The sequence below is a fragment of the Methylobacterium mesophilicum SR1.6/6 genome (genome assembly GCF_000364445.2).
GTDB classification, from domain to species: Bacteria; Pseudomonadota; Alphaproteobacteria; order Rhizobiales; family Beijerinckiaceae; genus Methylobacterium; species Methylobacterium mesophilicum_A.
This window is the reverse complement of record NZ_CP043538.1, coordinates 1,257,728-1,479,541: the sequence shown is the minus strand read 5'-3', so window position 1 is coordinate 1,479,541 and position 221,814 is coordinate 1,257,728. Positions and strand designations below refer to the sequence as shown.

The following is a 221,814-nucleotide window of genomic DNA, read 5'->3' as shown; positions in this document are numbered from 1 at the left end:
AACTGCTTCTCGACGGCGATGCCCAGCACCACGGGCTGCGTCCCGACCCGGATCGTCGGGACCGCGATCCGGTCGTTCGGCCCGAAATCGGCCAGCGTCTTCACGTTCGGGTTGTTGGTGACGAGCTTCATCGGCAGGGCGCCGGTTGCCACCACGCCCTTCACCCGTCCGCTCGTCTTGCCCCACATGATCAGCATGTTGGGGCCGCCGCTGATCACCATGTCGACGCCGCCCGACAGCAAAGCGTCGTTGCTGGCGCCGCCGTTGGTCAGTCGGGTCCACGTCACCCGCAGGTTCTCGATCCCTGCGGCCTTGGCGTGCTTCTCCACCAGACCGAGCTTCTCGGCGATGACGGCGGGCAGATAGGACAGGCCCGGCTGCTTCGCGATGCGCAGCTCGCTCGCCTCGGCGCGCGCCGGACCGGACCCGATCAGCGGCGAACCGAGGGCCGCCGCCGCGAGACCGTGGCGGAGAACCGTTCGCCGGGTCGCGCTGCCGCACTGTGTCGTGAAACTGCCGGAACGCATGAGCCCCTCGTCCGCGATGGATCGCTCCGGCCGGTCACTCCGGCCGAGGCGCGCGGCGACGCTACTTCAAGAATGCGTTACCGGGTAGCCGGTATTGGTATTCCAACGAAGCGTCTGAGCAGGCGCCCGCTTTTCATCCCGCGCCAAGGCCTAGCCTGCCTCGGGCAGCATCACCGTCCAGGCCTCGTCGAAGAGGTGCTCCTGCAGGTTCTCCCCGGCGCCGCCGCGGTCCACCACGACGAAGTCTTGGGCTTGCCCGAAGGGCGTGAGCACCCCGTGCCAGGTTCCCGGCGCGTAGCACACGCCCTGCCAGGGCTCCGTGACGAAGGCCTGCGGGCGACCGGGGCGACCGCCCTCGTCGGGGCATGTCACCACGAGGAAAGGGGCCGCGCTGAGCGGGATGAACGCCTGGCTGCCGAGGGGGTGGCGCTCGACGAGCCGGAACGTCAGGGGCAGGGGATACGGCTCAGCCTCGACGAGGCCGACGACGACCCTGCCGTCATCGCCGGTGACCCGAACCGTCGCGAGATCGTGGTAGCGCCGGGCCATGCCGGCGTTCATCGGGCGCGGTTCGGTGGCGGCCTTGTCGATCACCGTGCCGAAGGGAGCGAAGGACTCGGCCGTCAGAGGACGCGCCGTGAGGGCCCGCGGGCTCATCGCGCGCCCGTCCGGGGCCGGAGGGCCGCGTGGCGGTTGACGTCCTTGTAGAGGAGGTAGCGGAAGGGTCCCGGTCCGCCGGCGTAGCAGGCCTGGGGGCAGAAGGCGCGCAGCCACATGTAGTCGCCGGCCTCGACCTCGACCCAGTCGCGGTTGAGCCGGTAGACCGCCTTGCCCTCCAGCACGAACAGCCCGTGCTCCATGACGTGGGTCTCCTCGAACGGGATCGAGGCGCCCGGACGCAGCGTCACGATGTTGACGTGCATGTCGTGGCGCACGTCGTCGGCGGCGACGAAGCGGGTGGTGGCCCAGGCCCCGTCCGTACCGGGCATCGCCGCGGGCGTGACGTCGGCTTCGTGGGCGAGGAACGACGGGGGCCCGTCGAGGCCGGGCACGCGCTCGTAGGCCTTGCGGATCCAGTGGACGCGGGCGGGCTCGCCGCCGTCGTTGCGCAGGCTCCAGGCCGCCCCGGGGGCGAGGTAGGCGTAGCTGCCGGGCCGCAGGGCGTGCGCGCGCCCGTCGAGGACGAGCCGCAGCTGGCCGCCGACCACGAAGAGCACGCCCTCGGCCTCGGGATCCGGCTCGGGCTGCTCGCTGCCGCCGCCGGGGGCGATCTCCATCAGGGCCTGCGCGAAGGTCTCCGAGAAGCCCGAGAGCGGCCGGGACAGCATCCAGGTCCGCGTGCCGGTCCAGAACGGCAGGACGCTGGTGACGATGTCGCTCATCACGCCCTTCGGGATGACCGCGTAGGCCTCGGTGAACACGGCCCGGCCGGTCATCAGGGCGGTCTGCGGCGGAAGGCCCCCGCAGACCGGGTTGTAGGACGAATGCGTCATGATGGTTTCCCGCCGGGATCCGATCCGCCGAGCATCGAAGGCCTTGGTCTAGACGTCAAATACCTTTTGTGTTGCCATTCATTCGAATTCCGTATGGTTGGGATGCATGGAACTCCGTCACCTCCGATACTTCGCAGCGGTGGCCGAACATCTCAGCTTCACTGCGGCCGCAGCGAGCCTCGGCGTATCGCAGCCGCCGCTCAGCCAGCAGATCCGCGACCTCGAGATCGAGATCGGCGTGAACCTGTTCGAGCGATCGAGCCGGCGCGTGGCCCTGACCGCGGCCGGGGAGGACTTCCTGCGCAACGCCCGGGCGATCCTCGCCCAGGCCGCCGACTCGGTCGATCGGGCGCGCACCATCGGCACGGGGACGACCGGCATCCTGAACATCGGCATGACCAGTTCCGTGCTGGTCGGCCCGCTCGGTTTCCTGATCCGCTCCTTCGAACAGCGGTTCGAGGGGGTAGACGTGCGCATCCACGAGATGGCGCCGGCCGATCAGATCGCCGCCCTCAAGGCGCATCGCACGGACCTGAGCTTCCTCCGCAGCCCCCCGGAGGATCCCGACCTCGTCGCGCATCGGGCGTGGGAAGAGCGGCTGTGCGTGGCGCTGCCCGCGGGACACGAACTCGCAACCGGCCGGAGCGTCCCGATCGACATCTTCCGGACCGAGCGGCTGGTCTCGCTGCGCCTCGAAAGCTCCCGCTTCGCCGACGAGATCTATCAGGCCTGCGTGCTCAGGGGCTTTACGCCCGACATCGCCCAGCAGGTCCGGGAAGCCTCGTCGCTGGTGAGCTTGGTCGCGGCTGGCTTCGGTCTCGCCATCATCCCGGAATTCGTGGGCCGCGTGGGGCACCCGGACGTCACCGTCCTCCCGATCGACCCGCCCTTCCTCTCGGCGGACGTCTACGCCCTGCATCACGCCCGGAAGAACCCGGTCCTCAACAACTTCCTCGACATGATCCGGCGGGAGGCGCCCCGGCTGGCGGAACGCTTCCGCGCCGCCTGACGCGGCGTCCCACCCCCGGCCAGACGCACGAGGGCGTTCATCTCCGAGGCTTGCGGGACCTTCGCGTTACAAAGCTACTTCGTCATTCCGGGTCGCCGCAGGCGAGCCCGGACCCGAAGGGGCACGCCGGAGGCGGGCAATCCAGATCCACTGTCAGTGCGAGGCCTTGGCATGTCGGCGGCTCCGGATCCCGGGCTCTGCTGTGCGGCCCGGGATGACGGGGATGAAGCGATCGCGCGCTGAGGCTCGGGAACGGGAATGGGATATGCCGGCTCGTAGACGGGCGGACATTCAGATGTGCCGTCCTCCGAGCGTCCCAACCATTCGCACAACCTATCAATCCAGCCGAACAACATATTGGACAGAGGGAGACCGACACGTCTATCGATGGTCGGAACGAGGGATTTTCCCATGTTCGATCTCGATCAGGCCTATCCCCGCGACATGGTGGGCTACGGCCGGTCCCGGCCGGAACCGCGCTGGCCCGGCGGCAAGCGCGTGGCCGTCCAGTTCGTCGTCAACTACGAGGAGGGCGCCGAGAACTGCATCCTCCACGGGGATGCCGCTTCGGAAGCCTTCCTGTCCGAGATTGTGGGGGCGTCGCCCTGGCCCGGCCAGCGCCACGCCAACATGGAGTCGATCTACGAGTACGGCGCGCGGGCCGGCTTCTGGCGGCTCTGGCGCGCGTTCACGAGCCGGAATCTGCCCGTCACGGTCTTCGGCGTCGCCGCCGCCATGCGCCGGAACCCCGAGGCCGTGGCCGCCATGGTCGAGGCCCGTTGGGAGATCGCCAGCCACGGATTGCGCTGGATCGACTACCGCGACCACAGCCCGGAGGCCGAGCGGGCCGATATCGACGCGGCCGTCGCGCTCCAGACCGACCTGACCGGCAGCAGGCCGCTGGGCCTCTACCAGGGTCGGACGTCCACGAACACGCTCGCCATCGGCGCGGCCGAGGGCGGCTTCCTCTATCTCGCGGATTCCTACGCCGACGACCTGCCGTACTGGCTGATGATCGGCGGCCGCCAGCAGCTCGTGGTCCCCTACACCCTCGACGCCAACGACATGCGGTTCGCGACGGCGCAGGGCTTCAACAGCGGCGAGCAGTTCTTCAGCTACCTCAAGGACACCTTCGACGTCCTGTGCCGCGAGGGCGAGGCGGGGCAGGGCGGCATGATGTCGGTCGGGCTCCACTGCCGCCTGGTCGGACGGCCGGGCCGGATGGCGGCCCTGGAGCGGTTCCTCGATTACGTCCGCGATCATCCCGGCGCCTGGGTGACCACCCGGCTGGATATCGCCCGCCACTGGATCACGGCCCATCCGCCACAGGGCGGCTACCGCCCGAGCCGCATGGGGCCCGCGCTGTTCAGCGACGTCTTCGGTCCGGTCTGCACGCTCCTGGCCGGCGGCTCGCCCGACGATGGGGCCGCGATGGCCGCGAAGGTCCACGCGGGCGGCATCGGACCGGAGGCCGACCGGGCCGAGGACTTGGCGCGCCGTCTCTGCAAGACCGCGGGCGGCCGGGCCGACGGCCGGGTGATCCTGGACAGGCTGGAGAGGCTGATCGCCCGCTAGAGATGCGCAGTCGATCGCCGGCTCGCGGCAGTGATCCGGCGGACGACGTGCAGTAACTGTATTGCGTAAAGACTACGCCCGATCGGGCATACGTTTTGCGTGCCGAGCCGCAACTGGCCGGCATGACTACCGCAAAGCCCGGCAACAGGGCTGCGTCGAACTGGGAGAAGCGCGATGTACGCACATGTCGAGGCAGCGGGCCTGAGCACCGCCGTGTCGGACGAGCGGGAGAAGGTCGTCCTCAAGCCGAGCTACGATCCCGACCTCGTCAACGAGGATCTCGCCCCGCTGAAGAAGCAGACCTGGGGCACCTACAATATCTTCGCCTTCTGGATGTCGGATGTGCACAGCGTCGGCGGCTACGTCACCGCGGGCAGCCTGTTCTCCCTCGGTCTGGTGAGCTGGCAGGTGCTGGTCGCGCTGCTCGTCGGCATCGTCATCGTCCAGGTCTTCTGCAATCTCGTCGCCAAGCCGAGCCAGCAGACCGGCACGCCCTATCCGGTGATCTGCCGCGCCGCCTTCGGGGTCAAAGGCGCCAACATCCCGGCGATCATCCGCGGGCTGATCGCGGTCGCGTGGTACGGCATCCAGACCTACCTCGCCTCGGCGGCCCTCACGGTCGTCGCGCTGCGCTTCTTTCCCGAACTCGCCGTCTACGCCGACCTCAAGCAGTACGGCTTCGCCGGCCTGTCGGGCCTCGGCTGGGCCGCGTTCATGACGCTCTGGGTCCTGCAGGCGCTGGTCTTCTGGCGCGGCATGGAGGCGATCCGCGTGTTCATCGACTGGGCGGGACCGGCGGTCTACGTCGTGATGATCGCGCTGGCCGCCTACCTGGTCGCCAAGGCCGGCATCGGCCAGATCGGCCTGACCCTCGGCACCGTGAAGTATACGGGCTGGGACGCCCTGCCGGTGATGATCAACGCCGTGGCCCTCGTGGTCTCCTACTTCTCCGGCCCGATGCTGAACTTCGGCGACTTCTCGCGCTACGGTTCGAGCTTCGCGGCGGTGAAGCGGGGCAATTTCTGGGGCCTGCCGGTGAACTTCCTCGGCTTCTCGCTGCTCACGGTCATCACCGCCTCGGCCACCGTCCCGGTCTTCGGCCACCTGATCACCGATCCGGTGGAGACGGTCAGCCGCATCGACAGCACCTTCGCGGTGGTGCTCGGCGCCCTGACCTTCATGACCGCCACCATCGGGATCAACATCGTGGCGAACTTCGTCTCGCCCGCGTTCGACTTCTCCAACGTGTCCCCGAGGCGGATCTCCTGGCGGATGGGCGGGATGATCGCGGCGGTCGGCTCGATCTTCATCACGCCGTGGAACCTCTACAACAACCCGGCCGTGATCCACTACACGCTCGACGTCCTCGGCGCCTTCATCGGCCCGCTGTTCGGGATCCTGATCGCCGACTTCTACCTCGTGAAGAAGGAGCAGGTGGTCGTGGACGATCTCTACACGATGAATCCCGCGGGCACGTACTGGTACAAGAACGGGTACAACCTCGCGGCCGTGGCGGCCATCGTCCCCTCCGCGGCGATCCCGGCGCTCTGCGTGATCCTGCCCGGCCTGGACAGCGTGGCGAACTTCACGTGGTTCATCGGCTGCGGCCTCGGCTTCGGGATCTACGCCCTCATCATGCGCCGCCGGCCGGCGCCGGCGACGCGCCCCGCCTGAAGCGCACAACCGTCGCGGCGGCGCGGCTCGACCCGCGCCGCACGCCTCCGACTTCTCCAACCCGACGCGGCGCCATGCGCATCCTTCTGCTCAACCCGAACACCACCGCCTCGGTGACCGCCCTCGTGGCCCGGCGGGCCGAGGACGTGGCCGGCGCCGCGGCGACCTTCGTGCCGGTGACGGCACGCTTCGGCGCCGCCTACATCGCCAGCCGCACGGCCCTGGCCATCGCCGGTCACGCCGCCCTCGACGCCTTCGCGGAGCACGGGGCGGGCTGCGACGCGGTCTTCCTCGCCTGCTTCGGCGATCCCGGCCTGCTGGCCTTGCGAGAGATCGCGCCCGTTCCGGTCGTGGGGATGCTCGAGGCCTCGTGTCTCGAGGCCCAGAAGACGGCGTCGCGCTACGCCATCGTCACGGGCGGCGCCCTGTGGAAGCCGATGCTGGCCGAGGCGGTCGCGGGCTTAAGCCTCGGCGACGGCCTCGTGGCCATCCGGACGATCGAGCGAACCGGCGGGGAGATCGCCCGAGACCCACAGGCGGCCCTGGCGGAGCTCGCCGCCGCCTGCCGCGCCTGCGCCGAGCAGGATCGCGCGGAGGCGGTGATCCTGGGCGGGGCGGCGCTGGCTGGCCTGGCCGCGCGCCTGCAGCCGCAGGTCGGGGTGCCGATCCTCTGCTCGGTCGAGACCAGCGTGCAGGCCGTCGTCGCGGCAGCGCGCGCGCCGTATCGGCGGCCGCCGGCCATCGCCTTCGACACGGTCGGTCTCGGCCCGTCCCTCGCGGCGCTGCTCACGCCTGGGGATCGGACCGCTTGAAACAACCGATCGCACGGTCGCGCGCCTCGTCACTGGCGCCGTCGTCCCGGGTCGAACATGTCCGCCATCCGTCCCGTCACGCTTCCAGTGTAGGCCACGCCATGACGATCCAGGCACCGGGCGCAACCGACACCCTCCCCATCGCGGCGTCCAGCGCCCTCGACGACACCTACCGCCGCATCACGTGGCGGCTGCTGCCGTTCCTGATGTTCCTCTGGGTCCTGTCCTGGATCGACCGGGTGAACATCGGCTTCGCCAAGCTCCAGATGCTCGCCGAGCTGCGGTTCAGCGAGACCGTCTACGGGATCGGCGCCGGGATCTTCTTCATCGGCTACTTCCTCTGCGAGGTACCGAGCAACCTGCTGCTCGAACGGATCGGCGCGCGCAAGACCATCGCGCGGATCACCCTCCTGTGGGGCCTTTGCTGCGTGGCGATGATGTTCGTCACCACGCCGGCCTTCTTCTACGTGCTGCGGTTCCTGCTCGGGGTGTTCGAGGCAGGGTTCTATCCGGGGGTCATCCTGTTCCTGACCTACTGGTATCCAAGCGAGCGGCGCGCCAAGGTGTTCGGCCTGTTCATGTCGGCCTCGGCCCTGGCCGGCGTGATCGGCGGCCCCCTGGCCGGCGCGATCATGGCGGGGATGCACGGGGTCAACGGCTGGTCCGGCTGGCAGTGGGTGTTCCTGCTCGAAGGCATTCCCTCGATCCTCGCCGGCCTCGTCACCCTGATCTACCTCACCGACCGCCCGTCCAAGGCGGCCTGGCTGACACCGGAGCAGCGCGCCCTGGTCGAGGCCGACCTCGCCCGCGACGCCGAGGCGCTCGGCCCCCGCGAGCACCGTATCCTGGCCTCGCTGAAGGATCCCCGCGTCTGGCAATGCATCGCGATCTTCTTCTGCATCGTCACGGCGAACTCGGCCCTGACCTTCTTCGGGCCGAGCGTGGTCCGCGATGCCGGCTTCACCGATCCGCTCACCGTGGGATGGATCATGTCGGCGGCCTACCTGTGCGGCGGCGCGGGGATGATCCTCAACGGGCGGCACTCGGATCGGACCGGTGAGGCACGCCTGCATTGCGGCGTGCCCGCCTTCATCGGCGCCCTGGCGATCGCCCTGACCGGCTTCTTCATCACGGATGCGCCCGCCCTCGCGCTGGTCATGCTGGCGCTGGCGATCGTCGGCACGATGAGCGCGATCCCGGTGTTCTGGCAGATCCCCGGCCGCTTCCTGGCGGGTTCGGCGGCGGCCGCCGGCATCGCGCTGATCAATTCGGTGGCCAATCTCGCGGGCTTCGGCGCGCCGGCGGTGATGGGCTACCTGCGCGAGCATTCCGGCTCGGTCTCGACCGGCCTCTGGCTGGTGGCGGCGGTCGAGGCCGCGGCGCTCGTTCTGATCCTCGCCTTCGTCCCACCCGCGACGTCCGCGATGGAGCGGCGCGCCCGGGCGCGGGCGGCGCACGAGCCGGCTTGATACGATCGACAGGAGGAACGCGCTTTGGACCACACCTCGGACAAATACGTCCTGACGCGGCGCAGCCTCGTCGCGACCGGGCTCAGCGTCGCGGCCGCGGCCTCGACGGGCGCCGCACAGGCTCAGGGCACGCCGGCCCCGGCCGCCGATCCGGCAAAGCCCGGCACGCTGAACACCGCGCCCGTCTCGCAGGCCGGGTTGTCACCGCGCCTGACCATGCACGCCATCGACAACTTCCACGGCACGCCCGGTGCCGGCATGGTCTGCGACCTCGCGATGCACGACGGCGAGGGATACAAAGTTCTCAAAACCGTCACCACCGCGCCGAGCGGGCGGACCACCGACCCACTCCTGGTCGATGACGCCTTCAAGGCCGGCCGCTACGAGCTGGTGATGCACGTCGAGGAATACTTCGCGAAGTTCGGCGTGAAGCTGCCCAGCCCGAATTTCCTCGGCCTCGTGCCGATCCGCTTCCGGATCCGCGACGCTGGCCAGCGCTATCATCTGCCGGTGCTGTTCACGCCCTGGGGCTACTCGTACTACCGCGGCAGCTAGGTCGCCGGTCCCGCAACACCATCAGGAGATCCGCAATGGCCGGCATCACCACCCACGTGCTCGACACCGATCGCGGCCGCCCCGCCGCTGGGGTGCGCATCGACTTCTCCGTCCTGGACAACGGCCAGTGGCGGCTCATCAAGAGCGTCGTCACCAACGCCGACGGCCGCACCGACGGGCCGCTCCTCCCGGCCGACAAGGCCGAGACCGGTCAGTACCAGCTGGAATTCCACGTCGACCAGTATTTCCAGTCCCGACCCGGCACGTCGGAAGCCGACATCTTCATCGACAACCCGGTCGTGCGCTTCGCCGTCTTCGACGCCAAGCAGCACTACCATGTGCCGATGCTGTGCGCGCCGTCGAGCTTCACCACCTACCGCGGAAGCTGAGCACGATGATCGAGCTTGCCGACATCAACGACCTCGACCGCGACGCCTTCGTCGATCGCCTGGGCGGCGTGTTCGAGCATGCGGCCTGGGTCGCGCGGGCGGCCTACGACAAGCGGCCCTTCGCGACCGTATCGGACCTGCACGGGGCCATGATGGCGGCCGTGCGCGACGCACCGGCGAACGAGCGCCTGACCTTCCTCAACGGCCATCCGGAACTCGCCGGTCCGGAGGCGCGGGCGCGGGCGATGACGGCCGATTCCGCGCAGGAACAGGGAAGCGCCGGGCTCGACCGGCTCTCGGACGCGGATGCCGACGCCTTCGACCGCCTGAACGCCGCCTACCGGCAGCGTTTCGGTTTCCCGTTCATCGTCGCCGTGCGCGGCCGCGACCTGCGGGACATCCGGGTGCTGTTCGAGCAACGCCTCGGGCGCGCGCGGGCCGAGGAAGAGGCGACTGCCCTCGACGAGATCGCCGCGATCACGCGGATGCGGCTCGACCGACTGGTCCGCGATCCCGCGGGCTGAGGAGAGGGCACGGGCGAGCCAGCAATCCAGAACTGGCGTCCGCGCAAGGCTCCGGCGCGTCGTACGCGTCGCGCCTTCGGTCCGTGTATCTCGACAGGACGCAGATTGCCCGAGGGCAGACACGGCGAGGCCAAGCTCACCGCCGGCCTCGTCGCATCCGCGGAGCGATCTGGTCGGTACGGTGATCGGAAGACCAGCGCGCCTACAGGCGGCTTACGGACCTGAGCGCGCACGACCACGTCGCAGCGGACGCGTCGGCATCGTCCAGGCCGAAATGGGCGTCGCGCCGGGCCACACCGGCGATCTCTGTCTGCCAGATAGCTGCGAACGGATCGGGACTTGGTCTCGGCCACGCCCCGCAGGTCGAGCGGATCTGCCGGCGGCAGGGCTCGACGCTGCCAGCCGGGAGACCCGAGCGCGGCCCTTCCGGGATGGGGATGATTGACGCTCGCGACTGGGGCGGTTCACCGCGACCACGTTCAGTTCACGCCTTCGATCCGGCGCACACCCTCGATGGACGCGGGTCTATCCGAGCGCCGCCGGCGATCATCGCGGTCGCAATAGCGCCGTAGGCACCAACGGCCGATCCTCGCCGGCTTGTAGTCCCGACGCGCTCATGAGCGCGCCGCCGGACCGGCCCGGCTCATGATCACCCGACGACCCGTGAAGGGCGGGGACGCGCCGCGACGGCGCTCCAGAAGTGGAACCGCGCGTGCGACGCCGCACAGCCGGAAGAACCATTCGTTGACCCAGCACGCTCGACCATATAAATGATGTTTATCATTTTTAAGCGCTGACGACGGAGGCGCGTTATGGACGCGAGATGGCTGCTCGGGCTTCCTGCACTGGCGCTCGCGGCATGCTCGCCGGCCGAGACCGCCGTGCCCTCGGAGCCGCCGCTGGTTCAGACGGTTGCGGTCGCCCCGGCTACGGCTGGCATCGCGCGCTACACCGGCGTCATCCGCGCCCGCACGGAGAGCAATCTCGGCTTCCGGGTCGGCGGCAAGATCTTCGAGCGCCTGGTCGATCCGGGCGACCATGTGCGCCTCGGTCAGCCGCTGATGCGCCTCGACCGGACGGACTTCACCCTGGCACTGAACGCGGCGCGGGCCTCCGTCGAAGCGGCCCGGGCGCAGATGATCAAGGCCCGCGCCGACGAGGAACGCAGCCGCAAGCTCGTCGGCGACGGCTGGACCTCCAAGCAGACCTACGACCAGAACAAGGCCGCGGCGGACGCCGCCATCGCGCAGTTCGCCAATGCCGAGGCCCAGGCGAGCCAGGTGGCCAATCAGGCGGGCTATTCGGAACTGCAGGCCGATTCCGACGGCGTCGTGATGGAGGTGCCGACCGAACCGGGACAGGTGGTCGCCGCCGGGCAGACCGTCGTCAAGCTGGCACGGGACGGCGCCCGCGAGGCCGAGGTGTTCCTGCCCGAGGCGAGCCGGCGACTGGCCCAGGGTGCTGCGTCTGCGACGCTCTATGCCGAGGGCGAGTCCACCTATCCGGCCCGGCTGCGCGAGTTGTCCGCCACCGCCGACCCGGCCACGCGCACGTACCGGGCGCGCTACATCCTGTCGGGCGGGGGGAGGATGCGCCGCTCGGAGCGACCGTGACGCTCCGGCTCAAACCGGCGGAGACCGGGCGCACGGCGTCGGTCGATGTGCCGCTCGGGGCCCTCTTCGACGTCGGTCACGGCCCGGCGGTCTGGACCTACGACGCCGACACCAAGACCGTCAGCCCCCGGCCGGTCACCCTGGGGCGCATCTCCGAAGAGGGTGCCGAGGTCGTCGCCGGCCTGATCCCCGGCGACCGGATCGTGTCGCTCGGCGCGCACCTCCTCCAGGCCGGCCAGACGGTGCGGCAGGCCCCCGCGAGCCTGACGGGACTCGTCAGATGAGCGGCCTCAATCTCTCCGCCCTCGCGGTCCGGGAGCGTGCCGTCACGCTCTTCCTGATCATCGCGGTGACCGCCGCCGGCGTCTTCGCCTTCCAGAAGCTCGGCCGCGCCGAGGATCCGGCCTTCACGGTCAAGACGATGGCGGTCTCCGCGGCGTGGCCCGGCGCGACCACCTCGGAGATCCAGCGGCAGGTCGCGGACCCGCTGGAGAAGCGGCTGCAGGAGCTCGTCTACTACGATCGGGTCGAGACCACGGTCCGGCCCGGAATCATGCTGATGAAGGTCTACTTCAGGGACAGCATGCCGCCGGCCAAGCTGCAGGAGCAGTTCTACCAGGCCCGCAAGAAGCTCTCCGATCAGGCGTCGAGCCTGCCGCGCGGCGTGCTCGGCCCGCTTTTCAACGACGAGTTCTCGGACGTCTACTTCGCCCTCTACGCCCTGCAGGCGCAGGGCCTGCCGCATCGGCACCTCGTGCTGCGCGCCGAGGATCTGCGCCAGCGGCTGCTGCGCGTGCCCGGCGTCGAGAAGATCAACATCCTCGGCGAGCAGGCCCAGAAGATCTTCGTCGAGGTTTCCTACCAGCGCCTCGCGACGCTCGGCATCACCGGCCAGCAGTTGCTGGCGGCGCTGGCCAACCAGAACGACGTGACGCCGGCCGGCTTCGTCGAGGCCGATGGCCCGCGGGTCTATCTGCGGCTGGACGGCGCCATCGACGGCCTCGACGCGATCCGCAACCTGCCGGTGGCGGCAGGTGACCGCAGTCTCAAGCTCGGCGACATCGCCGAGGTGAAGCGCGGCTACGAGGATCCGAAGGTCTTCGCGATCCGCAACGACGGCGAGCCGGCCCTGATGCTCGGACTGGTGATGAAGCCGGGATTCAACGGGCTGGCCCTCGGCGAGGCGCTGAACGCCGAGGAGGTGGCGATCCACCACGAACTCCCGGCGGGCATCACCTTCACCAAGATCACCGATCAGGCGAAGGTCATCGACGACGCCATCCATGAGTTCATGGTGAAGTTCTTCACCGCCCTCTCGGTGGTCATCGTCGTCAGCCTCGTGGCCCTCGGCTTCCGGGTCGGCATCGTCGTGGCGCTCGCGGTCCCGATCACCCTCGCGGCCGTGTTCGTGGTCATGATGGTCACCGGCCGCGACTTCGACCGCATCACGCTGGGCGCCCTGATCATCGCGCTGGGCCTGCTCGTCGACGACGCCATCATCGCCATCGAGATGATGGTTGTGCGCATGGAGGAAGGTGCCGACCGCATCGCGGCGGCCACCCATGCCTGGAGCGCCACCGCGGCGCCGATGCTCACCGGCACACTCGTCACCATCGCGGGCTTCCTGCCCGTGGGGTTCGCCGCCTCCACGGCGGGGGAGTATGCCGGCAACATCTTCTGGGTGGTCGGCTTCGCGCTGATCATCTCGTGGATCGTGGCCGTGACCTTCACGCCCTATCTCGGCGTGAAGCTTTTGCCCGACATCAAGAAGGTGGAGGGCGGGCACGAGGCGATCTACGCCACGCCGAACTACCGGCGCCTGCGCCGCGTGGTCCGGGCCTCCGTCGACCACAAGTGGTTGGCGGCCGGCATCACCGTGGCCCTGTTCGCCTCGGCGGTGGTCGGCATGGGCAAGGTCGAGAAGCAGTTCTTCCCGAACTCCGAGCGCCCCGAACTCATCGTCGAGGTGACCCTGCCCACCGGATCCGCGTTCGCCAGCACCGAGGCGAGCGTCCGGAAGGTCGAAGCGGCCGTCCGGCAACTGCCGGAAGCGCGCGCGATCACGAGCTACATCGGTCAGGGCATGCCGCGCTTCGTGCTCTCCTTCGATCCGGAACTGCCGGACCCCGCCTTCGCGCAGATCGTGGTCCAGACTCCCGATGCGGCCGCGCGCGACGCGCTCCGCATCAAGCTTCGCAAGCTCGTCAGTGACGGGCACTTCCCCGAGGCGCGGGTCCGCGTGCTGCAGATCGTGTTCGGGCCGCCGATCCGCTTTCCCGTCGCCTTCCGGGTGGTCGGGCCGGACCCCGCGGTGATCCACGCCATCGCCGAGCAGGTCCGCGACGTGATGACGGCCAACCCCGATATGCGGCTCGTCCACCTCGACTGGGGCGACAGGACGCCGACCCTGCATCTCGCCCTCGACCAGGAACGCCTGCGCCTCATCGGCCTGACGCCCAAGGAGGCCGGCCAGCAGCTGCAGAGCTACCTCAACGGTACGCCGGCGACGCAGGTCCGTGAGAACCTGCGCACCGTCGACGTGCTGTTGCGTAGCCCCGGCCCCGAGCGGCGATCGCTGGGCGACATCGGGGACCTCACCCTGACCACGCATGACGGGCGCCAAGTCCCGGTCTCGCAGGTCGTCCGCCTGGAGAGCCGCACCGAGGACGCGGTGCTCAAGCGCTACAACCGCGAGACCTACATCCGCGTTCAGGGCGACGTGCTTGACGGCCGACAGCCCCCGGACGTCCACGCGCGGATCCATCCCCTGCTCGACCCGATCAAGGCGACGCTGCCGCCGGGCTACCGCATCGACACGGCTGGAGCGGTGGAAGAGAGCGCCAAGGCGATGAACGCGCTCGTGTCCGTCTTCCCGCTCATGCTGATCGTGACGCTCACGGTGATCATGCTGCAGGTGCGATCGTTCACCACCATGTTCATGGTGTTCGCGACCGCGCCGCTGGGGCTCGTCGGTGCCGTCCCGACGCTGCTCGTCTTTCACCAGCCCTTCGGCTTCAACGCGATCCTCGGCCTGATCGCGCTCTCGGGCATCCTGATGCGCAACACGCTGATCCTGGTGGACCAGATCCATCACGACCGCGCAGCGGGGCTGTCGGATTACGACGCCATCGTCGAGTCGACGGTGCGCCGGGCCCGTCCGGTGATCCTGACCGCGGCCGCCGCCATGCTGGCCTTCATCCCGCTCACCCACTCGGTGTTCTGGGGTGCGCTGGCCTACGTGCTGATCGGCGGTGTCGGGGTCGGGACCCTGCTGACCCTGCTGTTCCTGCCCGCGCTTTACGCCCTCTGGTTCCGGGTCGAGCGCGCGGCGCGCCCAGGAGCGGTCGCCGCCGCTGCGGGAGCGCCGCCCGGCCTCGCACACTGACGGAGCGTTCCCGGCGGCGTCTTCTTAAATGACGCCGTGCATCTATATAAGAGGTCTCATCGCAGGATCGGACCATGCCCCGCGTCTCGCAGGAACAGGCCAGACAGAACCGGCAAAGGGTCGTCGCTATGGCGGCGGCCCTGTTCCGCGAACGCGGTCTGCACGGGGTCGGCGTCGCCGACATCATGGCGTCCGCCGGGCTGACCCACGGCGGCTTCTACGGCCAGTTTGCCAACAAGGACGCTCTGGCGGTCGAGGCGTTCGATTCGGCACTGGCGGAGGACCGCCGGGGGACGGGCGACGCCCTCATCGCGAACTATCTGTCGACAGCCCATGTCCAGGATCCCGGAAAGGGATGCCCGCTCGCTGCGCTGGCCAACGACGTGGCGCGGGAGCCGCCCGACAGCCAGATGCGCGTCCGCTTCACGCGGGGCGTCGAGGGCCTCGCCGCTCTTCTCGCCGGGCTGACCCCGCGGCTGTCCAAGGGGCGGCGGCGCCAGCAGTCTCTGGCCGCCCTCTCGACGCTCGTGGGTGCCGTGGTCCTGGCGCGCGCCGTCAATGACGAGGCTTTGGCGAAGGAGTTGCTTGAAGCGGCGATCGCGTCGACGACACGTTGAGGTCGAGGCGGACCGTGTCCCACCGCGTGCGGTGAGCCTGTTACGGACGGGTGGGCGACGCTGATGGCGTTCGTTGATCATCGTCCACGCGGCACGCGCGAGTGACCGGGGTTCGCAATGTCTCGCGGTCTCGCCGAGCCAATAGCGCAACGCTGTTCCCGCCGCGCTCTCGGCTGGTCCAGACGATCGATCCCGCGGTGTCTTCACCTCGTCGCCACGTGCCGCACCGCCATCCCTGGCGGCCGGTCACGCCCGAAGCCGTGCCTGGGGCAGAGCGGTCGCATTCCCGGGGCGTCCAAGCCACGCCCCCGCTGCAAGTGCGCCTGCATTGACGAGGGCGAGGGCGGCGAGGCCGGCGCCGAGGGCGAGGAACAGGCCAGTCAGACCGTAGCCAAGGTGCAGGGCGAGCACGCCGCCGGCGAGCGCGACGGTGACCCGGAGCAGGCCCGCCGCCAGCGACCAACCAACCTGCCCCGCGCCCTGGGCGGCGAAGTACAGAGCGAGCCCGACTCCGAAGAGACCGTAGGCAGGTCCGACGAGGCGGAGATACTGCGCGCCAACAACCAGCATGGAGTTATGCGCGCCGAACAGGCGCAGCCAGACTTCAGGGCGGAGCGCGGCGCCGACCCCGATGCCTTCGGCGAGGAGACCGGCGATCACCGCCCCCGTCCAGGCCACCTGCCGGGCGCGGGCCGTGTCGCCTGCCCCCACCGCGGTCCCGACCATCGCGGCCAGCGGCGCCCCGAGGCCGAACACCATGGGCACGAGGAGGTATTCGAGACGGGCGCCGGTGCCGTACCCCGCGACCGCCGCGGGTCCGGCCACGCCGACGAGCCCGGTCGCCGTGGCAATGGTCACGTTCGTTGTGGCGCTGACGACGGCGGAGACGGCACCGATCCGCAGGATCGACGCCAGCGCCGCCCGCGACAGGGCTGGCGGCCGGAAAGGCGGATGCAGGACGCTGCGGCCCGACCACAGGTAAGCGGTGAAGACGACGATCCCGGCCGCGTAGTACGCGAGCACCGCGACCGCTCCGCCCACGACCCCGAGACGCGGCAGCGGTCCCAGGCCGAAGATCAGCGCGGGCGAGAGCGGGATGAGGGCGACCGTGCCTGCACACATCACTGCGGCTGGCAGCAGCATATTGCCGGTGCCGCGGATGACGGCGGCGAGCGCGTTGAACAGCCAGAGCAGCACGGCGCCGGCAAAGACCACGTCCGAATGGGCAAGCGCGGCCGTGAGCGAGGCTCCGCGCCCGCCCATGGCGGCATAGAGGTGCGGGCCGGCCAGGAGCGCCGCACCGGTCGTGAGAACCCCAAGGCCGAGCGCGATCGCCACCGCGTGCCAGACCAGGCCGTTCGCCTCCGCCAACCGTCCGCCGCCCAGCGCCCGCGAGACAGCCGACAGCATGCCGCCGCCGACCGCGCCGGCGGAGATCATTTGGACCAGCATCAGCATTGGGAAGACGAGGGCCATGCCTGCCAGGGCATCGGTGCCGAGACGGGCGATGAAGTAGGTCTCGATCAGGCCGGTCGAGGCCTGGGCCGTGGTCATCAGGACGTTGGGGCCGGCAAGCCGCAGCAACGTCCCTAGGACCGGTCCTCGAAGCAGGCGTTCCGTCCGCGTGTCCCGCTCGAAGGGCCTCCCGCTGCCTGGACCAGACGGACCGGAAGCGATCACGGATCCCGTCGATGGGCTCTGCCGACATCCGGTCATGAGTTTCGGGTCCGCTCTGCCAGGACCGGATCCATGGCCGGGGGCGGAGTGTCGCCCCGGCTCGGCGCGTCGAGGAGCAGGCAGGTAGTGCTCGCCGTTGCACAGAGGCGGCCCGTCACGTCGGTGAGTCTCGCCTCCGCCACCGCCTGTCGGCGCCCGGCATGGACGATCTCTCCCACCGCCAAAAGCGGCCCGGACGCGGCCGTGACCGCGCGCAGGTAGTTCACCTTGATCTCCAGCGTGGTGTAGCCGCGACCGAGGGGCAGCGTCGAATGAACGGCGCAGCCCATCACGCTGTCGAGGAGCGAGGCGAGCGCACCCCCGTGGACGGAGCCGAGCGGGTTGTAGAGATATTCGCCCGGCCCCATGCGCATCGTGACCCGTCCCGGATCGGCCGAGACGAGATCGATCCCGAGCAAGGCGATCAGCGGCGGATGTGGAACCTCCCCCGCCAGCATCGCCCGCAGGAAGGCGAGGCCGTCGAGGCCCTGGCCGGCCTTCGCCACGAGGGCGGGGTCGGACCATTCCACCAGGCGGCGGCGGGACGGCGCAGGGTCGCGGGCGGTTTCAGTGGGCATCGGCGACGGGTCCTTTGGGTGGTCCGACCTTGCGCATCAGCGGCACGAGGGGGGTGGCGAGGGCGAAGCAGCCAGCGATGACCACGAAGGCGTCGGCGTAGGTCATGGTCTGCGCCTCCCGGTAGGTGAGCGACCAGAGCTGCTTGAGCGCTGCCGCGTGGCCGTGGGCCGGGTCGCCGGAGAGCCCGGCCGCCATCCGCGCCTCAAGGCCCCCCAGGCTCGCGCGCATCGCCGGATTCGCCGGGTTGAGATGCTCGGCGAGCCGGAGGAAGTGCAGGTTCGTGCGGTCGTTGAGGATCGTCGCACAGGCCGCGATGCCGATGGCGCCGCCGAGGTTGCGCATCAGGTTGAACAGCCCGGAGGCGAGCTTCAGCTTGGCCGGAGCGAGACCGCCCAGGGTCAGCGTGACCGTCGGGGCGACGGCGAATTGCTGCGCGAAGCCCCGCCGCGCCTGCGGCCAGAGCAGTTCGCGCCAGCCCCATTCATGGGTGATCGGCGTGAACGACCACATGCTCAGGCCGAACAAACCAAGTCCGAACATCATCAGCCAGCGCAGGTCGATGTGCCGGGCGAGGATCGCGTAGACCGGGATCGCCATCACCTGGAACACGCCGGTGGAGAACACCGCGAGCCCGATCTGCAGGGCCGAGAAGCCGCGCACCCGGCCGAGGAACAGGGGTGTGAGGTAGATCGTGGCGAAGATGCCGATGCCGGTGACGAAGGAGAACAGGCAGCCGAGGGCGAAGTTGCGGCTCCGGAGGGCGGTCAGGTCGACGATCGGGTGGGCGTAGGTGAGGCTGCGCCACAGGAAGCCGGTCCCGGCCAGTCCCGAGATCCAGGCCGTCGCGCGGATGGTCGAATCCTCGGTCCAGTTCCAGCGCGGTCCTTCCTCGAGGGTGTATTCGAGGCAGCCGAGAAACAGCGCCATCAGGGCGATGCCGAGCCAGTCGGCGGTCTTGACGAGGGCCGGCTCCGGCTCGTCCACCCGCACCATCAGCGGCACCACGACGGCGACGAAGACCCCCGGCACGAGGTTCACGAAGAACAGCCAGTGCCAGGAATAGTTGTCGGTGATCCAGCCGCCCACCGTCGGACCCAGCGTCGGGGCGAGGGAGGAGAGCGCCCCGATCGTCGCGGCGGCCACCACGATCTTTCTGCCGGGGAAGAACGCGAAGGCCGTGGTGAAGACGGTCGGGATCATCGAGCCGCCGAGGAAGCCCTGGAGCGCCCGGAAGACGATCATGCTCTCGATGTCCCAGGCCCAGCCGCAGAGCAGGCTGGTGGCGGTGAAGCCGGCGGCCGAGGCGCAGAACAGCCAGCGGGTCGACATCACCCGGGCGAGGAAGCCCGACAGCGGGATCACGATGATCTCGGCGATCAGGTAGCTGGTCTGCACCCAGGCGACCTCGTCGGGGCTCGCCGAGAGCCCGCCGCCGATCTCCTTCAGGGAGGCCGAGACGATCTGGATGTCGAGGAGCGCGATGAAGAAGCCGACGCACATCACCGCGAAGGCGAAGACCTTCTGCGCCTCGCTCAGCGGCGTGGGGCCGGCGGCGCTCACCGGGTCAGCGCCCCGACGACGAGCCCGCCGGGCGCGGGCGCGTCAGCCTCCGGCGCGCCGCCCCGGCGATCGACCGAGGCCGTCACCGACAGGCCCGGGCGCAGGCGCCCGAGTCGTCCGCCATCGCCGTCGAGGCGGATGCGGACGGGCACCCGCTGGACGATCTTGGTGAAGTTGCCGGTGGCGTTCTCCGCGGGCAGCACGCTGAACTGCGCGCCGGTCGCCGGGGCGAGGCTCTCGACATGTCCGGCGAAGATCTCGCCGGGCAGGATGTCGGCCACGATGCCGACGCTCTGACCCGGACGCATCCGCGCGAGCTGGCTCTCCTTGAAGTTCGCGTCGACCCAGAGGCCGTCCGCCGGCACGAGGGCGACGAACCCGGCGCCGGGCGTGGCGTAGGAGCCCGTGCGGGCGCTGCGGTTGCCAACCACGCCGTCGGCCGGCGCGCGGATCTCCGTGTAGCCAAGGTTGAGCCGGGCGATGTCGCGCTCGGCCACGGCCTGCGCCCGGGCGGCCTCCGCCTGCCGGCACTGCGTGTCGATGACGGCGATCCGCCGCTCGGCGGCATCGAGGCCGGCCCGGGCCCTGGCGACCGCGGCGGCGGCCTTCTTGTCGTCGGCGTCCGCCTGCTGGAAGCGCTGCTCCGAGGCGTAGCTCTTCGCCGCGAGCTGACGGTAGCGGTCGACGTCGAACCGGGTGCGGGCGGCCTCGGCCTCGACACCGGTCAGGTCGGCGCGGCTTTGCGCGATGACCGCCTCCTGCAGGCGCCGCGTGGCCGCGAGGTTGAGGAGCGTGGCGTCCTGCCCCGCCACCGCCGCCTCCGCCCTGGCCAGGGCGGCACGGTAATCCCGGTCGTCGAGGCGGATGAGGACGTCTCCGGCGCGGACGCGCTGGTTGTCGCGCACCAGGACCTCGGAGACGACGCCCGCGACGCGGGGGGCGATCACCGTGACGTCGCCGCCGACATAGGCGTCGTCGGTGCTCTCGATGAACCGGCCGTCCTCCCACCAGAAGCGCCCGTAGAGCCCGGCTCCGGTGAGCGCCAGGAGAGCGATCCCGCTGAACGCCGCGCGCTTGCGCGACAGGCGCCGCTTCGAAGTTGCGCGGCGCTCTTCGCCGTCGTCCTTCGCGAACGCATCGATTGTCGCGGCCTCGCCCATCCCATGCCTCCCGGCGTCAGATCGTGGTGGGGCGCTCGAAGCGGCGCCGGAGCCTGTCGCTGGCGGCCGGCCCCGCGGCGACGCGGACTCCCTCCTCCAGGGAACGGCCCGTCCGCCGGTCCACCACGACCGGATCGACGGGCTGGCCGGTGGCCGGATCGGTCAGGATCACGCTCTCCCCCTCGGGGGCGAGGTGGCGGTTGCCCCAGGCGAACAGGGTCCAGAGCACCGGCCGGAAATCCCGCCCCTTGTCGGTGAGGACGTATTCGTACCGCGGCGGCCGCTCCTGATAGGGCCGCCGCTCCATGAGCCCGGCCTCGCACAGCGCCTTGAGCCGGCGGGTCAGCATGTTCGGGGCGATCCCCAGACTCTGTTCGAACTGGTCGAACCGGGTCAGTCCGTAGAAGGCGTCCCGCAGGATGAGGATGCTCCACCACTCGCCCACCCGGTCCAGGGACCGGGCGACGGGACAGGGCATCTGGTCGAAGGGTGTGCGCTGCATGAAGCCATGATCGCCGACTAACTTTCATGATGCAAGTGACTCGGCGCGACCCGGCCCGCACACCCCCAGTCACGCCTCACGCCGAGGCGCGGTAACGCTCCGCGGCGTGGGACTGCGCGAAGTTCGGGACCATCGCGATCCGCGCGGCTTCGAAGGCCGACCATTGGCCGGCATCCGGCAGGGGCGGGATCGTCACGTCCTCCCGGCGGTCGAAGCCCTGGAGCGCCGCATCCACGAGGTCCCCGACCTCCATCACGCCTTGGAGCGTGTTCACGTCGCGGCCGGACCGCTCCCAGATCTCGGTGCGCGTCGCCGCCGGAAGGACGGCCTGGACGTAGACGCCCTTCGGACCCAGCTCGCGCTGGAGCCCCTGGCTCAGGAACAGCATGTACGACTTGGTCGCCCCGTACACGGCCATGCCGAACTCGGGGGCGAGGCCGACGACCGAGCCGATATTCACGATGACGCCCGACCCCGCCTGCGCGAAGCGCGGCGCGACGGCGCTGGCGAGCCGCGTCGGCGCGGTGACGTTGAGGGCGACCAGCGCGGCGGCCGCGGCCGGATCCTGATCGAGGAAGCTCCCGTGCCCGGCCGCGCCGGCATTGTTCACCAGCACGCCGATGCGCGCATCCTCCCGGAGCCGTGCCTCGATCCGCAGGAGATCGGCCTCGGCCGTGAGATCGGCGGGTAGCACGTCGAGCGCGACACCTGTCTCGGCGCGCAGCCGCTCCGCCAGGGCCGTGAGCCGTGCGGCATCCCGGGCGACGAGGACGAGATCGTGGCCGCGGCGGGCGAAGCGGTCGGCATAGGTGGCGCCGATGCCCGAGGAGGCGCCGGTGATTAGGACGGTTGAGGTGTCGCTCATGGTCGGGGGTCCCATCTGCTTAACATGACGGTCATCATGTGAAATGAACATGATGACCGTCATGAAAGTGGTCAAGGCCGTCCGTGGTCCGGGCGGGTGAGGTTGCGCACATGGAGGTGGGCCGAGGGCAGGCCGCCGAGGCGTATGGGACGATCCGCCTTCGGGCTGTCCGTCTCGCGCCAAGCACGACGCCGCCTGGATCGCGGCGCCGCCCGGACGCCGAGATGTTCGTGCTTTGTTCCTCGAAGGACGTTGAGCGGGCCGGCCGGCCCGCTCAACGTCCATGATCGCTGCCGCTGCTGTCTACGAGCGAGGGCGCACGCAATCCGGTTCGCGTCGCCCTCGCGCAAGGTGGGGTAAGGGAGGGGGCTTCGGGTCGACGCTCCACTGGCGAAGCTCCCACCCCCTCCGACAGAGGCTGATCCTACCTCTCCGTCCCGCTTGCTCCCGAGCGTGTCACGAGCAGCCGGTGGTGCTCCCGCATGTGTCGCACTTCAGGCAGGTGCCGTTACGGACCAGCGTGAAGTTGGCGCATTCCGGGCAGGCCTCGCCGACGTAGCCCTTCATCTTCGCCTCGGCGCGGCGGTCGGCGACGCTCCGCTCCGCTTTGGCGAAGGGGAGGGTGTCGGCGATCGTCTCGGCCTGACCGGCCGCCGCTGGCTCGGCCTTCAACGCCGCGCTGCCGCGGATCGCGTGGACGGTGCCGCCGGCCGGGGCCGACTGTCCTGCGCTCGCCGCGCCCACGCCGAGGCTGGCGCCGGCCGGGCCGCCCTGGATCAGGGTCAGCCGGTCGGCCGAGCCGCGCAGCAGACCGCGCGACACGATCGAGGAGGCCGGGGCCGGCTTCGGACCCTCGCGGGTCGTGTCGCCGCTCTCTCCGCCGCCGATCACCGTGCCGCCGATCTCGGCGGGGCTGACATGGGCGAGGTCGGCGCGGCCGAGATACGAGACCGCCAGCTCCCGGAACACGTAGTCGAGGAGCGAGGTCGCGTTCTTGATCGCGTCGTTACCCTGCACGAAGCCGGCCGGCTCGAACCGCGTGAAGGTGAAAGCCTCCACGTACTCCTCCAGCGGCACGCCGTATTGGAGGCCGAGCGAGATCGCGATGGCGAAGTTGTTCATCAGGCTCCGGAAGGTCGCGCCCTCCTTGTGCATGTCGATGAAGATCTCGCCGAGGCGGCCGTCGTCGTACTCGCCGGTGCGCAGGTAGACCTTGTGGCCGCCCACCACCGCCTTCTGGGTGTAGCCCTTCCGGCGGGCCGGCAGCTTCTCCCGGGAGCGGATCCGCTCGACGCGCTCGATCACGCGCTCGACGATCTTCTCCGCGGCGGCGGCGGCCTTGGCGGCGGCCGGCGCCTGGATCAGCGCCTCGATCCCCTCATCGGCCTCGTCCTCCTCATCGGAGATCAGCGCGGCGTTGAGCGGCTGCGACAGCTTCGAGCCGTCGCGGTAGAGGGCATTCGCCTTGAGGGCGAGACGCCAGGACATCAGGTAGGCGGCCTTGCAATCCTCGACCGTGGCGTCGTTCGGCATGTTGATGGTCTTGGAGATCGCCCCCGAGATGAAGGGCTGCGCCGCCGCCATCATGCGGATGTGGCTCTCGACCGACAGGTAGCGCTTGCCGATCCGGCCGCACGGGTTGGCGCAGTCGAAGACCGGGTAATGCTCGAGCTTGAGGCCCGGCGCCCCCTCGAGCGTCATCGCCCCGCAGATATGGGTGTTGGCGGCCTCGATCTCCTTCTTGGAGAAGCCGAGGAAGGGCAGCAGCTCGAAGGTCGGGTCCGCGAGCTTCTCGGCCGGGACCTTGAGGGTCTGGGTCAGGAAGTCGTCGCCGAGCGTCCAGCGGTTGAACACGAACTTGATGTCGAAGGCCGACTTCAGGCCCTTCTCGACGGCCGCGATCTTCTCGTCCGAAAAGCCCTTGGCGCGCAGCGTCGTCGGGTTGATAGCCGGCGCCTGGCCCATCGAGCCGTGGCCCACCGCGTAGGCCTCGATCTCGGCGATCTCGGATTCGCGGTAACCGAGCGCCCGGAGGGCGTCCGGAGCGGCCTGGTTGATGATCTTGAAGTAGCCGCCGCCGGCGAGCTTCTTGAACTTCACCAGGGCGAAATCGGGCTCGATGCCGGTGGTGTCGCAATCCATCACGAGGCCGATCGTGCCGGTGGGCGCGATCACGGTGGCCTGGGCGTTGCGGTAGCCGTGCTCCTCGCCGAGCTTGAGCGCCCGGTCCCAGGCGGCCCGAGCGTGGTCGCCCAGATCGGCCTGCGGGATGTTGGCGTGGTCGAGGGCGACCGGCGCGACGTTCAGGAACTCGTAGCCCTCGGCCTCGCCATGAGCGGCCCGGCGATGGTTGCGGATGACCCGCAGCATCGCGTCGGCGTTCTCGTCATAGGCCGGGAAGGTGCCGAGTTCCGCCGCCATCTCGGCCGAGGTGGCGTAGGCCACACCGGTCATGATCGCCGTGAGGGCGCCGGCCAGGGCCCGGCCCGCGTCGGAATCGTAGGGCAGGCCCATGGTCATCAGCAGGCCGCCGATATTGGCGTAGCCGAGGCCGAGCGTCCGGTAGCGGTAGGAGAGCTCCGCGATCTCCTTCGACGGGAACTGCGCCATCATCACGGAGATCTCGAGCACCACCGTCCAGAGACGGTTGAGGTGCTCGAACGCCTCCACGTCGAAGCGCTTGGTGTCCCGGTCGTACATCGTCAGCAGGTTCGCCGAGGCGAGATTGCAGGCCGTGTCGTCGAGGAACATGTACTCGGAGCACGGGTTCGAGGCCCGGATCCGCCCGCCCGCCGGACAGGTGTGCCAGTCGTTCATCGTGGTGTTGAAGTGCAGGCCCGGATCCGCCGAGGCCCAGGCGGCCTCGCCGATCCGCTCCCACAGGTCGCGGGCCTTCAGGGTCTTGGTGACCTTGCCGGAGGTGCGGGCGGTCAGCTGCCAGTCGGCATCCGCCTCGACGGCGCGCAGGAAATCGTCGGTCAGCGAGACCGAGTTGTTGGAGTTCTGACCGGCGACCGTGAGGTAGGCCTCCGAATCCCAGTCGGTGTCGTAGACGGGGAACTCGATCTTGGTGAAGCCCTGACGGGCGAACTGCACCACGCGCTTGATGTAGGAATCCGGCACGGAGGCGCGGCGGGCGGCCCTGATCTCGCGCTTGAGGGCCGGGTTGCGCTCCGGATCGAAGCAGGCATCGCCCTCGGCCTCGCACTGCGTGCAGGCCTTCATAACCAGGGTCAGGTGCTTGGAGACGACCTTCGAGCCGGTCACCAGGGCGGCGACCTTCTGCTCCTCCTTCACCTTCCAGTCGATGAAGGCCTCGATATCCGGGTGGTCGATGTCGACGATCACCATCTTGGCGGCGCGCCGCGTGGTGCCGCCCGACTTGATCGCGCCGGCCGCCCGGTCGCCGATCTTCAGGAAGCTCATCAGGCCCGACGACTTGCCGCCGCCGCCGAGCTTCTCATTCTCCGAGCGCAGCATCGAGAAGTTCGAGCCGGTGCCGGAGCCGTACTTGAACAGGCGCGCCTCACGCACCCACAGGTCCATGATGCCGCCGTCGTTGACGAGGTCGTCCTGGACCGACTGGATGAAGCAGGCATGCGGCTGCGGATGCTCGTAGGCCGAGGCCGACTTGGTCAGCACGCCGGTCTGCGGGTCGCAGTAATAGTGGCCCTGGCTCGGGCCATCGATGCCGTAGGCCCAGTGCAGGCCGGTGTTGAACCATTGCGGCGAGTTCGGCGCCACCATCTGGCGGGCCAGCATGAAGCGCAGCTCGTCCATGAAGGCCGAGGCCGCCTCCTCCGAGGAGAAGTAGCCGCCCTTCCAGCCCCAGTAGGTCCAGCAGCCGGCGAGCCGGTCGAAGACCTGCGTGGCGGAGGATTCGGAGACGAAGCGCTCGTCCTCGGGGAGCTCGGCCAGGGCCGCGTCGTCCGGAACCGAGCGCCACAGGAACGACGGGACCGCGTTCTCCTCGACCTTGCGCAGCCGCGCCGGGACGCCCGCCTTGCGGAAGTACTTCTGGGCGAGCACGTCGCTCGCCACCTGGCTCCAGCTCTCCGGGACATCGATGCCGTCGAGACGGAAGACCACCGACCCGTCAGGATTGCGGATCTCGCTCAACGCCTTGCGGAAGGGGATGCCGGCGTAGGGCGACTGACCGGCCGTGGTGTAGCGACGCTCGAACCGCATGAAACACACCTCTCCCGACGGGACGCGACGGTCCCGGCCCCGTGCGACACGGGGTCATTGCCCGATCATGGGATGCGGACCCGGCCGCGGCCGGGGGCCGGGCGCGTGTCGGATACGCGATCGAATCTTGAAGCGGTCGCCCCTGCCCAACGCGCCACTCCGGGGCGCGACCGATGCCGGGAGATTAACGCCGCCTCCGCTCTCACGTCAACAAGTGGTGTTCGGCGCCTCGGTTCCCCGCTAGATGTTGTGCCGGCTCGCAAAAGCCTGTGGATATCCTCCGGCCTTCGGATAAGTGTCCTTCCGGCTTTTCAGAATCGCGGCGGGAAAATTTTAAATTCACAGCGTCGCGCGACGCGGTTTTTCGCCGGACCGGTTTTCCGGCTTCATCGGTGCCCGGGCGTTGCCGCATAGCGACACAACCGCAAGGCGGCTGGACTTGCGCGCGGACGGTCACCATAACGGCGCCCGGAAGCGCCCGCGCGGCGCGACACGATTCCGGGACCGGCGATGGCGCTGAAGGACACTTTGCTGCGCGTCTTCACGTGGTGGAACGGCCAGACCGTCTCCCTCGCGATGCAGACCGCCCGCAGCGGCATCTTCGTCGGCGAGGACGAGCTCGGGAACAAGTACTACAAGGCGGAGGGCGCGCTGATCGACCGGTCGGTGGGATCGGAGCGGCGCTGGGTCGTCTACAACGGCTACGCCGACGCCTCGAAGGTGCCGCCGGGCTGGCGCGGCTGGCTCTGCCACAACGTCGACGTCGCGCCGAGCGAGGAGGATTACAAGGCCCACCCCTGGCAGCAGCCGCACGTCGAGAACCAGACCGGCACGGCCAACGCCTACCGGCCGGCGGGCTCGCAGCTCTCCTGGGGCCAGCGGCCGGCGGCGACCGGCGACTACGTGTCCTGGACGCCGGGCGAGTAGAGAGACCGGCTCTCGCGGCTCCGGCGCCCTTTTGCCGCCACCGTTCCGGTGTTCATGGCGGGCCAATCCAGACCGTCCGCCGCATTTCCGACGGCGCGACCGGCCACCCTCGTCTAGGGGTCCGAGCCTTGAGCCGCATCACCGCCCTCGCACGCCGCGCGCTCGCCCCGAGCCTCGTGCTCGCCCTCTGCGCGAGCCCGGCCGCCGCCGACAAGATCAAGAACCCGACCGCGGTCTTCTCCGGCCTCGACAAGATCACCGGCCGGATCGTGTCGTTCGAGGTGGCGGTGGACGAGACCGTGCAGTTCGGCGCCCTGCAGCTCACCCCGCGGGTCTGCTACACGCGCCCGCCCACCGAGAGCGCCAAGACCACGGCGTTCCTCGAGGTCGACGAGGTGACCCTCGACAACAAGTACCGCCGGATCTTCACCGGCTGGATGTTCGCGTCGAGCCCGGGCTTGCACGCGATCGAGCACCCGATCTACGACGTCTGGCTGGTCGACTGTAAGGGCGGCAGCGACGTGATCGCCGAGGCCAAGGAGCAGGAGGACGTCCCGGCCATGGCGGCCAAGCCCGAGAAGGCGAAGCGCCCCGGCAAGGACGCGACCAAGACCGCCCAGCAGCTCAACGCCAACGGTCAGTTGGACGTGGAGGCGCCGCGCGGTGTGCCGGTACAGCCCCGGCAGAAGCCCTCGCGCAAGTTCTTCCCGTCGAACGAGGGCCCGGCGCCGGCCCCGCCGCCTCCGCCGCAGCCGCAGAACCTGTTCGACGCGCTGTTCCGCTAGGGCGCGGCCATTTCGGCTCCGGTCGATCGGGACGGCCGCCTCCGCCGGTGAGATGCGGCACCACCGGCCGTTTCCGGTCGAACGCTCCGGTCGTTTCAGCCCACTCGGTCGTCGCGAGCGCAGCGAAGCGAACCAGGGATTCGCGCGCTACCAAGCGTGGCGCAGCTGGAGTGCTTCGCTGCGCGCGCAAAGACGGCGCAACCGATCGGATCGACCGGAAACGGTATCACGCGTCCGCCTGCGGCGCGCCGCCGAAGCCTAAGCCCCGTCGCCGCTTCCCAGCGCCTCCAGCACCCGCGCGCCCCGCACCGAACCGTCGCTTGGCCAGACGTGCCAGTCGGCGCCCTGGTCGAGCGCCTCGGCGAGGCGCCGCTTGTAGACGTGGCGCGGCAGCTCCTCGGCCCCGAACTGCGTGAGGTGCTCGGTCACGAACTGCGTGTCGGCGAGCCGGTAGCGCCCGGCGCGCAGGCGTCCCATCAGGTGGACCAGGGCGACCTTGGAGGCGTCGCGGACCTCGTGGAACATGCTCTCGCCGAAGAAGGCCGCCCCCAGCGAGACCCCGTACAGGCCGCCGACGAGCCGCCCGCCCGCGTAGACCTCCACCGTGTGGACGTGGCCGATATCGTAGAGCGCGCCGTAGAGTTCGCGGATACGCCCGTTGATCCAGGTGCGCTCGCTGTCCCGGCGGGGGGCGGCGCAGCCGTCGATCACGCCATCGAAATCCGTGTCGGAGCGGACCTCGAACTGGTCGGAGCGCACCGTCCGGGCGAGACGACGGGGGACCCGGAAGTCGTCGAGGGGCAACACGCCGCGCGCCTTGGGCTCGACCCAGTAGAGGGTCGGGTCGTCGGCATCCTCGGCCATCGGGAAGATGCCCGCCGCGTAGGCCTTGAGCAGGATCTCGGGGGTGATGTCCACGCGGCTGGGATCGTGCATGGCCTCAGTGTCGCGCGCGGGCGGCGCGAAGACCAGATCCCGCGGGGCGGCGCGGTCGCCGCAGACCCGCCCGAACCCGTCAGGCCTTCATGCCGCCGGCATCCAGGAAATGCTCCAGCCAGTGGATGTCGTAAAGGCCATTCTGCACGTCCGGATTGCGGACCAGGGTCCGGAACAGCGGCAGCGTCGTGTCGATCCCGTCGATGACGAACTCGTCGAGCGCCCGGCGCAGGCGCATCAGACACTCGTTGCGGGTGCGGCCGTGGACGATGAGCTTGCCGATCAGCGAATCGTAGTTCGGCGGGATCCGATAGCCCTGGAACGCCGCCGAATCGACGCGGACGCCGAGACCGCCCGGCGTGTGGTAATGGGTGATCTCGCCCGGCGACGGACGGAAGGTCTCCGGGTGCTCGGCGTTGATCCGGCACTCGATGGCGTGGCCCTCGACCTTGATGTCGGACTGGCTGACCGAGAGCGAGACGCCGGCGGCGACCTGGATCTGCTCGATCACGAGGTCGATGCCGGTGATCATCTCGGTCACCGGGTGCTCGACCTGGATGCGGGTGTTCATCTCGATGAAGTAGAACCGCCCGTCCTCGTACAGGAACTCGACCGTGCCGGCGCCGAGATAGCCGAGTTCCTTCATGGCGTTGGCGCAGATGCCGCCGATCTCGGCGCGCATCGATTCGTTGAGCGCCGGCGAGCCGCCTTCCTCCCAGACCTTCTGGTGGCGGCGCTGGAGCGAGCAGTCGCGCTCGGCGAGGTGGACCGCGCCGCCGCGCCCGTCGCCGAGAACCTGCACCTCGATGTGACGGGGCTTCTCCAGGTACTTCTCGAGATAGACCGCGTCGTCGCCGAAGGCGGCCTTGGCCTCGGAGCGGGCCATGCCGATGGCCTGCTCCAGGTCGGCCTCGGTGCGCGCCACCTTCATGCCGCGCCCGCCGCCGCCCGCCGCGGCCTTGACCAGCACCGGGTAGCCGATCTCGGCGGCCACCCGCTTGGCGGTGTCGGCATCCTCGACGCCGCCCTCGGAGCCGGGGACGCAGGGGATGCCGAGCTTCAGCGCCGTGCGCTTGGCCTCGATCTTGTCGCCCATGGTGCGGATGTGCTGCGCCTTGGGACCGATGAAGCCGATCTGGTGATGGGCCAGTACCTCGGCGAACCGGGCATTCTCCGAGAGGAAGCCGTAGCCGGGATGGACCGCATCCGCGCCGGTGATCTCGCAGGCCGCGATGATCGACGGGATGTTGAGGTAACTCTCGCGGGCGGAGGGCGGGCCGATGCAGACGCTCTCGTCGGCGAGCCGCACATGCATGGCGTCCGCGTCGGCGGTGGAGTGGACCGCCACGGTGGCGATCCCGAGCTCCTTCGCCGCCCGCAGGATGCGCAGGGCGATCTCGCCGCGATTCGCGATCAGGATCTTGTCGAACATGGGATCCGTTAGGGCGTCCTGGCGATCCCGGACCGCTCAGGATGCACTATCCTCTCGTTGGGCGGCGTTTTCCAGGACAGAGCTCAAGCGCTCTAGCTGATGACGAGCAGAGCCTCGCCGAACTCGACCGGCTGGCCGTCCTCCACGAAGATGGCGGTCACGGTGCCGGCGCGGGGCGCCACGATCTCGTTGAAGGTCTTCATCGCCTCGATGAGCAGCAGCTTCTCGCCGACCTCCACCTTCGAACCGATATCCACGAAGGTCTTGGCGTCGGGCGAGGGCCGGAGATAGGCGGTGCCGACCATCGGCGACGGGACGCTTCCCGGCTGGGACCGCACCGGTTCGGCGGGAGCGAGCGCGGAGGGAGCGGCGGGGGCCGCCGGCGCGGGCGCGGCCATCGCGGCCACCGGCGCCGCCACCTGGACGCTCACGGGCTCGAGCCGCCGCGCGACGCGGATGCGCAGGTCGCCCTTCTCGACCTCGATCTCGGACAGGCCGGTCTCGGTGACGAGGTTGGCAAGCTCGCGCACGAGCTCGGGATCGATGGCGTCGTTCTTTGGCATCCGGCCTACTTCGTATCGCGGCGCATCGGCCCGACCATCCGGGTCGGCGCTAAACCGCGGCCCTGCGGCTGGCGGCTCTTAGACGAAGGCGGCCCGGCGCGACAAGGCCGCGCGGAGCACCTTCCGTGACGGGGCGGCTCGACGGAGACGCTCAGCAGGACGCGTGGCCGCACTGGCGCACGTCGGCGATGGTCTTGCGCATCGGCTCGACGCCCACGGCGCCGGGGATCACCTCGTCGCCGATGATGAAGGCGGGCGTGCCCGACAGGCCCAGTCGGTCGCCGAGGCCGCGATTCTCGCTCAACGCCGTCTTCACCTCGGGCGCCGCCATGTCCTTCTGGAGCTTGGTGGTGTCGACGCCGAGATCCTTGGCCACCTGGATGGCGCGGGCGCCGTTCACGCGGCCCTTGGTCTCGAGGAGCTTCTGGTGGAACTCCCAGAGCTTCTCGCCCTTGAGCTGCTGGCGGACCGCGATCGCCACCTGGCTCGCCTCGAGGGATTCCGGGCCGAGCACCGGGAAATCCTTGATCACGACCCGCAGCTTCGGGTCGGACTTGATCAAGGTCTGGACGTCCTGCAGCGCCTTGCGGCAATAGCCGCAATTGTAGTCGAAGAACTCGACCATCGTGACGTCACCCGAGGGGTTGCCGGCGACGACGTCGTGGGGACCGTTCAGGAGCGCCTCGCGCGATTCCTTCAGCGCGGCGGCCTGCGCGAGCCGCTGGGTCTCGGCCTGCTGCTTCTCGGCCTCGGCCAGCGCCTCCTGAAGCACCTCCGGGTGCTTGATCAGGTAGTCCTTGACGATCGCCTCGATGCCGGCGCGCTGCGCGTCCGTGAACGGCGCGGCGGACGGTTGCGCGGTCTGCGCCAGCGCGGGCGCGGCGAGGCCGAGCAGCAGGGCCAGAGCGGGCAGGGGGCGGATGAACGGCATGGATCCTCGCTTGCGCGGCAAGCCGGCCCGCGCGTCGGGCGAGCGGTAGGGGCTGGGTTAGGCGTTTTCGCGGCACCCGGTCAAATCCGGCAAGCGCGCCGTATGGTTGAGGCGCGGGCCGCGAGGGTCTACCCCGAAGCATGAGCCGCGCCCGACGCAGAGCCAGGACCGCATGATCCCGATCTCCCGGCGGGCCGCCGCCGTCCAGCCGTTCCTCGCCATGGATGTCATGGCGGCAGCCGCCGCGAAGGCGCGCGCCGGCGACGACGTGGTGCGGATGGAGGTCGGCCAGCCCTCGGCGCCCGCGCCACGGGCGGTCATCGCGGCCGCGCAGGCGGCCCTCGCGACCGGCCGCGTGCCCTATACCGAGGCTCTCGGCCTGCCGGCCCTGCGGGCGCGCATCGCCCGCGATTACACCGAGCGGCACGGCGTCACAGTCAGCCCCGAGCGGGTCGTCATCACCACCGGATCCTCGGCCGGCTTCGTCCTGGCCTTCATGAGCCTGTTCGATGCCGGGGCGCGGGTGGCGGTGCCGCAGCCCGGCTACCCGGCCTATCGCAGCATCCTGTCGGCCCTCGACCTCGTGCCGGCCCCGATGGTCCTGCGCGACGCCGACCGCTACGCGCCGACGGCGGCGCTCCTGCGCGAGACCCATGCCCGCACGCCCGTCGCCGGCGCGCTGGTGATGAGCCCCGCCAACCCGTCCGGTACGGTGATCACGGAGGCGGCGCTGCGCGACCTCTGCGCGGCGGCCCGGGCCCTGAACCTGCCGCTGATCTCCGACGAGATCTATCACGGCCTCAGCTACGGCGTGCCCACGACCACCGCCCTGCGCTTCGAACCCGACGCGGTAATCATCAACTCGTTCTCGAAATACCACTGCATGACCGGCTGGCGGGTCGGCTGGATGGTGGTTCCGGAGGCGCTGGTCCGCCCGATCGAGCGTCTGGCGCAGAATCTCTACATCTCGGCGCCCTACCTCTCGCAGGTCGGCGCGCTCGCGGCCTTCGACGCGACCGAGGAACTGGACGCCGTACGCGACGGCTACGCCCGCAACCGCGCGATCCTCCTCGATGCCCTGCCGGGCCTCGGCCTCGGACGCGTCCACCCGGCCGACGGCGCCTTCTACCTCTACGCCAACGTGGCGAACCTCACCAACGACGCCTCGGATTTCTGCCGCCGGATGCTCGACGAGGCGCATGTCGCGGCGACGCCGGGCCTCGACTTCGACCCGGATGAGGGCCACCACCACGTCCGGTTCTCGTTCGCCGGATCGGCGGACGAGTGCCGCGCGGCGGTGGCGCGGTTGCGGGCCTGGCTACGCTGACGGCCCGTCCCCGCTCAGGTTGAGACGACGCCGTCTTTGCGAGCGGAGCGGAGCCAGCGCGTCAGTGCCACGCCGACATGCCTCGCGCGACCCTGGGTCGCTTCGCTGCGCTCGCGATGACGGACAACGCAGTACGCGATTGTGCGCGGCAAGACGGCATTCCGGCAGATCCAGCCCTGCCACCTCATCCTGAGGTGACCGCGAAGCGGGCCTCGAAGGAGGGCTCCAGCCAGCCGCGCGATCCCTGGACGGCTCCTTCGAGGCCTGCGCGGCGCTCCGGCGCCTCAGGATGAGGACAATGGGTGGGATCGCCGACCATAAGTTGTCACGGCCCGGGTCATAGACGATGGCCGGGACAAGCCGCGTCACCCGAAGCGGTCGAGCGGAAAACGGATCAGACCGCTTCCATGGGGACCACGGCGCCGATCGCCTCCACCAACTGCGAGAAGTGCTCGATCACCCGGTCCGGTCCCAACTCGGTCACCGGGCGGTCGGTGTAGCCGAAGGTGACGGCGACCACCGGGATGCCCGCCGCCTTGGCGGTGTCGATGTCGGTCCGGGAATCGCCGACCATCACGGCGCGCCCGGGATCGCCGCCGGCCCGCGTGATCGTCCCGGTGAGGTGGCGCGGATCGGGCTTGAACTGCGGGAAGGTATCGCGGCCGCAGATCGCCGCGAAACGGTGGCCGATGCCGAGGATCCGCAGCAGTTCCACCGACTGGCCCTCGTACTTGTTGGTGCAGACGGCCAGGCGGAAGCCCGCCGCTTCCAACTCGTCGAGGGCCTCGACCACGCCCGGGTAGAGGTGCGACGTGTCGGCGAGATGGTCGCCGTAATGCGCGATGAAGGCGTCGAACAGCCGGTCGTGATCCTCCGGCGAGAGGGCGCGCCCCTCCGCCTCGAAGCCGCGCCGGATCAGCGCCTTGGCGCCGGCACCGATCAGCCCGCGGGCCTGCGACAGCGGCAATTCGGCCAGACCTTCGCGCTTCATCAGCACGTTGAGCGTGCCGATCAGGTCGCCCGCGGTCTCCGCCAGCGTCCCGTCCAGGTCGAACACGGCGATCGGTGGGCGGGTCGTCGGTCCGGCGGGCATGGTCGGGAGGCTCCTGTTGGCTCGGGTCTCGCTAACGGGGCGCAGGACCGGGGGCAACCCGCCTTGGCGCCGCGTCGCGCCCGGCCCGCGGAAAGCGCGCGGTCGGGCGCTCGGCGCCCCAGACTCGCCCGAAAGCGCAGCGAAACGCTGCCTGTCCCCGCCCCGAGATCCGCGATGAAACCGTTCCTGCCCCTCCTAGCCGTCTGCGCCGCGCTCTACGCCCTGCCGGCCGCGGCGGCGTCCTACGAGTTCGTGCCGGCCCCGCAGACCGACCTGAACCGGATGTACCGGGTCGACAAGGTCACCGGCGAGGTCACCTCCTGCCAGTACGGACTCCAGGAATCGGCCGGCGGCATCGGCCAGACGGTCTGCTTCGGCGCCGGCGAGGGCGCAGGCCCCCAGACCCCGTCTGAATACGGGCTGGTCGCGAGCCGCCACACCCGGGAGGCCGGCGTCTTCCGGGTGAATTACCGCACCGGCGAGATGAGCATCTGCTTCGTCCTGGTGAAGAAGGAGCAGGTCGTCTGCACGCAGCAGGGCAAGCCCGGCGCCGAGGCCGGGACCGACGCGCCGCTGACCGGGCCGGCACCGGGCCGGGCCGGGGCCAGCGCCACCCCGACACAGGGCGGCCGCCCGTGACGCCGCTCCGCCGCCGCGGGCGTTCCGGTCGGCGCTGTCCCATGCTAGGGGCCGGCCGACTCCCGCAGCATGATGGACGGCCCAGGATGCGCGCTCCCTCGATCTCCCCCATCGTCAGGGCCGTGCCGCGGTGAGCGGTCCGGACCTGCGCCGGGCCGCGGCCGCCCGCGCCCTGGAACTTGTCGAACCCGGCATGCGGCTCGGTCTCGGCACCGGTTCGACCGCGGCGGCCTTCGTGGACCTGCTGGCGGAGCGGGTCCGCGGCGGCCTCGACATCCTGGGCGTGCCGACCTCGGAGGCGACGCGGGCGCAGGCCGAGGCCGGCGGCATCCGCCTCGCCACCCTCGACGAGCAGCCGGAACTCGACCTGACCATCGACGGGGCGGACGAAGTCGACCCGCAGCTACGCCTGATCAAGGGCGGCGGCGCCGCGCTCCTGCGCGAGAAGATCGTGGCCTTCGCCAGCCGCCGGATGGTGGTGATCGCCGACGCCGCCAAGCGCGTGACGACGCTCGGCGCCTTCCCGCTGCCGATCGAGGTGAACCCCTTCGGCCTGACCGCCACGCACCGGGCGGTGGAGGCCGCGGTCGCGGGCGCCGGCTGTCGCGGCGCCGTCCGGCTGCGGCTCCGGCCCGACGGCGGCGCGATCGTCACCGACGGCGGCCATCACATCCTCGACGCGCATCTCGGCGCGATCCCCGATCCGGACGCCCTCGGCGCCGCGCTGTGGGCCGTCCCGGGCGTCGTCGAGCACGGCCTGTTCCTCGGCATCGCCGACGCCGCGATCCTGGCTGCCGCGCGCGACGGGACGGCCGACATCACCATCCTCGGCAGCCTCACCTGAGGCGCCGCTTCCTCCTCAGGCCCTCCTCGCAAGAAAGCCCCGCATGTCCCGACGCTACATCGCCGCGCTCGGCCTCGCCCTGATCGCGCTGCCGCAGGCGGCCTCCGCCCAGGCCGGCAAGGCGGCGCCCGCCACGCCGGCGGCGCAGCCGAGCACGCCGTCCGCCAACACGCCGGCCTTTACGCCGAGCCATCTCGCCCTCGCCCGCGAGGTGATGCTCGCCTCGGGCATCGCGCGCTCCTTCGATTCGGTGCTGCCCGCCTTCGCGGACCAGATCCGCAAGCAGGCGGTGACGCGGCCGGAACTCGCCAAGGATCTCGACGAGGTCCTGGCCTCGCTGCAGCCGGAGATGGAGCTGCAGAAGCAGCGCATGATCGACATCGCGGCGCGGACCTACGCGTCGAAGTTCTCCGAGGCCGAGCTGAAGGAGATCGCGACCTTCTTCCGCTCCCCCGCCGGCAGGCACTACGTCGAGGCCCAGCCCCAGCTCCTCGACGAGATGGTGCAGGAGATGCAGGACTGGACCCAGGACGTCTCGGAATACGTCATGGTCCGCGTCCGCGCCGAGATGGGCAAGCGCGGACACCAGATGCAGTGAGGGCGGCCGCGCCCGGGAACGCGTCGCCGTGACGGGCGCGGCCGGCGCGGCCGGCCGGCTCTACGCGGCCGGCTGGGCGCTCCTCGCGGTCATGCCGCTCGCGATGGTGCTGGCCAACCGGTCGAGCCCCGCGCTCGTCGGGGTGTCGGCGCTCGCCTTCCTGGCCGCCCGCTGGATCGAGGAGCGGGGCGCGCTCCCGCGCCGTCTCCTGGCGCCGCTCGGAAGCCCCTTGGGCGGCGCGACGCTCGCAGTCCTGGGCTGGGCCCTCCTGTCGCTGAGCTGGAGCCCGTTCCCGGCCGCGTCGATCCGGGTGCTGGGGGAGTTCCTGCCGACGCTCCTCGCCGCCTACTGCGTCGGCTGTCTGGCGCCCGGGCGCATGCCGGCCTTCGCGCCGCGTCTGGCCGCGATCGCGATCGGCCTCGCGGGCCTCCTGATCGCGGTGGACCTGGCGTCCGACCTCGCCCTGGAGCGGGCGCTCGGTCGCCGGGTCGCCGCCTTCGTGCACAACCGGCCGGCACTGACGCTCGATCTCGTCGCCGGGCCGCTCGCGCTGGTCCTGTGGCGGATGCGCGCCGGCGGCCTCGCGGCGGCGGTGGTCGCCCTGGCGGCGCTGGGCGTCCTGCGCTCGATCAGCGGCGCGGCCCAGCTCGGCCTCGTCGCGGGCGCCGCGACGTTCGCCGCCGGGCGGCTGCTGCCGCCGCGGGTCGGGATCGGGCTCGCCGGCCTCGGCCTCGGCCTCGCCGTGGCGCTCGCCCCCGTCGAGGGCGACCTCCTCGCCCGCCTCATGCCGGAGGCCGCCCACGAGCGCCTCGTGCAATCCTCCTCCCGGGCCCGGGTCGCCATCGCGCGCAGCTTCGGCGCGGCCGTGGCGACCGATCCCTGGCGGGGCGCCGGCTATGGGACGAGCGCGCGGTTCGCCGAGACGCCGGTCGCGCAGACGGTGCCGCCCGAGATGCGCGTGCTCCTCGGCGTCGGGCACCCGCACAACAGCTTCCTGCAGGTCTGGGCTGAGCTGGGGCTGCCGGGCGCAATCCTCGCCACCCTGGCGCTGATGCTGCTTCTCGCCCGGATCGCCCGGCTGCCGCAGCCGGACCGGGCGGCGGCGCTCGGCCTCGTCGCCTGCGCGTCGGCGATCGCCTTCGTCGAGCACAACGGCTGGGCCGCGTGGTGGACGGCGGGGCTCGGCGCTGCCATCTCGTGGATGCGTTCGGCCTCCCGGGCCGGCGCGGTCCCGAATCCTGAGACGGACAATTCGGCATGAGCGCGTTCGACGTCGACCTCTTCGTCATCGGCGGTGGCTCCGGGGGCGTCCGCGCGGCACGGATCGCGGCGGGCTACGGCGCCAGGGTCATGCTCGCCGAGGAGTACCGGGTCGGCGGCACCTGCGTGATCCGCGGCTGCGTCCCGAAGAAGCTCATGGTCTATGCCGGCCGCTTCGCCGACGAGTTCGAGGACGCGGCGGGCTTCGGCTGGACGGTGGAGAAGCCCCGGTTCGACTGGGGGATCCTCAAGCGGCGGCGCGACGCCGAGGTGACCCGGCTCGAAGGCATCTACGACGCCAACCTGATCCGCGCCGGCGTCGAGATCGTCCCCGAGCGGGCCGTGATCGAGGATCCGCACACGGTGCGCCTCGTCGGGTCGGGCCGGACGGTGCGGACCGAGCGGATCCTCGTGGCGGTCGGGGGGCATCCGGTGAAGGAGCCGGCCGTGCCGGGGATCGAGCACGCGATCACCTCCAACGAGGTGTTCGAACTGGAGAGCCTGCCGGAGCGGATCCTGGTCGTCGGCGGCGGCTACATCGCCGTGGAGTTCGCCGGCATCTTCGCGGCGCTCGGCAGCCGGACGACGCTCCTGCACCGGGGCGACAGGCTCCTGCGCGGGTTCGACGACGAGGTCCGCGACGCCCTGGCCGAGGCCTACCGCCAGCGGATGGACCTGCGGCTCGGGCGCTCGCTGACGCGCCTCGAGCGGCGGGACGACGGTCTGGTCGCGCAGCTCGATGACGGCAGCGCGATCGAGGCCGACCAGATCCTCGTCGCCACGGGCCGGCGTCCGAACGTCGCCGGGCTCGGCCTCGACCGGGTCGGCATCGAGACGGACGCGGCCGGCGCGATCCCGGTGGACGCCTATTCCCAGACCACGGTGCCGTCGATCTACGCGGTGGGTGACGTGACCAACCGGGCCAACCTGACGCCCGTGGCGATCCGCGAAGGGCACGCCTTCGCCGACACGGTCTTCGGCGGCAAGCCGTCCTGCGTCGACCACCGGCTGATCCCGACCGCGGTGTTCTCGACCCCCGAGATCGGGGTCGTGGGCCATACCGAGGCGGCGGCGCGGGAGGTCTACGGCAAGATCGACGTCTACAAGGCGCGGTTCCGTCCCATGAAGGCCACGCTCTCGGGTCGCGAGGAGCGCATCCTCATGAAGGTTCTGGTCGATTGCGCTTCCGACCGGGTGGTCGGCGTTCACATCTTCGGTCACGATGCCGGGGAGGTGATCCAGGCGGTGGGCATCGCCGTGACGATGGGCGCCACCAAGGCCGATTTCGACCGCACGGTCGCGGTGCACCCGACGGCCGCCGAGGAACTCGTGACGATGCGCGTCCCGGAGGTCACCAAGCACCCGGTCGGCGTCGGCTGAGGACTCCTTGGCGCGGGCCCTCGACGCGCTGCCCTCCCGAGCTAGATCAGGGGCATGGGCAAGCCGAGCGCAGGCAAGGGACGGGGCGGCGACGACGCGCATGCGCGGCGGCAGGCGATCATCGACGGCCTGCTGGCGGATGCGCTGCGTCCGACCTTCCACCGGCCGCCGAGCCACGACGCGCTGCCCGCCGACATCCGCCGGGCCATCGACCAGCTGCTCGCCAAGGCCGAGGCGCAGCGCAGCCGCTGCCTGACCTACGACGACCTGGAGGAGGCCCTGCCGCCGCGGGATGTCTCCGCGGAGGATCTGGAGGCGATCTTCTGGATCCTGGCCGAGCACGGCATCGAGGTGGAGGACGGCGAGGCCTGACGCCGGGGCGCGCCTGCCCCCGCGATACCGGCACTCGCCTCGGTGCGGGAACCTCTCTATAAGCCGCGCTTCGCGCACGAGGCGCGGTCGCACGAAGGGGTGCGCGGAGAGAGGTCATGGGCGAGCGTTGGACACCGAAGAGCTGGAGACATCTGCCGATCGAGCAGGTCCCCACCTATCCGGACGCCGCCGCCCTCGGTGCCGTCGAGTCGCAGATCGCGAGCTTTCCGCCGCTGGTCTTTGCCGGTGAGGCCCGCAAGCTGAAGGCGGCGCTCGCGCGCGTCGCGGCGGGCCAGGCCTTTCTCCTCCAGGGCGGCGACTGCGCCGAGAGCTTCGACGAGCATTCGGCCGACAACATCCGCGATTTCTTTCGGGTGTTCCTGCAGATGGCGATGGTGCTGACCTTCGCGGGCGGCTCGCCGGTGGTGAAGGTCGGGCGCATCGCCGGGCAGTTCGCCAAGCCGCGGTCCTCGCCCACCGAGACGCTGGATGGCGTGAGCCTGCCGAGCTACCGCGGCGACATCGTCAACGGCATCGGCTTCTCGGAGGAGGCCCGGGTGCCCGATCCGCGGCGGCAGCTCGAGGCCTACCGCCAGTCGGCCGCGACCCTGAACCTGCTGCGCGCCTTCGCCACGGGCGGCTACGCCAACCTGGAGAACGCGCATCGCTGGATGCTGGGCTTCGTGAAGGATTCGCCGCAATCGTCCCGCTACCAGGACGTGGCCGGCCGGATGACCGACGCCCTCGACTTCATGCGGGCGATCGGCATCAATCCGGAGACCCATCCGGAGGTGCGGACCACCGACTTCTACACCAGCCACGAGGCCCTGCTGCTCGGCTACGAGGAGGCGCTGACCCGCGTCGATTCGACTACCGGCGACTGGTACGCAACCTCGGGCCACATGCTGTGGATCGGCGACCGCACCCGGCAACCGGACCACGCCCACGTGGAATACGCCCGCGGCATCAAGAACCCGATCGGCCTCAAGTGCGGCCCGTCCATGAAGGCGGACGGTCTGATCCGGCTGATCGACCTGCTCAACCCGGAGAACGAGGCCGGCCGCCTCAGCCTGATCTGCCGCTTCGGCGCCGACAAGGTTGGCGATCATCTGCCGGCTCTGATCCGGGCGGTCGAGCGGGAAGGGCGCTCGGTGGTGTGGACCTGCGATCCGATGCACGGCAACACGATCCCGGCCGGCCGCTACAAGACCCGGCCGTTCGAGCGGGTGATGCAGGAGATCGAGGGCTTCTTCGGCGTTCACCGGGCCGAGGGCACCATCGCGGGCGGCATCCACCTGGAGATGACCGGCAAGGACGTGACCGAGTGCACGGGCGGCGCTCGGGCGCTCACGGCCGACGACCTGCAGGACCGCTACCACACCTACTGCGACCCGCGCCTCAACGCCGAGCAGGCGCTGGAGGTGGCGTTCCGTACGGCCGAACTGGTCAAGGCGGAGCGCAGCCACGTGGAGCGCCCGCGCCTCGACGCGGCGGAGTAGGGCAGGGCGCGCACCTTACCCTCCTCAAAAGACGCGGGCGGCTTCACACTTCTTGGCCCGACACTGAACCCTCCAAAGATGAGGCGCTATTCCCCTCCCCTTGCGGGGAGGGTCAGGGGTGGGGGTGGTGCGGAAGGCACCGCCTAGCCCCATGCTGCACCACCCCCACCTCCAACTCCTCCCTCAAGGGGGAGGAGAGTGCGTCGGCGCAGATGTGTGAACATCGTAGCTTGCAAAGGGCGTGGGCAGGCGCCTGGCACGGCCGCTCAAGCGATCGCGCGGGTGGGTTCGTTCCACCGGCGGATGACCGCCGCGACCTCCGGGACCGGAACGGGCCGGCTGAACAGGAAGCCCTGAACCTCGTCGCAGCCTTCCGCGCGCAGCCGCGCGAGCTGGGCCTCCGTCTCGACACCCTCCGCGGTGGTCGTCATGCCGAGGCTCGCCCCCAGCCCGATCACCGCCCGCACGATGAAGTCGGTCCCGTCCGCGATGCAGAGATCGCGCACGAAGGACTGGTCGATCTTGATCTTGTCGAAGGGGAAGGAGCGCAGGTAGCTCAGCGATGAGTAGCCCGTGCCGAAATCGTCCATCGCCACACGCACGCCCAGCGCCTTGAGGCTGTGCAGGATCGCCGTGGTCGCGCCGGGATTGGCCACCAGCACCGATTCGGTGATCTCCAGCTCCAGCCGCCGGCCGGGCAGGCCGGTCCGGCGCAGGGCCTCGCGCACGGCGGTCACGAGGCTCGCCGAGGCGAACTGCACCGCCGAGACGTTGACGGCGACCTTGAGACCGTCCGGCCAACGGGCCGCCTCCTCGCAGGCGCGGCGCAGGACCCACTCGCCGAGCGGCACGATCAGGCCGAGTTCCTCGGCGATCGGAATGAACTCCGTCGGCGAGACGAAGCCGCGGGTCGGGTGGTTCCAGCGCAGCAGCGCCTCGAAGCCGCAGATCCGATCCGTGTCGAGGCTGTAGATCGGCTGATAGTAGACCTCGAACGCCTCGCGGGTGAGGGCGTCGCGCAGGTCGCGCTCGAGGTTCCGGCGCGCCTGGAGCCGGGCGTCCATCTCGGGCTCGAAGAACCGGAAGGAGCCCCGTGCCTCGGTCTTGCCGCGGTCGAGGGCGACCTCGGCGTTCTTGAGGAGCTTCTCGCAACTCGTCCCGTCGCCCGGCGCCAGGGTGATGCCGATGGTCAGACCGACGCTGATCTCGTGGCTGCTGAGGCTGTAGGGCGCGCTCACCACCTCGATGATGCGGCGGGCCAGCACGGCGGCATCCTCCGGACGGTCGATGCCGCGCTGGACGATGATGAACTCGTCGGCGCCGAGCCGGGCCACGCAGTCGATCTCGCGCACGCAGGCGGTCAGCCGGTTGGCCACCGCGGCGAGGAGCTCGTCGCCGACGCCGTGCCCCAGGGTCTCGTTCACCGGCCGGAAGTCGTCGAGATCGATGGCGAAGACCGCGAAACCCTGGTCCCGGCCGGCCTGCGCGACCGCCATCTCGATCTGCTGGCCCAGCGCCACGCGGTTCGGCAGGCCGGTCAGCATGTCGTGATGGGCCAGGAAAGCGATCCGGGCCTCGGCGCGCCGGCGCTCGGTCACGTCCTCGTAGGTGGCGACGAAGCCGCCATCGGCGGTCTGCCGGCGATCGATGGCGACGATGCGGCCGTTGCTGAGGTCCTGGAAATGCGTGCGCCACGCACCGTTCTGGAAGGCCTCGCCCTGCTGCCGGATCATCATGTCCAGGGTGCAGCCGGGATGGTTGCCGGCCGCCAGGCTGGCCTGCATGACCTCCAGGGTCGACATGCCCGGCACGACGGCCCGCGCCGGCAGGCCGTAAGATCTCGCTGTAGCGCCGGTTGACGACCATCAGCCGGTCCTGCGCGTCGTACAGGCAGAGGCCCTGCGACATGTTGTCGAGGGCGGCATCGAGGCGGAGGTTGGTCTGGGTCAGGCGATCTTCCTGCTCCTTCAGCAGGCTGATGTCGCTGCACACGGCGATGAACCCGCCCTGCTGGGTGGCGCTGCGGCTGACGCGCAGCCAGCGTCCGTCCGCGAGGCGGATGTCGCCGTCGCGGGCCAGCGCCCGGAAGCATTCCGCGAGCGCTTCCGCATCGGGGCACTCCGCTCCGCCGGCCGGGAGCTCCAGGCAGGTTCCGGCCTCCAGGGCCGCCTCGAGCCCGTCGAAGAAGCGCAGGGCCTGGGCGTTGGCCATCGCGATGCGCCCGGCCGAATCGACGATCACCACGGCCTCGCGCGAGGTCTGGAGCGCGTCCGCCACCAGCGCCTCGGCGCGGCGGCGCTGGCTGACCTCGCGCGCCATCATGGACTGGATGTTGTCGCGCATCACCGCCATGGAGCGCAGGAGGCTGCCCAGTTCGTCGCGGCCGCCGGCCGGGATCCGGTCGTCGAGCCGGCCGCTCGCGATGCGCTCGGCGGCGGCCGACGCGGCCGCCAGCGGCCCGGTGATCCGGCGGTTGAGCAGCCACGCGATCAGCGCGCAGACCGCGATGGCCAGGACGGTGGCGATGGTGTTGAGCCGCATCTCCCAGGCGACGAGTGTGCGGGCCGCCTGACGGAACGTGAAGCCGTCGCCCGCCGTGTAGTTCACCAGCAGGTCGATCTGGCTGTCGACCACGCTGGCCTGCTGGTCCAGGGCATCCCAGCGCTCCGGCCGCGCCGTGGCCGGATCGAGCGCGCGGCGCATCTCCTCCCAGGTGGTGACCGCCGCCTGGACGGCACCGGCCGTGCGGACCGCCCGGTCGGACTGGGAGCGCTCGACCGCGATCGTGAGATCCTCGGCCAGCGTCGTCGAGAGGTCCGCGATCTCCGCGTCCAGCTTGGCCTTTTCGGCAGCATCGTGACGGCTCATCCGCCGCGCGAAGGCCATGCGCATCTTGGCGAAGTCGGCCGCCGTCGCGCGGGCGTAATTGATGGACATCAGGGATTCGTCGTACGTGCGGTTGATCAGCGTCCCGATGTGCGAGATCGCCACCACCGCGTAGAGCCCGAGCGCCGCCGACAGCAGGCTCATGCCCAGGAACGCCACGAAGATCCGGCTTCGGATCGTGGTTGTCAGCCCGAAGGCCCAGCGCGCCGGGCCGGGCGCCGATGGCCGCCCGTTCTCCTCCGTCGCTGTATCGGGGTCTCGCATCGCACCGGTCGCCGCATCGCACGTGCCGTCATCTGTAATTGGCACATGTTAAGAGGCGATTATCCGACCGCGACGAGAATTTCGTGCGTCAGTCCGGGCATCCGGCGGCTGAAAGACCGCAGATCGGGCCTCGCCCGCGCGTTCACCCGACGAAAAAATGTTTTCTCAACGAAATCTTGGCAAGGCTAGACTTCAGAACCCGGGGACTAGCATGTACGCCTCCAAGCTGCGGTTGTCCGTTTCGTCGCGCTGGTCTGCAGTGATCCCGGCCGCGCTGGCTCTGACCGCCGGTGCGCTGTGCGGTCTACTCCTGAGCGGGACGCTGAGCGCCTCGGGAATAGCGGTGTCGCAGAAGGGCCGCATGTTCCATCCCGGCAACCTCACCGTCGGCCGCGGCGAGACGATTACCTTCGTCAACGACGATAGTGACCTTCTGCACCACGTCTTCGTCGAGTCGGACAGCTTCAACTTCGATTCCGGCGATCAGGAGCCGGGCAGCCGCACGCCGATCACCTTCACCGAGCGCGGGACCTTCCAGGTCCTCTGCGGGATCCACCCGAAGATGAAGCTCGTCGTCCGCGTGGATTGAGGCCTGTCAGCGCTGGGCCGACCGCAGCGGCGGGGTTGGCGGCGCCGGCTTCCGGCGCTCGATCGCCTGTCCGTCCCGCAGGTCGGGCGGCGGGCTGTAGATGACGTGACTGTCGGCCGTCAGGCCGGAGTCGAGCTCCAGGGTGCGCCCGTGGTCGCGCCGCACCCGCACCGTGCGCCACGTCACCCGGTCGTCGGCGCCGACCTCCGCGACCTGCAGCCCCTGGCTGTTGAACACGGTCGCCTCCGCGGGGATCGAGATCGTCGTCTCGGTGCGCGGGATCTTCAGGGTCACGTAGGCGTAGAGCCCGGCCCGCAGGGTGCGGTCGGCATTGGGCACGTCCACCTGCGTGGTGAGGGTGCGCGAGGCGGCGTTCAGGGCCACCGAGCTGCGCTCGACGAAGCCGTCGAAGCTGCGGCCCGGGAGCTGCGGCACGGTGATGACGGCCTTCACGCCCGGCTTGATCCCGACGGCATCGTTCTGCGGAACGTTCACGGTGATGCGCAGGGTGCTGTCCTCGTCGATGCTGAGGAGCGGCGTGCCGCCGTTGTCGGCGCGGACCAGATCGCCGACATCGACATTGCGGGTCGTGACGACGCCGTCGAAGGGCGCGACGACCCGCTCGAAGGCGGTCAGCGCCTTGAGCCGCTCCACCGCGGCTTCCTGCGCCTTGATGTTGGCGGTGGCGACCTTCACGCCGGCCTCGGCGGCCGCCAGGGTCGCCGCCTGGGAGAGGACGCTGGCCTGCGAATTGTCGGCATTCTGCCGCGAGGCCCAGCCCTGCACCGCCAGCGTCGAGGTGCGGTTGTTGGTGAGGTTGGCGAGGTTCACGTTGGCGCGGGCCTGCTCGACCTGCGCCTGCGCCTGCAGGAGCTGCGCCTTCAGCTGGCCGACCTGCGCCTCGGCCTGGGCGAGCTGCTGATCGAGATCCGGGGCGGCGATCCGCAGAAGCAGGTCGCCGGCCTTGACCCGCGCGCCGATGTCGACGCGGCGCTCCGCGATGTAGCCCGTGGCGCGCGCGGCGATCGCCGCCGTGGTGAAGGCCTGCATCTCCCCCGGCAACACCAGATCCAGGGGTCCGTCGGCCCGCTCCGCCGCGATCACGCGGACCTGCGGCACGAGGGTTTTGGTCTGCTCCAGCGTGGCGGTCGCCTCGACGTCCCGCTGCCAGTGGCCGTAGGCGCCCCAGGCCAGGAGCCCGGCACCGACGAGACCGGCGAGGAGGAACGGGGCCTTGCCGGGCGGCGGGGGTACCTCCGCGCCCGCGTCGTGCGCCTTCATCGATCCGCTCTCCGCCCGAGCGTGCGGCCGGGTTCACCGCGAAGGTAGCGGCCGCAGGCCTTGGCCGCCAGAGCGGAGTTTGGCCGCACCGGCGCCGCTCAGGCCGGGCGAGGTCCGGTCAGGCGCGGGCGCCGGCTCAGGCGCTTGTGCAGGTGGACCATCAGGGCGATCCCGAAGAGCGGCGTCAGCAGGTTGAGGATCGGCACCACCATCAGGGCCGCGAGGAGGCAGCCGGCGGCCAGCGTCCGGCCCGAGAAGGCGCGGCGCATCTCGGCGGCCTCGGGCAGGGGTCGGAACCGGGCTGCCGCCATCTCGAAATACTCGCGGGCGAGGAGGTAGGCGTTGGCGGCGAAGAACGCCGCGATGCCGATCACCGGGACGAAGAAGATCACCAGGGCGGCGAGGTTGACCAGCAGCGTCACACCGGCGAAGCGGACCGCGTACAGCATCGCGGTGCCGAACGGCATGGCGCGGCCGGGCGGATCCTCGGGGAAGTCGGTTTGCTCCACGATCGCGGCCGCGTCGTCCAGGAAGAAACCCGCCACCAGGATCGAGACGGCCGGCATGAGGTAGGCGAGCACCACCACGAGGCCGAAGCCGGCGAGGTAGTAGGCGAGGCTGTCGAGGATCGGGTACTGGGCCGAGATGTGATGGCTTGCCTGGAACGCCTGGATCAGCCGGGTGAGGCCGAGCCAGATCAGGGCCAGCAGCCCGAGCGTCAGGCCGAGGGACTTCCACAGGATCGCGCGGAGCGGCGGCGAGAAGGTCTGGCGCAGGGCCGCCGCGGCGGACTCGACGAGCATCGGGCGATGGTTCCGGCCCGCGCCGGGGGCGGCGCGGCTGCGTTGTGAAACGGTGCGGCCGGCGGCGCAAGGCCGCGACGGCGGCGGGGCGAGCGGCGGGGAGGGCACGTGCAGGACGCGGAGAGGGGACACGCGATGTCGCAGGCGGCCGGCTTCAGGAGCGCCGATCCGCCGCGTCGGCCCGCCTGCGCGCCGCGTCTCGCGGCGCTGCCGGCGGAGCCGGAGGTGCTGGTCATCGGGGCCGGCGCGGCCGGGATCGGCGCGGCCCGGACCCTCACGGCACGCGGCGTGACCGTCGCGGTGCTGGAGGCGCGCGACCGGGTCGGCGGGCGCGCCCTGACGGTGTCCCTGCGCGGCCACTCCCTCGACCTCGGCGCCCACTGGCTCCATGCCGGGCCGATCAATCCCCTGGTCGCGCTGGGACGCGCCCGCGGCGAGCGGCTGCGCCGGGCACCCCAGGACAGCCACGTCTGGGTCGACGGCCGGCCCGGCGGTTTGGACGCGGTCCACGCCAATGCCCGCGCCTTCGAACGCGCCGACCGGGCGATGACGCGCGGCGCCGCGCGGCCCGGCGCCGACAGGCCGGCCGCCAGCGCCCTGCCGCCGGGTCTCGGTCCCTGGGGGCGACGGGTCGCGCAGGTCCACGGCCTCGTCTCCGGGCGGCCCTTGAGCGAGGTCTCGCTCCACGACTTCCCGAGCCTCGAATACGGCGACAACTACTTCCTCGCCGGCGGTTACGGCAGCTATCTCGCCCGCCTCGCCGACGGGCTGCCGATCCGGCTCTCCGCGCCGGCAGCCCGGATCGAGTGGTCGGGGGGCCGCGTCCGGGTCATCACGGAAGGCGGCGCGGAGTACCGGGCGCGCGCGCTGATCCTGACGGTGCCCATGATGGTTCTGCGCGACGGCCCGGCCTTCACGCCGCCGCTGCCGAACGCGGTCCGCGCGGCCATCGACGGCTTCACCACCGGCATCTACGAGCACGCTGTGCTGCACTGGCCGTCGAGCCCGTTCCGGGGTCGCGACCGGCTGGCGGCGACGCACGGCAAGCGCCGCACGCCGGCCGGCCTGCTCACCCGCATCGACGGGACGCCGTTCCACTACTACGAACTCGACCTGCACGAGGCCGCCGCCCTCGACGCCGCCGGCGCCGGCGCGGACGGCGTGCGCCGCCACGTCCGCGCGGTCCTCGGTTCCCTGTTCGGGCGGGCGCGACTGCGCGACCTGACCATCCCGGCGGTGAGCGCGTGGCGCCACGACCCGTGGTCACGGGGATCCTGGGCGGTCGTGCCGCCCGGCCATGCGCCCGCCCGCCTTCTCCTGCGGGAGCCCCTCGCCGACACGGTGTGGTTCGCCGGAGAGGCGCTCTCGCGGGCGCAGTGGGGGACGGTAGGCGGCGCCTACGAGGAGGGCGTGCGCGCCGCCGAGGCCGTCGCCGCCCGCGTCGCGCAGGCGGCCCCGGAGCGTATCCGCGCGGGCACAACCTGAGGCGGGCGCGCACCGGAGGCCCCGCATTACCTTGCCGGGACCGGACAAGACAGGCATCCCCCGGGCGACGAGCTTTAGGGGGCCGCCATGGACTGGATCGAGGGCATCGGATACCTCGGCACCGCGCTGACAATCTCGGCCACCGCCATGAGCACGATGATCCCGCTGCGGATCATCTCGCTCTGCGCGAGCGTCGCGGTGATCACCTACGGCATCCTCATCGGCAGCATGCCGGTGGTGCTGACCGAGCTGATCCAGATGCCGTTCAACGCCTACCGGCTCTGGCAGATGCTGCGCCTCGTCCGCGATGTCGAGACGGCGGCCGACGGCGACCTCTCCCTCGAATGGCTGCGCCCCTTCGGCTCGCGCCGGCCGTTCGGCATCGGCGAGGTCGTGTTCCGGAAGGGCGATACTGCCGACGAGATGTACTACATCGAGAGCGGCGTGTTCCGGATCCCGGAGGTCGGGATCGAGGTCCGCGCGGGCGGAATCGTCGGCGAGCTGGGCCTCCTGTCGCCCGAGAACGCCCGCACGGCCTCGCTGGTCTGCGTCGAGGCCGGCCACGCGCTGTGCGTGTCCTACTCGGACGTCAAGCAGCTCTACTTCCAGAATCCGGAATTCGGCTTCTACTTCCTCAAGCTGACCAGCGAACGCCTGTTCCAGGGCGTGCAGGGCATGTCCAAGCCGAAGGCGGTGACCGGGGACGTTCTGTAGGGCGGCTTTCCACCGCGTCGTTCGTGTGAAACCGACCCTCGGTCGTCACGAACGGAGCGCAGTGACCCAGGGCACGGCGAGGCCGGCGCGCGGAGCGCCGTCTGGGTTGCTTCGCGCCGCCCGCAAAGACGGCGCGCGTCGGCGCCCGATCAGAGCATGCTCGGCAGGATGCGGTCTGGCGGACGGTGCCCGTCCATGAAGGTCTTGATGTTGATGATGACCTTCTCGCCCATGTCGGTGCGGCTCTCGTAGGTGGCCGAGCCCATGTGGGGCAGGAGGACCACCTTGCCCTGGCGGGCCAGCTTGACGAGGCGCGGGCTGACCGCCGGCTCCTGCTCGAACACGTCGAGACCGGCGGCCGAGATCTCGCCGCCCTCGATCAGGCGCGCGAGGGCGTTCTCGTCGATCACCTCGCCGCGGGCGGTGTTCACCACGACGGCCTCGGGCTTGAGCAGCTTGAGGCGACGCGCCGAGAGGAGATGATAGGTCGCGGGCGTGTGCGGGCAGTTGACCGACACGATGTCGACCCGGGCCAGCATCTGGTCGAGGGATTCCCAGTAGGTCGCATCGAGCGCGCCCTCGATGGCGGCGGGCACGCGGCGGCGATTGTGGTAATGCACCTGCAGGCCGAAGGCACGGGCACGCTTGGCCAGCGCCTGCCCGATCCGGCCCATGCCGACGATGCCGAGGCGCTTGCCGGTGATGCGCCGGCCGAGCATCCAGGTCGGCGACCAGCCGGTGGTCCACTCGTCGTCCGGGATGATGCGCGCGCCCTCGGTGACCCGGCGGGCCACCGCGAGGATCAGCGCCATCGTCATGTCGGCCGTGTCCTCGGTCAGGACGCCGGGGGTGTTGGTGACCGTGATGCCGCGCTCCAGCGCTGCCGACACGTCGATGTGATCGACGCCGTTGCCGAAGTTGGCGATGAGCCGGAGATTCGGCCCCGCCTGCGCGATCAGGCCGGCATCGATCTCGTCGGTCACGGTGGGCACGAGCACGTCGGCCTCGCGCAGGGCCGACGCCATGGCGTCGGCCGCCATCGGCGCGTCCTCCGAATTCAGCCGGACGTCGAACAGCTCGCGCATCCGCGTCTCGACGGCATCCGGAAGGCGCCGCGTCACGACCACCAGCGGCTTGCGCTTCGACACGTCTCTCTCCCCGGTCGGCCTTGCGGCCCTGATTGCGGCTCGGGCCCGGCGGCTCTTGCGCGGACCGCTTCCCGCAAGCGTCCGTTAACCGAACTCGGCCAGACAGGATCGGTCACGAGGCGCCGGTCCCGGAGCCTGTTTCGACCCATTGGCCTCTCTACCAGAGGTGGGCCGGAACACAATCGGAAGCCGGCCCGGCCCGCTTGCCGGACGGGCCCCGCTTCGGACATGCCCGGCACCGAACCGCGTCGCGTCAGAGAATGGGAGAGGACCATGCGCGTGCCACGCCTCAGCTTCGCCGTCGCGGCGCTGCTGGCCGGCGGCCTCGCGACCGGGGCCGCGGCCGCGCCGACACCCCCCGAGACCGGGGTCGGCCCGGTGACCAAGCTGCCGCTGCCCCGCTACGCCAGCCTGAAGACGGACCGGGTCAATCTCCGCGAGGGCCCGTCGAAGGATCACCGGACCCTCTGGGTCTTCCAGCGCGCCGGCCTGCCCGTGGAGATCGTGGGCGAGTTCGAGACGTGGCGCCGGATCCGCGATTCGGAGGGCACGGAGGGCTGGGTGCTGCACTCGCTCCTCTCCGGGCGGCGCACGGCCCTGGTGAATGCCGGACCCGACAAGGGCGTCGAGAAGGCCGCCGTCTCTCTCCGGGCGAAGGCCGACGACGGTGCCGAGGACGAGGCGCGGCTGCAAACCGGCGTCATCGGCAGCGTGAAGAGCTGCACGGGAACGTGGTGCCGCCTCATCGTCGCGCTTCCGAACAAGCGGGACGTGGACGGCTACATCCGGCAGAACCGCCTCTGGGGCGTCTACCCGAACGAGGTGGTGGAGTAGTCTCCGGTTGACGCGACCGGCGCACTGGCGTGCGTCAGGGAGGATGCTGCACGACTGGCGACACCAACGCGCCGAACGCCCCGTCATTCCGGGGCCGCGCAGCGGAGCCCGGGATCCATAAACACCGCTGGATCAGGATCTGGTACCGTCGGCGGATCTGGAGTCCGGGCTCGGCTGCGGCGCCCCGGAATGACTGCGCGCGACCCTGATGTCGTAGACCATCGGCGTCCGGAGGACCCGGCTCAAGTCGCCGAACGGTCCGCCGTGACGATTTGTGCGGCGCCTCGCGCCTCAACGCTCTCCTGGCCGCGAAAAAACGAAGGCCCGGACGATGCCGGGCCTTGCAGCGATCCTGGTGATCTCGGAGCGCGGCGGGCGTCAGCCCTGGCGGCGACCCGCCGGACGGCTGCGGCGCAGGCGGACGATCACCTCGACGCCGGCGATCTCCATGCCCTCCGGCGCCTCGGGCAACGAATCGACCGTGATGCCGCAATCCGGCATGTCGATCACCTGGCTCTCGTCCTCGAGATAGAAGTGGTGGTGCTCGGTCGGATTGGTGTCGAAATAGGCCTTCGACCCGTCGAGCGCGAGCTGGCGCAGCAGGCCCGCCTCGGTGAACTGGTGCAGCGTGTTGTAGACCGTCGCCAGGGAGACCGGCACCTTCGCCCGCATCGCCTCGTCGTAGAGCATCTCGGCGGTCAGGTGGCGGTCGCCGCGGCCGAACAGCAGCCAGCCCAGCGACAGGCGCTGCCGCGTCGGCCGCAGGCCGGCCCGGCGCAGGCGGTCGCGCAGGTCGGAGAGCGGGCAGCCGCGGCGCGGTGTCCCGTTCGCCTCCAGCTGAGGGACGGGGACCCGCCCGTTGAAGACGGCCTGGAAGGGCACCGGTTCGGACATCGCTGGACTGAACGCTCGACAAGGGGCCTGGGGAACGGACGTCTCGACAGTATATGAGACCGGGCAGGCTGTCGCAACCCGAGTGTTGCTGCGCCGCATCGACGGCGGTTGACGGCTTTGACGGTGCGGCGGCCCGTGTTAACCCCCGCGCCTCCGCAAGGGCGAGCGACATCGCCCGCGAACGCGCCGTGCGCGCCAGCCCGAGGAAACAGCCACAGCAATGCCGCCAGACGCCGAGAAACCCGCGCAGAGCGCGAGCCGCCAGTCGCACTACTCCTATGAGGAACTCCTGGCTTGCGGGCGCGGCGAACTCTTCGGGCCCGGCAACGCGCAGCTGCCGCTGCCGCCCATGCTGATGTTCGACCGGATCACATCGATCGCGGCTGACGGCGGCGCCCACGGCAAGGGGCACGTGACGGCCGAGCTCGATATCCGGCCCGACCTCTGGTTCTTTCCCTGCCACTTCCAGGGTGACCCCGTGATGCCGGGTTGCCTCGGGCTCGATGCCCTGTGGCAGATGCTCGGCTTCCATCTCGGCTGGCTCGGCTCGCCGGGCCGGGGCCGCGCCCTCGGCGTGGGCGAGGTGAAGCTCGCCGGCCAGGTCCTGCCGACGATCAAGAAGGTCGTCTACAATGTCGACGTGAAGCGGGTCCGCCAGGGCAAGCTCGTCCTCGGCATCGGCGACGGCTGGCTCGAGGCCGACGGCGAGCGGGTGTACCAGGTCCAGGACATGCGGGTCGGCCTGTTCCAGAGCTGAGCCGGCGCCGCAGGGCCTCCGTTTCTGGCCCAGCTGCAACGCCGAGCGCTTTCGGCTGTTGAGATTGTGTCCGCGTCACCTTAGCTGACCGGGACGCGCCGCGGGCGACCGCGGCCGCGACGGAGGTAGTGTCACCATCATGCGCCGTGTCGTCATCACCGGGATGGGCATCGTCTCGTCCATCGGCAACAACACGCAGGAGGTGCTCGCCTCCCTGCGCGAGGCCCGCTCGGGCATCGCGCGCGACGCCAGCTACGCCGAGCACGGCTTCCGCAGCCAGGTGTCCGGCGCGCCCAACCTCGACCCGGAGGGCGTTGTCGACCGGCGCGCCATGCGCTTCCACGGCGGTGGCACCGCCTGGAATCACGTCGCCATGGACCAGGCGATCCAGGATGCGGGTCTGGACGCGGGCGACATCTCGAACGAGCGCACCGGCATCATCATGGGCTCGGGCGGGCCCTCGACCCGGGTGATCGTGGAAGCCGCCGCCATCGCCCGCGACAAGGGCCCGAAGCGGATCGGCCCGTTCGCCGTGCCGAAGGCGATGTCGTCCACAGCCTCGGCGACGCTGGCGACGTGGTTCAAGATCCGCGGCGTGAACTACTCGATCTCGTCGGCCTGCGCGACGTCGAATCACTGCATCGGCAACGCCGCCGAGATCATCCAGGGCGGCCGGCAGGACATCATCTTCGCCGGCGGCTGCGAGGACCTGGACTGGACCCTGTCGGTGCTGTTCGACGCGATGGGCGCCATGTCGTCGAAGTTCAACGACACGCCGTCCCGCGCCTCCCGGGCCTACGACGCCGCCCGCGACGGCTTCGTCATCGCGGGCGGAGCCGGCGTGCTGGTGCTGGAGGAGCTGGAGCACGCCAAGGCTCGCGGCGCCCGGATCTACGGCGAGGTCGCGGGCTACGGCGCCACGTCGGACGGCCACGACATGGTCGCGCCGTCGGGCGAGGGTGCCGTGCGCTGCATGCGCCAGGCTCTGGACGGCCTGAAGGGCGCGCGGATCGACTACATCAACCCGCACGCGACCTCGACGCCCGTGGGCGACGACAAGGAGATCGAAGCGATCCGCGAGGTGTTCGGTCGCGGGGACGCCTGTCCGCCGATCTCGGCAACGAAGTCCCTGACCGGTCATTCTCTGGGCGCCACGGGGGTCCAGGAGGCGATCTACAGCCTGCTGATGATGAACAACGGCTTCATCTGCGAGAGCGCGCATATCGACGAGCTCGATCCCGCCTTCGCCGACATGCCGATCCTGCGCGAGCGCCGGGACGGCGCCCAGCTCGGCCACGTCCTGACCAACTCCTTCGGGTTCGGCGGGACCAACGCCACGCTGGTCCTGAAGCACGTGGACGCCTGAGCGCGGCCGGTGGAACCGGCCGAACGGGGGACGCGTTTACCGGTCGTTGAGAATCGGTGATGGCGATGGGCACCTTCATCCTGGGAACCCTGGGCGGGCTGATGATCGCGGGCTGTGCCGCGATCTACGCGAAGCAGGCGCTCATCGACGAGGCGCAGGCGCACACCGACGGCCATTTCTGAGCCACGCCGCGTCCCGCGACCGCCCCGCCAACCGGCGGGGCTTTTTTTTGCCGCGCGATCGGTGTGGACCGGTTTGGCGCGTGCGGCCAGCCGCGTTAAGGCTCAGCGCCGCGGTTTGGACGATCGTCCCGCGGCCCGCCTCCGTTCCGGAGCGGCGTGCTCGTTCAGGATAGGGTCGGCATGACAGGTTTGATGGCGGGTCGGCGCGGCCTGATCATGGGCGTCGCCAACGATCACTCGATCGCCTGGGGCATCGCCAAGGCGCTGCACGCGGAGGGCGCGCGCCTCGCCTTCACGTACCAGGGGGAAGCCCTGGGCCGGCGCGTGGCCCCCCTCGCCGCCAAGCTCGACTCGGACATCGTCCTCCCCTGCGATGTGGAGGACCTAGCCTCCGTCGACGCGGTCTTCGACGCCCTCGACGCGCGCTTCGACGGCGGGCTCGATTTCGTCGTCCACGCCATCGGATTCTCCGACAAGGCGCAGCTCAAGGGCCGCTACGTCGACGTGACGACGCGCGAGAACTTCGTGCGGACCATGACGATCTCGTGCTTCTCGTTCACCGAGATCGCGCAGCGCGCGGCCAAGCGGATGGCGCCGGGGGGGGCGCTGCTGACGCTGACCTATGGCGGCGCGACGCGCGTGATGCCGAACTACAACGTGATGGGCGTGGCCAAGGCGGCGCTGGAAGCCTCGGTACGCTACCTCGCCACAGATCTCGGGCCGAACGGGATCCGGGTGAACGCGCTCTCGGCCGGCCCGATGCGGACGCTGGCCGGTGCCGGCATCGCCGACGCGCGGCTGATGTTCAACCACCAGCGGGCCCACGCGCCGCTGAGGCGCACGGTCAGCCTGGAGGATGTCGGCGGCTCGGCCCTGTACCTGCTGTCACCGCTCTCGGGCGGCGTCACCGGCGAGGTCCACTTCGTGGATGCCGGCTACAACATCATCTCGATGCCGCGCCCGGACGTGCTCCAGGCGCAGGACGAGGCCGGCGTCGTCGGAGACGCCTGAGGGAAGGACGTCACTCCTCCGGGATCCGTCCCGGGGGCAGGGGTCCCGAACGGACGACGCCGCGCTCGCCGCGGCCGTCCCGCCGCTGCCGCTCGGCGCGCAGGTCCTCAACCGAGGGCGATGCCGACGGATAGTTGGACGCGAACGGGTTCGGGGGCGCCCCCGCCCGGATCCGCCGAAGAGCTTATCCAGGAATCCTTCCTCGGCGCGGGCCGGGACCGAGGACAGGAGGAGCGCTAGGGCGAGGATCGGTCGAAGCTGCATCATGGTCGCCTGCATGCCGGGATGCCGCACCGATAGCCGCACTTTCCGGCGGATCGGAGGCCGGAGCGCGCGCCCCCTGGAACCGCGGCGCGTCCGGCGGGTTCGCGCTCAACGGTACTGGGCGCGTTCAGGAGGCGTGATGTCCGAGGTTACCTATCGCATCGTCGAGCACGACGGCGGCTTCGCCTACAAGGTCGGCGACGTCTTCTCCGAGACCTTCCCGAGCCGTGAGGAGGCACTGCAGGCGGCCCAGGCGGCGGCGGCGGAACAGCAGGTGCCCGGCTCGACGGAAGGCATCCGCTACCAGGACCAGGCCGGCGGCTGGCACGACGAGACCGCGCAGGGGAACGACCGCCCGCGCGCCAAGGTGGTGGACTGATCTCAGACGGGCGAGGCGTTCGTGCCGGATCTGGCGCATCGACGGGGGCGGCGGTCTTGGCGCGGGCGCGCCGGGTGACGGCGGCGGGCGCGAAGGCGCCCGCCCTTCCGAAGGGCGCCCGGCGCACGACGCCCTCGCCCGAGACCCTGGCGGCCCTCGGGCCGGACCGCCTCATCGACCTGATCCTCGGCGAGACGGCGCGCAACCCCACCTTCAAGAAGCTGGTGAGCGCGGCTCTCGCGTCGCTCCAGGGTCCGGACGCCGTGGCGGCGATCGTGGATCGGCGCCTGACGGCCCTCGAAGGCGCGCAAGGCTACATCGACTGGCAGAAGCGGCGCGCCTTCGCGGCCGATCTCAACGCCCTGGTGACGGTGATCCTCACCGAGTTGCGCCCCCTGGATCCCGGTGCGGCCCTGGACCGCCTCCGACGTTTCCTCGACGGTGCCGACGCCGTGCTCAACCGCGTCGACGACGGCAACGGCACGGTCCAGGGCATCTTCGACCGCGCCAGCGTCGCCTTCGTGAAGATCGCGGGCGCGCTTCCGGCAGCAGAGGCGGAGCGGGTGGCGCTCGGCCTCGTCGCCGGCTTCGCGGCCGATCCGCTCGGCCCGCTCGGCGTCGTCCTCGCCGACGTGATCCCGCGGCTGCCCACGGACGCGCTCGCCGACATCGACGCGCAGCTGGCCGCATCGGACGCCGTGACGGGCAAGGGCGGCGATCCGCGGAAGGCTGCGACGCACCATCGTCAGGCGGCCCGGATCCAGATCCTGCGCCTGCGGCAGGCCATCGCCGACCGGCGCGGCGATCCGGATGCCTTCATCGCCCTGGAGCGCGCGATGCTGCCGGGCCGCGAGAACCGCGCGGAGATCGGCCGCCGCCTCCTCGCCGCGAAAAGGCCTGCGGAAGCGCTGGACTGGATCCGGCGCATGCAAGATCCGGGGCTGCGCCTCGCCACCCGGGCCGACCTCATCGCCGGCTTCGACCCGCGCGGCCCCGAACGCGAGCGGCAGGCGTTGGAGATCGAGATCCTCGACGCCCTGGATCGCACCGACGAGGCGCAGGCGCTGCGCTGGACGCGATTCGAGCGCGAACTCGATGCGCCGATGCTGCGCACCTACCTCGCCAAGCTCCCGGATTTCGAGGACGAGGAGGCGCTCCAGCGTGCCCTGGACCTCGCCGAGGCCTTTCCGCAACCCCATCGGGCGCTGGCGTTCCTGGTCGGCTGGCCGGACCTGAACCGCGCCGCCCGGCTGGTGATCGCGCGCCCCTCGGTCTGGCAGGGCGACCAATACGCCTTGCTGGCCCCGGCCGCGGACGCCCTGGCGTCGCACCATCCCGTCGCCGCGACGATCCTCTATCGACGGCTTCTCGACGGCATCCTTGAGGGCGGCCGGAGCGCCGCCTACACGCACGCGGCGCGCTACCTCCTGGAACTCGACGGCTTGGCGGGTCGGCTGGAGACGGGCGCGGTCAATCCCGAGCCGGGAGCGTACCGCGAGCGGCTGCGGCGCGACCACGGCCGCAAGCACGCCTTCTGGGGCCTCGTCCGGGACTGAGGCTCCGCTCCAGCGCCCGATCCTTCCTCAATCCGTGACCTCGATGGCGTCGACGCGGTCCGGATAGAACGCCACGTGATCCCGAATGTCCGCGACGGCCGGGTACGGGTCCTCGTAGCTCCACACGGCGTCTGGGCGACGGGTCGCGCCGACCGCAAGGTCGAAATAGCGGGCATCACCCTTGTAGGGGCAGTGGCTGCTCCGTGCCGACGCGACGAAGCTCTCCGCCCGGATATCCGCCCGCGGCACGTAGAACACCGCCGGATACCGGCCCTCCTCGAGGCGCAGGGCGTTGCGCGTGTCGGCGACCGCCACGCCGGCGACGAGCACGCGGACGCGCCGCTTTTCGGGGGTGATGGTGATGGGATGGTCCGGTCCGGGCAGCTTCATGGCGTTCCTCCGCTCTCGGGCTTCAATTCCACCGTCCCGAGGGCGTCGGCGAGCCGCGCCTGCGCGCTCCCGGGCCTGAGCGGCTTCTGCTGACTCTCATGCGGCACCCACCCCGAGAGCCACAGCACCTCGAACGTCGCCCGCACACGCCCGTCCGGATCGGAGAACCGCTCGGCGTAGATCTCCGCGGCGCGCAGGAGCGTCGTCCGGCGCAGGGGTGTGCGGCGGCGCTCGGTGAGGACGTTGGTCATGCCCATGGCGCGCAGGTCGCGCATGAGCCCGAAGGGGTCGGCGTAGCGGACCGTGAGCGTGTCGGTGTCGGCGACCGGGAGCGCGAATCCGGCCCGCTGCAGGAGGGCTCCGGCCTCGCGGACGGCGGCGAAGGGCGCGACCCGTGGGCTGATGCCGCCCTCGACCTCGCTCTCGGCCTGGCCGAAGCTCTGGCGCAATTCCGTGAGGCTGGCACCGCCGAGCAGGCATCCGATGAACAGGCCGTCCGGCCGGAGCGCACGCCGCAGCTGGATCAGGGTCCCCGGCAGGTCGTTGACGGCGTGGAGGGCGAGCAAAGACACCGCCAGGTCGAGGCTGCCGGGGGCGAGGGGCAACAGCTCCGGATCGCCGACGATCAGGCCGCCCTCGGGGCCTGGCAGGGGCGCGAGCCGGAGATGCCTAGCGTCGGGATAGCGGGCGGCGAGCCGGCGCGCGGCGGCCGCCGTCGGGGTGGCGAGATCGACCACCGTCGGGAAGCTGCGCAGCACGGCACCCAGCCGGTCGTCGAGGTCCTCGGCGAGCCTGTCGAGCAGGAACCCGGCGAAGCCGCCGCGTTCGGCGCGGGCGAGGCGGTGGCGGGCGAGGGCGGTGTCGAACAGGGTGGCCGGTGCGTCCATCGCGCTGGAGATGGCATTCCCGACAGGCCACCGCCAGCATCACTGGTGGAGAAACCGCGCGCTCGCGAGACGCCGCGCGCACGGACGCGTGAGCCCGCCTAAAATCATGGAACGACTCGGCAGCGTCGCTGTTCCTGCTGCAACTGGTCCTACGGCCGAGATTGATCTGGAGCACCCACCATGAAGCGCATGTTGTTCGGCGCTGCCCTGGCCGTTGCCGCCCTCACCGCCGCGGGCGGCGCCGAGGCGAAGGGCTGCATCAAGGGCGCCATCGTCGGCGGCATCGCCGGCCACTATGCCGGCCACCACGGCCTTGTGGGAGCCGCGGCCGGCTGCGCCATCGGGCGCCACCGGGCCAATGCCCGCGCCCGCCAGGAGCGGATGGATTCGCAGGCCCGTCCCGTCTCGGCCCGCTGAGCCACGAGCGGACGGCGTCCCCGCCCCGGTGACGGCGGCTCGCGCCGTCGCCGCGACCCTGCGCAGCGTGCCGCGCGGGCTTCTCGCGCTGATCTATCCGCCGAGCTGCGCGGGCTGCGGCGGTGCGGTCGCCGATCCCGGCGCCCTGTGCCCGATCTGCTGGTCGGGCCTGCGCCTGATCGAGGAGCCGGTCTGCCAACGCTACGGCACTCCGTTCGCCGCGGACCTGGGTGTCGGGCCGCTGCTGTCGCCCCGGGCCATCGCCGAGCCGCCGGCCTACGGTCGGGGTCGCGCCGTCGCCCTCTATGACGGCGCCGCCCGCCGGCTGGTCCACCGGCTGAAATACGAGGACCGCCTCGACCTCGCCGGCGTGATGGCGCGGATGATGGCGGCGAGCGGGCGAGCCCTGATCGCCGAGGCCGACTGTCTCGTTCCGGTCCCCCTCCATCGCGGGCGCCTGTGGCGCCGTCGCTTCAACCAGGCGGCGCTCCTTGCGACGATCATCGCCCGCGACACCGGCCGCGCCTGCGTGCCGACCGCCCTGGTGCGCGTGCGCGCGACCCGTCCGCAGGTCGGTCTCAGCCGAGCGGCGCGTGCCGAGAACCTCAGCGGCGCGTTCCGGGTGATTCCCGCCGAGGCGCATCGGCTCAGCGGCAGGCGAATCCTGCTGATCGACGACGTGACGACCACCGGGGCCACCGGCAACGCCGCCGCCCGGGCGCTGCTGCGCGCCGGGGCGGCCTCCGTCGATCTCCTGACCTTCGCGCTGGTGGGCGATACCGCCGGGTGATCGTCCCGGGTCAGGCCGGCGCGCCGCCCCGCGTCGGGAAGCTCACCGCCACGGAGAAGTCGAAGGCCTCCGCGATGCCCTCGTACCAGAGCGAGAACGGCGTCGGCCGCGCGAGGTGCAGGGCGCCCTCGACTTCGCTGCCGGCGTGCTGGAGCGCCGCCCCCTGCTTCGCCGCGAGCCGCAGCATCGGGCCGTTGCCCGAGAGGCAGCGCACGTGCAGATCCACGACGCCGCGGTGCCGGGCCGAGCGGGCGATCCGCGCGAACAGGTCCGCACCGATCCCCCGACGCCGAAAGGCCGCCTCCACGGCGAAGGCTGCCTCCGCAGCCGGGCCGAGGGTGTAAGGCGAACGGCAGGCCCCCATCGGCCGGAGTTCGCCGAGCCCGCGCAGCACACCGTCCACGAAGGCGCCGTACAGGACGCCCTCGGCGGTGACCGCATGCGCGGCATAGGCCCGCACGCCGGCCTCGCTGACGTTGCCCATGAAGCGGCTCGCCCGGGTTTCGGGGTCCAGCCGCAGGAAATAGTCGAGGACCGCGATGCGGTCGGCCGGCCAGAGGCGCCGGATGCTGTGGGCCGGCACGTCTCGCGCTTGAACGGCCATGGTGGGTCTCCGGTCTGAGCGCGCAGCCGCGCTGGGTGATCCGGACGTTCCTCCCCAGAGACGCCGCCGGTTTGGCAGCTTCCTCCCCATTGTGCAATGCAGCAGGACTGCGAAGGGTCCTCGAACGTACCTGCCATGCGCGACGGCGATGGGACGCTTCCGCGCCGCTGTTCGGCGCCAGACTTGATTCGGGCCGAGCTTGCGCGTCACAGGGTTGGGATCCGGGTCGCGGCGCCGACACGGGAAACGGTGCCGGTCGGGCGCCGCGGGAAGCTGCGAGGGACCGGCGGCGTGAACGAGAGATCCGGCAAGCATCACGCCCCCTCGCCGGAGGCCCGGGCCAGCGCGGTCTCGCCCGGCCCTGTCCACGAGCGCTACGAGGCGCTGGTCTCCGGCGGATCCATCGAGCGCGATCCCGCGCAGACGCGGCTGGTGCGCGCCCTCGACCGGCTGATCCAGGATCTCCAGCGCCAGAAGCGCGCCAGCAAGACCAGCGCCCTCGGCTGGCTGTTCCGCCGCAAGGACGAGGCGGAGCCGCCCAGGGGCCTCTACATCTGGGGCTCGGTCGGGCGCGGCAAGACCATGCTGATGGACCTGTTCCACGAGGCGGCCCCGGAGCCGAAGCGGCGGGTCCACTTCCACGGATTCCTGGCCGATGCGCACGAGCGCATCCACGCCTACCGGCAGGCGCTCAAGGCGGGCACGGTCAAGGGCGACGACCCGATCGGCCCGGTGGCCGACCAGCTCGCCGACGAGGCGACCCTGCTGTGCTTCGACGAGTTCACCGTCACCGATATCGCCGACGCGATGATCCTGGGCCGTCTGTTCGGCCACCTGTTCCGCCGCGGCGTCACCGTGGTGGCGACCTCCAACGTCGAGCCGGACCGCCTCTACGAGGGCGGCCTGAACCGGGCGCTGTTCCTCCCCTTCGTCGCGACGCTGAAGGAGCGGGTCGAGGTCATCCGCCTCGATGCGCGGACCGACTTCCGCCTGGAGAAGCTCGGCGGCGCGGCCGTGTACCACGTGCCGGCCGACGACGGTGCCCGCGCGGCCCTCGACGCCGCGTTCAAGGGGCTGACCGGCAGGGCGCGGGGCCGGTCCGCGACCATCAAGGTCCACGGCCGGGACGTGGACATCCCCGAGGAGGCGAGCGGCGTCGCCCGGTTCGCTTTCGACGATCTGTGCCGCAAGCCGCTCGGCGCCTCCGACTACATGGCACTGGCCCGCGCCTTCCACACGCTGATCCTCGACGGCATCCCGGTGATGCACGAGGCCGACCGGAACGAGGCCAAGCGGTTCATCACCCTGGTCGACACGCTCTACGACCGGCACGTGAAGCTGGTCGCCTCGGCGGCGGCCGAGGCACAGGATCTCTACACCGCGCAGACGGGCCGCGAGGCCTTCGAGTTCGACCGGACCGTCTCGCGGCTGATCGAGATGCGCTCCCGGGAGTACCTCGCCCTGCCGCATGGCCGGCCGGATTCCGAGGCGTCCGGCGCCAGCACCGGGCTGGTGGAAACGTGAGCGGCGCGCCGGGCGGCGGATCCATCTTCGGCCTGCGGCGCCGGAACTGGCGCGGCGCCGGCCCCCTCGGGCCGCTCCTCGGATCGCCCGTGGCGTTCCTGCTCCTCGTCGTGGCCCTGGCGACCGGCACGGCGAACTACCTTGCCGGCGAGGCCGATCGCGCGGCCACCGCCCGGACGAACGCCACCATCGCGGGCGTCGAGCGGCTGATCTCCGAGGTCAAGGATCTGGAGACCGGGGAGCGGGGCTTCGTGCTGGTCGGCAGCGAGGATTACCTGGCCCCTTACACGACGGCCCTGTCCCGGATCGAGACCGAACTGTCGAGCCTCGGCTCGGCGGCGCAGGAGCCGGTTCGGCTGGGCGGCCCGTCGCTGGCCGGCTTGATCGCGCGCAAGCGCGACTTCGCGGCCCGGGTGATCGCGGCGCGCCGGGACCAGGGGTTCGACGCCGCCACCGATCTGGTCCGGACCGGCGAGGGCAAGCGCGTGATGGACGCGATTCGCACCGAGGCCGCCGCGCGCCAAGCCTCCGCCGCGCAGGACCTCGCCGCGTTGCAGGACCGGGAGTACCGGCGCGGGCTGATCCTGTTCCTGCTCTCCGGGGCGTCGGCCCTGGGCGCGATAGTCCTGCTCGCGCGCCTCGCCCTGGTCCGGCGCCAGGAATCCCTGCGGATGTCGCGGCTTCTCGACGGCGTGCTGGCCAACGCGCCGGTGGGCCTGGGCTTCCTCGACCGCGACCTGAAGATCCGGCACATGAATCGGGCGCTCGCCACCATGAGCGAGCGGGGATTCGGGGCCGATCTCGGGGTGCCGATCTGGGCGATGCTGCCGACGCTGCGCGAGGAGCTGGGGCCCAAGCTCGCCGCGGCGCTGCGCGAGGGCCTCGTCTCGCCCGACGTGCCGGTGGCCGTTCCGGCCCCATCCGCCCCGGGGGGCGTGCGGCAGTTCTCGATGAGCTTCTATCCGCTTCGCGGTGCCGCCGACGGGCCCGGCCAGGAAGTCGAGGGCGTCGGCCTCGTGGTGGTCGACGAAACCATCCGTCACCTTGCGGAAGCCCGGCTGCGCCGCAGCGAGGAGCGCTTCCGCTCGCTGATCGAGGCCAGCGCGGCCATCGTCTGGACCGCGGATCCCCAGGGCAGCCTGCACCGGCGCCAGAGCGCCTGGAGCCGCTTCACCGGCCAGGACGAGGCGGCCTATTCCGGGGTCGGCTTCCTGGATGCCGTCCATCCCGAGGATCGCGAGCACACCCGGGTGGCGTGGGCGGACGCGCTCGGGAGCCTCAGACCCTACGCCACCGAGCACCGCATCCGCGCGGCCTCCGGCGCCTACCGGCACATGAGCGTGCGGGCTATCCCGATCCTCGAATCGGACGGGACGCTCCGCGAATGGGTCGGCACCCACACCGACATCACCGAGCGGAAGGAGGCCGAGGCGGCGATCGAGGCGGCACGGGAGGCCGCGGAGGCGGCCAACGCCGCCAAGAGCCAGTTCCTGGCCAACATGAGCCACGAGCTGCGCACGCCCCTCTCGGCGGTGATCGGCTATTCCGAGATGGTCCAGGAGGAGCTGGAGGATCTCGACGCCGTCGACCTCATCGCCGACATGAAGAAGATCGAGGCCAACGCCCGCCATCTGCTCGGGCTCATCAACGACGTGTTGGACATCTCGAAGATCGAGGCCGACCGCATCGAGATCTACGCGGAGGATTTCGACGTCGCCGCGATCGTCCGCGACGTCGCCGCCAGCGTGGACGGACTCATCGCCAAGAAGGGCAACACCCTGGCGCTGACCCTCGGGGACGACCTTGGCACGGCCCGCACCGACGTCACCAAAGTGCGCCAGTGCCTGATCAACCTCCTGAGCAACGCCGCGAAATTCACCCAGGACGGTCGAATCGAACTACGGGTGGACCGGGCCGGCGAGGCCCTGCGCTTCTCCATCGCCGATACCGGGATCGGCATGACGCAGGAGCAGGTGAGCAAGCTGTTCGAGCGCTTCACCCAGGCCGATGCCTCGACCACCCGGCGGTTCGGCGGCACCGGGCTCGGCCTCGCGATCAGCCGCGCCTTCGCGGAGATGCTCGGGGGCGCCATCGCCGTGGAGAGCCGGGAAGGGCAGGGCACCACATTCACGCTGACGCTTCCGGCTCGGTTCCGGGGCGCGGACGAGGAGCTGGCCCAGGAGCCCGAACGCGAAACGGGACAGGCGAGGCCGATCCTGATCGTCGATGACGACGCGTCGACCCGCGACCTCCTCGCCCGCTTCCTGGAGCGGGAAGGTTTTGCGGTCGCGATCGCCGAGGACGGACGGCGCGGCCTGGATCTCGCCAGGCGCCTGCGCCCCCAGGCCGTGCTCCTCGACGTCACCATGCCGCATATGGACGGCTGGTCCGTGTTGCGGGCGCTGCGGGCCGACCCCGAGATCGGTGCCACGCCGATCGTGATGGTGACCGTTCTGGACGAGCAGAGCCTTGCCTTCTCGCTGGGCGCGACCGACTACCTGCAGAAGCCGATCGACTGGGGCGGCCTGCGCCAGATCGTCGACCGGTTCCGGCCGGCGGCGAGCGACGGCCCGATCCTCGTGGTCGACGACGAGGCGGACGTGCGCGGGCATCTCTGCGCCTATCTCGGCCGGGAGGGCTTTTCGGTAGCAGAGGCCGAGAATGGATTGCGGGCGCTGGATGCCGTGACGGCCCGGCGCCCGTGCCTCGTCCTCCTCGACCTGATGATGCCTGAGATGGACGGCTTCGGCTTCCTGCGCGCGCTCCGCGCCCGGCCGGACTGCCGCGACGTACCGGTGGTGGTGCTCACCGCCAAGGACATCACCGCGGACGATCGCCGACGCCTGGCCGGGCAGGCCGACCGGGTGTTGGCAAAAGGGACGACGGGGCTCGGCGAGCTGGCCCGGGAACTGCGCGCCCTGGTGCCGGCCCTGGCCGACGCCGGCTGAACCCGCCCGCGAAGACGGCGGTTCCAGGATCGTTGGCCGAAGGCGGTGTCAGAGCCCTCGGAACGCCATCATCAAGGCGCCGATGGCGATGCCCCACAGGGCGAGCGTCGACCAGATCGCCCGGTAGCGCTCGTTGCGGGCGAACCGCTCCAGACGTCGCGCATCGCCGGTGCCGCTCTCGTCGAGGCGCACCAGCACGCGCTTCAGCCGCATCGCGAGATCGGGGATGTCGCCGACCACGTCGGAGACCACCCGCAGGGCCTCCAGGCCGCTCTGGGCCCGGCCCACCGGCCCCATGTTCCGGGCGATCCAGGCGCGCACCACCGGCTCGGCCGTGGTCCACATGTCCAGGCGCGGATCGAGCGAGCGCGCCACGCCCTCGACCACCACCATGGTCTTCTGGAGCATCACCAGTTCGGTCCGGGTGCTCATGTCGAACAGGGCCGTGACGTCGAACAGGAGCGTGAGTACCTTGGCCATGGAGATCTCGTCGGCCCGGCGCTGGTGGATCGGCTCGCCGATCGCCCGGATCGCCTGCGCGAAATCCTCCACGGAGTGGTGGGCCGGCACGTAGCCCGCCTCGAAATGGACCTTCGCCACCCGGCGGTAATCGCGCAGGATGAAGCCGAGCAGGATCTCGGCGAGGAACCGGCGCTCGTTCGGCCCGAGCCGGCCCATGATGCCGAAATCCACCGCCACCAGCCGGCCCTCGGCGTCGACCAGCAGGTTCCCCTGGTGCATGTCGGCGTGGAAGAAGCCGTCGCGGATCGCCTGTCGCAGGAAGCTCTGGATCACCGTCCGCCCGATCGTCTCGGGATCGTGCCCCTGGGCGGCGAGTTCCGCCGCGCTGTGGAGACGCGTCCCCTCGATCCACTCCGCGGAGAGAACCTCGCGGGCGGTCAACTCCCATTCGGGTCTCGGGACCCGGAAGTCGGCATCGTTCTTGGTGTTCTCCGCGAGTTCGGAGGCGGCCGCCGCCTCCAGGCGGAAGTCCATCTCCATCATCACGGAGCGGGCGAGGATCTCCACCACCTCGCGGGGCCGGAGCCGCTCGGCATGCGGGGACAGCGCGTTGACCACCCGGGCCATGAAGCGCATGACCTCGAGGTCGCGCATGAAGCGCTCACGGACGCCGGGCCGCATCACCTTCACGGCCAGCGCGCGCTGCGTGCCGTCCGGATCCTGCACGACCGCCTTGTGGACCTGCGCGATGGAGGCGGCGGCGATCGGCTCGCTGAACGAGACGAACAGCGCGCTCACGGGCTTGCCGAAGGCAGCCTCGACGGTGCGCAGGGCGACCTCCTGCGGAAAGGGCGGCACCCGGTCCTGCAGCTTCTCCAGGTCGAAGGCCGCCCGCATGCCGACGATGTCGGGGCGCGTCGCGAGGAACTGGCCGAACTTGACGTAGGACGGGCCGAGGCGGGTCATGGCCGCCGACAGCCGGGCGGCGCCGTCATCGAGGCCCGGCCGCTCGAGGGACCGCCCGATCCGCAGGGCGAGGCGCAGGTGCGGCGGCAGCTCCGAGGGATCGGCGAAGGCCAATGCGCCCTCTCGGGCGAGCACGAAGCCGACCTTCGCGCCGCGGACGAGGTTGATGACGGCGCTGATCATGGACCCGGTGCTCCGAAGCCGATTCGTATAGCGGCCCACTCCTCCCCCTTGTGGGGAGGAGCCGGAGGTGGGGGTGGTGCAGGATGGGGCGTTGCGGTGCCACCTGCGACACCCCCACCCCTGACCCCTCCCCACAAGGGGGAGGGGAAGAAGCTGCCGGCCAAGATCAGGTGACCTTCCAGCCCGAATGGATCGCCACGATCCCACCGGAGAGCGGCCGGTCGGTGACGTGGCGGAAGCCGGCGCGCTCGATCATGCCCGCGAAGGCGCCGCGCGTCGGGAACTTCCGGATCGACTCCACCAGATAGCGATAGGACTCAGCGTCCCCGGCCACGCGGGCGCCGATGCGCGGGATCACGTTGAAGGAATAGGCGTCGTAGATCCGGTCGAGCAGCGGGACGTCGACGGCGGAGAATTCGAGGCAGAGGAAGCGGCCGCCCGGCTTCAGAACGCGCCGCGCCTCGGCCAGCGCCGCATCGATCCGCGGCACGTTCCGGATGCCGAAGGCGATCGTGTAGGCGTCGAAGGCGGCGTCGGGCAGTGGCAGCGCCTCGGCGTTGCCGGTCACGAAGGCGATGCGGTCGCCGACCTCGTCGATCTTGCGGTCTCGCGCGCGTTCCGCGCCGACCCGCAGCATCGACTCGTTGATGTCGAGCACCGTGACTCGGGTCCGCGGGCCGCCCGCGGCCAGGACCCGGAACGCCACGTCGCCGGTGCCGCCGGCCACGTCGAGATGCGCGAAGGCCCGGTTCTGCGGCGGCCGCAGCATCGAGACGAGCTGCGCCTTCCAGGCCCGGTGAAGCCCGGCCGACATCAGGTCGTTCATGATGTCGTAGCGGCGGGCGACCGAGTGGAAGACGCTGTCGACGCGCCCCTGCTTCTCGTCGAGCGCCACGCGCTCGAAGCCGAAATCCGCGCTCGCGCGCTCAGACGCCCCGTCTCCGGCCTTCATGACGCTCCCGTTCCTCGATCGGCGCGTCATAACGGAGGTCGGGCCCGACCGCCATGCGTCGAAACACGCGGGTGGGGATCAATCCCGGTGCATCGACGCGCTGGCGGCGTGGCTCAGCCGGCGCGCGCCCGCAGCGCATCCGCCACCGCCGACGCCATCGCGCGGGTGCCCATCGGGTTCGCACCCTCACCGGCGATGTCGGCGGTGCGGGCGCCGCCCGCGAGCGCATCCGTAATGGCGCCGTCGAGGGCGTCGGCGGCGTCGCCGAGGCCGAACGAGTAGCGCAGGCACATGGCGAGCGAACCGATCATGGCGATCGGGTTGGCCTTGTCCTGGCCGGCGATGTCGGGGGCCGAGCCGTGGACCGGCTCGTAGAGCGCCCGGCGCAGGCCGCTCGAGTCCACCGCCCCGAGCGAGGCCGAGGGCAGCATGCCCAGCGATCCGGTGAGCATGGCGGCGATGTCGGACAGGACGTCGCCGAACAGGTTGTCGGTGACCAGCACGTCGAACTGCTTCGGCCGGCGCACGAGCTGCATGGCGCAGTTGTCGGCCAGGATGTGCTCCAGCTGCAGCTCGGCGTAATGCTCCGCGTGCACCTTCGTCACGACCTCCTTCCAGAGGACGCCGGACTTCATCACGTTGTGCTTCTCGGCCGACGCGACGCGGCCGGAACGCTTGCCGGCGAGGTCGAAGGCCACATGGGCGATCCGCTCGATCTCACCGGTCGTGTAGACCTGGGTGTCGACCGCGCGCTTCGAGCCGTCCTCCAGCGTGGTGATCTCCTTCGGCTCGCCGAAATAGACGCCGCCGGTGAGCTCGCGCACGATCATGATGTCGAGGCCCTCGACCAGCTCGCGCTTCAGCGCCGAAGCCTCCGCCAGCGCCGGGTAGCAGATCGCCGGGCGCAGGTTGGCGAAGAGGTCGAGTTCCTTGCGCAGGCGCAGCAGACCGGCTTCCGGGCGGTTCTCGTAGGCGACGCCGGCCCATTTCGGGCCGCCCACGGCGCCGAGGAGGATGGCGTCCGCCGCCTTGGCGCGCTCCAGGGTCGCGTCGGCCAGCGGGCTGCCATGGGCGTCGAGGGCGCAGCCGCCGACGAGGTCGGTCTCGGTCTCGAAGGTGGCGAGACCGGTCGCCTTGAGGGTGTCGAGCACGACCTGCATGCCGGCCGCGACCTCCGGGCCGATCCCGTCACCGGGGAGGAGCAGGAGCTTGTAGCTGGCCATGGACGGTCTCGCGGGTTCGGTCTCGACGTGCCGGCGGGCTTTATCGAGGCCGGACCGCCGTTGGCAAGGTACCCGATCCCGCGCCCGCGCGTTCGTCAGAGCAGCCGGACCCGGCCGGTGGCGATGTCGTAGAAGCCGCCGACGACCTTCACCTGCCCAGTGGCGACCCGCTCGGCGAGGATCGGCCCGGCCTGCTCCAGGCGACGGACCGCGTGCCGGACGTTCTGCGCGATGGCTTCGGCGAGGGGATCCCGCGCGCTCGCCTTCGCGGCGAGGTCCACCGCCGGGCGAATCGCGTCGATCAGCGCCGGGAGATGGCCGGGCAGGGTGGCCTCGGTCTTCATGACGTCGATCGTCGCCTTGACGGCCCCGCAATCCGAGTGGCCGAGCACGAGGATCAGCGGGGCGCCCAGCACCTGCACGCCGTATTCCAGGCTGGCGAGGCCGTCGGTGTTCACGAAGTTGCCCGCCACGCGGACAACGAACAGGTCGCCCGGCCCCTGATCGAACACGAAGTCCGGCGCGACCCGGGCATCGGCGCAGCCCACGATGCAGGCGATCGGGTGCTGCGCGCTGGTACGCGCGGCCCGTCCGGCCGAGAAATCCCGGTTGGCGGGCGCGTTGGCCACGTAGCGCGCATTGCCTTCGAGCAGCCGCGCGAGCGCGCTGTCCGGGCCGATGGCGTTCGGGCGCGGCGCCTCGTCGGCCGCTACGGCGGACAGGGGCTTGGCGGAAGCGGCCGCGACGGCGCCGACCGCCGCAGCGGACAGCAGGCGGCGGCGCGAGAGGAAGGACACATGCCGATCGCACATGGCGGTAGCTCCGTTGGACATCCGTACCGGCCGGGTTCGGGCCTGCAGAACGCGGTTGTTCCGCGGCGGACGCGCAGCGAACCGGGTGCCGGTTCAAGCAATTGCCTCTTATCCTCGGCACTGCTTAACCACAGAGTCCAAACTTTGCAGAGAACGCTCGACGGGCACGGCCATTCGCGTCGGATCTGATCGAATGAACCACGCCCGATGATTCAGACATGACGGATCATGATATTCTCGAACGCTCCTCAGAGATCATAAAGCACGAAAAATTTTGCTCTTCTGTAGCTGAGTATTGCCATTCAGCAGTCGCTCCCTCCGAGATCGTCTGGCCGGTCCACAAGATGTTGAATCAGGCCGGCCGCTATCTGGTCTCGTTCATGCTGGTCCACAACGATTACGCGCAGCGCCGCCACGGCGGCCCGCGCCCGACCCTCACCGCCCTGCAGGCGACGGTCGGGTCCAGTCCCCGCCAGACCGCGGCCTTCGTGGCCACGCTGAAAGCGGCCCGCCTGGTGGGCGTCGAGACGGATCCCGACGACGGACGCGTGAAGCATCTGCGGGCGACTCCGGCGCTCGTCACCGAGATCGGACGGTCCGCACGCCTCTTCGTGGCGGCCATGGACTTTCTCGCGGCGAGATGCCCGGGCCGTGCGCGAGCGCTGGAGCATCCGGACCGCCTCGGCGACCTGATCTGCCGGTCCGCCGCGCACGTCCTGCGCCACGGCATGCTGACCGATCCGTTCCCGCGGATCTTCCGGCTCACCGGCCGGGACTGCGGCTATCCGCTGCTCACCGCCATCGTGGGCGCGCACTACGCGGCCGCGGTTTCGGACGCCCCAGCACCCCTCCCGCTGAGCCTGCGCGGCCTCGCTGACCGACTGGGGGTGTCCCGCGCGCATGTCGGCAACCTCCTCCGGGAGGCGGACGAAGCCGGATGGTTCCGAACGGGCGACCGGCGGCTGACGCACCTCGATCCGTCGCTGCTGGAAGAATTCGAACTCTGGGCCGCCTGCCAGATGATCTTCTACGACGACCTCGCCGGCGAGATCTGCGCCGAGGCCAGCGTCGAGGCGGGCGTCGAGGCGGCAGAGCCTCCCGAGCGTGCCGGTCTCGCTTGTGTTCCGGCGGTTCCGGAGATACCTACGGGCAGTGCCGCGCCGTGAGATCATCCCGCGCAGGCCGCCGAGAGGAGAGACGAGCCTTGGCCAGAGCCGGCTCAGCGCCCGAGACCGCCCGCGCCGCCAAGACGGCGCCGTGGTCGCGTGCGCGCCGCGCCGGGCTCGCTCTTCCGCTTCTGCTTACCCGCCCCTGAGGGCCGTCCGGGCGCGCGCCTGGGCCTTCAGGGGAGTTCTTCCATTCGCGAATCCGCCCCATCGGGCACCACGCCGCGCCGCGCCATTCTGAGCCGGGCGGCCCGCGACAGGGTAACGCCATGACCTCGACCTCCAGCACCGCCCGCGACCGCATCCTGATCTTCGACACCACGCTGCGCGACGGCGAGCAGTGCCCCGGCGCCACCATGACCTTCGACGAGAAGCTCGCGGTGGCCGAACTGCTCGACACGATGGGCGTCGACATCATCGAGGCCGGATTCCCGATCGCCTCGATCGGCGACTTCGAGGCCGTCTCGGAGATCGCCCGCCGGACCAAGCGCGCGACCATCGCGGGTCTGGCCCGCGCGATCCCCGCCGACATCGCCCGGGCCGGCGAGGCCGTGCGGCACGCCCGGCGCGCGCGGATCCACACCTTCGTGTCGACCTCGCCGATCCACCTCGCGCACCAGATGCGCAAGAGCCAGGATGAGGTGATCGAGATCATCCTCAAGACCGTGGCGCAGGCCCGCGACCTCGTCGACGACGTGGAGTGGTCGGCCATGGACGCGACCCGCACGCCGATCGACTATCTGTGCCGCTGCGTCGAGGCGGCGATCAAGGCCGGGGCCACCACGATCAACCTGCCCGACACGGTGGGCTACGCCACGCCCTCAGAATACCGGGACATGTTCGCGAACGTGCGCGAGCGGGTGCCGAACGCCGACAAGGCGGTGTTCTCGGTGCATTGCCACAACGACCTGGGTCTTGCGATCGCGAACTCCCTGGCGGGCATCGAGGGCGGCGCCCGGCAGGTGGAGTGCACGATCAACGGCATCGGCGAGCGTGCCGGCAACGCCGCGCTCGAAGAGATCGTGATGGCCTTGCGCACCCGCGCCGATGTGCTGCCCTACGAGACCGGTGTCGAGACGACCATGCTGACCCGCGCCTCGAAGCTCGTGAGCCATGCCACGAACTTCCCCGTGCAGTTCAACAAGGCGATCGTCGGCCGCAACGCCTTCGCGCACGAGAGCGGCATCCACCAGGACGGCATGCTCAAGAACGCCGAGACCTACGAGATTATGACGCCGGCCTCGGTGGGCCTGACCAAGACGTCCCTGGTGATGGGCAAGCATTCTGGACGGGCTGCGTTCCGCTCCAAGCTTGAGGATCTCGGCCTGCACCTGTCCGACAACCAGTTCCAGGACGCGTTCGAGCGGTTCAAGGCGTTGGCCGACCGCAAGAAGCACGTCTACGACGAGGATATCGAAGCGCTGGTCGACGAGAACCTCGCCACGGCCCACGACCGGATCCGGCTGGTTTCCCTGTCGGTTATCGCCGGCACCCGCGGGCCGCAGCGGGCCACCCTGCGCATCGCCGACGAGACTGGCACGCGGATCGAGGAGGCGGACGGCAACGGGCCTGTGGACGCGGTGTTCAACGCGATCTCCGCGCTGGTGCCGCATCAGGCTCAGCTGGAGCTTTATCAGGTCCACGCCGTGACGGGCGGCACCGACGCGCAGGCGGAGGTCTCCGTGCGTCTGCGCGACGGCGATCGCAGCGTCACCGCCCGCGGCGCCGATCCGGACACGCTGGTCGCCTCGGCGAAGGCGTATCTCTCGGCGTTGAACAAGCTCGCAGCCCATGCGGTGCGCGTGCATGCGCAGCATGCCGCTGCGGAATGAGAAAATCGCCGGTCGGGGGTGGACAGCCCCCGGCCGCGTTGGTATCAGCCAGCCACCCCAGCGGACTTGGTGGCCGCCGGGCGATCGCAGAAGCGATCGGGCGCATAGCTCAGTTGGTAGAGCAGCTGACTCTTAATCAGCGGGTCCTAGGTTCGAACCCTAGTGCGCCCACCATCTAACTCTCTGATTAGCTGGGACTTTTTCTCGAGTTTGCTAGAACAGCTACACTCGGTCGGGGGCTCGGTCGGGAAGTTTCGTTCTGGCTTCGAGCCTTCTGATCGCCTCCTGGGCCATCGCCGGATCGCGGTGCAGGTAATGGCTGTCCAAGATCGCATCCACATCTCGGAGCGAGTGCCCGGTCAGCGTCGCGATCTCCGCAGAGGAAGCCCCCGCCATGGCGAGGCGACTCACGGCCGTGCCGCGCAGGTCGTGAAAAGTTAGACCCGTGATGCCGGCAGCGAAGCATGCCTTGCGCCACGAGGTTCGAAAGCCGTCGCTCGTCCAGGATCGGCCGTCCGAGTTCAGCAGGATCATCCCGCTGGTGCGCGGCATAGCATCTAGGGCGGCTTTTAGAGGAGCTCCGACAGGCACGTAAACACGCGCACCGGTCTTCTGCTGCGTCAGCCGGATTGCGGCGCCGTCGTAGGCAGCCCAGGGCAACCGGAGCAGGTCTCCCTGGCGCTGTCCCGTCCACAGGGCGAGGATCAGAGCAAGATGCAGGTGGGCCGGCGCGGAGGCGAGGAAGCGAGCCTCATCGTCATCGCTCCACACCTTGTCGGCGCGGCTGGCCCTGTAGAGCCGACCACCCCTCTCGCAAGGATTGGCGAGGACCAAGCCGCGGTCAATCGCCCAGGACAGGATCCGCGCGAGTACGGCCCAGGCGTAATCCGCCCCCCGACGAGAGCGCATCGCCAACCGGTCGCGCCAGGCCATAAACTCGCCGCGCGTCCTCTTGTCAGAGAGCGCGCTGAGTGGGAAATCTTCAAACTCGGCGTCGATCATTCTGATGTACCGGACGTAATCCCGGCGGGTCGCCACACTCAGCGAGCGGAAGGCGTCACTGGCTTGGAAGCGCCTCAACACCGATGAGAGCGTATCCGCGGCGGTCTGCGAGTGACGCGACACCGCTTCCTGATAGCACGACATAAACTCGGGCGTACCTGGCTCGCCCTTGAGGCGGGGGCCGCCCTTGTACGCGTAGAAGTAGGTGCGCCAAGTACCATCGGCGAGGCGCTTGCGCTTGCTATTGAGGCCTTTCAGTCGCACGCGCATCGCGCTTGGCCCTCCATACGTCGAGCGGATTGGCAGAGTCCGATTTCGTCGGCTGCCCGGAGTGGATCACGACCTTGTCGGGCGAGATTTCAAGGCCGGTGACCTTGAGGCCGGCAGCCTGCATGCCGGCCACAGCACGTGTGATGGCAGTCTTTGTGAAACTCTTGCGGCGCGACATGCTCAGCCCTCAATCGGCACCCTAAGAGACAGCTCGCGCTGCGGCGCTTCCACCCTGACCACCTTTTTGGTAGGTGCTTATAAACTCGTAAATAGCAGCCTGCTCGGGTAGTGGCAAGCTTTAACGTGTTGGAATATGGGACGCGATATTTATGGCGTGCTCAGACGGAGAGTGGCACATGGCGGACGAACGCGAGCGGCCTGGAAGACGAGGTCGGCCAAGCCTGCCTCCGGGGGAGAAGAAGCGACATTCGATGACCTTCCGGCTCAGAACGGAATTGCGAGACGCTCTTGACGATTTGGCAAAGCGCGATGGGAGGTCCATCAGCGAACAAGTCGAGTACTACGTCGAACAGGGAGTCATCCGCGACACTAAGTTCCTGCTTAACGAGGAAGAAAGTGAATTGTCGGAACCAATGCTACGCTTAATCACGAGACATATGGGTCCAGAACATACATGGCCGTCAACTCATACTGGCCAATCTATTAAAAGTAGGCTCGCCGGTATCTTAAATGCAGAAATGCTAAGCCGACAGCGGCATCGGAGCAGCGTTTCTCTTTCAGATGTCAATGAATTGGAATTCTTGAGTTTCATTTTCGACCTTATAGGCAGACGTCTGGCGGAAAAACTGCGCTAATCAGATCGCAGTGAAAGTAGATTTGAATACATTTGGCCCGTATTACTGCGTCCGGAGCGTGAACATTGTAAAGTATTCGAAGCCTTTTTTCGATCTTTGCGTCGGTAATTGGGCAAGCCTCAAAGCGCGGCCGTTAAGACTCGTCGTTAATGTCGGCGGGTGGCTGACGCCGCGGCGCTACAGGCAGCGATGCAGTGACGAGCGGGTCAGATGCGAAGACTCGGCTGCAGCGCATAGAGGCAGTTGTCCAGCTGCAGCAGGATGTGCCGCCGGAAGGCGACGATGATCGCCTCGTCCTCCACGCTCAACACGCTGGAGCAGAGTTCCTTCGGAGCAATTCGCTGATCGGTGTTGGTTTGGCGCGAGCGTCACTACTGAACGGTAGTCCGGATGATCTTGTAGCGAGCGGCAGCGGCCCTCAAGATTTCTTGATGAACTCAGATTGCTCGAAGAACCGTATTGTATCTCTGAGTTGCCCAGTTGAGCGAAGCCGGCGAGTTCGGCTCGTATTTACACTGTGCGGGAAGAGAGCAGCCGAACTCCTATCCCCTCGATGACTGCATGTGCAGCAGGTCCCTTGTGGCTGCCCAAATAGTCCATGACCGCGATGTCGCCGGGGGCGAGTTCCGGCACCAGCACCTGATGGTAGGCCCGGAAAGTCTCACGGCTGATCGGGCCGTACAGCACGAACGGTGCAAACAACCCGGACAGACGTAGGCCGCCACGAATGTCGTGGTCCGCTAATGAGCCTGCGGCACACCCGAGCGTAGGCGTTCGCCCCGAACACAGCGCCAGCGCGTGCGGGCCATGTTGGGGGCCGTTCATGTCTCGTCGATGAACACCGGCCGGGCCGGGTCGAGATCGGGCTGGCCCTCGAACCACGCCTAGCGCGCCGTCCTCACATCCCGATGCTCCTGCTCAGCTGCGTGGGCGGTGTTTTTTGTAGGTCGGACGGCGCGCGTCGAGGAAGCGCCACAGCGTGCCGAGCCCCACCGTGAGATCCTGATCCTCGCGTAGACGGGTGCGCATCTCTTCCAGAATGAGGTCATCGTGCTCTGCGATCAGCTCGCGCAGGAAAGCCTCATACTAGTCGAGCTTCGAGCGGCGCGATCGGCTCATCGGGCGAGCCGCCACAATTCCGGTCGCCTCAAGGGCTGCCATCCAGTAGAGCACTGTGACTGCAGCAACTGCAGAACGTGCCGCCGCATGGCGGTGCAAGGTCGCCGCTGCCGCATCGGACACACGCTCAAGCAGATCCGTGGTGTAGGGTCGGGACAGACATCCCCCTCCATCGGAGCGATATAGTATATCAGCCCAATCGGAAGACACTCTAATGAATGTTTTTTGTTGAGACGGCATCATCGCTGTCGGATGACAAGCATTGTACGTTCCTACATTGGATCGTCAGATTGCCTACATGGTATGCAAGTAGCGGATTTTTCTGTCTGTCGATATCGCCCATGAAATTCATAAGGCTTTGAATCACAAGATCAGCCGACTCCGGCATAAGAAAAATCTCACCATCGGGATCAATAGATAAATCAATCGTCGCAATTCCGGATGTATACTCCTTGATTTTCAAGTTTGCGTGGGCGATCTGACGCGCATCGCTGGCACTGATGGCAAATTCTTTGTAGTAGGAGACAGCCAGGCTAAACGCATCTAGGACGACGTCGCGGATGCAAGTCTCGGGTATTAACGGGTTCATGTTTGCTCCTGTTGATTGGTCTGTCAGGCCGGACCGTTGGACCGGATCGGCGTAGCGGCGAGGAGTTCGGACCCCCTTGTGCTTGCCTTGCGAGCAGCATCGTTGGAGTCATCCCGGGGCTCATCCGCTCGCTGCGACGAATTCTCTGCGCCGGGTCGGCAGACACTAAGCAGCGCAGGGACGTGCAGATTGTGGCCGGGTCCACCGGCCAACAGGGCTTGGCGCAGCTCGTTAAAGTCGGTTCGCATTCTCGGGTCGTCCTCTTCTGTTTGTCCCCATGGACACCGGCTGAGTACGATGCGGCTGGCTGCGCGTGGCCGAATTCGGTTATGTTGGGGCCGAAATCGGCGACTCGGTGTGATGATGCCCTTGCTTTGGGCATCTGGTGAATGCGGAAGCCATTCACAGCCGCTGTCGGTGCCACCATCTCACCGGGTCTCGATCGGGGAAGGCGTGGAATTGGTCGGCAGATCGCATATCGGGCCACTGCGGTTCAGGTTGGCGAGTTAGGGATCTTGGCACCTGCGCTTAGTGGCGAGCGAAGGCAACGCAGGCACAGAACATCGTCCAATACGGCGATCCGCTATTCAGCCATCACAGTCTCCGAGCGCTGCCGACATGACCCTGGACTGGGGCTGCCGCTTCCATCACTGCCTGATCGACCCGTATCTGGATCCCAACCGGCGACAGACCTGACTCATGCTTACTCCCAAGTCAGACGGCCACCGCCCGACCGTGGTCGGCGACGACGCGCCGCTGATCCAAGCAACAGACGCACGCCCGGAGCTAAGCTGATCGCCAGGATCTTGAAGCTTAGCCGGTAGGTTCCGCATGCCAGCCGCCCATCCTTTGCGGAGAACAGTGCATTGAGATGAAAGCGGAGTTTGCCCCAACCTACATCGTACTTCCATTTGAGCGTGCCGGTACAGTGGTCGGCGCTCGTGTTTGATGATCCCCGGCGCTGCACGGTTCTACGCCGAGGCCCTCGGCCAGCGCTCGACCGGCGTCGCAATCCCGGTGCGCACGATCGGCGGGAAGGCGGACGAGGCGGGCGACCGCCTCGTGGCCACGGGCGGCGCTGTTCCTGCGTTCACGCCGGGCGCCATGCAGTGGACCACGCGCCTAAACTGAGCGACACGCTCATCGCTGCCGCGGACCTTCCGTCTGCGTCAGTGCAGGTTGCACTCGCTGGCGATAGCTCTCAGTTCTGCGGGCTTGATCAGGCGGCTATGAACCACCTTCACCGAGTGCAGTGGCCCATCGAAGTGCCCCTGCCAGAACGCCAGACAGCGCCTCGGCTCGGGAAAGTCCGGGAACAGATCGTGCTGTTGTCAGATGAAGATCTGCAGAAAATGCGGATGGTCGGGCAGGTGGTACAAGATCTCGGAAATCGTTAGGCTGCTAACACCATCAAATTATACAACGACAGAGACTGACAATTCTCTCCCATTTGCGCCTGCATGATTGAAGGGCCTAGTTGCGCCAGGAGCGGAAGTTCGGTGCCCGCCCGAAAGCCGACATGGCGGCCATCTACTCTCGTGTTTCATGTCACTGCTTGAAGCAGTGGTTTCGATGCAGGCCAAGAAGTTTTAACTGACAGAAGCTAAGGCCGTTCGAGGCGAAGACCACTTAGGTGGTCTTCTCAACCGCACGGGGCCAAGCCGCGACTGTCAAGGCCGGTCTACATATAGAAACTGTAGCTGACCTGCGGCTTCTCAGTCGGGCTGACATATTTCATAATATCGCCGATCTTTCTGGCGCACTCCAGAGTGATTGGTAGCCGGCCATCCATCTGCGTGTTGTTCCAGTTCATCTTCGTCAGGCCGAGGATTTCGTCACACAGATTTTCGAGGGAGGAATCCTGCTCGTAGACGGTGACCTTCAACGGATTGGGAACATACATGCCGGGATAGGTCTTGTAGAAATCGACGGTCCCGCGCGTGTACAGGACGCCCTCTGTCTCCGAGATCGTCAGCATGGTGCCGCGCTTTGGCGGATAGTCGCTATCCCCGAACAGCCTGATCTGGGTGTCGGTGATCGCGACGAAGTCCTTCGACCTGATGCCCTTTTCGTCGAGCGCGCGGAGGAACCCGGCCCGCTCGCTATCCCGGAAGTAGCTGGACTTGTGGATCACGATCCGCGCCGGCATGTGCTCCAGGGCCCGATCATACTCGTCCAGAGCATCGCGCAGCAGCTCGTAGGCCTGCTCCTCGTTCAGGTATGGATGCCGGTTCTTCTTGTCGATCGAGACCGGAGTACCGCGGAGGATGATGCCGTGCCCAAACTCATCGAAGACCTGCGCAAGGCTGGACGAGATCGTAGCCCCGTCCCGGCTTTTGTAGAATCCGATCCCGATGTAGCAGGACCGCAGTTTTGCCGTATCCTCGACTAGGCGCCATGGGATCGTGCGGTTGCCCTTGTAGTACAGGGCCGTGCAGAAGTTCCAAGCCTTGGTGGCTGGATCCTGCTGATCGCCGGCGAACTTCGTGATGAGGATGGTCTTCTCGCGCACGAGCTGAAGCGGCGTGCCGAGGTGCATCGACTTCGCCTTCAGGATGCGCCGAAAATTGTGCTCCAGCTCATCCTTGTCCGTGTCGTCGTCATCGGCCGTAGTCACGGAGTCAAACATCTCGTTCGGCATCACGCAGACGATCACATCAACGGCTCTGTTCTCGGCCAGGAAACGGATCTGCTCGTAATACAGTTCGACAGCCCGTTGGATGCGGTCCACACGGGAGGCCATCTTGACGACCTCAGTAATGTCGGATTTCTTCAGTGTCCGGGTATACTGGGATGAGTTGATGAGCTTGGTCAGGAACCCGTAGTTTTGATTGATGCCGCCGAACCCTCGGAAAAGGTTTAGCAGCTTCGATTCCTTCTTGCGCTCAACCCCAACCCGGCATTTTTCCAGCCAGTCATCGAGGAGATCGACGCCCTCGCCGCGGCCGACAACTCCTATCCGAAGCTCGGTCCGGCGGAGCTCGTCACGCTTGTCGTAGACCCCCATCCGCTCGATCCCGGTTCGGGGGCAGATATGGGTTCCGGTGCCGAACTCCAGCAGCGGCTCCGCCAGCATAGTCAGCTTCATGCGACGGCTCCCTCAGCCAAATCGTCACCCTCATCGCTCTCGGCCTGGTCGCCCTCATTAGCCTCCCCGACGTCGAACTCCAGCAACGACAGGAAGCGGACGCCGTCATCCTGGACGTCGTACATTTTGGACAGGAAGTGGGCGAGGAAGCGGACCATGTTCCGGACGCTGGCGTTGTGTTCGAGAGCCTTCTGCGTCGACAGAAGGTCCTCGTGCCAGTTCGATCTGACGTAACCGTTGTACGAGTAGTACCAGCTCGGCACGATCTGCACGTACCAGTCGTCATCCAGCTTCGTGAACGTCAGTTCGAACGAGAAGTGGGTGTGGTGGGCGACCTTGGTTGGGTCCTTGCGCTGGTATTTCAGCTCATAGACACGTCGGGTTGCCGCCCTTTTGCCGACCCACGTCTCCTTCCGCTCGGTCTGACCTTCCTCGACGGGACCGAAAAAGAAAAACCTGTCCTTGGCATGCATGCGGACGTGCAGCTTCTTTAACCGCTCCTGAGTTTCGGCGGACAGAAGCTGCTTCAGGATGTTGACGTTGTCCAACTCGGGCGAGTCGGCGAGATCAGATATCGCCAACCGCTCCACCAACCCTTCGTCGACGACACTGCGCAGCCCGCACTGCTCGATATCGAGGAACGAGAACAGCTTGTTGTCGTGGCAGACCCACGCGTCGGTCTCCACACCGTTGAGGAGGAGCGCCATCTTGACAACGGCTTTGCGGCTCTTCGCGTAACCTTTGTAGTTGAGCTCCCGCTTTGCCCTGGAGATCACGGCCTTGTCGTCGATCGTCAGCTCGGCGACATACGCCGCGTCGGGAAGACCGATCCGCTGGAGGTTCGTTGTTATTGCTACCGGCGCCGCGATGCCCTCGGCACTGAAGCTGATAAAGGCGTCGATCTCGCCCAGAATGTGCCTGAACTCGGCTAGCACTCTTTCCTGGGCAGCGAGCCGAAGGCCAGATACCTGACCGAGGAGATCGCTGAGATCGATGATGTGCTTCTTGCAGTTGAAGGCGAATTGGTCCGTCAACAGCTCGTTGACCGAGGGCTGGCTGTAGGAGGCCTGTTTCCTCGACAGCATGAGGATGAACAGCTCGTCGAAATCATTGTAGTAGGCCCGATCCATGAACTGGCGGATCGTGCCCTTCACCTTGTCGAGCGTCGTCGTCGATGTGATCTGGAACGCGACGCGGTCGTGGTCGTCGCCGAGATCAATTCCTGGATAATTCTTCTGCTTTCGATTCAAATTGACGAGTTGAGGCAGGTTGTAGATCGACTTCAAGATAGGGATGAACGCATCCTCAAGCGCGAGGTTGATGTCGGTTCGTCCTTGCGCCGTGGCCAGTTCTACCTGAACCACGATGCGGCTGACCACCTCACGGAGCTGGTTCTCGATCTCTAGCTGCCTCATCGGGCACCCCCGTCACGTGCGCGACCAGGTCCCTATGATTAGAACGCAGCGGGAACATTTCAAGAAGACGGAGGGCGGTCGTTCACCGATTTCGACGTCTGGCACCATCCCGCGGCGCCGCCCAGTGCCTCGGGCGTGGCAGCGGTTAGGAAGCGGACAATTTCAGGGTCGGCTATGGGTCAACCGTGGAAATGGACTGCCGTTTGGAAGCGGACGTTCTGCAATGCGCCCATTCCAGCCATTTGGCACGTCATCGGTCAGCCCCAGAAGCGGACATGTCTGCAACGAGCTCCCGGTGAGCGCGACGACGTCGCCGTTGGTGCCCCGTCATCAGCGTGTTGGCGGCCTCCATCGTGGCCACGACCTTCTCGCCGACCATCGAGACCATCTCCGTCCGGCCTTAGGCGTCGCCCTAGGCGATCCAGACGAGCCGCAACTCGATGACCTTCTGTGCCTCTATGGCGAGCAGGATGGCTGCACAGAAGGGGGCAGCATAACGGCTCCGGTTGATCGGTCGCATCCGACAACGTCGGGACGGGGCCGCGGTCCCTAAAACCGGTGACGTAGGTTTACCGAGGTCTTCCAGCACCTCGGTGACCAGCATGCGCACGGAGGGCTCGTCGTCCACGATCAGCACCGTCTCGCCCTGGCCGGCCTGCTCCACCTCGGCAAGCCTGCGGGCCACCTCATCCTCGTCGGCCTCGCCATATTGACGAGGTAGGTAGAGGCAGACGGTCGTGCCCTCGCCGACCTCGGAGTAGATCCGCACCTGACCGCCGACTGTTTGGCGAAGCCGTAGACCAGGGAAAGCCCGAGGCCGGTGCCCTCGCCGGTCGGCTTGGTCGTGAAGAACGGCTCGAACACCTTCTCGATCAAGTCTGGCGCCATGCCGGTGCCGGTGTCGGAGACGCAGACGCTGAGGTAACCGGGAACTGATCGCGTCGGCTTGGCGGTGGGCTGTCAGCGTTCCCGGTCCAGTCTGAAACTTTCCGCTGCATGCCTCCGTACAAGTTGGCGTACGCCCGGCCTGGGCGCGGCGCGAGGCCCTGCCTCGGCGTCCGGCTTGTTGCGCCCCAAAGCCATCAAGTTCCTGATTTATCTTCGATAATTCAGGAACTTGATGGCAGTGCCTTTTCTTCTCTCATTGTGCGAAAGGGGATTCCTTCCCCGTGCAGGAGACGTTGAATGAAGATCACCACCCTTGCCCTCGCCGCCTCGGTCCTCGGCAGCCTCGCGCTCGGAGCCGGCGCCGCCTCCGCTGCCCCGATGGGCCCGAACGGTCTCCAGGCCGGCTCCTCGACCGTTACCCAGGTCCGCATGGACCGCAGCGAGCGAATGATGATGAAGAAGCGCATGATGCGGAAGCAGATGATGAAGCGCCGCATGATGAAGAAGCGGATGATGATGAACCGCGGCATGTGATTCCGAGGCGCCGTGCGCTTCCGGAGGCCCCGATCCAGGGGCCTCCACCCCTAACCGTCCAGAGTGCGTGGAAGACCGTTTGGCTCGAACCTACCTGACCCGATCCGCTCCGGAGACCGGCGAGGTCGAGCGTCGCCGCTGGATGTTTCGCCATCCCCTCGTCATCCGGGTCACCCACTGGGTGAACGCGGTCTGCCTGCTTGTCCTGCTGATGAGCGGCCTGCAGATATTCAACGCCCACCCGGCCCTGTACTGGGGCAAGGTCTCGACCTTCGACGCGCCGCTCATGGCGATGTCCCAGACCGAGGACGACCCGCCCAAGGGCGTCACGACCGTCCTGGGGCGGACTTTCGACACCACCGGTGTTCTGGGCTCCTCGGTCGGCTCCGACGGCGAGGCGGCGGACCGCGGCTTCCCGGCCTGGGCGACCTTGCCGAGCGACCAGGACCTCACCGGCGGCCGCTCCTGGCACTTCTTCTTCGCCTGGGCCTTCGTCCTGAACGGCCTCGCCTACCTAATCTATGGTCTGGTCAGCGGGCAGCTTCGGTTCCGGGTAATCCCTTCCCGTGACCAGATCCGGCATTTCGGCGCGTCGATTTGGGAGCATTTGATGCTGCGCTTCCCGCAAGGCGACGAGGCCAAGCGCTACAACGTCATCCAGAAGCTTACCTACCTCGTCGTGCTGTTCGTGCTCCTGCCGGTGCAGGTGCTGGCGGGGCTCGCGATGTCGCCGGCCATGGACGCCGCCTTTCCCTTCCTGCTGACGCTGTTCGACGGACGCCAGTCGGCCCGCACGGTCCACTTCATCGTGGCGGCCCTGCTGGTCCTGTTCGTGGTCGTGCACGTCGCCCTGGTCCTGCTGTCTGGCTTCTGGAACAACATGCGCGGCATGCTCACCGGCTGGTTCGTGATCGAGCGCAAGGTCGAGCCGGCCGTTTCAGCCAGAGATCCCCGGACATGATCCGCTCCCCCAACCGACGCGCCCTCCTGCTGGGGGCTTCCGCCACGGCCGCAGCGGCCATGCTCGGCGGCTGCGACCGCCTCGGCAACGCGGAGTGGTTCCGGCGAACGCTGAAGACCGGCGAGGACGCCAACATGTTCGTGCAGCGCCTGCTCCTGAGCGAGGCGACGCTGGCACCCGAATTCGCCGAGGCCGATATCTCGCCGTGGTTCAAGCCGAACGGCACCGAGGACCCACCGGACAGGGACTACAAAGCCCTGGCGAAGGGCAAGTTCGCCAAGTACCACCTGGAGGTCGGCGGCCTCGTGGAGGCGCCCCTCAAGCTGTCCCTCGCCGACCTCCGCAGGCTCCCGGCCCGCACCCAGATCACCCGACACGATTGCGTCGAGGGGTGGAGCGCCATCGGCAAATGGACCGGGGTGCCCCTCGCCGAACTGCTCACTCGCGCGAAGCTCAAGCCGGAGGCGCGCTACGTGGTGTTCCACTGCGCCGACACCATGGACCAGGGCAGCCCGCTCGAAGGCGGTGGGGACGACGAGGAGGCCGACGAGGTCCCTGCCGGCAACGCCAACCCGAGCATGACCAAGCAGTCGGGCAGCGGCGAGAGCAGGAAGGACTCCGGCGGCCAGCAGGTGACGGAGGACGATGCGGCCAGCGGGGAAACGCCGGTTCGGTTCTACGAGAGCATCGACCTTGTCGACGCGTTCCACCCGCAGACCATCCTCGCCTACGACATGAACGGGCAAGCGCTTCCCGTGTCGAACGGCGCACCCTTGCGCCTGCGGGTCGAGCGCAACCTCGGCTACAAGCAGGCGAAGTACGTGATGCGCATCGAGGTGGTCGAGAGCTTCGCCCACATCGGCGGGGGCAAGGGCGGCTACTGGGAGGACCAGGGCTACGCCTGGTACGCCGGCATCTGAGTTGGCGCGGACGTGACCTCCACGTCTCTGCGGGCATTGAACGCGCAGCCCCCTCGTGGCGAACTCCGGTGGGGCCTTCTCGGTGGCATCCGGCGCTCGCGAGACTGTGTGGCAGGGTCGGCCAGCGCCGTGTGGCCGGCTATCGGACCGGCGACGCCGGCTGGAGGCGTTCGATATGAGCGGTCCGCGGACCTGACTGAGACGCCCTGCCCGGCGAAATCCGCGACGGACCAATGTTCGGACTACAGCGCGAATATCGAAGGACAATGCCGTCATGTCCCTACATTTTGAGCGCCTCGGCACGGGCCGGCCGCTGCTAATGGTCCATGGGTTGGGGTCTAATCTTCGCACCTGGGATCCGCTCTTGCCCGCGTTGCGCGGCTCGCGCGAACTGATTTTGGTCGACCTGCCGGGACATGGCAGATCGGCCCCGCTCGCGGGTCGGCAGACCGTGGAGGCCCATGCGGACGCCCTTGCCGGCTTCGTGCAGTCGCAAGACCTGACGTCCGCGGATCTTGTCGGCAGTTCGGTGGGGGGCCGGCTGGTGCTGGAGATGGCGCGGCGCGGTATCGGTCGGCACTGCGTGGCGCTTGATCCCGGCGGTTTCTGGCACGGTTGGGAAACGCCCTGGTTTCACTCGACGCTCGCAGCGTCGATACGCTTGGTTCGGTTGCTGCGGCCCTTCCATCCCGGCCTGTCGCGCCACGCCGTTACCCGCACGCTGCTGCTGGCCCAACTGTCGGCCCGTCCGTGGGGGCTCCCACCACAGCTTGTCGTGGCGGAGCTGCAGAGCCTGGCGGCCACACCGGTGTTCGATGCGATGCTGCGTGAGCTGGCACGCGGGCCGTTGCAGCAGGGTTCGGCAAAGACTCCCGGCCTTGTCACCATAGGCTGGGGCCGCCAAGACCACCTTCTGTTGCCGCGCCAGGCTGCACGCGCCCGGGTGGCATTCCCGTCGGCCCATCTGCACTGGTTCGAGCGCTGCGGCCACTTCCCGCATTGGGATCAGCCTGCCGAGACGGCGCGCGTGATCCTTGAAACGGTCGGGAAGGATGCGCCCTGAAACGGCTTGTCGCAAACTCGAGCCCGCGGTCGTCCACGGGTCGTCAAGCATATCGGCCGAGCTTGCCGCCTCTGCTCCGCAACCAGTCCGATTTTTAGTCTCCCTTTACCGCGAGGACGAAGCAGCGCTTCGAAGCCAACTCATAGCGCAGCCGAACTCAGGCAGACTTTCGACGAACGCGAGGTCATCCGGGAACGGTCCGGGGCCCTCCCTCGATATTCGGAACGGGATCCCGTTTCCGACTCAATGCGTCGAACCCAGAGTCCGCCGCGCTCTCTCCTGCCGCGGTCCGCTTTGATTCCCCGATCACCGTGAGGAAGATCATGACCTACCTTCGATACGCCCCCGGCATCGAGACGCCTGCTGCGGACGAGCAAAAGACGATTGACGGCATCATCGCCGGCATGACGCAGCAATCCGAGAGGGTAGAGAAGCGCGAGCACCATGCGGTGCGGGCCAGCCACGCAAAGAGTTCGGCCTGCGTCACCGGCGAGTTGACGATTTCCCCCGGCCTGCCGCCCGAACTAGCCCAAGGGTTGTTCGCCATGCCCGGCACCCACCCCGTGGCGGTTCGGTTCGCTCAGGGGCCAGGCGAGACGCTGGGTGACCGGGTCTCGACCCACCGCGGCATGTCGATCAAGGTATTCGACGTCCCCGGCGAGAAGCTGCCCGGCCACGCGGTCGACACCCAGGATTTCGTCCTCGCGACTGGGACCACCTTTCCGTCCGGCACGGCGGCGGGCTTCCTGCGCGACGGAACGGTCATCGGCAAGTCGACGGGTCTGCCGGAGGGCGTGAAAAGCGCGGTGTCTGCCACCATGCGCAACCTCAACAAGGCGCTGCATGCCTTCGGCACCGAGAGCGCGCTCGCCGACTTCTTCGGCCATCCCTACAGCCACCCGCTCGCCGACAGCTACTTCAGCCAGGCGCCGGTTCGTTACGGCGACCACGTGGCCAAGCTCGGGGCCGTGCCGACGACCGAGGCCCAACGTGCGCTGTCCGAGTGGAGGCTCGACCCGAACCAGGACGAGGATGGCTTCCGGCACGCCACCGTCGCGTTCTTCCGAGAGAACGACGTGGTGTTCGAGTTGAAGGCACAGCTCTGGGCCGATGCCGAGAAACAGCCCATCGAGGATGCCTCGGTCGATTGGCCGGTCTCGATTAGCCCTTACCGCACGGTGGCGACGCTCCGACTGCCGCGCCAGGACGCCTACGGGCCGGACCGGGTGCGCTACTTCGACGAGGTGATGACCTTCCGCCCTGCGCACAGTCTCGCGGTGCACCGGCCGCTCGGTTCGGTGATGCGGGCGCGCCTCCAGGTCTACCGGGCCTTGAGCGACTTCCGCCACCGCGAGAACGGCGTCGTGGCCGAGGACACCGCCGGCATCGACTGCATCCCGGCGTGAGGAACGGCGCGACGGCGCCTCCGTTAGATGCCGACACCCGGAAGGACGATGACATGAGCTTGCAGGGCAAGAAGATCGCGATCCTGATCGCACCGCGCGGCACCGAGGATCCGGAGTTCGCCAAGCCGCGTGACGCGGTGAAGCAGGCGGGGGCGACCGTGACGGTCATCGGTTTGGAGGCCGGCGAGGCCGAGACGGTCAACAACGACCTCGACCCGGCCGGCCGCTACCAGGTGGATAGGACCATCGATGGCGCCACTGCCGCGGACTACGACGGGCTCGTCATCCCCGGCGGTTGCGTCGGCGCCGACAAGCTCCGGGCGAGCGAGGATGTCGTTGCGTTCGTCCGGGACTTCTTCGCCGCGGGTAAGCCGGTCGGGGTGATCTGCCACGGTCCCTGGACCCTGATCGAGGCGGACGTCGTGAAGGGCCGTACCTTGACCTCCTATCCCACGGTCCGGCGGGACATCGAGAACGCCGGTGGCACTTGGGTCGACGAGGAGGTCGTCTGCGACAAGGGGCTGGTCACCAGCCGTACCCCGAAGGATCTGCCCGCCTTCTGCGCCAAGATCGTCGAAGAGTTCGCGGAGGGCCGTCATCCCGACCAGGCCCGGAGCGCCTGAGGAGTCGGACAGCCAACGGTCAGTTCGTGAGCGTCCGGGGCGGCCGGTGGGCCGCTCCGGGGTCATGCCCTGACGACGTCCCGCGGCGGGGACGCCCTCGCGGAGGCATTCGTCAACCCTCAATGACGCCGATCTGCTTCAGGATGCCGAGCTCGTCGGATGAACCCCACCGCTCGACCATCTTGCCATCCACGAAGCGGCCGATCTGCATGCCACGGACTTTGATGGCCTTCCCGGTCGGCTTGTGCCCGTTGAAGTCGCCATGGTGGGTGCCGGTGAGCGTGTAAGCGAAGGCGACGCTGTCCCCATCCGCGACGAGCTTCTTTACCTCGACCTGCATGTCGGGGAAGGCGGAGCGAAGCTGCGTGAAGAACGCTTGATATCCCTCGGGGCCCATATGCTGGCCCGGCGCCGGATCGTGATCGTGGCAGTCCGGGGCGACGACCTCGGGAAAGGCGTCGAACCGGCCGCCGTTGACGAGCTCGCCAAACTTTTCGGTCGCCTGGATGCTGCTCTCGCGGGACATGTTGCTCCTGGAGTTCGAATCGGTGGGATCGGGGCGTGTAACTCGAAGCTTGGGAAACCCGCGCCAAGCCCGGTCGTTGCAAGCCGCCCCACGAGGCCGCGTCGGTATCGACCGCGTCCTCGCCGATCCGGCGACGCGCACCAGTGATCCTGGGGGCAGCGCCACGTGGTGCCACTGATCATCGAACGCCGCATCGGCTGGCCCGTCGTTAGGCTTCGTCAACCATGCGCCACCAACCCTGCGGGCATCAGCTCGCAGGTACCTCGCGTGAACCAGGTTCGTTCGATCACCGCTGCGAATTTCGCCAGCGACTGCCCTGTGTCGCTTGAATTCGTAGCGCAGCTCACTCGCGCAGAACCCGATGTGCGCTCTGGTCTGCTCGACGGCATATCAGGAGGGACGCGGGCGCAGCTCGCCGTCTGGCTTTATGGCCGCAGCCACACCCATCAGATCGGCGTGCAGGTGGCTGCGACCTGCGAAGAGGCAATCCTCATCGATACCGCCGGCCTCGTCGGCAGCCAGCTCTACGAACTGTCTCGACGTCCCTACGCAGCGCCGAGCCACGGCATGCTCGGCGGGGGTGGACGGCGCCAGGTCAGCCTCGGTGGATCGCGTGCCACTGCCCAAGCCTTCGCATAGCGGCTTCACCTCGCTCAGCAGCACACCGGCATGCCCTTCGTACAAGATCTCCTCGCACGCTTCCGTCAGACGGTCGCCGCCTATGCCGGCGACGAGGCATTGATGCAGGCCGGCGTCTCAGCGGCTGCCAACATCATCGTCACCGATGGAGAAGTCGCGGGCGCGGAGTTCGAGACCGCACTGACCGGCGTTATGGCTAGCCCGATCCTGGAGAAGGGCTACGATGTCCTGATGTTGGAGGCGGAGAAGTGGCGGGAGAGGGTCATCGCGGAACTCCGCTCGGACGGCATTGGCCTCTAACCGCGCGGCGGGCGGATGCCGAGCACCCGGATGATGCCGTAGGTCGCGGCCGCCGACAGCAGGCTCAGCCCAGCCACGAACAGGAAACCGCAAGGGTCGTCGGCGAACGGCAGACCCTTCACGTTCATGCCGAACAGGCCGGTGATGAAGGTCGGCGGCAGGAACAGAGCCGAGAGGATGGACAGCACGTAGAGCTGGCGGTTGCTCTCCTCCGCCACGCGGGCCGCGAGCTCCTCCTGCAGCAGCCGCGCGCGCTCGGCGAGTGCGGTCACGTCACGGTCGAGGGCATCCAACCGCTGGGCCAGCCGCGCCGCCACGGCGATTGCGGGACCGTGCAGGTCCCGGGCTAGGTCGTCCTCCTCCAACCGGTGGAACACAGCGGCGAGCCCAAGCAGTTGCCGGTGCAGGCGCACGGCGCTCCGGCGGATCGGCCCCAGGCGCCGTCGGTCGTCGCGCACGCGCCCGTCGAGCACGCGGTCCTCAATGCCGTTGACCTCGTCGGCGAGCCTCTGCCCCGTCGCCGCCATGGCGGCGACCACGAAGCCGACCATCGTCTCCAGCAGCAGCACGGGGGAGGGAATCGGGCGCCCTTCCTGGGCGATCGTCCGCGTGGCGTCCGGGCTCTCGGCTAGGCCTCGGCGCCCGCTCACCAGCGACCGCGGACCCATGACGAAGTGAAGACGGCCGGCGATGTCGGGCTTGGCCCCGGGCCGGGCGAGGTCGGCGACCACGCCGCCGACATGCCCGTCCGCGACTGTGACGCGCTGGTGCTCGTCCTCCCTGAAGACGGCTTCGGCGAGCGACCGCGTCCCGACGTGCCCGGCATCGTTCAGCGACCCCAGGTCCGCGGCCTTCAAGTCGAAATGCAGCCAGAGGAAGCCCCCGCCGAATGCGTCGAGATCCGGCAGCGCCTCGTCCGGAGCCAGAAGGCGTCCGCAGCCCCGCTCGTCGAAGGACATCGCCCAGAGCAGTCCGGGCAGGGGCCTGCCTATCGGCATTGACGGCACGTGCGGGCAACCCCTTCAGTCGGCTGCGACCGCCGAGAGGGAAAAGGTGTCCGCGATGGCGAAGTTGGCGGCGACGAGTAAGGCGAGGACGGTCATAGGGGGTGTCCGTTCATGGGCACTTACAACGGCTAACGGCCACGGTTCGTTGCGAGCCGGGGCAAGCTTGCTGTTGACGCGCGGTCGCCCGCAACGTCGGCATGCGGCGCCCACGGCTGAGAACGCCCCTGACCCGTCAGGGCTGTCGACCTCGGAGCCGGTCAACACCAGTCTCAGGCGCGCCTAGGCCGCCCGAGAGAACGTGGGACATGGCTCTCCCTGTATTCAGCGCCTATGGGACACTTCGCGAACGATGATGGAGCCAACGCGGCGGCGTTCGGTCAGGCCGAAGCCTGCGGGGTGCCTTGGCGTTCCGAACCGTGGCCGAGCCGGTCAACCTCGGCCGCGAGGTCCTGGAGGCTGGCGTCACCCTTGCGCAGCACTCTGTCCGCCCCGTCCAGCCTGCGGCGCTCTTCGCCCGAAACATCTCGCGCGCTGAGGACGACGACCGGGATCTCTTCGCAGCCTGGCTGCCCCCGCATCTCGCGCAGGAACGTGAACCCATCCATCACGGGCATCGTCAGGTCGAGCAACACCAGCCGGGGCCTATCCTCGGCCATACGCCGAAGGGCCTCGGCCCCGTCACCGGCCTCGCGCACCGACCAGCCGTTGCGTTCGAGGACGCTCCGGAGGCGTGCCCGCATGTCGGCGTCGTCGTCGACAACGAGGATGTCGCCGGCACCGCGTCCGACCCGGTCGAGGACGCCCTTGAGCCGTCCCCAGTCCACCGGCTTCGGCAACGCCTCCGCCGCACCGAGGGACGCACTCAGCGCCGCGTCTGCCACGAAGCTTACCATGACCACCGGGATGTCTCGCGTGGCGTCCTCGCTCTTCAGGGTCGCCAGCACCGTCCAGCCGTCCACGTCCGGCATCATCACGTCGAGCAGGATCACCCGCGGCGTCAGGCTGCGGGCCAACTCCAGACCTGTCTTACCGTCTGAGGCCGTGCGCACCGAGAACCCCTGCCGGGCGAGGAAGCGGGTCATTAATTCGCGCTGGCTCGCCTCGTCATCGATGACCAGCACGAGGCCGCGCCCCGGCTCGCCGTGCCCTTCCTCATGCGCAGGCTCGGCTGCGACGCCCTCGTCGGGCACCTCCGGAAGCTTCGCCGGCACGACGAGGGCGAAGCACGTGCCCCGACCCTCGATACTGGTCACCGTGATGTCGCCACCGAGAAGCTGGGCGAATGCACGGCTCAGGGCCAGCCCAAGACCGGTGCCACCGTAATTGCGCGTGGTGCTCTCGTCGGCCTGGGTGAAACGCTCGAACAGGCGCCCAACTTGCTCAGGGCTCATGCCGATGCCGGTGTCCTCCACGGTAAAGCGGAGCCAGCCGCCGCCGACGCCTGCCTCGCGGGCGACCCCGAGGGTGATGGTACCGTTCTCGGTGAACTTGGCCGCATTCGAGAGCAGGTTGAACACACACTGGCGCAGCTTCACCGCGTCCGTGCGTGCCAGTCCCACATCTTCGGAAACCGCGACCACGAGGCGGTTGCCCTTCTTCGCGACCAGCGCATCGACCGTCCCGGCGGCGTCGCGCACGAACTCCGCGACGTCGATGTCCTCCAGGTATAGGTCCATCTTCTCGGCCTCGACCTTGGACAGGTCGAGCACATCGTTGATCAGCCCGAGCAGGTGCTGGGCGTTCGACTTGATCTTGCCGAGGTCCTTCAGAAGGCTGTCCTGACCGAGTTCCTCGGCCTCCTCCTCCAGCATCTCCGAGTAGCCGATCACCGCCGACAGCGGCGTGCGCAGCTCGTGGCTCATGTTGGCCAGGAACTGGCTCTTGGCGCGGCTATGCTCCTCGGCCTCATCCCTGGCCTCACGTAGGGCGGTCTCAAAGGCTTCGCGTTCGGTGATGTCGGCGTGGACGCCGACCCACTCGCGGATCGTCCCATCCGCGTTGCGCACTGGGCGCCCCTTGACCGTGAACAGCCGATACGCACCGTCTCGGTTGCGCACGCGATGCTGGAGTTCGTAGCCCCGGTCCGCCGCCACAGCCTCGCGCCACGCCGCCTTCGTCGCCTCGACGTCGTCGGGGTGCACGGCCTTCGCCCATCCGGTGCCCTGGCACTCGGCCTCGGACTGACCGGTGTAGGCTTGCCAGTATGGCTGAGGCCCGGTCATCGCGCCGCTGGCGTCGGCGGTCCAGATGATATCGCCGACCGCCTCAGCCGCCGCGCGGAAGCGGCCTTCGCTGGCATGGATGTCGCGCTGCACCCGCTGCTGGTCGAACGACGCCGCCACGATGGCCATGAACAGGATCGTGAAGGTCGCGCCGGAGACGTATAGGGCGAGGTTTTGCTGGCTGACGCTGACGCCCGCGGCGTGAGCGGCGTGCGCTCCGAGATCCTCCGCGGTGAAGGTCGCCGCGGCCATGCCGGTGTAGTGCATGCCCGCGACCGCGAGACCCATGACTACGGCGGCCGCGAGCTTTTGCCAGACGCTGTTCTGCCGGAAGGTCAACCACAGCGCGGCGGTCGCTGCGGTCACGGCGATGGCTACCGATGCGGCGACCACAGGCAGGCTGTAGGCGAAGTTACCCGGCACCCGCATTGCCGCCATGCCGGTGTAGTGCATGCCCGCGACGCCGACACCCATCAGGGGACCGCTGATCAGGACGTCGCGCGGTCCGGCGGCCGGGCGGCTGACCCACGAGAAGGCGGCCCCGGTGGCGGCGATGGCGAGCACCAGCGACGCGACGGTCGTCCGGAAGTCGTAGGCCGCCGGCATGCCCATCTCGAACGCGAGCATGCCGACGAAGTGCATCGCCCAGATGCCGCCACCCATGGCGAGCGAGGCTGCCGCGACCCATGCCCAGCGCAGGCCGGCGGCCGCCCCCCGGACGCGTCCACCCAAGTCGAGCGCCGTGTAGGAGGCAAACACCGCGATGGCGAGGGACAGCGCGACGAATGCGGGATCGTAGCCGGTGGGGACCATGAAATTTCCGGTGGCGTCTCCGTGGCTATAGCTTGGAAACACGGCAGCCCGCGAGCAATCGCCCATTCGTGAACGACGTCGACGCGAACCATTACCGCGTCCCACCGTGGCGGGCGCAGAGATCAGTAGCCACCGCGGCGTCGTTCGACTGAGGCTGTCGTTGGATCGCCCGCGAGGCGGTGACGCTGGCCCCCAGGCCTGAGCCGTGCGGTCGTGACGCGGAGTGGTCAGCGGCCGCAAGCCGAGGGCGATTGCTGCGACCTCAAGCGCCGTCAGGCACTCCCCGGTCAGGCATCACCCAGCTTGCTCAGCCTGGTTCGACCTCGTCCGTATGCACCGTGAACCTAGCCAACGGCGAGGGGCCGAAGCTCGTGGTGATCGCGCAATCCGTGGCGTCGCGGCCGTAGGCCATGACGATGCGGCCGATCCGCGGTCGGTTGTGCCGGGCGTCGAACGTGTACCAGCGCGGTCCCGCCGGCCCGTCGAGGTAGACGTCGAACCACGCCGAGAAGTCCATCGGCGCCGGGTCCTTCGGCACGCCGATGTCGCCGAGGTAGCCAGTCGCGTAGCGCGCCGGGATGTTCATGCACCGGCACAGCGTGATGGCCAGGTGGGCGAAATCTCGGCACACGCCGATCTGCTGGGCGTGGCCGTCGAAGGCGCTGCGGGTCGCGTCGGCCTGCATGTAGTCGAAGCGCAGGCGGCCGTGCGCGTAGTCGACGATGGCCTGGACGCGCCCCCAGCCCTCGGGCGTCGAGCCGAACTGGTCCCAGGCGGCCTGCGAGAGCTTGTCGGTGTCGCAGTAGCGCGAGCCGAGCAGGAACGGCAGCGCCTCGTCCGGTAGGTCCCGCACCGGGATCTGCCGGGCGTCCGGCGCGTGGTCGTCAGGGCGACCGTGATCCTCGATCTCGAAGTCCGCCGACATGGTGATGCGCCCAGCTGGGACGAGGATGCGGGTGGCGACATTGCCGAACGTGTCGCGGAACTGTCTTGGCTGGACCGGTGGGTCGAACGCGATGACCTCGCGGCTCAGAAGGTCTGGCTGACGCTCGGGGCGCACGTTGAGCAGCAGCACCATCGGGGTCGGAGCAAAGGTATCGAGGGCGACGGTGTAGCCGCAACGGATGCGCATGGCCGGATCTCCACCTGAGACGGTGCTGTCCTGGCAAGATGTCCGCCATGCCCTCGTTCCCCAGGCGGGAAGGCGTGACGGGACGAAACGAGGCCGACGACGTTAGGAGGAACACGCGGCGCACCGGCCCGCGTCGAGGAGTTCAGCGTATGCCGACCGACACTACGGGCGCCCCGAAGCAGCCTGCCCAAGTCCCGCCGCCGCTCGTGCCGGGCCTGCGCGGCCTCTTGACCCTCGCCGTCGGTGTCGTGCTGATCGCCGCGCTGTATTTCGGTCGCGAGGTGTTCGTCCCGCTGGTGCTGGCCATCCTGCTCAGCTTCGTCCTGGCGCCGGTCGTCAACCTGCTGCGGCGGATCAAGCTCGGGCGCGTGCCCTCGGTCATCGTCGCGGTCCTGCTGGCGCTGGCCGTACTCGGCGGCATCGGCGCGGTGATCGGCACCCAGGTCGCGGGCCTCGCCGGCAATCTGCCGCAGTACCAGACAACGGTGCAGAAGAAGTTCGCTGGACTGCAGCAGGGCTGGCTCGGCGAGGCCAACAAGCTCCTCCAGAAATTCAATCATCAGGTCCAAGACGTCACGCAGAAGGCCGACGCCGCCGGCACGACGGCCGAGACAGGCCCCGCTGGCGACACGCCGAAGGCGCAGCTCGTGCGGGTTCAAGAGCCCGAGCCCTCGCCGCTGGCGTTGGCGGAGAAAGTCCTCGGCCCGGTCGTCTCGCCGCTGACCGACGTCGGCATCGTCCTCGTCGTCGTCGTATTCCTGCTGCTACAGCGCGAGGACCTGCGCAACCGCATGATCCGCCTGTTCGGATCGAGCGATCTGCACCGCACGACGGTGGCCATGGACGACGCGGCCGGCCGGCTCGGCACCTACTTCCTGGCCCAGCTCGGTATGAACGCGGCCTTCGGCGTCATCGTCGGCGTCGGGCTGTGGTTCATCGGCGTACCGAATCCTCTCTTGTGGGGCGTGCTCTCCGCCATCATGCGGTTCATCCCGTACATCGGCGCCATCGTCTCGGGGGTGTTCCCGGTGGCGCTAGCGGCCGCCGTCGATCCGGGCTGGTCGATGGTGATCGCGACCGCCGCCCTGTTCCTGATCGCCGAGCCAGTGTTCGGGCAGGTGGTCGAGCCGCTGCTCTACGGCCATTCCACCGGGCTTTCGCCCTTCGCAGTGATCGTCTCGACCCTGTTCTGGGGGTTCCTGTGGGGGCCCATCGGGCTGATCCTGGCCACGCCGTTCACCGTCTGCCTCGTGGTGCTCGGCCGCCACGTCGACAGTTTGGAGTTCTTCGACGTGCTGCTCGGCGACCGGCCGCCGCTGACCCCGGTGGAGAACTTCTATCAGCGCATGCTCGCCGGCGACCCCGACGAGGTGCGAGACGTCGCCGAGGGCATGCTCAAGGAGCGCTCCCTGTCCTCGTACTACGACGAGGTGGCTCTGAAGGGACTGCAGCTCGCCGCCAACGATTTCGCGCGCGGGGTCGTCACCCCCGCTCAGCTCGACAACATCCGAGCCTCGGCACGATCCCTGGTGGAGGACTTCGAGGATCACGTCGATGCCGAGCCAGCCGTGAGGGCGAGCGAGATCAACCCAAGCGACACGCCGACCCTAGCCGAGCGGGCGCATCCAAAAACCGAGGCGGTGCCGGCGCAAGCCCCGCCGCGGGATGCGCTACCGGAGGCATGGCAAGGCGAGGCTCCCGTGCTGTGCCTAGCCGGGCGCGGTCCCCTCGACGAGGCCTCCTCGGCGATGCTGGCTCAGCTGCTGCGCAAGCATGGGCTTGGCGCGCGCGTGACCCCGTACCAGTCCGCCTCGCGCGAGGGCATCCGTGAGCTCGACCTCACGGGTGTGGCGATGGTGTGCGTCTCCTATCTCGACATCACCGGGAACCCCTCGCACCTGCGCTACCTGCTGGAGCGGCTGAAGCGACGCGCACCGGGCATCCCCGTGCTGGTGGGGCTGTGGCCGGTGGGCGAGAAGGTCTTGACGGACGCAGCGCTGGGCCGGGAGGTCGGCGCGGATGCCTACGTGTCGTCGCTGCGCGAGGCCGTGGACGCCTGCCTCGCCGTCGCCGCCGGCTCGTCCCCAGGGGCGAGCTCGTCCAACACAGTGCGAGCGGCCTGACGGCGTGACGGTGGAACCGACGTTCAGCTTGGCCATTATCTGCTGAGTACACAGTCAAGTCTTGGGCCGTCGCCTTGAAGTCAGTCCTCGCCGCCCTCGCACTGTCCATCCTGGCCGTCGCTCCATCGACCGCCGGGACAGATCCTGCGCTCCGCGGCTCCGGGAAGTCAGTCGAGGTCCCCGCCGAGATCGAGGTTGAGGCTGTCCCGCCGCGCACGCAATCTGCTCCGGCCAAGAAGGTCCGCATCGTCCTCGCGTCTCCTTAGACAACTGAGGGCCCGAAGCCCGCCTGATGCCGCAATCACCCGTTAGTGCGCTCGGACCTTGACGGTTCGTGAAGCGACGTCCGTCACGGTTTGCATGAAGCATGTGTGGATGGCGCAGGTGGCGGAACCGAGTAACAAAGCCTTGCGCACGGCCTTGGTCGCCTTGCTGGTCCTGTCGCTGCCAGCCTGTGCCGGCCGCCCGACGGGGGTTCTGCTCCCCATCTCTGCCGTCGAGCCTCTTCCAGGTACGTCGCGCGTGGACATGCTGGTTGCAACGACCCGCAAGTCCGCGACAGACCGCGGCGTGCTGTTCTCTGGAGAACGCGGCGATGCGGTGACCTACACCGACCTCGCTGTCTCGATCCCGCCCGATGCCACGCGCCAGCCCGGCTCGGTCCAGTGGCCGAAGTCCCTGCCGGGCAATCCCGCTACCGACTTCGTCGCCCTGCGCGCCGAGCCCGTCGACCGCGCGAAGGTCGCGGCCTGGACCGGTCGCGCCGTCCGCCGCGGAGCCAAGCGCCACGTGCTGGTGTTCGTGCACGGCTTCAACAACAAGTTCGAGGACGCCGTCTTCCGGTTCGCGCAGATCGTCCATGATTCCAGCGCCGAGGTCGCCCCGGTCCTGTTCACGTGGCCGTCCAAGGGCAGTGTGCTCGCCTACGGCTACGACCGGGAGAGCACCAACTTCTCCCGAAACGGCCTAGAGACCCTGCTGCGGGATCTGGCCAAAGACCCGAATGTCGGCGATGTCACCGTACTCGCCCACTCCATGGGGAACTGGCTGACCCTGGAGAGCCTGCGGCAGATGGCGATCCGCGACCGGCGCGTGGCGCCGAAGATCCGCAACGTCATCCTGGCCGCGCCCGACGTCGACATGGACCTCGCCCGTGAGGCGTTCCGCGACATGGGGCCGGACCGGCCGCGGCTGACGCTGATGGTGTCCGGCGACGACCAAGCACTCGCGGTCTCGCGGTTGGTGTGGGGCGACAGCGTGCGGCTGGGGGCCATCGACCCGACCGCCGAGCCGTACCGGTCCGAGCTGGAGCGTCAGAACATCGGTGTGCTGAACCTGTCGACCGTGAAGGGCGACGACCCGCTCAACCACGGCAAGTTTGCCTCGGGCGAGGTCGTCGCGCTGCTGGGCAAGCGCCTCGCGGACGGGCAGCCGATCTCGGACGGGCAGGTCGGCATCGGCGACCGGCTTGTGAGCACGGCCGCTGGCGCTGCCTCCACCATCGCGACCGGAGCCGCATTGGCGGTGGCCGCACCGGTGGCCATCGTCGACCCGCAGACGCGCGAGACCTACGGTGAGCACCTCTCGAACGTCGGCAGCGGCTTCAAGGACACCGTAGGCTCGACGGCCGACCTCGCCGCCGCGCCCCTGCGCGTCGTCACTGGCGGTCGTTAACTATCCGAGGCGAGTAAATCTCGATGGGGTTGGACCCTCGGTACTCGGGAAAAGAGACGATGGTATGGAATGTCGGGCTCACCGTTGCGGCGGTGACGTTGGCCTGGGCGGCTTCCGCCCAGGCTCAGGGCCTGGAGCGGGGGCGCGCAAGAGGGGGCCAACCGGGGTGAGATGATCACCGGTCCCCTCGGGGCCGTCGTCGGCGGCGCGGTCGGCGCGGCGGTCGGCACGGCCAACGGCATCCTCGGCGTCGATTGCCGCGCGCGCTTCCGGGTCTATGCGCTCGGCGAGCGGCGTCCGTCCTTCACCTACGCTCGTCCCGTCCGGGTCGGGACCATTCTGCCTGAGGACGGTGTTGTCTACTACGACGTGCCCACCGAGTTCGCCCTGCCGAACTACAACTACACCGTCGTCAACGACCAGCCCGTGCTCGTTGACCCGAGCACGCGCCGTGTCGTCGAGGTCATCGAGTAAACCGGGGTCAATGGGAGGCTGTCCACTTTTTTGATGGGCTTATTCTCAAGCGGCCCAGCCGTTTTCGGCCAGACTCCGTCACGCCGGATTTCCGTCGCGCGCGAGCCCGGACATTCGGCTTGGCGCCCAGCCTCGCCATACAATCGCGGGCGGTTAGTTCCCGAAACCGGACGTGAAGCGTCGCTCAGGCCCCTTTCACGAGCGAATGAGCGGGTGCCGAACCAGATTTCAACCAGCGCAGCCTCGAATTTTATATCCGGTAAAAGCGTCCTCGCCGTAGTCAGGACCACTCCGCTAGTGTGACTCACGTCTGCCTGGGATCGCCCCTTTAATGGTCTGCAGCCCATGCACGTTCTCGAAGTATTGGCGCCGAATTCGTATGTCGCCCACGTGTATGCAAGTTTTTGGTTGTGCAGTTGCTGCTAGCTGTAGTGCATCCGGCACCAGCCAGCCCATGAGCCGGATGCGCGGCGCCACCTGAGGGGTCGCGCACTTCTTACACCGCTGTGGCGAACGACATTGGCAGCGAGAGAGCCGCTGTCGCTGCGTGTGCCGGGTGATCCATCGTTCAGTTGCGCTCCGGCAACGAACACACCTTGACCAAATGCGATGCCCTCCGCACGGAGGCTCTTCGAGGGTCTTCGAGTTCAGGTTTCCGCTTATGTGTTTTTCGCCAGAGGTCGATTTCATCGCCAGCGGAGTGATCGCGCTCATCGGCGTCGCGACCCTCGCGCATGTCCAACAACCTCGCGCCGTCCTGTTCGCGGCAACACCTATATTCTTCGCCCTCCACCAATTTACGGAGGGATTCATCTGGCTCGGCTTGGAGGGTCAAATCAGACCGGAGGCCCAAGGACACCTCGTCTTCCTGTACATGCTCTACGCGCAGGGCATCCTGCCTCTTCTGATGCCACTCGCAGTGCTCCTCATGGAGCCGCCTGGGCGCCGGCGTTGGCTGATCGCGGGCTTGACGCTCCTTGGAGCGGCCCTCGCCGCCTTCGTGTTCCGTGGCCTCATCGTCTATCCGAGCACGGCCTGCATCGAACGACACTCGATCCACTACGACAATCCCGGCACCGCCCTGTCCGGGGTGGCTGTGCTGTACGTTCTGGCTACCTGTGGCGCATTGATCTTGTCGAGCCATAGAGTGGTGCGATGGTTCGGTTCGCTCAATTTCGTAGGTGTGATCGCGACCCTCATCGCTAAGGGCTACGCCTTCACGTCGGTCTGGTGCCTCTACGCCGCCATAGCGAGCCTGATCCTGTTCTGGCAGTTCCGCGCTCGCCGTATCAACGTTTCGGAGCCGAACGCTTCGCTCGTTGCACGTGCCACGGGGTGAGCTGCCACCCATGTCCCTCCTCCCGCCTTAACCCGTGGCGCGTTGCGTCGAATCGCTCGAACGAACGCGACGGCTTCGTGCGGATATTCAGCCCGTATTCTATGCCACCGTGCCAGCTCGCCGGCTGAGATTTCAGGCGGCCTGGGTACATTCCATGTCGAATTGAACCGTCATCGCGTTCATACTATGCGAACGCTATGTAGACCTGGGCGTTGATCATGCGTGGATAGGAATATGTCCACGTCAACCCCAGTGAGCAATCGATGAACCAAGAGAGTAGAGCCGACCGCCGTCCCACCGTGGTGATAACTGGTGCCAGCGCTGGGGTGGGACGGGCGATCGCACACGAATTCGCCCGGCACCGCTGGAACGTATCGGTGCTGGCGCGTGGCGAGGCGGGGTTGAGGGGAACGGTGCGGGACATCGAGCGCGCAGGGGGACGTGCGCTGGCCCATCAGGTCGACGTCGCTGATGCCGATGCCGTCATGAGAGCGGCGGACGAGACGGTAAGGGAGTTCGGCGGTATCGACGTTTGGATCAACGTCGCGATGGTGACGATCTACGCCCCCGTGCAGCAGACCTTTCCGGAGGAGTACAGGCGGGCGACCGAGGTCACTTATCTCGGACAGGTCTACGGCACGCTCGCCGCGCTGAAGCACATGCAGGCGCGAGATTATGGTGCCATCGTTTGCATCGGCTCGGCCCTGGCGTACCGTTCGATTCCGCTGCAATCGAGCTACTGCGCGGCCAAGGCCGCCGTGCGCGGCTTCCTCGACAGCCTGCGCAGCGAGCTGCTGCACGATGGCAGTCGGGTGCGGTTGACGATGGTGCAGCTGCCGGCGGTGAACACGCCCCAATTCGACTGGGCACGCACCCGCATGCCGCGTCGGCTGGAACCGGTGCCGCCGATCTATCAGCCCGAGGCCATCGCCCGTCACGTCTATCGCGCCGCCCACACCTCGCCGCGCGAACTCTGGATCGGCTTCCCGACCTGGAAGGCGATCATCGGCAACATGATCATTCCGGGCTGGATCGACGGGTACCTCGCGCGGCACGGCTATCGCGGCGAGATGACGAGCCAAGCGGCGCTCGAAGGGCGGCCGGACAACCTGTACGGTCCCGTCGACACCGATCCGGGCGCGCATGGACGCTTCGACGACCGCGCGCTGACCACCGTGCCGGCCGCCGACCCGCGCTGGCTGAAGCTTGGCATCGCCGCCGCGCTCGGCGCGGCGCTGCTCGGCACGCTATCGATCGCCAAGGCCTCGAAGCCACCGCAGCGCCTTCGGTAGAATGCCCGGGTGGCACCGCGATCGGCTACATCATCCGGATGCGCAGGTTGAAGAGAACGACGAGGGTGCCACCCACCATGAGGCAGACGATGAGGCTCGAGAACAGGATCAGCTGAAGGTCATCGCGGGCCGAGCGCCTCAGGTCGACGTGCAGGAAATAACGAAAGTGTACCATCGCCTGAAGCAACGCCAGAGCGAGGATGATCCCGAGCGCTGTCGCACCCGCCGCCCATCGCCACGTTACGACGGCGAAAGCTGCGCCCGTCAGGAGTAGCGCGAGGACGTAGCCGACGGCGTAGGTTCTCAGGTCATTTCGCCTGGAGTGACGCTCGTCGGCGACCTGACTCCTGTCGTCGCGCAAGCCCCCCGATCGCCGATTCGGACCGCCGGTCAGCACGCGCACGCTTCCCAGAAGAGCCGCCGCTCCGATGGCCTTCAGCAGGACGATGCCCCTGGATTGATCGCGCACGTTCATCCGAGCGTTCCCTGCAGGTAGACCACCGAGAAGATCGCGATCCAGATGACGTCGAGGAAGTGCCAGAACAGGCCCAGCTTCAGAAGATTCAGCTTGACGCGAGCGTCCGTCCCGAAGACCGCGACCTGGACGAGCATCACCGCGATCCAGATGCAGCCGGCCGTGACGTGGAGGCCGTGCGTCGGGACGAGCGCGAAGAAGACCGACAGGAAGCCGCTGCGGTCCGGCGTGGCGCCGTCGCGAAGCATCGTTGCAAAATCGTTGGCCTCGAAGCCGAGGAAGGCTAGGCCGAGTGCGAGGGTGAGGCACAGCCAGACGAAGAGACCGGTCCGTGTGCGGTCGTACTTCATCGCGATCGCCGAGAGCCCGAAGGTCAAGCTACTCGTGAGCAGAATCAGCGTCTCGATGAACGCGCTGCCGAGCTTGAACTCAGCCTCTGGTCCCGGTGCACCCGCCGTGGCGGCGACCTGCGTGCCGTAGACTGCGAAGAGCAGCGCGAACAGCACCGCGTCGCTCATCAGGAAGATCCAGAACCCGTAGAGGCCGAGTTCGGCCGCGTCCGGTTCGAGTTCATTGGAACCCTGGAGGTTGAGGCCGACGTGCCGGAGCTGCGGTCCGGTCATGCCGCGACCTCTGCCGGATTGACCTTCGCGAGCCTGCGATTGGCTTGGCTCTCTTCGAGCTGTCGTGGCACCGGATGGGTGGCGTGAGCGAGATCGAGCCAGCGTCGGTTCTCCGCCTCCACCTCGGCCGCCGGGATCCAAAGGTGGGTCTCACGCACAAAGCTGCGCGCGATCACCGGCAGCCAGATCGCCGCGAAGCCGAGCATTGCCATCCACCAGATGTGCCAGATGAGGCCGAAGGCGCAGACCGCGCCGCCGAGGCCGACGAGCGGCCCGACCCAGCTGTTTTTCGGCATCTCGATGCCGCGGTAATGGTCAGCGGGCTTGTAGGCGCCCCCATGCACCTTGCGAAGGTAGAACGTATCGCGGCCGCTGACATGCGGGATCGTCGCGAAATTGTACTCAGGCGGTGGGGCGGAGACTGACCATTCCAGGCTGCGCGCATCCCAAGGATCGCCGACGGAAACGCGGTTGTGTTCGCGGTCGCGGACGCTGACCCAAAGCTGCACGAACAGCGTCACGAGGCCGGTGAGAAGGATGAAGGCACCGATGACCGCGACAAGCAGCCAGGGTCGGTAGTCTGGCTCGAACAGGGCTTGGGAGCGCCGCGGCATGCCCCCAAGACCAAGCACGTAGAGCGGCATGAACGCGAGGTAGAAACCAACCACCCAACACACGAACGAGATCTTGCCCCAGCCTTCCGACAGACGGAAACCGAACGCCTTCGGAAACCAGTACTGGTAGCCGGCGATCAGGCCGTAGAGCGTGCCGGGGATGAGCACGTTGTGGAAATGCGCGACCAGGAAGACGGTGTTATGGACCATGAAATCCACCGGTGGGATCGCGAGCAAAATGCCGGACAGGCCGCCGAGCACGAAGGTGATGATGAAGGCGACCGAGAACAGCATCGGCGGCGTGAAGCGAAGCTCGCCACGGAACATCGTCCAGATCCAATCATAGACTTTGACGCCGGTGGGGACGCCGATCATCATCGTCGCGATTCCGAAGAACGAATTGACATCTGGGCTCTGTCCCATCGTGAAGAAATGGTGAAGCCAGACCGTGAACGAGAGGACGCCGATGGCCATGGTTGCGATGACCAGGGAGGTGTAGCCATAGAGTTCCTTCGACGAGAAGGCCGACACCACCTCTGAGTAGATGCCAAAAGCCGGAAGGATGACGATGTAAACCTCAGGATGGCCAAACAGCCAGAAGAGGTTTACGTAGTTCATCATATTGCCGCCGAGATCGTTCGTGAAGAAGTGGAAGCCAAGGTACCGATCGAGGGCGAGCAGGGCGGTCGCAACCGTCAACGGTGGCATCGCGAAAACCATCAGAATCGCGGTGCACAGCGACGTCCAGCAGAAGAGCGGCATGCGTAGGAGATGCATGCCCGGGCAGCGCTTCTTGTAGATCGTTGTCGCGAAGTTAAGGCCTGAAAGGGTCGTGCCGATCGACGACAAAGTCAGCGCCCAGATCCAGTAGTCGGGTCCTACGCCAGGTTGGTACGCCGTCTCGGTGTAGGGCGGGTAGCCTGACCAGCCACCGGTTGAGAACTCGCCGATGGCGAGCGAAATCATGACGAGGCCGGCCCCGCCAGCTGTTAGCATCAGGCTGATCGAGTTCAGCAGCGGGAAGGCGACGTCGCGGGCACCGATCTGTAGCGGCACGACGTAGTTGATCAAGCCCGTCAGGAACGGCATCGCCATGAAGAAAATCATGATGCTGCCATGGGTGCTGAACAGCTGGGCGAAGTGTTCGGGCGCCACGATGCCGGGTGCGTTGACGGCGAGCGATTGCTGCGTGCGCATCAACACCGCCTCGATCAACGCGCGCGTGAACATGACACCGGCGAGCACGATGTACATGATGCCGATCTTCTTGTGATCGAGGCTGGTCAGCCAGTCGAGGAACAGCGGACGCCACCAGCGCTTCCACGTCAACAATGCCGCGAGGGTGACGGCGCCGATCACGACCATCGCGCCTGCGAAGGCGCCGATGAACTCGCTCAAGTTGGGGTCGTCCCAGGCTCGCACGAAGGGCAGCGCCTTCGCATCGAGCCGGCCGAACAGGACGTACCAGAGGCTGTCGCCGCTCATCATCGGGCTCTCATGTGGGCGGCATGGATGCCTGGATGGTCCAGGGCGACAATCGATTGGAACAAGCCCGGCGTCACCGATCCGAACAGGATCGGTTCGGCCTGGGTCGAGCGGGCGGACAGCGCCTTGAAAGCATTCATGTCGAGGGTCTTGCCACCCGCACGGGCGCGCGCGAGCCAAGCTGTGTAGTCGTCGGCGGATTGCGCCAGCACGGGAAATTTCTGGTTCTGGAAGCCCATCCCGTTGAATTGGGTGTTCTCACCACGAAAGCGGCCCGGTTCGCTCGCTGCCAAGTTGTGCTGTGTCGTCATGCCAGCCATCGCGTAGATCTGCCCACCGAGCTGGGGCACGAAGAACGACTGCATGACCGTGGCGCTGGTCAGGCTGAGATGGATCGGACGGTCGGACGGGAAGGCGAGTTCGTTGACGCTGGCGATCCCCTCCTCGGGGTAGATGAACAGCCACTTCCAATCGAGCGCCACGACCTGCACCTTGACCGGCGGATTGGGCGATACCAATGGCTTGTAGGGATCGAGCGCATGCGTGTCCCGCCACAGGAATACCGCGAGCACGATCACGATGATCGCGGGCGGGATCCAGATCAGGCCTTCGAGCGACCAGTTGAAACCCCATTTCGGCCGGTAGGCGCTTTTGGTGTTCGACAAGCGGTAGTGCCAGGCGATGATCGGCGTCAGCAGCAGCACGGGCCCGACGACGAACAGCAGGATGAAGCAGGCGAGCAGGAACAGGCTGCGGGTCTTATCGGCGACCGGTCCAGCAGCCCCCATGAAGCCGTGATCGAGCACCCCGCAGCCGCCGAGGCTGCCCAGCGCGATCAGTGCCACTGGTCCGATGAACTGTCGGACCAGTTCCTTTAGGCGGCGGGCGGGACCAGCGGCGGGCGGGCATCTCACATCAGCCACGCCGCTCTCCCCTGCCGGTCGCGGTGGCGTGGATACGATCGGCGGTACGCAGGGCGATCGCCTGGATGGTGAGCGACGGGTTGACCCCGCCGGTCGTGGGGAACACCGAACCGTCGCAAACGAACAGGTTCGGGATGTCCCAGGACCGGCAATCGGCATCGACCACAGACGTGCGCGGATCGTAGCCCATCCGGGCGGTACCGTTGAGGTGACAGGTGTCGTCGCCCTGATCCCAGACCTCGCGGCCGCCCGCGGCTGACAGGGCCTCGCGCAAGAACTTGAGCCCGTGCCGGTTCAGCGCCTTGTCGTTGTCGCACCAGGAGTAGGTGATCCGGGCGACCGGGAGCCCGTACTGGTCCTTCACGTCCGCGAGCGTCACCCGGTTGCGCTCCTGCGGCATGTACTCGGAGACAACCTTGAGCCCGGCGACGTGGTTGTAGCGCTGCATCTCCGAGACGAGTGCCTCGCCCCACAGGCCGTGCGCTGAGGCCTGGGTGTTGGCCCAGAGCTGCGGTAGCGGCCCTTGGCTCATGTATGAGTATCCGCCGAAGAAGTCCTTCGCGAAGGGACCATAGCCCTTGTCGTCGTAGTTCCAGTGCTCGCTGATCGCCAGGGAGGGTGGGCCCTTGTAGCTGCGGATCTCCTCATCGAAGACGCCCCAGACCGCTTGGTTACCCTGAACCATGAGGTTCTTGCCGACGAGGCCAGAGGAGTTGGCGAGCCCGTCCGGAAACTCCTGGTTCGCCGAGTTCAGGAGGAGCCGGGGCGTCTCGATGGCGTAGCCCGCCACGACGACGTTCTTCGCGCGCTGGAAACGCCACTTCCCCTCGCGAAAGTAGTGGACGCCGGTGGCGCGCCCGTTCCTCGTCTCGATCCGCCCGACCATTGCGAGGTCGCGGATCTCCGCGCCGGCCTTCAGGGCGCGGGGCAGGTAGCTCACGAGCACGCTCTGCTTGGCGTTGGTTGAGCAGCCCAGCGTGCAGAAACCCCGGTAGACGCATGGCGGCGCGTCGCCGTGCGGCGCCGAGACCGTGGCGAGCGGCGTCGGCGTCCAGTCAATGCCCATCGCCTCGGCGCCCCGTGCCAGCACCTTGGCGGCGGCGTTGATCTCGTGCGCGCGCCGGTGGTAGCGCCGTCGGTGCGGCCCCCAGGGGTAGTTGACCGGTCCGGAAATCTTCAGGTCGTCCTCGACCTGATCGTAGTAGCGCCACATCTCCCGCCAATCGATCGGCCAGTCGGCGCCGTAGCCCATGAGGGTGCGAGCCTTGAACCATTCCGGTCGGAAGCGCAGGGCCACCATGGCATAGTGGACGGTCGAGCCGCCCACCGCCTTGCCGGAATTGTTCGAGCCCATCTGCAGCGGGTTCTCGCCGTCGACGATGCGCTCGTCCGTCCAGTAGAGTTTGGACTGGTGACTCTCGTCCGAGGCGAAGTCCTCCAGGGGCCGGAAATACGGGCCGGCATCGAAGGCCACCACCGACACGCCGCCTTCGGCGAGCCGGCAGGCCAGGGTTCCGCCGCCCGCCCCGGTGCCGACGATGGCGAAGTCGACCTCGTCCTCGTCCCGGTGCTGGCGCATCGGCACCCATTCGCCGATCCGCATGACGTTGGGGGCGCGGCCGTCGCGAGCGCGGGGATAGTGCTCCGGGTCGTCGCCGGGCGTGGCGTGCTTGGGGTTGTCGGCGGCGTTGCCGAGGCCGGGGATGCGCATTGACGAAAATCCTTATCGGCCGACCCGGAGGTTCTCTTCGTAGGCCTCGTCCTCGCGGCCGGGCTTGGCCTCGGCGGCCTCCCAGGGGTCGCGGCGGTCGAAATCCATGCGGACGTAACCGCGCGGGCTCGCCGGGCCGCCCCAGCCGATCTCGTTCCAGGCCGTGGGGTGGGCGTAGTAGGCCTTCACCACGTCCGACAGGACGCGCTTGTGGAAGAACAGCTTGGACGGCATGCCCGCCCAGGCGGCGTCGGTGAGTTCGCCCGCCTCCGCGAGCTTGAGCAGCGCATCCTGCGCCCAGGCGCCGAGCTCGTGGAAGCGTGCGCCGAACCGTGCCCTAGACTCCGCGTCGAGGGCGCACAGCCCCCGGCGCCACGCTTCGCGTTGCTCGGGCAGTTCAGCGTTGCGGTAGCCGTCGCGCGTATCGGTCGCGAGCTTATGGTCTACGAGGGCGGCCACCGGCACCGCATCCGTCCGGTCGGCGGGTTGCGGCACGATCCGCTCAGCCAGCGCCGTCATCGTCGACCATTCGGCCTCGTCGAAGAAGCGACGCGTCTCGGGGCCGATCGCCAGCCGTTCTTCCAGGACCTCGCGGGTCTTGGCATTCCAGGACGGGCCGTCGCGCTTCGCGAGCACGTCGTAGCCCGGATAAAGGTCCAGTCTCGGACGCATGATGTTCTTTCGGGTCAGAAGCGGAAGCGGCCGCGTTCGATGAGTTCGAGGGCGGCGAGACCGCCGAGCGCGACACCGGAGAAGGAGGGTGGGGCCGGCAGCGGCGGCCCGTCGATGAGGTTCTGGCGCCAGTTGGCCCAGCCACCCATCATCCGGGCGACGCCGTAGGCGTGGAAGGCGACGCCACCCACGCCCATCGCCGAGACCGCCCACATCCCCCATTTGGCGGTCGCTTGGCTCGTCCCTACCGGTTTAGCCGCGGCGCGAACCAACAGGGCGGCGGCGAGCGGCGGCAGGGAGACGGGGATGTACATGGCCGGGTTCTGGAAGGCGCCGCGGAAGTGCAGTAGCCCGGCTTCCAGGGTCGTGCCGACGAGCATGCCCGCCGTGGCGAGCGCAAGTGCCGGCCCGGCCGGAAGGCCGGCGAGCCGGGGCGCGCCGGGGTCGGCGTCGCGCACGCGTTCGGCGACGACGCCGAGGATGCCGGCGAGCGTCAGTGCCATCGGCGCGCCGATGGGGGCGGAATAGAACAGGTTCTGGAAGGAGTAGCCGCCCTCGCGCTTGCCGACGTTGTAGGCGTGGAAGCCGAAGCCGATTAGCCCTGTCAGGCCGGCGAGCGCCTGCACCCCGTGCCGGACGCGGGAGCGGCCGGGATCGGTGTCGCCGGCCCCGTGCAGGGACGCCGCGAGGGTGACGCTGGACACGATGATCGGCGTGTACATCGCCCGGTTGAAGAACTGGCCGCGGTAATGCTCCAGGCCGGAATCGAACAGCACCGAGGCGGCGAGCATCGTCGAGGCGTGGTTGAGGCGTTGCGCGGCGCTTGCCGTCACCGCGTGCCCGCGCGGCGCGTAGCGGCGCCCCTTCGAGGTGGCCAGGTCGAGGCGCTTCGAGCGGCCGGAGGCGAACCATGTCACCAAACCGGCTCCGACAGCGGCTGCGGCGAGGACCACCACCGGGTGCACCGTGGCCTCGACCTGCACGGGGGCGACGCGCCGTTTCAGGGCGGGCCCGGACGATCCCAGCGCGCCGCGGTGACGTTCCGGCGAACGGGGGCCGCGGTCAGACAGCATAGGCATCGGCGTCCCGGGTCTTGAGGATGAGGCCGTGGCCCGGCCGGGTCAGGTCGGGGGCAATCGCCCCGTCCCGGGGTACCGGGGCGCCGTCGAACAGCATCCGCTCGATGCGGACGTGGTCGTGGAACCATTCGAGGTGCCTGAACCGCGGCGCTGTCACCGCCACGGGCAGGTGCAGGGCCGGCGCGCAATGGCCTGAGAGGTCGATGTGCGCCGCCTCGCACAGGGCCGCCATCTTGAGGAACCCGCTGCAGCCGCCGCACCGTGTCACGTCCGCCTGCGCGACGTCGACCGCGCCGGTCCCGAGCAGACTGCGCAGGTCGTCCAAGGTATAGGCGTACTCGCCCGCGGCAATCTCTATGCCGGCGGGCGCAGCAGCGCGGACGGCGGCCATCCCGGCGGGATCGTCGCTCGTCACCGGCTCCTCGAACCACGTGACGCCGAACCGCTCCGCCACCTGCGCGGTGCCGATGGCGCGTTTCAGGGTAAAGGCGCCGTTGGCGTCGATGAACAAGTGTGCTGCGCCGATCGCCGCCTTGGCGGCCGCCATACGAGCCGGATCGTGCTCGGGCTGACTGCCGATCTTCATCTTCACGGCTCGGCAACCGTCGCGTTCGACCCAGCCGGCGAGCTGCTCGCACAACTGCCGGTCGTCGTAGCTCGTGAAGCCGCCGCTGCCGTATATCTCCGCGCGCTCCCGCGCCTGGCCGAACAGGCGGGCAAGTGGCAGGCCGAGAAGGCGGCCCTTCAGGTCCCACAGAGCGGTGTCGAGGGCCGAGATCGCATTGGCGGCGAGCCCGGAGCGGCCGAGGTTGCGCACCGCCCCCACAGCACCGCGTTCGCCCGCGGGATGTCGAAGGGGGAAAGCCCCAAGAGACGCGTCGCCAAGGTCTTCGTGATAAGCTGCGCGACGCTGGCATCGGTGTAGCTGTAGCCGAGGCCGGTCTCGCCCCCAGCCTCGATATGGACGACGACAATCGTCGTTTTGTCCCAGGCGAAGGTACCGTCCGCCTCCGGCGCGTCGGTGGGAACGGTGTAGGCTCGCGCCCGCACCGTTCCAATCGTCGGATCGTCACGCATGCCGTGGAAGCCGTTCTACTTGCTGCCGGGTAGGACGGAACTCAGCACCTGACGCGCGGTGTCGACGAGGAGATGGCGCTCCTTCGGATCGCCCTTGCCGAGCATCGACATGAAGTTCTGCACCTGCTGGAAAGTGAAGAACGGCGGCAGCGGAGGCACCTCGGGGTCGGTCTTCACCTCCAGCACCACCGGCACGGAGCTAGCGAGGGCCTCGTCCCAAGCCGCCCCCATGCGTTCCGGATCGTCGACGTAAATGCCCTTCAGGCCGATCAGCTCGGCGAACTTGTGATAGGGCACGTTCGGGATGGTCTGGCTCGCCTCGAACTTCGGGTTGCCCTCCATCACCCGCTGTTCCCAGGTCACCTGGTTCAGGTCCTCGTTGTTGAACACGCAGCAAATCCAAGTCTTGTTGGACCAGCGGTGCCTGTACTTCGCTACGGTGATCAACTCGGCCATGTTGTTCATCTGCATGGCCCCGTCCCCGACCAGCGCGATCACCGGCCGGTCGGGATGCGCCACCTTGGCAGCGATGGCATAGGGGACCGCGGCACCCATGGAGGCAAGGCCGCCCGAGAGCGAGCACATCTGGCCGCGGCGCATCTTCAGGTCGCGGGCGAACCAGTTGGCGCAGGAGCCGGAATCCGAGGTGATGATCGCCCGCTCGGGCATGCGCGGCGAGAGTTCCCAAGTGACGCGCTGCGGGTTGACCGGGTTGGCCTTGGCCATCGCCCGATCCTCCGCCTCCTTCCACCAGGAGACCATCCCCTTCTCGATACCAGTGCGCCAGGAGCCGCCCTCCTTCTTCTGGTCGAGCAGCGGCAGCAGGGCGCGCAAGGTCTCGGCGGACTCGCCGCACAGCGGCACCTCCATCGGATAGCGCAGCGACAGCATCTCCGGAGAGATGTCGATCTGTACTCCCCGGGCCTGCCCCTCCTTCGGCAGGAATTCGGCCCAGGGAAAGCCGGAACCGATCATCAGCAGGGTGTCGCAATCCTCCATCATGTCCGACGAGGGCTTGGACCCAAGCAGGCCGATGGTGCCGGTCACGAAAGGCAGGTCGTCGGGGAGAGCCGCCTTGCCGAGGAGGGCCTTGGCGACGCCGGCCTGAAGCTTGTTGGCGACGGCAATGACCTCGTCGGTGGCATGCAGCGCGCCCGCACCGACCAGGATCGCGACCTTCTTGCCGGCGTTCAGCACGTCGGCGGCGCGGTGCAGATCAGCATCGAACGGCACGACCTTCGGCGCGGTGTAGCCCACCCCCGAGAAGGTGTTGCCGTGCTTGCGCACCGGCTCCTCGTAGGGAACGTCCTGCAGATCGTTGGGCAGGATGATGGCCGAGACCTTCCGCTCGGCCTTGGCGATCCGCATGGCGCGATCGACGATGTGGCGGACCTGCGCGGGCGAGGACGCCTGCTGCACATAAGCCGAGACGTCCTTGAAGACGCTCGTAAGGTCGAATTCCTGCTGGTAATGGGCGCCGTTGACGTTGCGCGCCTGCTGCCCGCAGATGGCGAGAAGCGGCACGTGGTCGAGATGGGCGTCATACATCCCGGTCAGCAGGTGCGTCGCGCCGGGACCGGAGGTCGCCATGCAGACGCCGACCTCGCCGGTGAACTTGGCGTAGGAGGCGGCCATGAATGCCGCCATCTCCTCGTGACGGACCTGAATGAACTCGAACGGCAGGTCGTTGCGCTGGAGCGCGCCGAGCAGGCCGTTGATGCCGTCACCGGGATAGCCGAAGATCTTCTTCACGCCCCACTCGGCCAAGCGTTTCCAGAAGAAGTCGGCGACGGAATCAGCCATGTCCTGTCCTCGGGGCGTGCAGCGACGGCCGTTCGAATGCCGGCGTATGCAGGAGATTTCCTGGTCGGGGCGAGATGTGTCGCGACGAGACGCGATCCTGTCCGGCTAACCGGACATGCGGTGCAGTGTTCCTGACCGCATTGCGCGCAATCTAACGATACCGTGAGCTCATCTGGTGGCCCCGACGCCGAGATCGAGCGCATAGAGATGCGCCTTGGAGGTGATGAACACCCGACGCTCGGCCGGGTCGAAGCAGAGATTGGAGCACACCTGCGGCGTTGGGATCAGCCCGAGCCGGTGCCCCTCGGCGGAGTAGACCTGGACCCCCGCCTCGGAGCTCGACCAAACCCAGCCGCGACCGTCGACGCGGAGGCCGTCGGGCACGCCGGGTTCGACCTCGGCGAAAATCCGCCGTTCGCCCAGGCTTCGGTCATCCAGAACCGGATAAGCGTGGATCGTGTGCCCGTCGCCCCCCTCCGTGCGGGAGGTGTCGCTGACGTAGAGGGTCCGCCCGTCCGGTGCGAAGGCCAGCCCGTTCGGCTGTCCGAGGTCGGCCATGCGCCTGACGGAGCCATCCCTTGGATCGAAGCGATAGACGCTGTGGTGGCCGAGATCGGACTCCGCCAACGCACCCTGCTTGGGCAGTCGGAGGCCGTAGGCTGGATCGGTGAACCACAGGGCACCGTCGGCGGCGCAGATGACGTCGTTCGGGGAGTTGAAGCGGCGGCCCTCGTAGGTCTCGACCAGGGCCTCGTAGCGCCCGCCCGGGGTGGTTCGGGACAGGCGGCGGTTGCCGTGCTCGCAATGGACGAGGTTGCCGTCCCGGTCGACCGTGTTGCCGTTGATGAACGGCGTGGCGTCGATGACGACCCGCACGCAGCCGTCCGCGCGCCAGCCGAGCACCCGGCGACCCTCGATGTCCGACCACACCAGGATGTCCCGGGCGGGCCACCATGTCGGCCCCTCGGCGAAGATAGCCTGGTCGTAGAGCGAGACCAGGCGGGCGTGGTGGGGCACCACCGCGGCGAAGCGCGAATCGGACGCGCGCGGCGGGTCGACGTGCGGGACAGGCTCGGCCGGCCCAGCATGGCGAAGCACGTCGGACATGGCGCTCGTCTCCTCGGCAAGGGTGGTCGAAGGCAAGGATGGTCGAAGCGCGGACATCCCCCCGTCCGGTGGCGCTTGGCGAGACCGCGCAGCCGCCTCGCGTTCACGGGTCCACGCGATCGTGCTGTACGAGACGGACACTCAGCCGCCGCCGCGATCGACGACGGGGCCGCACAGGCTCAGCGCGGTGTTCACCACACCGAGATGCGTCAGGGCCTGCGGAAAGTTCCCGGTGAGGCATCGACCGGGTACGTCGTACTCCTCCGAGAGGAGCCCGACGTCGTTGGCCACGCCGAGCACCCGCTCGAGGTAGTCCTCGGCCAATTCGGGGCGGCCCTGGAGCCGCAGGCAATCGGCCATCCACAACGAACAGGGCAGGAACGCCCCCTCGTCCTCTCCGTCTCCCTTCGCCCGCATGCGGCGGATCAGGCCGTTCTGGTCGAGGTCGCCTCTTATCCGCTCGATCGTCGCCGCCATGCGCGGCTCCGTGGCTTCTAGGAAGCCGACGAGCGGCAGCAACAGGAGGCTCGCGTCGAGATCGTGGCTGCCATAGCTCTGCGTGAAGGTTCCAAGGCCGACGTTCCAGCCCTCGCGGCAGACCTCGGCGCGGACCTTGTCACGGCATTCCGCCAGCGTCGCGCGCAACTCCCCGGGCAGGTCGCAGTGCCGCAGGACTCGATCGAAGCCGACCCAGCACATCGCCTTCGAATAGGTGTAGCGCTTCGGCTCGCCACGCGACTCCCATATGCCCGCGTCGCGGTCCTGCCAGACCTGGGCGAGGTGTTCGGCGAGGCGCCGCTCGACGACGCATTGGTGGTCGGTCGCCGCGATGCCGACGCGACGCGCCAGCGCAAGCGTGTCGAGGACCTCGCCGTAGACGTCGAGCTGCTTCTGGGTCGACGCGGCGTTGCCGACGCGCACGGGACGCGCCTCCCGGTAGCCCGGCAGCGCGTCGACGGTCCACTCGGGCAGGTGCCGGGATCCGTCGGCTCGGTACATGATCCGGAGGTTGTCCGGATCGTCGGCGATGGCCCGCAGGAGCCAATCGCGCCACGCCGTCGCCTCGGCCTTGAAGCCGGCATTGAGGAAGGCGCCGAGCGTGAAGGTCGAATCGCGCAGCCAGGAGTAGCGATAATCCCAGTTCATGCCGCCCGCCGGCACCTCGGGCAAGCTCGTGGTCGGCGCGGCGAGCAGCCCACCCGAACGGGCGTGCGTCAGGGCCTTCAGAGTCAGGAGCGAGCGCTTGACGGCGGCGGCCCACCGGGTGCGCGTGGGGTCGAAGCCTGAGATCCAGCGCTCCCAGTGCGCCTGCGTCGCCCCGAGCGCCGCATCGACGTCGAGATGCGGGGCGTCGCTGTCCCAGGCGTCCGTCCGCGTCAGGACGAACGTGTGCCGTTCGCCCTCGCGCAGCCTGAACGCCGCCTTCACTCCCCGGACGTCGACGCTGACGGGAACGCTGGCCCGGAGGGTAAGGCGATGCCGGCCGGCCACCGAGGCGGCGCCACCCTCGCGTGCCTCCCACCACGGCGCGAGCGCACCGTAATCGAAGCGCGGGCTCAGATCGATGTCCAACGCGACGGTGCCAGCCAACCCCTCCACGATGCGGACCACCGCCGAGAGCGTCTCGCGGATGGGCATGAAGTCGGTGATGCGAACGGCGCCATCCGTCGTTTTCATCACCGTCTCCAGGATCATCGTGTCGCCGCGATACCGCCGGGCCGTGTCGAGGACGGCCCCACGGGGTGCGATCGACCAGCGTCCGTTCCTGTTAGTGCCGAGAAGGGCACACAGGCACGCGTCGTCATCGAAATCCGGCCAGCACAGCCAATCGATCGAGCCGTCCCGTCCGACCAGCGCGGCGGTCTCGCCGTCACCGATAAGCGCATAACTTTCGATGGGTTTGCTCAACGCTCATTTCCTTCGGCCGACCGGTGCCCTGCTGGCATCACCGTTTCCTCGTTGTCATGCAGAATGTGGAGGGATCGGACGCTAGGCGAGCCGCTCCGCGATGCGGTCGGCGACCCGCAATGCGTTTGCGATGATCGTGAGCGTCGGATTCACCGCGCCGATCGACGGGAAGAAGCTCGCGTCGGTGACGTAGAGGTTGTCGAGCTCGTGCGCCTTGCAGTCGAGGTCGAGCACGGACGATCTCGGATCGGCGCCGAACCGGAGCGTCCCGGCCTGGTGGGCGGTGCCGCTGAGGGGGATGTTCTTGCCGAGGTAGAGCGAGCGCTCGAACAGGTAGGTGTAGGCGCCGCCCGGCCGCAGCAGGTCGGAGAGCTTGGCGCGCAGCCGCTGGTGCGCCTCGCGGTTGTTCTCCTCGATGTCGAGGGTCACGCGCCCGTCCTGTCCCAGCATCACCCGATTGTCGGGGTGCGGCAGGTCCTCGCTCTGCAGCCAGAAGTCCATGGAATGGCGTGCGACCATGTCGAACGGGGCGTTCGGCAGGAAGCCCGTCCATTTCGGAAATTCCTCGCCGCGGATCTGATCCGGGTGCGTCTTCGCGCACATCTGAATCAGGCCCATCGGGTACTCCCAATCCTTCGACTCGAAGTAGAAATCCGATACGGCGAGGGTTTTCTGAAAGACCGTGTCGTTGGCATCCTTCGAGAGGGCCATGAGCACGGACATGTTGTGGCGCATGTAGTTGCGCCCGACCTGATCCGACGCGTTGGCGAGGCCGTTGGGATGGGCGGCGTTGGCGGAGCGCAGGAACAGCAGCGCCGAGGATAGGGCTCCGCAGGCAACGACGACGATGTCGGCGGTATAGCGTTCCTCCCGGCTATCCCGGGTCACGCGAACCCCGGTCACCGTGCGGCCGGCCGGGTCAGTCTCGAGCCGCGAGACATAGGCGTTGACGAGAAGCGTGACGTTACCGTGCTTGGCGAGCGTCGGATCGACGGTCATCACCTGGGCGTCGGCCTTCCCGTTCAGCAGGCAGGGAAAACCGTCGAATGCGTCGCAGCGGATGCAGATGCTGGTTGGCGTCGGCCTTCCGTCGCGCTCGTCCAGCTTGATCCCGAGGGGCAGGTGGAATGGCGTCAGCCCTTCGCGCGCCCAGTCGTCGGACAGTTTCTGGATGCGCGACTCGTGAGTAACGGCCGGATGATCGTAGGGACCGCTCGACCACGGCTCGGTCGGATCCTCACCTCGGGTGCCGTGAACGGCGAAGAGCTTTTCGGCCTGGGTGTAGTATGGCTCGAACTCGGCGTATGGGACCGGCCATGCCGGCGAGACCCCATCGACGTGGCGCACCTCGCCGAAGTCCCGCTCGCGCAGGCGGAACAGCGCGGCGCCATAGACCTTCGAGTTGCCGCCGACGTAGTAGTGCAGCGCCGGGCTGAACGACTGGCCGTCACCGCCGTACCACGTCTCCTTCGCCTGATAGGCCCCGTCGACGAAGACGGTCTTGGCCGACCAGTTGTCCTGCGAGCGCGGTAGGTAGTCGCCCCGTTCCAACAGCAGGATGCGCTTGCCGGTCTCGGCGAGCCGTGCCGTCAGCGAGCCGCCGCCGGGGCCGGAGCCTATGACGATGACGTCGTAATGGTCCTGCGGCATCGGCTTGCCTCGCACTGCGGCACGGTAGAGGGGTAGCGCTCGCCCAACAGGGGTGGGCACTTGGCGTTCCGGATCATACGTTCACGGGATCGTGCCCGTCGCAGTGAAGCTAGTTCGCAGTTTCACCACGGTTCTTGGGAAACCGAGGTGTAGCGGTGACGTTGAGGACATGCATTCCTCGACGAAAATTCCCAATCACGAGCAACTTATGTCCGCTGTCACGGTCTCTATATGATCTGGATCAACCTGGTGGCCGTCCCGCTCGCTGCGAAGATTCTTCTCGTCTGCATGTTTCCGTTGAGCGCCTACGATAAGATCGTCCACTGGGGTGAGGCGATGGGTCAGGCGAAATCGGGCCCGCTGCCGTTTCCAGCCCTGCTGCTCTGTCTCGGCATCGCCGTGGAGGGGGCTACGCCGGTGCTGATCGTGCTCGGGCGGTGGGACCGCGCGGCGGCGCTCGTGCTGGCCGGGTTCTGCGTCATCACGGCATTGACGTACCACCAGTTCTGGAAGTTCCCGCGTTTCTGGGCGAGGAACGGCGAGGGCCGGACGCATCTCTGGGACTTTCTCAAGAACTTCGGTCTCGTCGGCGGTCTTCTGCTTGTCGTGATCGGCGGAAGCTATGCACCCGTCTCACTCGTGGCGGAGCATCCCTTCGCGAGCGGACCCGCCACCTTGGTCCCCGGCGAACGCTGAGGGATTCTTGCGCATGTCCGATCGATTGGCCCTTCGGGCGCCGACGACGCTCGATCGGGACATATGCGACGCGGCGACATCGTGTGCCGCTGAGTGCGGTACGAGGGCGCCGCGTTCATATTCGAGCGCGTCTCCTGGATGGCTCAGCAAGGGGATGTCCCGGTCGTCTTCCGGGAGGCGAAGGCCCGCTCAGTCGCTCAGGTCGACCGCCAAAAGGTAGGACTGCGCGGCGATGAACAACCGGCGCCGTTTGGGGCCGCCGAAGCAGCAGTTCGAGGGCGTGGCGGGCATCGGGATGAAACCGAGACGAACGCCATCCGACGCGTAGACGTGGATGCCGTCGCCGGCAGTCGTCCAAACCCACCCCCTCTCATCGACCGCAAACCCGTCCGGATAGCCATGGTCGGTGCGGCAGAACAGGCGTCGGTCTGAGAGGCTGCCGTCGGCGTCGACGGCGAACGCCTGGATCTCGTGTGTGTCGCGCTGGTGGCCGCCGATGATCTCGCCGAGGGACCGCGCCGTGTCGGACACGTAGAGCGTGCGCCCGTCCGGTGAGAAGAACAAGCCGTTCGGCTGCTCGAAGTCGGCCATGCGTCGCAATGCGCCGTCGCGGGGATCGAAGCGGTAGACGCTGCGATGGTCGAGTTCGGGATCGACGAGGCTGCCCTGGTTCGGCATGAGGATGCCGAAGGTCGGATCCGTGAACCAGATCGTGCTATCCCGCGCCACGGTCACGTCGTTGGGCGAGTTCAGGCGCTTGCCCTGGTAGTGGGTGACGATCGGTTCCGGCGCCCCGTCGGCATTCGAGCGGCTGATGCATCGCCGGCCATGCTCGCAATGGACGAGGCGTTGCTCGGCATCGACGGCATTGCCGTTCATGAACTGCGTGTTGTCGATGGCAACGTCGACATGGCCATCCGGATACCACGCGAGAAGGCGCCGGTTCGGCACGTCGGACCACACCAGGCGGTCGCGCGACGCATCCCAGACCGTGCCCTCGCCGTGCAGGGTGAACTGATAGAGGATCGACGGCACCTCATCGGGGGACAGAACCTCTCCCAGCCTGGGATCGTGCACCTCGATCCCGGTGAAGCCGTCGAGCTTCAGGGGCGGGCCCGCCTCGCGCAGAAGCCGGCCCGGCGACAGATCGGTGCTCTTCGACATCACGCTTCCCGCATCCCTGTCAGCAACGCGTCGCGTGCCATGCGCATTGAACCCGAGCGCGCTCTCGATGGTTCGGTGCCCATTCGGATGCGTGGCCTTGAGCGTCTCGGTCAAGCCGTCGCCCCGGCCGAGGCAAGCCCGTGTCTGCCGAGGCCTCGACGCGCGAGTTCGCGGGGGGAGGGTGCCGGTGCCCATCCATCCTGCCAGTAAGAACGGATCTGGTCCAACGAATGCGGTGATCGGTGCATCCGCGCAGGATGGCCGAAGCGCCGGCGGGACATGGAAATCGTCGGCCCGACGAACTCGGTACGCGCGGATCCGTTTCCGAGAGCGGCTTGCTCCATCAGTCCCGCAATAACGAGGATCGTTCCATGGATGAGACCACTCTCCGCTTGCGGGCCCGCGTGACCATTCTGGAGCAGCTGACCGTTCGCCTGTTCGCGATCCTGGGCACCCAGCATGCGAACGAGGTCAGGGCGGTGGTTACCAATCTCGATCAGGTCGTGAAAACGGCGAAAGAGTCCGATCTGTTCGGGGCGGATCTCACCGCGGAGGACAGGGCTGATCTGTTCAACAAGACCACGAACGAATGGGCCTGGATCCGCGCCCAGATCCTGGACCCGATGAAATGACGGTTCAGTGTCGGTCCCGCGCCGAACGACCGCCCCCTATGCGGTCCGCCCATGCGGCGCTCAGACCGGTCCGTCGTCGGCGAGCAGGCGTTGCGCGATCTGACTGAACGCCCATCCGCTGCCGCGCCGCTCCAGGGCCCAGTCGAAGTCGTACCGGTCGTTCGGTCATTCCGACGGGACTGGCGGAGCATTGGGCAATGCTGCGACGCAGGCCGGGATGCGGGAATGCTCCCAGGCGACCAGCACGGTCCCGTGGCGGGTCATGACCTCGGACATCAGTGCTCCGGTCTCGGGTTTGGTGAAGCGTTCGTCGTAAGCGACCGATCCCCCGTCGCGCAGGACGGCGTGCAGGGGGGCGACGGTCTGCTGCGACCTGCGGCTCTCGCTGCCGGGCGCGACCGCCGAGGTGAAGATCGCGCCGGGAGTGGGGACCGGCGCATCCGCGGAGCGGAAGAAGGGAATCAGTGCACCGGCGCGCTGCCAACCGCGCACGATGAGGCTATGCCGGTCGAACCGGCCGTCGCCGTCGATCCCGGGCTCGTCGTGCTGCTCGGCGTGGCGGATGATGAGGATGCGATCGGGGCCCATGAGGTTCCTTGCGGCCTACCCGTCAGCTTGTCCATGGGATCCTGGGGCGGAAAGACCCGGTCCTGGATTCATCCACCCGGCGCATTTCGACCCAACCCCTGGCCTATGCGCTTTAGGGGGCAAGGCGTCCTCGATCGTGATCTTGAGGGACCTCGAGAACGGCTGTCTCGCGCACGAGCGCCTGTTTGACGAAGGTGCGAAGCGCGAACACCGCCACGAACATCAGGATCGCCTCCCAACTGCGCAGCTCGATCGTCTTCAGCAGGGTCGCGGCCGTCTTGAAGCCGAGCGCCGCCACGATGCCGTCCGCGACGGCGAGGCGCGCCGAGACGATGCTACGGCGGCTTCCAAACCCCGCGGCGAGCCGTAGCAGGCCCCGCGCGCAGCCGAACACCACGAGAAGGCCGCCGCCGAACTCGATCAGCGTCGCCATGGTCCGGATCCAGGCATCGAGCTGCGGCATGGGCACGGCGCCTCAGCCCGGATCTGCGGCCGGGCCGGCGGCGGGTCGCCGTTCCGCCTTGTCGATTTCCTGCTGGAGGAAGTAGTTCAGGACCGTCCGGATCGCCGCTATGGCCGCGAGCTGCCCGATCTCCGACCAAGTCGGGGCCACGGCGGTGCGCAGGATGTCCGCCCCCAATTCGAACTCGAGCGCCACGGCGAGCCACCGGCCCAGCCTGAGCCGGACCTGCTCCTTGGCCGCCTGCGGGCCTTCTCCGGTCTGGCGCGCGGCCAATCCTGGCACGAACAGCAGCAAGGCGGACAGAACCGCCTCGATGGTGGCGAGCCCAATGATCAACGCGGCGGCCGCCTCGGTCCCGACTGCGAGCCAAAGCGTAAAGGCCTTGATCGTTTCTTCCATTTCGCACCTGTTCGCCGGGCGGGCGGGCGCTGGAACGGTGTTGCTCCGCCTCATCGGAGCGGAGTCGGTCCGCAGCCGAAGATCCCGTGATGAACGGCCGAACAGGTTCTGCAAGATGTGTTTGCCGGTTTTGCGGCAAGACCCTGCGCATCACAAGGGACCCGAGCGGACGAAAAGTTGGCCGGCGAACGCAGGTCGGCCCGGGCCGAGCGCCGCAGGCCCATCGCGACACGTTCCCAATGTGCGATGGCGTCGCTAACGGCTATGGCAAGCCCCGGCTGCATGTGCGAGGCTTCGGCCCGTCCGGGCCAGTGCCGATGCTCCCAGGCCAGCGGGACGCCGCCTTGGCCCCGCGCCGAACGGCGCGCCCCGTCCAAGCCGCGACTTTGGTCCGGTCGACCGGCTCGGCGCAAAGCGCCACGAAGTCTGTGGCCGGGTCACCCGGCAGGGACCTGGGCCATTGCCCGGATCCGCCGGAGTGCCGGATCTGCCGCCGAAGGTGCCACCTTCTACGACATACTATCGGGCGAAGATCCGGCACGCGACTCGATCGCGATGATTCCGGAAGAATCATAATTTGGTGCGCAGTTCCCCCCCCCGTCCATCTCGCCCGCTTCGTAGTTCAGGCGCATGTCTGCTTTCCTGCAGTCCAGGCCCGGAAACAGCCATTCCGCTTTCGGCCAGACCCGGTCATTCACGACCGCTGAACTGCCAATAAGCAGACGATCCGTTCTCCTGTTCAGAAATTCGCCCTCGGCTTGTCCGTATACACGCCACCTTCGTTGGCGGCTGCGACCATTTCTGATATGCTTCTGCGTGCATCGCGATGAGGCTGGCGCCTCGACCAACCTGCCCGCCGTGGCGAAGGTGGTGACCGGGAAACCGGGATGCGGCCGATTTAATCGGCAACAATAGCGGGAGTGCCAGCCTCCAGCCGTGTTGGATGGAGATGCTCATGATCCAGCGGACACCATTAGCAAACCTCATCCAGACCCAAATGCAGAAGCTCGGCCTCAGCGACGAGGCCCTCGGCTGCAGCCTCGGCTATACCAATCCCACCAAGGCTGCTGGACGAGTTCACGCGCTGTGCAACGGCCTGCCGCTCAGCGCGAAGAGCCATTTCGCCCTTAGGCGGCTTCCCGCTGCTCTGGACATTGATCCCGACATCGTTGTGCACGCCGTCTCAGACACGGAACGGCTGATTGCACTGCGTAAGCAGGCAGCAGAGGAGCAATGTCGTCTTGAACAGGAAGCTGAGGATGCTGCTTGGCGGGCGAGCTTCCAGCCGCAAGCTGTTATTCTGACCGAGCACACGATCCCGACCCAGATTACGATGTGCGGTTTAACAGGCGGCGCGAAGTGCCGGCGTATAATTCCGCTTGACCTGACCCAGTCGCCGGTCACATTCATCCAACAGGCACTAGACGCATTGCCACAGCAGACCGTGGCCGGCTCCGATGGTGGACGGGGTGTGCTGTTCTTCGGCGAGGCGTTCGGACTTATTATCAACTACGCGCCAGATGCGGCGCTGCGCTGCAGTCTCAAAGGCGAGCCGTTGGAAGTTCTCGATAAGGCGTATCGGCTGGGCGAGGTGCGCTTGTCTTTCGGTGGCGGTGCGCTCGAACCAAGCGCAGTGTCACGGGTGCTCGGCCTCCGGTGAGCCACGAACCGATGCTCACCGTCACGAGGGCGCCGCCGCTTCGTGACCTACAGAGCACGGGCCCCGATCGCCCATACGGCCGTGTGTCCAGGCAACGCCAAGTTAGAAACCCACGAAGAGGGAAAGACAAATGTCGTCGCGTCCTGCCGGTGTGCAACACCATAATCCGCCGTTGTTGCCTCCAGAAGAGACGCAGCACATGTATACGCATGTCCGAGACTGGATGGGATCCTTGGTAGAAAGAGGGCAGTAGATTGTCGAGTTCCAGCCGAACTTCGTAGGAACGACTAAATCCGTAAAAACCTGGGAATACCAGAATGATTTTGTTGAGTGCATGCTCAACTTCTAAGCTCGCTGGATCCAACGTCGATGCGTCGTACCTGTTGCTAGGAATAATGAAATAGCGTCTGCTATCTAGCGGCACTTAGACCGTACCGCCTCTTATCGTAAGGACGTTTGGGTTAGCGTTCGTCGATTTGTACCTCAGTAGACTCGGCTGAAGTCATTAAATTTCTAACGGTATAGTAGTCAGAAGCTTTATTAATACCAACGGGTCCGGCAGAAAAACGTCAGCGAACCCATGAAATGCCAATAGGCAGCGTTTTGGGAGCGATTAGCTCATGCGGCCAAAAAGTAACTGGTGGCCTCGACTGCATCGGGTGTGCGCATTATTTTCAGGCGATAGGCCGCCCCTATTTGAGCAGGACGAAGGTCGAACGTTGATATACGGAGTTCGGGGGTTTGCTCTCGGAAGACGAGGGTCTTTCCGGCAGCCGCGACCTAATCGTGTCTTGCATAACAGGCCAAGACAACCGAGATGCGAACTCCTGACCTATCTCGGACTCTCGGAAGGTCCGCTAGTCGGACACCTGAGCTGCCCTGAATGACCAAACTTGGCCGAAAGCAGTTCGTCCGCTTTCGCGTTGACGATGTGCGGAAGCAGACGTCGTTACGGCGAGTTGCGGTTTGCGGCCCCTTCACCTCAGTCCTTTCCGGCGACTCGTTCCCACAGCTTGCGCCTTCGCAGCCCGGGATCGGCGCAACGTCGTTAGCCGTCCTCGGTCTCGGCGCAGGCCGCGCTACTGCGCCGCGCGCGCCCGAGACCTCCAGCAGATCCTACAGGCGGCGCAATGGAAGGGTCCAAGCGAGCGCGGCGTTGAGGAAGGCGAAGACAGCGACCGTTGCGAAGGCGGCGGAGAAGCCGCCGGCGATATGGTCTGCCGCCCGGATGCGCTCAGCCTCAGGCAGTCCCGCCAGCACAGACGGCCCGTGTCGAACCGCGTCCGCGAACGCTTCGGAGGCCCCGTACCGCCTCAACGCCGCGAACAGGCCTCCCGCCACCAGCGTGACACCGATCGCCGAGCCAACCGAGCGCGACAACTGCACGGCGGCCGATGCTGCGCCCAACTGGTCGGATGGGGCCTGGGACTGCATCGTGATCTGGGCCACCGGCATCGCCGAGCCCTGAAATACGGCCACAACCGCCAGCAACGCTGGGAGGCCCCAGGGCCCGAGCACCGCGTTGGCGAGACCGGATCCGAACGCCACGAGCAGCAGACCCAGCGCCGCCGCCGTCTGTCCTACCGAAGGGAAGACGGCCACGCGCCCGGTGCGCGAGACTAGCCACCCGGTGATCAGTGAACCCAGCCCAACCGTCGCCGTCAAAGGCAGCATCATCAAACCGATCTGCCCGGCCGACGCACCATCCACCGCCCGCAGGTGGAGCGGCAGGATCGTCGCCTCGCTGACTAGCAGCGCGCCGGAGCAGGCGGCCATGGCGTTGGCCCGCCACATGGTCGGGCGCCGCAGAAGTTTCAGCGGGAACAGCGGCCGCGCCGCCCGCCGCTCCCACCACCCAAGCAGCACGACGCAGATTAGAGATAACGCGATCTCAGCCAAAGCGGGGAAGGCCGTGGTGACTTCGACACCCTGCAGTCCCTCCAGCGCCAAGAGGAGCGGCACGACCGCTCCGGCAAACAACAGCAGCCCTGGCCAATCGAACGCGCCCGACCCGCCGCCCCCGCCCCGGGCGGGCAGGCGTAGCGCCAGCAGCATCGCCAGCAGGCCAAGCGGCAGGTTCACCAGGAACACCGAGGGCCATCCGAACGCCTGCGTCAGCGCCCCGCCAGCCACCGGCCCGAACGTTGACGAGGTCACGATAACCGCGGCCATCACGCCCTGCGCCTGCCCGAGTTGGTGGCGCTGGACGTTCTCGGCCAGGAGCGCTTGGCACAGTACCATCAGGCCGCCGCCACCGAAGCCCTGGAGTATCCGCGCCCCGGTCAACGACAGGATGCCTGGGGCGCAGGCGCAGAGCGCGGACGCGGCGACGAACAGCGCGAGCGCCGTCAGCAGCAGACGACGCCGGCCGAGGGCGTCCCCGAGCCGACCGTAGACGGGCGCCGCCACGGTGCTGGCTACGAGGTAGGACGCGACGACCCAGGTCACCCGCTCCACCTCGCCGAACGCGCCGGCCATGGCGGGCAGGGCCGCGGCGACGATAGTGCCGTCCACGACGGCGAGGAATGTCGGTAGCAGGATGGGTGGAAACACCCGCCGGAGCGGTGGGTTCGTTGGCGTCATTCCAGAGCCGGATCCGCTGCGGTGGGCCTTGTGACCCGATACGGCTGTGTAAACGCAACGTCGAGATGGCGGTCAGCAGCGACCGGCCATCACCTGCTGCGGGCGGGCGGCGTCAACGACGCCCGACGGCCTAAATCGGCAGGCCTTGGCCGAAAGCCGCTGGTCCGCTTCGGAGAAGGCCGCTCGAAGACGCGGACATTCAGCGTGCCGGCCGATGTCCCAAAGCACTTTTTGCGGAAGCTCAGCGCCCTTACCGGGCACCTCGATACGTCCGACTACGTTTGGACAAATGGCCCCACGGCCGAGCCCGGATGATGGTTAAGCTGAAATGCCGAAGCGGATCGCCTTTCGTCACCTGGATGCGTTTCTGATCTTGGCCCGCGAGGGCAACGTCAGCCGGGCGGCAGAGTTGATGGGCATCGCACAACCGGCTTTGAGCCAGCAGATCCAACTGATCGAGGCTCGGATCGGCACGCCACTCTTCGAGCGAAACGCGCGGCCATTGCGGCTCACCGACGCCGGCCGGTACCTGCACGCGGAGGCCGCCAGCTTGGTCGATCGGTTCGAGTCTGTCGTCGCAGAGGTGCGCCAGATCGGACAGGGCAAGCGGGGTTGGCTCGGCATCGGGTTCACGCGCTCCGCCATGTACGATTTCCTCCCTCCTGTCGTGCGCGAGTTCAGCTTGAACCATCCGGATGTGGAACTTCGCTTGCACGAGATGCTGACCGAGGACCAACCGGACGCGCTGCGGGCGGGGACGATCCATCTGGGATTATCGCGCGATCCAGTCGAGACACCGGGCTTGATGCAGGAGGTTCTGCTGCGGGAGGATCTCGTCGTGGCTCTGCCGCGGCAGCACCCCTTCGCCCAACGACGAAGTCTAGGCTTGCCGGAACTCGCCGAGGAGGCGTTCATCCTGTTCCCAAAGAACCCCGCCGCGCGTTTTCCATCGCGCATTCTGAGCCTCTGTCGCGAGGCTGGCTTCACCCCATCGGTGGCCCAGGAGGCATTCGAGATCCAGACTGCGCTCGGCCTCGTCGCGGCGGGCCTCGGCGTGACGCTCGTCACCGCTGGCGTGGCGCGCCACATCCGCTCCGACCTGACCTTCAAACGTCTGGAAGGCGGGCGCTCAGCCTTCGAGACCCTGCTCGTCGCGCTCTATCGCCCGGGCCCGCGCGACTTGCCGCTCGAAGCCATGCTCAACCTGATGAGGCCGTCTACATGTCGCGACGCGCGCGCCGGTTGAGGGTGATCTCGATGGCATGAGCGCCCATGCTTGTATAAGTCCGACCTTATATCAGCAATTAAAATCGGTCTTGGACGGCCCTGACAGCTTCTGAGATGACTGCCATCAGAAGCAGACACCACGCAGGCACCCCGACTAACGGTTCCGCCCGGCGAGCGACGCGCGGATCGCTGATTGGGCCATCGAACGCCGCCTCCGATCGGGGCTGAGATAGCGGCGCGGTCAGCTGCAGCCAACCTGAGTTGAATCGCCGGGTCCCGCACGCCACGGGTTCAAACAAAAAATCTCGATCTGGGAGGGACGCATGAGTGACGACATCGAAACGCGCACGATGCGCCGCGTCTACTGGCGCCTGATCCCGTTCTTGTTCTTGCTCTTGGTCGTCAATTACCTCGACAGGGTCAATATCGGTTTCGCGGCTCTGCGCATGAACGCCGATCTCGGTCTGAGCGCCACCGCATTTGGGTTCGGAGCCAGCATCTTCTTCGTCGGGTATGCCCTGTTCGAAGTGCCCTCGAACCTCATCCTGCACAGAGTCGGCGCGCGCGTCTGGATTGCCCGCATCCTCGTCAGCTGGGGACTGGTCTCGGGCTGCATGGCCTTCGTCCAGGGCGAGACGAGCTTCTACGTTCTCCGCTTCCTCCTCGGTGTCGCTGAGGGCGGGTTCCTGCCCGGCGTCGTGTACTACCTCACGCAATGGTTCCCGATCGAGCATCGGTCGAAGGCCAATTCGGGCGTGGTCGCGGCGACAGCGCTCGCCTCGGTGGTCGGGTCACCCTTATCGGGTGCGATCCTGACATACATGCCCGAGGCCCTCGGCCTGCGCAGCTGGCAATGGATGTTCCTCCTGGAGGCTGCGCCGGCCGTACTGCTGGGGGGAGCTGTCCTGATCTGGCTCACGGAGCGACCGGAGGCGGCGGCTTGGCTGCCGGCTGACGAGAAGGCGTGGCTGACACGGCGCCTGCGCGACGAGCAGACCGGCACGGCAACCCACGGCGACCTTGCATTCTGGCAGGTCGTGCGGCTGGGACGCGTCTGGGCGCTGGCCGCCCTGTTCACTTGCTTCCTGACGGCACTCTACGGCGTCTTGCTGTGGCTTCCGCAGATCATCAAAGGGTTCGGGGGCTTGTCCGATGTCCAGGTCGGCCTGATAGCGGCGCTGCCGTTCCTGTGCGGAGGTGCCGCGATGCTACTCTGGGCTCGCCACTCCGACCGCGCACGGGAACGCAAGTGGCATCTCGCCGCCTCGTTGGCCTTGGGTGGCATCGGCCTTCTCGGCAGTGCCTACGCACCGAACAACACCATCAGCTTCGTGAGCCTTTGCTTCGCCGCCGCGGGCATCTGGGGTGGCCTCGGCATCTTCTGGAGTTTGACCGGCGACTTTCTCTCAGGCGGAGCGCGCGCCGCAGGCATCGCCCTCATCAACACGCTGGCCCAGCTTGGCGGCTTGGTCGGACCTTGGATGACCGGCGTGATCCGCGACTGGGCCGGAAGCTTCTCGGCAGCACTTGCCGCCATGGCCGGCGCAGCCTTCGTCGCCGCACTGATCGCCGCGCTCCTCAGCGACCGCATGGCTCATCCCGCGCCAGCTGCGACGACCGTGGCAGTCTGACATGGACGCCGCAATAGGTGCGCAGATAAGGCTTCGCTTGGAGGGCCGAGTGCTCCAATCCATCGATGCTGCCGGCGCCTGCACGCCGAAACTGACGGTCGGCGCCGTCGGGAACAAGCTGCCCTATCACATGCGCCGAACCACGCGGTCATGCTGCGCTGGAGATCGGGGATGGGTTCGTGTGGATTCCCCGCCATGCCTTCGCATCCGAGGCGATCCGGCGCTGAAGACATGTGAGTTGATTTAGGGTCGCATAATCTTCTGACGAAGCTGAAAAGAAACTCAGATATGTCAAATATCGATCATAATCCGCTACCGCCTGCCGTGGATCCGTCGATCCTCGAGGCGTTACGGACGGCCGCCACACCGACGATCAGCGACAACCTCGATCGCTTGCCCGGCATCGTTGGACTGCGTCCTTTTCATCGCGGTGGCAAGCTTGTCGGCACCGCGCTTACGGTACGGGTTCGTGCCGGCGACAACTTGGCGATCCATCAAGCTCTGAACTTGGTCCGCCCCGGCGACGTGGTCGTGGTCGACGGCGGTGGCGATATCAGCCGCGCCCTCGTCGGCGACATCATGAAGGCCATCGCCGAGAGCCTTGGAGCGGCAGGCTTCGTCATCGATGGTGCTGTTCGCGACGCGAACGCCTTCAAGACGTCGGACTTCCCCTGTTACGCACGAGCCGCAATCCATCGCGGCCCTTACAAGATGGGTCCCGGTGCGATCAACATCCCTGTCTCGATCGGAGGCTGGACGGTCAATCCAGGCGATGTGGTCGTCGGCGATGAGGATGGCGTGGTGACGTTCCCGCCAACCATCGCGCCGAGCCTCATCGAGGCGGTGCGCGCCCAAGAGCGGCGCGAAGCTGAGGTCCTGCAGATGATCCGCGAGGGGCGGTACGACGGTCGATACGGCAAGGTAACCGCGCCTTGAGACGCGCGCCGGTCCACACTTCTGAGCTCAGAACGACTGACGGAGAGCTGCTAGCACACACCTTCAGGCAAATCGCCCGGTCCGAGACTGTTGACTGACGGCACGCCTCCCGGTGGGAACAGCTCTGATGGAGTTGTATCAGACAAAAATGAAAGCGTCACCTGCGTTTGGCTAAGCATCAATCCTTGAACATTTGTCTGCCCCATCTTCGCGCGACTCTTACTGAAGGAGGCAATCGTGCGCCAAGCCGATGAATTTCATAATCTCGACAATCCAACGGACGGCCTACTGCGTGAGCTTGCGCCTGGACTGACCACACGCATCTTCGCGGGTGAACAGGCGATGCTGTCGATCGTGTCACTTGAACCGAACTGTGCTGGCACGATGCACCACCACCCGGAGGAGCAATGGGGTGTGCTCCTTGAGGGCACGGCGGTCCGGATCCAAGGTGATGAGGAGATTGCCGTGAAGAAGGGTGACTTCTGGCGGACGCCGGGCGGTGTTCCACACACGATGAAGGCGGGGCCGGAGGGGGCGCGGGTCCTCGACATCTTCGCACCACCGCGGCCCGAGTATAGGAAGGCTGGCCAAGGTTTCGGAAGCTAAGAGGCCGATGCTTCGAACGCAGAGGCCGATCAGAAAGCGACGATCCGCTTAGTGCAACCGAATGCCTGCTACGGAGCGCCGTCTCTGGTGGCGCTCACGGCACAATCCGAGTCCGAAACACAGGTACAGCAGCGTCCGCTTCCGGGAGCAGTCATCGATGATTGCAGGGCGGCCATGGGCGCTCAGCGGCCGGCTAGATCTGGCCGATTGCGGCTTGTCCGCTTCTGAACAGGAGACCAGAAAAGCGGACGCGGTTGTAACCCTCGCTCACGACCCTCCTCTGCCCTTCAGAAGTCCGCTTGCCGGCAATCTAAGCGGTCCTGATTGACTGACCCCGGCCAATTGCGTACCGCCTGCTTCGAAGCAAGCGGTACGATAGACACGCCACCAGCACACATTGACTAAAGGTTTCGTGACAGCTCGCTCATCTCAAGTCGCTTATCAATCCTAAATCTCTATAAATTCAGCCATCGCTGTCCACATCCGGTGCCTCATGATGCCAAGTGGTGTGCAGTGGGCGACATCCGGGAGCACGGCAATACGTTTGTCGCCGGTCGGGAGGCGTTGGAAAAAGGCGACGATGTCGTCGAGAGTGGCGATGCCGTCGTGCTCGCCACGCACGATGAGTGTAGGAGCCAGGATCCGCTCAGGGTTGGCCAAGGGCAGGCGCGTGGTCATGTCCAGGTAAGTGCCGGTCGGAACCGAGTTGCCGAGCGACATCTGCGCCTCGGCGCAAGCGCGCGCGACCTCCGGTGCCGTTGTGCCCGGCTTGTCGCGCAGGAAGATGCCCTCGATGAACGCAAGATCGATCGGGCGGCGGTTCTGCGCTCGGAAGGTCGCGACACCCTCGCGCCGCTTCGCGAGCGTCGGCGCTCCCTTCCCAGTCCAGACAAACGCGTCCAGAACGAGGCGTTCGACACGATCCGGGAACGCCTGCGCGAAGCCCGCTGCCCTCAACGCGCCCGACGAGAGGCCATAAATCGAGACGGATCGGGTGCCGGTCACGTCTCGAATGAGATCGGTCGCCGCTTCAAGATCCGCGACACCGCAGGCGACGTCCGAGTTGCCCCCCGTGATGGTCGATCGGCCGTAACCCTCGTGATCGAGCGTCCAAACGTCGTGGCCGCGCCGCGCTAGCCAATCCATCATCGAGTAATCTGGATGGTTCGGCACGCTTAGGTCGAACGTCGGGAGAGCCGACATCGACGATCCATGCACCAGCACGACCGGCGGCCAGCCGGAACCGAGGCCATCCTGGCCTCGCTTACGCCATAAGAAAAGTGAGACGTCGTCCTTGGATGCGCGGTGTTCGGAGCCGATGATCTTGTCCATGGATATTCACCGCGTGGCGGGCAAGAAATCGTTGGTGAAGGTTTTTGTAGGGTCAATCGCGCGCCCGCCGGCGGGCTTGATGAAGTCCACGACCTTCTTGGCGCCCTCGATACTCATGCGTCCGTCGGGACTCCAGATCTGGCGCACCACCTCGTAAGCATGATCATTCGCGGCGACGTCCATCTCGCGGAACTCCTCTCCCATGATCCGCTTGCCCCGGGCGGGATCGAGCAGGATCTTCTGAGCCTCCTCGAAAACCGCGACCGTTTTACGGACGATATCCGGCTTGTCTCGGGCCATGTCCGGATGGGTCACGACCGTCATGAAGACGAGGTCGCGGAACTCCTCCATACGGCCGTCCATGAGGCTGATCAGCGTCGAGCCGAGCCCGCGCTCCTCGACCATAACCCCCGCCGGCTCAAAGGGCATCGCGGCATCAATGAGCCTGCTCCGCATGGCGCCGACATAGGTACCGGCGTCCGTCCCCAGGTAGACCATCTCGATGTCACCCGGCAGGTTCAGCCCGTAGCGCTTGGCCAGCACGCCGAGCATCTTCTCCCCCGACCCGCCCGCGGACGGCGTGCCGACCCGCTTGCCCTTCAAGGCGCGAACCCGATCCTCGAGCGATTTGTCCTTTGCCGCCTCGTACAGGGCCTTGGAGACGATGACGTTGTTGAGCGGTCGCGTCGTGACGTTGAAGACGGAGAGCACGTTTCGGCCCTGCGCGGCGGCCGTAATGACGTGCTCGTAGGTCAGGATGCCGAAGTCCGCCTCACGGCCGAGCACCGACTGGAGCGCGAGGGATCCACCCTTAACGTAGGTTACCTCGGGTTTTAGCCCGTACTTTTCGAACAGCTTTTCTCGGATCGCGACGTAGAGCGCACCTGCGTAGTAACCGTGCCCGATGTTCGTGATGCGCACCGTCTCTTGTGCCAGGGCTGGGGTGAACATCGAGACAAGACCAAACACCGCGGCCACCACCCCTCGTAATTTCACCATCGTCTCCCCCGGTGATGCGGCCAGCGTACCCGTGCGCTGGCCCGTCCGTATCGCCCGCGGTCAGCGGCTCACGATCTTCCAGCGCTCGAGGCGGGCCTCGACGCGCTCGACCAATCCGTTGAAGAGCACGGCGAGCGCGGCGATCACGAGCAGCGCGGCGAAGACACCGGCCGTGTCGAACTCACTTCCGGCCCGTTGGACGAGGTAGCCGAGCCCGCGGTTGGACGCGATAAGCTCGCCGATGATCGTGCCAATCAGCGCGTAGGGCACTGCCGTCTTGAGGCCGACGAAGATCCAGGAGGTGGCGGCCGGCAGAACAACCTTCGTGAGGATCTGGCCGCGGCTGGCTCGCATCAGTCTCACCCCGTCGATCAGGTCGGGATCGACTTGGCGCACGCCGGAGAAGGTGTTCACGAAGACCAAGAACACCACCAGCACGGCAGCGAGCGCGATCTTCGACTGGATGCCGAGGCCGAACCACAGGATGAAGAGCGGCGCGAGCGCGACCTTCGGCAGTGCGTTGAAAGCCCAGATGTATGGGCTCAACAGGCGGCTGAAGAACGGCGACAGCCCGAGCCATACCCCACCGATGACGCCTGCCACCGCGCCGATAGCGAAACCAATCACGGTCGCATAGATAGTCACCCAGATGTGGATCGCGATGCTGCCGTCGGCGACCCAGCTCCAAAGGCGCGCCGCGACGGCGAGCGGTGAGCTGACCAGGAATTCGTCGACGAGGTGCCCGGCGGCGAGCTGCCAAGCAAGCAGGAGTGCAAAGCCTAGTGCGGCCTGCATCGCCAGCATTGTCGGCACGCTGGTCTCCGACCACGGCGGGTGCGGTGGTCCGGCGACCTGCTCCTCAGCGAGCGATGGCGTGATCTCGACCATGTCAGAGTCTGCCCTCGTCATATTCTTCGCGGAGCCGCTCCCAGAGAGCGCTGTAGATGTCATGGAATTCGGGGGTAAAGCGGATCTCCTGCACGTCGCGGGGACGGCTCAACGGTATGTCCTGGCACAGTGCGACGCGCGCCGGCCGCCGCGTGAACACAACAACACGATCAGCGAGAGTGATTGCCTCCATCAGGTCATGCGTGACCAAGACGATGGTCTGTCGCCGTTCGCCCCACAAGCGCAGCAGTAGATCGTGCATCGCGATGCGCAGCTGAGCGTCCAGTGCCGCGAAGGGCTCGTCGAGAAGGAGCGTCCGCGGCTCGTAGAGGAGCATGCGCGCCAGGGCGACGCGCTTCCTCATTCCTCCGGACAGCTCACTCGGGAACTTCGTCTCGAAGCCGTCAAGCCCGACCTGTTTCAGAAGCCGGCCGGCCGCCGCGTAGCGCTCGTCGCGTGGGTGCCCCGCCAATTCCAGGGGGAGCGCAACGTTGTCCAGGACGTGCCGCCAGGGCAGCAGGTTGTCCTTCTGAGTCATGTACCCGACGTCAGTGTTCACGTCAGTGACCAGATGCCCGTCGTAGTGGATCTGGCCTCCGCTCGGCTTGTAGAGCCCCGCGGTCATGTTGAGGAGGGTCGATTTTCCACAGCCCGACGGTCCAATCAGCGCCACGATCGAGTGCGCCGCGATGGTTAGGTCGACACCGTCGACCGCGCAGACCTCACGACCGCCCCGACCAAACAACTTGCGGATACCGCGCAGTTCGATCATCTGGACTGCCTCAGGAAATCGTCCGCCGGCGACCGACGCCGGCGTCGGCCCCGTAGAAGTACCTCGCCCGCTCGGAGGCGGCGATCTATTACCCCGCTCCTCAGACGGACACTGACGGCCGTGGCCACCGTCGATCAGGTCGCGGTCCGACGGGCAGAGATCCACGGACCGCGCCCCTACCAGAGTCCCTTGAGACGTCCCCCGTCGAGATTGAGCGAGACACCCGTGATGTAGCTCGCACGCTCCGAGCATAGAAATGCGATGGCGCTAGCTAATTCCTCCGGCTTGCCCATGCGGCCGAGCGCGTTCTTCTTCTTCGCCAACTCACGCGCCTGCTCGTCGGTCTGGACCTCGAGTTCCCGCCGGAGGCCTTCAGCGTGGCGGCGCCAGAGATCAGTCGCCACCCAGCCTGGACAGACAGCATTGACGAGGACGTTATCCGGACCAAATTCAGTCGATAGCGATTTGGTCATGTTGAGGAGCGCACTGTTCGTCATCGCGGAACCGAACATGTACGGATCGGGCTCTTTGCCAGCACCGCCGATGAGGCTTACGATACGGCCCCACTTCTTCTCGCGCATGATCGGCGAGACCGCCCTGATCGCCCGAAGCCAGCCGAACAGCTTCGTGTCAAGCTGCGTCTGCAAGCCTTCATCCGTAAGTTCCGCGAAGCGACCCGGATACATCGTGCCCGCATTGTTCACGAGAATATCGATTGTGCCGTAGGTCGACAGCGTCGCGTCGATAATCGCCTGAATGTCTGCGGGTTTCGTCATGTCGACGACGCGCGACTGGATCTCGCCGCCGGTCAGTTCACGGAGTTCGGCACAAGTCCGCTCCAGCTGCTCCCCCGTACGTGCGCACGTCATGACCTTGACGCCGGCTTGGAGGAATTCGCGCGCCGTCTCGCGCCCGATACCCCGACCGCCGCCTGTCACCAGGGCGACGCGCCCTTCAATGCCGAGATCCATAATCGTTGTTCCTCGCGTTTTCGTTGGCAGATCGGTTTGCGCCTATACAGGCGCAGCTGTGTGCGTCTGTCCGCGTGCGGAGCCCGCGTTCATTGGACGAGTCTTGGCTAGTCGTTGGAGAAAGGGGCGAGCTGCGTAGCCGCCATCGCGGGCGAGGGGCTCGCGCGTAGATCCTCCCTTAAACTTTCGGCGTTTGTTTTCCGATTGGATTTTCCGAAAATCTGCGCGACGCGCCGGACCCTGTCAAGTAGGGGTGTTAGACGGCACGGTGTGCAGTTACGGTGAAACGTAGATGACCGAGACTTCTTCCACGCTTGAGCCGCCGCGCGGGTTGACCGTTGAGCAGACTATTGAGCGTCTGCGTGCGGCGATCCTCGCCGGTCGCCTCGTGCCAGGTCAGCGGCTCGTGGTTCAAGACCTGACGGAGGCGTTCAGCGTCGGTCGTGGTTCGCTGCGCGAGGCGCTACAGCGGCTCTCCGCCGAGGGGCTGATCGAGATCATCCCCAACCGCGGTGCCGTGATCAGGCGCCTATCGCGCAAGCAGGTGCGGGATTTATTCGAGATCCGGGTGAACCTAGAGGGTCTGGGTGCTCGGCTCGCAGCGGAGCGCATCCGCGAGATAGATCACCGGGCTCGCTTCGAGGAGGTTTGGAACGAGGTCAAGGCGTGCGGGGCGGCGCAACCGTGGCACGGCTTCATCCAGCAGAACCGGCTTTATCACCGGACGATTGTGGGCATCAGCGGCAACGAGCGCCTCGCGGAGCTAATCGACAACCTTCATCTCCCCATCGTCATGTTCCAGGTTGGGCAAGCGATGGGACGAGAGAGCATCGAGCGTTCACACGCGGCGCACGTGGAGATCGCAAATGCCATCCTGGCAGGGGCGCCGGACGCCGCTGAAGGCGCAATGCGCGACCACGTTCAAACCTCGGCCGACTGGATCTTGGATTTGCCGGACAATGCTTTCCGGCGCTGATCCTACTAGCCGCAATCGAAGGACAAGCCGAGGCCGGCATCTCGCCTCAACTTGGACGTCTGAAATGGGTGCAAAGTCGAAGGTCCACTTGCGGGCGATGCGCTAACTTCTGGTTCCCACCCTTCTATGACGTTCGCCCTTCTGCACCCTTTGTCCGCTTCGGAGCAGGCCAGCGGCCCCGCTCAACGGCTGTCTTGGCCTCGAAGCGGCCGGCCGGAGCTGGCCGTAGGCGGAACGCCCGCTTCGAAGTAGGTCAGTCGGAAAAGCAGACGGCCTCCTACCGATCCAGGGCAGCCGCCCGGAGCGCTGTCGGCTCTTCCGCAAAGCAGCCATTCGTCGACTGCCCCGCGATTATAGCTGAGCTAGCGAACAACCCTTGCTTTCTATTTTGATATGGATCTGCCAATTTCTTGATCATTTACCTGATCAACATATCTAAATGCGACTAGAGGATGCATGAAACATTATTAACCGCCATGCGCTATAGCCTGTCGTCGTTGCCTTACCGTCAACCGCCGGCAGTCACTTCTCACGTTTGGCTGCGAGCTCGGCGAGACGCGCCGCGGCACGAGTACCCTACACCGACTTGCTGCAGCTTCCCGCAGGATCTCATGGCACTCCACGTTGGCACCCGCATACAGCTCATCACCCTGACCGCTCTGGGCGGCATGGCAGTGCTGATCGGGCTGGCAGCCTTGGATATGTCCCAGACGGTCACGGACGCGCGCGAGTTGAAGACGCGCGACCTCGTCGAGACCGCGCAAGGGGTACTCGCGTATTTCGAAGGTGAAGAGCTCGCCGGCCGGATGAGCCGCGATGCCGCCCAGCAAGCGGCGGTGGCGGCCGTTCGGGGCCTTCACTACGCTGGCAGCGAGTACTTTTGGATCCAAGACATGCACCCGCGCATGGTGCTGCATCCTAAGGCCGACCTGATCGGCAAGGACATCGCTGGGATCGTCGATCCGACTGGAAAGCACCTGTTCGTGGATGTGGTCGAGCGGGTGAAACAGTCGGGCGCGGGCTTCGTCCCATACCTGTGGCCGAAACCGGGTTTGGATCAGCCAGTGGCCAAGGTCTCCTACGTGAAGGGCTTCGCGCCTTGGGGCTGGATCATCGGATCGGGCATCTACGCAGATGACACGGCGGCGCAGATGCGCCCGACCTTGATGCGGCTGCTTGGCGGTGCGTCCGTCGTTGCGGTCATGATTGGTCTTCTAGCGACGATCATCGGCCGGAGCGTGGTGCGACCGGTTCGAGCCATGACGGCGTTCATGACCGGTCTCGCGGCGGGGGACCTGAGTAGAGCGGTGCCAGCCAAGGAGCGTCCCGACGAGATCGGCGCGATGGCTGCTGCCGTACAGGTGTTCAAGGACAACCTAATCCGCACGCGCGCCTTCGAAGCGGAGACCGCGCAGGGCCGCCTCGCCGCCGATGCACAGCGCAGGGCCGGGATGCGCCAGATGGCCGATGCCTTTGAGCGGTCGGTCGGCGGCATCGTCGGCATGGTGTCGTCCTCCGCGACCGAGCTTCAGGCCACCGCGCAGTCCCTGACTATGACGGCGACGGAAACGGCCACTCAGTCGACCACCGTGTCCGCGGCTGCAAATGAGGCTGCCTCGAACGTCAACACCGTCTCAGCGGCGGCGGAGGAGCTGGGCTCGTCCGTTCAGGAGATTGGTCGGCAAGTGGCCGGCTCGGCCGAATTGGCGCAGCGGGCCGTTCACGAGGCCGACCAGACTGGCGCGTTGGTCCACGAACTCAGCGCGGCCGTCTCCCGGATCGGCGATGTTGTCAGCTTGATCTCGAACATTGCGGGACAGACCAATCTGCTAGCGCTGAACGCCACGATCGAGGCGGCGCGGGCCGGAGCCTCCGGAAAAGGCTTCGCCGTGGTGGCCTCCGAGGTGAAGGCGCTCGCCGAGCAGACCGCCAAGGCGACGAGTGAGATCTCTGGTCAGATCGCTCAGATCCAGGCCTCGACCGGACAGGCGGTGACGTCGATTGCCGGGATCACCGGTCGGATCCGCGAGATCAGCGGCGTTGCGACTTCGATCGCAGCCGCGGTCGAGGAACAGGGTGCGGCCACCCAGGAGATCGTCAGAAACATCTCTCGAGCGGCGCAGGGAACCGGTGAGGTGAAGAGTAACATCGCAGGCGTTGCCGGCGCAGCCGAGGAGACGGGTGCGTCAGCGAGCCAAGTCCTAGGCGCTGCTTCAGAGCTATCGCGCCAGTCGGAGCACCTCACTTCCGAGGTCGCCCGCTTCCTCGCCACGGTGCGAGCTGCCTAACGCTTCCTTCGAACGTCTGCTTCCGCCCCATACTCGAGCGGAATCAGATGGGCCGGAAACCATCCAACCAAGCCATTCCAAGGCGCTCGCCAACGCGACTGAAGCTGGCCGAAAGCCGCCTGTCCGCTTGGAAGAACGCCCGCGGGAAAAGCGGACAGTCACCTACCGACCCATAGCGGCGGTACTTGAAGCCCATTCGCCCACCCTGAAGCGGACGTCCGATGCGCCTCGGCTGTAAGTCGTCGGATCACGAACCCGCGACTTCCCTAAGCGGAAAAAAACGCTGCCAAGCCTTTGGCAAAGGCTGCGGCTCAGATTTGGCGCAACTGCGACATTCATCCTACGCAACGATCTCGTTCCAAGCCTCTTGGGCAGGGTGCCGCCACGTTCGTGCGCGGCTCTTTCATCCCTATCCCAATGAGACATCGATGACGCCTCAATTCTGGCTGTGGCTCGGCTTCGCAGGCATGGCGGCAGGAGCTGCCGCGATCCTGTTCATGGCAAAGCGGCGGACACCCGCCGAAGAGGCCGATGGGATCATTCACGGGATCGTGCCGATCATCGCAGCCTGCTCCTACTTCGCTATGGCCACGGGACAGGGAAGTCTCATCCTCCCCGCCGGTCCCGACGCGGCAGAGGCTGCGCGCCAGTTCTACTTCGCGCGCTACATCGACTGGACGTTCACCACGCCTCTGCTGCTCGTCGGGCTCTCGCGCACGGCGATGCACTCTGGCATGCGCCGGCCGGCTGTTGTCTGGGGGCTGATCGGCTCTGACCTGATCATGATCGTGACGGCCCTGGCCTTTGGCCTGTCCGATGTCGCCGCGGTCAAGTGGACGTGGTTCGCCATCTCCTGCGGCGCGTTTCTCGGCGTGTTCTACGGGATCTTCGTGCAGTTGCGTGAGGAGAACGCCTCTGAGCGCGCCGATGTGCGCAAAGCCTTCGTGCGTAATGCCGTGTTCCTCACGGGAGTGTGGTCGGCCTACCCGATCGTTCTGCTTGTCGGTCAGGACGGCCTCGGCATCCTATCGCCGACTGCGGCCCTGGCCGTGATCGCCATCCTCGATCTGACCGCCAAGGTCGTCTACGGGATCATGGCGACCCTGGACACAACGCGCGCCGTCGATCGCGATCTGAAGGACGGATCTGTCGCTGCCAAGCCGCTGCGCCGGGCGGCCTGAAGCGGATGGCGGCTCCGTCGTCTTTCTCCCTCCTCGGGGATGCCGCCGGCGCGAGCCGCCACCGCATGCCTTCACTGTGGCCTCGGCTGCTGCAAGGCGCCGGAGCGCTGGCTGTGCTCGGGCTGGTCGCCTCCGCCTTTCTGCCGCGCGAAGCCTCCTGGCTGGTGGCCCTGACCGCGGTGATCGTTCTCGGCGTTCCCCACGGTGCCCTGGACGGCGCGGTGGCGGCGCCGCTGCTGCGCCCCCGATACGGGCGTGCATGGTTCGGGGTCTTTGCCATCCCGTATCTCGGTCTCTCCGCGCTGGTTCTCGTGGCTTGGCAGGTCCTGCCTCTTGCAACCCTGGCGGGGTTCCTGGCTGTATCGGTTCTGCATTTCGGCGAGGAGGACGCGGGCCCGGGCAGACCGATCGAGGCGCTCGTGCGCGGGGGCCTACCGATCGCCCTGCCAGCGCTGCTACGCCCGGAGGAAACGGCGCAGATCTTCTCGGTCGTTGCGCGTATGCCGATGCCGCAGCTTCCCACTTGGTGGTCAGCCGCAGCGTGGCTCTGGCTTGCCTTGACAGGGGCTTGGCTTTTGACGCGCCAAGCACGGTGGAACGTGCTCGGTGAGATCGTGGGCTTGGCTGCGGCCTTCCTGGCGCTACCGCCCCTAACAGCTTTCACCCTGTACTTCGTCGGCCTACATGCGCCCAGGCACATGCTCGCTCTGGTGCGAGACCCGATCAAGGCTCCTAGCGTTGATACGATGCAGCGGGCCGTCCGCACGTCGCTGCCGATCTTCGCTCTGACCCTCCTACTGGGCGCTGGCCTCTGGCCGCTCTACGCCTCTGGCTCATCTGACGTGTCGGCCAATCTTCTGACCGTGACGCTCCAGATGTTGTCGGCCCTGACCGTCCCGCACATTCTCCTCGACCACATCGCAGCGCGGCATCAAAGCCGTTCAGACTATCAGCCGCCGCGGTGAGCGCGATGCTTCGAGGATCATGTCGGTTGACGCCAAGGCGATCCTCAAAGCCGACCTTCCCCTTTCCACCCTGAGCGGACCTCCCGCTTGCGACCCAACCCAGCCGCCGGGATCAGCATCTAGGCTTCCTATAAGCGGTCATTCGTACGCTGTTTGGCGGCTTCGGCTCGAGGCGGAAAAATGAAGCCTCGTTGATACGGCCGGAAATATAAGCGCTCAATATCCCTACAATCAGATTGAAAACTGATCTGCTTAAGATCGTCGGTCGCCATATGATGCGATATCCGGCTCAATCGCGGGCTTCAATTTGGGCGTACCCGTGAGTGAGGGCCTTCGGCTCCCGCCTTTCATCGGCGGAGAGCAGCGTGCCGCGTTACCACTTCAACGTTCATGACGGCGTGGATGTCCCCGATCCGACCGGCGCTGATTTCGCCGACTGGCAAACGGCCCGCGTAGAGGCAATCCGCAGGGTTGGGGTCATCTTCAAGGATGAGCCGCAGCGCATCGCCCTCGGCGAGGATTGGCGCATGGAAGTAACGGACGAAACGGGGCTGATCCTGTTCCGTCTGGACTTCTCGTCTTCGGAAGCACCGGTCCTGGCGGGCGCGGGGCACAGCCCGCTCGAACAGACCTAACCAAGCTTGCCTCATGCCGCGCTACTTTTTCGAAACCTCAGGCCCCGGCGGCGAATGCCGCGACGAAGAAGGGACCATCCTGCTGGATGTTGACGCCGCCCAGCGTTACGCACGTCGGGCGCTGTGTGAGATCGCGGGCGATTGCCTCAAGGGCGGTCACGTTACCTTCGTGGTGCGCGTGCTCGACATGACCGGCAGCGAAGTCTACCGGGCTTCCATCGCACTCACCGAACCGCACAAATACGGTTCCGCCCCTCACCCTGACCAGCAGGTTCACGCTGCGCCTGCCAACGACGCCGTCGAGCGTCACCCGTAGCAGGCAGTTCTACGTTCAGGGCCAGCTTCTCCAGGCGTGCTTTGGGATGTGAACGGGCATTATGTCGGTGTCTGCTACCGACAATCTTTGCCCGAAAGCGGATCGTCGGAAATCCACCCTTTGCGGCCGTTCCGATAGCGACCCAACCCGGCCGTGCGAGCGATACTCGACGCATCTCAGAAGCAGCCATGGATCGGCCGGCTACCACCTCCGGCTCGGGTGTGAAGCCACCGCGGGAGGACCGCGCCCAAGGGGACATGATCCATCAGCCTCAGATCAGCGTTAGCTCATTATGTCAGTTTGGCCCCAAGGCAGCGGCGAGATGGCGTCGCTCATCCGCGATCACGATTGGGGCGGCACACCGCTCGGGTCGATAGGAGCCTGGTCAGAGCGCCTGAAGCTCATGATCGAGCAGGTGCTCGCCAGCCCCCTCGTGTCGAGCCTCGTGTGCGGGCCCGAGCGCATCCTCGTCTACAACGACGCGGCCGCACGCCTCTACGGTGATCGACATCCCGGCGCGCTCGGCCAACCCCTGCCGAAAACATTCCCTGACACGTGGCCGGTTGTCGCCTCACTCTACGACCACGTGTTCTCGGGCGAGAGCGTACACGTGCCAGCCCAGCCCCTCGACCTGAGGGAGAACGAGATCTTCGATGCATATCTGACGCCCTTGCGCGACGAGGCAGGTGGGGTGATCGCGGCGCACATGGTCGGCTTCGAGATCAGTGATCGGTTGCGTGCCGAGGCGGCGTTGCGCGAGAGCGAAGAACGACTTGCTCGTGCGCTGGAGGGGGGCGATGTCGGGGCGTGGGAACTCGACCTCGTCACGTTGAAAGCTTGGCGCTCACCACAGCACGATCGCATATTCGGGTACAAAACGCTCTTGCCTGAGTGGACGTACGACGTGTTCCTCAGCCACGTCGCGCCCGAAGATCGTGGCTGGGTCGATGCCCGCTTCCAGGATGCGATCGCTACGGACAGACGCTGGAACTTTGAGTGCCGAATTCGGCGCGCGGACGGTAGGCCTGGTTGGATTGGGGCGCAGGGACGGATCGATGTCGGCGCGGGAGGATGCTCCCGACGAATGAAGGGTACGGTACGCGACATCACGGAACGGAAGCAGGGAGAGAGCCTTCTGCGCGAGAGCGAGGAGCGACAGGCATTCCTGCTCCTGCTCAGCGATGCTCTAAGGCCGTTGTCCGATCCGGCCGAGATCCAGCACGCCGCCATGAAGCTGCTGGCAGAGAAGTACGACGTGATGCGCGCGGGGTATCTCGACGTGCACGCCGATGGCGACACGATGACCATGGCGGCACACTACGAACGCGACGCGGTGCCGGCCCCGCCGCAGATCCGGCTGTTCGATTATGGGCCTGATCTTATCGCAGCCTTTCACGCCGGACATACGCGGCATGTGCGCGACACAATCGCCGAAGCCGAAACTGAGGAGCAACGGGCAGCCTACCGGGTGCTCGGCGTCTACGCATGGATCATCGCGCCGCTGGTCAAGGACGGGCGTCTGATCGCGATCGTGGGCGTCGTGTCGAAGACGCCCCGCGACTGGACGCCCATCGAGATCCAACTGGTCACCGATCTCGCGGAACGAACTTGGGACGCCGTCCAACGCGCGCGCTCCGAAACGGCATTGCGCGAGAGCGAGGAGCGCTTCGCTCAGTTCGCGAACTCCTCCTCTGACACGCTGTGGATCCGGGACGGCGCGACGCTCGCCATGGAGTATGTCAGTCCGGCCACCCAGGAGACCTACGGTGTGCTGCCCTCCGCTATCCTAGGCGACGTCGAACGATGGGCTGGGCTGATCGTGCCCGAGGATCGCAATGCCGCGCTGGCGCAGTTGGAACTGGCTCGTCAGGGCAAGGCTAGCGTGCATGAGTTCCGGGTGCGACGCCCGTCGGACGGTGAGGTGCGCTGGATCAAGAATACCGATTTCCCGCTCCACAGCGAGCGCGGTTGTGTGCAACGCGTCGGCGGCATCGCTGTGGACGTCACCGACGCCAAACGGGCGGCCGATCGTCAGGACGTGCTGATCAACGAGCTTCAGCATCGAGCACGCAACCTGCTCGCCGTCGTCAGGGCGATCGCCGGTCGAACGGTGACACGCGGTGGATCAGTTGCGGCGTTCGAAGTCCGGCTGCAGGCGCTCAGCCGGGCTCAGGCACTCCTGAGCCAAGCCGGCAGCGACAAGGTCGAGGTCGGTGCGCTGATCCGGGCTGAATTAGCTGCGCACGCCGATAACGCATGCGAGCGCACCACCGTCTCGGGGCCAGAGGTTCATCTGACCGCCCAGCAGGTGCAGAACTTCGCACTTGCCGTGCACGAGTTGACCACCAATGCCGTCAAGTACGGGGCACTACAGGATGGCACCGGCCACCTTGCGGTCACTTGGGAGGTCGTGCTGGATCGGCGCGAGCGTCGTCGCTTGGCGCTGAATTGGGTCGAGAGCGGCGTTACCATCAGATCGGAGGCGGCGAGACGTCATGGCTACGGCACTGAGTTGATCCAGGAGGCATTGGTCTATGCGCTGGAAGCCAGGGTCGATTACGAACTCAGCGCAGATGGCGTGCGCTGCCGGATCGAGATGCCTGTCACTTGACCTGGGTCAGTGCACGTCCGTCCAGAGGATCTACCGTGGCTCGTTCTTGACATGTGCCACGGAGGGCTAGTGCCCGATCCTGCTCGACCACTCGCCGGCCACCGTATCCTCGTCGTCGAGGATGAGTACCTGATCGCCATGGATGTGAAGCGCTGGCTGATGGCAGCCGGAGCTACCGTCGTAGGGCCTGTCCCCAGCGTAGATCAGGCCCTTGATCTCATCGAGGATGATGGTCTCACCGCGGCCGTGCTGGATGTAAACCTCGGCAGTGGCAATACGGTCTATCCCGTCGCTTCCGAACTGCGGGCGTCCGGTGTGCCATACCTGTTCGCCACCGGGGACGTGAAGTTGTCTGATGAGGATGATTACCGGGGCCGTCCAAGATTGACGAAACCGTACTTGGAGGCGGAACTCGTGCGTGCTGTGACGGAACTCGTTGCAGGATCTACGTCAAGTTCCTGAGCAGATCTTGCTTGGCTAATCACGCGTGAGAGCCAGTAAGCAGACAATGTCCGCTTCCAAACGTGCGCTGCTTGGAAGCGGACCGGCTGCAAACCACCTTGAGCGGCCCCCACGTCTTCGACCCCTTGGGGTCACATGGGCGGGTAGTCGAACTAGCTCGAAGCGGAATATCCGCTACTCGGGGCTGTGTTCTGGATCAGCCAGAGCCTCGATGACATGGCAATCGCCTACCCGACCGTGACCGCAGGTGTCGAGAGCGCGCTGCAGTTCGCGCCGGAGCGCTACGAGTTGCGCGATGCGCCGGTCGATATCCTCGACGTGATGCCGGGCGATGCCATCAACCTCAGCACACGGACGCTCAGGCTGTTCGCTGAGCGCCAGCAGTTGGCGGACAGCGGCGACCTCAAACCCTAGCTCGCGCGCGTGTCGGATGAAATTAAGCCGCGCCACCGCGGCGGCTGTGTATCGGCGCTGCTGGCCTTCGGTGCGGGTCGGCGCGGGGAGCAGTCCGGCCCCTTCGTAATAGCGAATGGTCGGCACCTTAACGCCAGACCGCCGCGCCAACTCGCCGATGGAAATCTCCGCCATCGCCCCTTGAACCTCTAGTGGCTAGAGAGACTATGTGAGGGCCGTAAGGGAGTCACCCCATGGCCGATAGCTGCTGCAAGAGCGACGATGCCTGCTGCGAACCACCCGCCCTCGTGTTGCCGGGTCAGTCCCCGCAGGCTGCACCCGCTGCTCACGGCACCCCAGGCGATACCTGCTGCCCGAAGGGCGTGCCGGTGTTCGACGGGGTGGATCCTCGCTACAAGCGCATCCTCTGGACGGTGATCGCCCTCAACGGGGCGATGTTCCTCGGCGAAATGGTGGCAGGTCAAGTCGCCGGATCGCAGTCGCTGAAAGCCGACGCCCTCGACTTCCTCGCCGATACCGTGACCTATGGCCTCTCGCTGGCTGTGATCGGCGCAAACCTGCGCACCCGTGCCTCGGCCGCGCTCGCCAAGGGCGTATCGCTGTCGCTGATGGCCCTGTGGGTGTTCGGCTCAACAGTCTACCAGACGCTTATCCTCGGCCTGCCAAAGGCGGAGGTCATGGGTGTCGTCGGCGTGCTGGCACTCGCGGTGAATGCCGCTTCGGTACTGCTGCTGCAGCCTTACAAGGACGGCGATGCCAACGTCCGCTCGGTCTGGCTGTGCTCGCGCAACGACACCATCGGCAACGTGATCGTCATGGGCGCGGCCTTGGCGGTGTGGGGTACCTCGACGGCGTGGCCCGATCTGCTCGTGGCAGCGATCATGGCAGGCATCTTCCTGACCTCCTCCGTGCAAATCCTACGGCAGGCGTGGGCCGAATATCGCGAGGGTCAACGCTCTGTCCCAGTTCCGGCTGAGTAGATCAGGGCAGACTGCATTGGTTCGGAAGAGGGCGACGAGGATGTCCGCTTCTTTCAGATCATCCCTGAAAGCGGATCGGCAGAAAACCACCCTGAGCCGCCCTTCCGACAGCGACCCAACCCAGCCGCCTGAGGCGCTGTCGGAGTTCACCCGAAGCGGACGTTCGTCAGCCCTCCGGCAACTTCAGCTCAGGGTGGGCAGCAGGCACCGATACTTTGCTCTGACGTGGACCCTCCAGCTATGACCCTTCAGACATGACCGTGCTGATGGTGTAGGTCCGGGTAGTGCGGATGGGTGTGCCGCAGCGGCTCATGCCGATGCCAGTGGGAGTGCGGCTCCGTCACCGGCCCGTCGTGATGATGCTGGTGGTGCGCGTCGTGAACATGAGCGTGTTCGTGCTCCATCGCCTCGTGAACGTGCTCGTGCTCGTGGCGCTCTACGAGGTGCAACGCCAGACCCACGCCCATCAGCGCGCCGGCCACGACGAGCTGCACCGTCACCGGCTCGACCAGCAGCCCGACGGCAATCACTGCGCCGATGAAGGGCGCCAGTGAGAAGTAGGCCCCGGTGCGCGCCGCACCGAGGTGGCGCAAGGCCAGCATGAACAAGACGAGGCTCACCCCGACGCCGAGGAAACCGACCACGGCCGCTGCACTGATCGTCGTCATGGATGGCATGGCCGCGCCCAGCATCAGTGCCAGAACGACGTTGACGCTGCCCGCCACTACCCCCTTGATCGTAGCCGTCACCACCGGATCGGCCGAGGACAGCTTTCGCGTCAGGTTGTTGTCGATGCCCCAGGCCAGACACGCAGCGGCGATCAGCACTGCGCCTGCATCGAGGCGCACACCCTCACCGTTCCACGACAACACGACCGCGCCCATGAGGATGGCGAACGCGCCGAGCATCAGCCGACGATCGACGTTCTCTCGGAACACCACCCAGGCGATGAGCATGGTCGCCAACCCTTCGAGGTTGAGCAGCAACGATCCGGAGGCGGCAGAGGTCTGCGACAGCCCCAGCATCAGCAGGAGCGGCCCGGCCAACCCGCCGAACAGCACGACTGCTGCCAGCCACGGCAGATCATGCCGGCGAAGCGGAGCTTCCTGGGCCGGAACGCCAAGGGTAGCTCGGCTGACATGCACGGCTGCCAGGCCGACGCCCGCACCTAGGTAGAGCAGCCCAGCAAGCAGTTGCGGCGACACCGTGCCGAGCAGAAGCTTTGCGAACGGAGCAGAGGCACCGAACAAGATGGCCGAAACGAGGGCCAACGGCACCCCAGGCCAGAGGTGGGAATGGGAGTGTTTCATCCCCCAACTCTAACAGCGTTTCAGAGAGTGCCGGAGAGCGAACCGTCCGACCTGCCGCAGAGGTTCGTGAGCGGCTTTATCGGCGATGTCCGCTCGATGCATTCGCAGCCCAGAAGCAGCCCGGCAGAAATCCACCCTACCCAGACGTACAGAGGCGCCCGACTGTGGGACTGGATTTGGCCGGAGGCTGCCGGCCTGCTTCGAAACAGGCGAGGCACCGAACCGGACGTCTTTGCTCCGTTCCCTCAGGCATCGGCGTGGCGTAAGCTCAGATGCATCGTCGAAAGCAATGCGCTGGCGTGATCCGCCCGTGGCGGCCGCCAATGTCGGCTGGTGCTCCTGCGAGCGACACTACGAGCGAGCGCTCCCCAACGCCTCGCGGCCGACCAACTCATCCTAGATTTGAGAAAGATATTCCCAGATTCGCAGACTAGCCACAGTCGTCGCTTCGTTGCAAAGCTATGGAACGGTGTCGATCAGGTACGGCAGCCGGATGTTGATCACGGATGACGGTGCACGCGGAAGCCCGTCAGGCGGCCCAGTGTCGACGCGCTTGGGTAGGCCAACTAGATCACCTGCACGCCGACAGGCGTGCTCTTTCCGGTATCCGGCGTCGGCGAATGCACCGTCGCCGATGCGGTGCAGGTCCGCGAAGAGGCGAACGGCATGGCGACCATTCTGATCCGGCGGACGGCTCTCCCCGTTCCTGGCGTAGCGCCCAAGGCTTCGACCGGTTGGTCCGAGAAGAGCACACCTGAGTCATGAGTACTATGAAGGCGGCCGTGATCCGCGCCCCGGGCGGCCCCGAAGCGCTGCGCGTCGAGGCGTTGCCGATCCCCGAGGCGCGTCCCGGCCATGTTCTCATTCGGATCGAAGCCTTCGGGCTGAACCGTTCCGAGCTGTTCACCCGGCAGGGCCTGTCGCCCAACGTCCGCTTCCCCCGCGTGCTCGGCATCGAGGCGGTGGGCACGGTAGCGGCAGCGCCCGGCGGCGAGTTCCAGCCGGGGGAGACGGTTGCCACGGTGATGGGCGGCATGGGGCGCGACTTCGACGGGGGCTACGCCGAGTACACTCTGGTGCCGGCGGGCAACGTGCAGGTGTTCCGCACCGATCTCACGTGGGATCGGCTGGGGGCGCTGCCCGAGATGCTGCAGACCGCTTGGGGTTCGCTCCACCGCGCGCTGCGTCTGACGAGCGGCGAGCGGCTACTGATCCGCGGCGGAACGACTTCCGTCGGCATGGCCGCCGCGGCGATCGCCAAGACGTGGGGCGCTACCATCGCGGCCACGTCGCGCAGCCCAGCGAGCGAGGAGGCGCTGCGAGCGCTCGGCGTCGACCTGTTCGTGGTGGATGACGGCGCCGTCGCTACGACGGTCCGGCGCGCGTGGGAGGGGGGCGCCGACAAGGTGCTGGAACTGATCGGGGCGACCACGCTCTCCGACTCGCTGCGTGCCGCGCGCGAGCCGGGAATCGTGTGCATGACGGGCATGGTCGGCAACAGTTGGTCGCTCCCCGATTTCAGCCCCATGGAAGCGATCCCGACCGGCGTGTGCCTCACCACCTACGATGGCGGCGTCCGCGACTTCGTCGGCATGCCGATGCAGGCGCTGATCGACCAGGTCGCTGCCGGCACCCTACCCGTCGCGGTCGGCCGCGTGTTCCACCTGGACGACATCGTCGAGGCGCATCGTACGATGGAGGAGAACCGAGCGCGCGGTAAGATCGTCGTGCTGACGCGTTGAGCGCTTCGACTGCTGAATCGCGCGGCGGCAACTTCAGGATCTCGCCGGTCCTGGTGACCGTCGGCCCATGGCGCCAACCGGCAGCGGACCCCGATACCGACCATGTTGTGGGCTTGTCCAGCCTCTTGGACATCCAGCCAAAACTAAATGCCGCAACAGAGATCGGCGGCTGTATGTCGCGCGCTCGGCAGCACCGACTTCGTAGGTATCAACGCCGTGCTCGCCAAGACCCTCAATGTGAAGCGGACTGGAAACACAAATCATGGTCGATGTTCTGATGCGTAAGAATTACTCGCGACCTGGCATTTCCAAGATGGCTTCTGCGTGTGCCGTCGGGATCTACCTCCTGCTCGGCTCGCTCGTGGGCGACCCTGCCTTTGGTCAGACTGCATCCTCCGCAGAGGGGGCGAGCCAGCTCCCTGCGGACTGGCGAGATGTCAAGGATGGGGTCGGCGGCTATCCCGCGGGGCCGATGCTCGAGATCGCCCTGCGTCGCACGCACTCGGACAAACTTGAGATGTTCAAGTGGCGCTCGGAGTTCATCGCGATGCTGAGCGCGCAGCCGGGCCCGCTGGTCGAGCGCGAGTGGCGTTCGATCTGGGGCCGTCCCGAGAACACGGGCGCGGGCACCTGGACCGGTATGACGTGGTGGGAAAACCAGCAGCGTTGGCAGGATATGGCCAACATGCTGTTTCCTACGCCGGCCGCCGAGCGGTGGCTTCGCACGCTCGACATGACGCTGGTTTTCGTGAAGCCGCTCGACAGCAGTTTCGACCTTCGAACGCTAGCCCAATCCGGCGATCAAGTGCTCGAGCTGGGCTTACTCGTCTTCCCCATATCGGGCCCAAACGCGGTCTCTGAGAAGGATCCCGCTGCCGCTCGAGCCTATCTTGATGCTCTCAGGAAAAACGATGCCAAAACCTATCGATTTGCCATCTACCCCAATCCAGCCGGATTGGATGGCCCTTTCACCGTGGCTTACAACAAGAATGGCCCACCAGCCACGACCGGCGAGAAGTGGTTCGTCTATATGGCGAGCTACCCCTCGGCGGAGGCGCGTACGCGGATTCAATCGACTGATGAGGTGCGTCGTGCGTTCGACGCCATCACGGACGCTACGGTGAAGGAGCATTCGGACATACAGGTCATGACTCGAACGACCTCGCAGGTGTGCATCAAGAAGGCGACCCATGCATGCTCACTCGACCCGGACGACTGCCATGTCGGCGTGATGGGGAGTGGCGATACCTGGGCCGCAAGCTGCGGTGAGCGCCCTCAGCCGTGTGTGACGGCTTACGATGTCTGTTCCCAGCTCTCCCCCAGGACCTGTGATGCGGTGGGCGGCAGGCGCGTCGATGGCTGCCGCTGATCCGCTCGCCCCTGGTCCGAGGGACTCCTGGTGAACAGCCTCACTCGACGAGAGCGAGGGCCGTGATGCTGCGCGCCGCCGATGGGGGAGGCGTCGGCGGAGGTCGCAAGCGGGGGCCTTCGGCGCGCAGGCCGGAGATCACTGCTGGGTTCGACGAGACGCTCGACGGACTGGCGATGAGGTAGGCGGACGGGACGCGTCAGTCGCCAACTGTGACCATCTCGCCCGACGGATCGCCGGCAAAGGTCCAGATGCCGCTCTTGCGGAAGGTCGACCCGGTGCCGAGCGTGTCTTCCATGTACAACATGTACGTGACCAAACCGCCCTGGAGTTTCGCGTGCACGGCGAAGGGCGACACGAAGACCTTGTCGAGGTTCACCGAGTGGACCGTGAAGCTGCCGAACACGGCCACGTTCTCGTCGTCGCCGAAGATGTCGCGGATATCGAAATCGTCGATCGTCCAGAACGTGTTCAATGTCCGGAACGTCGAGAGTATCCTCTCGCGTCCGTTTCGATGCGTGCCGGCCCAGGGCATGAGTTTCTTCAGTTCGGGGTTATCCCAGGTCAGCGAGATGTAGACCGCATCCTCCGCCATCAGGCGGTCCACGACCTCGGGATCAGTCGCCCCCTCCAGCAGTTCCCGGACGACGTCGATGCTGCGGCAACTCATGTTCCATCCCTTCCCGATGTTCCCCAGAATGCCTTTTCTGAGGGCGACGTCGTGGACGAGACCGCCCGGCCTCGTTCCAAACCGTCTTCATGTCAATCCGGCGGGCCCGATCCGTCACCGCCGGGTCTGAGCGATCGTGGGCTCACCGATAGCCGGGGCCGCGGACCCACCGCCTGGGAGCAAGACCAGCATAGATACGACTGAAGCGGCGGACCGAACCGTCTCCCAAAGCGTTGTAGACGGCGATCAACGATCCCAAAGTTCTATGCGATCCTCCGATGTTCTGTAAGGGGCCCACGATGAGAAAGTGTTTTGCAGATATGAGACGATGACGCCTGACTTGAACGCCCTGCTGATCTTCGCGCGGGTTGTCGAAGCCGGTGGCTTCTCGGCAGCCGCGCGGCAGCTGCGCATGCCGGTGTCAACGGTCAGCCGGCGCGTGGCGGATCTTGAGGCCGAACTTGGCATCCGACTGCTGGAGCGCTCGACGCGGCGACTGCGCTTGACCGACCTCGGCGCCGCGGTGCTGGATCAGGCCCGCCGCGGTGCCGAGATCAGCGAGGCGGTCATCGGCCTGGTTTTGGATCAAGCCACGCACGTGTCGGGCGTGCTGCGCATCGCGGCGCTGCCGAGCCTCTGCGATACGCTGATGGCACCGCTCGTCGGCGCCTTCCAGGCCGAGCACCCGGACGTGCGGGTGCAGGTGATCGTGATCGAGCGCCACGTCGACCCCGTCGCGGATGGCATCGACCTTGTGCTGCGCTATGGCGCGCTGGCGGACTCCGCCCTCGTCGCGCGCCCGGTGCTGACTTACCGCCACCAACTCGTAGCGAGCCCGGCCTACCTCGTGCAGGCCGGCGCGCCGCGAGGTCCGCAGGACCTACACCGGCACCGCCTGGTGGCATTCTCGATCGGCCGGCCGGACCACAGCTGGGTGTTGGTTGGCGCGAACGAGCGGCGCGAGACGGTGTCTTTCCAGCCGTACCTGACCATGAACGACTACACCGGCTTGGCTGCGGCCCTCGCGGCGGGCGCGGGCATCGGCGGGTTGCCACCGGTGGTGCGGCCGGAACTGATGCGGGCGGGCCAGCTGGTTGAGGTCATGCCGGACTGGCGCTTCCGCACGTTCGACCTGTCGCTGGTCCATCTCGGCCACGCGCACACGCCGCGACCGGTGCGGCTGTTCCGGGACTTCGCCGCGCGCACGGCGCCGACGCTGTTCCCGAACTTGCCGGTATGAACAGGGATGCAGTCGGCGCCGGTTTGCTCATCGCCGGGCGACATCTGCGCCATGACCGCTTTCGAGCGAATCATCCGAACTCACGGATGACCGCATCGGGCGCGAAGCAGCCGACTGGACATGGCCGAAAGCCGCCGGTCCGCTGCGGAGAAGGTTAGCCTGGAATGCCGACGATCCAGTAGCGACTTTGCGGGATACCCGGAAGGACGGCTTGCAGGCTTCCGACCCTCGCTATCGAAGCCAGCGAGCGACCGGGCTACGTCGAGTGATGTCGACAGCCCCGCGAGAAGCGGGGCGTCCCCAGCGGGCCTGCTGGATACGAGCTCCGTGAGGCGGACAGGTTTCACGAAGCCAATACGGTCAATCCCCGCATTTGGCACGCTTCTTGGTTCTTATTTGCTAGCGCAGCGTCGCTCTGGCGATAGCTAAAGGTTGGCGTGCCGTCGATGTGCTGAGGTGCCGGGCGACCGGATCTCCGCGACTGCCTAGAGCCTGTCCCGAGCTCCGATCCCTCCGTCTAACATCGGCACGTGGTCCGGCGGATCGTACGATCCGCCCTCTGAGGAGAGTCGATATGTGCGACCGCCACGGCGATTATCGCGTCCCAGACTTCTCGCGGTTCAAACCCAGCCGCAGGCGCTTCCTCAGCGGCACCGCCGCGGCGCTCACCCTGGCGGTGGGCCCAGGCCTGAGCAGCCCGGCCGCGGCGGCCACCGGCATCCGGGCGACGCACGGGACCGGCTTCTGCAACCTCAACTTCTTCCTGGCCGAGGCGATGCAGCTTGCCAAGGATGACGGCCTCACCATCGACTTCGTCAACACGCCGACCTTCTCCGATCAGGTTACCTTCCTCGGGATGGGTCAGGTCGATGCCGGCGTGATGCCCTACACGAGCTTCATGGCGCTCTACGATGCCGGCGCTCCGGTGAAGATCGTGGCCGGGGGCGGCATCGAGGGCTGCGTGCTCGTGGCCCAACCGGGCCTCGACAGCTCGGAGAAGCTCAAGGGCAAGACGCTCGGCACCTTCCAGCTCGATACGCTGGAGGTTTTGCCCTACGACTGGCTGAAGAAGAACGGCGTTGCCTTCAAGGACATTACGGTCCGCTACATGGGCTCGACCCCGGAGGCCGTAGAGGCGTTCCGCGCCGGTGCGCTGGACATCATCTCGACCATCGAACCCTACGGCACGGCGCTCCTCACCGACGTGAAGGGCGCGGTCAAACTCTCCGACGGCACCGACATCTACGGCAAGGGCTACACCGACTGCGTGCTGGCGGTCCGCAACGAGCTGATCGCCAAGAACCCGGGCGCCGTCAAAGCCCTGATCAAGGGCATGATGAAGGCCCAGGCGATGGCGGAAGGCGATCCCCAGACCGCCCTGAACAAGCTCGTCGGCTCCTACTACAAGACCTCGATGAGCAACGCCCAGCTCGCCATGGGCCGGCAGCCCTCGGTGGTGGACGCCCGCAACCAGACGCAGTTCATCCTCGACCGGACCGATTCCGTCGCCGAGATGGGCTACATCAAGAAGAAGCCCGGCCGCGACGCGATTGACTGGACCCTGCTGGAGCAGGTCATCGCCGAGAACCCGGATCTCTACGGCAAGCTCAAGCTGAAGTCGGCCTGAGCGGATGGCCGTCGATCTTGCCCGCGCCGCCGCCGTCCCGCACGGCCGGCCGCGCCTCCCGTTCGGTCAGCGCCTCGCGCTGCCCGACGGGTTCGTCCCGCTCCTGCAAAGGACCGGCTGGATGCTGGTCTCGGTCGGCTGCTTCGCCGGCCTGTGGGAGCTGCTCTGGGCGTTCGGCATCTCCGACGCCAAGCTGCTGCCGCCGCCGCACATCTTCCTCGGTAACCTCGTCGAGCAGGCGCGCTTCTTCAACACCGCGCAGCGCTGGCAGATCGGCACCGGGATGAATGCCGGCCCGAGCCCCGCCATGGCGGTGCTGATCACCGTGCTCGCCTCCACGGGCCGGGTCCTGGCGGGGCTGTTCCTGGCCGCGACCCTGTCGATCCTGGTCGGGGTTGCGATCCGCTACTTTGTTCTGTTCGAGCGGCTGACGCTGCCGACCATCACGATGCTGGCGCCGGTCTCGCCGATCGCGTGGCTGCCGGTGGCGATCTTCATGTTCGGGATCGGCAACGCGCCCGCCATCTTCATGGTGTTCATCGCCCTGTTCTTCACGATGGTGCTCTCGACCATCCACCAGATCGACGGAGTCAACCGGAACTACATCAACGTCGCCCGCACCATGGGCGCGTCGAAGCGCCAGATCTACAGGCGGGTGATCGTGCCGGCGATCCTCCCGGGCCTGCTCGCGGTGCTGCGCCTCAACCTGTTTGGCGCTTGGATGGTGGTGCTCGTCGCCGAGGCGACCGGCGTCGGGTACGGGCTCGGACAGGTGATCATGCTGGCGCGCAACACCTTCAACCCGTCGCTCGTGTTCTTCACCATCACACTAATCGGCCTTCTCGGCTTCGCCTTCGACCTGCTGTTCCGGCTGGTCCAGCGGCGTCTGCTGTACTGGCTGCCGCGCGACACGGGGTCCGCCCTTGGCCTCTGATCGCATCTCCGACGACGCCGTCTCCTGCCGCGGCGTCGCCAAGGTCTGGGCGGCCGGCACCGCCCGCGCTCACGAGGCCCTGCGAGACATCGACCTCACCGTGCGGCCCGGCGAGTTCGTAGTGTTCCTCGGCCCCTCGGGCTGCGGGAAGAGCACGCTCCTCTACCTGATCGCCGGGCTCGAACCCGCCTCCGGCGGCGAGCTCTTGACCTTCGGCGAGGCCGTCACCGGCCCCTCGCCGGAGCGCAGCCTGATTTTCCAGGAGACCTCGCTGCTGCCCTGGCTCAGCGTCTGGCAGAATGTCAGCTTCGGCCTGTCGCTGAAGGGCACGCCGGAGATCGAACGCCGGAGCGTGGCCCGGACGGCGCTGCAGCGGGTCGGCCTCGCCGAGGCTTTCGACAAGCGGCCGGACGAGTTGTCCGGCGGCATGCGCCAGCGGGTGGCGGTGGCCCGCGCGCTGGCCATGCGGCCGAAGGTCCTGCTGATGGACGAACCTTTTGCAGCCCTCGACGTCCAGACCCGCCAGAAGATGCAGGACTTCCTGCTCGACGTCTGGCGCGACAGCGGCGCCTCGGTGCTGTTCGTGACCCACCACATCGACGAGGCGGTGGCGCTCGCCGACCGGGTGGTGGTGTTCACCGCCCGCCCCGGGCGGATCAAGACGATCGTCCGCAACGATCTCGCCCGCCCGCGCGACCCGTTCTCCCCCGAGGCCGAGGCGATGCGGCGCCACCTCACCGAGCTCCTGCGCGACGAGGTCGACCGGGCCTTCGCCGAGCAGGAAGCGCTCGTCTGATCCTTTCCCAATCAAGATGGACCCAACCATGGCCACATCGCTGATCCGCAGCCTCCGGATGATCACCCGTACCCTCGACCACGATCGCTGGGAGGAGATCGCCGACGGCGCGGTGCTGCAGAAGGACGGCGTGATCGAGGCGGTCGGCACCTACGCGGACCTGCACGCCCGCTACCCCGACGCCCCGGTGATCGGCTCCGGCCGCGAGATCCTGCTGCCGGGCTTCGTCAACGGCCACCACCATGTCGGCCTGACGCCAGTGCAGCTCGGCTCGCCCGATATGCCCCTGGAACTGTGGTTCGTCACCCGCATGGTGGCGCGCAACCTAAACCTCTACCTCGACACCCTGTACTCGGCCTTCGAGATGGTCGGCTCCGGGATCACCACGGTCCAGCACATCCACGGCTGGATGCCCGGCAGCCTGGAGGAAGTCGAGGCGCGCTCCAACGAAGTGCTGCGCGCCTATCGCGACATCGGCATGCGGGTCTCGTACTGCTTCGCGGTCCGTGACCAGAACCGGCTCGTCTACCAGGCCGACACGGACTTCGTGGCGAGTCTGCCGGCGCCGCTGCAGGACCCGATGAAGCGTTGGTTCGAGCGCTTCCAGATGTCCCTGGAGGACAATTTTTCCCTCTTTCGCAGCCTGCACAGCGGTCAGGAGGGTGCCCGCCGGGCGAAGATCCAGCTCGCGCCCGCCAACCTGCATTGGTGCTCCGACGCGGCCCTCGAAGGGCTCGCCGGCCTGTCGGAATCCTACGACGTACCGATGCACATGCATCTCGTCGAGACCGCCTATCAGAAGGCCTATGCCGAGAAGCGCGGCGGCGGCACCGCCCTCGACTATCTCGACCGGTTCGGCATGCTCGGTCCGCGCCTGACGCTCGGCCACGGCGTTTGGCTCAATGAAGCCGACATCGACCGGGTGGCCGCGACCGGCACCTGTATCTGCCACAATTGCTCGTCGAACTTCCGGCTACGCTCCGGCGTGGCGGCGCTCAACCGCTTCGAGGCCAAGGGGGTCAACACCGCCATCGGCCTCGACGAAGCCGGCATCAACGACGACCGCGACATGCTCCAGGAGATGCGCCTCGTGCTGCGCGCCCACCGGGTGCCCGGCATGGACGAGGCCGACGTGCCCAGCATGGCCCAAGTGCTGCGCATGGCCACCGTCGGCGGCGCCCGCACCACCCCCTACGGCGAGAGCCTTGGCACGATCGAAGTCGGCAAGGGCGCCGACCTCGTCCTGCTCGACTGGGACCAGATCGCCTACCCATATCTCGATCCGGAGACACCACTCCTCGACGCGGTGATTCAGCGGGCGAAGACCGGCGGTATCACCACGGTGCTTTGTGACGGCGAGGTGCTTTACGCGGACGGGCGCTTCACCCGGGTCGACCGGGACGCGGCCCTGAAGGCGCTGCACGACGAACTGTCGCGGACGCTGTCGGACGACGAGGTCGAACGGCGCCAGCTTTCGAAGGCGCTGCTGCCGCACGCCCGCCGCTTCTACGCCGACTACATCAACCCGTCGCGGCACGAGCCGTTCTACCGCCCGAGCTCGCGCGTCTGACGGCGTGCGGCTCCTCCTTATCAACCCGAACACCTCGGCCGCGATGACGGCCCGCATGGAGCAGGAAGCGGCGGCCGCGCTCGCTCCCGACGTGACGCTCACCGGGCTGACGGCCGCCCGGGGCCTGCCCTACATCGCGAGCCGCGCGGAGGCGCAGCTCGCCGGTGGAGCGGTGCTGGAGACCCTGGCCGAGCATCAAGCCGGCTACGACGCCGCCGTGATCGCGGCCTTCGGGGATCCCGGGCTGATCGCGGCGCGGGAGCTGTTCGACCTGCCCGTCGTCGGCATGGCCGAGGCCGCGATGCTAACCGCCTGCCTGCTCGGCCAGCGCTTCGGCCTCGTGACTTTTTCGGGCACGCTGCTGCCCTGGTACGAAGATGCCGTTGCCCTCTCCGGCCTCTCGGCCCGCTGCGCCTGCGTCCGGGCGGTCGCGGCTGCGTTCCGCTCGGTCGCTGAGGTCCAGCACGAGTTCGAGGGCGAGATCGTCGCCCTGGCCAATCGAGCCGTCATCGAGGACGGAGCCGATACGGTGATCCTGGCCGGCGCCCCGCTGACCGGCCTTGCCGTGCGGGTCAGAGACGCGGTGCCCGTGCCGCTGATCGATCCGCTGGCGGCCGCCCTCGGTCAGGCGCAGGCAGTGGTCCGGCTCGGTGCGCGTCCGCCGCGTGCGGGCCGCTTCGCCCGGCCTCCGGCCAAGCCTGCCACCGGGCTGGCACCGGCGCTGCGGCGCTGGATCGAGCGGGACGACGGCTGATTGACGCCGCTCAGTGCGGCGCGAACAGGCTGCCCCAGCCGGTGATCCCTGCGGTATCCAGCCCGGCGAGGCCCATCGCCTTCCACAGGCTGACTGCCACGGAATCGTAGACCGGGATCCCGAGTTCTGCCTCCAGGGCGGGCGCGATGGCCGCCCCCGCGAGGTTGGTACAAACGATGGCGGCCGCCTCGGCGCCCTCGGCCGCCACGGCGCGGACCATCCCGGCGATCTCGACCTCGTCGGCCTCTGCGAAGGCAAAGTTCTCCGACAGGCCGAGATGCCGCTCGGCCGAGCAGTCGAGCCCCTCGACCTGCCAATTCGTTTGGATCTGCGCCTGGACGTCGCCCATATAGGGTGTCACCAGCCCGACGCGCGTGATCCCGCGCCTGCGGAATAGGTCGCGGAAGGCGAGCGCCGAGGTCGAGGCCGGCACGCCGGTCCGCTGCGTGATCGCCTCGGACAGGGCCGCATCGTTCGCAAAGCCGAGCCAGGCGCCCGCTGTGCCGTTCCACAGGATCGCGGCGACGCGGGCATCGGCCAGCAGCTCCGAGGCGGCCAGCATCGGCGCCTGATCGAACTGATCGCGTGCGGTCGACGATAGCCCGATCTGCGTCACCCGCAGGCGCGCGAAATGGGCGGTAATCCCGGGTTGCCCGACCAGCATGCGTGCCGTCATCGGCTCGAGGACGCTGTTCGAGGATGGCGTCAGCATTCCGAGCCTGACCGTCGACTGCGTGTCCACCATCCCTGTTGTCTCCCCTGCGCCTCGTTGCGAGCCAGGCCCTCGTCGGTGGCAAGGATCGTTCCGGCGGGGCGGCATGGTAGTGGCAGGGTGACGCCGTCGCGGTCCGCTCCGGACCCGCGCCGCGGGAGCGCAGTATGGCTACGGTATCGGCGATCGGTGCGGCGGCGCGTGCGCAGAGCGGCCGGGTGGAGGCGCTGGTCGCCGATCTCGCCCGGTGCGGCAGCACGGATCCCGGTTTCGCGCGGGCTCCCTACAGCGTGGAGGACATCGAGGCGCTCGCGGTGGCGACGCCCTGCACCGCTGATCTCGGCCGCGCGGTCGGGAGATATGTGGCCGCCAACACCAAAATGACCTGGAACGTGCACCGAACCTGGCGCGGTGCGGCTTGCAGGAACGGGGCCGGAATGCAGCTCAGGAAGGAGGCGCGTCAAAATCCGATCGATCTGACCGAGTCGAAGACCAGTGCTCACGAACTGACGGTCCGGGCTGGCTCGGCGCAATTTATCCGCTTCTGGGATGGCCGTGCAGTCACTTCCACGACCGGAATGGGCGCAAAGCCGAATGTCGGCTTGCGGGAAGCAGCCCAATGGCGGCTTACACTCGTTGCCGACCTACGCACGGTCAAGCTGATTGAATTTTATCCTCGGTCGACGGCGGTATGAACATGTTGATGGACACAGCATTCGATATTGAACAGCTGCTTGTATCGTCGTGCATGGAAAGCGCTGAGCACGAGCGTAAACCTCGACATTTCGGTCCGAGATGCCGAGTCCTGACATTTGGTGTCTAATTGCTTGATTCAGCTTCAGCCTCGCGCCTGAACAGCTCGACATCCTGCTATTTCATGAAATGAACAGGTCGTCTTCGTAATATACCGTCGGCTTCAGACGGTCAGCCTCACCGATTCGACCGTTGCTCTGGTATGTATGCGCTGAACCAGGCTTGACCTGGTCTCGGCCTCGCCTCGACGCCCGCGACTTCGTCACGGGCAGATCTTCCATTCCGATATTGTCAGACGATTCTATCAGATATCAACGTCTGGTTTGTTCGGAGGCATAGTTCACCCTGCTGGGGAAAACTATGCCTCCGGAGACTCTGCTTCGTCCCGATCGACATGCTTGATCAGCACACCCGGTGGGTAGGACAGGCCATTCGTGTTGCCCTTTTCTGTGCTCGTTCACTCAGCCGGTTAGGCGGAAACGGCGGTGGTCCCCCGGGCCGATCAAGGGACCTCGGAGGACGTGCTGGTCTCACTGCCAGCATCTTGGTCCTGAAAGGACCTTTCATAACAAAGAAGCCAGACACCCCGACCTGTATGGGAAGGTCGACGAGACGGTGGACTGAGATGGAGCCGCCACAAGCCCTGGGGTTCAGACCCAGTTTCTATGTAAAATCATGGGGCAAGTGGCCCGCTACCTATTTAGGCGGTGGCGTCGCTTCAACTGTCGGCCGCATACGATCTTCCGGTCTCGGCTTTCGCGAGGTACCCGGGGTTGCAGCTGCCGCTGCGCTTGATCTCGCGAACGCGTGTACGCTGCTGATGCTCTCGAGAGCCTCGGTGCAGCCCGGCCGTCAGACGGCGATGTTTGAAGGTGTGCACGCGCCAGAGGGCACGGTTGTGGCGAGCGGCAATATGCGCTGCCTTGCTTGAGGTTCGCGGAGCGCTCATCGCGCGCCACCCACGGTGAAGACCGATGCAGGCACAACCCGGTGCCCGATCGGGTCTGACCAGGTCCGTGCGAGGCCAAGGTTCGCACCGGTCCAATCGCCCTTCTGCCGGACCGACACATATTTGCTGAATGTTCCGGGACTTGCCAGCGATGCTAGAGGTCCCGGATCCGTGTGGAGCTTATCTTGCACTTCGCTTCTCCCGTCTTATGGACGGGTGCTGTGTAGGACCGAACCGGGGGGCGGAGGCCGACTTCGGCCAGGCGGGAAGCGATTTCGGTCAAGAGTCCTTCTGACCGGTCGTGACGAGGTAGCCGAACTCGTCGGCAGCCTCGGCCAGCCACTTGCGGATCGTATCCTCGTCCAGCTTAATGCCGACGCGGTCCAGATCGTCTTTGATCTCCCGGACGATAGATGTGCGCGCCCTTTGATGGTCGTAACTGTACGTCGCGGTTACCAGCCCGATCACGAGCTTTAGCAAGCTCTGTCTCGATTTCGAGTTCAAGTGATCGTCTTCTCGAGCTTGCGTGGCCTTCGCGGCCTTGTTGCTGGTCCTCACCGCCTTCTCGAGCTCTGGGTCGAACGACATCCCCTGTCTCTTCGCCCACTGGATAAACACTTCCGGTTCGTTAAATTCTTTCAGCTGACCCATGTGACGAGCGCGGATCGCCAAGCTCCTCCACTCGGCGTATCGCTTTTCGAAGGGGTGACCAGTGCCCTTCAAAGCCGGCCAATTCACCACTCGCGGTTCGCAACCGAAGGAGAGGGCGATAGCCTCCTCGACGGTCCAGCCTGCAGCCCTGCTCCAGTATTCACGATCGGATTGCGGATCTGTGCCATAGAACTCCTCACCCGTCATGTAAAAATAGGGATGGGACTCATCCCAGTAAAGACTTTCCATCTCACTGCCTCTCGTGTTTGTACCGGTATTCGTCGTAAAGTGCGAGCTAGTATTCCGCAAAAGCTGGAGCAGAGCAAGATAGAACATCGTTAACGTGTCGATGTTGATCATGACAGGACTTCGTCCGGCCCCGCCGGCGCAGACTCCTGATGATCATTGAAGCTCAGGCGACGGTGAGGTGCTGAAGTTCTTCAGAGCCTGAGGGTCTACCGACGGTCGGCGACATGCTGTGGCTCACTGAGCTGAAGGCCGTGACGGACGCCACGACGCTTTTGCACGCGGCAACCGAGAGCGTGCTGCAACCGGCCATTGAGCCCCGCCTCGAAGGGCAGATTGGCGCAGATCGCTTAGTGCATGACGCCGAGCACGTCCTGCGAGGCAATGGCTACCGCGAGCGGGCGCTCCCGGCCCTCGCCTCGATCGAAGCAGCCTTCGAAGGTAGAAGAACTTGCGACCCGAAGTACGCGGATTTGCAGGTACCTCTTGCGACATCCGCGACGGTTGCGACACTTCGGCTGCTCAGAGGGTGAAATGTCGCAAATGTCGCTTCCGTCGCAGAGGAGACTTGTCAGGGCGGATGCCTCATGGGCTGTCAGCTTCATTCTCGAGGTGCGCTCGGAAGGTGCAGGGTCGGCGGCTGACTTCCTCCACCCGTCCGTGCTGTTGCAGAATGGCGAGTGCTGCCTCTGCCTCCTTCTTCGTCCGCGTGGCGCTCGGGCCGAGGCGCAGGATGTCGCGTAGTAGGCAAGTACCGCTGGGTTGATCCTGCATCCAGCTGAGGAGCGCCTGAGCCTGCAACAGCTTCGGGTCAGTCCGGTTCGCGCCAAGAAGGCGCAAGACCTCTCCGAGGTACCACGTCGCCAAGTGGACAGCAGCATCCATAGCCCCGGACGGGATCTCAACCGCGCGCTCGTCATCGACGATGGTGAGCACGCCAGCGATCCGAGCCGCGTGCTCCGCGGCCTTCGTGGCGAAGTCGCAGACCGGGCGCAGATCGCCCTGTTGGCCGCATCGTTCCTCAACTCGGTCGTGGAACTGTCGCCAGCTAGCCTCGGCTTCCGGTCCCATTACCAACTCGCGTGGCTGAAGACCTTGGGTCCGGTTGACGACAATCGGCCAGCCCTCCAGCAGGTCGAGGATCCGAGCACGATAGCAGCCGATCTGCTCGGCGTCGGCTTCCGATGGGGAACGATAACGACGCGTGCCGGCGATGCTGTCGGGCGCGGCCACAAGTACCCGGCCCAGCAATCCCTGGTCGCGCAACACCGGATCGGACAGGAAGGCGGCCGCGGCCCGCGGCTGCACCATCAAGTTCATGGTGAGACGGCGGCCCCTCAGGCTTGACACGCCATCGAGCGCGCGGATGCGGGCAAGGGGTTTGGCGTCCCAGAGAGCTGAGAAACCGGCGCCGGTGCGCAGCCGGTTCTCCTGGGCCATGCTGTGACCACCGATGAACTGCCCACCCTCGGCGCTGAACACGCCCTGAGCCGGCGGAAGGCTGGACCAGCTCTTTACCAGTCCCTCAAGCGTCGGCTCTGCCGAGATCAGCACCGGCCGGATCGGCGGCTGCGGTTCCGGTCCGAGCGCCGCAAGGCGCGCCTTCCGGTCCTCGAACCGGAGATTGCGCTCGCCCTCGATCTTCTTTTTCTCGGCAGACCAGGCCGCGTGAGCGACGAGCCAGTCCTGGTGATCACGGCCGTGCTGCTCCTGCAGTGACTCCTCACGCCTCGCGATGGGCCAGAGCGCCTCATTGTCGGTTGTGCTCTTCCGGTCACCCGACGAGGCGATACTGAGGAGATAGAGGCTGAGGGGACGGGATTGGCCGTAAGGCATCAGCACATCGGCGTAAGCCTGGGCTGCAAGCGCAGCTGTGGCGAGGACCGATTGTGCGGCGAGTGCGACGGGCGCTTGGACCTTCCTGGCAATCGCACTGGCGGCCTCGCCGAGGATCGGGCCGAGAGCGTGGACCGGGTACGGCTCGGCGGCCGGCAAAGGTGGGAATAGCGGCAGGCGTTCCACCTGGTGGGTCTGAGCCGATGTCACGGACGCATCAGACAGGACCGCATAATTGAGCGGCGGAGCTGCCTCGCTGAGCTCTGCAAGCTGGTCCGCCGTGCCGCCGGCCTCGATCCAGTCGTAGGCATCGCCCTTGTACGGGAGATGGGGCAATTCGAGCACGCGAACCGAAGCCGCGAGCCCCGTGAGCGTCGCCACGACCTGATCCTTATGCATCCCACCTGCCTCATCATTGTCGGGCAGGATGACGACGTGGGCGCCGCAGAAGGTTTGCGAATACTCGGGCAGCCACTTGCCGGCTCCCATCGGGCTGCACGTCGCCGTGACACCGATCCCGGCGAGGGCGTCTACGGCCTTTTCGCCCTCGGCAATGTAGACAACACGATCTTTGGCAACGGCGTCGATCACCTCTGCGAGGCGGTAAACGAGGCGCTCGGCATCCCTCAGGCCCCAAATCCATCCGTCCTGAGATGCTGGATCAGGGCGGCGCTGGCGGAAATCCTTCGGATCATAGCGCACGACTTGAAAGGATACTTGCCCTGCCGCGTCATTGTAATTGTAGGTCGCGACGATCCGTGGTCGGCCGTCGTGGTGCGGCTTGACCCGGTCATTCCCAACCTCGGCCAGGTCGAAGCCCTGCTCGCGCAGCCACGCGATCGCGTCTCCCCCAGCCAATCCTTTCACGGCCTTGATGAGGTCGAGGACACCACCGCCCGTGTTTGCCTCGTGGTCGTGATATACGCCGCGATGGCGGTCGACACATAGCGATCCGCGTGTTCTGAAGCGGAGCTCGCGACCGCGGCTAAGACGAGCATTCGGCTCGCCGAGGAGGATCCTAGCGACCGGTTCCATCAATGACGCGTAGGTGCCCGCGCGGCTCATCGTGCCGGCTCCTCTAAGCGACGGACGAGGGCCATCAGGACCCAAGCCTGACCGGGGCTGAGCGTGTGATCCTGAGCGAAGTGACAGACCACTGGGGTAGGGGAGGGGGGACCGCCGGTCGGCATTCCCACGCTAACCCTTTGATCTTTCATAGCCGCTTTTCTCCTTGGTCGGAGAAAAAGCTCAGTCTTTTCAAAGAGGTCGTTAGGACTCTTAATCAGCGGGTCCTAGGTTCGAACCCTAGTGCGCCCACCAAGCAAATCCCTCCCCAACAATCCGGCGCTGTCGATGGTTCGATCTGTCGCCTGAGGCGGATCCGAACCGCGATCGAGCCCCGTTACCGGCGGTCCAGTGGTCGGTGGCACGCCGTCCGACGTCGCCCCGGGGTCGAGCGCTTGGAGAAGGTCGCGTGTCGTCGCCGGGTCATCCGCCGCACGCTTCACTCAGCCATCAGCTCCTCCGTTTCAGCGAGGACAGCAACAAGGCGCACCGCCGCCGCGGCTCGCCTGCGGTCCGGATGCGATCTCGGGCGGCACGTCTGCCCTCGCGAGTTGCGCCGCACGATGGACGTCACGATGCGCGTCAGGATGGTCGGGGCATGCGGTACAGTCCTCGGCTGAGCTGACGCGACATACGACGGTTACAGGCCGTCGTGACGAACACCTTTTCGAAGATCTCCCGTTCGCTTGATCCGCAATATAGACCGTGCAACGGTGAAAACTGATAAATCGGAGATGGACGGCGCGGCGCATGTCGGTTCGGGGCGGCCGGCGAAGAGACCGGCGCGACGCTCCGAAAGGGTTGGTCCGATCGATGTCCCAAGCTCAGACCGGATCGTCCCCGGAGCAGCCCCCCGGCGTCGGCGGCTCCGAAGCCCGCGATGGAGAACGTCTCGAGGCGGCCGGCGTCGCCAAGGGGACGCTGATCGAAGCGATCGAGAGCAGCTCGGAAGGCTTCGCGCTGTTCGATTCCGACGATCGGCTCGTCCTCAGCAACGATCACTTCCGGGATTTCCATCCGCGGCTGGAGGCGGTGATCGGCCCGGGCGCGACCTTTCAGGCGATCGCCCGCGCCGCCGCCGAACGCTGCATCGAGCGGCCCGACGGCGTGACCGTCGAGGCGTGGCTCGCAGAACGGATGTCCCATTTCCACGCGCCGAGCGGTCCGCTCCTCCAGCAGCGGACCGACGGGCGCTGGGTCCAGGTCAACGAGCGCAAGACCAACGACGGCGGGGTGGTCGCCGTCTACACGGACGTGACTGAGATCAAGCGCGCTGAGCAGACTCTGCGCACGACGCAGGGCCGGCTGACCTACCTCCTGACCGCGTCCCCCTCGATGATCTGCAGCTTCGAGGTGGGCGGACGGAACGCGCCGACCTTCATCAGCGAGAATGTGCGCGATCTGCTCGGCTACGAGCCCGATGATTATCTGGCCGGGCCGGAGTTCTGGTTGGACCGCCTCCATCCCGAGGATCGGGACCGGGTGCTGTCCGAGTTTCCGAACCTGCTCCGACAGGGACACAACGTTATCGAGTACCGGTTCCTGCGCGCGGACGGCACCTACCGCTGGGTGCGGGACGAGCAGCGCCTCCTGCGGGATCCGAATGGAGAGCCGGTCGAAGTCGTCGAGTCGTGGAGCGACATCACCGCCCGCAAGGAGGCCGAACTGGCGCTGCAGAAGCAGACCGGGTTCGTCGAGTTGCTGCAGGCCGCTGCGACGGCCGCCAATGAGGCATCCACGGTCGAGGACGCCATCGGTTTCTGCCTGGACCGCGTCGCGCATCACACCGGTTGGCCCCTCGGACACGCCTACATCGTCGCCGCCGACGGCAGCGGCACGCTGGTCCCGACCGGCCTCTGGCATTGCGACGCCCCGGGCCGGTTCGGCCACTTCCGCGCCGCGACGAACGGGACGGCGCTCCGGACCGGGGCGGGACCTGCCGGCCGCGTCCTGCTGTCGGGACAGCCGGAATGGAACCTCGACGTACAGGCCGACCTCGACGACCCGCGCGCGGCCGCGGCGGCGGCGGACGGCGTCCGGGCCGGCTTCGGCTTTCCCGTGACGGTCGGGCGCGAGGTCGTGGCCGCCCTGGAGTTCTTCGCCTGCGACGCGGAACCACCGGACCCGGCCCTCCTCAAGGTGATGATCAACATCGGCGCGCAGCTCGGGCGGGTCGTCGAGCGCCAGCGCGCCGAGGAGGCCCTGCGGCAGGCCAAGGAGGCCGCGGAAGACGCGAGCCGCGCCAAGAGCAGCTTCCTCGCCAATATGAGCCATGAGCTGCGCACGCCGCTCAACGCCATCATCGGCTTCACCCGGCTCGTGATGCGGCGGGCCAAGGATGTCCTGCCCGTCAAGCAGTTCGAAAATCTCGAGAAGATCCTGGCGAGTTCGGAGCACCTGCTCTCGCTGATCAACAGCATCCTCGACCTCGCCAAGGTCGAGGCGGGGCGCATGGAGGTGAAGCCGTCGGAGTTCGCCCTGGCGCCGGTGCTCGACCTCTGCCTGAGGACGGTCGAGCCGCTGATCAAGAACGAGGGCGTGCGTCTCCTTCGGGACGTCGCGGATCCGTCGGCCACGCTCCGCACGGACGAGGAGAAGCTGCGGCAGATCCTGATCAATCTCCTGAGCAACGCGATCAAGTTCACGGAGGCCGGTTCGGTCACGCTCCGCGTCCGCCCGGCGGGCGAGCATATCGAGTTCGCGGTCGCCGATACCGGCATCGGTATCCCCGCGGCGGCGCTCTCCGCGATCTTCGAGGAGTTCCACCAGGTCGACAACAGCGCGACGCGGTCCCACAGCGGGACCGGCCTCGGCCTCGCGATCAGTCATCGGCTCGCCCGTCTGCTCGGCGGCCGGATCGAGGTCGAGAGCCGGGAGGGACAGGGCTCGACCTTCACGCTCAGCATTCCGGCGCGGATCACCGGGACGTCCGAGACGGCGCTGCCCGCGCCGAAGCCGATGCCCGCCCCGCCTCCCGTGCCCCGATCGGGCGCCAAGGTGGTGCTCGCGATCGATGACGATCCGAACGTCGTGTACCTGCTGCAGGAAAATCTCGCCGATGCCGGTTACACCGTCGTCGGCGCGTCGAGCGGCCAGGATGGCCTGCGGATGGCACGGACGCTGCAGCCGCGGGCGATCACGCTGGACATCATGATGCCCGGCACGGATGGCTGGCAGGTGCTGCACGCGCTCAAGACCGATCCGCAGACCCGGGAAATCCCCGTGGTCCTGATCTCGATCGTCGATCAGAAGGAACTTGGCTTTCGGCTCGGGGCCACCGACTACATCGTCAAGCCGTTCGAGCGGGAGGCGTTGATCGGCGCCCTGGCACGCATCGCCCCCGACAACGAGCGCATCCTGGTGATCGACGACGATCCCAACGTGCCCGACCTCGTCCGGCAGCTGCTCGATCCCGAGCACTGCACCGTCGATTGGGTGGCGGACGGCCAAGCGGGCCTCGAGCGCATCGCGCAGGCCCGGCCGAGCGTGATCCTGCTCGACCTGCTCATGCCCCGGATGGACGGCCTCACCTTCCTCGACGCCCTCCAGGCGGATCCCGTGGCGCGCACCATCCCCGTCGTCGTCCTGACAGCCGCGTCCCTCGATTCCGGAGAGCGCGAGATGCTGCGGGAGCGCGTCCTTGGCTTGATCGACAAGCAGGGCCTCGACCGTGCCGCCCTGGTCCGGGAGGTCCAGCGCGTGCTTCCGCTGCCGGGATCCGAGGCGCTCGACGGTCGATGAGCGATCCGGAGCGACACGCGCGGCGGAGTGCCCGCTCTGAGGACACCCGATGAAGCGCATCCTCATCGTCGAAGACGTCGCGCTCAATCGCGATCTGCTGACGCAGCTTCTGGAGGACGATTACGAGATCCTCATCGCCGTCGACGGCGCCGCGGGTGTCGCGATGGCGGTGGCGGACAGTCCCGATCTGATCCTCATGGACCTGTCGCTGCCGCTCGTGGATGGCTGGGAGGCGACGCGCCGCATCAAGGCGAACGCGGACACCGCCCGCATCCCGGTCGTGGCGATCACCGCCAACGCGATGAGCGGCGACGAGGAGCGGGCGAAGGCGGCCGGCTGCGACGACTTCATGACGAAGCCCATCGACGAGGACCTGCTGTTTGCCAAGCTGCACCGGTGGCTCGGCTGAGTTCGGCCGGCTCGGATCCGGCCGGAGAGAGGAACACACGTGGAGCCAGCGCGCATCCTCATCGTCGACGACGAGCCGTTCAACCTGGATCTCTTGGAGCAGGAGCTGGAGCTGCTCGGTCACACGAGCATCCGCGCCGCCAACGGCCTTGCCGCGCTGGACCGGCTGAACGAGACCCCGTTCGATCTGGTCCTGCTCGACGTGATGATGCCGGCCCTGGACGGCTACGCCGTGCTCGAACGGATGAAGGCCCATGACGCGTGGCGCCATACCCCGGTGGTGATGATCTCCGCTCTGGTGGAAATCGGCAGCATCGTCCGTTGCATCGAACTCGGGGCCGAGGATTACCTGCCCAAGCCGTTCGAGCCGGTGCTCCTCGAGGCGCGTATCCGCTCCTGCCTGGAGCGCAAGCGCTTCCACGATCGGGAGATGGCGCATCTGCGCACCATCGAGCGCGAGCGCAGCCGTGCCGACGAATTGCTTCACGCCATCCTGCCAGTCTCCGCGGTAGCGGAGTTGATGGAGACGGGACAGGTCAAGCCGCGCCTGTTCGACGACGTGGCGGTCCTGTTCATCGATCTCGTCGGCTTCACGGCCTGGTGCCACCGCCAGACACCGGACACGGTCGTCGCCGAGATCCATCGCTTGGCGGAGGCGTTCGAAATCGCCGCACAGGCGCACGGGCTGGAGAACATCAAGACGATCGGCGATGCCTTCATGGCCACCGCCAACCTGCTGCGACCGCACGCGGATCCCGTCGAGGCGGCGATCCGCTGCGCCAGCGACATGGTGGGCGTTGCGGCTGCCGGTGCACCGGGCTGGCGGATCCGCGCGGGGATCCACATCGGCTCGGTGGTCGGCGGCATTGTCGGCCGAACCAAGTACACCTTCGATCTCTGGGGGGACACGGTCAACGTCGCCGCCCGTCTCTCGGGCCTTGGCGACGGGTGCACGCTTCACCTGTCGCGCGAGGCATTCGCGCGGCTGGCGGAACCGAGGTCGGTCAAGCCCATCGGTCAGGTTGCGCTGAGGGGGAAGGGCGAGATCGACGTCTACTGCTATCCGCTTGCCGGACAGGTCGTGTGATCCGGCGCTGAAGGGGCGGCCGCGGGTTCTGGTGGTCGGGCCGGCGAGGCGGGAAACGATCGTTGGGACGCACTGGAGCTATCCGGCGCGATCATGCGCGTGCCCCACCGTCGCGGGCATCGCGGAGGACGGGGTCGACGGCATCTCGGCAGCGCCAAATCGCCGGGACACGACACGGACCGCGCCGTTGGTCGGCGCGCTCAGTGCCGCCGTTGCCGTGCGAGCGAAGGGCCACGGTCCGGAGCCAAGCCTCGCCTGACGAAGGGACCTTCGGCTCCGTCCCGCGGCCAATCGCTCTCTCAAGCTTATAGCGTCGCGAGCTTCTGCCGTTCGGGCTCCCTCCGGAAGACCACGGCGATTGCCGAGCCGGAGCCGACCGCGCCGTCGGAGGCGTCCAGTTCGTGGCGGACTTCGGCTATCTCGTAGACAGAGTACTGGCCTGGAAAGACGAAGACGTCGCCCGCTCGCGGCATCGTCGGAAAATCGTGCTCCGACGGTATCGCGTCATCGTCGCAAATGACTTGGCAGCGTACGGGCATAGGCTTCACCTCGCTACGGCCAAGATAGATGGTGCAGACGAACCGTCGCGATAGCTCCTGCATCGTGGGGCAAACATATCGGCCGCCATGTCTCGTGAAGCTCTCGGAAAAGTTATCCGAAGCCAGCCAATACAGTGGCAACACTAGTAGAAAACGACCGACTTGGTATGAATGGTCCATCGGCTGGAACGTCCGATGATGTCGTGTTGAGCCGACCTGCAGGCGCGGTCCTGCCGCTTGTCCCGCTTTGAATTGGCGAACGCCATGAACCCGGCGCCCCGCCGCATGCCGCTCAGCCCGTCCGCGACCGCGCGCTGGAATGGGGCCGGCCGGCACCGGGCTGGCACCGGGTCGCATCGCGAAACTCAGGCGTCAGGCTCGGTCGGCTCGACGCTGGACTGCAATGCGCCGCCTGCCGGCAGATCGGTCGCGCCATGTCTGGAGCCGCCGGGCGAGTCAGCCTCGGCTCTGGATCGCGATAGGTGCGGATTCGTGGCGCGTCGCTGTGCGGCCGCCAGATCGCGCTGGGTCGGGATGGGCCGCCACGCCGCCGCGGGGGTGCCCAGACGAAGGGCAGTCGGCGACCGCGTCAGCCAGAAGGCCAGCAGCGCCCAGGGAACGACGAAGACGACGAACGCGGTCAGACCCATGGCCATTCTCCTTTCGTGAGCCGTAGATCCGTGGGGAACGTCCTCGGGTCGATCCTTGATCCGGGCCACCGGAATGTCGCGCGCCGGAACGGGCCTGTGTCCCTATCCGACGCCGGGTCGCTCGCAGGGTAAACGAACCATTCACCAACTGTGCGCAATTGCACGGGATCGCGTGATCCTGCCGGCACCCGTCAGCGTTCTTCCAGCACATTTACCGGAGGCGCACGACCATGCTGATCCTGAATCCCCTGACCGGTCAGTTGGTCGAGGTGCGCGTGCCGCGACCCGGCACCAAGGCTCCGTGCGATCGGTCGAACGGCGACGCACACGCCGTGTCGCCCCCTTCTCGCGCTCCGGCGCGTCCCACCAGTCGTTGAACGTCTGAATTCGAAATCCTGAGCTGCTATACTTGCCAATACACCACGATCTGTGATTCTTCTCAATTAATGCCAGACTTGAAGCGCTGCACCACAGCGCCGTGCTGTCTCCGCCTGCGAACAACCGCCGTGGCGGCGCCATCGAGCGGACCAGAGCACTCCGCATCAGACGCTGCCGGATCGCGGGACGCGACTCTCTTATCAGCATTTGCGACACGATTGATGATCGCGGCGAAGAATACTGCTTGGCTTGAAAGCCGATCCGATCGAACGCGGCTGTGAACTGTGACGCCGGCCAAGATTAAAGACACGGAGCCCTGCCTAAAAATTAAGCGTTCGATCTCCACTAACGAGCCGGCCGTCTGACACTACATGAACCCCTGAGACCCGTGAGCAAGCTTTTCGCGATAATGCTCAGCTTCGACGCGCGCACGATCGCGTCCATCGTTTCAAGACGGGAGGATCATGTTCTGGGCTGCCGTGATCACCGCCTTCTACGTCGTCGGGCTCCTCGTGTTCTGGACGCTGTGCCGCACGGCGCCGATCATGCGCGAGGAGGATGATGAGCTATCGCACCCCGCGATAAACGCGGAGGAGCCGTTACCGGAGGATCGAAGCTTCTCCGAGCCTCAGGCATCCGTCAGCGCCGGAGCGGCCCGCCGCTCAGAACCGATTGCCACCGACGGCACCGCCGCGCTGGATGCGCCGGGAGACCCAGCACCACACCCTGTCCGGCATCCAATACACATGCGCGGCCACGACCACCGCAGCCATCAGGATCAGGAAGAGATAGGCTGCCACGTTCAGCAGTAGCCCGGGCGGCAGATCGGGCTCGGCCCGGTCGTACCAGAGTGGGTCGAAACGCCCGTGATAATCGTCCTCGTCCACGGTAAGACCCTCTTCACCGCCGAGATCGTGCCCGGCGATCGAGCTTAGCAAATCATTTACCAGACCCGTTGTCACGCAATGGGACAAGGCTGTTCACGGATCGCTGCGATGCGTTGTACTGAGCGCCCCCGGAACCCTGCTGGATCCTGAAGGCGCGGCCTCCGCATCGGTCGTGCGGTGCAATCACGCCCGGCACCCCGGAGGCTCCCGCGGCGACGCCATGGGGTCGAGAGAGGGCCTCCGATCCGGTCGCCGCGCAGGTGAACGCAGCCGACCGATCGTGGAGAGCGCTCGCGCGGGTCGGCGCCGCTTCACATCCCGTGCGTGATACCGGTCCGGCGGCCTGCGACACCCGCCCGGCCGCGTGATCAGCCTGGATCTTCCATGCAGCCGTGAAGTCCCGGGATTGCCGGGCGACCTGCGGCGCGGGCTCAGCGGCTTCCGCGTTGGGCGAGGACGGCCGGGATGGTGCGCAGCATGATGACGAGGTCGCGGCGCAGGCTCCAGCGGGTGGCGTAGTCGAGATCCAGCGCGACGCGCTCGGCGTAGGTCGTGTCGGAGCGGCCCGAGACCTGCCACAGCCCGGTCACGCCCGGCGGCACGGCGAAGCAGGTGGCGAACGCCCGGCCGTAGCGGGCCACCTCCGCCGGAACGATCGGCCGCGGGCCGACCAGGCTCATCTCGCCGCGCAGCACGTTCCAGAGCTGGGGCAGCTCGTCCAGCGAGGTCTTGCGCAGCACCTGGCCGATCGCGGTCACGCGCGGATCGTCGGTGAGCTTGTGGGTCTCCGCCCACTCGGTGCGCGCCCGCGGGTTGGCAGACAGATGGGCCGCCAGCACCGCCTCGCCGTTGGTGACCATCGAGCGGAACTTCAGGCAGCCGAAGCGGCGCCCGTCCCGGCCCAGGCGCATGTGGCGGTAGATCGGCGGCTTGCGGTCGCCGGCCCAGACCATCAGGGCGATCAGCAAAAGGAGCGGCAGCAGCAGGAACAGAGCCGTGGCCGCCACACTCACGTCGAGGCTGCGCTTGGTCGCCCAGTCCAGGCGCAGCCCCCGCGCCACGAACGGCGTCTCCGGCAGAACCGCCCCCGCCACGATCTCCGCCGCCTCGCTCACTTGGCCAACCACCTGCTCGGCCGCGTCAGCCATGTCGGACTGACGCTGCGGCGCGGGAAATCCGGCGGAAGCGGGAGGCTCGACACGGGTCAGCACGGTCTCAGCTCCTATGATGAGGCCAATGGCGAGCGGTTAACGATTGCTTATCGCAGCGGTCATAACCTGCAATAACAGTCTCCGCAACACAATATGTTGGCTGTTTACACGCACTCAGGCAGGCTAGGCGTACGTAGTTTGGATGATGAAAGTTGGGCCTCAGACGCGGGACGCTGACCGCGCGGCCTCAACGCTCAGTATTTTCTACTCAACTGCGTCGGATCTGATAACGCGACGAGGAATGTCGGAGTTATGCAGTCGAGACGCCTACTACGCGTGAACCGGGTGGTGGCGGCGGAGGTGAGACCGCCGGCACCGGTGAGCGACGCGAAGCACGATGCTCGATGCGGCACCGCGCCTAAGAACGGCTGAGCTGCTCAAAGCGTTTCACGACGAAATAGAGTTTTTATTAACTGCCTTCGACAGGCCCCGATTGAGCGCCTCCCGCAGGTAGGGCGTCTACGGTCGACGGGCAGGCCGAACCCGCCGGACAGGGCGGCTCATCGAAGATCAACCGGCCGTTTTCCAGATCCTGTTGCTTCGACGCATCGATCCGCCTCGCCCGTTCACGCAACCTCGCCTTAGAATCGGGCTGAGCGGCGGCCGGCAGGTCCCTTCGTCAGCAGTATCTGGCGGAGCGGGTTCGGCTCGACCTCGCTGTCGTTACGGCCTCGGCTCTGCTGCGGCCAACACTCTCGAACCCCGAGGCGCAAGCTGGTCCAGCGAGCGTCACCCATGGCATCGTTGGCGAGCTGGCCGCCGGCGATGCGCGGCTCGGAGAAGCCGCGGGAATTGCCCGCGCACGGATTGACCGCCACGATCTCGGTCTGCGGCAGCGCCTTGAGGTCGGCGTGCGACAGGGAGAGCGGGCGCTCGACCTGCCCGATCACCGCGACGCGAAAGGCCTGCGGGTCGATCTCGGTCGGGATGTCGGCGAGGTGATAGTGCACGAAGACCGCGTTGTTCGGCGTGATCGCGCCCTTGTCGAGGACCGCGAACGGCGTCTCTAGTTTCGGTGGGCGCGCGGCACGCCTCTGACGGCGGCAGGGGCGGCGAGCCCGATCAGCCGCATGAAGCCTCGCCTTCCGCGACCGATCTTCGCGCGCTCACCGTCACCACAGCCACAATCGATTGCGGCGTGACCGCCGCAACACAACCGCGCGGTCGCCGCCCCGGCGACGTGCCGGCCTGAATCGCGACGCAGAACTGCTGCGGCGCGGATCAACCGCACCTGACCCTGGTTGCCCAAAGATCGGGGATGTTCAAGGGGAGACCGGTTATGCCGCCTGTCCGAGCCACCGACCTCGCCCGTGAGGCAGAGGCGATCCTGTGGGCCGATCTGTGCACCTGCACCGCCTGCACCATGGAGGGCCTGCGGATCACCGCCGTCGCCGCCCTTCAGAGCGTCCATCCCGTTCCCCAGGTGGTGACGGTCCGCCGACCCGACCCCAACAGCGATCAGTTGTGCATCCGGATCGAAGGTCCGCATTTCACCGGCGAGATCAGGCTCGTGGCGCCCTGGTGCGACTGAACCGTTCGCGTGTCGCGGACCAGTCCGCGACGAGCGTCGACGATCGCTCCTGAACGCACGAAGACGGCTCGCCCTGGCTCACTTTGCTGCGCGTGTCATGACGATTGGGATGCATCGACCGAGGCCTCGAAACGGCTTCCGTATCGGGCTCATGCGCGGGCGAAGATCGGCGATCCGGGCAGCCTGTCGCCCCGGCATCCAGCCTTCGAAGCCGCGTGGCCGGCCCGGGTCCTCGACGGGGCGTGCGCCGGCGCCCTCGACGTGTGCCGCAACACGCCGATCCGGAAAGCTTGGGCTTACATCGACATCACACCGCGAAAACAGTCGCGGATCCGATGGAGACTTCCGATGACCCTCACGGCTCGCCTCACCCTCGCCGCCGCACTCGCCGCCGCGACCGTCGCGGTGTTCGCCGGGACCTATGTCGAGGCCCTGGAGCGCGCGCTTCCCATGCACTTCGTCTGATCCCGGGCGAGGCCCTGCCATTTCGATAGAGCGGGAGGTCGATGATGCGCACACTGATGAACGCTGTCCTCGACGGCGCCCTTTCCGCCGTCGATACGCTGGATGACTGGCTCTCTGAAACCGTCAACGGTTTCGGCGCCGTGATGCCGGTGATCGCGGACGAGGATGCGGCGACCGGCGCCGTGCCTGACGGAGCCCGCGGACCGCGCTGATCCGGCTGCCGGATCAGCGCTTCTGGTTATTCGGCGCCGACTGGTCGGTCTGCGGCTCCAACTTCGTGGCATCGGGCTTTGTCGGCGTGTTGGTCTGCGCCTGCTTGTCATCGCAGGCGGCGAGCCCGACCATCAGCAGTCCGAGCAACGCGATCGTTCTCTTCGCCGGCATGGTTCCTCCGTGAGCCGCTGACATGTTCCGAGAACGGTGGCCCTGCGAGTGGCGTTCCGCCGGATCCGGGGCGCTCCCGCCCGGGCCCGATCCCCGGGCGGTCCATCCGCTCGCCAGTTGCCGAACCGGCCCCGCGTCAGCGGCTTCCGGCGCCGGGCTTCGCGCCCGAGCCAGCATCGTTGGCGCCGGTGCTGTTGGTCGTGCCGGAGCGGCTCAGGTTGCCGGAAGACGGGCCGCTGCCCGAAGCGCCGGGGCTGGCGCCGGAGCCGGCATCGTTCGGTCCGGTCTTGTCGGCCGTGCCCGACCGGCTGGTCGCGCCGGATCCGTTCTCGGCCGCCAGGGCCGGGGCAGCGGCGGCGAGCAGACCGGCTGCGGCGAGCGTGATGAGCCTCGTGCGGAGCGTCATGGCGTGTCTCCCTCCATGCCGGCCGTGGGGACTGGAATGCCCTGGAATGGCCCGGCCGGTCCGTTGGGGAACCCTCGGTCAGCACGGCTGTTCCTGAACGCGGGGGCTGAGCGACGAAGGCGGACTTCGCGCATGCCGATCCTGATCGCCCTGGTGGCTGTCGCGGCCGGGGTCCTGAACACCGTCCAGGCCGGGGCGAATGCGAGCCTGAACAAGGCCCTGGGGCAGCCGATCCTGGCAGCCCTCGTCGTGGCCGGCACCAACATCCTCGTCTATCTTCTAGCGGTCCCGTTCCTTGGGATCGGCTGGCCGAGCGGCGCGCGCTGGACGGGCGTGCCGTGGTGGGCGTGGCTCGGCGGCGCCATGGGAGCCGCCTACGTGCTGGCGATGATCATCCTGGCCGAGCGCCTCGGCGCCGCCTTGTTCACCGGCATCACCGTGACGGCCGCGATCGTGACCTCCGTGGCGCTCGATCACTACGGCTGGCTGGGCTTCGCGCAGCACAGCGCCGGTCCCTGGCGGATCCTGGGCGGCGTCATGATGATCGGCGGCGTGGCGCTGATCTCGCTGTTCTGAGCGGTCGCGGAGCCCCGTGATCGGCGGGGTTCAGGACGCACCGGGGTCCGCACCGCCGTCGGTCGCCGCCGCGGACGTCTCCCGGGCTTCCGCATCGGGCATCTCATAGCCGCGCGCCCAGGTGCGGTGGGCGTCCGTTCCCTCCGGATAGGGATTCGCGGTGAGCGGGTCGCCGCGCTCGCGGGCATGACGGCCCTCGGAGCTCACCGTGGCGGGCGAATGGGACGACAGTGTCACGACAATCTCTCCGGCATCCCGTTTCTGCCCGAACGCGATCTCACGTCAGCGGATGGCCGCGGGCGGCTCGGCTGCCGACTGGGTACCGGCGCCGGTCACCCGCCAGACGACCCCGCCCGCATCATCGGCGATGAGCAGGGCGCCGTGGCTGTCGACCGCGAGGCCCACAGGTCGACCGCGGGCCTGCCGGTCTTCCGTGACGAAGCCGGTGACGACATCCTGCGCCTTCCCGGACGGCTTGCCCTCCGCAAACGGGATGTAGACCACCTTGTAGCCGTTGAGGGGGTCGCGGTCCCAGCTTCCGTGCTCGCCCACGAAGGCACCGCCCTGGTAGGTCTGGGGCAGGGCCGTGCCGGTGTAGAAGGTCATCCCGAGCGGCGCGACATGCGAACTCAGGGAATAGTCCGGCATGATCGCCGAGGCGACGCGCTCGGGCCGCTGAGGCATCACCCGCGGATCGACGTGGCTGCCCCAGTAGCTGTAGGGCCAGCCGTAGAAGCCGCCGTCCTTCACCGAGGTCATGTAGTCGGGCACGAGATCGGGCCCGAGCTCGTCGCGCTCGTTGACGACGCACCAGAGCGTCTTGGTCTGCGGCTCGAAGGTCAGGCCGTTGGGGTTGCGCAGGCCGGTGGCGTAGAGCCGGTGCGTCCCGGTCGTTCGGTCGATCTCCCAGATCGCCGCGCGGTCCTTCTCCGCGTCGAGCCCGTTCTCGGAGACGTTGCTGTTCGAGCCGATGCCCGCGTAGAGCTTGGTTCCGTCCGGGCTCGCCGTCAGGCTCTTGGTCCAGTGATGGTTGATCTGCCCCGCCGGCAGCTCGGTGAGCTTCACCCCGGGCTCCGCGATCGTGGTCTCGCCCGGCTTGTAGGGGTAGCGCATCACCCCGTCGGTCTCGGCGACGTAGAGGTCGTTGCCGACGAGCGCCATACCGAAGGGCGAGTTCTGCTTGTCGAGGAGGACGTTGCGCTGCTCGGCAACTCCGTCGCCGTCAGCATCCCGCAGCAGGATGATGCGCTGACCCGGCGTCTCGGCGGAGTGGGACTTCCGTTCAAGCCAGCCCATGATGATCTCCTTGGGCCGGTATACCGGCGGGTTCGGGCCGCCGCTCTCTGCCACCAGGATGTCGCCGTTCGGCAGGACCAGGATCGAGCGTGGGTTCTTGAGACCCGTGGCCAGGGCCTTCACCTGCAGCCCGGCGGCCACCTGCGGTGCCTCGCCGTCCTTCCAGCCGACGACGCTGGAGACGTGCATCGGCGGCAGGAGGTACTGGTGCGGCTCGGGAAGTGGCGGGTTCGGCCCGATCTGTGTCCGCGGATCGATGGGATCCGGCCCGCAGGCTGCGAGCGGCAGCAGTAGGCCGGTGATCAGGATCGCGCGGCCGAGCGTCATGCGCGCTCTCCGTTCCGGACGCCCACGCCGTGGCGGTGGACCAGTGCCGCACCGTTCCAGCCGGTCACCAGCAGGATGAGCACGACGGCGGCCGAGAGGATCAACCCGGTCGGCACCACCGACGTGTAGGCGTCGCGGCTGTGCACGAAGAGGTTGATGAGGCTGAGGCCTACGGCCACGACGTTGCCGACGACGTGGATCCAGGCCGGGCGGAGCCGCCGGATGCCGCGGTCGCCGAAGAAGTCGATCAATCCCGCGAGCACCGCCAGGGCGGCGCCGATCAGGCCGACGCTGAGGAGCCAAGCCGAGAAATTGGCCCATTGCATATTGGCGGTGAACCAGTACGCGATGTCGGTCCCCAGGGTGCCGACGAAGCAGGCGATCGGGATCGGGACGAGCATCGCGTGGATCGGGTGAGCGCCGATCCGGGCCGTGGATTGCGGGTTTGTCTGGGCCAAGCGATGGTCCTCGTCGCGCGATCGCGCCGCGGGGCGCATGGTCCGCCGGGCGCCTCCGCGAAGGTTCCCGGTCTGGTGCCCGTGTGTCCGCCCGCCGGTCGAGTCGTCAGCACTCCGAGCCGCCGCCGGAGAGGCGGCGCTCGAGATGCTGCATGGCTGGCCAACCCGAGGGGATGCGGTCGGTTCCTGCCCACGGCGGGCTGAGCCGCGTCGGTCGTCCGGGCAGGAAATGGTGGGGTCGGATCGCGCTCGAAGCGGCTCTGATCGAAAGGCCGTCGCTACTGAGGCCGAGGAAGCGCGCGGTGCGGCAAATGGCGAAAAGCCCGGCCGCTTGCGGTTCGATCCCCCCCGCCGGCGCGCTTCACAGTCCGGTATAGCCCCTGGCCGCGGCAGCGTCCTTCAGGCGCGCGAACGCGGTTGCGTAGCGCTCCCGCAGGAACGCGGCGTTCGGCGGTATCCGGGCGGGACAGAGATTATCCTCGGTGTCGGACATCTTGACCAGGATCGCCGCGAGGTCGCCCGCCTCGATCAGGCCGGTGATGCGGTCCGAATAGGCTGTCCGGGCCGCAGGCTTCGTCAGCAGCATGACGATCCCGATCACGCCCGGATCGAAACCCTCGGCGCGCAGATCGCCGACGGTCCGCGGCGTGTCCTCCAGCACATCGTGGAGCAGGGCAGCCTGCATGACTTGCATCGGGTCGATGTCGAACCCGTCGACGAGTCGGGCATGGCCGGCCCGGGCGAGGGCTGCGTTGGCGACGCGTTCAAGGTGTCGCATGCCGGGTTCGCCGCCCTTGTCGAGCTGGCCCGCATGCGCGGTGAGGGCGAAGGTATGGGCATCGAAGATCGTCGGCACGCTACCCTCTCGCGGGATGCGCCGGTGCGGTACGGCGCCGCTTCGGACTCCGGTAACGGACAATCGTGGCCGGGCGGCGGCGTTCCCGGTGGGCGGGCCATCGCCGTCAGTGACGTCCGGACCGACTCCGATCTCCTGCGTTTTGAGGATGCCGGATTTTATCGATCTGTCAGACCGTTATTACTGGCAGAACTATTGCCCAGTTCGTATGCCATCGCCATTTGCTGTCTCATAAACGGACAAGCGGCGGTTCGCAGTCCAGGATTGAGCCAATGGCGTCCGTTACCGTAGAAAAGCCGCTCGATGTCGGTGGGCCGATCAGCCGCCGCGCCGCCGCCCTGGCCAACGCCAGGTGGTTCCGCGCGCTGGCGTGGCGCACCCTTCGCGACGGCGGTCCGCAGGCCGAGCTTCGCGCCGCCAACGCGCGCGCCGCGGCCCGTATCGTCCTGAAGCAGGCCAAGCGCGAGGCGGTCGTCGCCCGCATGGCCCGCGAGGCCCTGGGATCGGATGTGTAGCGCGGAGCGCGCGGGCGGTCCGGATCCTCCATGGTGGCGGCAGGTCGAGGCTTGCCCGACAGGTCGCGCGTGAGCGTTATAACGCCACCGCGGGTTGCTTCATGCCGCTCTCGGACGCCGGGCGGTTCCAGGGATCGGAACGCCTGACCGGATCGCCGGGAGCGGCCGAGGCCGCTCCCTTCGCGACGCCTGTCGCGCTCTGGGATCAGCGCTTGAACTTGCCGTCGTACTTGAACTCGGGCGCCGACTTCAGCTGATCCTTGCTCGCGCCGATGACGGCCTTCCACTTCTTGGCGTCGGCGTCGTAGCCCAACGCGATGGAGGACGGCGACACGGCCACATACCGCTCGCCCATCCCGAGGAAGCCGCCGACCGAGACGATGTAGCCCACGAGCTTGTCGTGATCGATAACGAGATCCTTGATCTCGCCCACCGTGTTGTTCTGGGCATCGGTGACGTTCAGGCCGATGAGGTTGTAGCTCAGGACGGCGTTCTGCGGGACGGTCTCGAACTTCGGCGCGACGGTTGGAGGCGCTTCATTGGCGGCGAGGGCCGGCCCGGCCAGGGCTGCGGCGGCGAGGGTGGCGAGGACGAGGCGACGCATAGGAATCTCCACTAACTCAGGACGAGTCGCTTGAAAGCTCGAACACCGCCGCATCGTTCCGGCTCGTAGCGGAAATGTTAATGCCCGGAACATGGAACCTTCGCGCGCGTCGCGGGCGCTCCGGCCGGGCCATCGCACACGCTGCGCGCACGATGCGCCCCGACTCCGTTTGCGCACCGTACTGCTCGGCCGGCAGGACAGTTCGGCGGCTCGGCCCGCCGACGTCCCTGGCGGAGGCGGGCTTGCCCGCGCATGAAGGCGGGGTTCCTGGCGGGAGGCATCGGTGGCGGAGGGATCGAGCATGGCGGTGCCGGCGGACCAGGGCGCCCCGGGCGCCTGGATCGACGGGCTCATCGGCGTCTCCATCTTCAGCGCCTCGCTGGTCGCCACACGCCTCGCGCTGACCGGCATGGACGCGCTGTTCCTCAGCGCGGCCCGCGCGGCCCTGGCCGGCCTCGCCGGGGCGGTGGCCCTGCGCATCCTGCGGCAGAGGCGACCGCGCGGAAACGACCTGCGATCGCTCGCGATCGTGGCGGCGGGCGTGGTCGTCGGCTTCCCGCTGCTCACGGCCCTGGCCCTTCGGACGGTGAGCGCCGCGCACGGGACCGTCTTCGTCGGCCTCTTGCCGCTTGCCACCGCCATCTTCGGCACGCTGCGCTCGGGCGAACGCCCGTCGGCGGCGTTCTGGCTGCTGTCACTCTGCGGTGCGCTGGTCACCGTCGCCTTCGCGGCCCGTGGCCTCGAAGGCCAAGTCGGCCCCGGCGACGCATTCATGCTCGCGGCGATCCTGGTCTGCGGGCTCGGCTACGCGGAAGGCGGCGTGCTGGCGCGGCGGCTCGGGGGCTGGCAGGTGATCGCCTGGGCCACGGTCCTGTCGCTGCCGGTGAGTCTGCCGCTCGCCCTCGCTCTGGCGCCGGCCGAGCCCACCGCGATCCCTCTGCCGGCCTGGGCCGGCCTCGGCTACGTCGCCCTGTTCAGCATGCTGATCGGCTTCGTGTTCTGGTACCGGGCGCTGGCGCGGGGCGGCATCGCGGCAATCGGTCAGCTGCAGCTGCTCCAACCGTTCCTCGGCCTCGGCGTCGCCGCCCTGGTGCTGGGCGAGCGGATTGAGCCCGCGATGATCGGCGCCGCCGTCGCGGTGGCCGCCTGCGTCGCGCTCGCCCGGCGCTTCGCCTGAACGTCCCCGAGGCTCAGCCCGCCTTGGCCACGACCTCGATATCCCGGTCCAGCCCGCTCTCGACCTTGAACTCGCGGGTGTAGACCTGCCCGTCGTGGCGGGCGATCAGCACGTAGTCGCCCTCCGCGAGTGTAACCTGCGGGAAGGCGCCGATCGCCTCGCGGATCGTGTCGCCGCCGGGCGTCAGGACCGAGAAGGCGGTCCCGGCGAAGGCCTCCGCGCCGGGCGCCGCCACCAGCTTGAGGGTCACGGTGGCGGCGCGGTGGTTGAGGGTCGCTTCCGTCACCTTGCCGTTCTCGACCCGAAGATCCGCGCGCTGGATCGCGTTCGACTCACCGTAGGTCGAGACCACGTGGTAGGTGCCCTCCGGCAGCCGCAGGATCTCGCCGGTCTTGATGCCGGAGCGCACGAGGCGCCCTTCCGAATTGGTGCCCACGGGGACGAAGACCGAGAACGTCACCTGCGCGGGGGCGATCTTCTGGTCGCCGACGGCGCCCGCCAGCATCAGCGCGCCGGCCGCGACGCGCAGCGTGTCGGTGGCCGGCTGGCCACCCATCACGATCCGCTTCGAGGCGCTGGCAAAGCCATAGGTGACGGTCGCCACGTAGGTGCCCGGCGCGAGGGTGAAATGCGGCTCCGCCTCGCCGGACCGGGCCACGATCGAGGGGCGAGTGCCGTCGCCGCGATCCTCGTAGATCCGCCAGGCCAGCCCCTGCCGCAGGGGCACGCCGGGACCGGCCAGGAGCGCCGACAGGGAGAGCTGCGCCTCCGGCTCGCTGGGCGGCATGGTGGGCGGAAGGGTCGGGCTGGTGATCGACGGGGAGGGCAGGGGGCCGCCGAGGCGGTTCTGGAACAGGTCCTGCTGCGCGCGCGCCGGCCCCGCGCCGGTCAAGAGACCGGCCAACACGGCCGCGGCAAGCCCCACGCGCATCGCTCAGTCTCTCTCACAGCGTCCCCGCGGCGCGACGCGCCGGCTCATCGGATTCTGCCTCTGCATCCGGACCATGGCGACGGCAAGGCCGCCTCGATGCCCGTTGCCCATGCTGCTCCTCCACGCCGCCCTTCCACCCGGGCCCGGCGCATGCCACATCGGGCACGGACCCGTGACCGGGACGGAGCGCATGACCGCCACCCTCGATCTCCTGAAGACCCGCCGCTCGGTGCCGCCGCCGCTGCTGGACGAACCCGGACCGGACCGCGCGCAACTCGACGTCATCCTCAGGGCGGCTGCCCGCGTGCCCGATCACGGCAAGCTCGCGCCCTGGCGCTTCATCGTGATCGCCGGCGACGCCCGCGCGCGGGTGGGCGAGACCATCGCCGCCACCTTCGCGGCCGACAATCCGGACGCGACGCCCGAGCGCCTCGCGCAGGAGCGCGGCCGGCTGACGCACGCACCCTTGGCGATCGCGGTGGTGTCGCGGGCGGCGCCGCACGCGAAGATTCCGGAATGGGAGCAGGTGCTCTCCGCGGGTGCCGCGACCATGAACCTCGTCATCGCCGCCAACGCCGCGGGCTTCGCGACCTCCTGGCTGACGGAATGGTTCGCCTACGACCGGCGGGTGCTCGACGCGCTGGGCCTCGCACCCGCCGAAAAGCTCGCGGGGTTCGTCCATATCGGCCGGGCGCGCGAGGTCCCCTCAGACCGGCCGCGTCCGGCGCTGGACGAGATCGTCACCTACCTCTGAGAGGGGTCCCGGCCGTGCATTACGATCTCGACGTGCCGCGCGAGGCGCGCCCGCTCCCTCACAATCCGCTCAAGGCCATCGTGGCGCCGCGTCCGATCGGCTGGATCAGCGCCATGAGCCGGGACGGCAAGCTCAACCTCGCGCCCTACTCGTTCTTCAACGCCGTGGCCGACAACATGGTGGCGTTCTCGTCCTCGGGCCGCAAGGACGCGATGACCTTCGCCGAGGAGGGTGCGGAGTTCGTCTGCAGCCTCGCCACCTGGGACCTGCGCGACGGGATGAACGACTCCTCCGCGCCGCTGTCGCGGGGGCAGAGCGAGTTCGCCTTCGCCAATCTGGAGACCGCCGCCTCGCGCAAGGTGCGGCCGCCGCGCGTCGCCGCATCCCCGGCGGCCCTCGAATGCCGGTGGCTCCAGACCGTACCGCTGGTGCCCCTCGAGGGCGGCGAGCCGGACAACTTCCTCGTGATCGGGCAGGTGGTGTCGATCTACGTCGACGAGCGCTTCGTCCGGGACGGCATGGTCGACACGGCGGCGATGCATCCGATCATGCGCGGTGGCTACTTCGATTACTTTCACGCCACCGCCGACACGCGCTTCCAGATGCGCCGCCCCAAGGGAGCCGGCGAGTTCACCGGGTCCTGAATGGGGATAGGCCCGCGCGCCACCGATTGAGGACTTATTTACCATAGGGAGCGCAGGTTCGGGCTGTCGTCAGCCCCCTTCGCGCGCCCGGATGTTCCTGTTCACCACGCCCTCAAGCCCCCCCGAGAGCCCGCCCCCGGCGCGGCCCCTCGCCGGGACGGCGGCCTCCGGACCGGTGGTCCAGGCGATCCGCGACGGGGCGATGGCGAGCGGCGTCGGCTTCGATTACCTGCTGGCCACCGCCCGGCGGGAATCGGCCCTCGATCCGGCCGCCAAGGCCGGGACCTCGTCGGCCACCGGGCTGTTCCAGTTCATCGAGCAGACCTGGCTCGGCGTGATGAAGAATGCCGGGCCGCGGCTCGGCCTGCAGGCCCAGGCCGACGCCATCACCCGCCAGTCGGACGGCACCTACATGGTCCCCGACGCGGGGCAGCGGCAGGCGATCCTCGACCTGCGGCGCGATCCCAAGATCTCCGCGACGCTGGCCGGAGCCCTGACCCAGCAGAACGCCGATGCGCTCGGTGCCGCGCTGGGCCGCGAGCCGACGGCGGGCGACCTCTACGCGGCGCACGTGCTCGGCGCCAAGGGCGCGGCCGCCCTGATCTCCACGGCCCGCGCCTTCCCCGAACGCGCCGCTGCCCTGGACCTGCCGGAGGCGGCCGCCGCCAACCGGGGACTGTTCTACGACCGCACGGGCCGGCCCCGGAGCGCCGCAGAGCTCTACGCCAGCCTCGCGGCAGCCGCCCAGGGTGCAGCCGCCACGGATCTCACGGTGCTGCGCCAGGACGGCGCGGCGGCCCCGCAGGCAGCCTCGGCCTATGCCAGTGCGGCGACGGCCTTCGGCGGCACCAGCGACTTGCGCAGCCTGTTCCAGACGGACCAGCGCGGAACGGTCCCGGACGCCGCGGCGCGGCTCTGGCAGGCGCGCAATGCCGCGCCGCCGCCCGCCCACGCGGCGCCGACCTACTTCCCGCGCTCCGCCTCCGAGTCCGCGATGGGCGGTGCACCGGATCCCGTCGCGACCGGCTCCGTTGCCGAGCCCGCGGCGACGCCACCCGGATCCGCGCTCACCAACCCGCCGCTGCCGCCTCGCCGCCCGGCGGATTTCGCCGCGGCGCCTGCCACGACCGGCGCCAGGAACAGCCTGTTCGCCCCCCGGAGCGGTCCATGATCATCCGCGAGTTCCTGGCCTGGACGCAGAACGCCTCGGCGAGCCGCCGCGCCGAGGCCACGGCGGCCCTCGCGCGGGCCTACCTGTACGGCGACCTCACCGCGGAGGATGCCTGGGAGGCCAAGACCGCCCTGCTCGCGCTCCTCGACGATCCCTCGCCGGTGGTCCGGTGGGCACTCGCGGAAGCCTGCGCAGCCTCCGCCCGGACGCCGCGCCCCCTCGTCGTTGCGCTGTCCTGCGACGCACCCGAGATCGCGCGACTGGTCCTGGCCCGTTCGCCGGTTCTCACCGACGCGGATCTGGTGGATGCCGCCGGACTGGGCGACGAGACGACCCGCGCCGTGATCGCGGCGCGCCACCACCTGTCGCCCGCGGTCTCCGGGGCGCTGGCCGAGGTCGGCGAGGTCGAGACCCTGGTGGTGCTGGCGCGGAACCCCACGGCGAAGATCACTGCCGGCCGGATGCTGCGCATGGTCGAGCGCCGCGGCTCGGAGGCGCCGTTGCGCGAGGCGCTGCTCGCGCGGGCCGACCTGCCGCCGGAGGTGCACCACGCGATCGGGCTCGCGGTGGCGCAGGCTCTGTCGCGCTTCGTCACGGGCCGCGGCTGGCTCGGCGCCGAACGCTGCGAGCGGATGAGCCGCGAGACCGGCGAGCGCCTGGCGCTGGAGGCCTGCGCAGGTGCTGGCGCGGCCGGCATCGCAAGGCTGGTGACCCACCTCCGCGTCACTCGCCAGCTCAATGCCGGCCTGATCCTGCGCGCCGTCCTGTCGGGCCAGACCGACTTCGCTCTGGCCGCGCTGGCCGACCTGTCCGGCCAGGACCATGCCGGCGTCGCGCGGGCCATGCGCGATCCCCGCGGCTTCGCCGACCTGCACGCGCGGGCGGGGCTGCCGGCCGCTCTCCTGCCGGCCATGCAGGCGGCCCTCGCGGCGTGGCAGGACGTCGCCCGCAGCGGGGCGACCATGCGCGGCGCAGGCCTGTCGCGGCGGATCATCGAATGCGCCATCGGCGCCTGCAATGCATTGCCGGATGCCGAGATGAGCCCCGTCCGCGCTCTGCTGAACCGCTACGAGGCCGAGGCCGCCCGCGACGAGGCCCGGGAGGTGGCGCGGACCATCGCGGCGGAGGCCCTGGCGCGCGAGACGGCCCGCCGCGACGCCGCGGCGGCAGACGAAGCGTGGCGCACCGCTCTGGAGAGCCAGCGCAGGACCACGTTCGCGACACCGGCCAGTGCGGTGGACGCCGTGATGGTCGCCGAGGACGCCCCAGCCACGACGCCGGAGGTCCCCAACCCGGTCGGCGCCATCCTCGACGCGCTGCCCGAGCAAATCCTGGCTTGGTACCGGACGGAGGAGCGACCGGTCGATCCGGAGGAACAGGCCGCCACCGACGCGGTGCTCGACGGCCTCGGCGAGAGCCTGCTCGAACAGTTCCGTGTGAGCCGCGGCCCGATTGCCCCGGCGGCCGACATGGGCGGGGCGGACACGGCGGCGAAGATCGCCGCCTGATGACGCCGGCCGGCCTTGTCGAGGCCTGCCGCAAAGGAGGCGCGGGGTGAGGATCGGTCCTGCACCGGCTTCGACCTGCTCGTCGCCCGCGTGATGGCGGCGCAGGGCCTCGCTACTCGGCCGCTCTGCGCTCCGCCGCGTCGGCCGTATCCGCCACACCGTAGCGCTCGATGCTGCTCTCCAGCCGCAGGGCCGCATTGATCAGGGCCATGTGGGAGAAGCCCTGCGGCGTGTTCCCGCGCTGCTCGCCGGTCGTGGGATCGATCTCCTCGGCGAACAGCCCGACATCGTTGCCGCGGGTGATCAGCCGCTCGAAGGCCGCCTTGGCCTCGCCGGTGCGCCCGTCGAGGGCGAGGCAGCCGACCCGCCAGAACGCGCAGGCGGTGAACGTCCCCTCGTCGCCGATCAGGCCGTCTTCCATGCGGTAGCGGTAGACGAGATCCCCGGCGCCGAGTTCCCGCTCGATCGCCGCGAGCGTCGAGCGCGTGCGCGGATCCCGGGGATCCAGCGCCGCGAACAGGGCGACCCGGAGCACGGCCGCGTCGAGATGGTGCGCGCCGTAGGCCCCGACATAGGCCTGCTTCTCCGGGCACCAGCCCTTGTCGAGGTAATCCGCCCGGACTTCCGCGGCGATGCGTTCCCATTCGGCGATCTTCTCGGCGGGCACGCCCGCGATGTTGCGCGCGATCCGCGCCGCGTCGGTCAGCGCCACCCAGATCATCGCCTTGGTGTGGACCTGCTGGCGCGGACCGGTGCGCAGCTCCCAGATGCCGTGATCGGCGTCATGCCGGTGGCGGATGGCGCGGGCCGTCAGGTTGTCGAGCACCTCCGGCAGCCGGTCATTGACCTTCTCGGGTGGGTCGTAATCCACGGCCTCCAGGAAGATGCACAGGGCCCGCAGCAGCTCGCCGTAGATGTCGTGCTGGTCCTGCCCTTCGGCGAGGTTGCCGATCACCACGGGCCGCACGCCGTTCCACCCGGCGAGGTGGGTGAGTTCCTCCTCCGGCGGCATGCCGTCGGCGATGCCGTACATCAGCTTGGTCTCGCGCCCGTAGGTCCCGTCGCGCTCGCGCAGGAAGCGGAGGAATTCGGACGCCTCGCGGACGTAGCCGAGCATCACGAAGGCCGTGACCGTGAACGAGGCGTCCCGCATCCAGGTGAAGCGGTAATCGTAGTTACGGTTGCCCGGCACGGCCTCCGGCAGGCCCGCCGTCGCCGCCGCCACGATGCCGCCGGAGGGGGAATAGGTCAGCAGCTTGAGGCAGAGCGCCGAGCGCATCACCGCGTCCCGGTAGGCGCCGCGATAGGTGCATCGATCGCTCCAGCGGCGCCAGTAATCGGCCGTGGCCTCCAGCCGCCTCTGGGCGCCGGCGAAATTCTCGATGCAGGCATCCTCCTGTTCCTCGCCGTGGGTCAGGACCACGTAGGCGGTCTGGCCCTCGTCCAGGCTAAACCGGATCTCGGCCGCGTCCTCGACGATGTTGGGCCGCGCATGCGCGTTGACCCGCACCCGCCAGTCACCCGCCTCGAACAGCACGGATGCGCCCTCGACCAGCGGCGTGCAGGCGCGGCGCGCGTAGTCGAAGGTCGGGCGCACCCGGAAGACGCCGGAGACACGGCCGCTCTCGCAGGTGAGCATCCGGATCAGCCGGCTCTCACCTTCGCCGTCCGGTCCCTCGTCGGGCTCCGGGCTCGGCGGGTTGACCGGCATCAGGTCGACCAGACGCGCGCGGCCCGAACCGGTGGTGAAGATCGTCTCCAGGATGTTGGTGTCGGGCACGTAGCGCCGCGCCGTCCCGGTGAGCGCGTCGAAGTCGACGCTGCAGGCGCCGCCCTTCTCCTCGTCGAGCAGTTTCAGGAACAAGGCCGGCGAATCGTGGCGCGGCCAGCACAGCCAGTCGATCGACCCGTCGCGGGCGATCAGCGCACAGGAATGGGTGTCGCCGATGAGGGCGTAATCGCTGATGGGCTTCGACACGGGGCTTCCGGATTGCGGCGCCCGCTGCGGCGGGCAAGACCTTGTCCGGGAGGTAGCCGGGTCGCCCCGGGCGGGGAGTCCGGCTCGACGATTCGCCGCAGGGTCGGTCAGCCCCCGGCCCTGGGCAGCATGCGGTCGCTGATGATGCGCCGCTGGATCTCGCTCGTGCCCTCGAAGATCGTGGTCAGGCGCGCGTCGCGCCAGTAGCGCTCGACCCGGCGCTCGGTGGTGTAGCCGTTGCCGCCGTGCAGCTGCATCGCTTGGTTGGTGACGCGCACCGCCATCTCGGTGGCCAGCAGCTTCACCATCGCCGACTCGCTCTCCGCGGCTTCGCCCTGGTCGAGGAGGTGGGCCACCTGCTGCCAGTAGGCGCGGGCCTGGGCGACATCGGCGGCCATGTCGGCGAGGGCGAAGCGCAGCGCCTGGAAGTCACCAATCGGGTGTCCGAACTGGACCCGCTCCTGCAGGTAGGCTTGGCTGTCCTCCACGGCGGCCCGCGCCACGCCGACGGCGCGGGCCGCCGTGTGCACCCGCGCGATGTTGAGCCCGCGCTGGACCGCGGCGAATCCGCCGGAATCGGCGTCCGCCCCCTGGTCGCCGTAGAGCCCCGTCAGGCGGTCGCTCTCGGGCACGCGCACGCCGTCGAGGGTCAGCTCGAAGGTCTCGAAGCCGTGATAGCCGATCTTGTCGATCACACGGCCGGTCATGCCGGGCGGGAAGCTGTCGCGCTCCTTGAGCACCAGGAAGGGCTCGAGGCCGGCCGAGCGCGATTCGCCGGGCTCCGGGTCCCGGGTGCGGGCCAGGACCTCGACGAAGTCGGCGCCCTTGGCGAAGCCGGCCCAGCGCTTGGTGCCGGTGAGCACCCAGTCGTCGCCCTCGCGCACCGCCCGGGTCTGAACGCCGGCGAGGTCGGAGCCGGCATTGGGCTCAGACAGGGAGATCGAGCCGATCCACTGCCCTTTTGCCGAGCGCCGAAGCAGATCAGCGCGGCGGTCCGGATCGAGGGTCTGCGTCCCCAGGCCTTGTCCGCGGGCCAGGATGCTGCCCACCGACAGCCAGGCCCGGGCCAGTTCCTCCGACACCAGACAGTACTCGAACACGCCGAGGCCCAGGCCGCCCTGCGCCTCCGGAATCGTGATGCCGAACCAGCCCTTCCCGGCCATGGCGTCGATGAGCGACCGGGGCATCTCGGCCTTCTGCCGGTCGAGTTCGTCGGCCAGCGGCAGCACCGTGTCGTGCGCGAAGCGCCGCGCTTCCTCCTGCAGCGCCGCCCGCTCCGGCGTGTGCCAGGGCGAGATCAGTTCCGGCGGCTGCGGCGCGACAGAGTCCTTCCGACCCGCGAAATCGGTCATCGTTCCCCCCGGTGCTGCGGCGTGCCAATGCAGGCCGCGTGTTGGAAACACGCGCTTACAATTTGGTTCCGTCTCCCACCTTCGAATAATCCACGGACCGGCGCATAATAGCCTGATGATCCAGGCCGAACCGCACGCAGACTCCTTCGCGATGAGCGCACCGACTACGCCTCACATCCTCGTCGTCGAGGACGATCGGGAGATCTCGGCCCTGATCGCGCGGTACCTGCGCGGCAACGATTGCCGCGTGACGCTCGCGGGCGACGGCACCGAGATGGACCGGGCGCTCGCCGAGTCGCGGATCGACCTGATCGTGCTGGACCTGATGCTTCCTGGAGAGGATGGCCTGAGCCTGTGCAGGCGCCTGCGCGGCACGTCGCAGATCCCGATCCTGATCCTGACGGCGAAGTCCGAGGACGTGGACCGGATCCTCGGACTGGAACTCGGCGCCGACGACTATCTCGCCAAGCCCTTCAACCCGCGGGAGCTGCTCGCCCGGATCCGGGCCATTCTGCGCCGCGTCGCCGCCGAGGCGCCCGATACCGACGAGCGCCGGCGCCTGCACTTCTCCGGCTGGACCCTCGACGTCTCCCTGCGGCAGGTTCTGTCGCCGGAGGGCGCGCGGATCGCCATCACGGGCGCCGAGTTCGACCTTCTCCACGCCCTCTGCCTGCGTCCGGGCCGGGTGCTGTCCCGGGATCAGCTCCTGGATCTCACCCAGGGTCGCGCCGCCGGGCCCTTCGAGCGCAGCATCGACGTGCTGATCTCCCGCATCCGCCAGAAGATCGAGCGCGACACCCGCAATCCGGAATTCATCCGCACGATCCGCTCGGGCGGCTACCTGTTCACGCCGGAGGTCACGCGGTCATGAGCGCCCTGCGTCGGTTGCGCGCCCGCCTTCGCCCGAAGACCATCGCGGGACAGATCGCCCTGCTCATCGTGGCGGGGATCGCGGTGGCGCACGTGGTCGCGACCGCCGCCTTCCTGCTTCTCCACGAGCCGCAGAATCCGGACACGCTGCCCGGGGTGGCGGCGAGCCGCCTGGGTACGCTGGCGCGGCTCCTCGACGCCGCCGATCCGGCGGCCCGGCCGGCGCTGCTGGCCAGCGGGCGCAGCCTGCCGCTGATCCGGGTGGAGGCCTGGGACGGGAAGGCCCCCCCCGGCGCGAAGCCGGCCCCCAATCTGCCGGTCATCCACCGGCTCCGGAACGGGGCCGGCCGGGCCGTGACGATCACGGACCTGTCCGCCGGCGATCCGGATCAGAGCCGCTCGGCGAGTCAGCTCCATGTCGGCATCGTCACGGCCTCCGGGGCGATGCTTCAGGCGACGCTGCCGAACGACCCGCTGCGGGCGCCCAAGCAGGGCGCGCTGATCTTCACGGTGGTGTTCCTGGCGCTTACCCTGGCGCTGCTCAGCGTCTGGGCGACCCGCGCGCTCACGGCGCCGCTGAAGCGGCTCGCGGGCGCCGCCGAGGCGTTCGGCGCCCGGGACGACCACGTGGCCCTGCCGGAAGCGGGACCGCGCGAAGTGCTGGCGGTCTCCCGGGCCCTCGACCGGATGCGGTCGCGGGTGCGCCGGCTGATCGACGACCGCACGCAGATGCTCGCGGCGATCAGCCACGACCTGCGCACGCCGATTACCCGGCTGCGCCTGCGCGCCGAGTTCATCGAGGACGAGGCCGCCCGGGCCGCGACGCTACGCGACCTCGACCAGATGAACGGCCTGGTCGAGGCCGCGCTCTCCTTCGTGCGGGACGGTCAGACAAGGGATGCGGGCAGCCACAGCCTCGTGGACCTCGCCTCCGTGGTGCAGACGGTCTGCGACGACTTCTCGGATGTCGGCGCGCCTGTCAGCGTGAGCCGCAGCCGCCACGTCCTGGTGCAGGGCCGCACCGAGGAATTGCAGCGGGCCGTGACGAACCTCGTGGACAACGCGGTGAAGTATGGCGGCCGGGCGGAAGTCCGGATGGAAGCCTTGGAACGGGGCGTGCGCGTCTGCGTGCTGGACCACGGCCCGGGCATTCCTGACGCGGAACGCGACGCGATGCTCCAGCCGTTTGTGCGCGGCGACCGGGCCCGCAATCTCAACGCGGCGAGCGGCTTCGGTCTAGGCCTCTCTATCGTTCAGGCCATCGTCGAGTCGCACCACGGGCGGCTCCTGCTGGAGAACCGTCCGGAGGGCGGTCTCTGCGCCGCGATCGAGCTGCCGCTGGCGGCCCAGACCTTCGCGGGTCGCGGGACGTCCAAGGCCGTCCCGCTCCCGGCCGAGGCCGCCTGACGCGCGGCCGGGTGGCTCCCGAACCGGGCTGGCGCCGGCGGCGGCGCGGGGCCGCCACATCCGTCATCGAAGGACGGCCCGAGGCCTGCTAGGGCTGTGGCGGGCCTTGGGGGCGCTCTCCCCGGCCCGAGGAGATTCGATGACGAGCAGCGCCCATCCGGACGAGCGGCCCAGCATCGCGCTGATCGGCGCGCCGATCGAAGTCGGCACCAGCGAGCCCGGCGCCCTGATGGGCCCGGCCTCCCTGCGCACCGCCGGCTTGGTCCGGGCGCTGTCCGATCTCGGCCACGCCGTGACCGACGGCGGCGACGTGGTCCCGGACGGGCAGGCCGCCGCGCGGGGCCTCGAGGCCGTGGGTGCCTGGACGCGCGCCCTCTCCCGCGCCGTCGAGGCCGCCCTCGACGTGGGCGCGCTTCCCCTGGTCGCCGGCGGCGATCACAGCCTGTCCCTCGGATCGATCGACGGGGTCATGCGCCATTGTGCCCGCCGGGGACGCGCGCTCTTCGTGCTCTGGCTCGACGCCCACGCCGACTTCAACACGCCGGAGACCTCGCCTTCCGGCAACGTCCACGGCATGCCGCTCGCTGCCCTCTGCGGGGAGGCGGGCTTTCCGCGCCTCTTCGCCGAGCCGGCCCCGCCGCCCCTGCCGCCGACCAGCGTCCACCTGTTCGGCCTGCGCTCGATCGATGCCGGGGAGCGCGCGCTGGTCACCGCGCGGCAGGTCGGCGTGACCGACATGCGCACGATCGACGAGTTCGGCGTGGTCGCCCCGTTGCGGCGCGTGCTCGACCGCGTCTTGGCGGCGGGCGCGCATCTCCATGTCAGCCTGGACATCGACTTCCTCGACCCGTCGATCGCGCCCGGGGTCGGGACCACGGTGCCGGGCGGCGCGACGTTCCGGGAAGCCCACCTCATCATGGAGATGCTGCACGATTCCGGGCTCGTGCGCTCCCTCGACGTGGTGGAGCTGAACCCCTTCCTCGACGAGCGCGGCCGCAGTGCGCGGGTGCTGGTCGAGCTGGTCGCGAGCCTGTTCGGCCGTCGCATCCTCGACCGACCGACGGCGCCGATCGAGGCCGTGCCCGAGGCGTTCGAGCGGGATTGATGCACGGCCGCGTTCCAGACCCGCCGGGCACCGGCCCGGCGACCGGACAGGCACCGGCGCGCCAGCGCTCCGACGGCCGGGTCCGCTTGCGCGCCGGGCCGGCCGGAGGCGGAGGATCGACGCGGATCCTCGACCTCGCGGAGGCGGGGCCGTCGCGACTGCGCTTCCCGCGCGGGGAGGGACCGCTGGAGGCGGTCCTGGTGAACTCGGCCGGCGGCGTCGCCTGCGGCGACACCTTTTCCATCGATCTGGATCTTGAGCCGGACGCCGACCTCGTGCTGACGACGACGGCGGCCGAGAAGATCTACCGTTCGGACGGTCCGGTGAGCCGGATCGAGAACCGCTTGAGCCTGGGGGAGGGCGCGCGGCTCGCCTGGCTGCCGCAGGAGACGATCGTGTTCGACCGCGCCCGGGTCCGGCGGGTGTTCGAGGCGGATCTCGCCGCCGGAGCCGCGCTGGTCGCCGTGGAAGTCGTCGCCTTCGGCCGCGTCGCCCGGGGCGAGCGGATCGCCAGCGGGCTGTTCGCGGATGCGTGGCGCGTGCGCCGGGCCGGGCGGCTCGTCTACGCCGACAACCTCCTGCTGGAGGGCCCGATCAGCGACCTCCTCGCGCGTTCGGCGATCGGCGGCGGCGCGTGCGCCTGCGCGACGGTTCTGGACGTCTCGGACGGCGCCGAGGCGCGCCTGGAGGAGGCACGCGACCGTCTCGCAGCGATCGAAAGACCCGGGATCGAGGCCGCGGCCAGCGCGTGGAACGGCCACCTCGTGATCCGCGCCCTCGCGGGCGGGGTCGGCCCGTTGCGGGACCTCATCGCGCGCTTCCTTGCCAGTCATCGCGGCCTGCCGATGCCCCGGGTGTGGCAGAGCTGACGGGAACCGGAAAATCGATGCAAAGCGGCCGTTGCCTGCCGGCGCCGACCTCTGCTAGAGACGCGCACCCGGAGCTGTCCGCCAGGCTCCGCGCGGCGCCCCGGCGCCGTTCCAGAAGGCCTCGTGGCGGAGTGGTTACGCAGAGGACTGCAAATCCTTGCACCCCGGTTCGATTCCGGGCGAGGCCTCCAATCTTCCATTTCAGACGCTTTTGACGGGTCCGGCGCGATGCGGTCTCCGATCGGACGCGTCGGTTGGCGCATCCCACATCACGAGCGAAGCGCAGTGCCCCAGGGCGGCGTGGCCTTCGAAGGCTCTGCCGACTGAGCTGCGTCGCACCGCTCGCACCGACGGCGGTGCCGGAGGCATCGACCGGAGATCGCGTCAGGCGACGTCGACGTGGCCCATGAAGGTCTCGATCGCCCGCTGCAGGCTGTGCGTCCCTGCATTCACCCGGGACGCGCTGCCCCGCACCTGCCCGGCCTGAGCGTCGTTGGAAGCGGCCGCCGCCCGGACGCCCGCGATGCTCTCGGAGACCTTCCGCGCATCGGCGGCGGCATTGAAGATCGCGCGCGCGATCTCCTGGCTGGCATGGCCCTGCTGGTCGGTGGCCTCCGCCACCTCCGAGGCGATCAGGCTCATCCGGGCGATCGTCTGGCCGATCGCCTCGATGGCGTCGACCGTGCGGCCAGCGGCGCCCTGGATCGATCCGACTTGCCCGGTGATGCGGTCGGTGGCGAGCGCGGTCTGACCGGCGAGGGCCTTGACCTCGGCGGCCACCACCGCGAAGCCCTTGCCGGCCATGCCCGCGCGGGCCGCCTCGATCGTCGCGTTGAGGGCCAGGAGATTGGTCTGCTCGGCGATCTCGCGGATCAGCGTCACGACCGCCCCGATCTCCTCGGCCGCCTGCGAGAGGCTCATCACCGTCTCCTCCAGACCGCGGGTGTCGGAGAGGGCGGACGCCGCGATCTCGCTGGTGTACCGGACCCGCGCCTCGATCTCCCGGGCCGAGGCCGAGAGCTCCTCCGCGGCGCTGGCGATGCTGTCGACGATCTCGGCGGTCTGCCCGGAGGCGCCCGCCACGACGGCCGCTTCGGACGCCATGGCGCCTGCATTGCCCGAGAGCGTGTCGGCCGCGGCCTGCATCGCCTCGGCCGAGTCGGCGAGATCCGTCACCGCGCGGTGCGTCTCGGCCTCGAACGCGGTGGTCGCCGCGGCCATCGTTTCGGCGCGCCTGCGGTCGCGATCCCGGCGCGCCTGGGACTGCGTGTCCAGATCCCGCTTCTCGATCAGCGCCGCCCGGAAGGCCGCGATGGCGCCGGCCATCTCGCCGATCTCGTCGCGGCGGTGCGTGAACGGGATCGGACGGCTGAGGTCGTTGCCGGCCAGTGCGGTCATGCTCACCTTCAGCCGGTGCAGGGGCTGCCGGACCTGCGTGACGATGATCGTGACGGCCGCGAGCAGCCCCAGAACGAGCGCCACCGCCGGCAAGGCGACCAGGGTCATGCGGGCCTGCCTCCGGTCCGCGGCGTCGGCGGCGCGGCGCACGTTCAGGCGGTTCAGCACCTCGCGCCCCAGAGCGCCGATCTCGGCGATCATGTGCTCGCGGTTGCGCACCGTCGCCTCGTCGGTCGCCTGGATGAGTGCGGCCTTGGGCGAGATCGTCAGGCCCAGCTCGGCGGTGTCGTTCTGATAGGCGATGAACTCCTTCACGAAGAGGTCGAACCGGCGGCGCCGATCCTCGGGAAGCTGCTCCTCCATCGCGTTGAGGAAGGGGACTCGGACCTGCTCGACGGTGGCGAGGGCTTCGTGCAGTGCGGACAGGCGCGAGCGGGCCTCGGCCACGTCCTCAGCCACGTAGAGCGCCGTGGCCTGCACCACGGCGTGCTCGATCGCCTGCCCGAGGGTGCCCGCCTGCAGCCCGGCATTCCAGATCTTGTCGGTGGCGGCCGCACGCTCCTGCTCCCAGTTCGACTGCCGGACCGCGAAGATCGAGATGGCGATCGCCACGGCGGCCAGCAATCCGATCACCATCGAGAGCTTGAACCCGAGAGAAACGCGCATGGGGATGACGCCGGAACCGCGGCCAAGCCGCAACATCGTCGCTATACCGCAGGCATTTCCGCAAAGCATTCAAATATAGCCGGCAAAATCACATCATCCACGTCCCAGCTTTCAGCAGTATCTTAGAAGTAAATCCATCAGATTTTGCTTAGATTTACTGTCACTCCAAAAAATACGCGGGGCGCGCAGCCTCGCATCCGTTTCCGTCGGCAGTTCGTACTGATCCAGGCGCCATCCTCGGTTGCCCCGCCTCTGCGCCACGCCCTCAGAGCGGCGGCAGTGCCGACCCGGGAGTCTGCGCGGCGGCGATCTCGCGCCGCAGGTCGTCGCACTGCACCTCGATCAGCTCTGGGAGGATATCGGCTTCCTGATCGTCCAGGGCCGCGAGCAGGCGCGGAAGACCGGCGACCCACTCGAAGGCGACGCGGACTTCGCGTTCGGCATAGGGATCCTGGGGATCGAGACAGCGAAAGGTCTGCATGTTGGCGGGTCTGAACCGGTCGGCTTGGCGGGGGCGGTGCCTTAGGATCGGCTCATGACGCTGGGATGACCCTCGAAGACCAGATCGCGCGGCCTGGGCGAGCAGACAGCGGGTCGAAGGTCGAAACTGTTGCTGCCCCGCCACGCTTCCGCGTCAGGCGGCGGGACGGGCTCTCTGGGCAGATACAGTTGCACCGCACCCGCATCGAGGCCCTTGCGTCCGGCGAGCCCGGTGTGTAGAGACGCCTCCGTGATCCCCGATAGCTCAGTTGGTAGAGCAGGCGACTGTTAATCGCCTTGTCGCAGGTTCGAGTCCTGCTCGGGGAGCCATCCCTTCTCCCAACATCTTCAGGCGCTTAAGCCAGCCGGGGCGATACCTTCGCGTTACCGCGGATCGAGCCCGTGTTACCGAAGCGTGTTTCAGGCTTGTTCGCGAGCCTTTCTGCGGGCGGCGCGCAGCTCGGCGACGCGGCTCGATTGCACCACGCCCCCGCGATTGTAGATCATGGTGGTGGCCATGTGCGTGTGCGTGGCCGTGCGCATGACGTCGGTCGCATCGGCCCCCGCTTCGAACGCCTCGGACACCGCGCCGGCCCGGCTGTCCATGTTCCATAGGTCGTCCGGCCAGCCGGCAGAGCGGGCGATCTTGCGGAAGGTGTGCGAGAAGTGCGTCGCCCGCCACGGCAGCTTGGAGCGCTCGTCCAGCACCACTGGCCCGACCCCGCGTGGCGGCAGCTCGGCGAGAATCTCCGGGTGCAGCCGCAGATCGTGCGCGGCGACCTCGCGCCCGTTCGACTTCGAGGTTGGCTTTTCCAGGAGTTGCTCGAGCCCGATGTGATTCCAGGTCAGGCCCCACTGCCAAACCCACGCGCCGTCCGTGATTGCGCCGGCAATCGCGGCCCGCTCGGCCGGGGAGGGGCGTACCCACTCGCCGATCACGTCCTTCTGGCGCAGGCCCAGCTCGAACTGGAGCGCGACGGCGAGCGCCACGCTCGGCCGCCCGGCGGCGTGCGCGGCCTGGCGCAGCGCCACGACCTGCTCGAACGTCGGTCGGTGCTTGCGCTTACGCGGCATCGGGAACTCGGTCCGCTCCAAGACGGCGGCCAGCTCGATCGCGTCCGGCAGGCGTAGCTCGCACCCGTAATTCACCACCCGCCGCAGGGTCTGGATGCACGCGTAGGCCGAGCGCTCACCGGTCGAGGCGATCCAGTCCTTGTGCCAGCGGCGCACGTCCCGGCCGAGGATGTCGGCGAGATGCATGCCGCCGGCCGTATCGACGAGCTTGCGGATGTACTTGGCGTAGAACACCCGCGTCGCCTGCCGCTTGTCGTGGTAGGGCGAATCGGCGTCGGTCTCGAAGGCGCGGCACACCCATTCGAGCGTGCCCGGCGGCGCGGCGTTGCGGGCGGGCGCGAACCCTTCCGCCCATTCCAGCATTTCGGCGTGAAGGATCGCGCAGCGGCTCGCGACCTCGACCGACGGCCACGTGCCGAACAGGCGCACGGTCTTGGGCAGATAGCCCGCCTTCACGAGCTTCTCGTCGGCGACCCAGTACAGGTCGACCCGCCCGTTATGGCGCTTCATGCGCTTAAGACCGGGCGCGTACAGATCTTTGTCCACGGGCATCCAAACCCTCCTCACCCCGGCGAATCGGCCGGGCGGGGGCATGCTCGCCGACATGATGTCGGCGGTCGAGGAAGGCTTTGACAGCCGGCCAGTAGCGACCGCCCATCATGACGTCGACCTTGGGGAACCCAGAGCGCTCCAGAACTACAGCGAGGCTGGGCCAGCATTTCGCGCGGCCGGGGCCGAGGACGGCGCGGGCAATCTCCGCCTCGTCGGGGTAGAGGCAGGCCGGTTCGGGCGAGGTGGACGCTTTGCTCGCGGCCATCAGCCCCTCCGCACCGGGCCGATGCGCTCGGCCGCCAGATACGGCCGCCGCGCCAGGATCGCGGCCGGCGAGCGCCAGGAGCGCCGCCCGTCCCGCTCGGTCACGTCCTCCGCCCGGAACCCGGCCGCAAGGCGGTTGAGCAGCCGCCAGACCTTGAACGCGGTCGCCACCGCCCGGTCGTGGCGCAGGGCCATGAACAGGTCGTAGAGTTCGGCTCCGCGCTTGGCCCGGCGGTTGTTGAAGGCCATTCGGCAGGCGCTGGCGCAGAACTCGGCCTCGATCGAGCTGGCGGGCGTGAGAGGGCCACCGCACTCCAAGCAGACGCGCGGCTCCAGCCCGCGGCCCGCGCCGCCATCCTGGGCCCGCTCTGGCGCGGCGTTTAAACGGCCTTCGCTCACGTCCGCGCCTCCGCGATCCCAAGCTCAGTGTCGTGCGCGCGATCGGCCAGGGCGTCCTCGACGAGTTCGAAGGCCGCGCGCACACCCTCGGCCGCGTCTTCCACGTGCGGGGCGAGCAGCTCGGACACCTGCGCGATCACGTCCCAGGCAAACGGGTCCGATCGGTCGGCGGGCTCACGCACAGCGCGCCTCCGCTGTCGCCTCGACGTAGAACCCGCGCTCCTGAAACCAGCGCAGCATCCGGCCCGCCTGCTTGCGGGCGCTGGCGTCGCTCGCCTCGACCGCGAAGCCGTGCTCCATCATCGGCAGGAGGAGGGTGACGGCCTCGGCCATGCTGGACCCTTCGACGAGGCTGAGCACGTCGCGGGCGAGCAGATCCTCCAGCCAGTAGTAGTACGTCATCGCGAACTTGACCGAGGACTGGTCCTCGAAGCCCATGGCGCGGATGCAGGCCTGGCAGAGGTCGGCGGTGACCCGCAGCAAGCGCGAGCGCGGGCCGAGGCTGAGCCCCGCGAACGGTTCGGTGCAACCGGCGACGATCAGCTCCTGGAGCTGCTTGGTCTTGACCTTGATCTCGGCTCGCGCGGCCGCCTGATCCTCGGCGTCCGGATCGGGCCCGAACACGTCGGCAAAGGCCAGCGCACCCACGAGGATCGCGGGGATCGCGAACATCATCCGGTCGCGGTCGGTCAGGTGCGGGGGCGGGACGTAGCCGGCGGCCGCTCGGCGCTTGCGCTCACCCATAGACAGCCCCCGGTTCACGCTGCCGTTGCGCGATGATCTGCGGAGTAACCCTTGGCAGGTCGCGCGCGTGGATGATGGCCGGCCGCGCCCATCGCCTCTGGAAGGCGCGCCAAGCGGAGTCGGGCCTGTACTTTTCCTGGCTCGGCGTCTCGGGCTGCCAGAGCATTGCCATCGGCGTGAAGCCGATCGACTGCATCTGCCGGAGGCGCGCCTCGGCGAGGTCGAAGGTGTCTTTTGGGTAGCCGATCAGGACGTAGACCCGCATCCGGTGCGAGGCCTCCGTGAAGCCGGCCTCCAGCAGACGGCGCGCCGCGCTCCTTAGGGTCTCGAAGGCGTCGCCCGGGTCGTAGGCGAAGAACATGTTCGGTCGCGGCCGCAGGCTCGCCAGCGGGTCGACCTGGTAGTCCTGGAGCGACAGCGCTTCGAGACCGCCCGTGAACTCGATCCGCCGCCCCTGCCGGCGCAGCATATCGAACACCGCCTCGACGTGGTCACGTGGGCAGGCCAGCAGGTTGTCGTCGAGGACGTTCCAGCCCTCGTAGATTCGCAGGACGTTCGGCTGCGGCCACTTCTTCCAGACGCCGCAGAACCAGCAGCGGCGCGGGCAGCCGCGAGACGTGATCGTGTAGCCCGGCCTGATGTAACGGCCTGGGATGAACTCCAGGCTCGTGTCGCCATACGCCACACCGCCGACCTTCACCGGGGCCACAAACCTCCATTCCTCGGCCAGCCGCTCGGCGATCGCCTTGTCCGCCGTGAACGCGACCGAGACGTGCACCTCGTCCGCCTCCGCAAACAGATCGGGCCGGCCAAAGTACGCGAGCGCGTCGTCGGGGCTCGCCTTGGTCTTGCGCGGGAAGACGCGAATGATGCGAGTTGCGCTCATGCTGCACCCACGGTTACGCGGGCGAAAGATGATACGAACACGTCCTCGACACGCGACGCGACTTGCGTCTCTCTGGCGGCTTGACTGATGATGGCGTTGGTAAGCCGAGGAACAACCGAATGCCACCAACACAACTTAACCCGAGCCAGATCCATAACCTTGAGGAGTTGATCGAACGCGTCACGCGATTGGAGGCGGAAAATCAGGCGCAGCGCTGCGTGCTCAAAGGCTTCGCAAGTAAGTACTATGGAGCCAAAGTCGGGAAGGTTGCACACGAAGAGGCGGATAAGCTCGATGGCGACGATAAAGAGCTTATAAAGCGCCTCATCGACGAGATGATCGTACATGACATCTGATGCCGGGAGGGTTGTCACCGCGCAAACCCCGGCGTGCCGTGGTGCTCGATGCCGTGTGGGTGGCGACCGGTCGCGGCCTCCTCGCGCACGGCGACGATCTCGGCTCCGGGGAAGCGCGCCAGGACCTCGCGCACGAGCGGCTCGTCCGTGACCCGGCGCTTGCGGCGGTCCTGATCGGACCACGCGCGGGTGCGGCTGCACCACTTCGGGGAGCAGAGGTGGGGCTGGAGCGGTTCGCCGCACTGGTCGCAGCGTGCAGTGTTCACGCGACCCGCGCCTCCGACTCGAGCTCGATCGCCGGGACGCGGTAGGCGCTCTCCCGCCGCGCCCGGATCGCCTGCGCCTGCGCCACCAGCATCTTCCCCTCGACCCGGCCGGGCGGCAGGATCTCGGGGACGTGGTCCAGGCCGCCGATCAGGCGCCGCGCGTCGTCCCGGTAAGCCTCGATCTCGGCTTCGGCGAAGCCGGCCGCGCAGAGGTCCGCGTAGGTGCAGGCGCCCGTGGACGCCTCCTGGCGCTGCATCACCTCGGCCATCAGGAGGACGCGGGTGATGCGATTGTCGGCGGCCTGGGCGGCGCGGACGTGGGACGGGGCGGGCATGGACGCGAACTCCGAATGCGATGAATGAGGGGAGGGCGGTTGGTCGGGCGGCCCGTCAGAACGGGATGTCGTCGTCCAGCTCGTAGCCGGAGCGATCCGGGCTGCCGGCCGGGATCGCGGGGCGTGACGCGCCGCCGGACTGGACGGAGCCAGGCGCGGTCTCCCGCGAGCGGGTCGTGCCGTAGCTGTCGGGATCGGGCGCGGGGCGGCGCTCGCCATCGTCCAGCAGCGTCATCTCGCCGGCGTAGCGGCGCAGCACGATCTCGAAGGCCGTGCGCTCCACGCCGTCGTTGCCCTGGTACTTGCGGCTCTGGATCTGACCTTCGAGGTAGACCTTCGAGCCCTTCTTCAAATATTGCTCGGCGACACGCCCAAGCCCGTCGTTGAAGATGACGACGTTGTGCCACTCGGTGCGCTCCTTCCGCTCGCCGGTGGTCTTGTCCTTCCAGCGCTCGGAGGTGGCGAGCCCGAAGCTGACGACGCGGTCGCCGGCTTGGGTGTGGCGGACCTCTGGGTCCCGGCCGAGCCGGCCGATGAGCGTGACCTTGTTGAGCATCGTGGGCGATCTTTCGGTCAGTGCGCTTCGGCAGGGATGGTGAAGTCGAGGGCGGCCCGGGCCCGCTCGATCGCGCAGACCAGATCGAGGATCGGGCGCACGTCCGGACGCCGCAGCAGCGCGACCGAGGCGGTCTCCAGCAGCTCGGAGGCCGCGGCCACGAGGCTGACCGGGCAGCAGTCGACGTGGCCGATCTGGACGGAGTAGCCATCCTCCGGTGTGCCGACGTCGACCGTCCCGACGAGGAAGCCGGCGCGGGGGCGCTCCTGAAGCCATTCACGGAAGGCGGTCAGGACTTCGGCTTCCTCGGCGGGACAGCGGTGCATCGGTTTCTACGGATCAGAGATCAGGACGCGCGCCGGCCGCGCTGGAGCGCCGGCAGGTGGGTGCGGAAGGTCGCGATTAATCGGTCGGCGACCTCGGCCGGCGGCAGCCAGCGCCAGACCTTCGGACCGGGCTCGATCGGCGGGGTCATCTGGTCGATCGCCCACGGTCGGGGCTTGGGTCCGCGCCGGTAGAAGTCGCGCCGCTCGGTGGCGAGCGCGCGCAGGTCCACAAGCTTCACCGCCTGGACCGTCAGTGCGTCGGGCGGGCTCAGGCCGGCGGCCACGTGGATCGCGGCGTCGTGGCGGCGCTCCAGCTCGCGGCGGACGTCGGCGATCCGGTCGGCGACCTCGTGCCCGTACAGCTTGAGCGCGAGCACGGCTGACGCTTCCTTTATTGGCGAGGTCGTGTCGCCGAGCCGGGCCTCGTGGGCGTCGTGCAGGAGCCAGTGGGCGCGCACCGCCGCCGTCGGGCACAGATCGAGCCCGATCAGAGTGTGCAGGCCCACGGACACCGGGGTCAGGCTGTTGCCGGACGAGCGGTTGAGGTGGGACAGCGCGTGGGCGATCTCAGCGAAGTCGACCTGGGTGGGGCAGGGATCGACCAATTCTACGGGCACGCCGTTGCAAGAGGGCATCCAAGTCATCGGCCGGCATCCATTTTGCAACTCAGTAGTTTCCCCACGGCTGGAACCTCGCGCAGTGAGGTGTCATGGAAGCGAAAACTGATCAGCGCGCCAACGACGCAGAATTGGCGCTCGACATGGTCGGGCGCGCCTATCTGGCGCTCGCGGTGCAGTTCGAGACCGCCAATCCCGGCGCCTTCGAAGAGGCGCAGGCCAAGGTCCACGGCTTCGTGGAGGCCAACCTCCGCTTGATGGCAGACTCGAACGACGCGGGCAGCGCGACCCCCGAAGGCGTCGCGACGCGGGTCCACGACCTGCTCACCGAGGTGGAGCGGGAAGTTGGCGAAATGAGCCGGTCGGGCACCGAGAGCGACGGCTAGCGCCATCACGCGACCTCGTCGGCGAGCTGGCGGGCGAGCGCTTGATCGGCACGGGCGTAGAGGTCGGAGATCCACGGCTCGAAGTGCCGGGCGACCGGCGTCGGCCACAGGTCGATCCGGCGGGTCGCGGCGATGAGGACGCGCTGCGCCTCCGCGGCGAACCCGGCGTCGAGATGCTCGCGGGCCAACCGACAGGACGCCCAGGCCCTCAGGGCCGCACCGGCCACGTCGCCGAGCGGCACGTTGGTGGTCGCGCCCGCGAACAGGTCCTGGTCGTAGGCGCAGATCCCCCGCAGCCGCGCCGTGCCGACGGCCGCGAACAGGATCTCACGCGTGTGTACAGGCGGATGGAGGAGAACCTCGACCAGCGCGGCGGTCGGCAGCGGCGCGACCCAGGCAACGAGGTCGCCGCCCGGCACGCGGGCACCACGCAGGTTCTCCGCGAGGCGGGCGATGAAACGCACCCGCAGGGCATCCATGAAGGCGACGGCGGACAGGCTCTCGCTCACGGGCGCGGGCTCCGGTCGGGCACGGCAGGGCGGCGGCGATGGGCGCGGGCCTGGGCTCTCAGGCGGTCGCGCACGGGCGCAGCGGCCAGCCAGCCGAGACAGAGCGCGAGGATGAGCGCGCCGTGCATCACAACCGCTCCCCGGTGACCCGGTCCGCCACGCCGCCGCCGATCAGGCGTTTAAACGGGCTGCTCTTGCCGCAGGACATCGGGCGGCGGCTGCGACCGGCGGTGAAGCCGAATGTTGCGGCGCGCTGGCGCTTGGCACGGGCGATCCGCGCGAGGTCGCCGTCGGGCCCGCGCGTCTTGACGTCGGCACACCGCGCGTGGACGATCGCGCGGTTGCCCAGATCGTTCGTGCCAGCCAGCCCAAGCGCCCGCAGATGCTCGTCGCGCGTCGGCTCGCCGGGGACGATCTCCCGCTCGCACAGGGGGCAGAGCCCCTCTTGCGCGTCGAGGAGCGCGACGCACTGGAGCGCGGTGAGGCGGGTGCGGGGCTCGATCCGCATCAGAGGGTATCCCCGGCCGCGGTCCGGTAGGCTCGGAGGGCGTGTGCGGCGGCCTCTTGGGCGACCCGGGCCAACCGCGCCAGCGTCGCCGCGTTGGCCGACGTCGCGACGGCGCAGCGCTGCCGCGCCTCGTTGAGATCGAGGCAGGCCTCTGTCAGCGCGTCGGCGTGCCGGTCGCCATCGGCGCGGGCGAGCTGCGGACTGGTCTCGGAGATGACGCGCATCTCAGCCCCCGAGCCGCTCGTCGAGCCGGGCACGGGCGACCATCGCGTTGGTGATCGCGGCGTCGAGCGCGAGGCGCAGCCGCTCGGCGTTCGCCCGCGTGTCGGTGGCGCAGGCGCCGCCCGCGAGCAGCATGAAGTTCGCCATGCTGTCGTAGGCGTAGATGCCGTGCTGGTCGGCCTTGGCCCGGGCGGTGCGCTCGGTGGCCGTCGGGATGCGAGCGGGGGCCGCCATCACGCCGCTGCCAAGCGCTCGCGGAAGCTGACGAAGGCCGACAGCATCGCCTGGGCGGCCTCCTGCGCGGCCATCATCAGGCGGCAGGCGTCGTCGGTCGTGTCGGCGGTGTAGCGCGCCTTGGCCTCTTGGAGGCCGGCGACCTTACTCAAGGCGACCGTCAGGGCGATGTCGGCGCGGGCGCGCTCGACGGAGACGGCCGTTGCCTGAGCTTCGGACCGGGCGCTGGCTTCGGCGCGCAGTACAGACACGATCGTGGGAGAGGTGGCGTGGATCGGCGCGTGGCCGATGGGGTCGAGCATGGCGGGCTCCATCGCGGGAGAGGCGATGGATAATAATTGTCACCGATATGGTGACGAGTCAACCAGACAGTCACCAAAAAGGTGACGATGGAGCCGCTCGGCCGCGCTACAACCTTGTGGAAAGTTCAAACTTCTTCGTGCATCCGTAGCTTGAATCGTCCGACGCTGCTTGAATGCATGCAACCGCCCAGCCCAAGCGAAGGACGCCTCGGTTGGCGTTGCGTCTCTCGGCGCTCGAATCGATTGCGAAGTGACGCGCGCCGCGCCAAACTAAAACGCCGCCCAGGCTAGAAAGCTGGACGGCGAAGAAAGTACGTTTAATTGATAATGTTAACGTTATAGTAGTAACTTTCTCCCTGCTCTGTAATCGTGTAGCGAACGGCAATCGTATTGCCATTGCTGGCAGCAACGCTGCCGGAACACTGCCGCGACTTATCGTTTTTTGACAATTCATTGATCGCAGTCAGATCAATCGCAGTGACACCATACATCTTGACCAAAGGAATATCACCGAAGATCTTTTTGACTTGGTTCACAGACGAGGCACTATTACATGTTGGAAGTCCGAAGCCAAGATAAACCTCACCCTTGAGAAGGCCAGGCGTCTGCCAAACCATTGCACCGAAGAAAGTGACTAACCAGATTATCAAGAATTTCTGATTTTGGAACAAGGTTCTTGAACGTTGATACAGGTAAGCCGGTATCAGCCAAAACCATCGTCCTAAATTAATGTTGTTCGGATTACGGCCAGCTTTATTAATCTTGTTAGCGTCGAGTAGACTGAGAGCTGTGTTCGCACCGAAATACGCCAGCATCACCGCTTTCCAAGAAAGTTGCGTGCCGTTGTCGGCAATCGCCCTCTCGACGACCGCACCGATTGCCGGCACGAGTGCGAGTAACCAAGCATACGCGTCAGACACGTGAGTGGTCGGAAGCGGCGGAGGTCCTGCGATGTCGGCGGCCATCAATTCAGTATCGCCGGCCCGCCGCCAAGTGGTGCCGAAACTAGTGTTCCAAACAAGTGTTTCCGGCGCTATATCGCCAGCCGAAATTAAGGACTGCATCTTCTCGGCGATTACAGGTCCAAGACGCTCGCCGCCTCGTTCGTAATACCAATCCATCCCGAGCCCCATTTTTGCTTATTATAGAATTTATTCTAGTAAGCAAATTCAAGTTCGTCTTGCGCTCTCAAGCTCTGCCTCGGGCCTGCCGTTGTGAGGGTTTTTTTAAGCGCGCCTCATTCACCGCCTCCATTTGAATGCGGCGCTCGATAATGCGCCATTCGTCTGCCGGAATGATCGCGGCGATGCGCGCGACCCATTCGACCCTAACATCCCTCATCGTTGGGTAGGCTTGGTTGAGGCTAATCAGGTCAAACAGGTTTGGCTTCGATCCTTGGTGGAGGATCTTGAGTTGGCGCCCGTGCTCCGTAGTGCCGACGGCGACCCGTCGGCCGATGTGCTGTGCGACCTCCTGGGTGTGTGCGCGACAGATGATGACCGTGTCTGGCTCGAAAATGGGCAGCATCGAATCGCCGACTACCTGATATGCGATCGAGGCATCCGGAACCTGAACCATCGTCTCGACTTCGTACCGTACACTCGGCTCGGCTTGTTCGCTTGACGTATCAATCGCGCCGCCGGCTCCGATCTTCCCTCCTAGAAAGACACGTGTCGGCTTCGCTTCGTTCAGCAGTAAGAGGGCCGCGGCTGAGGTGTTGAGAATCGGCGCAGCGATATTAGCAACTTCTGGCGGCAAACGGCGCTCTCCCTTGGCCCAGCGCGAAACATCCTGCTTTGTCGCACTGAGGCGACGTGCAAGGTCTGTGGGACCGATACCTGCCCGCTCCATCGCGGCGGCCAGCCCATTTGGAAACTTCTCCGTCACGCCGGTCAGCATGTCGCCAACTCGGTGACATCGCGAGCATCCAAATCGGTGACAGCCTCTTGCATAGTCACCGATTTGGTGACACTCTGCCAAGCATGAAGCTGACGGCCTATCTCGGTGAGCACGCCATCTCCGACTCCGCATTTGCGGAGCGGATTGGCGTCACGCGGCAGTCGCTCTGGCGCTACAAGTCTGGCGAGCGCCGACCAGATTGGGATGTGCTGGAGCGAATCGCCCAGGAAACTGCCGGTCACGTCACTCCCAACGACTTCTTAGATGAGGCCCCTCCGGCCGTAGTCGACGCGCATGCGTCCGAAACCCTAGCCCACCCCCATCCTGCAGGAGCGCCCCTCTGATGCGCTTCCTCTCGATGTTCATGCGCGATCTGCTGAGCCCTAACCTCGCGGATCGCGCGGCCGCCTTCACGGCGCCCCGTGCTCAGAAAGTCGTCGATCTGGCCGATCGCGCTTTGAACGAACGGAGCAATCTGGCGCCGGTCGACGATGCGGCTCCGACCTCCGCACGCACCTGGACCCTGGAGACGGTCCGCACGTCGTCCGGATCGCCGGAGATCGTCGTGCGGCTGATCGGCGACGCCGGACGCAGCTATCGCGTCGCGCTGTCGCCGAGCCTTGCCGCGGGCCTGTGCGGCGCGCTCGGGCACGCGTTGGCAGAAACCTTCAACGTGACCCCGCGCCCGGCGCCCGGGATGACCGTCCGCCGGGAGGACCGCTGACGTGCGCTCCTTCGCCTTCGCCCCCGGCACAATCGTCAGCATCAGTTGCGGGTTTGCCGAAGACGCTCAGCTATCTGAGCTTGCAGTCGGCGTTGCCAGCGCATGGCTTCCCGCAGACTTACCCGAATCTTCACACCCTGCCCGTCGCCTGTGCGCAGGTGATATTGAAGATCATGCCCAGGCCGATCGGACGGCTCGACGTCCACCTGCTCGACTTCGGCTTCTGGTGGGTGATCCCGCGAGATCCCGATGGATGGAAATTCATCGGCTTGCTGGGGGAGGGCGCCCATGAGCCCGTCCATCAAGGCCTCAGCATCGGCAGCCGAGAACAACAAGCCCATCGTCTGTCCGAAGGCGGTCACGCTCACCGCGATCTTTCCGTCGACTTGCTTGACCCAATTCAAGCGCTCGATGGGTGCAGCCGGCACCTCGTCTGTCATTTCAAGCTCCATCGGTCCTCGCCCTTCCGATGGTAGGGGGCCGGGCGGGTCTGTCGAGCACAGCTCTCGCCAGCCCGCCCCGGTCTGCCCGCACGCCTCGCATCCACCGCAGGTCAATCTGCGCCTCGCGATCGGCCTACTCGTCGGCCTGCCGATCGGCGTGGCTCTCTGGTACGCGCTCGCCCGCCTCACGCTCGCCCTCATGGGAGGGCTGTAGCGTGGCCGATTCCATCCTTCCCCCTTCGTCCGCCGACCAGTCCCAGACCTGTCCGGTCCGCGGCGAGGCGGCGGCCGGGGCGATCCCCTCACGATCCCCGGTCGCCCGTCTGATCCCCGATCCCTTCGGCCTGTCGACGCCGGATGGATCCTTGCGCCTGTTCGTCTGCCATCCCGCCGGCCAGCGCGAGCTGCGCGTGCAGATCCGCGGCGAGGCCTTCGACGTCGCGATCGACGACGACGCCCGCGACTGGCTGATCGACCTTTTGACCGGAGCAGCGCGATGACGCGCCCGGTCGACCAAGCTCCGCTGCGCGCACTCCCTGGAGCAGCGGAGGCGCCGGACCGGCGTGCGAGACTCGGAACTGACCGGAGCCGGGCGGCTCCGGTCCCTTTCGAACCCACGCTGCCGCCGCGCCTCGACCCCGGCCCGACCCTGTCGCGCGTGACGGCCGAGGGCGACGCGTGGTTCGCCTATCGCTGCGCCTTGCTCGCCCAGATCTGCGCCGCGCTCGAATCCAACGGCGCCGCGCTGTTCGATGATCTCATCCCCGAGACGGCGGCCGTTCTCTCCCTGAGAGCGGCCGCTTCGTCTCCATACCCGATCGCGTCGGCGGGAGCCCGCCAAGGTCTGCCGACCGCGATCATCACCGGAGCCGCGTCCTGACATGGCCGCCGGCTCCGTCATCGCCCCTCCTTTCGCGAGCACCGCTTCTCCGATGCACACAGCATCGGAGAAGCGCGTGCGACAGTCCCGCCCGAATATCGGACAATTGTCCGGGATTGATCATGAAATTATCGCCGCGCGGGTCGCCGCGTTCCTAAAGCACAGGCATCCGCACAACACCGCAAAGTACGTCGCCCGCGAGATCGACGTGCCGCGCGATACGGTCGCCAAATGGATCGAGCGCGGCTCGGCACCGAACGCCGAGGGCATCCTCAAGCTGATCGCGGTCTACAAGACCGACCTGCTGATCGCGCTCTTAGGCGGCGCGGAGCAGTGGCTCGCGGTCGCCGCGTGGCACGAGCGCCGCGCCCGGTTCGAGGCCGAGCAGGCCGCGTTCCTGGCCGAGATGGGCCCGCTGCTCTTCGGGGAGGATCAGCCGTGATCCGCGCCCTCAAATGGCTGTGGCATCGCGCCCGCGGCAACCGCTGGGCCGCTCGCGCCCGCCACCACATGCGCCTCTCGCGCCTGGAGTTCGATCTGAATCGGGCCTGCGCCGAGCGTGCCCGCCGCCACTTCGCCCGCGCTGACGAGCTGTACCCGCCGCCGCCGCGCGGCCCACCCGATCCCCAAGACCCGGCGGACGGCGACACAGCCGCCGCCCAACGCGACGGGCCACAGATCCGCTGAGCGGACCGGCCACCGTCTCCCGCCACGTCAGCGCGGGACCGATGATCCTCGGGGGCTTTCCGAGACACGCATCGCACGACCCGCGACCCGATGAGGCCGGCGGTCGGCTTCGCTGTGTCCGGAGACCCCCGAGGCGCCCCGCAACCCCTCACGGTCAGACGCCATGGCCAAGCGCCGCTCACCCCTCAGCCCCCGCCTCGTCGAAGCCGACGCCGAGCCGCGTCGCCACGCGCGCCCCGCCCGTGGACGGGACGATCGGACGCGCGCGGCCCGGCTCGGCACCGAGGGCGACACGCTGCCCGGCGCACAGCTCACGCGGTCGCAGCAGCAGGCCCTGCGCACCGTCACCCTCCTGGCACGCGCGGCCGCCGATCGGATGGCGGTCGAGCTGCGGGAGGCCCGGGCCGACCAGCACCGCTCCGACGTCGCCCGGGCCCAAGCCATTGTCGCCCTGGCGCAGCTCCACGAACGCTACGCCGCCGCCCTCGACCGCCTGCGCGGGGCCGACGTGCGCCTCGCCGTCTTGGAGGCGCAGAACGGCCTCCTGCGCCTGCACCTCGGCCGGGGAGGCGACCATGGCTGATCTGGCGCACACGATCGCCTTCGAGGCTTGGGTTGACGAGGCGCGAAGCGTCGACCTCGCCGGCTACGCCCGCGACCGCGTCGCCCTGCGTCGGTCCGGTTCCGAGTGGTCCGGCCCGTGCCCGGGGTGCGGCGGCCGCGACCGCTTCTCCATCTCCACCCGCAAGGGCGTCTGGCACTGCCGGCAACTGGAACGCGACGGCGCCAAGCCCGGCGGCGACGTGATCGCGCTGGTCCAGCACGTCGAGGGCTGCGACTTCCTCCGCGCCTGCGAGATCCTGACCGATCGGCCTGCCCCCGGGCGCGACATGCCCGAGACCGAGGCGGAGCGCGCCGCCCGCCGGGACCGGCAGCGGGCGCAGGCTGCCGCGCGCGAGGCCGCCGCCGCCGAGGAGGCCGAGGCCGAGGCGCAGCGGCGCTTGGCCGAGCTGAAGCGCGCCCGCGCCTTCTGGGACGCGGCGGTCCGCGATCTCAGCGCGACCCCGGCCGCCGCCTACCTGCGCCTGCGTGGCCTCACCGCACCGCCCGGCGCTCGTCTTCGCTTTCTGCCGCGCCACCCGCTCTACACCCGCCGGGAGGATCCCCGCGGCCGGCCGACCTTCGCTCGCGTGCACGAGGGTCCGGCGCTCCTCGCCGGTATGATCGGGCCCGACGACCGCTTCGCCGGCGTGCACCAGACCTGGATCGACCTCGCGGATCCCGACGGCAAGGCCCGGATCGCCGACCCGGTGACCGGCGAGATCCTGCCCGCCCGCAAAGTCCGAGGCACGAAGCGCGGCGCCCGGATCGAACTGGTGCGCCGGCCGGAGCCCGAGACACTGATCCTCGGCGAGGGCCTGGAGACCTGCCTGTCGGTGCGCGAGGCCCTGCTGCGCAAGGGCGAGCCGCTCGCCGAGGAAGCAGCGCTTTGGGCGACGCTCGACCTCGGAAACCTCGCGGGCCTCACCCCGGTCCCGGACAGCGTCCGCAGACTGATCCTCTTGGGCGACGGCGATTCCGATCCAGCCGCCACCGCCGAGGCGCTCGCCCGCGGGTGCGCCCGCTACGCCCGCCCCGGGCGCCACGTCGGCATCGCCTGGGCCGAGCCCGGCCGGGACTTCAACGACATGCTCCGGAGCGCCGCTTAGGATGGACGCGCTTGTGATGATGGCCCCGATGGAGCTGCCGCCGATGAACCCGGAGATCCGGGCCGGCGGCCTGCCGATCCGGCTGCTCGCCGAGGACGCGATCCGGCGCGCCCGCGCCGCGATGGCCAAGCGCGCCGCACCCGCGCCCGTGCCGGCCGCCCCGGTCGAGCCGCCCGAGCTGCCGCCGGTCGAGGATCCCGTCGCGCCGCCACCGGCCGTCCCGGTCGCCGTCGTGGCGGTGGTCGCGATCGCCGCGCCCGTCGCCGACGGCCGCGCCCTCGAGCAGACGCTGCGCGGCTTCACCCTCCTCGACCTCTACGTCGAGGCGCGCCGCGCCGCGCTCGATGCCGCGTTCCAGCATGAGCACCTCGAAGGCCTGGCCGCGGGCCGCACCTATGGGGACAAGCAGCTCCAGCCTGGCTTCCTCACCCCCGAATCGTACCGGCTCGCCGCCGCCGAGGCGAAGCGTCGGGCCGAGATGGCCGGGGCTCTCGTGGATTTCCTGCGCGAGCTGCTCGGCCGCGAGGGTGCAATCGCCGGCTTATTAGCGGACGTCGACCGTGTCTGAAACTCCGTCCCGCTTAAACGGCGGCGCCGCAAAGCCAGCACCGTTGTGCCGCCACCGTGGAGCACTCGCTCTGATCGGCTCAGCGCCTGCGGATCAAGCCGCGCACGTCGACCTGACGCGCTTCCGTGGGATTGCCGAGCAACTGGTAATCGACGCGGACACGGACCTCCTGATCTGTTCCGGACAAATCAGGGTCGCCCTCATCGGTGATCATCAGACGGATGACGTCAATCACCGCGCCACCCACCGGGTCGCGGCCCTGGATCCAGCGATTGAAGGCGAAGGTCGATCCGTCGATCTGGTCGACCCTGATCCCCTTCGCGCCGCCTTTTCCGATTTCGAACTCTGCCGGAATGAAGCCTGCACGGGGCGAAATAATTTGGATCCGACGCAAGCTGATGGGCCGTCGGTTGTAGTTCTGGATGCGGAGAATGCCATCCTCCAGGTCTCCAGCGCTACCGTCGAAGCTGGTGTCCCATTCGAGGAAGAAATCGGGATCAAGGTCGCCGGTCGCGGCCGCAACCTGCAACCGATTGGCAGCCACCTGTCGCTGCAAAAGGATCGCGGCAATGATGGCACTGGCCAACGCCAGGATGCCCGACAGGAGCGTCTGATAGCGGTTCAGCCAGAACTCGACGCAACCGGCTGCTTGTCCGTCCGTAATTGCCTTCTGCACGAAGGTCAGATCACACACATTCATCGTTGGTCCTTCTGCGACCTCTCAGCCGAAATCCGGGTCGTCGAGGTGGATCCACCCATCCTGGGCGCCTTCTCGCTCGTATTTCTCGGCCGCCGCATCCTCCACCACGAGGTGGTAGCGGTGGAACAGGTCGAGCGGATCAAACGGCTGGCCCTCGACCGCGAACAAGTGGTGCAGCGCCTCGAACGTCACCCGACAAGGGACCAGCGCGTCGCCGTCAAGCATGGCGAAGCGGACATGCGCCCCGGTCTCTTGGTCGATCACGGCCGAGCCGGACGCCGCGTAACTCTCCAGCGCCATCGGACGCCTCCCGAGTTCCGGGCCGCGATCGCGCCGCCCTCTTCGCCGGTCAACCGGCGCCCGCACGCCTGTATCCAGTGAGCCGCCCGTGAGCGTCGACGATCCCACCGACCGCATCGTGCGCGCGATCGAGAACGCAGCCACGCCGGACGCCTCGTCCGCTGAACCGGTCGACGCGTGGCCGCCCTACGATGACGCGGATGAGCCTGAGCCCCCGGAACCCCCGCGCGATGGCGAGGCGGTGGGCGAAACCCTCGCTCACTGTGCTGGGCTCGAACAGAACGACACCGACAACGGCCAGCGGCTGCTGGCCCACTTCGGCCACGAGCTGCTTCACGTGCGCGAGGTCGGCTGGCACGTCTGGACCGGTCAGCGTTGGCAGCGCGACGGCGGCGACGAGGCGGCCGTGCGGCTCGCTCAGCGCACCGCCAAGCGCATCCACCTGGAGGCCGATCACATGGCCGCGCTCCCGCACGAGCTGCGCGCCATCCGCGCCGGCGAGCCGGCGCTGTCCAAGCCCGAGAGCGCGCGCAGCGAGGGCGACAAGGCGCTGATCCGCGACGCCGACGACGCGCGCGACGCCCTGAAGAAGCGCCAGATCAGCCGCCGGAAGTTCGCGGTCACCTCCGGCAACGGCGGCCGTGTGAGCGAGATGATCCGGCAGGCTCTGCCGCATAAGACGAAGGCACCGACCGACCTCGACGCCGACCCGATGCTGCTCAACCTGGAGAACGGCACGCTGCGGTTCGCCAAGGTCGAGGATCCGGAAAACCCGTGCGAGCACTCGCGCCGGCTCACCCTAGAGGTCGAGCGGCTCGACCACGACCGCACGCACCTCAACACCAAGATGGCGCCCGTAGCCTATGATCCGGAGGCGACCTGCCCGAACTGGGAGGCGTTCCTGGAGCGCTTCCAGCCGAAATCGGCCATTCGGCGCTTCCTGCAGGCCTATCACGGCCTCGCGCTCACCGGTCAGACCGGGCAGCAGTGCTTCATCTTCAACTACGGCACGGGCGCCAACGGCAAGTCGACCTTCTCCGAGGCGATCGCCGCGCTGATGGGCTCGTACTCTGATCTCCTGAACGCAGAATCGCTCACTGGCCAGGGGCAGCGGCGCGGCGACCAGGCGACGCCCGACTTCGCCGACCTGCCCGGCACGCGCTACCTGCGCATCTCCGAGCTGCCGCGCGGCGAGCCTTTGAAGGAAGCGCTGGTCAAGTCACTCACCGGCGGCGAGGAGATCAAGGCACGCCACCTCAACAAGGGCTTCTTCAAGTTCTGGCCGGTGTTCAAGGCCTCGATGTCGGGCAACGACATGCCGTCGATCGGCGGCGTCGACAACGGCATCTGGCGCCGCGTGCGCCTCGTGCCGTGGGAGGTCACGATCCCCGACGACGAGCGTCGGCCTATGGACGAGGTCTTGGCCGAGTTCGCCACCGAGCGCCCCGGAATCCTCAACTGGCTGATCGAGGGCCTGCGCATCTACGTCACCGAGGGCCTGCAGGTGCCGGCCGAGGTACAGCAGGCCACAGCCGCCTACCGCGAGGAGATGGACCCGATCGCGGCGTTCGCCGCCGACTGCATCATCCGTGAGCCCGGCGCGTCGGAGACCGCCCGCACCGTCTACGAGGCGTTCGTGTCGTGGTGCATGGCCAACGCCGTGCGCCCCTGGAAGGAGACCGCCTTCGGCCGGGCGATGCCGCACAAGGGGTTCGAGCGCGAGAATGGCCGCGTGCGCCGCTATCTCGACATCCGCCTGCACGACGTGCCGGCCCGTCCCGACGAGCGGCCGGGACAATCGGGTATCGACCGCTACGAGTGAGCCGCTACGCATCTGCCATGCGTCGATCCCCGCAGCCCCTGATGATGGGAGAACCAACCCTCGAACCTTCGCGGCAGCACTCGCGAGAGAGGATGTCGCGCGGTCGGCCGGCGCGGTGTGCGAGGGTTTCGAAGGTCGCGAGGTTCTAAGCGAGCGATCTATAACCCTCGCGACCCGATTTTTATTCAACCCGTTCACCGGCTTGGCGTCGCTTACGCGAAGGTTGCGAAGGTTTCAGCGTCCGCGCCCGCGTATGAGAAGGGGCTACGGGGAGCCAATTCGATGTTGATTCACATATAGACCGGTCTTTGACCTTCGCAACCTTCGCAAAATATCAACTAAGTCACTGCCAAATAAAAGAGGATCGGTTTGCGAAGGTGCGAGACAACGTTCGCTCCACCTTCGCAACCTTCGCAGCAGGGCAGGGGCGGCACCATGGCATCCCGTGAAGTGATCGACATCGAAGCCCTGCTGATCCGGACCTACCGGGAGAAGCAGGTCGACCGCCGTCACGTGGGCGACGAGCGCTCTGAGCGCGCCGTCGAGCGCCTGATCCTGATGGGCTACCCGAGCGCGGGCGGCGGCTTCGGCGGTGAGCGCGTCGACCGCTCACCCTTCTCGACCAAGCGCATCGCGATCGAGCGGCGCCTGTGGGGCGATGTGCAGCTCGTCGCCGACCCGCTTCTGCGCGTCCACGACGCGGTGCTGGCGCTGCCGGACTTCTTCCTCGAGCCGCTCGACGACATGGACTTCGCCGTGTGGGATCGTGAGACGGCCGCCCAGCATGGCCACGCGATCAAGGAAGCGCCGCACGGGGCGACCTTCACGATTCGATCCGGCGAGCACGCGCCGCGCCGGGTGACGCGCCTCCTGCCCGCGCCGATCCTGATCCGGTGCGCGCGCTCGGCCGAGCGGCCGGAGCCGAGCCCGGTGGTCGGCTATCGGGGCCGGGCGCTTTACGATCATCGCAAGCACGTCTGCGGCTACGAGACGGAGTGGGAGACGCCGCGCCACGTCGTCGTGGCCGAGCGGGCCGAGTACGCGGTCTGGCACGCCTGCCTCGACATGCTCGCTCAGGAGTTCCGGGTGACGCTGCCGGAGCTGGTCGTTCAGCGCCCGGCCGCCCCAATCACGCCGTGGCTCGACACGCCCGACGTCCTGCCAATCCCGTTTTCACGCAAAAAAGCGACGGAGGCCGCCCACGGGGCGCACAGCAAGCTTGACAGTGCGGAAAACGCTTGCGTATAGTGTGATGGTCGAGAAGTCTGACGCGAGCCCTGGCGCACCCCGCCGGGGCTTTTTGCTGTCCGCGACCCATCCATCCTGGGAGGCCGCCATGAGCTGCCGCTGCGCCGAGCGCCGCGTCGCCCTCACGGGCCTCGCCCGCGCGCTGGGTCGGGCGGACGCGCGGACCGCAGCGCGCAGCGCGCACGACTTCGCCCGGTCGCTGAACCGGGACGCTCAGGAGCTGGCTGCCCGGCTGGCGCGCTCGCCGCGCCCGCCTCGCTCCTGAAACCATGCCTTTCCGAGACGCTGGCCAACGCCCTCCTCGCATCCCAGCAGAGGCGCACGGCCGCGCCCCTCGACCGCCTGATCCACGGGCGGTCGAGGGTTCAATCCCCGAGGTGCGAGATGGGCGGCCTGTTCGTCACCCTCGACGCCTCGGCGCTCGCCCGGCTGGGCAACCAGATCGGTGCGGCCGGCAAAGGCGCGCCCCTGGCGCTTGCCCGGGCGATCAACCACACTGGCGCCAAGGCCCGGACCCAGATGGTGCGCGCCCTCGTCCCGCAGACGGGGTTGAAGCGCAAGACCATCGTCAAGGCCTTGCGGGAGAGCAAGGCGAGTGCGGGATCGTTGACGTATGCGATCAAGTCGCACGGCGGCAACATCCGGCTCAAGCACTTCGGGGCGCGGGAGACGCGCCAAGGCGTGAGCGCCGCCCCGTGGGGCCAGCGCAGCGTCTACGCACACACGTTCATGAAGGCCGGCTGGTGGCCGAACCGGGTCACCAAGGGCAACTGGAACGGGCAGGTGTTCGAGCGCGTGGGCAGCAAGACCCAGACGCAGCACGGCACCAAGGGCCGCGGCGGTATGGACCGCTTCACGGTCGTTCGTTCCGGACTGTTCATCCCGGACGAGATGGTCCAGGGCGCGTCGGCCGCGGCGTTCAACGCGACGGCGGCTACGGACCTGCCCGCCCGGCTTGAGCATGAGCTGGGCCGCATCCTCGGCGGGTGACGGGAGGGGTGGCCCGCGGGTCCCTCCCCCGGTCGACCGACCATACGGGCAGGAGGCCCCGGCATTTCGCCAGTGAGGCCGGTTTCAACCTGACCTGACACCCCTGACACCCCTGACAGGACACCCGGACATCCTCAACGACGGCGACCCCGACACCCTGTTCGCACGCCTCGACTTCGTGGTGCGTCGCATTGAGCGCGCGGCCTAAGCCATCATTGCAGCTAGCTCAGCTTCAGCTTGCGAACGAGCCTGCGGTTCTGGAACATCAATTGGAAATTGCCGCGGTCGCCCGGGTAGATCAGGACTTTCGTCTCAAGGTCACCGAATTTGCTCTCGGCCGTGACGTCGCCGACGCATCCCAGCAGGTTTGACACCCGCGAGATGGCCCAGTCGAGGCGGATCGCTTCGAACTGATCGAGCGTCATCCGGCAGTTCGGCTCGGCCGAGGCACCGGTCGGGATCAGAAAGGCGAGAGCGATTACAGCGGCGCGCATGGGTTCCAGCTCTGGTGGCGCGGCACAGCTATATGGCGCTCAGTCCGGTTTCAACGTGCACGTGCAATACGCTGTGGAAGCGTCCGCAGGCGAACCCGTCGAGCCTGCTCGCAGACCTCAATGCAGCTGCAGAACCTGCAATGCCTTGCGCACCAAGCGCTCGCCGCACGGCTTGGCGATGAAGTGCGCTTCGTCAGGTAGCAGCGCGGCCTCGTGCGGCATGCAGCCTGAACACACGATGATCCGCGTCGCCGGCCAACGGGCGCGGACCGCGTGCACGAGATCGCAACCATCCATGGTGCCGGGCATGTTCACGTCAGTGTAGAGGAGCGCGACGCGCTCATTTGCCTCTAAGTGCAGGAGGGCACCCTGCGCGTGCTCAGCCTCCAAGACGTCGAAGCCCAAGGCCATCAACATCTCGGCAGCCGCGACACGGGTGAGTTCCTCATCCTCGGCGAGGACGGCGATAGGGCGGAATCCAGACATGGATCAACAAAGCGGACGGCCGTCGCGCGTTTCAGCGTGGCCATGAATTTTCTGATCGCCGACGCTGGTGGAACCTTGGCCGTGCTCGCGGATTCATTCTGCAGCGAGCCGGCGATCTCAGCCCCCGATTCCCGTGGCTCATCCCTTCGCCCGGCCCTCGCGTGATGCGGGGCCGGGCTTTTTTATTTATCTAAGCATTGTTCTTAAGTCGACCCTTCAAAAAATTGATCGACCATCAACTTATAAATACGCTCAAGGTTCTCGGATGTCAGACCGTTGGCGGAAGGATGCCCGTACTCCATTACTTTACGCTCAGAGAAATTTCGTCCAGGGTTTGGCGGAAATTCCCAAACCACTCTCACGGACGGGATAACATCAATAACTACGCCAAGACCCTGCCTAGCGCCTCTGGCATTCGAGGCAGCTAGAATCAATTTAACGCTCGCTGGCAATTGGCCATTCGGCGATGGTCCCATCTCAATTCGCAGAACTGATCCGCTTTGAGCGACAGCATCTGCCTTCCGTTTGAAAAATGGAATGATATCGTCGCGTAGATGCTCGCGCGCCTCAGCCTCGCGCTTCATAGCCGCACTTCTTCGAGCCTGCGAAGCCTCATTCGCCTTCGCCTGCTCAGCCGCGACCGCAGCCTTCTTCTGCGCGAAATAATCCTCGCCCATCGCTTGTCCCATGTTCATGGTACGTACCAACGTGGCTCGAGATGCGCAGTTCCCAATTTGCACACAGACGTCTTTCCCAGTCGGGAGTAGGCACTTTTCTAAATCAACCAGCCTGGAGGCTCTCGGCAAAATCGTCCGGCACCTCGCCCCACTGCCCCAGGATCGTGACCCCCTCCAGCTCGCCTGTCTCGTCGTCGGCCACGATCCGAAGAGCGGCCGCGCCCGGCATCCGGCCAGACAGCGCCTCCGCCTTCTTGCAGGCGCCGAACTCGGTGGTAGCCGGTTCTTGGCGCGCTGGTCTCAACCGCTTCCGGTGGAGTTCAAACGGCTGCACGAGATAGGTTGTCTTGAGCGCCATATCTGTCTCCTCAGTTCACGCGGCCGCCCGGTCGACGTCGACGTCGAGGAAGGCCTTCACCCACACGCGGCGCCCCGTGGCGTCGTAGACATCGACTTGCCAGCCCGACCAATCGAACCGCTCGGTGACCCGCTCCATCAGCCCGAGCGCCACGCGCTCGGCATGCACCCGCATCTGCGCCGCCGTCGGCAGGCGCCTGCCCACGCCGTCGGCCACGAGGTCGTGCCCGTCGGTGCAGTGGAAGCGGTAAAGCCGTATCGGCATTCAGATTTCCCGAACTGATCCACAGCGCTCCACCGCGATCCTGATGTCGGACGAATTGACCGTTGAACCGCGGCCGGTCCCGCGCTTTGTTCTACATCTGTTCTAGCCGGGATTCGGATTGCGATGCACGCCCAACCGCACGAGCCACCTGTGGACATTCGCCTCACCGAGGCCGAGGCCATCGCGCTGGACTACTACCAGGCCGCCCGCCGGGACGGCTGGGTCGCGCTCGTGCGCGCGATTGAGGACGCGCTCGCCGACCTCGACGCGGCCGAGGTACGCGCGGCAGGGCAGGGGCGTCTGATCTCTCACGGCTACGCGCGCGGCCGTTTAAACGGCTGAGCGATGGCGGGGACCCTGGGTGACATCGCCGGCGATCGGCTGACGGTCGACTGCGCCACCTGCCGCCGCCACGGCAGCTACCGTCTCGACGGCCTTATGCAGCGATTCGGCCCGGAGATCTCGACGCTCGATCTCCTGCGCGCGCTCACCACCTCCTGCCGCCACCAGCGCGGACCCGGCTCGAAGGTCGCCCGCAAGTACGAGACCCAGTGCCTCGCGACCCTGCGCCTGCCGAAGGCCGTCAGTCTGGAGGCGCCAGTGCCGCCTGGTACGCCCTTCGCGATCGAGGTCTGGGACGCCCGCGGCCGGATCGAGATGCGGCTCGCCGTGATCTACCCGCTCGCCGGCGCCCTCGCGGCGTTCGAGGCGGTGCAGGCGGCCTATCCGCAAAGCGAAGTCACGCTGCGGCAGGCGGCACGGGTGGTGCGGCGCAGGGACAGGCCAGGCGCGCCGACGCACGTGGATGCCGATCCCGGCGGCAGGTAACGACGGCTTCTGCGCCCGCCGAAGAGAATCAATCCGAGCCAACCCTTGGCTGCCGGCCAGATCGTCGCCGTCAGTCTTCTGGCAGGTCCGAGCCAGATGTATCGCCATCTGGAAGATCGTTCGGCTCCTCCTGAGGCGCTCGTTCCCGACTCGGTCTGACTGCTGGCGTGGCACGCGGCATCGAAGACTGAGCTGCCGGAGGCGGCTCGGCTCTCACGACGACCAGAGACGCTGGGTCCGGGCGCCCCGGCGGGAACGGCGCGTTCCGGATCGGCTTGACCTCCGCCGCCGGCAGAGGGGCGACGAGCGCACCGGTCGTTGGCGGAGCTTGAGCGTCGGTGAGCATCAGGCCCTTTCGCCGGCCACGGGGCGAGGCCTTCACCGACCGCGCATCCAGCTTACAGACCCCGCCGCACTGCCCGACGACGGCCTCGACGATCTTGTCGCCGATCGCAGCTCGGACGATGCACTCGGCTGGGCGGTAGCCGACTTCGAATTGGAATTGCGCCTTGTCATCCGACTCGGCGTCGAACTTGCCGTCCAGTTTCACCTTCGTATGGGGCTGATCCGTGGTGCCGGCGACGTACAGGCGCCCCTCCGCGATCGAAGCCGAGGTGATGTCGGATGCGGCGCGCGATGGAGCGGTGAGGAGCAGCGCGAGACATGCCGTAGCGGCAGCCAGTGACCATTGGTGGATCAAGCGGACACCTCCGAAGATGCGCCGACCGCCGAGTCTGAGCGGTCGAGTCGGACCTAACGCATCGTTGGACCAGCCTAGCCTGTATCCAGCTTACTCTCGAACTTCAGTGAACACTGCTTAGACCGGAATGGTTGCAGCTACGCGTCAGAGGTCACGTGCGCCGGTAGAGAAATCAACGGGCGCCTTAGGGTCCACGTCCGACGCTTGGTAGCGGCCGCTCCCGACCCCAAGCAGATCCTCGGGATGTCTGCTCCGTGGCACTCCGGCTTGCCGGTCTGCTGTGATTGGTTCGGTTGAGAAAGTCGGCTTTGGATGGTCTCAGTGGGCATCCAAAACAGACCGATGGCCAGGGTTCGCCAGGACCATACCCTAATCAAACTGGTTTAGCGGCGGCTGTGCGTGCTTTCCCGTCTGCCAATCGGACCCAGACGCACAGACCTATATTCCGTAGCCAGTTGCCAGCGATCGTTAAATATTAATGAATGTTGCACAATAGTCACAGCCAGGCCGTAGGCACCATCATAGGCTGACGCGCGCAGTCTAAGGGTTTCGCGATGGCTATGCCGCGGCTGATACCAGCCTTCTTCGCTGCATGTTGTCTTACTGGATGCGGGACCTATGTTCCGGAGCTTCGGGAGTGGCCGAATACAGGAACAGAAAATTACAATCAGGCCATGATCCAGGCAATCGTCAGAAGCGTTCGCTGTGAGTTGTCAAATGCCGTATCGGACACCATCAATGTAGACAAAAGTGTTTCCGGATTGCGCCGAAACAAACGCGCATACGCAGATTTTTTGTATGGATGGGGCGCCGAGGTTCTCCTAACGCTCACGATCGTTGAGAAATCTGCTATTAGCCCGTCAGCTGTAGGAATGCCCCCATCTCCTGCCGACGCAGTTTTTACTATTGCTGGCGGCCTTACCTTATCTTCACAAGCAACGCGCATCGAGAAAATGAACTTTTTCTACCGTGTTGTTGATCTCTATCATGAAGATGGTCAGACCTGCGACGCCACTCATGAGCAGCGAAACGACTCTTTATTGGTTCAGAACGATCTGAAGATCGCGACCATACTCGATGCAAAGATCACAGCGGCCGCGCTTGGGAACGCTGAAACTCCAGCACCTGGATTAGGCGCTAAACCCCTCAAAAATAGCGAACGACCCTATAAGGGCGAAAAGAATGTCCTCCAACATCAAGTTACATTCCAAGTTGTTTCAAGCGGCAATCTGACACCAGCCTGGAAACTTGTACGGGCGACAGTGAACCCGGTCGCACCGTTCCTATCGGCAAGCCGCGATCGAACGCACGATCTGATTGTCACCTTCGGTCCACTCGATCCGTTGAGGGGTGACAAAGCTTTGGTTCCCATCGCGGAGCAGACACACTTCTCGTCTCAAATTACCGCGGGCATCGTGAACGGCTTTACATCGAGAAATTTCCTTCAATAGCCCGGTAAGCTTGGCATATATTAGGGAGAGCCAATCATGTCGGAAGACAATGGAGCAACTGACCGCAAACAAGGCGGTCGAGGTAAAAAGGGCGGCGCAACGCGTGGGCGTAAGCCAAGCCAGCACGGATCGTCTGGCCGACACGGAAAGAAGGCGGCAAAGCCTCCATCAATTGATCCGTCCGTTCCACTGAGTATGGCCTTAGCAGCCGATACCGCATCTGCTGCCTCCGCGAAGTTGCAAGACGTTGCTGAGAATTTGAATGATTCGTTCTCCAAACTTGAATTGCCATCATTAATCAATGACAACCGTACTGAAGCCCTGGTCGATCTAGCGGCAAAACATGTCTTTGCAACTCTGTCCGCGCGAAGTGCAGCTCTGAGCAAGCCTGCTATTTGCTATCAAACATACCATGATCACAGCTGGACTATTCATCATCTGCAGCTGGATGGAAGCTACGACGGTGGCACACCATATTTTGGGCCAACCCCCGCAGGACCTATTTGTGAGTCAGATTGACGCAGACATAATGGTAATCGGTAGTAGAATCGGAGAAGAGACATGACCTTTTTAGATAGAAGGATCTTCGTCGCGCCTCTCGCGCTTCTACTTCTTCAAAGTTCTGTTGTCTTTGCACAAACGATACCGCCGTCAACCCCAGAAAAAGGAGGGTTCGACTGGAGTTCTGTTGCAATAGCATTAATAAATCAGAGCTTTGCGTTAGTTTTGGCAATCGGATCATATTACATAAATAAAAAGATAAGGGATCAACAGATGAGAGACTTGCTGTCGAAGTCACTTACGAGTGCTGTCGGTGTCGTTAAGGGTGCTGCTGCCGACGCTCTAAAAAGCAGCAAGAACTTGGTGGCTACGACCGGCAACACAAATGTCGACGCGGGGGTGCAGTATGTATTAAACAATGCATCTGAAGCCATTACTCACTTCAATATCAGCAACGAAAAGATTGCTGAGAAAATTCTCGCCCGGGTTGGCTTGGTCGATGCTGGTATAACTCCTCCTTAGCTAAATCTATTAAATTACCAATCCCCAGGCGACTTGACCGCTGAAGCAAAGCGTCTCCGTGATCTGCCGAA

General features: G+C 67.7%; 217 protein-coding genes, 3 tRNA genes, 8 pseudogenes and 1 riboswitch (1 of these 229 running past the window's edge). Of the genes and pseudogenes, 115 read left to right on the top strand and 113 right to left on the bottom strand.

Annotation, left to right across the window (positions count from 1 at the left end):
- The 3 genes from MMSR116_RS06875 to MMSR116_RS06865 form a co-directional block, all read right to left on the bottom strand.
- Nucleotides 1–527, bottom strand: the 5' portion of a protein-coding gene (locus MMSR116_RS06875) for an ABC transporter substrate-binding protein (protein WP_010683432.1). 523 nt of this gene lie to the left of the window's left edge; the window shows 527 of its 1,050 coding nt (coding positions 1–527); its start codon is at nt 525–527; its stop codon lies beyond the left edge, outside the window.
- Nucleotides 528–677: 150 nt separating this feature from the next.
- Nucleotides 678–1,184: an ureidoglycolate lyase gene (locus tag MMSR116_RS06870; RefSeq protein ID WP_010683431.1), complete on the bottom strand. Its 507-nt coding sequence runs from the start codon at nt 1,182–1,184 to the stop codon at nt 678–680.
- The gene (locus tag MMSR116_RS06865) at nt 1,181–2,020 is read right to left on the bottom strand and encodes a bifunctional allantoicase/(S)-ureidoglycine aminohydrolase (RefSeq protein ID WP_158168544.1); all 840 of its coding nucleotides are present in this window, start codon (nt 2,018–2,020) and stop codon (nt 1,181–1,183) included. Before MMSR116_RS06865 ends, MMSR116_RS06870 begins: the two co-directional genes overlap by 4 nt.
- Before the next feature lie 106 nt (nt 2,021–2,126).
- Between MMSR116_RS06865 and MMSR116_RS06860 the strand changes: the two genes are divergently transcribed.
- The 11 genes and pseudogenes from MMSR116_RS06860 (at nt 2,127) to MMSR116_RS06810 (ending at nt 15,642) form a co-directional block, all read left to right on the top strand.
- A complete protein-coding gene (locus MMSR116_RS06860) occupies nt 2,127–3,029 on the top strand; it encodes a LysR family transcriptional regulator (RefSeq protein ID WP_039892858.1) in 903 nt (300 codons plus the stop codon).
- A 411-nt stretch (nt 3,030–3,440) separates the two neighbouring features.
- Entirely contained in the window at nt 3,441–4,604 is a 1,164-nt protein-coding gene (puuE, locus tag MMSR116_RS06855) for an allantoinase PuuE (RefSeq protein ID WP_010683428.1), read from the top strand.
- A gap of 174 nt (nt 4,605–4,778) precedes the next feature.
- On the top strand, nt 4,779–6,278 hold the full coding sequence (locus MMSR116_RS06850; RefSeq protein ID WP_010683427.1) for an NCS1 family nucleobase:cation symporter-1: 1,500 nt from the start codon (nt 4,779–4,781) through the stop codon (nt 6,276–6,278).
- A gap of 74 nt (nt 6,279–6,352) precedes the next feature.
- Complete coding sequence (locus tag MMSR116_RS06845) at nt 6,353–7,090, top strand: aspartate/glutamate racemase family protein (protein WP_010683426.1); 738 nt, start codon at nt 6,353–6,355, stop codon at nt 7,088–7,090.
- A gap of 101 nt (nt 7,091–7,191) precedes the next feature.
- The gene (locus MMSR116_RS06840) at nt 7,192–8,559 is read left to right on the top strand and encodes an MFS transporter (protein WP_010683425.1); all 1,368 of its coding nucleotides are present in this window, start codon (nt 7,192–7,194) and stop codon (nt 8,557–8,559) included.
- 24 nt (nt 8,560–8,583) lie between these two features.
- The gene (uraH, locus tag MMSR116_RS06835; protein ID WP_010683424.1) at nt 8,584–9,114 is read left to right on the top strand and encodes a hydroxyisourate hydrolase; all 531 of its coding nucleotides are present in this window, start codon (nt 8,584–8,586) and stop codon (nt 9,112–9,114) included.
- A 35-nt stretch (nt 9,115–9,149) separates the two neighbouring features.
- Nucleotides 9,150–9,503, top strand: a complete 354-nt coding sequence (gene uraH, locus MMSR116_RS06830; RefSeq protein WP_010683423.1) for a hydroxyisourate hydrolase — start codon at nt 9,150–9,152, stop codon at nt 9,501–9,503.
- 5 nt (nt 9,504–9,508) lie between these two features.
- Nucleotides 9,509–10,027, top strand: a complete 519-nt coding sequence (gene uraD, locus MMSR116_RS06825; protein WP_010683422.1) for a 2-oxo-4-hydroxy-4-carboxy-5-ureidoimidazoline decarboxylase — start codon at nt 9,509–9,511, stop codon at nt 10,025–10,027.
- An 812-nt stretch (nt 10,028–10,839) separates the two neighbouring features.
- A pseudogene (locus tag MMSR116_RS06820) lies at nt 10,840–11,924 on the top strand (efflux RND transporter periplasmic adaptor subunit).
- Nucleotides 11,921–15,025: an efflux RND transporter permease subunit gene (locus MMSR116_RS06815; protein ID WP_010683420.1), complete on the top strand. Its 3,105-nt coding sequence runs from the start codon at nt 11,921–11,923 to the stop codon at nt 15,023–15,025. The pseudogene MMSR116_RS06820 and the gene MMSR116_RS06815 overlap by 4 nt, the downstream one beginning before the upstream one ends.
- Nucleotides 15,026–15,099: 74 nt before the next feature.
- On the top strand, nt 15,100–15,642 hold the full coding sequence (locus MMSR116_RS06810; RefSeq protein WP_039892857.1) for a TetR/AcrR family transcriptional regulator: 543 nt from the start codon (nt 15,100–15,102) through the stop codon (nt 15,640–15,642).
- 246 nt (nt 15,643–15,888) lie between these two features.
- Here MMSR116_RS06810 and MMSR116_RS06805 read toward each other — a convergent pair whose 3' ends face one another.
- The 7 genes from MMSR116_RS06805 to MMSR116_RS06775 all read right to left on the bottom strand — a co-directional run bounded on the left by MMSR116_RS06805 (nt 15,889) and on the right by MMSR116_RS06775 (nt 26,212).
- Nucleotides 15,889–17,196, bottom strand: coding sequence for an MATE family efflux transporter (locus tag MMSR116_RS06805; protein ID WP_244625612.1), 1,308 nt, complete (start codon nt 17,194–17,196; stop codon nt 15,889–15,891).
- 158 nt (nt 17,197–17,354) lie between these two features.
- Entirely contained in the window at nt 17,355–17,936 is a 582-nt protein-coding gene (locus MMSR116_RS06800; RefSeq protein ID WP_010683417.1) for a PaaI family thioesterase, read from the bottom strand.
- On the bottom strand, nt 17,926–19,497 hold the full coding sequence (locus MMSR116_RS06795; RefSeq protein ID WP_010683416.1) for a DHA2 family efflux MFS transporter permease subunit: 1,572 nt from the start codon (nt 19,495–19,497) through the stop codon (nt 17,926–17,928). The genes MMSR116_RS06800 and MMSR116_RS06795 overlap by 11 nt, the downstream gene beginning before the upstream one ends.
- Nucleotides 19,494–20,657, bottom strand: coding sequence for an HlyD family secretion protein (locus MMSR116_RS06790; RefSeq protein WP_010683415.1), 1,164 nt, complete (start codon nt 20,655–20,657; stop codon nt 19,494–19,496). Before MMSR116_RS06790 ends, MMSR116_RS06795 begins: the two co-directional genes overlap by 4 nt.
- Before the next feature lie 16 nt (nt 20,658–20,673).
- Complete coding sequence (locus tag MMSR116_RS06785) at nt 20,674–21,159, bottom strand: winged helix-turn-helix transcriptional regulator (protein WP_039892856.1); 486 nt, start codon at nt 21,157–21,159, stop codon at nt 20,674–20,676.
- A gap of 76 nt (nt 21,160–21,235) precedes the next feature.
- Nucleotides 21,236–22,024, bottom strand: coding sequence for an SDR family NAD(P)-dependent oxidoreductase (locus MMSR116_RS06780; protein WP_010683413.1), 789 nt, complete (start codon nt 22,022–22,024; stop codon nt 21,236–21,238).
- 456 nt (nt 22,025–22,480) lie between these two features.
- Nucleotides 22,481–26,212, bottom strand: a complete 3,732-nt coding sequence (locus MMSR116_RS06775; protein WP_010683412.1) for a vitamin B12-dependent ribonucleotide reductase — start codon at nt 26,210–26,212, stop codon at nt 22,481–22,483.
- Between the two features lie 510 nt (nt 26,213–26,722).
- Between MMSR116_RS06775 and MMSR116_RS06770 the strand changes: the two genes are divergently transcribed.
- Entirely contained in the window at nt 26,723–27,139 is a 417-nt protein-coding gene (locus tag MMSR116_RS06770) for an NADH:ubiquinone oxidoreductase subunit NDUFA12 (protein ID WP_010683411.1), read from the top strand.
- A gap of 128 nt (nt 27,140–27,267) precedes the next feature.
- Nucleotides 27,268–27,924, top strand: a complete 657-nt coding sequence (locus MMSR116_RS06765; protein ID WP_010683410.1) for a DUF2155 domain-containing protein — start codon at nt 27,268–27,270, stop codon at nt 27,922–27,924.
- Nucleotides 27,925–28,182: 258 nt separating this feature from the next.
- On the opposite strand, the gene aat is transcribed toward MMSR116_RS06765, so the two are convergent.
- The 4 genes from aat to MMSR116_RS06745 all read right to left on the bottom strand — a co-directional run bounded on the left by aat (nt 28,183) and on the right by MMSR116_RS06745 (nt 31,786).
- Nucleotides 28,183–28,860: a leucyl/phenylalanyl-tRNA--protein transferase gene (aat, locus tag MMSR116_RS06760; protein ID WP_010683409.1), complete on the bottom strand. Its 678-nt coding sequence runs from the start codon at nt 28,858–28,860 to the stop codon at nt 28,183–28,185.
- Between the two features lie 79 nt (nt 28,861–28,939).
- Nucleotides 28,940–30,292, bottom strand: coding sequence for an acetyl-CoA carboxylase biotin carboxylase subunit (gene accC / locus MMSR116_RS06755; protein WP_010683408.1), 1,353 nt, complete (start codon nt 30,290–30,292; stop codon nt 28,940–28,942).
- Nucleotides 30,293–30,384: 92 nt separating this feature from the next.
- Entirely contained in the window at nt 30,385–30,855 is a 471-nt protein-coding gene (gene accB / locus MMSR116_RS06750) for an acetyl-CoA carboxylase biotin carboxyl carrier protein (RefSeq protein WP_010683407.1), read from the bottom strand.
- Between the two features lie 151 nt (nt 30,856–31,006).
- Complete coding sequence (locus tag MMSR116_RS06745; protein WP_010683406.1) at nt 31,007–31,786, bottom strand: DsbA family protein; 780 nt, start codon at nt 31,784–31,786, stop codon at nt 31,007–31,009.
- Between the two features lie 172 nt (nt 31,787–31,958).
- On the opposite strand from MMSR116_RS06745, the gene MMSR116_RS06740 reads away from it, so the two are divergent.
- Complete coding sequence (locus tag MMSR116_RS06740; protein WP_010683405.1) at nt 31,959–33,113, top strand: pyridoxal phosphate-dependent aminotransferase; 1,155 nt, start codon at nt 31,959–31,961, stop codon at nt 33,111–33,113.
- Nucleotides 33,114–33,507: 394 nt separating this feature from the next.
- Here the strand turns inward: MMSR116_RS06740 and MMSR116_RS06735 are convergent, their stop codons facing one another.
- Nucleotides 33,508–34,206, bottom strand: coding sequence for a phosphoglycolate phosphatase (locus tag MMSR116_RS06735; RefSeq protein ID WP_010683404.1), 699 nt, complete (start codon nt 34,204–34,206; stop codon nt 33,508–33,510).
- Between the two features lie 174 nt (nt 34,207–34,380).
- On the opposite strand from MMSR116_RS06735, the gene MMSR116_RS06730 reads away from it, so the two are divergent.
- The 7 genes from MMSR116_RS06730 (at nt 34,381) to MMSR116_RS06700 (ending at nt 40,798) form a co-directional block, all read left to right on the top strand.
- A complete protein-coding gene (locus tag MMSR116_RS06730) occupies nt 34,381–34,845 on the top strand; it encodes a hypothetical protein (protein WP_010683403.1) in 465 nt (154 codons plus the stop codon).
- Nucleotides 34,846–34,975: 130 nt separating this feature from the next.
- Nucleotides 34,976–35,689, top strand: coding sequence for a ribose-5-phosphate isomerase RpiA (rpiA, locus tag MMSR116_RS06725; RefSeq protein WP_010683402.1), 714 nt, complete (start codon nt 34,976–34,978; stop codon nt 35,687–35,689).
- Nucleotides 35,690–35,732: 43 nt separating this feature from the next.
- Nucleotides 35,733–36,287, top strand: a complete 555-nt coding sequence (locus tag MMSR116_RS06720) for a DUF2059 domain-containing protein (RefSeq protein ID WP_010683401.1) — start codon at nt 35,733–35,735, stop codon at nt 36,285–36,287.
- Nucleotides 36,288–36,315: 28 nt separating this feature from the next.
- Nucleotides 36,316–37,548, top strand: coding sequence for an O-antigen ligase family protein (locus MMSR116_RS06715; RefSeq protein WP_010683400.1), 1,233 nt, complete (start codon nt 36,316–36,318; stop codon nt 37,546–37,548).
- Nucleotides 37,545–38,927, top strand: coding sequence for a glutathione-disulfide reductase (gor, locus tag MMSR116_RS06710; protein ID WP_010683399.1), 1,383 nt, complete (start codon nt 37,545–37,547; stop codon nt 38,925–38,927). The genes MMSR116_RS06715 and gor overlap by 4 nt, the downstream gene beginning before the upstream one ends.
- Nucleotides 38,928–38,981: 54 nt before the next feature.
- Nucleotides 38,982–39,299, top strand: coding sequence for an RNA polymerase sigma factor region1.1 domain-containing protein (locus MMSR116_RS06705; RefSeq protein ID WP_010683398.1), 318 nt, complete (start codon nt 38,982–38,984; stop codon nt 39,297–39,299).
- A gap of 116 nt (nt 39,300–39,415) precedes the next feature.
- On the top strand, nt 39,416–40,798 hold the full coding sequence (locus MMSR116_RS06700) for a class II 3-deoxy-7-phosphoheptulonate synthase (protein WP_010683397.1): 1,383 nt from the start codon (nt 39,416–39,418) through the stop codon (nt 40,796–40,798).
- 266 nt (nt 40,799–41,064) lie between these two features.
- On the opposite strand, the pseudogene MMSR116_RS06695 reads toward MMSR116_RS06700, so the two are convergent.
- Nucleotides 41,065–43,948: pseudogene (locus tag MMSR116_RS06695) on the bottom strand (EAL domain-containing protein).
- A 211-nt stretch (nt 43,949–44,159) separates the two neighbouring features.
- Between MMSR116_RS06695 and MMSR116_RS06690 the strand changes: the two are divergent.
- A complete protein-coding gene (locus tag MMSR116_RS06690; protein ID WP_010683395.1) occupies nt 44,160–44,537 on the top strand; it encodes a cupredoxin domain-containing protein in 378 nt (125 codons plus the stop codon).
- 6 nt (nt 44,538–44,543) lie between these two features.
- Here MMSR116_RS06690 and MMSR116_RS06685 read toward each other — a convergent pair whose 3' ends face one another.
- Both MMSR116_RS06685 and MMSR116_RS06680 read right to left on the bottom strand, forming a co-directional pair.
- Nucleotides 44,544–45,818 (bottom strand): efflux RND transporter periplasmic adaptor subunit, encoded by a 1,275-nt coding sequence (locus MMSR116_RS06685; RefSeq protein WP_010683394.1) that lies wholly within the window; start codon nt 45,816–45,818, stop codon nt 44,544–44,546.
- 98 nt (nt 45,819–45,916) lie between these two features.
- On the bottom strand, nt 45,917–46,621 hold the full coding sequence (locus MMSR116_RS06680) for a sulfate transporter family protein (protein WP_039892853.1): 705 nt from the start codon (nt 46,619–46,621) through the stop codon (nt 45,917–45,919).
- A 135-nt stretch (nt 46,622–46,756) separates the two neighbouring features.
- On the opposite strand from MMSR116_RS06680, the gene MMSR116_RS06675 reads away from it, so the two are divergent.
- Nucleotides 46,757–48,106: a flavin monoamine oxidase family protein gene (locus MMSR116_RS06675; protein ID WP_039892852.1), complete on the top strand. Its 1,350-nt coding sequence runs from the start codon at nt 46,757–46,759 to the stop codon at nt 48,104–48,106.
- 87 nt (nt 48,107–48,193) lie between these two features.
- Nucleotides 48,194–48,820 carry a Crp/Fnr family transcriptional regulator gene (locus MMSR116_RS06670; protein WP_010683392.1) on the top strand — a complete coding sequence of 209 codons (627 nt, stop codon included), beginning with the start codon at nt 48,194–48,196 and terminating at the stop codon, nt 48,818–48,820.
- Between the two features lie 149 nt (nt 48,821–48,969).
- On the opposite strand, the gene MMSR116_RS06665 is transcribed toward MMSR116_RS06670, so the two are convergent.
- Nucleotides 48,970–49,968 carry a 2-hydroxyacid dehydrogenase gene (locus MMSR116_RS06665; protein ID WP_010683391.1) on the bottom strand — a complete coding sequence of 333 codons (999 nt, stop codon included), beginning with the start codon at nt 49,966–49,968 and terminating at the stop codon, nt 48,970–48,972.
- Between the two features lie 273 nt (nt 49,969–50,241).
- Between MMSR116_RS06665 and MMSR116_RS06660 the strand changes: the two genes are divergently transcribed.
- Nucleotides 50,242–50,802, top strand: a complete 561-nt coding sequence (locus tag MMSR116_RS06660; RefSeq protein WP_010683390.1) for an SH3 domain-containing protein — start codon at nt 50,242–50,244, stop codon at nt 50,800–50,802.
- A 378-nt stretch (nt 50,803–51,180) separates the two neighbouring features.
- Here the strand turns inward: MMSR116_RS06660 and irr are convergent, their stop codons facing one another.
- Nucleotides 51,181–51,696, bottom strand: a complete 516-nt coding sequence (irr, locus tag MMSR116_RS06655; protein ID WP_039892848.1) for a Fur family transcriptional regulator Irr — start codon at nt 51,694–51,696, stop codon at nt 51,181–51,183.
- A 220-nt stretch (nt 51,697–51,916) separates the two neighbouring features.
- On the opposite strand from irr, the gene fabA reads away from it, so the two are divergent.
- From fabA to MMSR116_RS06630, 5 genes are all read left to right on the top strand, one after another.
- Nucleotides 51,917–52,453, top strand: a complete 537-nt coding sequence (gene fabA, locus MMSR116_RS06650) for a 3-hydroxyacyl-[acyl-carrier-protein] dehydratase FabA (protein ID WP_010683388.1) — start codon at nt 51,917–51,919, stop codon at nt 52,451–52,453.
- 139 nt (nt 52,454–52,592) lie between these two features.
- Nucleotides 52,593–53,819, top strand: coding sequence for a beta-ketoacyl-ACP synthase I (fabB, locus tag MMSR116_RS06645; protein WP_010683387.1), 1,227 nt, complete (start codon nt 52,593–52,595; stop codon nt 53,817–53,819).
- Nucleotides 53,820–54,181: 362 nt separating this feature from the next.
- A complete protein-coding gene (gene fabI / locus MMSR116_RS06640; protein WP_010683385.1) occupies nt 54,182–55,012 on the top strand; it encodes an enoyl-ACP reductase FabI in 831 nt (276 codons plus the stop codon).
- 403 nt (nt 55,013–55,415) lie between these two features.
- Nucleotides 55,416–55,655 (top strand): hypothetical protein, encoded by a 240-nt coding sequence (locus tag MMSR116_RS06635; RefSeq protein ID WP_010683384.1) that lies wholly within the window; start codon nt 55,416–55,418, stop codon nt 55,653–55,655.
- A gap of 56 nt (nt 55,656–55,711) precedes the next feature.
- A complete protein-coding gene (locus MMSR116_RS06630) occupies nt 55,712–57,211 on the top strand; it encodes a DUF6880 family protein (RefSeq protein ID WP_010683383.1) in 1,500 nt (499 codons plus the stop codon).
- A gap of 27 nt (nt 57,212–57,238) precedes the next feature.
- Here the strand turns inward: MMSR116_RS06630 and MMSR116_RS06625 are convergent, their stop codons facing one another.
- Both MMSR116_RS06625 and MMSR116_RS06620 read right to left on the bottom strand, forming a co-directional pair.
- Nucleotides 57,239–57,601 carry a DUF427 domain-containing protein gene (locus tag MMSR116_RS06625; protein ID WP_010683382.1) on the bottom strand — a complete coding sequence of 121 codons (363 nt, stop codon included), beginning with the start codon at nt 57,599–57,601 and terminating at the stop codon, nt 57,239–57,241.
- Entirely contained in the window at nt 57,598–58,488 is an 891-nt protein-coding gene (locus tag MMSR116_RS06620) for a class I SAM-dependent methyltransferase (protein ID WP_010683381.1), read from the bottom strand. Before MMSR116_RS06620 ends, MMSR116_RS06625 begins: the two co-directional genes overlap by 4 nt.
- 180 nt (nt 58,489–58,668) lie before the next feature.
- Here MMSR116_RS06620 and MMSR116_RS06615 point away from each other — a divergent pair, with 180 nt between their 5' ends.
- Both MMSR116_RS06615 and MMSR116_RS06610 read left to right on the top strand, forming a co-directional pair.
- Complete coding sequence (locus tag MMSR116_RS06615; RefSeq protein WP_010683380.1) at nt 58,669–58,905, top strand: hypothetical protein; 237 nt, start codon at nt 58,669–58,671, stop codon at nt 58,903–58,905.
- Nucleotides 58,906–58,933: 28 nt separating this feature from the next.
- Nucleotides 58,934–59,695, top strand: a complete 762-nt coding sequence (locus MMSR116_RS06610; RefSeq protein ID WP_010683379.1) for a ComF family protein — start codon at nt 58,934–58,936, stop codon at nt 59,693–59,695.
- 10 nt (nt 59,696–59,705) lie between these two features.
- On the opposite strand, the gene MMSR116_RS06605 is transcribed toward MMSR116_RS06610, so the two are convergent.
- Nucleotides 59,706–60,299: a GNAT family N-acetyltransferase gene (locus MMSR116_RS06605; RefSeq protein ID WP_010683378.1), complete on the bottom strand. Its 594-nt coding sequence runs from the start codon at nt 60,297–60,299 to the stop codon at nt 59,706–59,708.
- A gap of 291 nt (nt 60,300–60,590) precedes the next feature.
- On the opposite strand from MMSR116_RS06605, the gene zapE reads away from it, so the two are divergent.
- Both zapE and MMSR116_RS06595 read left to right on the top strand, forming a co-directional pair.
- Complete coding sequence (zapE, locus tag MMSR116_RS06600) at nt 60,591–61,823, top strand: cell division protein ZapE (RefSeq protein ID WP_010683377.1); 1,233 nt, start codon at nt 60,591–60,593, stop codon at nt 61,821–61,823.
- Entirely contained in the window at nt 61,820–64,771 is a 2,952-nt protein-coding gene (locus MMSR116_RS06595) for a response regulator (protein WP_039892843.1), read from the top strand. The genes zapE and MMSR116_RS06595 overlap by 4 nt, the downstream gene beginning before the upstream one ends.
- Nucleotides 64,772–64,819: 48 nt before the next feature.
- On the opposite strand, the gene ubiB is transcribed toward MMSR116_RS06595, so the two are convergent.
- The 4 genes from ubiB to MMSR116_RS06575 all read right to left on the bottom strand — a co-directional run bounded on the left by ubiB (nt 64,820) and on the right by MMSR116_RS06575 (nt 69,369).
- The gene (gene ubiB, locus MMSR116_RS06590) at nt 64,820–66,382 is read right to left on the bottom strand and encodes a 2-polyprenylphenol 6-hydroxylase (RefSeq protein ID WP_010683375.1); all 1,563 of its coding nucleotides are present in this window, start codon (nt 66,380–66,382) and stop codon (nt 64,820–64,822) included.
- 166 nt (nt 66,383–66,548) lie between these two features.
- Nucleotides 66,549–67,334: a bifunctional demethylmenaquinone methyltransferase/2-methoxy-6-polyprenyl-1,4-benzoquinol methylase UbiE gene (gene ubiE / locus MMSR116_RS06585; RefSeq protein ID WP_010683374.1), complete on the bottom strand. Its 786-nt coding sequence runs from the start codon at nt 67,332–67,334 to the stop codon at nt 66,549–66,551.
- A 113-nt stretch (nt 67,335–67,447) separates the two neighbouring features.
- Nucleotides 67,448–68,557, bottom strand: coding sequence for a 3-isopropylmalate dehydrogenase (gene leuB, locus MMSR116_RS06580; protein ID WP_010683373.1), 1,110 nt, complete (start codon nt 68,555–68,557; stop codon nt 67,448–67,450).
- 95 nt (nt 68,558–68,652) lie between these two features.
- The gene (locus MMSR116_RS06575; RefSeq protein WP_010683372.1) at nt 68,653–69,369 is read right to left on the bottom strand and encodes a carbonic anhydrase; all 717 of its coding nucleotides are present in this window, start codon (nt 69,367–69,369) and stop codon (nt 68,653–68,655) included.
- A gap of 218 nt (nt 69,370–69,587) precedes the next feature.
- On the opposite strand from MMSR116_RS06575, the gene MMSR116_RS06570 reads away from it, so the two are divergent.
- The 3 genes from MMSR116_RS06570 (at nt 69,588) to MMSR116_RS06560 (ending at nt 72,541) form a co-directional block, all read left to right on the top strand.
- Nucleotides 69,588–70,535 (top strand): helix-turn-helix domain-containing protein, encoded by a 948-nt coding sequence (locus tag MMSR116_RS06570; protein WP_010683371.1) that lies wholly within the window; start codon nt 69,588–69,590, stop codon nt 70,533–70,535.
- A 269-nt stretch (nt 70,536–70,804) separates the two neighbouring features.
- Nucleotides 70,805–72,367 carry a 2-isopropylmalate synthase gene (locus tag MMSR116_RS06565; protein ID WP_010683370.1) on the top strand — a complete coding sequence of 521 codons (1,563 nt, stop codon included), beginning with the start codon at nt 70,805–70,807 and terminating at the stop codon, nt 72,365–72,367.
- A 98-nt stretch (nt 72,368–72,465) separates the two neighbouring features.
- A tRNA-Lys gene (locus MMSR116_RS06560) sits at nt 72,466–72,541 on the top strand.
- 48 nt (nt 72,542–72,589) lie between these two features.
- On the opposite strand, the gene MMSR116_RS06555 is transcribed toward MMSR116_RS06560, so the two are convergent.
- Together MMSR116_RS06555 and MMSR116_RS06550 are read right to left on the bottom strand one after the other, a co-directional pair.
- Nucleotides 72,590–73,639: a tyrosine-type recombinase/integrase gene (locus tag MMSR116_RS06555; RefSeq protein WP_010683369.1), complete on the bottom strand. Its 1,050-nt coding sequence runs from the start codon at nt 73,637–73,639 to the stop codon at nt 72,590–72,592.
- Nucleotides 73,611–73,817 (bottom strand): hypothetical protein, encoded by a 207-nt coding sequence (locus MMSR116_RS06550; protein ID WP_010683368.1) that lies wholly within the window; start codon nt 73,815–73,817, stop codon nt 73,611–73,613. The genes MMSR116_RS06555 and MMSR116_RS06550 overlap by 29 nt, the downstream gene beginning before the upstream one ends.
- 178 nt (nt 73,818–73,995) lie before the next feature.
- Here MMSR116_RS06550 and MMSR116_RS06545 point away from each other — a divergent pair, with 178 nt between their 5' ends.
- Complete coding sequence (locus tag MMSR116_RS06545) at nt 73,996–74,454, top strand: hypothetical protein (RefSeq protein WP_158168542.1); 459 nt, start codon at nt 73,996–73,998, stop codon at nt 74,452–74,454.
- 180 nt (nt 74,455–74,634) lie between these two features.
- Here the strand turns inward: MMSR116_RS06545 and MMSR116_RS32480 are convergent.
- From MMSR116_RS32480 to MMSR116_RS06535, 3 genes and pseudogenes are all read right to left on the bottom strand, one after another.
- A pseudogene (locus tag MMSR116_RS32480) lies at nt 74,635–74,786 on the bottom strand (IS481 family transposase); the annotation flags it as partial.
- Between the two features lie 196 nt (nt 74,787–74,982).
- A pseudogene (locus MMSR116_RS31755) lies at nt 74,983–75,732 on the bottom strand (IS630 family transposase); the annotation flags it as partial.
- 52 nt (nt 75,733–75,784) lie between these two features.
- Nucleotides 75,785–76,162: a hypothetical protein gene (locus MMSR116_RS06535; RefSeq protein WP_010683365.1), complete on the bottom strand. Its 378-nt coding sequence runs from the start codon at nt 76,160–76,162 to the stop codon at nt 75,785–75,787.
- A 948-nt stretch (nt 76,163–77,110) separates the two neighbouring features.
- Between MMSR116_RS06535 and MMSR116_RS06530 the strand changes: the two genes are divergently transcribed.
- Nucleotides 77,111–77,293, top strand: coding sequence for a hypothetical protein (locus tag MMSR116_RS06530; RefSeq protein WP_010683364.1), 183 nt, complete (start codon nt 77,111–77,113; stop codon nt 77,291–77,293).
- Between the two features lie 38 nt (nt 77,294–77,331).
- Here MMSR116_RS06530 and MMSR116_RS06525 read toward each other — a convergent pair.
- The 4 genes and pseudogenes from MMSR116_RS06525 to MMSR116_RS06505 form a co-directional block, all read right to left on the bottom strand.
- Nucleotides 77,332–77,553: pseudogene (locus MMSR116_RS06525) on the bottom strand (aspartate-semialdehyde dehydrogenase).
- Nucleotides 77,554–77,843: 290 nt separating this feature from the next.
- Nucleotides 77,844–79,250: an argonaute/piwi family protein gene (locus MMSR116_RS06520; protein WP_010683363.1), complete on the bottom strand. Its 1,407-nt coding sequence runs from the start codon at nt 79,248–79,250 to the stop codon at nt 77,844–77,846.
- Complete coding sequence (locus MMSR116_RS06515) at nt 79,247–80,665, bottom strand: SMEK domain-containing protein (protein WP_010683362.1); 1,419 nt, start codon at nt 80,663–80,665, stop codon at nt 79,247–79,249. The genes MMSR116_RS06520 and MMSR116_RS06515 overlap by 4 nt, the downstream gene beginning before the upstream one ends.
- Before the next feature lie 571 nt (nt 80,666–81,236).
- Nucleotides 81,237–81,595: pseudogene (locus MMSR116_RS06505) on the bottom strand (ATP-binding protein); the annotation flags it as partial.
- Nucleotides 81,596–81,850: 255 nt separating this feature from the next.
- Between MMSR116_RS06505 and MMSR116_RS06500 the strand changes: the two are divergent.
- The 6 genes from MMSR116_RS06500 to MMSR116_RS06475 all read left to right on the top strand — a co-directional run bounded on the left by MMSR116_RS06500 (nt 81,851) and on the right by MMSR116_RS06475 (nt 87,060).
- Complete coding sequence (locus MMSR116_RS06500) at nt 81,851–82,087, top strand: hypothetical protein (RefSeq protein WP_010683360.1); 237 nt, start codon at nt 81,851–81,853, stop codon at nt 82,085–82,087.
- 79 nt (nt 82,088–82,166) lie between these two features.
- The gene (locus MMSR116_RS06495; protein ID WP_010683359.1) at nt 82,167–83,048 is read left to right on the top strand and encodes a cytochrome b/b6 domain-containing protein; all 882 of its coding nucleotides are present in this window, start codon (nt 82,167–82,169) and stop codon (nt 83,046–83,048) included.
- Complete coding sequence (locus MMSR116_RS06490) at nt 83,045–83,968, top strand: molybdopterin-binding protein (protein WP_010683358.1); 924 nt, start codon at nt 83,045–83,047, stop codon at nt 83,966–83,968. Before MMSR116_RS06495 ends, MMSR116_RS06490 begins: the two co-directional genes overlap by 4 nt.
- A gap of 274 nt (nt 83,969–84,242) precedes the next feature.
- Nucleotides 84,243–85,031 (top strand): alpha/beta fold hydrolase, encoded by a 789-nt coding sequence (locus MMSR116_RS06485; RefSeq protein WP_010683357.1) that lies wholly within the window; start codon nt 84,243–84,245, stop codon nt 85,029–85,031.
- Between the two features lie 323 nt (nt 85,032–85,354).
- Nucleotides 85,355–86,437 carry a catalase family protein gene (locus MMSR116_RS06480; RefSeq protein ID WP_010683356.1) on the top strand — a complete coding sequence of 361 codons (1,083 nt, stop codon included), beginning with the start codon at nt 85,355–85,357 and terminating at the stop codon, nt 86,435–86,437.
- Between the two features lie 53 nt (nt 86,438–86,490).
- Nucleotides 86,491–87,060 carry a type 1 glutamine amidotransferase domain-containing protein gene (locus MMSR116_RS06475; RefSeq protein WP_010683355.1) on the top strand — a complete coding sequence of 190 codons (570 nt, stop codon included), beginning with the start codon at nt 86,491–86,493 and terminating at the stop codon, nt 87,058–87,060.
- A 112-nt stretch (nt 87,061–87,172) separates the two neighbouring features.
- Here the strand turns inward: MMSR116_RS06475 and MMSR116_RS06470 are convergent, their stop codons facing one another.
- Nucleotides 87,173–87,586 (bottom strand): ester cyclase, encoded by a 414-nt coding sequence (locus MMSR116_RS06470; protein WP_010683354.1) that lies wholly within the window; start codon nt 87,584–87,586, stop codon nt 87,173–87,175.
- Between the two features lie 165 nt (nt 87,587–87,751).
- Between MMSR116_RS06470 and MMSR116_RS06465 the strand changes: the two genes are divergently transcribed.
- Entirely contained in the window at nt 87,752–88,225 is a 474-nt protein-coding gene (locus tag MMSR116_RS06465) for a hypothetical protein (RefSeq protein WP_010683353.1), read from the top strand.
- A 30-nt stretch (nt 88,226–88,255) separates the two neighbouring features.
- Nucleotides 88,256–88,525, top strand: coding sequence for a hypothetical protein (locus MMSR116_RS06460; protein WP_010683352.1), 270 nt, complete (start codon nt 88,256–88,258; stop codon nt 88,523–88,525).
- Here MMSR116_RS06460 and MMSR116_RS06455 read toward each other — a convergent pair.
- From MMSR116_RS06455 to MMSR116_RS06445, 3 genes are all read right to left on the bottom strand, one after another.
- Nucleotides 88,522–89,523, bottom strand: a complete 1,002-nt coding sequence (locus MMSR116_RS06455; protein ID WP_039892839.1) for a CorA family divalent cation transporter — start codon at nt 89,521–89,523, stop codon at nt 88,522–88,524. The genes MMSR116_RS06460 and MMSR116_RS06455 overlap by 4 nt on opposite strands.
- A 386-nt stretch (nt 89,524–89,909) precedes the next feature.
- A complete protein-coding gene (locus MMSR116_RS06450; RefSeq protein ID WP_010683350.1) occupies nt 89,910–92,567 on the bottom strand; it encodes an MHYT domain-containing protein in 2,658 nt (885 codons plus the stop codon).
- A 307-nt stretch (nt 92,568–92,874) separates the two neighbouring features.
- The gene (locus MMSR116_RS06445; RefSeq protein WP_010683349.1) at nt 92,875–93,699 is read right to left on the bottom strand and encodes a transglutaminase-like domain-containing protein; all 825 of its coding nucleotides are present in this window, start codon (nt 93,697–93,699) and stop codon (nt 92,875–92,877) included.
- Between the two features lie 149 nt (nt 93,700–93,848).
- Here MMSR116_RS06445 and MMSR116_RS06440 point away from each other — a divergent pair, with 149 nt between their 5' ends.
- The 5 genes and pseudogenes from MMSR116_RS06440 to MMSR116_RS06420 all read left to right on the top strand — a co-directional run bounded on the left by MMSR116_RS06440 (nt 93,849) and on the right by MMSR116_RS06420 (nt 100,601).
- Nucleotides 93,849–95,822 carry an AI-2E family transporter gene (locus MMSR116_RS06440; protein ID WP_010683348.1) on the top strand — a complete coding sequence of 658 codons (1,974 nt, stop codon included), beginning with the start codon at nt 93,849–93,851 and terminating at the stop codon, nt 95,820–95,822.
- Between the two features lie 360 nt (nt 95,823–96,182).
- On the top strand, nt 96,183–97,496 hold the full coding sequence (locus MMSR116_RS06435; RefSeq protein ID WP_010683346.1) for an alpha/beta fold hydrolase: 1,314 nt from the start codon (nt 96,183–96,185) through the stop codon (nt 97,494–97,496).
- A 59-nt stretch (nt 97,497–97,555) separates the two neighbouring features.
- Nucleotides 97,556–97,970: pseudogene (locus MMSR116_RS06430) on the top strand (DUF1236 domain-containing protein).
- A 661-nt stretch (nt 97,971–98,631) separates the two neighbouring features.
- Complete coding sequence (locus MMSR116_RS06425) at nt 98,632–99,309, top strand: DUF6629 family protein (protein ID WP_010683342.1); 678 nt, start codon at nt 98,632–98,634, stop codon at nt 99,307–99,309.
- A 263-nt stretch (nt 99,310–99,572) separates the two neighbouring features.
- Nucleotides 99,573–100,601: an SDR family oxidoreductase gene (locus tag MMSR116_RS06420; protein ID WP_010683341.1), complete on the top strand. Its 1,029-nt coding sequence runs from the start codon at nt 99,573–99,575 to the stop codon at nt 100,599–100,601.
- Nucleotides 100,602–100,626: 25 nt separating this feature from the next.
- Here MMSR116_RS06420 and MMSR116_RS06415 read toward each other — a convergent pair whose 3' ends face one another.
- The 13 genes from MMSR116_RS06415 to MMSR116_RS06360 all read right to left on the bottom strand — a co-directional run bounded on the left by MMSR116_RS06415 (nt 100,627) and on the right by MMSR116_RS06360 (nt 115,728).
- A complete protein-coding gene (locus MMSR116_RS06415; RefSeq protein ID WP_010683340.1) occupies nt 100,627–101,076 on the bottom strand; it encodes a cytochrome o ubiquinol oxidase subunit IV in 450 nt (149 codons plus the stop codon).
- Nucleotides 101,073–101,699, bottom strand: a complete 627-nt coding sequence (locus MMSR116_RS06410) for a cytochrome c oxidase subunit 3 (RefSeq protein WP_010683339.1) — start codon at nt 101,697–101,699, stop codon at nt 101,073–101,075. Before MMSR116_RS06410 ends, MMSR116_RS06415 begins: the two co-directional genes overlap by 4 nt.
- Entirely contained in the window at nt 101,696–103,801 is a 2,106-nt protein-coding gene (locus MMSR116_RS06405) for a cbb3-type cytochrome c oxidase subunit I (protein WP_106428238.1), read from the bottom strand. The genes MMSR116_RS06410 and MMSR116_RS06405 overlap by 4 nt, the downstream gene beginning before the upstream one ends.
- A complete protein-coding gene (locus MMSR116_RS06400) occupies nt 103,798–104,721 on the bottom strand; it encodes a COX aromatic rich motif-containing protein (RefSeq protein ID WP_010683337.1) in 924 nt (307 codons plus the stop codon). The genes MMSR116_RS06405 and MMSR116_RS06400 overlap by 4 nt, the downstream gene beginning before the upstream one ends.
- Nucleotides 104,714–106,432, bottom strand: a complete 1,719-nt coding sequence (locus MMSR116_RS06395) for a GMC family oxidoreductase (protein WP_010683336.1) — start codon at nt 106,430–106,432, stop codon at nt 104,714–104,716. The genes MMSR116_RS06400 and MMSR116_RS06395 overlap by 8 nt, the downstream gene beginning before the upstream one ends.
- Before the next feature lie 12 nt (nt 106,433–106,444).
- A complete protein-coding gene (locus tag MMSR116_RS06390) occupies nt 106,445–107,104 on the bottom strand; it encodes a gluconate 2-dehydrogenase subunit 3 family protein (RefSeq protein ID WP_010683335.1) in 660 nt (219 codons plus the stop codon).
- Between the two features lie 14 nt (nt 107,105–107,118).
- The gene (locus tag MMSR116_RS06385) at nt 107,119–108,177 is read right to left on the bottom strand and encodes a hypothetical protein (RefSeq protein ID WP_244625610.1); all 1,059 of its coding nucleotides are present in this window, start codon (nt 108,175–108,177) and stop codon (nt 107,119–107,121) included.
- Nucleotides 108,167–109,000, bottom strand: coding sequence for an enolase C-terminal domain-like protein (locus tag MMSR116_RS06380; protein WP_348529343.1), 834 nt, complete (start codon nt 108,998–109,000; stop codon nt 108,167–108,169). The genes MMSR116_RS06385 and MMSR116_RS06380 overlap by 11 nt, the downstream gene beginning before the upstream one ends.
- A complete protein-coding gene (locus tag MMSR116_RS32355) occupies nt 108,928–109,260 on the bottom strand; it encodes a hypothetical protein (protein WP_348529342.1) in 333 nt (110 codons plus the stop codon). The genes MMSR116_RS06380 and MMSR116_RS32355 overlap by 73 nt, the downstream gene beginning before the upstream one ends.
- 15 nt (nt 109,261–109,275) lie before the next feature.
- On the bottom strand, nt 109,276–111,063 hold the full coding sequence (locus MMSR116_RS06375) for a thiamine pyrophosphate-requiring protein (protein ID WP_010683332.1): 1,788 nt from the start codon (nt 111,061–111,063) through the stop codon (nt 109,276–109,278).
- 168 nt (nt 111,064–111,231) lie between these two features.
- A complete protein-coding gene (locus MMSR116_RS06370) occupies nt 111,232–112,170 on the bottom strand; it encodes an SMP-30/gluconolactonase/LRE family protein (protein WP_010683331.1) in 939 nt (312 codons plus the stop codon).
- 141 nt (nt 112,171–112,311) lie between these two features.
- Nucleotides 112,312–114,078 carry a glycoside hydrolase family 15 protein gene (locus tag MMSR116_RS06365; RefSeq protein ID WP_010683330.1) on the bottom strand — a complete coding sequence of 589 codons (1,767 nt, stop codon included), beginning with the start codon at nt 114,076–114,078 and terminating at the stop codon, nt 112,312–112,314.
- An 81-nt stretch (nt 114,079–114,159) separates the two neighbouring features.
- Complete coding sequence (locus MMSR116_RS06360; protein WP_010683329.1) at nt 114,160–115,728, bottom strand: GMC oxidoreductase; 1,569 nt, start codon at nt 115,726–115,728, stop codon at nt 114,160–114,162.
- Nucleotides 115,729–115,959: 231 nt separating this feature from the next.
- Here MMSR116_RS06360 and MMSR116_RS06355 point away from each other — a divergent pair, with 231 nt between their 5' ends.
- Complete coding sequence (locus tag MMSR116_RS06355) at nt 115,960–116,424, top strand: DoxX family protein (RefSeq protein WP_106428235.1); 465 nt, start codon at nt 115,960–115,962, stop codon at nt 116,422–116,424.
- Nucleotides 116,425–116,613: 189 nt separating this feature from the next.
- Here MMSR116_RS06355 and MMSR116_RS06350 read toward each other — a convergent pair whose 3' ends face one another.
- The gene (locus tag MMSR116_RS06350) at nt 116,614–117,588 is read right to left on the bottom strand and encodes an SMP-30/gluconolactonase/LRE family protein (RefSeq protein ID WP_010683327.1); all 975 of its coding nucleotides are present in this window, start codon (nt 117,586–117,588) and stop codon (nt 116,614–116,616) included.
- A gap of 371 nt (nt 117,589–117,959) precedes the next feature.
- Here MMSR116_RS06350 and MMSR116_RS06345 point away from each other — a divergent pair, with 371 nt between their 5' ends.
- Nucleotides 117,960–118,220, top strand: a complete 261-nt coding sequence (locus MMSR116_RS06345) for a hypothetical protein (RefSeq protein ID WP_010683326.1) — start codon at nt 117,960–117,962, stop codon at nt 118,218–118,220.
- A 165-nt stretch (nt 118,221–118,385) separates the two neighbouring features.
- Here the strand turns inward: MMSR116_RS06345 and MMSR116_RS06340 are convergent, their stop codons facing one another.
- The 3 genes from MMSR116_RS06340 to MMSR116_RS06330 all read right to left on the bottom strand — a co-directional run bounded on the left by MMSR116_RS06340 (nt 118,386) and on the right by MMSR116_RS06330 (nt 119,784).
- Nucleotides 118,386–118,808: a hypothetical protein gene (locus tag MMSR116_RS06340; RefSeq protein WP_010683325.1), complete on the bottom strand. Its 423-nt coding sequence runs from the start codon at nt 118,806–118,808 to the stop codon at nt 118,386–118,388.
- Between the two features lie 112 nt (nt 118,809–118,920).
- Nucleotides 118,921–119,271 (bottom strand): DUF1622 domain-containing protein, encoded by a 351-nt coding sequence (locus MMSR116_RS06335; RefSeq protein ID WP_010683324.1) that lies wholly within the window; start codon nt 119,269–119,271, stop codon nt 118,921–118,923.
- 12 nt (nt 119,272–119,283) lie between these two features.
- Nucleotides 119,284–119,784 carry a DUF1622 domain-containing protein gene (locus MMSR116_RS06330; RefSeq protein ID WP_202882065.1) on the bottom strand — a complete coding sequence of 167 codons (501 nt, stop codon included), beginning with the start codon at nt 119,782–119,784 and terminating at the stop codon, nt 119,284–119,286.
- Nucleotides 119,785–120,483: 699 nt separating this feature from the next.
- Nucleotides 120,484–120,593, top strand: a riboswitch (SAM-I-IV-variant riboswitch).
- Between the two features lie 32 nt (nt 120,594–120,625).
- Here MMSR116_RS06330 and MMSR116_RS06325 point away from each other — a divergent pair.
- Complete coding sequence (locus MMSR116_RS06325) at nt 120,626–121,330, top strand: hypothetical protein (protein ID WP_010683321.1); 705 nt, start codon at nt 120,626–120,628, stop codon at nt 121,328–121,330.
- Nucleotides 121,331–122,446: 1,116 nt separating this feature from the next.
- Here the strand turns inward: MMSR116_RS06325 and MMSR116_RS06320 are convergent.
- Nucleotides 122,447–123,913, bottom strand: coding sequence for an MFS transporter (locus MMSR116_RS06320; protein ID WP_051072152.1), 1,467 nt, complete (start codon nt 123,911–123,913; stop codon nt 122,447–122,449).
- Between the two features lie 328 nt (nt 123,914–124,241).
- Here MMSR116_RS06320 and MMSR116_RS06315 point away from each other — a divergent pair, with 328 nt between their 5' ends.
- The 4 genes from MMSR116_RS06315 to MMSR116_RS06300 all read left to right on the top strand — a co-directional run bounded on the left by MMSR116_RS06315 (nt 124,242) and on the right by MMSR116_RS06300 (nt 128,313).
- Nucleotides 124,242–125,159 carry a LysR family transcriptional regulator gene (locus tag MMSR116_RS06315; RefSeq protein ID WP_010683318.1) on the top strand — a complete coding sequence of 306 codons (918 nt, stop codon included), beginning with the start codon at nt 124,242–124,244 and terminating at the stop codon, nt 125,157–125,159.
- A gap of 304 nt (nt 125,160–125,463) precedes the next feature.
- Nucleotides 125,464–126,771: an MFS transporter gene (locus tag MMSR116_RS06310; protein ID WP_010683316.1), complete on the top strand. Its 1,308-nt coding sequence runs from the start codon at nt 125,464–125,466 to the stop codon at nt 126,769–126,771.
- A gap of 288 nt (nt 126,772–127,059) precedes the next feature.
- Nucleotides 127,060–127,707, top strand: a complete 648-nt coding sequence (locus MMSR116_RS06305) for an RraA family protein (RefSeq protein WP_010683315.1) — start codon at nt 127,060–127,062, stop codon at nt 127,705–127,707.
- A 237-nt stretch (nt 127,708–127,944) separates the two neighbouring features.
- Nucleotides 127,945–128,313 (top strand): cupin domain-containing protein, encoded by a 369-nt coding sequence (locus tag MMSR116_RS06300; RefSeq protein ID WP_010683313.1) that lies wholly within the window; start codon nt 127,945–127,947, stop codon nt 128,311–128,313.
- A gap of 447 nt (nt 128,314–128,760) precedes the next feature.
- Here the strand turns inward: MMSR116_RS06300 and MMSR116_RS06295 are convergent, their stop codons facing one another.
- From MMSR116_RS06295 to MMSR116_RS06275, 5 genes are all read right to left on the bottom strand, one after another.
- On the bottom strand, nt 128,761–129,645 hold the full coding sequence (locus MMSR116_RS06295) for an alpha/beta hydrolase (protein WP_010683312.1): 885 nt from the start codon (nt 129,643–129,645) through the stop codon (nt 128,761–128,763).
- A gap of 6 nt (nt 129,646–129,651) precedes the next feature.
- On the bottom strand, nt 129,652–130,644 hold the full coding sequence (locus MMSR116_RS06290) for an ABC transporter substrate-binding protein (RefSeq protein WP_039892825.1): 993 nt from the start codon (nt 130,642–130,644) through the stop codon (nt 129,652–129,654).
- 60 nt (nt 130,645–130,704) lie between these two features.
- The gene (locus MMSR116_RS06285; protein WP_010683310.1) at nt 130,705–131,532 is read right to left on the bottom strand and encodes an ABC transporter permease; all 828 of its coding nucleotides are present in this window, start codon (nt 131,530–131,532) and stop codon (nt 130,705–130,707) included.
- 1 nt (nt 131,533) lies between these two features.
- The gene (locus tag MMSR116_RS06280; protein WP_010683309.1) at nt 131,534–132,304 is read right to left on the bottom strand and encodes an ABC transporter ATP-binding protein; all 771 of its coding nucleotides are present in this window, start codon (nt 132,302–132,304) and stop codon (nt 131,534–131,536) included.
- A 176-nt stretch (nt 132,305–132,480) separates the two neighbouring features.
- On the bottom strand, nt 132,481–133,275 hold the full coding sequence (locus tag MMSR116_RS06275) for an SDR family NAD(P)-dependent oxidoreductase (RefSeq protein WP_010683308.1): 795 nt from the start codon (nt 133,273–133,275) through the stop codon (nt 132,481–132,483).
- A 292-nt stretch (nt 133,276–133,567) separates the two neighbouring features.
- Here MMSR116_RS06275 and MMSR116_RS06270 point away from each other — a divergent pair, with 292 nt between their 5' ends.
- The 8 genes from MMSR116_RS06270 (at nt 133,568) to MMSR116_RS06235 (ending at nt 142,709) form a co-directional block, all read left to right on the top strand.
- Nucleotides 133,568–134,251, top strand: a complete 684-nt coding sequence (locus MMSR116_RS06270; RefSeq protein ID WP_010683307.1) for a GntR family transcriptional regulator — start codon at nt 133,568–133,570, stop codon at nt 134,249–134,251.
- A gap of 611 nt (nt 134,252–134,862) precedes the next feature.
- Complete coding sequence (locus tag MMSR116_RS06265) at nt 134,863–136,539, top strand: methyl-accepting chemotaxis protein (RefSeq protein WP_010683306.1); 1,677 nt, start codon at nt 134,863–134,865, stop codon at nt 136,537–136,539.
- Nucleotides 136,540–136,760: 221 nt separating this feature from the next.
- Nucleotides 136,761–137,720 (top strand): bacteriorhodopsin, encoded by a 960-nt coding sequence (locus MMSR116_RS06260; RefSeq protein ID WP_244625609.1) that lies wholly within the window; start codon nt 136,761–136,763, stop codon nt 137,718–137,720.
- A gap of 65 nt (nt 137,721–137,785) precedes the next feature.
- Nucleotides 137,786–138,685, top strand: a complete 900-nt coding sequence (locus MMSR116_RS06255; protein ID WP_010683304.1) for a Brp/Blh family beta-carotene 15,15'-dioxygenase — start codon at nt 137,786–137,788, stop codon at nt 138,683–138,685.
- Nucleotides 138,686–139,050: 365 nt separating this feature from the next.
- Nucleotides 139,051–139,320 carry a DUF6894 family protein gene (locus MMSR116_RS06250; RefSeq protein ID WP_010683303.1) on the top strand — a complete coding sequence of 90 codons (270 nt, stop codon included), beginning with the start codon at nt 139,051–139,053 and terminating at the stop codon, nt 139,318–139,320.
- Between the two features lie 13 nt (nt 139,321–139,333).
- Nucleotides 139,334–139,636, top strand: a complete 303-nt coding sequence (locus MMSR116_RS06245; RefSeq protein WP_010683302.1) for a DUF6894 family protein — start codon at nt 139,334–139,336, stop codon at nt 139,634–139,636.
- 322 nt (nt 139,637–139,958) lie between these two features.
- Complete coding sequence (locus tag MMSR116_RS06240; RefSeq protein WP_039892965.1) at nt 139,959–142,247, top strand: PAS domain-containing sensor histidine kinase; 2,289 nt, start codon at nt 139,959–139,961, stop codon at nt 142,245–142,247.
- A gap of 69 nt (nt 142,248–142,316) precedes the next feature.
- Nucleotides 142,317–142,709, top strand: coding sequence for a response regulator (locus MMSR116_RS06235; protein ID WP_083920205.1), 393 nt, complete (start codon nt 142,317–142,319; stop codon nt 142,707–142,709).
- A 174-nt stretch (nt 142,710–142,883) separates the two neighbouring features.
- On the opposite strand, the gene MMSR116_RS06230 is transcribed toward MMSR116_RS06235, so the two are convergent.
- Nucleotides 142,884–143,297 (bottom strand): MerR family transcriptional regulator, encoded by a 414-nt coding sequence (locus tag MMSR116_RS06230; protein WP_083920199.1) that lies wholly within the window; start codon nt 143,295–143,297, stop codon nt 142,884–142,886.
- Nucleotides 143,298–143,356: 59 nt separating this feature from the next.
- Between MMSR116_RS06230 and MMSR116_RS06225 the strand changes: the two genes are divergently transcribed.
- Nucleotides 143,357–144,103 (top strand): cation transporter, encoded by a 747-nt coding sequence (locus tag MMSR116_RS06225; RefSeq protein WP_010683298.1) that lies wholly within the window; start codon nt 143,357–143,359, stop codon nt 144,101–144,103.
- Nucleotides 144,104–144,351: 248 nt separating this feature from the next.
- Here the strand turns inward: MMSR116_RS06225 and MMSR116_RS06220 are convergent, their stop codons facing one another.
- Nucleotides 144,352–145,413: a DMT family transporter gene (locus MMSR116_RS06220; RefSeq protein WP_010683297.1), complete on the bottom strand. Its 1,062-nt coding sequence runs from the start codon at nt 145,411–145,413 to the stop codon at nt 144,352–144,354.
- 770 nt (nt 145,414–146,183) lie between these two features.
- On the opposite strand from MMSR116_RS06220, the gene MMSR116_RS06215 reads away from it, so the two are divergent.
- Both MMSR116_RS06215 and MMSR116_RS06210 read left to right on the top strand, forming a co-directional pair.
- The gene (locus MMSR116_RS06215) at nt 146,184–147,155 is read left to right on the top strand and encodes a zinc-binding alcohol dehydrogenase family protein (RefSeq protein ID WP_039892816.1); all 972 of its coding nucleotides are present in this window, start codon (nt 146,184–146,186) and stop codon (nt 147,153–147,155) included.
- A 262-nt stretch (nt 147,156–147,417) separates the two neighbouring features.
- On the top strand, nt 147,418–148,524 hold the full coding sequence (locus MMSR116_RS06210) for a hypothetical protein (protein ID WP_010683295.1): 1,107 nt from the start codon (nt 147,418–147,420) through the stop codon (nt 148,522–148,524).
- Nucleotides 148,525–148,723: 199 nt separating this feature from the next.
- On the opposite strand, the gene MMSR116_RS06205 is transcribed toward MMSR116_RS06210, so the two are convergent.
- Nucleotides 148,724–149,194, bottom strand: coding sequence for a nuclear transport factor 2 family protein (locus MMSR116_RS06205; protein WP_010683294.1), 471 nt, complete (start codon nt 149,192–149,194; stop codon nt 148,724–148,726).
- 340 nt (nt 149,195–149,534) lie between these two features.
- On the opposite strand from MMSR116_RS06205, the gene MMSR116_RS06200 reads away from it, so the two are divergent.
- The 6 genes from MMSR116_RS06200 to MMSR116_RS06175 all read left to right on the top strand — a co-directional run bounded on the left by MMSR116_RS06200 (nt 149,535) and on the right by MMSR116_RS06175 (nt 156,115).
- Nucleotides 149,535–150,434, top strand: a complete 900-nt coding sequence (locus tag MMSR116_RS06200; protein WP_051072151.1) for a LysR family transcriptional regulator — start codon at nt 149,535–149,537, stop codon at nt 150,432–150,434.
- Between the two features lie 574 nt (nt 150,435–151,008).
- Entirely contained in the window at nt 151,009–152,061 is a 1,053-nt protein-coding gene (locus MMSR116_RS06195) for an ABC transporter substrate-binding protein (protein WP_010683292.1), read from the top strand.
- A gap of 4 nt (nt 152,062–152,065) precedes the next feature.
- Nucleotides 152,066–152,995: an ABC transporter permease gene (locus MMSR116_RS06190; protein ID WP_010683291.1), complete on the top strand. Its 930-nt coding sequence runs from the start codon at nt 152,066–152,068 to the stop codon at nt 152,993–152,995.
- Nucleotides 152,985–153,791, top strand: coding sequence for an ABC transporter ATP-binding protein (locus tag MMSR116_RS06185; RefSeq protein WP_010683290.1), 807 nt, complete (start codon nt 152,985–152,987; stop codon nt 153,789–153,791). The genes MMSR116_RS06190 and MMSR116_RS06185 overlap by 11 nt, the downstream gene beginning before the upstream one ends.
- 28 nt (nt 153,792–153,819) lie before the next feature.
- Complete coding sequence (locus MMSR116_RS06180) at nt 153,820–155,361, top strand: amidohydrolase family protein (protein WP_010683289.1); 1,542 nt, start codon at nt 153,820–153,822, stop codon at nt 155,359–155,361.
- A gap of 4 nt (nt 155,362–155,365) precedes the next feature.
- Nucleotides 155,366–156,115: an aspartate/glutamate racemase family protein gene (locus MMSR116_RS06175; protein ID WP_039892811.1), complete on the top strand. Its 750-nt coding sequence runs from the start codon at nt 155,366–155,368 to the stop codon at nt 156,113–156,115.
- 10 nt (nt 156,116–156,125) lie between these two features.
- Here the strand turns inward: MMSR116_RS06175 and MMSR116_RS06170 are convergent, their stop codons facing one another.
- On the bottom strand, nt 156,126–156,860 hold the full coding sequence (locus tag MMSR116_RS06170; protein WP_010683287.1) for a maleate cis-trans isomerase family protein: 735 nt from the start codon (nt 156,858–156,860) through the stop codon (nt 156,126–156,128).
- A gap of 134 nt (nt 156,861–156,994) precedes the next feature.
- Between MMSR116_RS06170 and MMSR116_RS06165 the strand changes: the two genes are divergently transcribed.
- On the top strand, nt 156,995–157,522 hold the full coding sequence (locus MMSR116_RS06165) for a hypothetical protein (protein WP_010683286.1): 528 nt from the start codon (nt 156,995–156,997) through the stop codon (nt 157,520–157,522).
- A gap of 1,286 nt (nt 157,523–158,808) precedes the next feature.
- On the opposite strand, the gene MMSR116_RS06160 is transcribed toward MMSR116_RS06165, so the two are convergent.
- A complete protein-coding gene (locus MMSR116_RS06160) occupies nt 158,809–159,540 on the bottom strand; it encodes a hypothetical protein (protein ID WP_039892808.1) in 732 nt (243 codons plus the stop codon).
- A 113-nt stretch (nt 159,541–159,653) separates the two neighbouring features.
- On the opposite strand from MMSR116_RS06160, the gene MMSR116_RS06155 reads away from it, so the two are divergent.
- Complete coding sequence (locus MMSR116_RS06155) at nt 159,654–159,959, top strand: hypothetical protein (RefSeq protein ID WP_010683282.1); 306 nt, start codon at nt 159,654–159,656, stop codon at nt 159,957–159,959.
- Nucleotides 159,960–160,011: 52 nt separating this feature from the next.
- On the opposite strand, the gene MMSR116_RS06150 is transcribed toward MMSR116_RS06155, so the two are convergent.
- Nucleotides 160,012–162,327: a DUF3987 domain-containing protein gene (locus tag MMSR116_RS06150; protein WP_010683281.1), complete on the bottom strand. Its 2,316-nt coding sequence runs from the start codon at nt 162,325–162,327 to the stop codon at nt 160,012–160,014.
- Between the two features lie 813 nt (nt 162,328–163,140).
- Between MMSR116_RS06150 and MMSR116_RS06145 the strand changes: the two genes are divergently transcribed.
- From MMSR116_RS06145 to MMSR116_RS06135, 3 genes are read left to right on the top strand one after another with little or no spacing between them, the layout of a single operon-like run.
- Entirely contained in the window at nt 163,141–166,068 is a 2,928-nt protein-coding gene (locus tag MMSR116_RS06145) for a response regulator (protein WP_010683280.1), read from the top strand.
- A 49-nt stretch (nt 166,069–166,117) separates the two neighbouring features.
- Nucleotides 166,118–166,477: a response regulator gene (locus MMSR116_RS06140; RefSeq protein WP_010683279.1), complete on the top strand. Its 360-nt coding sequence runs from the start codon at nt 166,118–166,120 to the stop codon at nt 166,475–166,477.
- A gap of 39 nt (nt 166,478–166,516) precedes the next feature.
- A complete protein-coding gene (locus tag MMSR116_RS06135; RefSeq protein WP_010683278.1) occupies nt 166,517–167,563 on the top strand; it encodes an adenylate/guanylate cyclase domain-containing protein in 1,047 nt (348 codons plus the stop codon).
- 904 nt (nt 167,564–168,467) lie between these two features.
- Here the strand turns inward: MMSR116_RS06135 and MMSR116_RS06130 are convergent.
- The 4 genes and pseudogenes from MMSR116_RS06130 to MMSR116_RS06115 all read right to left on the bottom strand — a co-directional run.
- Entirely contained in the window at nt 168,468–168,752 is a 285-nt protein-coding gene (locus tag MMSR116_RS06130; protein ID WP_010683276.1) for a hypothetical protein, read from the bottom strand.
- Nucleotides 168,753–169,792: 1,040 nt separating this feature from the next.
- On the bottom strand, nt 169,793–170,017 hold the full coding sequence (locus MMSR116_RS06125) for a hypothetical protein (RefSeq protein ID WP_039892805.1): 225 nt from the start codon (nt 170,015–170,017) through the stop codon (nt 169,793–169,795).
- A 431-nt stretch (nt 170,018–170,448) separates the two neighbouring features.
- A complete protein-coding gene (locus tag MMSR116_RS06120; protein ID WP_010683272.1) occupies nt 170,449–171,228 on the bottom strand; it encodes a sugar transferase in 780 nt (259 codons plus the stop codon).
- Nucleotides 171,229–171,932: 704 nt separating this feature from the next.
- Nucleotides 171,933–172,253 (bottom strand): annotated as a pseudogene (locus tag MMSR116_RS06115) (molybdopterin-dependent oxidoreductase); the annotation flags it as partial.
- A gap of 254 nt (nt 172,254–172,507) precedes the next feature.
- Between MMSR116_RS06115 and MMSR116_RS06110 the strand changes: the two are divergent.
- The gene (locus MMSR116_RS06110; RefSeq protein WP_010683270.1) at nt 172,508–172,759 is read left to right on the top strand and encodes a hypothetical protein; all 252 of its coding nucleotides are present in this window, start codon (nt 172,508–172,510) and stop codon (nt 172,757–172,759) included.
- A gap of 509 nt (nt 172,760–173,268) precedes the next feature.
- Nucleotides 173,269–173,436, top strand: coding sequence for a hypothetical protein (locus tag MMSR116_RS06100; RefSeq protein WP_010683268.1), 168 nt, complete (start codon nt 173,269–173,271; stop codon nt 173,434–173,436).
- A gap of 13 nt (nt 173,437–173,449) precedes the next feature.
- Here MMSR116_RS06100 and MMSR116_RS31305 read toward each other — a convergent pair whose 3' ends face one another.
- Nucleotides 173,450–173,608, bottom strand: coding sequence for a hypothetical protein (locus tag MMSR116_RS31305; protein ID WP_191991876.1), 159 nt, complete (start codon nt 173,606–173,608; stop codon nt 173,450–173,452).
- A gap of 136 nt (nt 173,609–173,744) precedes the next feature.
- Nucleotides 173,745–174,014 carry a hypothetical protein gene (locus MMSR116_RS06095; protein WP_010683267.1) on the bottom strand — a complete coding sequence of 90 codons (270 nt, stop codon included), beginning with the start codon at nt 174,012–174,014 and terminating at the stop codon, nt 173,745–173,747.
- Between the two features lie 132 nt (nt 174,015–174,146).
- Between MMSR116_RS06095 and MMSR116_RS06090 the strand changes: the two genes are divergently transcribed.
- Nucleotides 174,147–174,590, top strand: coding sequence for a DMT family transporter (locus MMSR116_RS06090; protein WP_010683266.1), 444 nt, complete (start codon nt 174,147–174,149; stop codon nt 174,588–174,590).
- A 30-nt stretch (nt 174,591–174,620) separates the two neighbouring features.
- Here the strand turns inward: MMSR116_RS06090 and MMSR116_RS06085 are convergent, their stop codons facing one another.
- The 4 genes from MMSR116_RS06085 to MMSR116_RS06070 form a co-directional block, all read right to left on the bottom strand.
- Complete coding sequence (locus tag MMSR116_RS06085; protein ID WP_010683265.1) at nt 174,621–174,827, bottom strand: ribosome modulation factor; 207 nt, start codon at nt 174,825–174,827, stop codon at nt 174,621–174,623.
- A gap of 45 nt (nt 174,828–174,872) precedes the next feature.
- The gene (locus MMSR116_RS06080; protein ID WP_010683264.1) at nt 174,873–176,213 is read right to left on the bottom strand and encodes a PQQ-dependent sugar dehydrogenase; all 1,341 of its coding nucleotides are present in this window, start codon (nt 176,211–176,213) and stop codon (nt 174,873–174,875) included.
- On the bottom strand, nt 176,210–176,710 hold the full coding sequence (locus MMSR116_RS06075) for a DUF2231 domain-containing protein (RefSeq protein ID WP_051072149.1): 501 nt from the start codon (nt 176,708–176,710) through the stop codon (nt 176,210–176,212). The genes MMSR116_RS06080 and MMSR116_RS06075 overlap by 4 nt, the downstream gene beginning before the upstream one ends.
- A 322-nt stretch (nt 176,711–177,032) precedes the next feature.
- Nucleotides 177,033–177,527 (bottom strand): HD domain-containing protein, encoded by a 495-nt coding sequence (locus MMSR116_RS06070; RefSeq protein WP_010683262.1) that lies wholly within the window; start codon nt 177,525–177,527, stop codon nt 177,033–177,035.
- Between the two features lie 272 nt (nt 177,528–177,799).
- Between MMSR116_RS06070 and MMSR116_RS06065 the strand changes: the two genes are divergently transcribed.
- On the top strand, nt 177,800–178,042 hold the full coding sequence (locus MMSR116_RS06065; protein ID WP_039892803.1) for a hypothetical protein: 243 nt from the start codon (nt 177,800–177,802) through the stop codon (nt 178,040–178,042).
- Between the two features lie 205 nt (nt 178,043–178,247).
- On the opposite strand, the gene MMSR116_RS06060 is transcribed toward MMSR116_RS06065, so the two are convergent.
- Nucleotides 178,248–178,646 (bottom strand): PRC-barrel domain-containing protein, encoded by a 399-nt coding sequence (locus MMSR116_RS06060; RefSeq protein WP_010683260.1) that lies wholly within the window; start codon nt 178,644–178,646, stop codon nt 178,248–178,250.
- Between the two features lie 301 nt (nt 178,647–178,947).
- Here MMSR116_RS06060 and MMSR116_RS06055 point away from each other — a divergent pair, with 301 nt between their 5' ends.
- The gene (locus tag MMSR116_RS06055; RefSeq protein ID WP_010683259.1) at nt 178,948–179,823 is read left to right on the top strand and encodes a DMT family transporter; all 876 of its coding nucleotides are present in this window, start codon (nt 178,948–178,950) and stop codon (nt 179,821–179,823) included.
- Nucleotides 179,824–179,836: 13 nt separating this feature from the next.
- Here MMSR116_RS06055 and MMSR116_RS06050 read toward each other — a convergent pair whose 3' ends face one another.
- The gene (locus tag MMSR116_RS06050) at nt 179,837–180,754 is read right to left on the bottom strand and encodes a hypothetical protein (protein ID WP_010683258.1); all 918 of its coding nucleotides are present in this window, start codon (nt 180,752–180,754) and stop codon (nt 179,837–179,839) included.
- A gap of 190 nt (nt 180,755–180,944) precedes the next feature.
- Here MMSR116_RS06050 and MMSR116_RS06045 point away from each other — a divergent pair, with 190 nt between their 5' ends.
- The 4 genes from MMSR116_RS06045 to MMSR116_RS06030 all read left to right on the top strand — a co-directional run bounded on the left by MMSR116_RS06045 (nt 180,945) and on the right by MMSR116_RS06030 (nt 184,831).
- Nucleotides 180,945–181,508: a nitroreductase family protein gene (locus MMSR116_RS06045; RefSeq protein WP_010683257.1), complete on the top strand. Its 564-nt coding sequence runs from the start codon at nt 180,945–180,947 to the stop codon at nt 181,506–181,508.
- A gap of 14 nt (nt 181,509–181,522) precedes the next feature.
- Complete coding sequence (locus tag MMSR116_RS06040) at nt 181,523–182,152, top strand: flavin reductase family protein (protein ID WP_010683256.1); 630 nt, start codon at nt 181,523–181,525, stop codon at nt 182,150–182,152.
- A gap of 91 nt (nt 182,153–182,243) precedes the next feature.
- Nucleotides 182,244–183,323 (top strand): lytic transglycosylase domain-containing protein, encoded by a 1,080-nt coding sequence (locus MMSR116_RS06035; RefSeq protein ID WP_158168538.1) that lies wholly within the window; start codon nt 182,244–182,246, stop codon nt 183,321–183,323.
- Nucleotides 183,320–184,831: a DUF2336 domain-containing protein gene (locus MMSR116_RS06030; RefSeq protein WP_010683254.1), complete on the top strand. Its 1,512-nt coding sequence runs from the start codon at nt 183,320–183,322 to the stop codon at nt 184,829–184,831. The genes MMSR116_RS06035 and MMSR116_RS06030 overlap by 4 nt, the downstream gene beginning before the upstream one ends.
- Nucleotides 184,832–184,943: 112 nt before the next feature.
- Here MMSR116_RS06030 and MMSR116_RS06025 read toward each other — a convergent pair whose 3' ends face one another.
- Nucleotides 184,944–186,809, bottom strand: a complete 1,866-nt coding sequence (locus tag MMSR116_RS06025) for a glycoside hydrolase family 15 protein (protein ID WP_010683253.1) — start codon at nt 186,807–186,809, stop codon at nt 184,944–184,946.
- A gap of 107 nt (nt 186,810–186,916) precedes the next feature.
- On the bottom strand, nt 186,917–188,161 hold the full coding sequence (locus MMSR116_RS06020) for an acyl-CoA dehydrogenase family protein (protein ID WP_010683252.1): 1,245 nt from the start codon (nt 188,159–188,161) through the stop codon (nt 186,917–186,919).
- A gap of 115 nt (nt 188,162–188,276) precedes the next feature.
- Here MMSR116_RS06020 and MMSR116_RS06015 point away from each other — a divergent pair, with 115 nt between their 5' ends.
- The 5 genes from MMSR116_RS06015 (at nt 188,277) to MMSR116_RS05995 (ending at nt 192,603) form a co-directional block, all read left to right on the top strand.
- Nucleotides 188,277–189,032 (top strand): response regulator, encoded by a 756-nt coding sequence (locus MMSR116_RS06015; protein WP_010683251.1) that lies wholly within the window; start codon nt 188,277–188,279, stop codon nt 189,030–189,032.
- On the top strand, nt 189,029–190,438 hold the full coding sequence (locus MMSR116_RS06010) for an ATP-binding protein (RefSeq protein WP_010683250.1): 1,410 nt from the start codon (nt 189,029–189,031) through the stop codon (nt 190,436–190,438). The genes MMSR116_RS06015 and MMSR116_RS06010 overlap by 4 nt, the downstream gene beginning before the upstream one ends.
- Before the next feature lie 139 nt (nt 190,439–190,577).
- Entirely contained in the window at nt 190,578–191,543 is a 966-nt protein-coding gene (gene rocF, locus MMSR116_RS06005) for an arginase (protein ID WP_010683249.1), read from the top strand.
- Nucleotides 191,543–192,412, top strand: coding sequence for an urease accessory protein UreD (locus tag MMSR116_RS06000; protein WP_010683248.1), 870 nt, complete (start codon nt 191,543–191,545; stop codon nt 192,410–192,412). The genes rocF and MMSR116_RS06000 overlap by 1 nt, the downstream gene beginning before the upstream one ends.
- A gap of 117 nt (nt 192,413–192,529) precedes the next feature.
- A tRNA-Cys gene (locus MMSR116_RS05995) sits at nt 192,530–192,603 on the top strand.
- 193 nt (nt 192,604–192,796) lie between these two features.
- Here MMSR116_RS05995 and MMSR116_RS05990 read toward each other — a convergent pair.
- Entirely contained in the window at nt 192,797–194,476 is a 1,680-nt protein-coding gene (locus MMSR116_RS05990; protein ID WP_039892799.1) for a methyl-accepting chemotaxis protein, read from the bottom strand.
- Nucleotides 194,477–194,741: 265 nt separating this feature from the next.
- Nucleotides 194,742–194,957, bottom strand: coding sequence for a hypothetical protein (locus MMSR116_RS05985; RefSeq protein WP_010683246.1), 216 nt, complete (start codon nt 194,955–194,957; stop codon nt 194,742–194,744).
- A 253-nt stretch (nt 194,958–195,210) separates the two neighbouring features.
- Between MMSR116_RS05985 and MMSR116_RS05980 the strand changes: the two genes are divergently transcribed.
- Nucleotides 195,211–195,286: transfer RNA gene (locus MMSR116_RS05980), tRNA-Asn, on the top strand.
- Between the two features lie 90 nt (nt 195,287–195,376).
- Here MMSR116_RS05980 and MMSR116_RS05975 read toward each other — a convergent pair.
- From MMSR116_RS05975 to MMSR116_RS05925, 11 genes are all read right to left on the bottom strand, one after another.
- Complete coding sequence (locus MMSR116_RS05975) at nt 195,377–196,582, bottom strand: integrase (RefSeq protein ID WP_039892797.1); 1,206 nt, start codon at nt 196,580–196,582, stop codon at nt 195,377–195,379.
- Nucleotides 196,583–196,846: 264 nt separating this feature from the next.
- Entirely contained in the window at nt 196,847–197,245 is a 399-nt protein-coding gene (locus tag MMSR116_RS05970; RefSeq protein WP_010683243.1) for a hypothetical protein, read from the bottom strand.
- Complete coding sequence (locus MMSR116_RS05965) at nt 197,242–197,427, bottom strand: hypothetical protein (RefSeq protein WP_010683242.1); 186 nt, start codon at nt 197,425–197,427, stop codon at nt 197,242–197,244. Before MMSR116_RS05965 ends, MMSR116_RS05970 begins: the two co-directional genes overlap by 4 nt.
- Nucleotides 197,420–197,989: a hypothetical protein gene (locus tag MMSR116_RS05960; RefSeq protein WP_010683241.1), complete on the bottom strand. Its 570-nt coding sequence runs from the start codon at nt 197,987–197,989 to the stop codon at nt 197,420–197,422. Before MMSR116_RS05960 ends, MMSR116_RS05965 begins: the two co-directional genes overlap by 8 nt.
- Nucleotides 197,982–198,875, bottom strand: coding sequence for a hypothetical protein (locus MMSR116_RS05955; protein WP_010683240.1), 894 nt, complete (start codon nt 198,873–198,875; stop codon nt 197,982–197,984). The genes MMSR116_RS05960 and MMSR116_RS05955 overlap by 8 nt, the downstream gene beginning before the upstream one ends.
- Nucleotides 198,872–199,222: a hypothetical protein gene (locus MMSR116_RS05950; RefSeq protein ID WP_039892793.1), complete on the bottom strand. Its 351-nt coding sequence runs from the start codon at nt 199,220–199,222 to the stop codon at nt 198,872–198,874. The genes MMSR116_RS05955 and MMSR116_RS05950 overlap by 4 nt, the downstream gene beginning before the upstream one ends.
- A 23-nt stretch (nt 199,223–199,245) precedes the next feature.
- On the bottom strand, nt 199,246–199,497 hold the full coding sequence (locus MMSR116_RS05945; RefSeq protein WP_039892791.1) for a hypothetical protein: 252 nt from the start codon (nt 199,495–199,497) through the stop codon (nt 199,246–199,248).
- Entirely contained in the window at nt 199,494–199,832 is a 339-nt protein-coding gene (locus MMSR116_RS05940; protein ID WP_010683237.1) for a hypothetical protein, read from the bottom strand. The genes MMSR116_RS05945 and MMSR116_RS05940 overlap by 4 nt, the downstream gene beginning before the upstream one ends.
- Nucleotides 199,833–199,887: 55 nt before the next feature.
- Nucleotides 199,888–200,388, bottom strand: a complete 501-nt coding sequence (ssb, locus tag MMSR116_RS05935; RefSeq protein WP_010683236.1) for a single-stranded DNA-binding protein — start codon at nt 200,386–200,388, stop codon at nt 199,888–199,890.
- A 17-nt stretch (nt 200,389–200,405) separates the two neighbouring features.
- On the bottom strand, nt 200,406–200,714 hold the full coding sequence (locus MMSR116_RS05930; RefSeq protein ID WP_010683235.1) for a hypothetical protein: 309 nt from the start codon (nt 200,712–200,714) through the stop codon (nt 200,406–200,408).
- A 20-nt stretch (nt 200,715–200,734) separates the two neighbouring features.
- Nucleotides 200,735–201,349, bottom strand: a complete 615-nt coding sequence (locus tag MMSR116_RS05925) for a hypothetical protein (protein ID WP_158168536.1) — start codon at nt 201,347–201,349, stop codon at nt 200,735–200,737.
- A 74-nt stretch (nt 201,350–201,423) separates the two neighbouring features.
- On the opposite strand from MMSR116_RS05925, the gene MMSR116_RS05920 reads away from it, so the two are divergent.
- Nucleotides 201,424–201,717: a hypothetical protein gene (locus tag MMSR116_RS05920; protein WP_010683233.1), complete on the top strand. Its 294-nt coding sequence runs from the start codon at nt 201,424–201,426 to the stop codon at nt 201,715–201,717.
- 5 nt (nt 201,718–201,722) lie between these two features.
- Here the strand turns inward: MMSR116_RS05920 and MMSR116_RS05915 are convergent, their stop codons facing one another.
- The 8 genes from MMSR116_RS05915 to MMSR116_RS05885 form a co-directional block, all read right to left on the bottom strand.
- Nucleotides 201,723–202,226 carry a hypothetical protein gene (locus MMSR116_RS05915; protein ID WP_010683232.1) on the bottom strand — a complete coding sequence of 168 codons (504 nt, stop codon included), beginning with the start codon at nt 202,224–202,226 and terminating at the stop codon, nt 201,723–201,725.
- Complete coding sequence (locus tag MMSR116_RS32205) at nt 202,223–202,354, bottom strand: hypothetical protein (RefSeq protein WP_280178353.1); 132 nt, start codon at nt 202,352–202,354, stop codon at nt 202,223–202,225. Before MMSR116_RS32205 ends, MMSR116_RS05915 begins: the two co-directional genes overlap by 4 nt.
- On the bottom strand, nt 202,354–202,734 hold the full coding sequence (locus MMSR116_RS05910; RefSeq protein WP_010683231.1) for a hypothetical protein: 381 nt from the start codon (nt 202,732–202,734) through the stop codon (nt 202,354–202,356). Before MMSR116_RS05910 ends, MMSR116_RS32205 begins: the two co-directional genes overlap by 1 nt.
- Nucleotides 202,734–202,958 carry a hypothetical protein gene (locus tag MMSR116_RS05905; RefSeq protein WP_010683230.1) on the bottom strand — a complete coding sequence of 75 codons (225 nt, stop codon included), beginning with the start codon at nt 202,956–202,958 and terminating at the stop codon, nt 202,734–202,736. Before MMSR116_RS05905 ends, MMSR116_RS05910 begins: the two co-directional genes overlap by 1 nt.
- A gap of 1 nt (nt 202,959) precedes the next feature.
- Entirely contained in the window at nt 202,960–203,190 is a 231-nt protein-coding gene (locus MMSR116_RS05900; protein WP_010683229.1) for a hypothetical protein, read from the bottom strand.
- Entirely contained in the window at nt 203,190–203,492 is a 303-nt protein-coding gene (locus MMSR116_RS05895) for a hypothetical protein (RefSeq protein WP_010683228.1), read from the bottom strand. Before MMSR116_RS05895 ends, MMSR116_RS05900 begins: the two co-directional genes overlap by 1 nt.
- Before the next feature lie 317 nt (nt 203,493–203,809).
- Entirely contained in the window at nt 203,810–204,613 is an 804-nt protein-coding gene (locus tag MMSR116_RS05890) for a DUF4339 domain-containing protein (RefSeq protein WP_158168534.1), read from the bottom strand.
- A 67-nt stretch (nt 204,614–204,680) separates the two neighbouring features.
- The gene (locus tag MMSR116_RS05885; protein ID WP_010683226.1) at nt 204,681–205,391 is read right to left on the bottom strand and encodes a S24 family peptidase; all 711 of its coding nucleotides are present in this window, start codon (nt 205,389–205,391) and stop codon (nt 204,681–204,683) included.
- An 83-nt stretch (nt 205,392–205,474) separates the two neighbouring features.
- Here MMSR116_RS05885 and MMSR116_RS32350 point away from each other — a divergent pair, with 83 nt between their 5' ends.
- On the top strand, nt 205,475–205,735 hold the full coding sequence (locus MMSR116_RS32350; protein ID WP_010683225.1) for a helix-turn-helix domain-containing protein: 261 nt from the start codon (nt 205,475–205,477) through the stop codon (nt 205,733–205,735).
- Nucleotides 205,735–206,115 carry a hypothetical protein gene (locus MMSR116_RS05875; RefSeq protein ID WP_010683224.1) on the top strand — a complete coding sequence of 127 codons (381 nt, stop codon included), beginning with the start codon at nt 205,735–205,737 and terminating at the stop codon, nt 206,113–206,115. The genes MMSR116_RS32350 and MMSR116_RS05875 overlap by 1 nt, the downstream gene beginning before the upstream one ends.
- 41 nt (nt 206,116–206,156) lie before the next feature.
- On the opposite strand, the gene MMSR116_RS05870 is transcribed toward MMSR116_RS05875, so the two are convergent.
- Nucleotides 206,157–206,555, bottom strand: coding sequence for a hypothetical protein (locus MMSR116_RS05870; RefSeq protein WP_158168532.1), 399 nt, complete (start codon nt 206,553–206,555; stop codon nt 206,157–206,159).
- A 218-nt stretch (nt 206,556–206,773) separates the two neighbouring features.
- On the opposite strand from MMSR116_RS05870, the gene MMSR116_RS05865 reads away from it, so the two are divergent.
- The 7 genes from MMSR116_RS05865 to MMSR116_RS05835 all read left to right on the top strand — a co-directional run bounded on the left by MMSR116_RS05865 (nt 206,774) and on the right by MMSR116_RS05835 (nt 210,402).
- Nucleotides 206,774–207,058: a hypothetical protein gene (locus MMSR116_RS05865; protein WP_039892784.1), complete on the top strand. Its 285-nt coding sequence runs from the start codon at nt 206,774–206,776 to the stop codon at nt 207,056–207,058.
- 158 nt (nt 207,059–207,216) lie between these two features.
- Nucleotides 207,217–207,438, top strand: a complete 222-nt coding sequence (locus MMSR116_RS05860; RefSeq protein ID WP_106428233.1) for a hypothetical protein — start codon at nt 207,217–207,219, stop codon at nt 207,436–207,438.
- Between the two features lies 1 nt (nt 207,439).
- Nucleotides 207,440–207,880 carry a hypothetical protein gene (locus MMSR116_RS05855; protein WP_039892782.1) on the top strand — a complete coding sequence of 147 codons (441 nt, stop codon included), beginning with the start codon at nt 207,440–207,442 and terminating at the stop codon, nt 207,878–207,880.
- Nucleotides 207,877–208,125: a hypothetical protein gene (locus MMSR116_RS05850; protein WP_010683219.1), complete on the top strand. Its 249-nt coding sequence runs from the start codon at nt 207,877–207,879 to the stop codon at nt 208,123–208,125. The genes MMSR116_RS05855 and MMSR116_RS05850 overlap by 4 nt, the downstream gene beginning before the upstream one ends.
- A 163-nt stretch (nt 208,126–208,288) precedes the next feature.
- On the top strand, nt 208,289–208,708 hold the full coding sequence (locus MMSR116_RS05845) for a hypothetical protein (RefSeq protein WP_039892780.1): 420 nt from the start codon (nt 208,289–208,291) through the stop codon (nt 208,706–208,708).
- Complete coding sequence (locus tag MMSR116_RS05840; RefSeq protein WP_010683217.1) at nt 208,701–209,834, top strand: DUF7146 domain-containing protein; 1,134 nt, start codon at nt 208,701–208,703, stop codon at nt 209,832–209,834. The genes MMSR116_RS05845 and MMSR116_RS05840 overlap by 8 nt, the downstream gene beginning before the upstream one ends.
- Nucleotide 209,835: 1 nt before the next feature.
- Nucleotides 209,836–210,402, top strand: coding sequence for a hypothetical protein (locus MMSR116_RS05835; protein ID WP_039892777.1), 567 nt, complete (start codon nt 209,836–209,838; stop codon nt 210,400–210,402).
- Nucleotides 210,403–210,481: 79 nt separating this feature from the next.
- On the opposite strand, the gene MMSR116_RS05830 is transcribed toward MMSR116_RS05835, so the two are convergent.
- On the bottom strand, nt 210,482–211,102 hold the full coding sequence (locus MMSR116_RS05830; RefSeq protein ID WP_010683215.1) for a hypothetical protein: 621 nt from the start codon (nt 211,100–211,102) through the stop codon (nt 210,482–210,484).
- Between the two features lie 21 nt (nt 211,103–211,123).
- Nucleotides 211,124–211,402 carry a DUF1488 family protein gene (locus tag MMSR116_RS05825; RefSeq protein WP_010683214.1) on the bottom strand — a complete coding sequence of 93 codons (279 nt, stop codon included), beginning with the start codon at nt 211,400–211,402 and terminating at the stop codon, nt 211,124–211,126.
- A gap of 88 nt (nt 211,403–211,490) precedes the next feature.
- Between MMSR116_RS05825 and MMSR116_RS05820 the strand changes: the two genes are divergently transcribed.
- From MMSR116_RS05820 to MMSR116_RS05805, 4 genes are all read left to right on the top strand, one after another.
- Complete coding sequence (locus MMSR116_RS05820; protein WP_010683213.1) at nt 211,491–213,224, top strand: DNA primase family protein; 1,734 nt, start codon at nt 211,491–211,493, stop codon at nt 213,222–213,224.
- 435 nt (nt 213,225–213,659) lie between these two features.
- On the top strand, nt 213,660–214,472 hold the full coding sequence (locus tag MMSR116_RS05815; RefSeq protein WP_010683212.1) for a hypothetical protein: 813 nt from the start codon (nt 213,660–213,662) through the stop codon (nt 214,470–214,472).
- A gap of 88 nt (nt 214,473–214,560) precedes the next feature.
- The gene (locus MMSR116_RS05810) at nt 214,561–214,737 is read left to right on the top strand and encodes a hypothetical protein (RefSeq protein WP_158168530.1); all 177 of its coding nucleotides are present in this window, start codon (nt 214,561–214,563) and stop codon (nt 214,735–214,737) included.
- Nucleotides 214,738–214,856: 119 nt separating this feature from the next.
- Nucleotides 214,857–215,462, top strand: coding sequence for a hypothetical protein (locus MMSR116_RS05805; RefSeq protein ID WP_010683211.1), 606 nt, complete (start codon nt 214,857–214,859; stop codon nt 215,460–215,462).
- 221 nt (nt 215,463–215,683) lie between these two features.
- Here the strand turns inward: MMSR116_RS05805 and MMSR116_RS05800 are convergent, their stop codons facing one another.
- The 5 genes from MMSR116_RS05800 to MMSR116_RS05780 all read right to left on the bottom strand — a co-directional run bounded on the left by MMSR116_RS05800 (nt 215,684) and on the right by MMSR116_RS05780 (nt 217,741).
- Nucleotides 215,684–215,956, bottom strand: a complete 273-nt coding sequence (locus MMSR116_RS05800; protein WP_010683210.1) for a hypothetical protein — start codon at nt 215,954–215,956, stop codon at nt 215,684–215,686.
- 117 nt (nt 215,957–216,073) lie between these two features.
- Nucleotides 216,074–216,442 (bottom strand): response regulator, encoded by a 369-nt coding sequence (locus MMSR116_RS05795; protein ID WP_010683209.1) that lies wholly within the window; start codon nt 216,440–216,442, stop codon nt 216,074–216,076.
- 203 nt (nt 216,443–216,645) lie between these two features.
- The gene (locus MMSR116_RS05790; protein ID WP_010683207.1) at nt 216,646–217,119 is read right to left on the bottom strand and encodes a hypothetical protein; all 474 of its coding nucleotides are present in this window, start codon (nt 217,117–217,119) and stop codon (nt 216,646–216,648) included.
- Between the two features lie 103 nt (nt 217,120–217,222).
- Complete coding sequence (locus MMSR116_RS05785) at nt 217,223–217,477, bottom strand: hypothetical protein (RefSeq protein WP_010683206.1); 255 nt, start codon at nt 217,475–217,477, stop codon at nt 217,223–217,225.
- 15 nt (nt 217,478–217,492) lie between these two features.
- Entirely contained in the window at nt 217,493–217,741 is a 249-nt protein-coding gene (locus MMSR116_RS05780; RefSeq protein WP_010683205.1) for a DUF6894 family protein, read from the bottom strand.
- 150 nt (nt 217,742–217,891) lie between these two features.
- Here MMSR116_RS05780 and MMSR116_RS05775 point away from each other — a divergent pair, with 150 nt between their 5' ends.
- Together MMSR116_RS05775 and MMSR116_RS05770 are read left to right on the top strand one after the other, a co-directional pair.
- The gene (locus MMSR116_RS05775) at nt 217,892–218,083 is read left to right on the top strand and encodes a hypothetical protein (RefSeq protein WP_244625608.1); all 192 of its coding nucleotides are present in this window, start codon (nt 217,892–217,894) and stop codon (nt 218,081–218,083) included.
- A gap of 3 nt (nt 218,084–218,086) precedes the next feature.
- A complete protein-coding gene (locus MMSR116_RS05770) occupies nt 218,087–218,569 on the top strand; it encodes a hypothetical protein (protein ID WP_010683203.1) in 483 nt (160 codons plus the stop codon).
- A gap of 70 nt (nt 218,570–218,639) precedes the next feature.
- On the opposite strand, the gene MMSR116_RS05765 is transcribed toward MMSR116_RS05770, so the two are convergent.
- Complete coding sequence (locus MMSR116_RS05765) at nt 218,640–219,269, bottom strand: hypothetical protein (protein WP_010683202.1); 630 nt, start codon at nt 219,267–219,269, stop codon at nt 218,640–218,642.
- A gap of 674 nt (nt 219,270–219,943) precedes the next feature.
- On the opposite strand from MMSR116_RS05765, the gene MMSR116_RS05760 reads away from it, so the two are divergent.
- The 3 genes from MMSR116_RS05760 to MMSR116_RS05750 are packed head-to-tail and all read left to right on the top strand — an operon-like array spanning nt 219,944 to nt 221,743.
- Nucleotides 219,944–220,720 carry a hypothetical protein gene (locus tag MMSR116_RS05760; protein WP_244625607.1) on the top strand — a complete coding sequence of 259 codons (777 nt, stop codon included), beginning with the start codon at nt 219,944–219,946 and terminating at the stop codon, nt 220,718–220,720.
- 36 nt (nt 220,721–220,756) lie between these two features.
- Nucleotides 220,757–221,239 (top strand): hypothetical protein, encoded by a 483-nt coding sequence (locus tag MMSR116_RS05755; protein ID WP_010683200.1) that lies wholly within the window; start codon nt 220,757–220,759, stop codon nt 221,237–221,239.
- A 42-nt stretch (nt 221,240–221,281) separates the two neighbouring features.
- Nucleotides 221,282–221,743: a hypothetical protein gene (locus MMSR116_RS05750; RefSeq protein WP_158168528.1), complete on the top strand. Its 462-nt coding sequence runs from the start codon at nt 221,282–221,284 to the stop codon at nt 221,741–221,743.
- Nucleotides 221,744–221,814: the final 71 nt, after the last annotated feature.

Coding starts and splice junctions, on each gene's coding strand:
- MMSR116_RS06870 (WP_010683431.1), bottom strand. CDS start 1,184: ATGAGCCCGCGGGCCCTCACGGCGCGTCCTCTGACGGCCGAGTCCTTC.
- MMSR116_RS06865 (WP_158168544.1), bottom strand. CDS start 2,020: ATGACGCATTCGTCCTACAACCCGGTCTGCGGGGGCCTTCCGCCGCAG.
- MMSR116_RS06860 (WP_039892858.1), top strand. CDS start 2,127: ATGGAACTCCGTCACCTCCGATACTTCGCAGCGGTGGCCGAACATCTC.
- puuE (WP_010683428.1), top strand. CDS start 3,441: ATGTTCGATCTCGATCAGGCCTATCCCCGCGACATGGTGGGCTACGGC.
- MMSR116_RS06850 (WP_010683427.1), top strand. CDS start 4,779: ATGTACGCACATGTCGAGGCAGCGGGCCTGAGCACCGCCGTGTCGGAC.
- MMSR116_RS06845 (WP_010683426.1), top strand. CDS start 6,353: ATGCGCATCCTTCTGCTCAACCCGAACACCACCGCCTCGGTGACCGCC.
- MMSR116_RS06840 (WP_010683425.1), top strand. CDS start 7,192: ATGACGATCCAGGCACCGGGCGCAACCGACACCCTCCCCATCGCGGCG.
- uraH (WP_010683423.1), top strand. CDS start 9,150: ATGGCCGGCATCACCACCCACGTGCTCGACACCGATCGCGGCCGCCCC.
- uraD (WP_010683422.1), top strand. CDS start 9,509: ATGATCGAGCTTGCCGACATCAACGACCTCGACCGCGACGCCTTCGTC.
- MMSR116_RS06815 (WP_010683420.1), top strand. CDS start 11,921: ATGAGCGGCCTCAATCTCTCCGCCCTCGCGGTCCGGGAGCGTGCCGTC.
- MMSR116_RS06810 (WP_039892857.1), top strand. CDS start 15,100: ATGCCCCGCGTCTCGCAGGAACAGGCCAGACAGAACCGGCAAAGGGTC.
- MMSR116_RS06805 (WP_244625612.1), bottom strand. CDS start 17,196: ATGACCACGGCCCAGGCCTCGACCGGCCTGATCGAGACCTACTTCATC.
- MMSR116_RS06800 (WP_010683417.1), bottom strand. CDS start 17,936: ATGCCCACTGAAACCGCCCGCGACCCTGCGCCGTCCCGCCGCCGCCTG.
- MMSR116_RS06790 (WP_010683415.1), bottom strand. CDS start 20,657: ATGGGCGAGGCCGCGACAATCGATGCGTTCGCGAAGGACGACGGCGAA.
- MMSR116_RS06785 (WP_039892856.1), bottom strand. CDS start 21,159: ATGCAGCGCACACCCTTCGACCAGATGCCCTGTCCCGTCGCCCGGTCC.
- MMSR116_RS06780 (WP_010683413.1), bottom strand. CDS start 22,024: ATGAGCGACACCTCAACCGTCCTAATCACCGGCGCCTCCTCGGGCATC.
- MMSR116_RS06775 (WP_010683412.1), bottom strand. CDS start 26,212: ATGCGGTTCGAGCGTCGCTACACCACGGCCGGTCAGTCGCCCTACGCC.
- MMSR116_RS06770 (WP_010683411.1), top strand. CDS start 26,723: ATGGCGCTGAAGGACACTTTGCTGCGCGTCTTCACGTGGTGGAACGGC.
- aat (WP_010683409.1), bottom strand. CDS start 28,860: ATGCACGATCCCAGCCGCGTGGACATCACCCCCGAGATCCTGCTCAAG.
- accC (WP_010683408.1), bottom strand. CDS start 30,292: ATGTTCGACAAGATCCTGATCGCGAATCGCGGCGAGATCGCCCTGCGC.
- accB (WP_010683407.1), bottom strand. CDS start 30,855: ATGCCAAAGAACGACGCCATCGATCCCGAGCTCGTGCGCGAGCTTGCC.
- MMSR116_RS06745 (WP_010683406.1), bottom strand. CDS start 31,786: ATGCCGTTCATCCGCCCCCTGCCCGCTCTGGCCCTGCTGCTCGGCCTC.
- MMSR116_RS06740 (WP_010683405.1), top strand. CDS start 31,959: ATGATCCCGATCTCCCGGCGGGCCGCCGCCGTCCAGCCGTTCCTCGCC.
- MMSR116_RS06735 (WP_010683404.1), bottom strand. CDS start 34,206: ATGCCCGCCGGACCGACGACCCGCCCACCGATCGCCGTGTTCGACCTG.
- MMSR116_RS06730 (WP_010683403.1), top strand. CDS start 34,381: ATGAAACCGTTCCTGCCCCTCCTAGCCGTCTGCGCCGCGCTCTACGCC.
- MMSR116_RS06720 (WP_010683401.1), top strand. CDS start 35,733: ATGTCCCGACGCTACATCGCCGCGCTCGGCCTCGCCCTGATCGCGCTG.
- gor (WP_010683399.1), top strand. CDS start 37,545: ATGAGCGCGTTCGACGTCGACCTCTTCGTCATCGGCGGTGGCTCCGGG.
- MMSR116_RS06705 (WP_010683398.1), top strand. CDS start 38,982: ATGGGCAAGCCGAGCGCAGGCAAGGGACGGGGCGGCGACGACGCGCAT.
- MMSR116_RS06700 (WP_010683397.1), top strand. CDS start 39,416: ATGGGCGAGCGTTGGACACCGAAGAGCTGGAGACATCTGCCGATCGAG.
- MMSR116_RS06690 (WP_010683395.1), top strand. CDS start 44,160: ATGTACGCCTCCAAGCTGCGGTTGTCCGTTTCGTCGCGCTGGTCTGCA.
- MMSR116_RS06685 (WP_010683394.1), bottom strand. CDS start 45,818: ATGAAGGCGCACGACGCGGGCGCGGAGGTACCCCCGCCGCCCGGCAAG.
- MMSR116_RS06680 (WP_039892853.1), bottom strand. CDS start 46,621: ATGCTCGTCGAGTCCGCCGCGGCGGCCCTGCGCCAGACCTTCTCGCCG.
- MMSR116_RS06675 (WP_039892852.1), top strand. CDS start 46,757: ATGTCGCAGGCGGCCGGCTTCAGGAGCGCCGATCCGCCGCGTCGGCCC.
- MMSR116_RS06670 (WP_010683392.1), top strand. CDS start 48,194: ATGGACTGGATCGAGGGCATCGGATACCTCGGCACCGCGCTGACAATC.
- MMSR116_RS06660 (WP_010683390.1), top strand. CDS start 50,242: ATGCGCGTGCCACGCCTCAGCTTCGCCGTCGCGGCGCTGCTGGCCGGC.
- irr (WP_039892848.1), bottom strand. CDS start 51,696: ATGTCCGAACCGGTGCCCTTCCAGGCCGTCTTCAACGGGCGGGTCCCC.
- fabA (WP_010683388.1), top strand. CDS start 51,917: ATGCCGCCAGACGCCGAGAAACCCGCGCAGAGCGCGAGCCGCCAGTCG.
- fabB (WP_010683387.1), top strand. CDS start 52,593: ATGCGCCGTGTCGTCATCACCGGGATGGGCATCGTCTCGTCCATCGGC.
- fabI (WP_010683385.1), top strand. CDS start 54,182: ATGACAGGTTTGATGGCGGGTCGGCGCGGCCTGATCATGGGCGTCGCC.
- MMSR116_RS06635 (WP_010683384.1), top strand. CDS start 55,416: ATGTCCGAGGTTACCTATCGCATCGTCGAGCACGACGGCGGCTTCGCC.
- MMSR116_RS06625 (WP_010683382.1), bottom strand. CDS start 57,601: ATGAAGCTGCCCGGACCGGACCATCCCATCACCATCACCCCCGAAAAG.
- MMSR116_RS06620 (WP_010683381.1), bottom strand. CDS start 58,488: ATGGACGCACCGGCCACCCTGTTCGACACCGCCCTCGCCCGCCACCGC.
- MMSR116_RS06615 (WP_010683380.1), top strand. CDS start 58,669: ATGAAGCGCATGTTGTTCGGCGCTGCCCTGGCCGTTGCCGCCCTCACC.
- MMSR116_RS06605 (WP_010683378.1), bottom strand. CDS start 60,299: ATGGCCGTTCAAGCGCGAGACGTGCCGGCCCACAGCATCCGGCGCCTC.
- ubiB (WP_010683375.1), bottom strand. CDS start 66,382: ATGATCAGCGCCGTCATCAACCTCGTCCGCGGCGCGAAGGTCGGCTTC.
- ubiE (WP_010683374.1), bottom strand. CDS start 67,334: ATGAAGGCCGGAGACGGGGCGTCTGAGCGCGCGAGCGCGGATTTCGGC.
- leuB (WP_010683373.1), bottom strand. CDS start 68,557: ATGGCCAGCTACAAGCTCCTGCTCCTCCCCGGTGACGGGATCGGCCCG.
- MMSR116_RS06575 (WP_010683372.1), bottom strand. CDS start 69,369: ATGTGCGATCGGCATGTGTCCTTCCTCTCGCGCCGCCGCCTGCTGTCC.
- MMSR116_RS06570 (WP_010683371.1), top strand. CDS start 69,588: ATGACGGATCATGATATTCTCGAACGCTCCTCAGAGATCATAAAGCAC.
- MMSR116_RS06565 (WP_010683370.1), top strand. CDS start 70,805: ATGACCTCGACCTCCAGCACCGCCCGCGACCGCATCCTGATCTTCGAC.
- MMSR116_RS06555 (WP_010683369.1), bottom strand. CDS start 73,639: ATGCGCGTGCGACTGAAAGGCCTCAATAGCAAGCGCAAGCGCCTCGCC.
- MMSR116_RS06550 (WP_010683368.1), bottom strand. CDS start 73,817: ATGTCGCGCCGCAAGAGTTTCACAAAGACTGCCATCACACGTGCTGTG.
- MMSR116_RS06545 (WP_158168542.1), top strand. CDS start 73,996: ATGGCGGACGAACGCGAGCGGCCTGGAAGACGAGGTCGGCCAAGCCTG.
- MMSR116_RS06535 (WP_010683365.1), bottom strand. CDS start 76,162: ATGAACCCGTTAATACCCGAGACTTGCATCCGCGACGTCGTCCTAGAT.
- MMSR116_RS06530 (WP_010683364.1), top strand. CDS start 77,111: ATGATCCCCGGCGCTGCACGGTTCTACGCCGAGGCCCTCGGCCAGCGC.
- MMSR116_RS06520 (WP_010683363.1), bottom strand. CDS start 79,250: ATGAAGCTGACTATGCTGGCGGAGCCGCTGCTGGAGTTCGGCACCGGA.
- MMSR116_RS06515 (WP_010683362.1), bottom strand. CDS start 80,665: ATGAGGCAGCTAGAGATCGAGAACCAGCTCCGTGAGGTGGTCAGCCGC.
- MMSR116_RS06500 (WP_010683360.1), top strand. CDS start 81,851: ATGAAGATCACCACCCTTGCCCTCGCCGCCTCGGTCCTCGGCAGCCTC.
- MMSR116_RS06490 (WP_010683358.1), top strand. CDS start 83,045: ATGATCCGCTCCCCCAACCGACGCGCCCTCCTGCTGGGGGCTTCCGCC.
- MMSR116_RS06485 (WP_010683357.1), top strand. CDS start 84,243: ATGTCCCTACATTTTGAGCGCCTCGGCACGGGCCGGCCGCTGCTAATG.
- MMSR116_RS06480 (WP_010683356.1), top strand. CDS start 85,355: ATGACCTACCTTCGATACGCCCCCGGCATCGAGACGCCTGCTGCGGAC.
- MMSR116_RS06475 (WP_010683355.1), top strand. CDS start 86,491: ATGAGCTTGCAGGGCAAGAAGATCGCGATCCTGATCGCACCGCGCGGC.
- MMSR116_RS06470 (WP_010683354.1), bottom strand. CDS start 87,586: ATGTCCCGCGAGAGCAGCATCCAGGCGACCGAAAAGTTTGGCGAGCTC.
- MMSR116_RS06460 (WP_010683352.1), top strand. CDS start 88,256: ATGCCCTTCGTACAAGATCTCCTCGCACGCTTCCGTCAGACGGTCGCC.
- MMSR116_RS06455 (WP_039892839.1), bottom strand. CDS start 89,523: ATGCCGATAGGCAGGCCCCTGCCCGGACTGCTCTGGGCGATGTCCTTC.
- MMSR116_RS06450 (WP_010683350.1), bottom strand. CDS start 92,567: ATGGTCCCCACCGGCTACGATCCCGCATTCGTCGCGCTGTCCCTCGCC.
- MMSR116_RS06445 (WP_010683349.1), bottom strand. CDS start 93,699: ATGCGCATCCGTTGCGGCTACACCGTCGCCCTCGATACCTTTGCTCCG.
- MMSR116_RS06440 (WP_010683348.1), top strand. CDS start 93,849: ATGCCGACCGACACTACGGGCGCCCCGAAGCAGCCTGCCCAAGTCCCG.
- MMSR116_RS06435 (WP_010683346.1), top strand. CDS start 96,183: ATGAAGCATGTGTGGATGGCGCAGGTGGCGGAACCGAGTAACAAAGCC.
- MMSR116_RS06425 (WP_010683342.1), top strand. CDS start 98,632: ATGTGTTTTTCGCCAGAGGTCGATTTCATCGCCAGCGGAGTGATCGCG.
- MMSR116_RS06420 (WP_010683341.1), top strand. CDS start 99,573: ATGAACCAAGAGAGTAGAGCCGACCGCCGTCCCACCGTGGTGATAACT.
- MMSR116_RS06415 (WP_010683340.1), bottom strand. CDS start 101,076: ATGAACGTGCGCGATCAATCCAGGGGCATCGTCCTGCTGAAGGCCATC.
- MMSR116_RS06410 (WP_010683339.1), bottom strand. CDS start 101,699: ATGACCGGACCGCAGCTCCGGCACGTCGGCCTCAACCTCCAGGGTTCC.
- MMSR116_RS06405 (WP_106428238.1), bottom strand. CDS start 103,801: ATGATGAGCGGCGACAGCCTCTGGTACGTCCTGTTCGGCCGGCTCGAT.
- MMSR116_RS06395 (WP_010683336.1), bottom strand. CDS start 106,432: ATGCGCATCCCCGGCCTCGGCAACGCCGCCGACAACCCCAAGCACGCC.
- MMSR116_RS06390 (WP_010683335.1), bottom strand. CDS start 107,104: ATGCGTCCGAGACTGGACCTTTATCCGGGCTACGACGTGCTCGCGAAG.
- MMSR116_RS06385 (WP_244625610.1), bottom strand. CDS start 108,177: ATGCTGTCTGACCGCGGCCCCCGTTCGCCGGAACGTCACCGCGGCGCG.
- MMSR116_RS32355 (WP_348529342.1), bottom strand. CDS start 109,260: ATGCGTGACGATCCGACGATTGGAACGGTGCGGGCGCGAGCCTACACC.
- MMSR116_RS06375 (WP_010683332.1), bottom strand. CDS start 111,063: ATGGCTGATTCCGTCGCCGACTTCTTCTGGAAACGCTTGGCCGAGTGG.
- MMSR116_RS06370 (WP_010683331.1), bottom strand. CDS start 112,170: ATGTCCGACGTGCTTCGCCATGCTGGGCCGGCCGAGCCTGTCCCGCAC.
- MMSR116_RS06360 (WP_010683329.1), bottom strand. CDS start 115,728: ATGCCGCAGGACCATTACGACGTCATCGTCATAGGCTCCGGCCCCGGC.
- MMSR116_RS06355 (WP_106428235.1), top strand. CDS start 115,960: ATGATCTGGATCAACCTGGTGGCCGTCCCGCTCGCTGCGAAGATTCTT.
- MMSR116_RS06350 (WP_010683327.1), bottom strand. CDS start 117,588: ATGTCGAAGAGCACCGATCTGTCGCCGGGCCGGCTTCTGCGCGAGGCG.
- MMSR116_RS06345 (WP_010683326.1), top strand. CDS start 117,960: ATGGATGAGACCACTCTCCGCTTGCGGGCCCGCGTGACCATTCTGGAG.
- MMSR116_RS06340 (WP_010683325.1), bottom strand. CDS start 118,808: ATGGGCCCCGATCGCATCCTCATCATCCGCCACGCCGAGCAGCACGAC.
- MMSR116_RS06335 (WP_010683324.1), bottom strand. CDS start 119,271: ATGCCGCAGCTCGATGCCTGGATCCGGACCATGGCGACGCTGATCGAG.
- MMSR116_RS06325 (WP_010683321.1), top strand. CDS start 120,626: ATGATCCAGCGGACACCATTAGCAAACCTCATCCAGACCCAAATGCAG.
- MMSR116_RS06320 (WP_051072152.1), bottom strand. CDS start 123,913: ATGACGCCAACGAACCCACCGCTCCGGCGGGTGTTTCCACCCATCCTG.
- MMSR116_RS06315 (WP_010683318.1), top strand. CDS start 124,242: ATGCCGAAGCGGATCGCCTTTCGTCACCTGGATGCGTTTCTGATCTTG.
- MMSR116_RS06310 (WP_010683316.1), top strand. CDS start 125,464: ATGAGTGACGACATCGAAACGCGCACGATGCGCCGCGTCTACTGGCGC.
- MMSR116_RS06305 (WP_010683315.1), top strand. CDS start 127,060: ATGTCAAATATCGATCATAATCCGCTACCGCCTGCCGTGGATCCGTCG.
- MMSR116_RS06295 (WP_010683312.1), bottom strand. CDS start 129,645: ATGGACAAGATCATCGGCTCCGAACACCGCGCATCCAAGGACGACGTC.
- MMSR116_RS06290 (WP_039892825.1), bottom strand. CDS start 130,644: ATGGTGAAATTACGAGGGGTGGTGGCCGCGGTGTTTGGTCTTGTCTCG.
- MMSR116_RS06285 (WP_010683310.1), bottom strand. CDS start 131,532: ATGGTCGAGATCACGCCATCGCTCGCTGAGGAGCAGGTCGCCGGACCA.
- MMSR116_RS06280 (WP_010683309.1), bottom strand. CDS start 132,304: ATGATCGAACTGCGCGGTATCCGCAAGTTGTTTGGTCGGGGCGGTCGT.
- MMSR116_RS06275 (WP_010683308.1), bottom strand. CDS start 133,275: ATGGATCTCGGCATTGAAGGGCGCGTCGCCCTGGTGACAGGCGGCGGT.
- MMSR116_RS06270 (WP_010683307.1), top strand. CDS start 133,568: ATGACCGAGACTTCTTCCACGCTTGAGCCGCCGCGCGGGTTGACCGTT.
- MMSR116_RS06265 (WP_010683306.1), top strand. CDS start 134,863: ATGGCACTCCACGTTGGCACCCGCATACAGCTCATCACCCTGACCGCT.
- MMSR116_RS06260 (WP_244625609.1), top strand. CDS start 136,761: ATGCGCCTCGGCTGTAAGTCGTCGGATCACGAACCCGCGACTTCCCTA.
- MMSR116_RS06255 (WP_010683304.1), top strand. CDS start 137,786: ATGCCTTCACTGTGGCCTCGGCTGCTGCAAGGCGCCGGAGCGCTGGCT.
- MMSR116_RS06245 (WP_010683302.1), top strand. CDS start 139,334: ATGCCGCGCTACTTTTTCGAAACCTCAGGCCCCGGCGGCGAATGCCGC.
- MMSR116_RS06240 (WP_039892965.1), top strand. CDS start 139,959: ATGGCGTCGCTCATCCGCGATCACGATTGGGGCGGCACACCGCTCGGG.
- MMSR116_RS06230 (WP_083920199.1), bottom strand. CDS start 143,297: ATGGCGGAGATTTCCATCGGCGAGTTGGCGCGGCGGTCTGGCGTTAAG.
- MMSR116_RS06225 (WP_010683298.1), top strand. CDS start 143,357: ATGGCCGATAGCTGCTGCAAGAGCGACGATGCCTGCTGCGAACCACCC.
- MMSR116_RS06220 (WP_010683297.1), bottom strand. CDS start 145,413: ATGAAACACTCCCATTCCCACCTCTGGCCTGGGGTGCCGTTGGCCCTC.
- MMSR116_RS06215 (WP_039892816.1), top strand. CDS start 146,184: ATGAAGGCGGCCGTGATCCGCGCCCCGGGCGGCCCCGAAGCGCTGCGC.
- MMSR116_RS06210 (WP_010683295.1), top strand. CDS start 147,418: ATGGTCGATGTTCTGATGCGTAAGAATTACTCGCGACCTGGCATTTCC.
- MMSR116_RS06205 (WP_010683294.1), bottom strand. CDS start 149,194: ATGAGTTGCCGCAGCATCGACGTCGTCCGGGAACTGCTGGAGGGGGCG.
- MMSR116_RS06195 (WP_010683292.1), top strand. CDS start 151,009: ATGTGCGACCGCCACGGCGATTATCGCGTCCCAGACTTCTCGCGGTTC.
- MMSR116_RS06190 (WP_010683291.1), top strand. CDS start 152,066: ATGGCCGTCGATCTTGCCCGCGCCGCCGCCGTCCCGCACGGCCGGCCG.
- MMSR116_RS06180 (WP_010683289.1), top strand. CDS start 153,820: ATGGCCACATCGCTGATCCGCAGCCTCCGGATGATCACCCGTACCCTC.
- MMSR116_RS06170 (WP_010683287.1), bottom strand. CDS start 156,860: ATGGTGGACACGCAGTCGACGGTCAGGCTCGGAATGCTGACGCCATCC.
- MMSR116_RS06165 (WP_010683286.1), top strand. CDS start 156,995: ATGGCTACGGTATCGGCGATCGGTGCGGCGGCGCGTGCGCAGAGCGGC.
- MMSR116_RS06160 (WP_039892808.1), bottom strand. CDS start 159,540: ATGATCAACATCGACACGTTAACGATGTTCTATCTTGCTCTGCTCCAG.
- MMSR116_RS06155 (WP_010683282.1), top strand. CDS start 159,654: ATGCTGTGGCTCACTGAGCTGAAGGCCGTGACGGACGCCACGACGCTT.
- MMSR116_RS06150 (WP_010683281.1), bottom strand. CDS start 162,327: ATGAGCCGCGCGGGCACCTACGCGTCATTGATGGAACCGGTCGCTAGG.
- MMSR116_RS06145 (WP_010683280.1), top strand. CDS start 163,141: ATGTCCCAAGCTCAGACCGGATCGTCCCCGGAGCAGCCCCCCGGCGTC.
- MMSR116_RS06140 (WP_010683279.1), top strand. CDS start 166,118: ATGAAGCGCATCCTCATCGTCGAAGACGTCGCGCTCAATCGCGATCTG.
- MMSR116_RS06130 (WP_010683276.1), bottom strand. CDS start 168,752: ATGGGTCTGACCGCGTTCGTCGTCTTCGTCGTTCCCTGGGCGCTGCTG.
- MMSR116_RS06110 (WP_010683270.1), top strand. CDS start 172,508: ATGCCGCCTGTCCGAGCCACCGACCTCGCCCGTGAGGCAGAGGCGATC.
- MMSR116_RS06100 (WP_010683268.1), top strand. CDS start 173,269: ATGCGCACACTGATGAACGCTGTCCTCGACGGCGCCCTTTCCGCCGTC.
- MMSR116_RS31305 (WP_191991876.1), bottom strand. CDS start 173,608: ATGCCGGCGAAGAGAACGATCGCGTTGCTCGGACTGCTGATGGTCGGG.
- MMSR116_RS06095 (WP_010683267.1), bottom strand. CDS start 174,014: ATGACGCTCCGCACGAGGCTCATCACGCTCGCCGCAGCCGGTCTGCTC.
- MMSR116_RS06090 (WP_010683266.1), top strand. CDS start 174,147: ATGCCGATCCTGATCGCCCTGGTGGCTGTCGCGGCCGGGGTCCTGAAC.
- MMSR116_RS06080 (WP_010683264.1), bottom strand. CDS start 176,213: ATGACGCTCGGCCGCGCGATCCTGATCACCGGCCTACTGCTGCCGCTC.
- MMSR116_RS06075 (WP_051072149.1), bottom strand. CDS start 176,710: ATGCGCCCCGCGGCGCGATCGCGCGACGAGGACCATCGCTTGGCCCAG.
- MMSR116_RS06065 (WP_039892803.1), top strand. CDS start 177,800: ATGGCGTCCGTTACCGTAGAAAAGCCGCTCGATGTCGGTGGGCCGATC.
- MMSR116_RS06060 (WP_010683260.1), bottom strand. CDS start 178,646: ATGCGTCGCCTCGTCCTCGCCACCCTCGCCGCCGCAGCCCTGGCCGGG.
- MMSR116_RS06055 (WP_010683259.1), top strand. CDS start 178,948: ATGGCGGTGCCGGCGGACCAGGGCGCCCCGGGCGCCTGGATCGACGGG.
- MMSR116_RS06050 (WP_010683258.1), bottom strand. CDS start 180,754: ATGCGCGTGGGGCTTGCCGCGGCCGTGTTGGCCGGTCTCTTGACCGGC.
- MMSR116_RS06045 (WP_010683257.1), top strand. CDS start 180,945: ATGACCGCCACCCTCGATCTCCTGAAGACCCGCCGCTCGGTGCCGCCG.
- MMSR116_RS06035 (WP_158168538.1), top strand. CDS start 182,244: ATGTTCCTGTTCACCACGCCCTCAAGCCCCCCCGAGAGCCCGCCCCCG.
- MMSR116_RS06030 (WP_010683254.1), top strand. CDS start 183,320: ATGATCATCCGCGAGTTCCTGGCCTGGACGCAGAACGCCTCGGCGAGC.
- MMSR116_RS06020 (WP_010683252.1), bottom strand. CDS start 188,161: ATGACCGATTTCGCGGGTCGGAAGGACTCTGTCGCGCCGCAGCCGCCG.
- MMSR116_RS06015 (WP_010683251.1), top strand. CDS start 188,277: ATGATCCAGGCCGAACCGCACGCAGACTCCTTCGCGATGAGCGCACCG.
- MMSR116_RS06010 (WP_010683250.1), top strand. CDS start 189,029: ATGAGCGCCCTGCGTCGGTTGCGCGCCCGCCTTCGCCCGAAGACCATC.
- rocF (WP_010683249.1), top strand. CDS start 190,578: ATGACGAGCAGCGCCCATCCGGACGAGCGGCCCAGCATCGCGCTGATC.
- MMSR116_RS06000 (WP_010683248.1), top strand. CDS start 191,543: ATGCACGGCCGCGTTCCAGACCCGCCGGGCACCGGCCCGGCGACCGGA.
- MMSR116_RS05990 (WP_039892799.1), bottom strand. CDS start 194,476: ATGCGCGTTTCTCTCGGGTTCAAGCTCTCGATGGTGATCGGATTGCTG.
- MMSR116_RS05985 (WP_010683246.1), bottom strand. CDS start 194,957: ATGCAGACCTTTCGCTGTCTCGATCCCCAGGATCCCTATGCCGAACGC.
- MMSR116_RS05975 (WP_039892797.1), bottom strand. CDS start 196,582: ATGCCCGTGGACAAAGATCTGTACGCGCCCGGTCTTAAGCGCATGAAG.
- MMSR116_RS05960 (WP_010683241.1), bottom strand. CDS start 197,989: ATGGGTGAGCGCAAGCGCCGAGCGGCCGCCGGCTACGTCCCGCCCCCG.
- MMSR116_RS05955 (WP_010683240.1), bottom strand. CDS start 198,875: ATGAGCGCAACTCGCATCATTCGCGTCTTCCCGCGCAAGACCAAGGCG.
- MMSR116_RS05950 (WP_039892793.1), bottom strand. CDS start 199,222: ATGTACGATCATCTCGTCGATGAGGCGCTTTATAAGCTCTTTATCGTC.
- MMSR116_RS05940 (WP_010683237.1), bottom strand. CDS start 199,832: ATGCCCGCCCCGTCCCACGTCCGCGCCGCCCAGGCCGCCGACAATCGC.
- ssb (WP_010683236.1), bottom strand. CDS start 200,388: ATGCTCAACAAGGTCACGCTCATCGGCCGGCTCGGCCGGGACCCAGAG.
- MMSR116_RS05930 (WP_010683235.1), bottom strand. CDS start 200,714: ATGCACCGCTGTCCCGCCGAGGAAGCCGAAGTCCTGACCGCCTTCCGT.
- MMSR116_RS05925 (WP_158168536.1), bottom strand. CDS start 201,349: ATGCCCTCTTGCAACGGCGTGCCCGTAGAATTGGTCGATCCCTGCCCC.
- MMSR116_RS05920 (WP_010683233.1), top strand. CDS start 201,424: ATGGAAGCGAAAACTGATCAGCGCGCCAACGACGCAGAATTGGCGCTC.
- MMSR116_RS32205 (WP_280178353.1), bottom strand. CDS start 202,354: ATGCACGGCGCGCTCATCCTCGCGCTCTGTCTCGGCTGGCTGGCCGCT.
- MMSR116_RS05910 (WP_010683231.1), bottom strand. CDS start 202,734: ATGCGGATCGAGCCCCGCACCCGCCTCACCGCGCTCCAGTGCGTCGCG.
- MMSR116_RS05905 (WP_010683230.1), bottom strand. CDS start 202,958: ATGCGCGTCATCTCCGAGACCAGTCCGCAGCTCGCCCGCGCCGATGGC.
- MMSR116_RS05900 (WP_010683229.1), bottom strand. CDS start 203,190: ATGGCGGCCCCCGCTCGCATCCCGACGGCCACCGAGCGCACCGCCCGG.
- MMSR116_RS05895 (WP_010683228.1), bottom strand. CDS start 203,492: ATGCTCGACCCCATCGGCCACGCGCCGATCCACGCCACCTCTCCCACG.
- MMSR116_RS05890 (WP_158168534.1), bottom strand. CDS start 204,613: ATGGATTGGTATTACGAACGAGGCGGCGAGCGTCTTGGACCTGTAATC.
- MMSR116_RS05885 (WP_010683226.1), bottom strand. CDS start 205,391: ATGCTGACCGGCGTGACGGAGAAGTTTCCAAATGGGCTGGCCGCCGCG.
- MMSR116_RS32350 (WP_010683225.1), top strand. CDS start 205,475: ATGAAGCTGACGGCCTATCTCGGTGAGCACGCCATCTCCGACTCCGCA.
- MMSR116_RS05875 (WP_010683224.1), top strand. CDS start 205,735: ATGCGCTTCCTCTCGATGTTCATGCGCGATCTGCTGAGCCCTAACCTC.
- MMSR116_RS05870 (WP_158168532.1), bottom strand. CDS start 206,555: ATGACAGACGAGGTGCCGGCTGCACCCATCGAGCGCTTGAATTGGGTC.
- MMSR116_RS05855 (WP_039892782.1), top strand. CDS start 207,440: ATGGCCGCCGGCTCCGTCATCGCCCCTCCTTTCGCGAGCACCGCTTCT.
- MMSR116_RS05845 (WP_039892780.1), top strand. CDS start 208,289: ATGGCCAAGCGCCGCTCACCCCTCAGCCCCCGCCTCGTCGAAGCCGAC.
- MMSR116_RS05840 (WP_010683217.1), top strand. CDS start 208,701: ATGGCTGATCTGGCGCACACGATCGCCTTCGAGGCTTGGGTTGACGAG.
- MMSR116_RS05835 (WP_039892777.1), top strand. CDS start 209,836: ATGGACGCGCTTGTGATGATGGCCCCGATGGAGCTGCCGCCGATGAAC.
- MMSR116_RS05830 (WP_010683215.1), bottom strand. CDS start 211,102: ATGAATGTGTGTGATCTGACCTTCGTGCAGAAGGCAATTACGGACGGA.
- MMSR116_RS05825 (WP_010683214.1), bottom strand. CDS start 211,402: ATGGCGCTGGAGAGTTACGCGGCGTCCGGCTCGGCCGTGATCGACCAA.
- MMSR116_RS05815 (WP_010683212.1), top strand. CDS start 213,660: ATGGCATCCCGTGAAGTGATCGACATCGAAGCCCTGCTGATCCGGACC.
- MMSR116_RS05810 (WP_158168530.1), top strand. CDS start 214,561: ATGAGCTGCCGCTGCGCCGAGCGCCGCGTCGCCCTCACGGGCCTCGCC.
- MMSR116_RS05805 (WP_010683211.1), top strand. CDS start 214,857: ATGGGCGGCCTGTTCGTCACCCTCGACGCCTCGGCGCTCGCCCGGCTG.
- MMSR116_RS05800 (WP_010683210.1), bottom strand. CDS start 215,956: ATGCGCGCCGCTGTAATCGCTCTCGCCTTTCTGATCCCGACCGGTGCC.
- MMSR116_RS05795 (WP_010683209.1), bottom strand. CDS start 216,442: ATGTCTGGATTCCGCCCTATCGCCGTCCTCGCCGAGGATGAGGAACTC.
- MMSR116_RS05790 (WP_010683207.1), bottom strand. CDS start 217,119: ATGGGCGAGGATTATTTCGCGCAGAAGAAGGCTGCGGTCGCGGCTGAG.
- MMSR116_RS05785 (WP_010683206.1), bottom strand. CDS start 217,477: ATGGCGCTCAAGACAACCTATCTCGTGCAGCCGTTTGAACTCCACCGG.
- MMSR116_RS05780 (WP_010683205.1), bottom strand. CDS start 217,741: ATGCCGATACGGCTTTACCGCTTCCACTGCACCGACGGGCACGACCTC.
- MMSR116_RS05770 (WP_010683203.1), top strand. CDS start 218,087: ATGGCGGGGACCCTGGGTGACATCGCCGGCGATCGGCTGACGGTCGAC.
- MMSR116_RS05760 (WP_244625607.1), top strand. CDS start 219,944: ATGATCCAGGCAATCGTCAGAAGCGTTCGCTGTGAGTTGTCAAATGCC.
- MMSR116_RS05755 (WP_010683200.1), top strand. CDS start 220,757: ATGTCGGAAGACAATGGAGCAACTGACCGCAAACAAGGCGGTCGAGGT.
- MMSR116_RS05750 (WP_158168528.1), top strand. CDS start 221,282: ATGACCTTTTTAGATAGAAGGATCTTCGTCGCGCCTCTCGCGCTTCTA.